The organism is Paenibacillus sp. J45TS6 (assembly GCF_018403285.1).
GTDB lineage: Bacteria > Bacillota > Bacilli > Paenibacillales > Paenibacillaceae > Paenibacillus.
On sequence record NZ_BOSJ01000002.1, the window covers coordinates 57672 to 288357 of the forward strand.

The 230686-nt window shown below is 43.8% G+C and carries 201 protein-coding genes, 1 pseudogene and 1 riboswitch (2 of these 203 only partly in view); of the genes and pseudogenes, 53 read left to right on the top strand and 149 right to left on the bottom strand.

The window, feature by feature from the left end:
• Positions 1 to 843 carry the 5' portion of an N-acetyl-gamma-glutamyl-phosphate reductase gene (argC, locus tag KJS58_RS03000; protein ID WP_213530360.1) on the bottom strand. It extends 207 nt beyond the left edge of the window, so the window shows 843 of its 1050 coding nt (coding positions 1–843); the start codon lies at positions 841 to 843; the stop codon falls past the left edge of the window.
• A gap of 293 nt (positions 844 to 1136) precedes the next feature.
• Here argC and cls point away from each other — a divergent pair, with 293 nt between their 5' ends.
• Positions 1137 to 2585 carry a cardiolipin synthase gene (cls, locus tag KJS58_RS03005; protein WP_283771236.1) on the top strand — a complete coding sequence of 483 codons (1449 nt, stop codon included), beginning with the start codon at positions 1137 to 1139 and terminating at the stop codon, positions 2583 to 2585.
• 118 nt (positions 2586 to 2703) lie between these two features.
• On the opposite strand, the gene KJS58_RS03010 is transcribed toward cls, so the two are convergent.
• From KJS58_RS03010 to KJS58_RS03400, 79 genes are all read right to left on the bottom strand, one after another.
• Positions 2704 to 3594, bottom strand: a complete 891-nt coding sequence (locus KJS58_RS03010) for a YitT family protein (protein ID WP_213530362.1) — start codon at positions 3592 to 3594, stop codon at positions 2704 to 2706.
• 167 nt (positions 3595 to 3761) lie between these two features.
• Positions 3762 to 4875, bottom strand: a protein-coding gene (prfB, locus tag KJS58_RS03015; protein WP_213530364.1) for a peptide chain release factor 2 whose coding sequence is annotated in 2 segments (ribosomal slippage) — positions 3762 to 4802 and positions 4804 to 4875 — 1113 coding nt in all. Because the reading frame shifts where the segments join, the coding sequence is not laid out codon by codon here.
• Positions 4876 to 4993: 118 nt separating this feature from the next.
• The gene (secA, locus tag KJS58_RS03020; protein ID WP_213530365.1) at positions 4994 to 7498 is read right to left on the bottom strand and encodes a preprotein translocase subunit SecA; all 2505 of its coding nucleotides are present in this window, start codon (positions 7496 to 7498) and stop codon (positions 4994 to 4996) included.
• 493 nt (positions 7499 to 7991) lie between these two features.
• Positions 7992 to 8558, bottom strand: coding sequence for a ribosome hibernation-promoting factor, HPF/YfiA family (gene hpf / locus KJS58_RS03025; protein ID WP_213530366.1), 567 nt, complete (start codon positions 8556 to 8558; stop codon positions 7992 to 7994).
• A 270-nt stretch (positions 8559 to 8828) separates the two neighbouring features.
• Positions 8829 to 9026, bottom strand: a complete 198-nt coding sequence (locus KJS58_RS03030; protein ID WP_009594275.1) for a cold shock domain-containing protein — start codon at positions 9024 to 9026, stop codon at positions 8829 to 8831.
• Positions 9027 to 9305: 279 nt separating this feature from the next.
• Positions 9306 to 9641, bottom strand: coding sequence for a flagellar protein FliT (gene fliT / locus KJS58_RS03035; RefSeq protein ID WP_213530367.1), 336 nt, complete (start codon positions 9639 to 9641; stop codon positions 9306 to 9308).
• Complete coding sequence (gene fliS / locus KJS58_RS03040; protein ID WP_213530368.1) at positions 9625 to 10020, bottom strand: flagellar export chaperone FliS; 396 nt, start codon at positions 10018 to 10020, stop codon at positions 9625 to 9627. The genes fliT and fliS overlap by 17 nt, the downstream gene beginning before the upstream one ends.
• A 23-nt stretch (positions 10021 to 10043) precedes the next feature.
• Complete coding sequence (gene fliD, locus KJS58_RS03045) at positions 10044 to 11567, bottom strand: flagellar filament capping protein FliD (protein ID WP_213530369.1); 1524 nt, start codon at positions 11565 to 11567, stop codon at positions 10044 to 10046.
• A gap of 15 nt (positions 11568 to 11582) precedes the next feature.
• Positions 11583 to 11966 (bottom strand): flagellar protein FlaG, encoded by a 384-nt coding sequence (locus KJS58_RS03050; protein ID WP_213530371.1) that lies wholly within the window; start codon positions 11964 to 11966, stop codon positions 11583 to 11585.
• Between the two features lie 116 nt (positions 11967 to 12082).
• On the bottom strand, positions 12083 to 13447 hold the full coding sequence (locus KJS58_RS03055; protein WP_213530373.1) for a flagellin N-terminal helical domain-containing protein: 1365 nt from the start codon (positions 13445 to 13447) through the stop codon (positions 12083 to 12085).
• Positions 13448 to 13595: 148 nt separating this feature from the next.
• Positions 13596 to 13841, bottom strand: coding sequence for a carbon storage regulator CsrA (gene csrA, locus KJS58_RS03060; protein WP_213530375.1), 246 nt, complete (start codon positions 13839 to 13841; stop codon positions 13596 to 13598).
• A 2-nt stretch (positions 13842 to 13843) separates the two neighbouring features.
• Complete coding sequence (gene fliW / locus KJS58_RS03065) at positions 13844 to 14296, bottom strand: flagellar assembly protein FliW (protein ID WP_213530377.1); 453 nt, start codon at positions 14294 to 14296, stop codon at positions 13844 to 13846.
• 86 nt (positions 14297 to 14382) lie between these two features.
• Positions 14383 to 14952, bottom strand: coding sequence for a DUF6470 family protein (locus KJS58_RS03070; protein ID WP_213530379.1), 570 nt, complete (start codon positions 14950 to 14952; stop codon positions 14383 to 14385).
• Positions 14953 to 14979: 27 nt separating this feature from the next.
• Positions 14980 to 15903 carry a flagellar hook-associated protein FlgL gene (gene flgL, locus KJS58_RS03075; protein WP_213530381.1) on the bottom strand — a complete coding sequence of 308 codons (924 nt, stop codon included), beginning with the start codon at positions 15901 to 15903 and terminating at the stop codon, positions 14980 to 14982.
• A gap of 32 nt (positions 15904 to 15935) precedes the next feature.
• Positions 15936 to 17519, bottom strand: coding sequence for a flagellar hook-associated protein FlgK (gene flgK, locus KJS58_RS03080; protein WP_213530383.1), 1584 nt, complete (start codon positions 17517 to 17519; stop codon positions 15936 to 15938).
• Positions 17520 to 17537: 18 nt separating this feature from the next.
• Complete coding sequence (locus KJS58_RS03085; RefSeq protein WP_213530385.1) at positions 17538 to 18038, bottom strand: flagellar protein FlgN; 501 nt, start codon at positions 18036 to 18038, stop codon at positions 17538 to 17540.
• Between the two features lie 9 nt (positions 18039 to 18047).
• A complete protein-coding gene (flgM, locus tag KJS58_RS03090) occupies positions 18048 to 18332 on the bottom strand; it encodes a flagellar biosynthesis anti-sigma factor FlgM (RefSeq protein ID WP_213530387.1) in 285 nt (94 codons plus the stop codon).
• Positions 18333 to 18480: 148 nt separating this feature from the next.
• Positions 18481 to 18888 (bottom strand): flagellar protein, encoded by a 408-nt coding sequence (locus KJS58_RS03095; RefSeq protein ID WP_213530389.1) that lies wholly within the window; start codon positions 18886 to 18888, stop codon positions 18481 to 18483.
• Between the two features lie 208 nt (positions 18889 to 19096).
• Positions 19097 to 19903, bottom strand: coding sequence for a ComFC family protein (locus KJS58_RS03100; RefSeq protein WP_213530391.1), 807 nt, complete (start codon positions 19901 to 19903; stop codon positions 19097 to 19099).
• On the bottom strand, positions 19896 to 21809 hold the full coding sequence (locus tag KJS58_RS03105) for an ATP-dependent helicase ComFA (RefSeq protein WP_249716873.1): 1914 nt from the start codon (positions 21807 to 21809) through the stop codon (positions 19896 to 19898). Before KJS58_RS03105 ends, KJS58_RS03100 begins: the two co-directional genes overlap by 8 nt.
• A 168-nt stretch (positions 21810 to 21977) precedes the next feature.
• The gene (locus KJS58_RS03110) at positions 21978 to 22394 is read right to left on the bottom strand and encodes a hypothetical protein (RefSeq protein ID WP_213530393.1); all 417 of its coding nucleotides are present in this window, start codon (positions 22392 to 22394) and stop codon (positions 21978 to 21980) included.
• Positions 22395 to 22680: 286 nt separating this feature from the next.
• Positions 22681 to 23403: a response regulator transcription factor gene (locus tag KJS58_RS03115; protein ID WP_213530394.1), complete on the bottom strand. Its 723-nt coding sequence runs from the start codon at positions 23401 to 23403 to the stop codon at positions 22681 to 22683.
• Positions 23404 to 23407: 4 nt separating this feature from the next.
• Positions 23408 to 24568 carry a sensor histidine kinase gene (locus KJS58_RS03120; protein ID WP_213530395.1) on the bottom strand — a complete coding sequence of 387 codons (1161 nt, stop codon included), beginning with the start codon at positions 24566 to 24568 and terminating at the stop codon, positions 23408 to 23410.
• Between the two features lie 47 nt (positions 24569 to 24615).
• Complete coding sequence (locus KJS58_RS03125; RefSeq protein WP_213530396.1) at positions 24616 to 27327, bottom strand: stalk domain-containing protein; 2712 nt, start codon at positions 27325 to 27327, stop codon at positions 24616 to 24618.
• 307 nt (positions 27328 to 27634) lie between these two features.
• Entirely contained in the window at positions 27635 to 28837 is a 1203-nt protein-coding gene (gene metK / locus KJS58_RS03130) for a methionine adenosyltransferase (RefSeq protein ID WP_213530397.1), read from the bottom strand.
• Between the two features lie 236 nt (positions 28838 to 29073).
• Complete coding sequence (locus KJS58_RS03135; protein ID WP_213530398.1) at positions 29074 to 29349, bottom strand: alpha/beta-type small acid-soluble spore protein; 276 nt, start codon at positions 29347 to 29349, stop codon at positions 29074 to 29076.
• Positions 29350 to 29677: 328 nt separating this feature from the next.
• Complete coding sequence (locus KJS58_RS03140; protein WP_213530399.1) at positions 29678 to 30205, bottom strand: hypothetical protein; 528 nt, start codon at positions 30203 to 30205, stop codon at positions 29678 to 29680.
• Positions 30206 to 30475: 270 nt separating this feature from the next.
• Positions 30476 to 33313 (bottom strand): hypothetical protein, encoded by a 2838-nt coding sequence (locus tag KJS58_RS03145; RefSeq protein ID WP_213530401.1) that lies wholly within the window; start codon positions 33311 to 33313, stop codon positions 30476 to 30478.
• Positions 33314 to 33438: 125 nt separating this feature from the next.
• A complete protein-coding gene (locus KJS58_RS03150) occupies positions 33439 to 36447 on the bottom strand; it encodes an S-layer homology domain-containing protein (RefSeq protein ID WP_213530403.1) in 3009 nt (1002 codons plus the stop codon).
• 496 nt (positions 36448 to 36943) lie between these two features.
• Positions 36944 to 37285, bottom strand: a complete 342-nt coding sequence (locus tag KJS58_RS03155; RefSeq protein ID WP_160032731.1) for a hypothetical protein — start codon at positions 37283 to 37285, stop codon at positions 36944 to 36946.
• A gap of 145 nt (positions 37286 to 37430) precedes the next feature.
• On the bottom strand, positions 37431 to 41312 hold the full coding sequence (locus KJS58_RS03160; protein ID WP_213530404.1) for an S-layer homology domain-containing protein: 3882 nt from the start codon (positions 41310 to 41312) through the stop codon (positions 37431 to 37433).
• 161 nt (positions 41313 to 41473) lie between these two features.
• A complete protein-coding gene (locus KJS58_RS03165) occupies positions 41474 to 42598 on the bottom strand; it encodes a glycosyltransferase family 4 protein (protein ID WP_160032807.1) in 1125 nt (374 codons plus the stop codon).
• Between the two features lie 118 nt (positions 42599 to 42716).
• Positions 42717 to 43493, bottom strand: coding sequence for a WecB/TagA/CpsF family glycosyltransferase (locus tag KJS58_RS03170; RefSeq protein ID WP_374705777.1), 777 nt, complete (start codon positions 43491 to 43493; stop codon positions 42717 to 42719).
• Positions 43494 to 43500: 7 nt separating this feature from the next.
• Positions 43501 to 44670 carry a polysaccharide pyruvyl transferase CsaB gene (gene csaB, locus KJS58_RS03175; RefSeq protein WP_213530405.1) on the bottom strand — a complete coding sequence of 390 codons (1170 nt, stop codon included), beginning with the start codon at positions 44668 to 44670 and terminating at the stop codon, positions 43501 to 43503.
• On the bottom strand, positions 44646 to 46661 hold the full coding sequence (locus KJS58_RS03180; RefSeq protein ID WP_213530406.1) for a DUF5693 family protein: 2016 nt from the start codon (positions 46659 to 46661) through the stop codon (positions 44646 to 44648). Before KJS58_RS03180 ends, csaB begins: the two co-directional genes overlap by 25 nt.
• Positions 46662 to 46863: 202 nt before the next feature.
• A complete protein-coding gene (locus KJS58_RS03185) occupies positions 46864 to 48573 on the bottom strand; it encodes a phospho-sugar mutase (RefSeq protein ID WP_213530407.1) in 1710 nt (569 codons plus the stop codon).
• 109 nt (positions 48574 to 48682) lie between these two features.
• Positions 48683 to 49114, bottom strand: a complete 432-nt coding sequence (fabZ, locus tag KJS58_RS03190) for a 3-hydroxyacyl-ACP dehydratase FabZ (protein ID WP_160032726.1) — start codon at positions 49112 to 49114, stop codon at positions 48683 to 48685.
• A gap of 282 nt (positions 49115 to 49396) precedes the next feature.
• Entirely contained in the window at positions 49397 to 49597 is a 201-nt protein-coding gene (locus KJS58_RS03195) for a DNA-directed RNA polymerase subunit beta (RefSeq protein WP_213531019.1), read from the bottom strand.
• A gap of 9 nt (positions 49598 to 49606) precedes the next feature.
• Positions 49607 to 50443: a flagellar hook-basal body protein gene (locus KJS58_RS03200; protein WP_213530408.1), complete on the bottom strand. Its 837-nt coding sequence runs from the start codon at positions 50441 to 50443 to the stop codon at positions 49607 to 49609.
• Between the two features lie 34 nt (positions 50444 to 50477).
• Complete coding sequence (locus tag KJS58_RS03205; RefSeq protein ID WP_213530409.1) at positions 50478 to 51362, bottom strand: flagellar hook-basal body protein; 885 nt, start codon at positions 51360 to 51362, stop codon at positions 50478 to 50480.
• 45 nt (positions 51363 to 51407) lie between these two features.
• Complete coding sequence (mreB, locus tag KJS58_RS03210) at positions 51408 to 52406, bottom strand: rod shape-determining protein (protein ID WP_213530411.1); 999 nt, start codon at positions 52404 to 52406, stop codon at positions 51408 to 51410.
• Between the two features lie 218 nt (positions 52407 to 52624).
• The gene (spoIIID, locus tag KJS58_RS03215; RefSeq protein WP_160032722.1) at positions 52625 to 52912 is read right to left on the bottom strand and encodes a sporulation transcriptional regulator SpoIIID; all 288 of its coding nucleotides are present in this window, start codon (positions 52910 to 52912) and stop codon (positions 52625 to 52627) included.
• Between the two features lie 205 nt (positions 52913 to 53117).
• Complete coding sequence (locus tag KJS58_RS03220; RefSeq protein ID WP_213530412.1) at positions 53118 to 53852, bottom strand: M23 family metallopeptidase; 735 nt, start codon at positions 53850 to 53852, stop codon at positions 53118 to 53120.
• An 86-nt stretch (positions 53853 to 53938) separates the two neighbouring features.
• Positions 53939 to 55453, bottom strand: a complete 1515-nt coding sequence (spoIID, locus tag KJS58_RS03225; RefSeq protein ID WP_249716874.1) for a stage II sporulation protein D — start codon at positions 55451 to 55453, stop codon at positions 53939 to 53941.
• Positions 55454 to 55839: 386 nt separating this feature from the next.
• A complete protein-coding gene (gene murA, locus KJS58_RS03230; protein ID WP_213530413.1) occupies positions 55840 to 57186 on the bottom strand; it encodes a UDP-N-acetylglucosamine 1-carboxyvinyltransferase in 1347 nt (448 codons plus the stop codon).
• Positions 57122 to 57292, bottom strand: coding sequence for a hypothetical protein (locus tag KJS58_RS03235; protein ID WP_213530414.1), 171 nt, complete (start codon positions 57290 to 57292; stop codon positions 57122 to 57124). Before KJS58_RS03235 ends, murA begins: the two co-directional genes overlap by 65 nt.
• A 385-nt stretch (positions 57293 to 57677) precedes the next feature.
• Positions 57678 to 57935 carry a DUF1146 family protein gene (locus KJS58_RS03240; RefSeq protein ID WP_213530415.1) on the bottom strand — a complete coding sequence of 86 codons (258 nt, stop codon included), beginning with the start codon at positions 57933 to 57935 and terminating at the stop codon, positions 57678 to 57680.
• Positions 57936 to 58165: 230 nt separating this feature from the next.
• The gene (locus KJS58_RS03245; RefSeq protein WP_213530416.1) at positions 58166 to 58573 is read right to left on the bottom strand and encodes a F0F1 ATP synthase subunit epsilon; all 408 of its coding nucleotides are present in this window, start codon (positions 58571 to 58573) and stop codon (positions 58166 to 58168) included.
• Positions 58574 to 58646: 73 nt separating this feature from the next.
• Positions 58647 to 60050 (bottom strand): F0F1 ATP synthase subunit beta, encoded by a 1404-nt coding sequence (gene atpD, locus KJS58_RS03250; protein ID WP_213530417.1) that lies wholly within the window; start codon positions 60048 to 60050, stop codon positions 58647 to 58649.
• A 111-nt stretch (positions 60051 to 60161) separates the two neighbouring features.
• Positions 60162 to 61028 carry an ATP synthase F1 subunit gamma gene (gene atpG, locus KJS58_RS03255; protein WP_191800555.1) on the bottom strand — a complete coding sequence of 289 codons (867 nt, stop codon included), beginning with the start codon at positions 61026 to 61028 and terminating at the stop codon, positions 60162 to 60164.
• 262 nt (positions 61029 to 61290) lie between these two features.
• The gene (gene atpA, locus KJS58_RS03260; RefSeq protein WP_160032716.1) at positions 61291 to 62808 is read right to left on the bottom strand and encodes a F0F1 ATP synthase subunit alpha; all 1518 of its coding nucleotides are present in this window, start codon (positions 62806 to 62808) and stop codon (positions 61291 to 61293) included.
• A gap of 16 nt (positions 62809 to 62824) precedes the next feature.
• Entirely contained in the window at positions 62825 to 63373 is a 549-nt protein-coding gene (locus KJS58_RS03265) for a F0F1 ATP synthase subunit delta (protein ID WP_213530418.1), read from the bottom strand.
• Positions 63370 to 63858, bottom strand: coding sequence for a F0F1 ATP synthase subunit B (gene atpF, locus KJS58_RS03270; protein WP_160032714.1), 489 nt, complete (start codon positions 63856 to 63858; stop codon positions 63370 to 63372). Before atpF ends, KJS58_RS03265 begins: the two co-directional genes overlap by 4 nt.
• Positions 63859 to 63949: 91 nt before the next feature.
• The gene (atpE, locus tag KJS58_RS03275; RefSeq protein WP_091160819.1) at positions 63950 to 64162 is read right to left on the bottom strand and encodes a F0F1 ATP synthase subunit C; all 213 of its coding nucleotides are present in this window, start codon (positions 64160 to 64162) and stop codon (positions 63950 to 63952) included.
• Positions 64163 to 64273: 111 nt separating this feature from the next.
• Complete coding sequence (gene atpB, locus KJS58_RS03280; RefSeq protein ID WP_213530420.1) at positions 64274 to 65035, bottom strand: F0F1 ATP synthase subunit A; 762 nt, start codon at positions 65033 to 65035, stop codon at positions 64274 to 64276.
• Positions 65036 to 65068: 33 nt separating this feature from the next.
• Positions 65069 to 65446 carry an ATP synthase subunit I gene (locus KJS58_RS03285; protein ID WP_213530422.1) on the bottom strand — a complete coding sequence of 126 codons (378 nt, stop codon included), beginning with the start codon at positions 65444 to 65446 and terminating at the stop codon, positions 65069 to 65071.
• Positions 65439 to 65660, bottom strand: a complete 222-nt coding sequence (locus tag KJS58_RS03290) for an AtpZ/AtpI family protein (RefSeq protein WP_213530425.1) — start codon at positions 65658 to 65660, stop codon at positions 65439 to 65441. Before KJS58_RS03290 ends, KJS58_RS03285 begins: the two co-directional genes overlap by 8 nt.
• A gap of 284 nt (positions 65661 to 65944) precedes the next feature.
• A complete protein-coding gene (gene wecB / locus KJS58_RS03295; protein ID WP_213530427.1) occupies positions 65945 to 67099 on the bottom strand; it encodes a non-hydrolyzing UDP-N-acetylglucosamine 2-epimerase in 1155 nt (384 codons plus the stop codon).
• Between the two features lie 32 nt (positions 67100 to 67131).
• On the bottom strand, positions 67132 to 67761 hold the full coding sequence (gene upp, locus KJS58_RS03300; protein ID WP_160032709.1) for a uracil phosphoribosyltransferase: 630 nt from the start codon (positions 67759 to 67761) through the stop codon (positions 67132 to 67134).
• A 242-nt stretch (positions 67762 to 68003) separates the two neighbouring features.
• Positions 68004 to 69254, bottom strand: coding sequence for a serine hydroxymethyltransferase (locus tag KJS58_RS03305; RefSeq protein WP_283771241.1), 1251 nt, complete (start codon positions 69252 to 69254; stop codon positions 68004 to 68006).
• A 39-nt stretch (positions 69255 to 69293) separates the two neighbouring features.
• Positions 69294 to 69890: a TIGR01440 family protein gene (locus KJS58_RS03310; protein ID WP_213530431.1), complete on the bottom strand. Its 597-nt coding sequence runs from the start codon at positions 69888 to 69890 to the stop codon at positions 69294 to 69296.
• Positions 69891 to 70062: 172 nt separating this feature from the next.
• A riboswitch (ZMP/ZTP riboswitch) is annotated at positions 70063 to 70145 on the bottom strand.
• 87 nt (positions 70146 to 70232) lie between these two features.
• Positions 70233 to 70802 carry a low molecular weight protein arginine phosphatase gene (locus KJS58_RS03315; protein ID WP_213530433.1) on the bottom strand — a complete coding sequence of 190 codons (570 nt, stop codon included), beginning with the start codon at positions 70800 to 70802 and terminating at the stop codon, positions 70233 to 70235.
• 122 nt (positions 70803 to 70924) lie between these two features.
• Positions 70925 to 71485, bottom strand: a complete 561-nt coding sequence (locus KJS58_RS03320; RefSeq protein ID WP_213530435.1) for a manganese efflux pump MntP — start codon at positions 71483 to 71485, stop codon at positions 70925 to 70927.
• A gap of 72 nt (positions 71486 to 71557) precedes the next feature.
• Positions 71558 to 72727: an L-threonylcarbamoyladenylate synthase gene (locus KJS58_RS03325; RefSeq protein ID WP_374705778.1), complete on the bottom strand. Its 1170-nt coding sequence runs from the start codon at positions 72725 to 72727 to the stop codon at positions 71558 to 71560.
• A gap of 156 nt (positions 72728 to 72883) precedes the next feature.
• On the bottom strand, positions 72884 to 73534 hold the full coding sequence (gene spoIIR, locus KJS58_RS03330) for a stage II sporulation protein R (protein WP_213530437.1): 651 nt from the start codon (positions 73532 to 73534) through the stop codon (positions 72884 to 72886).
• Positions 73535 to 73770: 236 nt separating this feature from the next.
• Entirely contained in the window at positions 73771 to 74979 is a 1209-nt protein-coding gene (locus KJS58_RS03335) for an FtsW/RodA/SpoVE family cell cycle protein (protein ID WP_213530439.1), read from the bottom strand.
• 179 nt (positions 74980 to 75158) lie between these two features.
• Complete coding sequence (gene prmC / locus KJS58_RS03340; protein ID WP_213531025.1) at positions 75159 to 76055, bottom strand: peptide chain release factor N(5)-glutamine methyltransferase; 897 nt, start codon at positions 76053 to 76055, stop codon at positions 75159 to 75161.
• Between the two features lie 6 nt (positions 76056 to 76061).
• Positions 76062 to 77129 (bottom strand): peptide chain release factor 1, encoded by a 1068-nt coding sequence (gene prfA / locus KJS58_RS03345; RefSeq protein WP_213530441.1) that lies wholly within the window; start codon positions 77127 to 77129, stop codon positions 76062 to 76064.
• Positions 77130 to 77439: 310 nt separating this feature from the next.
• The gene (gene ychF, locus KJS58_RS03350; protein ID WP_213530443.1) at positions 77440 to 78540 is read right to left on the bottom strand and encodes a redox-regulated ATPase YchF; all 1101 of its coding nucleotides are present in this window, start codon (positions 78538 to 78540) and stop codon (positions 77440 to 77442) included.
• A gap of 198 nt (positions 78541 to 78738) precedes the next feature.
• Positions 78739 to 79221, bottom strand: a complete 483-nt coding sequence (locus KJS58_RS03355; protein WP_213530445.1) for a GNAT family N-acetyltransferase — start codon at positions 79219 to 79221, stop codon at positions 78739 to 78741.
• Positions 79222 to 79234: 13 nt separating this feature from the next.
• Positions 79235 to 80341 carry a type 2 isopentenyl-diphosphate Delta-isomerase gene (gene fni / locus KJS58_RS03360; RefSeq protein ID WP_213530447.1) on the bottom strand — a complete coding sequence of 369 codons (1107 nt, stop codon included), beginning with the start codon at positions 80339 to 80341 and terminating at the stop codon, positions 79235 to 79237.
• A gap of 145 nt (positions 80342 to 80486) precedes the next feature.
• Positions 80487 to 81959, bottom strand: coding sequence for a phytoene desaturase family protein (locus tag KJS58_RS03365; RefSeq protein ID WP_249716875.1), 1473 nt, complete (start codon positions 81957 to 81959; stop codon positions 80487 to 80489).
• Positions 81956 to 83140, bottom strand: coding sequence for a glycosyltransferase family 2 protein (locus tag KJS58_RS03370; protein ID WP_213530451.1), 1185 nt, complete (start codon positions 83138 to 83140; stop codon positions 81956 to 81958). The genes KJS58_RS03365 and KJS58_RS03370 overlap by 4 nt, the downstream gene beginning before the upstream one ends.
• A gap of 3 nt (positions 83141 to 83143) precedes the next feature.
• Complete coding sequence (locus KJS58_RS03375; RefSeq protein WP_213530453.1) at positions 83144 to 83881, bottom strand: lysophospholipid acyltransferase family protein; 738 nt, start codon at positions 83879 to 83881, stop codon at positions 83144 to 83146.
• Positions 83850 to 84620 (bottom strand): carotenoid biosynthesis protein, encoded by a 771-nt coding sequence (locus KJS58_RS03380; protein WP_213530455.1) that lies wholly within the window; start codon positions 84618 to 84620, stop codon positions 83850 to 83852. Before KJS58_RS03380 ends, KJS58_RS03375 begins: the two co-directional genes overlap by 32 nt.
• Positions 84620 to 85492, bottom strand: coding sequence for a phytoene/squalene synthase family protein (locus tag KJS58_RS03385; RefSeq protein WP_213530457.1), 873 nt, complete (start codon positions 85490 to 85492; stop codon positions 84620 to 84622). The genes KJS58_RS03380 and KJS58_RS03385 overlap by 1 nt, the downstream gene beginning before the upstream one ends.
• Positions 85489 to 86958: a phytoene desaturase family protein gene (locus KJS58_RS03390; RefSeq protein ID WP_306433053.1), complete on the bottom strand. Its 1470-nt coding sequence runs from the start codon at positions 86956 to 86958 to the stop codon at positions 85489 to 85491. Before KJS58_RS03390 ends, KJS58_RS03385 begins: the two co-directional genes overlap by 4 nt.
• Positions 86949 to 88499, bottom strand: a complete 1551-nt coding sequence (locus tag KJS58_RS03395; protein ID WP_213530459.1) for a phytoene desaturase family protein — start codon at positions 88497 to 88499, stop codon at positions 86949 to 86951. Before KJS58_RS03395 ends, KJS58_RS03390 begins: the two co-directional genes overlap by 10 nt.
• 275 nt (positions 88500 to 88774) lie before the next feature.
• The gene (locus KJS58_RS03400; RefSeq protein ID WP_213530461.1) at positions 88775 to 89716 is read right to left on the bottom strand and encodes a MerR family transcriptional regulator; all 942 of its coding nucleotides are present in this window, start codon (positions 89714 to 89716) and stop codon (positions 88775 to 88777) included.
• Between the two features lie 263 nt (positions 89717 to 89979).
• On the opposite strand from KJS58_RS03400, the gene KJS58_RS03405 reads away from it, so the two are divergent.
• The 9 genes from KJS58_RS03405 to KJS58_RS03445 all read left to right on the top strand — a co-directional run bounded on the left by KJS58_RS03405 (position 89980) and on the right by KJS58_RS03445 (position 100703).
• Complete coding sequence (locus tag KJS58_RS03405) at positions 89980 to 91491, top strand: phospholipase D family protein (RefSeq protein ID WP_213530463.1); 1512 nt, start codon at positions 89980 to 89982, stop codon at positions 91489 to 91491.
• Positions 91492 to 91641: 150 nt separating this feature from the next.
• The gene (locus tag KJS58_RS03410) at positions 91642 to 92250 is read left to right on the top strand and encodes a TetR/AcrR family transcriptional regulator (RefSeq protein ID WP_213530466.1); all 609 of its coding nucleotides are present in this window, start codon (positions 91642 to 91644) and stop codon (positions 92248 to 92250) included.
• Positions 92247 to 92606 (top strand): DMT family transporter, encoded by a 360-nt coding sequence (locus KJS58_RS03415; RefSeq protein WP_213530468.1) that lies wholly within the window; start codon positions 92247 to 92249, stop codon positions 92604 to 92606. Before KJS58_RS03410 ends, KJS58_RS03415 begins: the two co-directional genes overlap by 4 nt.
• Positions 92607 to 92921, top strand: a complete 315-nt coding sequence (locus KJS58_RS03420; RefSeq protein ID WP_213530470.1) for a DMT family transporter — start codon at positions 92607 to 92609, stop codon at positions 92919 to 92921.
• A gap of 218 nt (positions 92922 to 93139) precedes the next feature.
• Positions 93140 to 94057 carry a TetR/AcrR family transcriptional regulator gene (locus tag KJS58_RS03425; protein WP_213530472.1) on the top strand — a complete coding sequence of 306 codons (918 nt, stop codon included), beginning with the start codon at positions 93140 to 93142 and terminating at the stop codon, positions 94055 to 94057.
• A gap of 61 nt (positions 94058 to 94118) precedes the next feature.
• Positions 94119 to 97298 (top strand): efflux RND transporter permease subunit, encoded by a 3180-nt coding sequence (locus tag KJS58_RS03430; protein WP_213530474.1) that lies wholly within the window; start codon positions 94119 to 94121, stop codon positions 97296 to 97298.
• Between the two features lie 176 nt (positions 97299 to 97474).
• Positions 97475 to 98410 carry a 1-phosphofructokinase family hexose kinase gene (locus KJS58_RS03435; RefSeq protein WP_213531029.1) on the top strand — a complete coding sequence of 312 codons (936 nt, stop codon included), beginning with the start codon at positions 97475 to 97477 and terminating at the stop codon, positions 98408 to 98410.
• A gap of 107 nt (positions 98411 to 98517) precedes the next feature.
• Positions 98518 to 99609: a stalk domain-containing protein gene (locus KJS58_RS03440; protein WP_213530476.1), complete on the top strand. Its 1092-nt coding sequence runs from the start codon at positions 98518 to 98520 to the stop codon at positions 99607 to 99609.
• Between the two features lie 266 nt (positions 99610 to 99875).
• Positions 99876 to 100703: an aldo/keto reductase gene (locus KJS58_RS03445; protein WP_283771242.1), complete on the top strand. Its 828-nt coding sequence runs from the start codon at positions 99876 to 99878 to the stop codon at positions 100701 to 100703.
• 147 nt (positions 100704 to 100850) lie between these two features.
• On the opposite strand, the gene KJS58_RS03450 is transcribed toward KJS58_RS03445, so the two are convergent.
• The gene (locus KJS58_RS03450) at positions 100851 to 101465 is read right to left on the bottom strand and encodes a LysE/ArgO family amino acid transporter (RefSeq protein WP_213531031.1); all 615 of its coding nucleotides are present in this window, start codon (positions 101463 to 101465) and stop codon (positions 100851 to 100853) included.
• A gap of 163 nt (positions 101466 to 101628) precedes the next feature.
• Here KJS58_RS03450 and KJS58_RS03455 point away from each other — a divergent pair, with 163 nt between their 5' ends.
• On the top strand, positions 101629 to 103080 hold the full coding sequence (locus KJS58_RS03455) for an aminotransferase-like domain-containing protein (protein ID WP_213530478.1): 1452 nt from the start codon (positions 101629 to 101631) through the stop codon (positions 103078 to 103080).
• Positions 103081 to 103245: 165 nt separating this feature from the next.
• Positions 103246 to 104079 carry an aldo/keto reductase gene (locus tag KJS58_RS03460; RefSeq protein ID WP_213530479.1) on the top strand — a complete coding sequence of 278 codons (834 nt, stop codon included), beginning with the start codon at positions 103246 to 103248 and terminating at the stop codon, positions 104077 to 104079.
• Positions 104080 to 104187: 108 nt separating this feature from the next.
• On the opposite strand, the gene mobA is transcribed toward KJS58_RS03460, so the two are convergent.
• The gene (gene mobA / locus KJS58_RS03465; RefSeq protein WP_213530480.1) at positions 104188 to 104823 is read right to left on the bottom strand and encodes a molybdenum cofactor guanylyltransferase; all 636 of its coding nucleotides are present in this window, start codon (positions 104821 to 104823) and stop codon (positions 104188 to 104190) included.
• Positions 104824 to 105043: 220 nt separating this feature from the next.
• On the opposite strand from mobA, the gene KJS58_RS03470 reads away from it, so the two are divergent.
• Positions 105044 to 106246, top strand: a complete 1203-nt coding sequence (locus KJS58_RS03470; protein WP_213530481.1) for an MFS transporter — start codon at positions 105044 to 105046, stop codon at positions 106244 to 106246.
• A gap of 84 nt (positions 106247 to 106330) precedes the next feature.
• On the opposite strand, the gene KJS58_RS03475 is transcribed toward KJS58_RS03470, so the two are convergent.
• Positions 106331 to 108034: a glutamine--tRNA ligase/YqeY domain fusion protein gene (locus KJS58_RS03475; RefSeq protein WP_213530482.1), complete on the bottom strand. Its 1704-nt coding sequence runs from the start codon at positions 108032 to 108034 to the stop codon at positions 106331 to 106333.
• A 339-nt stretch (positions 108035 to 108373) separates the two neighbouring features.
• On the opposite strand from KJS58_RS03475, the gene KJS58_RS03480 reads away from it, so the two are divergent.
• The 3 genes from KJS58_RS03480 to KJS58_RS03490 all read left to right on the top strand — a co-directional run bounded on the left by KJS58_RS03480 (position 108374) and on the right by KJS58_RS03490 (position 109679).
• Positions 108374 to 108628 carry a DUF2164 domain-containing protein gene (locus KJS58_RS03480; RefSeq protein WP_160032678.1) on the top strand — a complete coding sequence of 85 codons (255 nt, stop codon included), beginning with the start codon at positions 108374 to 108376 and terminating at the stop codon, positions 108626 to 108628.
• Between the two features lie 84 nt (positions 108629 to 108712).
• Positions 108713 to 109261 carry a GNAT family N-acetyltransferase gene (locus KJS58_RS03485; RefSeq protein ID WP_191800635.1) on the top strand — a complete coding sequence of 183 codons (549 nt, stop codon included), beginning with the start codon at positions 108713 to 108715 and terminating at the stop codon, positions 109259 to 109261.
• A 181-nt stretch (positions 109262 to 109442) separates the two neighbouring features.
• On the top strand, positions 109443 to 109679 hold the full coding sequence (locus KJS58_RS03490) for a hypothetical protein (protein ID WP_213530483.1): 237 nt from the start codon (positions 109443 to 109445) through the stop codon (positions 109677 to 109679).
• A gap of 96 nt (positions 109680 to 109775) precedes the next feature.
• On the opposite strand, the gene KJS58_RS03495 is transcribed toward KJS58_RS03490, so the two are convergent.
• The 4 genes from KJS58_RS03495 to KJS58_RS03510 form a co-directional block, all read right to left on the bottom strand.
• Complete coding sequence (locus tag KJS58_RS03495) at positions 109776 to 110270, bottom strand: GNAT family N-acetyltransferase (protein ID WP_213530485.1); 495 nt, start codon at positions 110268 to 110270, stop codon at positions 109776 to 109778.
• A 209-nt stretch (positions 110271 to 110479) separates the two neighbouring features.
• On the bottom strand, positions 110480 to 111721 hold the full coding sequence (locus tag KJS58_RS03500) for an MFS transporter (RefSeq protein ID WP_213530487.1): 1242 nt from the start codon (positions 111719 to 111721) through the stop codon (positions 110480 to 110482).
• Between the two features lie 478 nt (positions 111722 to 112199).
• On the bottom strand, positions 112200 to 113048 hold the full coding sequence (locus KJS58_RS03505; protein ID WP_213530489.1) for a formate/nitrite transporter family protein: 849 nt from the start codon (positions 113046 to 113048) through the stop codon (positions 112200 to 112202).
• 168 nt (positions 113049 to 113216) lie between these two features.
• Complete coding sequence (locus tag KJS58_RS03510; protein WP_213530491.1) at positions 113217 to 114578, bottom strand: FAD-dependent oxidoreductase; 1362 nt, start codon at positions 114576 to 114578, stop codon at positions 113217 to 113219.
• 401 nt (positions 114579 to 114979) lie between these two features.
• On the opposite strand from KJS58_RS03510, the gene KJS58_RS03515 reads away from it, so the two are divergent.
• Complete coding sequence (locus KJS58_RS03515) at positions 114980 to 116230, top strand: MFS transporter (RefSeq protein ID WP_213530493.1); 1251 nt, start codon at positions 114980 to 114982, stop codon at positions 116228 to 116230.
• Between the two features lie 90 nt (positions 116231 to 116320).
• Here KJS58_RS03515 and KJS58_RS03520 read toward each other — a convergent pair whose 3' ends face one another.
• Positions 116321 to 116797 carry a glutathione peroxidase gene (locus KJS58_RS03520; protein WP_213530495.1) on the bottom strand — a complete coding sequence of 159 codons (477 nt, stop codon included), beginning with the start codon at positions 116795 to 116797 and terminating at the stop codon, positions 116321 to 116323.
• Positions 116798 to 116985: 188 nt separating this feature from the next.
• Positions 116986 to 118635 (bottom strand): amidohydrolase, encoded by a 1650-nt coding sequence (locus KJS58_RS03525; protein WP_213530497.1) that lies wholly within the window; start codon positions 118633 to 118635, stop codon positions 116986 to 116988.
• A gap of 148 nt (positions 118636 to 118783) precedes the next feature.
• On the opposite strand from KJS58_RS03525, the gene KJS58_RS03530 reads away from it, so the two are divergent.
• Complete coding sequence (locus tag KJS58_RS03530; protein WP_213530499.1) at positions 118784 to 119332, top strand: GNAT family N-acetyltransferase; 549 nt, start codon at positions 118784 to 118786, stop codon at positions 119330 to 119332.
• 92 nt (positions 119333 to 119424) lie between these two features.
• On the opposite strand, the gene KJS58_RS03535 is transcribed toward KJS58_RS03530, so the two are convergent.
• The 16 genes from KJS58_RS03535 to KJS58_RS03610 form a co-directional block, all read right to left on the bottom strand.
• Complete coding sequence (locus KJS58_RS03535; protein ID WP_213530501.1) at positions 119425 to 120228, bottom strand: hypothetical protein; 804 nt, start codon at positions 120226 to 120228, stop codon at positions 119425 to 119427.
• A 48-nt stretch (positions 120229 to 120276) separates the two neighbouring features.
• Complete coding sequence (locus tag KJS58_RS03540) at positions 120277 to 121131, bottom strand: ABC transporter ATP-binding protein (RefSeq protein ID WP_213530503.1); 855 nt, start codon at positions 121129 to 121131, stop codon at positions 120277 to 120279.
• Between the two features lie 305 nt (positions 121132 to 121436).
• Positions 121437 to 123074 (bottom strand): DEAD/DEAH box helicase, encoded by a 1638-nt coding sequence (locus KJS58_RS03545; RefSeq protein ID WP_213531033.1) that lies wholly within the window; start codon positions 123072 to 123074, stop codon positions 121437 to 121439.
• Positions 123075 to 123147: 73 nt separating this feature from the next.
• Positions 123148 to 124512 (bottom strand): aldehyde dehydrogenase, encoded by a 1365-nt coding sequence (locus tag KJS58_RS03550; protein WP_213530505.1) that lies wholly within the window; start codon positions 124510 to 124512, stop codon positions 123148 to 123150.
• Positions 124513 to 124663: 151 nt separating this feature from the next.
• Positions 124664 to 126328: an ABC1 kinase family protein gene (locus KJS58_RS03555; RefSeq protein WP_213530507.1), complete on the bottom strand. Its 1665-nt coding sequence runs from the start codon at positions 126326 to 126328 to the stop codon at positions 124664 to 124666.
• Entirely contained in the window at positions 126329 to 126754 is a 426-nt protein-coding gene (locus KJS58_RS03560; protein ID WP_283771244.1) for a phasin family protein, read from the bottom strand.
• Between the two features lie 48 nt (positions 126755 to 126802).
• Entirely contained in the window at positions 126803 to 127453 is a 651-nt protein-coding gene (locus tag KJS58_RS03565; RefSeq protein ID WP_213530511.1) for a ThuA domain-containing protein, read from the bottom strand.
• A gap of 368 nt (positions 127454 to 127821) precedes the next feature.
• A complete protein-coding gene (locus KJS58_RS03570; protein WP_213530513.1) occupies positions 127822 to 129171 on the bottom strand; it encodes a hemolysin family protein in 1350 nt (449 codons plus the stop codon).
• A 214-nt stretch (positions 129172 to 129385) separates the two neighbouring features.
• Complete coding sequence (locus KJS58_RS03575) at positions 129386 to 130207, bottom strand: uroporphyrinogen-III synthase (RefSeq protein WP_213530515.1); 822 nt, start codon at positions 130205 to 130207, stop codon at positions 129386 to 129388.
• A 42-nt stretch (positions 130208 to 130249) separates the two neighbouring features.
• The gene (locus KJS58_RS03580; protein WP_213530517.1) at positions 130250 to 130660 is read right to left on the bottom strand and encodes a DoxX family protein; all 411 of its coding nucleotides are present in this window, start codon (positions 130658 to 130660) and stop codon (positions 130250 to 130252) included.
• Positions 130661 to 130717: 57 nt separating this feature from the next.
• Positions 130718 to 131581, bottom strand: a complete 864-nt coding sequence (locus KJS58_RS03585) for a M56 family metallopeptidase (protein WP_213530518.1) — start codon at positions 131579 to 131581, stop codon at positions 130718 to 130720.
• Positions 131578 to 131994, bottom strand: coding sequence for a BlaI/MecI/CopY family transcriptional regulator (locus KJS58_RS03590; RefSeq protein ID WP_213530521.1), 417 nt, complete (start codon positions 131992 to 131994; stop codon positions 131578 to 131580). Before KJS58_RS03590 ends, KJS58_RS03585 begins: the two co-directional genes overlap by 4 nt.
• A 145-nt stretch (positions 131995 to 132139) precedes the next feature.
• Complete coding sequence (locus tag KJS58_RS03595) at positions 132140 to 133600, bottom strand: catalase (protein WP_213530523.1); 1461 nt, start codon at positions 133598 to 133600, stop codon at positions 132140 to 132142.
• Between the two features lie 220 nt (positions 133601 to 133820).
• A complete protein-coding gene (locus tag KJS58_RS03600) occupies positions 133821 to 134636 on the bottom strand; it encodes a winged helix-turn-helix transcriptional regulator (protein ID WP_191800677.1) in 816 nt (271 codons plus the stop codon).
• On the bottom strand, positions 134612 to 135010 hold the full coding sequence (locus KJS58_RS03605; RefSeq protein WP_213530525.1) for a Fur family transcriptional regulator: 399 nt from the start codon (positions 135008 to 135010) through the stop codon (positions 134612 to 134614). The genes KJS58_RS03600 and KJS58_RS03605 overlap by 25 nt, the downstream gene beginning before the upstream one ends.
• Before the next feature lie 201 nt (positions 135011 to 135211).
• Positions 135212 to 136153 carry an aldo/keto reductase family protein gene (locus KJS58_RS03610; protein WP_213530527.1) on the bottom strand — a complete coding sequence of 314 codons (942 nt, stop codon included), beginning with the start codon at positions 136151 to 136153 and terminating at the stop codon, positions 135212 to 135214.
• Between the two features lie 194 nt (positions 136154 to 136347).
• Between KJS58_RS03610 and KJS58_RS03615 the strand changes: the two genes are divergently transcribed.
• Positions 136348 to 136851, top strand: coding sequence for a helix-turn-helix transcriptional regulator (locus KJS58_RS03615; protein ID WP_213530529.1), 504 nt, complete (start codon positions 136348 to 136350; stop codon positions 136849 to 136851).
• Positions 136852 to 136955: 104 nt separating this feature from the next.
• Here KJS58_RS03615 and KJS58_RS03620 read toward each other — a convergent pair whose 3' ends face one another.
• Both KJS58_RS03620 and KJS58_RS03625 read right to left on the bottom strand, forming a co-directional pair.
• The gene (locus tag KJS58_RS03620) at positions 136956 to 138245 is read right to left on the bottom strand and encodes an amidohydrolase (RefSeq protein ID WP_213530531.1); all 1290 of its coding nucleotides are present in this window, start codon (positions 138243 to 138245) and stop codon (positions 136956 to 136958) included.
• 67 nt (positions 138246 to 138312) lie between these two features.
• Positions 138313 to 139383 (bottom strand): MerR family transcriptional regulator, encoded by a 1071-nt coding sequence (locus KJS58_RS03625; protein ID WP_213530533.1) that lies wholly within the window; start codon positions 139381 to 139383, stop codon positions 138313 to 138315.
• 283 nt (positions 139384 to 139666) lie between these two features.
• On the opposite strand from KJS58_RS03625, the gene KJS58_RS03630 reads away from it, so the two are divergent.
• Positions 139667 to 140923, top strand: coding sequence for a DUF438 domain-containing protein (locus tag KJS58_RS03630; protein WP_213530535.1), 1257 nt, complete (start codon positions 139667 to 139669; stop codon positions 140921 to 140923).
• Positions 140924 to 141049: 126 nt separating this feature from the next.
• On the opposite strand, the gene KJS58_RS03635 is transcribed toward KJS58_RS03630, so the two are convergent.
• The 6 genes from KJS58_RS03635 to KJS58_RS03660 form a co-directional block, all read right to left on the bottom strand.
• A complete protein-coding gene (locus tag KJS58_RS03635; protein ID WP_213530537.1) occupies positions 141050 to 141454 on the bottom strand; it encodes a DUF350 domain-containing protein in 405 nt (134 codons plus the stop codon).
• Positions 141454 to 142791, bottom strand: a complete 1338-nt coding sequence (locus KJS58_RS03640) for a glutathionylspermidine synthase family protein (protein WP_213531035.1) — start codon at positions 142789 to 142791, stop codon at positions 141454 to 141456. The genes KJS58_RS03635 and KJS58_RS03640 overlap by 1 nt, the downstream gene beginning before the upstream one ends.
• Positions 142792 to 142805: 14 nt before the next feature.
• Positions 142806 to 143108 carry a hypothetical protein gene (locus KJS58_RS03645; protein ID WP_249716877.1) on the bottom strand — a complete coding sequence of 101 codons (303 nt, stop codon included), beginning with the start codon at positions 143106 to 143108 and terminating at the stop codon, positions 142806 to 142808.
• Position 143109: 1 nt separating this feature from the next.
• Positions 143110 to 143586, bottom strand: a complete 477-nt coding sequence (locus KJS58_RS03650; protein WP_213530539.1) for a hypothetical protein — start codon at positions 143584 to 143586, stop codon at positions 143110 to 143112.
• A gap of 156 nt (positions 143587 to 143742) precedes the next feature.
• Positions 143743 to 146175 carry a bifunctional diguanylate cyclase/phosphodiesterase gene (locus KJS58_RS03655; protein WP_249716878.1) on the bottom strand — a complete coding sequence of 811 codons (2433 nt, stop codon included), beginning with the start codon at positions 146173 to 146175 and terminating at the stop codon, positions 143743 to 143745.
• 222 nt (positions 146176 to 146397) lie between these two features.
• Positions 146398 to 149217 carry a glycoside hydrolase family 3 protein gene (locus tag KJS58_RS03660; protein WP_213530541.1) on the bottom strand — a complete coding sequence of 940 codons (2820 nt, stop codon included), beginning with the start codon at positions 149215 to 149217 and terminating at the stop codon, positions 146398 to 146400.
• A 328-nt stretch (positions 149218 to 149545) separates the two neighbouring features.
• On the opposite strand from KJS58_RS03660, the gene KJS58_RS03665 reads away from it, so the two are divergent.
• Together KJS58_RS03665 and KJS58_RS03670 are read left to right on the top strand one after the other, a co-directional pair.
• The gene (locus tag KJS58_RS03665; RefSeq protein ID WP_213531041.1) at positions 149546 to 151042 is read left to right on the top strand and encodes an FAD-dependent oxidoreductase; all 1497 of its coding nucleotides are present in this window, start codon (positions 149546 to 149548) and stop codon (positions 151040 to 151042) included.
• Positions 151043 to 151181: 139 nt separating this feature from the next.
• Positions 151182 to 152399, top strand: a complete 1218-nt coding sequence (locus KJS58_RS03670; RefSeq protein WP_213530543.1) for an NAD(P)/FAD-dependent oxidoreductase — start codon at positions 151182 to 151184, stop codon at positions 152397 to 152399.
• Positions 152400 to 152495: 96 nt separating this feature from the next.
• Here the strand turns inward: KJS58_RS03670 and KJS58_RS03675 are convergent, their stop codons facing one another.
• Entirely contained in the window at positions 152496 to 152894 is a 399-nt protein-coding gene (locus KJS58_RS03675) for a YrhK family protein (RefSeq protein ID WP_213530545.1), read from the bottom strand.
• Between the two features lie 210 nt (positions 152895 to 153104).
• On the opposite strand from KJS58_RS03675, the gene KJS58_RS03680 reads away from it, so the two are divergent.
• From KJS58_RS03680 to KJS58_RS03705, 6 genes are all read left to right on the top strand, one after another.
• On the top strand, positions 153105 to 153434 hold the full coding sequence (locus tag KJS58_RS03680) for a PadR family transcriptional regulator (protein ID WP_213530547.1): 330 nt from the start codon (positions 153105 to 153107) through the stop codon (positions 153432 to 153434).
• A 10-nt stretch (positions 153435 to 153444) separates the two neighbouring features.
• Entirely contained in the window at positions 153445 to 154059 is a 615-nt protein-coding gene (locus tag KJS58_RS03685) for a DUF1700 domain-containing protein (RefSeq protein WP_213530549.1), read from the top strand.
• A gap of 1 nt (position 154060) precedes the next feature.
• A complete protein-coding gene (locus KJS58_RS03690; protein ID WP_213530551.1) occupies positions 154061 to 155020 on the top strand; it encodes a DUF4097 family beta strand repeat-containing protein in 960 nt (319 codons plus the stop codon).
• Between the two features lie 90 nt (positions 155021 to 155110).
• Positions 155111 to 156325 (top strand): NAD(P)/FAD-dependent oxidoreductase, encoded by a 1215-nt coding sequence (locus KJS58_RS03695; RefSeq protein WP_213530553.1) that lies wholly within the window; start codon positions 155111 to 155113, stop codon positions 156323 to 156325.
• Between the two features lie 116 nt (positions 156326 to 156441).
• Positions 156442 to 157371: an aldo/keto reductase gene (locus KJS58_RS03700; RefSeq protein ID WP_213530555.1), complete on the top strand. Its 930-nt coding sequence runs from the start codon at positions 156442 to 156444 to the stop codon at positions 157369 to 157371.
• 182 nt (positions 157372 to 157553) lie between these two features.
• Positions 157554 to 157832 (top strand): hypothetical protein, encoded by a 279-nt coding sequence (locus KJS58_RS03705; RefSeq protein WP_213530557.1) that lies wholly within the window; start codon positions 157554 to 157556, stop codon positions 157830 to 157832.
• Positions 157833 to 157892: 60 nt separating this feature from the next.
• On the opposite strand, the gene KJS58_RS03710 is transcribed toward KJS58_RS03705, so the two are convergent.
• The 12 genes from KJS58_RS03710 to KJS58_RS03760 form a co-directional block, all read right to left on the bottom strand.
• Entirely contained in the window at positions 157893 to 158519 is a 627-nt protein-coding gene (locus KJS58_RS03710) for a nitroreductase family protein (protein WP_213530559.1), read from the bottom strand.
• Between the two features lie 256 nt (positions 158520 to 158775).
• The gene (locus tag KJS58_RS03715) at positions 158776 to 159846 is read right to left on the bottom strand and encodes an ABC transporter substrate-binding protein (protein WP_213530561.1); all 1071 of its coding nucleotides are present in this window, start codon (positions 159844 to 159846) and stop codon (positions 158776 to 158778) included.
• Positions 159843 to 160646, bottom strand: a complete 804-nt coding sequence (locus KJS58_RS03720; protein ID WP_213530563.1) for an ABC transporter permease — start codon at positions 160644 to 160646, stop codon at positions 159843 to 159845. The genes KJS58_RS03715 and KJS58_RS03720 overlap by 4 nt, the downstream gene beginning before the upstream one ends.
• Positions 160633 to 161454: an ABC transporter permease gene (locus tag KJS58_RS03725; RefSeq protein ID WP_160032636.1), complete on the bottom strand. Its 822-nt coding sequence runs from the start codon at positions 161452 to 161454 to the stop codon at positions 160633 to 160635. Before KJS58_RS03725 ends, KJS58_RS03720 begins: the two co-directional genes overlap by 14 nt.
• Entirely contained in the window at positions 161444 to 162598 is a 1155-nt protein-coding gene (locus KJS58_RS03730; protein WP_374705779.1) for an ABC transporter ATP-binding protein, read from the bottom strand. The genes KJS58_RS03725 and KJS58_RS03730 overlap by 11 nt, the downstream gene beginning before the upstream one ends.
• Before the next feature lie 389 nt (positions 162599 to 162987).
• Entirely contained in the window at positions 162988 to 164169 is a 1182-nt protein-coding gene (locus KJS58_RS03735) for a nitric oxide synthase oxygenase (RefSeq protein ID WP_213530565.1), read from the bottom strand.
• 156 nt (positions 164170 to 164325) lie between these two features.
• Positions 164326 to 164802 carry a Dps family protein gene (locus tag KJS58_RS03740; protein ID WP_213530567.1) on the bottom strand — a complete coding sequence of 159 codons (477 nt, stop codon included), beginning with the start codon at positions 164800 to 164802 and terminating at the stop codon, positions 164326 to 164328.
• Between the two features lie 103 nt (positions 164803 to 164905).
• Entirely contained in the window at positions 164906 to 165037 is a 132-nt protein-coding gene (locus tag KJS58_RS25595; RefSeq protein ID WP_283771237.1) for a hypothetical protein, read from the bottom strand.
• Positions 165038 to 165085: 48 nt separating this feature from the next.
• On the bottom strand, positions 165086 to 165826 hold the full coding sequence (locus KJS58_RS03745; protein WP_213530569.1) for an HAD family hydrolase: 741 nt from the start codon (positions 165824 to 165826) through the stop codon (positions 165086 to 165088).
• 17 nt (positions 165827 to 165843) lie between these two features.
• Positions 165844 to 166671 (bottom strand): hypothetical protein, encoded by an 828-nt coding sequence (locus tag KJS58_RS03750; protein ID WP_213530571.1) that lies wholly within the window; start codon positions 166669 to 166671, stop codon positions 165844 to 165846.
• Between the two features lie 39 nt (positions 166672 to 166710).
• Positions 166711 to 167661 (bottom strand): nucleoside hydrolase, encoded by a 951-nt coding sequence (locus KJS58_RS03755; RefSeq protein WP_213530573.1) that lies wholly within the window; start codon positions 167659 to 167661, stop codon positions 166711 to 166713.
• 191 nt (positions 167662 to 167852) lie between these two features.
• Positions 167853 to 170084 (bottom strand): MMPL family transporter, encoded by a 2232-nt coding sequence (locus tag KJS58_RS03760; protein ID WP_213531045.1) that lies wholly within the window; start codon positions 170082 to 170084, stop codon positions 167853 to 167855.
• Between the two features lie 160 nt (positions 170085 to 170244).
• Between KJS58_RS03760 and KJS58_RS03765 the strand changes: the two genes are divergently transcribed.
• Positions 170245 to 170856: a TetR/AcrR family transcriptional regulator gene (locus KJS58_RS03765; protein ID WP_213530575.1), complete on the top strand. Its 612-nt coding sequence runs from the start codon at positions 170245 to 170247 to the stop codon at positions 170854 to 170856.
• A gap of 73 nt (positions 170857 to 170929) precedes the next feature.
• On the opposite strand, the gene KJS58_RS03770 is transcribed toward KJS58_RS03765, so the two are convergent.
• Positions 170930 to 171829 carry a diacylglycerol/lipid kinase family protein gene (locus KJS58_RS03770; RefSeq protein ID WP_213530577.1) on the bottom strand — a complete coding sequence of 300 codons (900 nt, stop codon included), beginning with the start codon at positions 171827 to 171829 and terminating at the stop codon, positions 170930 to 170932.
• A 190-nt stretch (positions 171830 to 172019) separates the two neighbouring features.
• Here KJS58_RS03770 and KJS58_RS03775 point away from each other — a divergent pair, with 190 nt between their 5' ends.
• Positions 172020 to 172607: a hypothetical protein gene (locus KJS58_RS03775; protein ID WP_213530579.1), complete on the top strand. Its 588-nt coding sequence runs from the start codon at positions 172020 to 172022 to the stop codon at positions 172605 to 172607.
• Positions 172608 to 172698: 91 nt separating this feature from the next.
• On the opposite strand, the gene KJS58_RS03780 is transcribed toward KJS58_RS03775, so the two are convergent.
• From KJS58_RS03780 to uxaC, 4 genes are all read right to left on the bottom strand, one after another.
• Positions 172699 to 174552, bottom strand: a complete 1854-nt coding sequence (locus KJS58_RS03780; RefSeq protein WP_213530581.1) for an ABC transporter ATP-binding protein — start codon at positions 174550 to 174552, stop codon at positions 172699 to 172701.
• Positions 174549 to 176276 (bottom strand): ABC transporter ATP-binding protein, encoded by a 1728-nt coding sequence (locus tag KJS58_RS03785; protein ID WP_213530583.1) that lies wholly within the window; start codon positions 176274 to 176276, stop codon positions 174549 to 174551. The genes KJS58_RS03780 and KJS58_RS03785 overlap by 4 nt, the downstream gene beginning before the upstream one ends.
• The gene (locus tag KJS58_RS03790; RefSeq protein WP_213530585.1) at positions 176270 to 176827 is read right to left on the bottom strand and encodes a MarR family winged helix-turn-helix transcriptional regulator; all 558 of its coding nucleotides are present in this window, start codon (positions 176825 to 176827) and stop codon (positions 176270 to 176272) included. The genes KJS58_RS03785 and KJS58_RS03790 overlap by 7 nt, the downstream gene beginning before the upstream one ends.
• Before the next feature lie 249 nt (positions 176828 to 177076).
• Positions 177077 to 178510 carry a glucuronate isomerase gene (uxaC, locus tag KJS58_RS03795; protein ID WP_213530587.1) on the bottom strand — a complete coding sequence of 478 codons (1434 nt, stop codon included), beginning with the start codon at positions 178508 to 178510 and terminating at the stop codon, positions 177077 to 177079.
• Positions 178511 to 178757: 247 nt separating this feature from the next.
• Between uxaC and KJS58_RS03800 the strand changes: the two genes are divergently transcribed.
• The 3 genes from KJS58_RS03800 (at position 178758) to KJS58_RS03810 (ending at position 181250) form a co-directional block, all read left to right on the top strand.
• Positions 178758 to 179450 carry a dihydroorotate dehydrogenase electron transfer subunit gene (locus KJS58_RS03800; RefSeq protein ID WP_213530588.1) on the top strand — a complete coding sequence of 231 codons (693 nt, stop codon included), beginning with the start codon at positions 178758 to 178760 and terminating at the stop codon, positions 179448 to 179450.
• Positions 179447 to 180385 (top strand): dihydroorotate dehydrogenase, encoded by a 939-nt coding sequence (locus KJS58_RS03805; RefSeq protein ID WP_213530589.1) that lies wholly within the window; start codon positions 179447 to 179449, stop codon positions 180383 to 180385. The genes KJS58_RS03800 and KJS58_RS03805 overlap by 4 nt, the downstream gene beginning before the upstream one ends.
• 124 nt (positions 180386 to 180509) lie before the next feature.
• The gene (locus KJS58_RS03810) at positions 180510 to 181250 is read left to right on the top strand and encodes an MBL fold metallo-hydrolase (RefSeq protein WP_213530590.1); all 741 of its coding nucleotides are present in this window, start codon (positions 180510 to 180512) and stop codon (positions 181248 to 181250) included.
• 159 nt (positions 181251 to 181409) lie between these two features.
• Here the strand turns inward: KJS58_RS03810 and tnpA are convergent, their stop codons facing one another.
• Positions 181410 to 181883 carry an IS200/IS605 family transposase gene (gene tnpA / locus KJS58_RS03815; protein ID WP_213530591.1) on the bottom strand — a complete coding sequence of 158 codons (474 nt, stop codon included), beginning with the start codon at positions 181881 to 181883 and terminating at the stop codon, positions 181410 to 181412.
• A gap of 170 nt (positions 181884 to 182053) precedes the next feature.
• Between tnpA and KJS58_RS03820 the strand changes: the two genes are divergently transcribed.
• Positions 182054 to 182320, top strand: a complete 267-nt coding sequence (locus KJS58_RS03820) for a hypothetical protein (protein ID WP_213530592.1) — start codon at positions 182054 to 182056, stop codon at positions 182318 to 182320.
• On the opposite strand, the gene KJS58_RS03825 is transcribed toward KJS58_RS03820, so the two are convergent.
• Positions 182301 to 184622, bottom strand: a complete 2322-nt coding sequence (locus KJS58_RS03825; protein ID WP_213530593.1) for an ATP-dependent DNA helicase — start codon at positions 184620 to 184622, stop codon at positions 182301 to 182303. The genes KJS58_RS03820 and KJS58_RS03825 overlap by 20 nt on opposite strands.
• 427 nt (positions 184623 to 185049) lie before the next feature.
• Here KJS58_RS03825 and KJS58_RS03830 point away from each other — a divergent pair, with 427 nt between their 5' ends.
• The 4 genes from KJS58_RS03830 to KJS58_RS03845 all read left to right on the top strand — a co-directional run bounded on the left by KJS58_RS03830 (position 185050) and on the right by KJS58_RS03845 (position 189778).
• Positions 185050 to 185538, top strand: coding sequence for an antibiotic biosynthesis monooxygenase family protein (locus KJS58_RS03830; RefSeq protein WP_213530595.1), 489 nt, complete (start codon positions 185050 to 185052; stop codon positions 185536 to 185538).
• A gap of 812 nt (positions 185539 to 186350) precedes the next feature.
• Complete coding sequence (locus tag KJS58_RS03835; RefSeq protein ID WP_249716918.1) at positions 186351 to 187226, top strand: ABC transporter permease; 876 nt, start codon at positions 186351 to 186353, stop codon at positions 187224 to 187226.
• A gap of 15 nt (positions 187227 to 187241) precedes the next feature.
• Positions 187242 to 188141, top strand: a complete 900-nt coding sequence (locus KJS58_RS03840) for a carbohydrate ABC transporter permease (protein ID WP_213530599.1) — start codon at positions 187242 to 187244, stop codon at positions 188139 to 188141.
• 89 nt (positions 188142 to 188230) lie between these two features.
• The gene (locus KJS58_RS03845) at positions 188231 to 189778 is read left to right on the top strand and encodes an extracellular solute-binding protein (protein ID WP_213530601.1); all 1548 of its coding nucleotides are present in this window, start codon (positions 188231 to 188233) and stop codon (positions 189776 to 189778) included.
• A gap of 54 nt (positions 189779 to 189832) precedes the next feature.
• Here KJS58_RS03845 and KJS58_RS03850 read toward each other — a convergent pair whose 3' ends face one another.
• Entirely contained in the window at positions 189833 to 192058 is a 2226-nt protein-coding gene (locus KJS58_RS03850; protein ID WP_213530603.1) for an AraC family transcriptional regulator, read from the bottom strand.
• Between the two features lie 291 nt (positions 192059 to 192349).
• On the opposite strand from KJS58_RS03850, the gene KJS58_RS03855 reads away from it, so the two are divergent.
• A complete protein-coding gene (locus KJS58_RS03855; protein WP_213531047.1) occupies positions 192350 to 194230 on the top strand; it encodes an LTA synthase family protein in 1881 nt (626 codons plus the stop codon).
• A 135-nt stretch (positions 194231 to 194365) separates the two neighbouring features.
• Here the strand turns inward: KJS58_RS03855 and cidR are convergent, their stop codons facing one another.
• Complete coding sequence (gene cidR, locus KJS58_RS03860) at positions 194366 to 195253, bottom strand: cidABC operon transcriptional activator CidR (protein WP_213530605.1); 888 nt, start codon at positions 195251 to 195253, stop codon at positions 194366 to 194368.
• 161 nt (positions 195254 to 195414) lie between these two features.
• On the opposite strand from cidR, the pseudogene KJS58_RS03865 reads away from it, so the two are divergent.
• From KJS58_RS03865 to KJS58_RS03875, 3 genes and pseudogenes are all read left to right on the top strand, one after another.
• Positions 195415 to 195783, top strand: a pseudogene (locus KJS58_RS03865) (CidA/LrgA family protein); the annotation flags it as partial.
• A complete protein-coding gene (locus KJS58_RS03870) occupies positions 195782 to 196462 on the top strand; it encodes a CidB/LrgB family autolysis modulator (protein WP_213530609.1) in 681 nt (226 codons plus the stop codon). The pseudogene KJS58_RS03865 and the gene KJS58_RS03870, both read left to right, overlap by 2 nt.
• Before the next feature lie 105 nt (positions 196463 to 196567).
• On the top strand, positions 196568 to 197104 hold the full coding sequence (locus KJS58_RS03875) for an AbrB/MazE/SpoVT family DNA-binding domain-containing protein (protein WP_213530611.1): 537 nt from the start codon (positions 196568 to 196570) through the stop codon (positions 197102 to 197104).
• Between the two features lie 138 nt (positions 197105 to 197242).
• On the opposite strand, the gene KJS58_RS03880 is transcribed toward KJS58_RS03875, so the two are convergent.
• The 3 genes from KJS58_RS03880 to glpK all read right to left on the bottom strand — a co-directional run bounded on the left by KJS58_RS03880 (position 197243) and on the right by glpK (position 201595).
• A complete protein-coding gene (locus tag KJS58_RS03880; RefSeq protein WP_213530613.1) occupies positions 197243 to 198241 on the bottom strand; it encodes a Gfo/Idh/MocA family protein in 999 nt (332 codons plus the stop codon).
• A 25-nt stretch (positions 198242 to 198266) separates the two neighbouring features.
• Positions 198267 to 199928, bottom strand: a complete 1662-nt coding sequence (locus tag KJS58_RS03885) for a glycerol-3-phosphate dehydrogenase/oxidase (RefSeq protein WP_213530615.1) — start codon at positions 199926 to 199928, stop codon at positions 198267 to 198269.
• 173 nt (positions 199929 to 200101) lie between these two features.
• Complete coding sequence (gene glpK / locus KJS58_RS03890) at positions 200102 to 201595, bottom strand: glycerol kinase GlpK (RefSeq protein ID WP_213530617.1); 1494 nt, start codon at positions 201593 to 201595, stop codon at positions 200102 to 200104.
• 357 nt (positions 201596 to 201952) lie between these two features.
• Between glpK and nagE the strand changes: the two genes are divergently transcribed.
• The 5 genes from nagE to gntK all read left to right on the top strand — a co-directional run bounded on the left by nagE (position 201953) and on the right by gntK (position 208428).
• Positions 201953 to 203416 carry an N-acetylglucosamine-specific PTS transporter subunit IIBC gene (gene nagE, locus KJS58_RS03895; protein ID WP_213530619.1) on the top strand — a complete coding sequence of 488 codons (1464 nt, stop codon included), beginning with the start codon at positions 201953 to 201955 and terminating at the stop codon, positions 203414 to 203416.
• 188 nt (positions 203417 to 203604) lie between these two features.
• The gene (locus KJS58_RS03900; RefSeq protein ID WP_213530621.1) at positions 203605 to 204864 is read left to right on the top strand and encodes an ABC transporter substrate-binding protein; all 1260 of its coding nucleotides are present in this window, start codon (positions 203605 to 203607) and stop codon (positions 204862 to 204864) included.
• A 64-nt stretch (positions 204865 to 204928) separates the two neighbouring features.
• The gene (locus tag KJS58_RS03905; protein ID WP_306433056.1) at positions 204929 to 205834 is read left to right on the top strand and encodes a carbohydrate ABC transporter permease; all 906 of its coding nucleotides are present in this window, start codon (positions 204929 to 204931) and stop codon (positions 205832 to 205834) included.
• Between the two features lie 15 nt (positions 205835 to 205849).
• Complete coding sequence (locus KJS58_RS03910) at positions 205850 to 206677, top strand: carbohydrate ABC transporter permease (protein ID WP_213530625.1); 828 nt, start codon at positions 205850 to 205852, stop codon at positions 206675 to 206677.
• Positions 206678 to 206856: 179 nt separating this feature from the next.
• A complete protein-coding gene (gene gntK, locus KJS58_RS03915; protein WP_213530627.1) occupies positions 206857 to 208428 on the top strand; it encodes a gluconokinase in 1572 nt (523 codons plus the stop codon).
• Between the two features lie 63 nt (positions 208429 to 208491).
• Here gntK and KJS58_RS03920 read toward each other — a convergent pair whose 3' ends face one another.
• The 7 genes from KJS58_RS03920 to KJS58_RS03950 all read right to left on the bottom strand — a co-directional run bounded on the left by KJS58_RS03920 (position 208492) and on the right by KJS58_RS03950 (position 216874).
• Complete coding sequence (locus tag KJS58_RS03920) at positions 208492 to 210081, bottom strand: FAD-dependent oxidoreductase (protein ID WP_213530629.1); 1590 nt, start codon at positions 210079 to 210081, stop codon at positions 208492 to 208494.
• 51 nt (positions 210082 to 210132) lie between these two features.
• On the bottom strand, positions 210133 to 210963 hold the full coding sequence (locus KJS58_RS03925) for a MurR/RpiR family transcriptional regulator (RefSeq protein WP_213530631.1): 831 nt from the start codon (positions 210961 to 210963) through the stop codon (positions 210133 to 210135).
• Positions 210950 to 211654, bottom strand: a complete 705-nt coding sequence (locus tag KJS58_RS03930; RefSeq protein WP_213530633.1) for an N-acetylmannosamine-6-phosphate 2-epimerase — start codon at positions 211652 to 211654, stop codon at positions 210950 to 210952. The genes KJS58_RS03925 and KJS58_RS03930 overlap by 14 nt, the downstream gene beginning before the upstream one ends.
• A gap of 67 nt (positions 211655 to 211721) precedes the next feature.
• The gene (locus tag KJS58_RS03935) at positions 211722 to 213236 is read right to left on the bottom strand and encodes a DUF4127 family protein (RefSeq protein WP_249716879.1); all 1515 of its coding nucleotides are present in this window, start codon (positions 213234 to 213236) and stop codon (positions 211722 to 211724) included.
• 506 nt (positions 213237 to 213742) lie between these two features.
• Positions 213743 to 214588 (bottom strand): carbohydrate ABC transporter permease, encoded by an 846-nt coding sequence (locus tag KJS58_RS03940; RefSeq protein WP_213530637.1) that lies wholly within the window; start codon positions 214586 to 214588, stop codon positions 213743 to 213745.
• Complete coding sequence (locus KJS58_RS03945) at positions 214588 to 215466, bottom strand: carbohydrate ABC transporter permease (protein ID WP_236570505.1); 879 nt, start codon at positions 215464 to 215466, stop codon at positions 214588 to 214590. The genes KJS58_RS03940 and KJS58_RS03945 overlap by 1 nt, the downstream gene beginning before the upstream one ends.
• A gap of 97 nt (positions 215467 to 215563) precedes the next feature.
• Positions 215564 to 216874: an ABC transporter substrate-binding protein gene (locus KJS58_RS03950; protein WP_213530639.1), complete on the bottom strand. Its 1311-nt coding sequence runs from the start codon at positions 216872 to 216874 to the stop codon at positions 215564 to 215566.
• 312 nt (positions 216875 to 217186) lie between these two features.
• Between KJS58_RS03950 and KJS58_RS03955 the strand changes: the two genes are divergently transcribed.
• From KJS58_RS03955 to KJS58_RS03980, 6 genes are all read left to right on the top strand, one after another.
• Positions 217187 to 219379 (top strand): YhgE/Pip domain-containing protein, encoded by a 2193-nt coding sequence (locus KJS58_RS03955; RefSeq protein WP_213530641.1) that lies wholly within the window; start codon positions 217187 to 217189, stop codon positions 219377 to 219379.
• Positions 219380 to 219465: 86 nt separating this feature from the next.
• Positions 219466 to 219897, top strand: coding sequence for a hypothetical protein (locus tag KJS58_RS03960; RefSeq protein WP_213530643.1), 432 nt, complete (start codon positions 219466 to 219468; stop codon positions 219895 to 219897).
• A 240-nt stretch (positions 219898 to 220137) separates the two neighbouring features.
• Positions 220138 to 221097 (top strand): MraY family glycosyltransferase, encoded by a 960-nt coding sequence (locus KJS58_RS03965; protein ID WP_213531049.1) that lies wholly within the window; start codon positions 220138 to 220140, stop codon positions 221095 to 221097.
• A gap of 194 nt (positions 221098 to 221291) precedes the next feature.
• Positions 221292 to 222497 carry a tetratricopeptide repeat protein gene (locus KJS58_RS03970; RefSeq protein ID WP_213530645.1) on the top strand — a complete coding sequence of 402 codons (1206 nt, stop codon included), beginning with the start codon at positions 221292 to 221294 and terminating at the stop codon, positions 222495 to 222497.
• 8 nt (positions 222498 to 222505) lie between these two features.
• Positions 222506 to 223252, top strand: a complete 747-nt coding sequence (locus tag KJS58_RS03975) for a glycosyltransferase (protein ID WP_213530647.1) — start codon at positions 222506 to 222508, stop codon at positions 223250 to 223252.
• Positions 223253 to 224461: a glycosyltransferase family 4 protein gene (locus KJS58_RS03980; protein ID WP_213530649.1), complete on the top strand. Its 1209-nt coding sequence runs from the start codon at positions 223253 to 223255 to the stop codon at positions 224459 to 224461.
• A gap of 17 nt (positions 224462 to 224478) precedes the next feature.
• Here the strand turns inward: KJS58_RS03980 and KJS58_RS03985 are convergent, their stop codons facing one another.
• From KJS58_RS03985 to KJS58_RS25370, 4 genes are all read right to left on the bottom strand, one after another.
• Positions 224479 to 226371, bottom strand: a complete 1893-nt coding sequence (locus KJS58_RS03985; RefSeq protein WP_213530652.1) for a tetratricopeptide repeat-containing glycosyltransferase family 2 protein — start codon at positions 226369 to 226371, stop codon at positions 224479 to 224481.
• Positions 226372 to 226410: 39 nt separating this feature from the next.
• Positions 226411 to 228177, bottom strand: coding sequence for a glycosyltransferase family 2 protein (locus tag KJS58_RS03990; protein ID WP_213530653.1), 1767 nt, complete (start codon positions 228175 to 228177; stop codon positions 226411 to 226413).
• Positions 228178 to 228180: 3 nt separating this feature from the next.
• Positions 228181 to 230352 (bottom strand): glycosyltransferase, encoded by a 2172-nt coding sequence (locus KJS58_RS03995; RefSeq protein ID WP_213530655.1) that lies wholly within the window; start codon positions 230350 to 230352, stop codon positions 228181 to 228183.
• 79 nt (positions 230353 to 230431) lie between these two features.
• Positions 230432 to 230686: the 3' end of a DUF6385 domain-containing protein gene (locus KJS58_RS25370; RefSeq protein ID WP_249716880.1), read on the bottom strand. The gene runs 1146 nt beyond the window's last position; the window shows 255 of its 1401 coding nt (coding positions 1147–1401); the start codon falls outside the window, past its right edge; its stop codon occupies positions 230432 to 230434.

Consider the following 230686-nt stretch of genomic DNA (forward strand, 5'->3'; position numbering starts at 1 on the left):
CTTTTCACGGATTCTTACAAAAGACCGGTTCTCATAATACTGCTTATAAACATCTATAAAATCTTGATCAGTATATTCGCCTTTTAGCGGAGCGTACATTGTACTCATAATTCCTCTTGTCATCGGAACAAGATGCGTTGTAAACGTAACGGTAACCGGCTCTCCTGCTTGGTCGCTGAGGACCTGCTCAATCTCAGGAATATGCTGATGCTTATTCACTTTGTAGGCTTTAAAATTCTCATTCATTTCTGCGTAATGGGAAGATAGACTCGTTCCTCTTCCAGCACCGGATACTCCCGACTTCGCATCAATGATAATACTGCGGTGATCAATCAGCCCTGCCTTGATTGCGGGAATCAGTCCAAGCAGCGTCGCTGTTGGATAGCATCCTGGATTGGATATAAAGGAAGCACCTGCCGCGTTCTCTCCATAGATTTCGCTTAGACCATATACCGCCTGATCCAAATAGATATCTTCTGCCGGACTATGTTTATACCACGCTTCGTATTCCGCGCTATCTGTCAGTCTAAAATCACCCGAAAGATCAATCACTTTTAAACCTGCATCAATTAGTTGAGGAACTAGCTTCGTACTTACTCCCGATGGAGTTGCTGTGAATACGAGATCGACCTCTTCTGCCATCTTCACGATATCAATTCCATCCAGCTTCTGATCCACAATCCCTGTCAGATGAGGAAACCCTTCAGCGATCGACACACCGCTTGTCGAAGACGAAATTACAGAAGTAATCTCTACATGGGGATGAAGATATAAAAATCGAATGAGTTCCACACCGCCATATCCAGTGGAACCTACGATTGCAACTTTGCATTTCTGAGTCATTGGGGTTGCCTCCATCTCATGAATAGTCTATTTTCTATGTATGTAATCCATTTATAGGTTGATCATGCTAAAATATACTTTTTTATTCATCGATGTGCATTATTATACATTGGTGTTTATATAAATACAACACTTTATACATTATTCTATACAAATCAAATCATTCATTATGATTTAGCACCCAGGGATTCGGTGAAAAATGAAATATCTATTTCCGATGTTTCCAACAGAGTGTTATGATGCATAATAGGGTTTAAATAAATCTATATATCATATTTAAAGGAGCTATCGCTTTGGATATTAATCACATCAGCTCTATTATCATCCTGGTGATCAATATGCTGCTCGCGGCAGCTGTTGTTTTCCTGGAACGAAAGGACGCTACCTCGACGTGGGCTTGGCTGCTTGTGCTCACCTTCATTCCGATTCTCGGATTTGTTCTCTACCTGCTGCTTGGTCAGAACCTCACTCGCTATCGCCTCTTTCAATGGAAGGAACGCGCTAAACTTAATATCGACCAGATGGTCATTGATCAAGTTCATCTTTTGCAGGAAAAAGATTTCCCGTTTCGCAAACCAGACACTTTAGAGTACAAAGACTTCATCTATATGCATCTTATACAAAATGGAGCTCTATTCACCGAAGATAACAAGGTTGATATCTTTGTAGACGGTCATCAGAAGTTTGATAAACTGCTTGAAGATATTAATAACGCGAAAGACCATATTCACATTCAGTACTACATCTATCGTTCTGATGGACTTGGAAAACAAATTCGGGATGCACTGATCAAGAAGGCTAAGGAAGGCATTTATGTACGAGTTCTATATGATGCGCTTGGTTCTAGAACGCTGAGAAAACGTTTCTTTAAGGAACTGACTGCAGCTGGAGGAAAAGTGGAAGTGTTTTTCCCATCCAAACTAAGTCCCATTAACCTTCGACTGAACTACCGAAATCACCGAAAACTCGTCATTATTGATGGACAGATTGGATATACGGGTGGATTCAATGTAGGAGATGAGTATCTCGGACTCGACAAAAAATTTGGGTACTGGCGTGACACGCATCTGCGAATTCAAGGAACTGCAGTTGCGACACTTCAAGCTCGCTTTATCATGGACTGGAACGAAGCATCTCGATATCATGACATCACGTTTGTACCTGCACATTTTCCTGAACCAGAGAAAACAGGCCATGTAGGGATGCAGATCGTTACCAGCGGACCAGATGCAGAAATCGAACATATCAAGAACGGGTACATAAAAATGATATCTGCGGCCAAAAAATCAATCCTGATTCAGACCCCGTATTTTATCCCGGATGCTAGTATGCTCGATGCTGTCCGTATCGCTTGTTTGTCGGGGATTGATGTACGTATCATGATTCCGAATAAACCGGACCATATGTTTGTATACTGGGCAACCACTTCCTATGTTGGTGAACTGATTAAAGTGGGCGCAAAAATCTTTGTTTATGACAATGGATTCCTCCATACCAAAATGATTGTCGTCGATAATAAAATAGCAACGATCGGTTCGGCTAATTTCGATGTGCGCAGCTCCCGTCTGAACTTTGAAATCAATGCTTTTATCTACGATACTGATATTGCACAGCAGCTGACCGATGCTTTCGAAAAAGACTTACAGCTCTCAGCCGAGCTGACAGAGGAACATTACAAGCAGCGTTCCCTCTGGATTCGCTTTAAGGAATCCATCTCCAGATTGCTTTCACCTATCTTGTAAGATGATACTTACATGTATAAATACAAAAATGGACAGACCGATGAAGGTCTGTCCATTTTTTATTGTTTACGATCTAGTTAGCCGTTTTCTACTCCTGACCTACCATATGCTCAGCAGTTTAAGCTCTAGTAAATCCTTCACCTAATACTTCGTGTGCATTCGTAATCGTCACAAAGGCATTCGGGTCAACCGAACGTACAAGTGCTTTTAAACGGGTGATTTCATTTTGTGCAACAACGACCATCAGCACCGTCCGATCATCATCTGTGTAACCGCCTTGTGCGGAAAGTTTTGTTAAACCACGGTCCAGATCATCGAGAATTGCTTTTGAAATGGACTCTGTTTGTTCCGAAATAATATAAGCAACTTTGGAGGTGCCAAAGCCCATTTCAACAGAGTCAATTACTTTACCTGTGACATACAAACTGATTAGAGCAAACAAAGAGTTCTCCAGTGACAGTATCCACCCCGCCAGAATAATGACGGTTCCATCAAGCAGCATGACACATAAGGAAAGACGTAAACCGCTAAATTTCTGAATGATCTGTGCAAGAATCGTAAGACCACCCGTTGAACCGCGGCCCCGGTATACAATCCCAATTCCTAAACCTACTCCGATCCCGCCGAAAATGGATGCCAAAAGCGGATTGTTTGTCGGAACTGCCCATGTATCCGTCAGATAAACAAAGAAGGGAAGCATAAAACTTCCGAGCAAGGATCGAACTCCATATTGTCTGCCGAGAATGAGATAACCGGCAATAAATAGAGGGATATTGAGTGCCCACTGGGTATATGCAGGTTCCACGCCCCACGCTTCCTGCACGAGGATCGATATTCCCGATACACCGCCTGATGCAATCTGATTGGGAACAAGGAATAAATTAAAGGCAATCGCCATAACAAACGATCCAAATATAATCAGAAATGTATCTAGTGCCATCCTTAGCGGTCCATCAATCGGAATGATGGAGTTCCATCTTTTGTTTTTGGGTTGTTGTGCTTGCTGCATTACGTTCTAATCTCCCCTTAAAATAATATCGCTATATATTTATTTCATAATTCACGCCACAAGGATGAAAATGATCTAAGTATGAAAGATGTATCCAATATTTCAACCAGCAAAAAAATTCCTACATGGTTATACTTCCCCTTTACCATGTAGGAATTCCCTATAAATTATTCAGACTCCACCTTAATTTGCTTGCGGAGATATCCGTCAATAAACGGATCCAGGTCACCATCCATGACAGCACCTACGTTCCCTGACTCCACACTTGTACGGTGATCCTTTACCATACTATAGGGATGGAACACGTAGGAGCGAATCTGGCTTCCCCATGCAATATCCGATTGTTCTCCTCGGATTTCATCCAGTTGTTTTCTTTGTTCTTCTATTTTACGCTCGTAGAGTTTAGAACGAAGCATCGTCATCGCACGCTCACGGTTCTTGATCTGAGAGCGTTCATTCTGACACGTTACGACTACACCTGTAGGTAAATGGGTGATACGAACCGCGGAATCCGTCGTATTGATATGCTGACCACCGGCGCCACTTGCCCGGTACGTATCAATCTTCAGATCTTCCGTCCGGATATCGACTTCTACATCTTCCGTAATTTCCGGTACGACATCGCAAGATACAAAAGAAGTGTGTCTACGGCCAGAAGAATCAAAAGGTGAGATCCGAACCAGTCGGTGTACTCCTTTTTCCGCTTTTAGATAACCGTAGGCATTATATCCTTTGATGGAGAGGGTTACACTTTTAATGCCCGCTTCATCTCCCGCTAGATAGTCTAGCACTTCCACTTTAAAGCCATGTTTCTCGGCCCAGCGTGTATACATACGAAGCAGCATCTCGCCCCAATCCTGGGATTCCGTTCCGCCTGCCCCTGGGTGAAGTTCAAGAATCGCATTCATTTTGTCATAAGGCTGATCAAGAAGTAACTGTAGTTCAAACTCATCCAGCTTATTCACAAGCGATTTGATGGTCTCTCCTACTTCAGCAGCGACATCTTCATCACCCTCTTCATCGGCAAGTTCGATCATCATTGTGGCATCATCATATTCTCGTTGTAACTTCAAATAATCGTCCACGGATCCTTTTACCGCGTTCATTTCGGCAATAATTGCCTGTGCTTTATCACTATCGTCCCAAAAATCAGGTGCAGACATTTTCTCTTCAAAGTTAGCAATCATTTCATTCTTCAGGTCTAAGTCAAAGAGACCCCCTAAGGTTCGTTAATTTCTTGCTGATTTCACGCAAATCTTGTTTTACGGACGGATCGATCATACTACAAATTCCTCTCTTTACTGTAGATAAAGCCCCATCAGAGCCTGCCAGGTATACTAGCAAGCTCCAAGGAGCCGTATAGGTTGTTACATGTTTAAATTATTGTATGGCTGGATGATTAATTTTGTCCATGGCATTGTTTATATTTCTTGCCGCTGCCGCATGGACAAGGATCGTTACGTCCGATCTGGTCATCCACTTTCACAGGACGTTTCTCCGCAGGTTCGCCGCTGGTAGAAATCTTGTTCTCATCGACTACCGCTTGACGTTCCTGGTTGCTCTCGATTTGAGCTCTCATGACATAGGTCGCAACTTCTTCCTGGATGGTAGCGATCATCTCATGGAACATCGCAAACCCTTCAAACTGGTATTCGCGAAGCGGATCAGTACCGCCGTATGCTCTCAGGTGAATCCCTTGACGGAGTTGATCCATCGCATCGATGTGATCCATCCATTTGCTGTCTACAGAACGAAGCACGATAACTTTCTCGAATTCACGAACCATATCTTCCCCGATTCGTTCTTCTCGCTCGTCATATTTCTTCTGAACTTTAGCGAAAATAAATTCGACAATCTCTTCGATTTCTTTGCCCCATAGATCGTCGCGTGTAATGGCGCCTTCTTCAAGCATTTTGCTGTTGATATAGTCTGCCACTTCTTGCAGTTCCCAGTTCTCAGGAATGTCATCTACACAGTGTGCTTCCACATTACGCTGAATGGTTCCGCGAATCATCTCCATAACAATGGTTTTGATGTTCTCGGACTCGAGCACTTCACGGCGCTGTTTATAAATAACTTCACGCTGCTGATTCATAACATCATCGTACTGGAGTACGACTTTACGCATATCAAAGTTATTGCCCTCTACCCGTTTTTGAGCAGATTCTACAGCACGTGTAATCATTTTACTCTCAATTGGTTGATCTTCTTCAAATCCAAGACGCTCCATCATGTTCAGTACATTATCTGCACCAAAACGTTTCATCAGCTCATCTCCAAGAGAGAGATAGAACTGTGTGGAACCTGGATCACCTTGACGTCCTGCACGGCCCCGAAGCTGGTTATCAATCCGGCGGGATTCGTGACGTTCCGTACCAATGATATGAAGGCCGCCTAGTTCAGCTACGCCATCACCCAAAATAATATCGGTACCCCGTCCAGCCATGTTCGTTGCAATCGTAACTGCACCCGCTTGGCCAGCACCGGAGATAATCTGTGCTTCTTCTGCATGGTATTTCGCATTCAGTACCTGATGCTTCACGCCTTTGCGTTTGAGCATTTCGGAGAGAAGTTCAGAGTTCTCGATGGAAATCGTACCTACGAGTACCGGCTGGTTCTTCGCATGACGTTCTACGATCTCATTCACGACTGCTTTAAACTTACCTTCCACACTCTTGTACACAATATCCGCCATATCATCACGCTGATTCGGACGGTTGGTTGGTACTTGGAGTACTTCAAGTCCATAAATTTTCTTAAACTCTTCTTCCTCTGTCTTCGCCGTACCTGTCATACCTGCCAGCTTCTTGTACATCCGGAAGTAGTTCTGGAATGTAATCGTAGCAAGTGTCATGCTTTCGTTCTGAACCTCAATTGCCTCTTTTGCTTCAATCGCTTGGTGAAGACCATCACTATAACGACGTCCGGCCATAAGGCGTCCGGTAAATTCATCAACGATCACAACTTCATCATCGGTTACTACATAATCCACGTCACGGCGCATAATGACATTCGCTTTGAGGGCCTGTACGACATGGTGATTCAGTGTAACGTTCGCTTGGTCATACAAGTTCTCAATGCCAAAAGCACGTTCTGCTTTTGCAACCCCTGCTTCGGTAAGGGCCACGGATTTCACTTTAATATCTACCGTGTAATCTTCTTCTGCTACCAGTCGTTTCACAAAACGATCTGCTGCAAAATAAAGTTCTGTCGATTTTTGAGCTTGTCCTGAAATGATTAGCGGTGTACGAGCTTCATCGACCAAGATGGAATCGACTTCATCAATAATACAGTAGTAAAGCGGACGCTGTACCATTTGCTCTTTATAAAGGACCATGTTATCGCGGAGATAATCAAATCCGAATTCATTGTTTGTACCGTACGTAATATCGCAAGCATAAGCTGCCTGTTTTGCCGCATGATCCATACCGTTCAAGTTAATCCCAACGCTCATGCCGAGGAATTCATAGATCTGTCCCATCTCCTGGCTATCCCGCTGAGCAAGATAATCGTTGACGGTAACGACATGGACCCCTTTACCTAATAATGCATTCAGATACACAGGAAGGGTACCTACGAGGGTCTTACCTTCCCCTGTCTTCATCTCTGCAATACGGCCTTCATGAAGGGCAATACCACCGATCAGCTGTACATCATAATGACGTTTGTTCAGGACACGTTTAGATGCTTCCCGCACCGTAGCAAAAGCTTCAGGCAATAGATCGTCGAGCGTAGCTCCCTTTTCAATACGAGAACGGAATTCCTCCGTTTTACCTTGCAGCTGAGCGTCGGAAAGCGCGGTAAATTCCGGCTCCATTTTATTAATTACATCGACCGTCTTCATCAGACGTTTGACATCACGCTCATTGGTGTCGCCGAAGATCTTCTTCACTAGTCCTAGCATGGTTAACCCCTTTCGTGCAAACAGATAATATAATCAAGCTCGGCATACTAAGGGTAGTGTTAGAAAACTCCAATGTGAAATACATTAACAGTTCTTACATGCACAAGCTGACGTTATTAAAATCATATATATATAGAAACATATCCATTATAAATTAAACCCAAACTCGGGCTTCAATTGAAAAATGGTTTTGCCTAAATTGTAACAGTTTGTAAAGACTGCCGCAACACGGAGAACCCTTTATTTTACTTGATTTACCATCGATCTTACGAGTTTTATGGCAAAAAGCAGACTCTCACCCCATGTATATATTAGACGCAGGTCCTGCCTAATAAGTTTCGCTTCATCTGTATGCAATTAATGGAAATCAAAAAGGACCCCCTTTCCGTAGAATTGGAGGCCCTTCACTATCATCATATTATAATATTCTCATTCAACACTTAAGTAATTCATAAAGAAAATATCAGATATCCTTCGCTTCCGAGTGGAAGGGCTATTCTTTCTCAATTAAACCATATTTACCGTCTTTACGTTTGTAAACGACGTTTACTTCATTATTCTCAATATTGGAGAATACGAAGAAATTATGGCCGATCATGTTCATCTGCAGTATCGCTTCTTCCACATCCATCGGTTTGAGTAAGAAACGTTTCGTACGCACCACTTCAAAATCATCAATATCCATATCCAGTTCATCATCGGTTGTAGGAGATGCACTAGCAGGCACATTTTCTACAAAGAGAGTCTTCAGATTGCCTTCTTGGCGGAATTTACGATTGATCTTTGTTTTGTGCTTGCGAATCTGACGTTCAAGCTTGTCTACTACAGCATCGATGGAGCCGTACATATCATTGCTTTCATCTTCTGCGCGGAGTACTAGACCTTTCATAGGAATAGTTACCTCTACGGTGTGCAGGCCTCGATTAACACTTAGCGTAACATTGCCATCAGAGGTAAGAGGTTCGTCGAAATACTTTTCCAGTTTATTCAGCTTCTTATCTACGTAATCTTTCAAAGCATCAGTAACCTCGATTTGTTGTCCTCGAATACTCAAATTCATAGGGCAGTCCTCCTTTTCCTTTACACCTCGATTATAGCATGAATGATATGGTAAAGTAAAAAAATAAAGCGGTTTCTTTGTTCATACGAAAAGAGATGTGACAATTTTATTAAGTCCGTTTGAAAAGGGTTGCAATCGGTTAATACTAGAGTTAATTCTTCCTAAGAAAACATAAAAAAACCTCAAGACCGAAGTCTCAAGGTTTGAAGCTAACTACTATACAATTGTTAACCATCTAACCGTATATGTAGGTCGGACTATGCCGGATGATTATAATTTGATTACGTTAGCTGCTTGTGGTCCACGCGCGCCTTCAACGATCTCGAATTCTACGGATTGACCTTCTTCCAAAGTTTTGAATCCTTCGGATTGAATTGCGGAAAAGTGAACGAATACATCGCCGCCATCCTCAGTTTCGATAAAACCATAACCTTTTTCTGCGTTAAACCATTTAACTTTACCTTGCATGCACGAACATTCCCTTCGTCTTCAAATGAAGTGAGCGTAGCTCACAATTCAGACTATAACATCCAAACTTATCCATTGTCAATTGGAAAAGAAAATGATTACCTGCAAATATCTAACATATGAATGTTAATAATTTTGGAGTGAATTAGTACTTCTTTCACTTGTCTAATGAATGAATATAAGCATTTTATGAATATCAGTTTTTAAGTCAAAGGATATCGAGCTAACCATTATGACTTAAGTATTATTGAATAATAATTCGCTCTCTTTTCACGCCTTCTATTTTCTACGATCCATCAACAAGCTATCCGCACTATAGGGATTTTCATAAGCACTGCGTTGTGCTTTAATCCTTTTGCGCTGCTGAAGCCATTCTTGAGCTTCCGCTTTTAAGCTGACTATTTTGCCAACGATAACTTGGTCATGACTTAGAAGTACTTTTAGTCGTTGCTCATCCTCGGGATCCATCTTGTGTTGAATCACCTCAGCTAAGATAGAATCTACAAGTACCTGCCGGTTCTCAACAAATTCTTCTATTTCCTCATAATCTGCATTATCCAAGATATCTAGTAATTCGTTGGTCTTTAACTCCAGTTCATCAATTAGTTGCTTCATGTGTCGCCCTTGATACCGCTAGTTTACTCGCACTAAGCCACGTGTCCCGTAGATCGATTAACATGTTCATCGCTTCCTGTGCCGGTTCCTGGGATTTCTTTATATTAGCTTGAATGAGAAGATAATTCATGTATTCATACAAGGAATAAAGCCCGTTAGAAACTTCATATTTCCGATCTAAAGTCACCATCAGCTCACTTATAATTGTCTGAGCCTTACCTAAATTAAGATTAGCTTTTTCAAAATCCGTTTCCTCCAAGCCTTTAACCGAAGCACGGATAAAGCGGATTGCCCCATCATACAACATGATTACTAATTGTGCAGGATTCGAGGTTTGGACAGAAGACTGACGATATTTATCATATGGATTTGCTAACATTAAACTTCCACCTTTTTAATATATTATGAGAAATAACTTGATAGACTTGAGGACTGAGAATTATATTTATTCATTGCTGTTTCCATTGCTGTAAATTGCTTGTAATATCTTGTTTCGAGATTTGTAAGTTTTAATTGGAGTACGTCGATGCGCTTATTGTAATCTTTAAGCTGGCGTCCCATAATACTTTCCTCTTTAAAAATACTGTTCAAATCACCTGAATATTTACTCGTACCTGCTTTGGAAACCAACTTATCAAGAGATCCATTAATTGTTTCAGACATTTTGCTGAATATTCCTGTAGAACTGCCAACTCCCTGAAATACATCGATTAGTTGTTGTGGATTAGACTGCAGTGCTTGTTTAAACTTATCTTCATCCAAGTATAACTTCCCATTTTCGTAATATTGCCCAGTTGTGATCCCAAGAGAGCTGAGTGCAGATAGTTTCCCAGTAATATTCTCACGCATAGAAGATGCTGTTGACTTTAAGATTTCGTCATTCTTTAAGAGACCACTCTTTGCTTTTGCTTCCCAGAGTTCAATATCTTTATCTGTCATTTCCTTTTTTTGTTCATCTGTTAGGGGAGCATAATCTCTGTATCTTTCTTCACTCGACATGGTGTTCATGTAACTCATTAGAGTATTATATTGTTCAATAAAACTTTTAATGGTAGATAATGCCTTCTCATTATCGGTTTGAAGAGAGATCTCAATAGCATCTGTATCAGCTTTTTGATCAATAAGTCCACCTGTTTCTGTATTGGGAGATTTAAGGTTTGTAACACTTAAGAAAGTTAAACTAATCCCATTAACTACTAATGAATTAGTAGTCGGATTGTACTTTCTGCCATTAATAACTACTTCAGCGTTCTCTCCTTTATCTTCGAGAGAATTATCAGTTCCGAAAAGTTTCAATAACGAATTTTCGGTACTAGCATCTTCAACTTTAATATTGGCTGCTTCTCCATAAGTTTTAGAAGAAATCTTCAATTTACCTGTTATCTCATCAAAACTTGCTATTGCATTAGCTTTTGGATCTGAATTAATTGTTGAAATAACGGTAGAAATTGTAGTATTAGAATCAAACACAAAATCTTTTGAATACGAAACACCATTCAATTTCCCACTTATAGTAATCGAATAATTTTTGTTGTCTGTATCACCACTTATATCCTTAAGAGAAGAAGTTGTTTTAATATCCTTGTTAGGAGCCACCCCGACTGTTTCTATCGTGGCTTGCTTTGCTAGATTCACTACACTTACTTTCATTGGTATATTCTGAGCATTGGCAGAGGCTTCTGCTTTAACTGCGTTGTTATTCCCTGTTAAAACAGCCTTTTGGGTATTTAATTCAGCAGATTTATTGAAAATTGATAATTTATTCTTAAAATCGAACAATTTACTGTTTACTTCTCTGTAATTATCACGTTGCCAATTTAAAATTTGTTTTTGCTGAGTTAATTTATCTAATGGGGCCTTGCTCGCTGTCATCATGGATGTAACCATTGAATCAACATCAAAACCTGAGAATCCTGTAACTCTCACTTCACTGAAACCTCCTCATATCTTCTTATCTACCAGTATGCCTGCAATCTCCATCATTTTGGCGACTAGATCGAGCATTTTTTCTGGTGGAATCTCTCGAATTAGTTCCCCCGTCTCTTTGTTGAGCACCCTGACAATAATGTCATGTGTCTTTTCATGAATATTAATATCCAATATGGTTTGAGGTCCCTCCAGCGTCTTCAATGCACGTTCAATGTTTCTGATTAATTGATCCTTGCCCACTGAAAGGGTGCTATCTTGAGTAACTAAACCCATCGATTCACCATTTGTAGAAAATTGGGTAGAATCTTGCGCTACATAAGACAGTTTCATATCAACTACATTTTGTGATGAGCTGGATGTATTGGAGCCTGCAGATACCGATAGTTGGACATTCATTATTCGCTAACCTCCGTATATGATTTACTATTTATATCGGATAAGTTAGACCGTGTCTTTAGAGAAAATAAAAAGAAACCCTAAGAAATAGGGTTCCTTGAATAAATAAGTATTGATTAACGAAGCAATTGAAGAACGCCTTGTGGTTGTTGGTTCGCTTGAGCTAACATTGCTTGTGCAGCTTGAGAAAGAATAGAGTTCTTCGTTTGTTCCATCATTTCTTTCGCCATATCTACATCACGGATACGAGATTCCGCAGCAGTAAGGTTCTCAGAAGATGTGTTCAAGTTGTTGATTGTGTGTTCTAAACGGTTTTGGTTTGCACCAAGTTTAGACCGTTCAGCAGATACTTGTTGAATAGCCTTGTCGAGGGTTTTAATTGCATTATTTGCACCATCTTGAGTTTGTAAGTCAATATCTTTTACAAGGCCTACATTCGTATCTCCTAGAGTCTTAGTACTCATTTCATTAATATCAATCAACACATTTTGATCTTTGTTTGCACCAATTTGTAAAGTTGCACCACTACTTGAGACTTTAATAGTAGCTGTACCAGCTCCTGTAGTATCTGTTACTGTTAATTGAGCACCTTTGTAATTAACTTCTTGTCCTAAACCAGTTAATGCTTCAGTTACTCCGTTTTCATCTGTAATAGAAACCTCTGCATTGTCTCCACCTGTAACAGCTCCACCGAACTCAGTTGCATCAGCTCCACCTAAAACTAATTTTGCATCTGAACCATATGCTTCTGTAGTTAGAGTGATTTTATTACTACCATTAGTAGCAGTTACACCTGTTTTCTCTGTATAAGAATTGATTTTCGCTGCAATCTCAGCCCCAGTAGCCGTTGTAGTATCTAAGTCACTGAAATCAATTTTAACCCCATTAATTGTAAGTTCTTTTCCTGTATAATCTGTACCAGCAGTAAATGTGGTTGAACCTTCTGCTGCAGCTTTAACAGTTGCTTCTTGAGTTACCGTTGCATCATAGTCTCCTGCTTTCAAACCTGAAGCATTATTTAATTTAATAACAGCTGTATCATCTGAAGAACCAACAGCTCCCAAACTACCATTCAATAGTTTCTGCGTGTTGAATTCTGTAGTATCTGAAATACGATTAATTTCAGATTTTAACTGTTCAACTTCTTTCTGTATTTCTTTTCTATCATCCAAAGTATTAGTGTCATTAGATGATTGAACTGATAATTCACGCATACGTTGTAGAATTGAGTGTGTTTCGTTTAATGCACCTTCAGCGGTTTGAATCATAGAGATACCATCTTGTGCGTTTTTAGAAGCCATATCTAAACCACGAATTTGTCCACGCATTTTTTCGGAAATTGCTAGACCCGCTGCATCATCTCCAGCACGGTTGATACGAAGACCAGATGATAATTTCTCCATGTTGTTTGTTTGTGCATTTGTAGCAGCACCCAATTGACGATGTGTGTTTAAAGCCGCAATATTGTGATTGATAATCATGTTATAATTTCCTCCCTGAAATAAGTTGATATCCACGTCCTTGTGGAACGCCTTAGGCGAAAGGTCGGCCGCCCTTGCCCTCAGCGCCTACAACATATATCGACTACAATCACTTCATTATTTATAGCAAAACCAAAAAGTTTTTCTATTATTTTTCATTTTTCACTGACTGCTTAAATTGCACGATTAAAGCCTCAATATGATCCTTCGTTGAAGCGGCAGATTGTTTGTTCGCTTCCTGTATCGCGAGATGAACCTCTTTACGGAAAATATCAACTTCCGCAGGTGCGGAAATGCCAATTCGGACCGTCTCTCCCTCGACGCCGAGCACGGTAATCTCAATATGGTCATCGATCACGATGGACTCTCCCTTTTTCCTGGATAGTACTAGCATCTTTATTCACCATCCTTTGCAAAAAGGGTTCTGGCTGCAGTTAATTCCTTGATGGCATGCCGTGTCTGGTAACCGGATTGTTGCAGCACGATCTGTTTCGCCGCAGCATTCTCTGGATTCATGACAATGGGGGCTAGTAAATTGATGCTTGATTCCTCAATCGATGCTTGAAGGGTTACAATACAGCGTACGAGCACCTTCTCTTTAATTCCTAGTTCCATGGTATCGTGATCTGGTAATTCAAATTCATAACCTGGCTCGAATAGAAATGGGTCCGCTAAGAGAAAGGATAGACTTGGCTCACTTAGCGATTGCATCATACTAAATGGACTATCCTCATAAGGTAGAATGGCAAACTCCTTCTCTTCTTCAAATCCGGGAATTCCTCTATTAAAATGAAATATTTGATCGTCCTCTACTTCGATACTGCCCCAAGAGGTGGATTCAATGATCAATGTAATCTCTCCTTTATCCTTGTGAGTCTACTATTCTATATAAAAAAAGCTACAGATTTGGCGGTTGCCTCTCTATAGCTTCTATGTTACACCGTCTGATCTACTTCAGGGGGAATAAATTGGATAGACGGATACTGCATCATATAGATCTGCAGCTTGCCCCGCTGATAGTCAATCTCCGGCTTGTTTACTTTCACATCGATGGCTACTGAACCTCTTTCAATCTCGATGTCTGTCTTTCGAGTATTAAAGTGTATATCTACATTATCTATGGAGGCTTCACCTCGGAATTCCCCTAGAACCGGTAAAGCCTCCTGTTTCCCATATACCTCAGCGATCGTATTACCCGGCTTATAAAAATCCGCCATCCGATTACCCTGCTCAACTCGTTTGGCAATTCCCTCAAGGAAAATTTGCTTAACGTTTGAATACAACCGCTGTGTCATCTCTATCTGTGTTCCCCCGGTAAAAGCAGCTTTTGCGCGCGACGAATCTACAACAAGCTCAGGCTGATGCTGATCGATTTGAAGGGTTGCTGGGTTACTCTTGATCTGAAGATCTGCTTTTGGTTGTCTTATGGAATACTGTCCTAAATCTGCATCAATGCCAATACGTCCGTTCTGCTGCCTGATCTGAAGCATAGGGATTGTGCTCATGATAATAGAAGCCTCCTCTCATCTTACTTATCTAAGAAAGTCAACTAAGGAAGAGGAGATAATTTTTGCACCAACAGATAATGTTGCGTTATAGATATTTTCTTGAATCTGCGAACGAACAGCCAGCTCAGCGTAATCCGCATCTTCTGTTTTCGCTTGCAGACTCGTTAAGTTATATTCCATATCACCGAGTCTATTTTGCATTAGTTCAATCCTATTCATCTTTGCACCAATACCTGCCTGTGCAGCTGTTAGTTTCTCTACACGAGTGTCCATTTGAGCCAGTTCAGCAGAGATCGCATCAAAATTCCCAGCTTTCAATGCTTCACTCAAACGATCCGCTATTGCAAATACATTGTCTGTCTCATCTGCGGAGCCCATCACGTCATTACCGCTCACATTAATAGCTAACTGTATCCCGCTGCCGACAGCATAATTTACATTTCCGGTATCAATCATGTCTTTTTTAAATACAGAAGTGTCTGATACATTTTCAGCGTTTTTCGCAAAATCATATGGCTTCTGATTATAGCCCTCACCGTTAAAGATATATTTCCCGTTAAGCTGGCTATTGCCGATATCGACAAACTGTTCTTTCAGCTGATTCACTTCAAGACGAATACTCTCCAGGGCACTTTGTGGGTTGGTTCCGCTTGATGCCGTAACTGTTAGTTCTCGCATTCTCTGCAAAACTTCGTTGGTCTGAGATACGACGGTATCTGAGTAATCCAGCCAGGAAATGGCCGAATCCACATTGCTCTGATATTCCGCATTGGAACTCAGTTCTGTACGGTATCGCAATGCATATGTAATACCTACTGGGTCATCTGAAGGCTTGTTAATCTTCATTCCCGTGGACATTTGAAGCTGCGTATCATTAAGTTGCTTCGCGTTACGGTTAATGTTCATCATGAGCTGGTTGCTCATCATATTCGAGGTTACTCGGATCATCGTATTACCCTCCTGCCTGCCTTGTCTTCCTACTATCTTCCTACAGTCCCGGTTCCATTAATTAATTTCTCTAACAGCTCATCAAACGTCGTCATAAATCTAGCAGCTGCGCTATAGGCATGCTGGAACTTAATCATGTTGCTCATCTCTTCATCCAGCGATACTCCGCTGACGGATTGCCGAGAGTTCTCCACCTGAGTCACCAAAGAGGAAGAGTTCGTCATTTTACGATAAGCTTCCTGTGTCTGAACCCCAAGTTCTCCAACCATCGATTTATATAAATCATTAAGTGTCGTCTTATCTGTTCCACCTGGTGTAGTAAAGGAAGTGCCTTTCAGACTTCCCATGAGTGAAGCTAGGGTATTATTCCCTTTCACCGCATTACCCGAAGCATCAAGGCGTAAGGAGGAAGCGATTTTATTAGGATTGAGTTGAATTTCTTTATTAAGCGTAATGTTGCCTGCGGTAATCGTTCCACCATCTGCTCCTGTGAAAAAAGGAATGCCGGCACTTGCAGAGCCATCTAATGAAAAACCAAGCTCATGAAGTCCGTTGAGGCCCTTCACCGTTAAAGGCGTCTCATTCTTGAGAACAGCTCCCGCTGGAAATGCTTGTCCTGCCAGAACGGTAGACTCAGCACCATTAACCGTAATCACGGTATCTTGATCTGCTAGGGTACCTTCCCGCACAGAGGAACCGGCAGGTAAAGTAATCGTAACATCGCCATTCGCAATGGTATTTGCCAGCTGATTCAGATCATTCTGAAAGCTCGTTACAAAGCTGTCTCTCGAAATGACCATTCCATAAACTTCGCCGCCCGTAAGATCTCCAGATGCATAAGCGTCCGTAAGGAGAGCACTCGTCACTTCTGTAACTGCCGTACCATTCACCAGATTCGTTCCACCAATGGAAATATTGTATCCTTGTTGATTTTCCGTCACGGTTACATTCGCAATTCTGGATAACTTATCGGTAAGGAGATCACGCTGATCACGAAGATCATTTGCGTTATCGCCCAAAGATTCAATTCTTGAAATCGTATTATTCAAATCGGCAATAGACGTAAGATACGTTTGCATCTCTTGTGCCTTAACACCGATATTTGCAGTAAGGTCCTGATTTAATCCATCTAGCTGCTTGCTCATGAGGTTCATTGCATCCGTTAGAGCAAGTGCGGATTCTTTTACTATATTACGGGCTGTGAGGTTCTCCGGATCTTTACTTAGATCAGACCAGGAAGACCAGAACTTATCTAATACGGTCTGTAGACCGGTATCGGAAGGTTCGGTCATGATTCCCTGGATTTTATCCAGCGCATCATATTGGATCTCCCAATTTCCAAGGCTCGAATTCTCGCTGCGGAACTGACTGTCGAGGAACCCCTGGCGAATTCGTTCAATGGCTGAGAACTCTACCCCCGAACCTAATTGGCCCGGGTTAGTAGATCTTAAGTAAGCAAGCGGATCCATGGGAGAAGAAGCGGTCATTTTTACCGTTTGTCTCGTGTAACCCTCTGTATTGGCATTGGATATGTTGTGACCTGTTGTATTGAGTGCTGCCGTTTGTGTAAACAAACTGCGTTTCGCAGTCTCTATCGAATGAAAAGTGGAAACCATCGTGTTACTCCTCCTAACTTAAGCTCGTGAGTCGAAATATCCGAATTGACCTACCGCTCCCTGGCGTTGATCTGGATGTTTGTACACCGGCTCCATTGTTGGCTTATCGATCAGCACGTCCAATGAATAATCAATAAAAGCGAGTGACTGTTCTAACAATTTTTGATTGATTTCATTCATTTCTTTGAGCTGCAATAAGGTTGTGCTTAGCGCCATTTGAGCTTGTTGTAATCTTTCCTTATCCTCTACATCAAATACGAGACGAGAGATTTCCGTAATGGTCAGATTTAATTTGGACTTAATTCCACGCTCGAGTAAGAAGGAGACAATCGCTTCATTTTTCATGACTTCCTGACTTTGAATGCGCTTCAATATGACTGACTCTTGGTTTAACAAACGGATTAACGTATCTGTATCGTTCTTAATAATGGATTCTTTCTTCACTTCTGCTGTACGAAGCATCTCACGATGCGTTGTCTCAAGTTCATACATGGCATCAATTAATTGATTTAGGGACATAACTCTCTCCTACTTCTCGGAACTTGATTTAAAATACGGCATCATCTTCTCGGCAAGCTTAACTGTATCGACTCTATAGGTGCCTGAAGCAACTTGTTGTTTCAGTTCCTGAATACGCTGTGTGCGTTCGCTGTTATGGACTTGTTCTTGTTTTTGAAGCATTTCCATCGCCTCTGGTGAGATCGTAATCTCATCCTTGCGGTTTGTTTTCTTTCCTTCGGTCTGCTGAGCAGACTCTATGTTTTTGGAATAAGAATGAATTGCTCCAATGCGACCGGATTCATTAATTTTCATATACGAAGCACCTGCCCTTTCCCTTATATCGGAATGATCTATTGTATCATCAAGTCATCTAAAATAAAAAAACCGATAATCTTTACTAAAGTTATCGGTAGAGGTTGAAACATTGTTTATAGTGTTACAGCGAATTAAGTCCTGTCTCCTAGGAACGTCCTGATTTGTCGATTGCACGATAGGCACCTGCTCCTAGAGAGCGTCCTTCCCCCTGACTAACCTCCCGGGCTGCACTGCTCAAATCCTTGGTCAAACGCGAACGACAGCTTTCGCACATATGTCCTTCACGAATGAAAGTACCACAAACTTCACAAGGCAACATAAGATTCGGCGCATCCACTACAGAGATCCGGCCTTCCTTAATAAAACGTGTAATCTGCTTAATGGATACACCTGTCTCATCGGACAGTTCTTGGACGTTCGCGCCCCTATGTTTACGTAAATATTCGGCACAGTCAACATATTGCTGTTCAATTTCTCTGAGACAAGTTGGACAACAGCCCATTACGTTAAGCGCGTAAAGCTTGCCGCAGTGAGGACAGTTACCTACATTCATCCTCTTCAGCCTCCTTCAGATAGATCATTTCCGAATGCTTTTCCTCATTATACCTACGATATTTAGCCTTGTCATCTTTGGTAGTTATGAGAAACAGTGGAAAGCCAGTGCTTGCATAACTGTGAAAAATAGAGCACGAATTCACTTATTTTCACACGATGAATTGACTCGTTTATTTCTATATCGGAGAAACGCCACCGAAATCTTACTAGGATCTGGCCCAAGTGAGCGTATAAATTTTAAAATAGATACCGCGCTCTTCTCCCCATCGGTTGATTGCCTGGCTGCAAGCTTCGAGTGTACTACCCGTTGTATAAACATCATCTACTAGAATGAGGTGAATCGGTTGATGCTCATCGGCTAGTGGCAGATTCATTAGTATCTTCTTCATATAAATCGAAGCTTCCTCATGAACAGCAAAAATGTTACGCATCGATTCTACCCGTTCTTTGCGAGACTTATAACTTTGTTTCTCGGTGTGCTGTGTACGCATCAGCATGGGAATAACCGGAAGACACACCTCATGACTAAGTACTTCAGCAAGTCTTTCGGCTTGATTAAACCCCCGCTCTATATGTCGCTCCCTACTCACCGGAACAAACGTAACCGCCTGTGCCTGCCAGATCATATGAGGGGAAAGCGTCATCTCACGCTGCAAAGCACGGTAAGCTGTACCCAGCATGGTCCCAAGAAGCGGAGCCATCCTTTCTTTGCCCCGGTACTTATACACCGCCAGCCACTCTCGCATGAGAGGATCATACCTTACTGCACTTCGGTTCATCTCAAAAGAACGGCGGAGGTTCTCCGCTCTTGCACAGTCTGGGCAGCCGATCGCTCTGCCGCAGCGATGACAGCGTATGCTTCGAATCCACGGAATACTAGAAATACAGCGTGGGCAAAGCCCCGTCAGCGCAGTAGAAGACAGAGCTCCTCGGTTTCCACATGCGACGCAGATTTGTCCCGGCGGCGCAGCCAGCCCATGCAAAAAGGAACGTACCCAATCAAACCTAATCATCTGCTGACTCCTTTCCCAATAAATACCCTTGGCGTCTTGCGATCGTATTCATTCGTTTGATTTGCTTTACGGCTTCTTTCTGACCGAGACTGCGCTCGGGTGCTGCAAAAACGACATTTCCGGCAGGATCATCTTTCGACCTTCCTGCTCGTCCTGCCATCTGCACAAGAGAAGCTGCATCAAACAGCCGGTTGTTGGCATCGAGGATATACACATCACTCTTGGGTACGGTGACCCCGCGTTCGAGAATCGTTGTTGTGACGAGTAAACGAATCGTCCGATCCCGAAAAGCCATGACCTTCTCTGCACGCAGCGGATCTTCAGACGAGGTTCCTTCGATTCTTAGATCAGGCAATGTAAGCCTGAGCAAATGTAATAAAGCATCAATCTGAGCAATCCGAGTGACAAACATAAAAATTTGCGCACCTCGCTCGATGGAAAACGTGAGTCTTCTGAGTAATTCCGCAGGCAGCTTATGTTGCTTCAATAACTGCTGGACAGAAGGAACTTTCAGCAACAGCGGTACGGGCAGAGGATGCCGATGAAAACGAACCGGCACTCTCGCATAGGCAAGCTTGCCGCTGGCTGCTTGCTTCTGCAGTTCCCTTGGCGGGGTGGCAGATAAATAGATAAAGCTGCCGCCCTGTTTGCAGCATGCTTCCGCTGCATAAGCGAGCATGGGATCGTTGTGGTATGGGAAGGCATCGAGCTCATCGATGATGACCAGGTCAAAAGCGTGGCGGAAGCGAAGCAGCTGGTGCGTTGTGGCGAGGGTAAGTTCTCCTCGCCGCCAGCGGTCGCTGCTTCCGCCATAGAGGGTGGCGCGCGTCACCTCAGGGAACGCGCGGGCCACCCGGGGAGCGAGCTCCAGCACCACATCGCGCCGCGGTGTGGCTACGAGCACGCTCCCCCCGCTGCTGAGTATTGCATCCAGCAGCGGGAAGGTCATCTCGGTCTTGCCGGCGCCGGTTACGGCCCATAGCAAGAACCGGCCTTTGGCCGCAGCGGAGCTGGCATCGCGCCGCTCCGCCAAGTACGCAAGCGCCGCGCCTGTGGCTGCGCTTTGCGCTGGGCTAAGTCCCCACCGGCTGTCTGCCACGTTGGGGACTCCCCCGGCCGCTCCCTTTACGGCCGGGGGCGCTGCACCTTGCAGCAGCAGCGCGCAAGCCCGGCTGCGCCCGAGCGCGAGGCAAGCCTCGCAGTAAGCGCATGCCGAACTACCGCATGCCGCGCACGGACTTTGCTCGGCTGCAACACTGCCACAGCGACGGCAGTGCAGCTGCACTCGCCGGCCAAGAAGCCACTGCTCCAAACTGTGCCGCTGCTTATGAATCGGCTGTTCGGCTACGGCTGCTTCATAAGTAATCCGTCCCGCCAAATATCCAAGCTGAATGGCAGCTTTATATTCGGTTTGCATACTCGGAACGTTCTCCGTTAGCAGTGCTTCCACTTCCGGGAGCAACAGCTGTCTGCCTGTGAGCTGCCCCGCGGCCTCTACTGCATCATCATAAAGGGAATGAATCACCTCCTCTGCATGACTAGTTCCCCTAAGCGGCACGATTTTAATATCTAAACAATCACGAAGTAACTTCATGCCATCCTTAACCGGCTCCCTTGCTACCTTCTCTTGTAAAATAGACTCGGTCCATCTTCTCCAGCTCTGAATCGATGTTTCCTCTCTAATCATTGCACTCTGCTTACGGAAATTTTCTCTCAGATGGCATGCCCAAGAAAAAGGCATTTGGGATGAAATGCAGATGATAGACCAAGGCTCCTTAGTCTTCTGTCTTCTAGCTTCCCACCATAACTGGTCGGCTTCTGGACAGATCGATATATATAAATTCAGCTCATCTGATTTTGAATGATCTCCTTCTTCTTCCCTTGCCAAATATACAGCTACCTTCACAGCCTTCCCTCCTGAATCACGCAAAAAAGCACATACCTCGGTAAATCTACCGAAGTATGTGCTTCATACTCAATGATAATATAGAAAAAAATAACATATAAGTTCTATATATACAATATTAATGACAATACCGCAACTTTTTCAAAGCTCATTCGTTTTATAATATATCTACAGTTTGCTTACGAATGGAATTCCTTGAAGCGTGCCTTCTTGACGAAGATCGATATATTTCGTATCTTCCCGTTCCTGTATACCGCTTACGTTCATATAAGACAAGGATTCGTCGCCAGCCATAATATCTAGTTCGATTCCAGCTATGTCAAACAGCCGATTTAGCAAAAGCAGGGTTTCATCGCTTGAGCCATAATCCACTACGGTAACATGATGGGTTTTTCCTCGTAAAGATGCATCTAAAGACAGTGCTCGGATAATCCACTCCAGTATAAATCCATGGTTACTTGTAATCAAAACATAACGTGTTTGCTCGGCTTGTTTCTGATTTGATTGCAGCGTTCGATAAACAAAACGTACGGTTGCAGCAGATAGGCCATAAACAAGCGCAATCCATAACAAATGTTCGATCATGGCGACTGCACCTCCCTTTACGACAATATATGCCGTAAATATGGACGTTGACACAATGAACGTTTATAAAAGTTTTATTTATTTAGCTGCTGATTCGCATCAAAAAACTCCGAATAGCACAAACCCTAGTCCTATTTTATACTACATTACAAGAAACCGACTTGGCCATATGTATGCCTATGGGGCGGCAAAAGGCTGCTTACGATAGCTTGTACGTTCTAACTTCAGCATTTCCCCCGAAAAGTTACACCCCTATTTTCCTTCTCATGCTAAAGTTTATCCTACGTTATAGAGTGACCCAACCATATTTAATGGAATTAATTACGGCTTGTGTCCGATCATCAACTTCCATCTTCTGTAAAATACTGCTGACATGGTTCTTCACTGTTTTCTCACTGATGAACAAGAACTCACCAATCATTTTGTTACTCTTACCTTCTGCCATAAGACGAAGTACCTCTGCTTCACGGCGAGTCAGTGGATTATTATCTCCAGCAACAAACTTCACGCCTGCTTCTTTTACGCCGCCTTCACTCATGGTACCTGTTTCATTCAGATAAGTCATACGACGAAGCTGCATAATCAGTTTCCCTGTAACTTTTGGATGAATAAATGCGTACCCTTCGTGCACGGAACGAATGGCATTGATCAGAGACTCTGCCTCCATATCCTTCAGCAAATATCCACTTGCTCCTTTACGAAGCGTTTCAAATACATAACTTTCATCATCATGAATAGACAAAATAATAACTTTCACATCTGGGAACATTTCTCTCAGCTTTTCTGTCGCTTCCACACCATTTTCAATCGGCATGTTGATGTCCATAAGAACGATATCCGGCTTGATCTGATTACAGAATTCAAGTACCTGGATTCCATCGCCGCATTCGCCGATGACCTCAATATCGTCCTCCATGTTCAGTATGCGTTTCAATCCTTCACGAAACAGCTGATGGTCATCAGCTAGTAATACTTTAATATCTGCCTTATTCATGTTCTGGTTTTCCATCCTGTTACTCCTTTCCCTTCTCCACGTTTGTCGGGATATGAATCACGATCTTAGTGCCTTGATTTTCTCCTGATTCAATCTCCATTCGGCCTTCGAGCAGTTCTACCCTTTCCCGCATACCTATTAACCCAAAATGAGAGTGATCCTTACTTTTCTCCTCTAATTTCTCCGGTTTAAATCCAAGACCGTTATCCTGCACAACAATCTTGACCAGCTGAGCCTGGAAAGTAATCTCGACCACCACATAAGTTGGATAAGCATGCTTGGCTGCATTCGACAAACCTTCTTGCACTAATCGATAAATCGCTGCCTCCATAGCGGAAGACAAACGGTGTTCTTTCCCTCTAGTTTCAAACAGTGAACGAATTTTGGTTTTTTCCTCAAAATCCTGCACGTATTTACGAAGTGTGGGAATTAAGCCCAGGTCATCCAGGGCCATTGGACGCAAATTGAAAATAACTTTTCGCATTTCCCCAAGGCTAGAACGAACTTGTTTTTTCAAATCTACTATTTCGGCTTGTACCATCTTAAAATCCTGCTTGGCCAGCATTCTTTCTACAATTTCCGTCCTAAGCACTAGGTTGGCAAGCATTTGTGCGGGTCCATCGTGAATTTCACGAGCGATTCTTTTCCGCTCTTCCTCCTGGGCCAAGATGATCTTGAGACCGATCATCTGCCTGTTTTTGGCGGACTCAATAATCCGTGTAACCTGACCCAATTCACCAGACAGATACTCCATGACAACATTCATCTGTGAACCAATGGTCTCGGCTCTTTCCACAGATGCCTCGATACTGCGCGCACGTTTCTGCAAATCATCACGGCGAGCTTTGAGGTACATTTCTTTTTCTCTGTAAATCATCAAATCCAGCTGCAACTGCGTAGCCTTTTCATAGGCTTGCTTGATATCATGTTCAGAGAAACGGACAAAATCACGGCTGACTTCAGTCAGCCGGATTCGAGACCTGCGGAAATTGAGTTCCAGTTGATCTACCTTTTCAATCGTTTCGGCCGTCTCTTTCAGGATGGATTGAACCTCCTGATTCAGTGCTTTAAGCTCGGTACGAGACGAGTCCATGATTTCAAAAATTTGATATTTACTACTTTCCATGACCTGCATGGCGTTTTTTATAACGCGATCGAGAGCATCTGCTTGAAAGTCCACGTATTTTCGACTCCATTCCTAACGTTTCCAGGATATATCATACCATATCACGAGTCGATGGTGACGGTCTTCGTTTTCTGTTCCCATTTTACAGTCAGTCCAAGCTGTTCAGAAACAAGCCTTAGAGGGACTAAAGTCCTACCACCTGATATATAAGGTGCCACGCTCGCGTTTTGACGTTGCCCATTGATTACAAATTCTTTCTGACCAACCGTCAAATCTATTAACTTACCACCGCGTATTATGGTCACTCGCTGGTTTTTACTATCCCAGGTTGCCTGTCCTCCAAACACATCAAGCACATGCTTAATAGGAATGTAGGTAGCATTATTTTTCAGTACGGGCGCTGCATCAATGGTTCTCTTTTGACCGTTAAACAACATCGATTTTTGTCCTAAAACAAGCTTGGCGACTCCCTCAGGCAGACCGGCCTCACTTGATAGAGATGGCATTGTAAATGCTATATTATCAAATGCTACGGTTCCTGTCATGGCTCGCTCGTCCTGTCCTTCATCCAAATTCACGACATAAACCCGTTTTAATTTGGCTGGATATGAGATATCTGAACTACTTAAGTCCACATTCAGCTTCTTCCATCCCGACCAGTCTATATTTCTTGCCAAATCCACATACACTGTTTTCCCCTTCGCATCGGTGAGTTCTGCCCGCAGCCAGTTCAGGCTGTGATCTCCAAGAACATCTACCGATAGGGCAGTAGCTGCAGAGTCAATCGTTTTGCCGGATGTTCCATTCAGCTGAGCGTAAGCATACATTTTACCACTTCCGCCCGTCATATCATAGCTGAGCTGGAGCACTTTGGATCCTGCTTTTTCCTCGGTGCCATTTACTACTTCTGCTGTTCCCGTTACCCCTGCTGCGTTTGTTGTAAACTGGACTCCGTAATTTACATTCTCGAAATCTTCCCACATACTTTCACCTGCTGCAGACAAGACTACTACCGTACTGAATCCATCATAACGACCAATCGCGTAACCGACCGTTGCCCCTGTATTAATAGAAGAAACCGTTAATTTATCTCCCTTCACGCTGCCTTTAAAGCCAATAAACTCCCATTTCAGTGCATCCGCGCTAAGTGAAACGGTTTGTCCATCTTTGGTCGTTGCCGTCACCGGAATATCGATGCTGCTTCCTGCTTGTAGTGAGCCTGTACCTGAACCGGCTTTCAGTGCAGTCAGATTGCTTCCGCCTACTACCGTCACTTTCAACTTGCTGCTTGCTGAGCCACTTACCGCAGTTAGTGTAGCTGTTCCGCCGCCTACTGCTTTGATCTTCCCGCCGCTTGTGCTGATCACCTTGCCATTACTTGATTTCCAGGTAACTGAGGTTGTTCCCACATCGTAAGGGTTGTAGTACGTGTCATACCCTTTCAGGCTGTACTCTGCCTCCTGACCTACAAGAAGAGAAGAAGAACCGCTGATAGCAAGCCCCTTTAATTTTCCTCCAGGAGCAAGAGAATACACACCAAGACCATTAACAACCGCTCGCTGTTCAGTCCCATATTCTGTTGGAAAAGCAAGACCTGTAGCCGTCATCCCAAGCGGTCTCGTAATCATGGTAGTGGAACCCCCGCCATCCAGGTTCATCCCTTTCCAGATCCCGATACTCGTCATAAAGGATTGCATTTCTTTTAAGGACATCCCGCTGCTTGCACTATTATCCTGTACAGCGATCAGATATGCATACCGATTATCCTTCGAATAACCTACCGCCGTCCGAGCGCGGTAACCTCCGATGCCTGACGTATCACGAGAAAAAGATGTTGCTTTCCCACTGCTTACCAGAATCGTATGCCCACCGATCATCATTTGCAGCGTATCTGGGTTCACCTTTTGACCCGTCGTCTTCGCTACTAACTTGTAATCTGTATTTACTGCTTGTCCTACTGTGAGGTTTGCAACCAACCAATCCGCTGCTTTGCCATGAGCACGTAGGATGTAACCATCTTCCGGAATTGACGTGCTTAGTGCACTCTTATAAGATACTTCCTGAACAACATCATTCTGTACAAGCACTTCAGTCGGCACTGTAGCAGGATCATTCGGACGTTTAGGTGAGGTCCATGCTGAGGTATAGATATATATTGAATTGGCGTGGCTGTATTTGGTGCTTCCCGATTCTAGTGAATAATCTTCCTTATTTATTCCTCGAAGTGGATAGGTAGCTCCACTAGATGCTGTAACAGTGCCTTCAAAGCTATATTCATCAATCATAGGCTTGCCGTCTTTGCTTATCGTCATCGCATACATTCCGGACAACTCAGACGGGGTGGACATAAGCACTCCGCTTGAAATCTGCCCACCAATGGGCGCGTATTCACCGCTTACTTTAAAATAATCTCCATTCACACCCGCAACGGCTCCTGTTTCTTTTACCATGCCGCCTGTACTTTGTTTACTATTAAATGTACCTCCCTTGCCTGTCATCACATCAAGTTTTACATATGGATTATTCAGATCCACCTCAATGACATTCGCAAGAATATTTGTTTTGGCATTTGAGCGTGTTGTAGTGAACTGGTAATTTATCATTTTGGCACCGGACGTAATTATCTCTTCAGATAGCTTTGTTGTACTCACTGCTGCTTGCGCTATACTCGTTATAGGAAGTCCCGTATTCCAGGCTCCGCTCGATCCAAGAACCGGAGTGACCCACAGAACGCCTGCGATCGTAATAATAAACCACTTCTTCTTCCTGCTATCCTTCTGTTGTTTCCCCTTTTGCATTCGGTTTGTTCCCATAGAAAAGCGACTCTCCCATCTTGTTTTGCGTTATCTAATAGATTCAGCCCCGATACTCGTAAGGAGAGTACGGAGCTGAAGACATTTTTATCCTCTACTTAATAGACTGCAAAAAATGGAAAAAGTTACGCTCTTTTTGAAGATTCATGAGTTTGATTATCCATTGTCATGATCCTCGTTCTCCAGGAGAAGGATATTCGGCATCTTCCTTGGGGAAAATAAAGCGGAACACCAAAAAAAACCTTCGATGATAACCATCATCGAAGGTTTGATGTGTAAAAACTTCATAGAATGAAGTTCTGATCTATTAAATACCTGCTTGCGATTTCAAAGCTTCCACCTTGTCAACGCGTTCCCAAGGTACATCCAAATCTGTACGGCCAAAATGTCCGTAAGCAGCGGTTTGTTTATAAATCGGACGACGCAGGTCTAACATGCGAATGATACCCGCTGGGCGAAGATCAAAGTTATTGCGAACGAGTTCTACAAGCTTTTCATCACTAACTTTACCAGTGCCGTATGTATCGACATTGATCGATACTGGGTTTGCTACACCAATTGCGTAAGCAAGTTGAATTTCTACTTTGTCTGCAAGTCCAGCAGCTACGAGGTTTTTAGCCACATAACGTGCTGCGTAAGCTGCAGAACGGTCCACTTTTGTAGGATCCTTACCGGAGAAAGCACCGCCGCCATGACGAGCATAACCGCCATACGTATCTACAATAATTTTACGTCCTGTAAGACCTGCATCACCTTGAGGTCCACCGATAACGAAACGACCTGTTGGGTTGATGAAGTACTTAGTTTCATCGTCGAGCAGATTAGCTGGAACTACAGGAAGGATAACCTTCTCTTTAATGTCAGCTTGAATTTGCTCAAGTGTGATTTCTTCCGCATGCTGTGTGGATACAACGATCGTATCTACACGAACAGGCTTGTCTCCATCATATTCTATAGTAACTTGTGTTTTACCATCTGGACGAAGGTATTCAAGCGTACCATTCTTACGTACTTCAGCCAAACGACGAGCAATTCGGTGAGACAAAGCAATCGGAAGCGGCATCAGTTCTTCAGTCTCGTTGGTTGCAAAACCAAACATAAGTCCTTGATCCCCTGCACCAATATTTTCAGTCTCTTTATCCATTTGATCTGGATCACGATTCTCAAGTGCTGCGTTAACGCCTTGAGCGATATCTTTCGATTGCTCGTTCAGAGATGTTAATACTGCAGACGTTTGATAGTCGAAACCATATTTTGCACGAGTATAGCCGATTTCTTTTACCGTATTACGTACGATTGCCGGAATATCGATATAATCAGCAGAGGAGCTGATTTCTCCGATGACTAGTACGAGTCCAGTAGCTACAGATACTTCACATGCAACACGCGCATTGGGATCAGCTTCAAGAAACGCATCAAGAACGGCGTCGGAAATTTGGTCACAAATTTTATCTGGATGTCCTTCAGTTACGGACTCAGAAGTGAATAAGTGGCGCCCTTTAACAGACATAGTAGTTTCAACCTCCCACGTATATGGATTTGTATGGTATAAGCCATCAATTCTATCCAATACAAAAAATGAACCTTTCCCGAAACGGAAAAGGTTGCAATACATCCTCATACGACATATTAACGTATTTGTCAATCGGTGTCAATCAATGACAAACGTGATTATTTCCACAATTTTTTAAAGAATTTCTGAACTTTTTTGGTGATTTTATTTATTCTGCTCATGATTTATTCACCTCACAGTTTGCGTCCGGCTGCATGTAACTCTGCAGAACGAACCAATCGTTTTGTCATTTCTCCACCAATCGAGCCATTCTCACGGGAAGTCAGATGTCCCCATCCGGAGTAAGAGCGGTTACCACTCATTGATCCCAGTTCATCGCCAAACTCTGCATTCAGATCTTTACCGGTGTATCCACCTACTTGGATGCCAAACTCTGCAGCAATCTCATATTTCATCTGGTCCAACATCTGACGGCTTTCCGGAACAAGCTTTTGATTATTTCTTGGCATAATATGATTGCACCTCCTGCTTATGATCTTGCAGGTATAGTGTCTGCATTTGGGATGAATATAGACTGGTGAAGTATTGTTACTTTTGGGAAAATGAAGCGGATCGATCTTTGGAGTATAAAATCTACAGTGGTATACATCTACGAATGCAAAAAAATCACTTCCTATATATAAGGCGAAATTACAAATGATTTTTTCTAATGATGAGGAACGGTTTATGAAAATAAAAAAATGTTTCGCTTCATATATAAAATGAAGCGAAACATCGCATACTAATGACTAATGACGATTAGGAAGAAAACATCCTTTTAATGAGTGCTGCTTGTTACTACTGGAGCTTATAAGATCCGCGAACCATTACAGTCAGGTTATACTTATTCCCTTGCACGACTTCAATTCCACGACCTTCACGTGGGAAGGATAATAAGTGGTTATTTGTAATCGCTGTTCCATTACCAAGATCTGCACCTTGAGTTAGATCTGCCACACCGTTGCTGTCTGCGGAGTAGATGACTGCTTTACCGCTGCGAACAATAAACTCAGTACCTGCACCGGCAATCAGACGCTGTCCTGGTTTCACAACAACGATCTTGAGTTCATCTCCTGTATTTGTACTTGGTGTACTTATACTTGGTGTAGAAGGTTCGGTAGGAGCCGTGCTTGTGCTTCCTCCGCTGCCTTGTCCTGCATTTTTAATGGCTTGATCTACATAACTCTTCGTAACGACAGGGTCATCGGCTGTACCTGGCTGGGACGGAACCGATGCGCCTTCAGCTGAGATATTCATAATAGAACCAATCCATATGCCTCCGCCTACGGCGATGGTTGCCATTCCTACTTTCCACATGCGTTTCATGATGTTCTTCCTCCTTCAAATCTTGCATCCTTTGTTTCTGTAACTCTAATGATAGAGGGTATCATGCTAGTTCACAAGAAAAAGTTACCATCTATAGTAGAGAAGGTTTACTTTATGCAATTCTATTTGCACTATTAACTTTATTCTAATTGGTTCGCTTCACTTAATTCTCTCATTATTAACTCTCGTTACTTTTAAGTTACTTATCATTTACTGTTAACTTTTCATAGCTGTTATTAACTGATTTCTACTAATACTCTGCTATTAAGACTACTTATCCCTCGGCAGCTCCAAAGGAATACGATTCGTATTATAATAGATGGATTCTCCAGCTATTTTATACTTTTCCCCCTGGAACATATCATAAATAGAAATATGATATGTTCCTACTCTTCGATCTTCAAATACCCGATCATCGATGGTCCAAGAAAGCAGCTGATTCGTTCCGAGTTTAAGATCCGTAGTGGGTATCAGTTCTTTTGTGAACATACGACCCGTTGAATCTGCAATTTCCACAACCAGTTTATGTTCATTTTCAGGCATATCATACGTATCATCCTGAGTTAACGTATAATACCACTCAACTGCTACATTGCTACTACCAGATAGATAAACATCAAAGTTATTTGTTTTAATCTGATAAGGGTACAATTCCACTTGGTCAATTTTTGTGAGCGCAGTGAGCTGTTCCGGTGCAATTTCGAGTGATGCTGCATTCACATAACCGGTAGGCTCTTCCTTGATGGAAGTCAGTTTATCTTCCGTTACACCTTCTCCGACAATTAGCCTCATATCTGAGACGGTGACACGTTTCGGTATTTTCGCCCACATCGTCACAATACTCTTATCTTCCGGACCTGCTGGATATTCAATCTGTTTCACGTTTGTTTTAAAATAAAGCCCGCTCGAAGACTGATAATACCCGCTGAGCTGAGATAACTCCGTCTGGCGGTTTTCGAGATTCGTCACTTCAAGCTCGGTATAAACAAGGTCCGTACTCGTACCTGGGTATACTACCGTTTTTCTAGTTTTTACTTCAGCCTTTTTACCAAGCGTAGTAAGGGTAAATTCTTTATTTTTCTCAATTTTCGGAACGTCTGGAACAGTCCCAATATTCGTCAGCTTCAGCCACTCAAAAGACTCTTCTCCTACCTTCTCTTCTAAAGATATTTGTAGCTGTGCAATATCTAAAGATGTCGGTACTTTAGTCATAAGGTACACGTCTATAGACTGACCTGGACCGAGCAAGGAGGCAGCCTGGCTTTTAATCAGCTTGGTACTTGTCATGTCTTTGGCAGAATCCACGGTAAAGGCTCCCTGCAGTTCAGGAAGGCGCAGTGTTTTGACAGAAGTATTCTTCACCGTCAGCTTCGCAGACAAAAGATCTCCGTCTGTCCAAGGTAAGCGTTGAATAGATGACCAGGTTACTCCATACGTGCCATTATCGCTTTTCACGGTTGTTTCCAATCCTAATGTATTCTGCAACGATGATGGCGTAGGTAAGATGTAGACCCCTGCTGGATAGCTGAAAGAAGGTTCCTTTTTCTCCGGATCTTTAGGTACATTCATTTGCAGCTTAAGTGCACCTTGGGCAACGGCATAGGATACCGAGATATCCAGCTTAATTGTCTTCTCTTCATCCGGTTTCAGCGTCACATTCTCAAGTGCCTTTGTCGTAATGGGATAAGATCTGCCCGTTCCACTAAGCAATACGAACTCATACTTAGGTACCGTAATCGTTTGTTTCCCTGTATTTTTCAAATGAAAACGAATGGACAGATCGTTCTTATCGTAACTTTGGTTAACCGTTGCTCCTTCAAGCGTGGTTTGCAGTTTTTGACCATCCACATCGACTTCCCTTGCCTTAAAAGGAGCCGTCGCAACGATCTTCGTCGTACTTGCTTTAGGCAGCTCTAATGTGGCCAGAGGCAGTACCGTCTTCGCCTCGCCTTCTTCCTCCACCAGCACTAACTCTGCTCCTGTTAGTTTTACAGCTTTAGGAATGGTTGCGAGCAGTTTTATCGTCTTGTTCTCCTGTGGTTGAATGTTAAATGGCGCAGCTTCAGTACTTACCGTTTCCGCTATAAGCGGATAATTACTTCCACCTGCTGTTCTCAACACCCATTTCGCCGTTGGATTCTCTAGCATTTTGTAACCAATATTGTGCAGATTCACCGTCACTTCTGCATAGTTATATTCATTCACGGGATGGACTTCTAGCTTGGTTACTTTGACTTTAACGGGGGTATCTCCCAAACGAATCGATTTGGACTTATTTACAGGTGTAGATAGTGTATAAGATGCCGGTACATTAAAGTGTCCCAGACTACTTTCATAATTCGGCTTACTGAAATCCCACTTTACGATTTGAAATAAAAGATCGCTGACGTTCACGCTCTTTCCTACTTTTACGAGATACGTCACATCAAGAGTAGATCCTGCCGCTACGCTCTTCTTGTCTTTGTCACGTGTAATTAGGCTAGGAGAATATAGCGTTCCGCCCTTTGTTTTTACCTTTGTCCAGTAGTCGATAAGCATGAGATTCTTGCTGTCATTGTTCTGATAAGTTAGGGTATACGAGATGGTCTTGCCATCTTCTTGTGTGAGTACATTGAGGTCGGTTAGTTTTACAACACTTTTTGAGGTTAATTTGACTGATTTTAGGTTAGACAGAGTATGTAGAGTTTTGTTTGTTTTTGTTGTGGTAGAACTGGACTTTGCTTTTGTAGAAGTATTGGCTGACGTACTCTTTGATGCGCTGCTCCCCGTAGATGCTGTCTTTAATAGGGGATTAGCAAGATTATTAGTCGAAGAACTACCCAGCGACTGTGGATGAGAATCAGAGCCAGTGAATAATAGAGTGGAAGGATATAAAGTATCTATGCTTCTTGTATTTTCTTTAGATGAGTCGACTATACTGGTTGAACTTTCATACGATTCAATTTCAGTAGTCTGATTTGTGCCTAATAAAGTAGCTGAAGAGCTAGATGAAATATATTTCGCTTTTCCTTGTTCATTCGTGCTTGCACTTACTAGAGTACCTTGTCCAATTACAATAGCTACAGAAGCAATCCATAGTATCACTTTTTGGTTGTGCTTTCGGTCCAAGTCAGTAACCCCCATTTATTACCTTATTTTGAAGTTACTATATAGACGCATATAGTGAGGTAAAAGTTTCTTGAAAATAAAAAAGAAGAGGTGGCTAGCCACCTCTTCTTAGTTTAAGTCAAATATTACTTCGCAATTACAGATGTGTAGAAATCAGCAGCTGCGTTATCAGACTTATCAGTTACAAAGAGTCCAGTTGAATTGTTAAGAAGTTCAACTTCAACTAATTGGTTAGCAGTAACTGCTTTTGCAAGCGTTAAAGTTAATCCTTTAGAAGCAGTAGCTTCAGCTTTAGTAACTTTGATTTCTGAACCATTAACAGTTACTTTAAACGCAGAAGGAGTAAAGTTAACATTAAGAGCTTCAGTGAAAGTCAGGCTAACAGTCGAACCATTTGCTGCATTTGAAGTTTCAACCAATTCTGGTGCAATACCATCATTTGCAGTATGGGTGAATTTAGCAAGCTTACGGCCTACAGCATCAGTAGAAGTTGGTTCAGCAATAGTTCTCAAAACAACATTAGAAACATTATGAGGAATAACATTTTCTTTATTAAGATCAAATTCAAGAACAGTTTTCCCATCTACTGTGTTTTGATCCATATCGAATGAGCTAGAAGTAAATGTTTCTCCACCAACAACGATTTCAAAATCAGATGCATTCACATAAGTAAGGTTGCCATCTAATTCAACTTTAACTGTATCGCGATCTGTAGCATATACAGATGAAGCAACAGCTGTAATTGTGGAAGACTGTTGAGTTTTCAATGTAATTGGAGCACCACTTACATAGTTCCCAGTAGTATCAGCAACATTAACTACACGAAGAGCATCAGCATCAGTGAATTTAGCAACTTTATCTTTTGCCACCGTCAATACAACTGTGTTTGTGTTGTAAAGGGAAACACTAGTAGACCCTGCTGGGAATGGAGTATAAACAGATCCCGTAACATAATCGTATTTGTTTACATCAAGTGCATTACCGTTACCAGTTGTTGCTACTGCTCTGTTAAATTGAACATAAACATTATACTCACCGTTAGCTGTATCTTCTTTGTACCAAGCATCAGAAACTTTCAAAGCACCAACTACTGTAGTAGAGAATCCTACAGATTGAGGAATAATTGCATTTCCGATTGTTGCTTGGTCACGAACTCCGGATACTTCAAGAGTATAGTTACCAGCAGGAAGTGCTCCGCCAACAGTAGTAAGAACTACTTTGTTTTGAACTTCTTTTCCGCTGCTGTTTTTAGCGAATACTGGTGTAGAAGAAGGGTTACCTTTTGTAGTGAAACCTTTACCAGTGAATACTGTACCATCGGATTTTTTCAATACATAATTAGCTTTTACTTTGATATCGTCTGGATTAATGTTTTCAGAGAAATCTACAGTAATCTCAGTTTTATCAGTATCGGATTCAGCTGTTACACCAAGAACTGTAGGGCGAACAGTATCCAACTCAGGATTTACTTTAGCGTTACGATCAGCAGAATTGTTGCTGTAATCTGTTACACCGTTCAGATAAACCGTGTTTTCTCCCAAGCTCAATTTGTTAGTATCTGTGAAAGTCAATGTTACAACATTATCACTAATACTTACAGTAGCTGGTTTATTAGTAGATGTGTGATAAGCATTTTTCACGGATTTAATTGGCTCGTTGAAAGTAACCGTTACTTTCTTCAAATCAGAAGTAGTAATAGAAGTCACTTCTGGAGCAGTAGTATCTTCTACAATTGTAAATTCAGTAGCTGCAGAATTACTATTGAATCCAGCATAGTCTTTTACGTTAGAAACAGTCAGAGAATGTGCACCAACTGGAAGATCAGTAGTGATGAACGCTACATTAGGATAAGTAAATTTAACGTTACCGCTAATTACGTTACCGTCAACTTTGTAGTTAGCAAGGTTACCAGCTGTAGCTGCAGTTACAGGCTCGGAGAATTCTACTCTCAAAGCTTTTGTACCCAAACCAGTTACTGCTGTTACTTGTGGCAATTGAGTATCAACTGCTGTAAATTTAACAGTCTCACTGAAAGTTTTAGATCCGTCAGCATTTTTAACTCCGCTGATTGTAAGATTAGTTTCTCTTTGTTGTGGCAGGTTATTTCCATCTGCTTTTACCAGAAGAGTTACTGTTTTCTTGTCAGAAGACAATGTTGCGGATTCGAAGTTGACGTTAGAAACTTTGTAGTTATCTACGTTAGTTGCTGTAGTTGCATCAACGTCTCCATCAAATTTAACTTGAATTTGTTTGTAGTTAGAAGCTGTAGCCGCTTCAATTTTTGTTGCTGCAGTTACAACATAAGTAACTTTTTCTGTGAATTCTTTGTCTTTGTAAGTAAATTTAACTTCAGTTTCTTTGTTAGCTTCAAGAGCTTTATCCAAAGTTACTTTAACAGTTTCATCGTCGCTCATTTTGAATTCTACAACTTTTCCAGCTTCGGATACAGTGTAGGATGCAACTTGAAGGCTAAGTTCTTGATCAACTGCGTAAGCAGCGCCTACAAGAAGAGAACGGCTAGCATTAGATTGGAAGTTAGCTTTCGCATCTACCAAACCAGCGTTGATTGCTGCTTGAACATATCCTTTAGCCCATGCAGTTGCAGAGTTGTTAGTTTCAGTTGGTACTTCAAGATCAAGCGCACGTACAAGTACAGTTGCCATTTCTTGAACTGTTACAGGACCGGAAAGGTCAAAGATTTTCTTAGTTGTGTTTTTACCTTCCATGATACCCGCAGCGGATACAGCTTCTACGAAAGGAGCTGCCCAGTGTTTAGCACCGTAGTTTTTGTCTTTGAAAGAGTAAACGCCATTGATCTCTTTCAGACCCAGTGTTTTCGTAATTACTTTCGCGAACTCAGCGCGAGTCATTTGTCTGTCAAGGTGAGCTTGACCGTCTGGGAATCCAGAGAAAATACCTTTATCTTTCAAATAACTGTATTGTGCATTTACATCAGTAAGACCTGCTTGACCGAATGCTACAGATGCAAACATGGAGAATGCCATTGCTGTAGACAAAGCCACGGATAAAATTTTCTTCATAAACTTTTTTTCTCCTCCTCGAGAAATCATCACATGATTAGTATTATTTTTATAATTGCTGTTGCTAGTTATTGGGTTGCTCGTGTTACTCATATTTGTTACACCCCCTTCCCAGAGTTAGAGCAAGTATTCAATATAAAATGATGTCTGTGAAATTTCACAGAAACTTGTAAATTAAACCAAGTATAAAGAAAAATAGAGTAGTTACCTAATCCTACCTTTCGTATTATACATTGTGGTAATTAAGCCGTAAAGAAAATTTTTCTAATTAATAGACAATTTTCTCCATTAAATTCATTTTTCTTCCTCATTGTTTTCGGCTATACATCTTAAACGCAGTAGTTTCAAAAAAGTTGCGAGTTCCACAAAAAAATTTTTCATTAATTTAAAAATAGTGGAAACCAAACTTTATATTTGAATACAAACAACTTATAACAAAGGTTTAGTGCATTTTTTGAACTATACAATACATAACCATAATTTTCTATTTTATATCATGCAAAATCAACTTTTTAAAAAATTCTTCCTTTCTCAGAAAACAGAACAAAAAAAAAGAAGACACCACATGGGTATCTTCTTCGTTTCCTTATTACTTAATCTTCATTGCCAGATCAATAATACGAGCTCTCATCTGAGGATCTGTATTCAGGTTCGCATACATTTGTTCGATGGGCTCCTTATTCTCTTTGTATGTTTTCTCGTGCTTAATCGTTACATGGGACCAATCAATAAGTTCATTCTCGGAAGCAACCAAATTATTATATGCATCGTGGAAACCTGTCTTCATCACAAGGTCTTCCATAACTTCTTGCGTGATTTCTCTAGTTTTCTTCGTTTTCTCAATTTCCATTTCCAAAATAGCAGCTTGTTTCTCGAATTGTGTCTTCGTTTTCATATAGCCAAGTTGTGCCTTCGAATAAATCGGTTTCATTAGATAATTTCACCCTTTAGAAAAATGTGTATTTTAAGTTATTGTATATCAAATACTACCAAATTACAAAAACTAGCGAAACATGTAATTACCAAAAAGAAGAAACTGCCCCCGTATAGGAGCAGTCCAAAGTTGTTATATGCTACTAACTCAAATTATTTGGGAATAATTTTGTGCTTTTCTTAAACAATTCTACAGCTATTTTAGCTGCTTCTGCGCGTGTCAGAAGACCCGTTGCATTAAAGTTATACTGCGGTTTCTTTTGTCCAGGAATTGTAACTGCATTTCCTGTCATAATTTTCGCCTTATTAACAGCGAGTACAGCGGGCCTTGCATATACGTTAATGCGACCAGAGTCTACATATAGTTTAGCTAAGTTGTCCGTAAGCTTGCTGTCATTCGCGGCGAGCTTCAACTTCATTGCACGTGCAATCATTACTGCCGCCTGCTCTCTGGTAAGTGGCTGACTTGCCGCAAACACACCTTCTGTCAGACCCGTAACAATCCCAGCTCTTGCTGCAGTCTCAATATGAGCATAATCCCATGTTGTGCTTTGAGCGCCTGGAACGAGATCTACAAATGTCTGATTATTATCATAATTCAGCGGGATATTGAGTCCTTTTACAAGTAATGTGGCAAACTCTCCACGAGATGTTTGATCATCTGTTCCGAACTGATCAAAACGAACATTATTCATAAGTCCCTTAGCATACATCGCATTCAGTATATTACGTGCCCAGTTATGGTTCGTAATATCTGTGTAACTGCGACTAAGTTTCATAACTACATAATAACCAAATTCATCAAAAGGTACGGTAACCGTATGTTTCTTGCTATCTACTATTCCTCCGATATTTACCCATTCTCGGCTAGAGGTATACTTAAATACCGTAATCGTTGAACCCACTTCATCCACAACATTATTGTTAAAAGTAAGCGTTAATTCTCCTCTTTGAGATGGAGTAACTTGTCTTTCTGCCGAAATCGTTGGATCTCCATATAATCCTTCTATAGAGTAAGGTGCAAGACCATTCGTTGGCGACAGATAATCTGCTGATCCTTGATTTCCTTTTTCACCAAGTCCACCACTGATCCAATACACATTAGACACGGTAGAGAAATTCTGTTTCGCAGAGGATGAATTAAATCTCAAGAAGTACTCATCTGGAATACTCCAAGTTGGGATCCCTGTCTCCTCAGATGTCAACCCATTATTAGGGAAACCTATTATATTTCCATAATCATTTCTACGTTCTACGACACCATCCTTGGGATCAGCAATTCCAAAGAGCAGCTGTGTGTTCGGATAATACTTATTAATACCTCGTGAATCGGTCGACTGCATAATGGTGCCTTTAGGGAACTCTAATTCAAGGCCTTTGTTGAACACACTGTATTTAGCAGCTACTTTTGGAGCCATATATTGTGAGTCTACTGCTACTGCACCCGTGTAAAATACTGAAATTGTATCTGATGTGGTTGTACTGCCACGCACAATATCAATTTTTATTGTATTTGCTTTATCCTGTTTCAGTCCTACATAATCTAGCAGGAAACGGTCATCACCAAGATCTGTTCTTTTGATCGCAGGTACTTTATCAATTAAAACCTGAGTAGCGCCTTCAGCCTCGATATCAAAGCGGACAAAGTTTTTATTAACCACATATCCGCCGTCCACAGTGGGCTGTGGTGCAAGCAGGCGATATGGTTTTACTTCACGCACGAGTTCGAGTTGCTGACTTGTTTTGGCACCTGTGCTATTAATAAGCTCAAGATTATACACATAGGTGCCGGCTGTTGTTGCTGGTAGATTATGAACTCGAATTGCAAAAGAAGTTTGACTTCCAAAATACTCATATGCATACTGCGTATTATTGTAACTGAATTGCCCTGTCAATTTTGACTCACTGGCCGAAATATCTAAAGAGAATAGATTCTGAGATCCAAGATTCAGATTTACTTTGTTAGCTCCGTTACCTCGAATGACAATATCATGACTTTGAAGACTCGTTGTGTATTTTCCATTGTTATAAATAAAATCAGGTGTTAAGTTGAAAATTTTGGCCCACTGATCATCATCTTTATAAACAAATGGGAATGTTATACGGTTCTTACCTGTAGCAGGTTGAAACTTATCTATATTAGATACATTTTCATCCAATATATATATACGAATTTCTTTACGTACTTCTCTTACTTGGTTGTTACTATCTGCTACTGTTCCTGTAAAGATAATTCGGTTCTCACCATAAACCAAGGGGCCTTTTTCTGCGGATACCTTTAGTTCTACGTCAAATCTACCTGTATCTGTTTTAAGCCAATTTTTATCTAACCCTTCCGGTTTCACACCGTTAACAAACATCTCTCCATTAAACGCACCTTTGTTCAAATCAAAACCAATATACTGACCTTCCACCTGCAAGGTTGAAGTTGAATTAATTGTTACTGTCTGTCCGTCTGACAAATTCGCAATATATATATACGTTTTTGATATAAAAGAAATCACTGCATCTTTATACTGTGATGATCCGCTATACTGGAAACGAACTGTTTGATTACCATTCTGGAACCCAGATACTTTATAAATATATTCTGTTTCCGATATTTCTCCTACTTTATTTATCGTTATTGTGCTGCCAATTGGGAGATATTTAGCATTCAGATCCGGTAGATTCTCTTGTGCTGAATTTGTCTTCACTGAAATATAAAAATCTCCAGACTCTACTTTTGCACCATTCAAGTTTTCTTTAGAGTACTTACCTGATTCATCATATCCTTTTAAATAGTAAAGTTGATTAATTACAACTTGATCTTTAGCATAGATAAAATTGGCTGATTTGCTTACTGTTGTGGAACCATAAGTAAATTGAAGATTATAATCCTGTTCACTTACTGCTTCACCATTTTCTTTAATGAACGCAAAGTTCTTAATAGCAAAGGTCACTAGCCTATAGGCGGAGTTTGTACCATCCATTCCTTGTATTACAACATCATTGCCTGATTTAGTCGAAAGTTTACCAGACGTATCAATAGAGATGGATTCAAAATATTTAACGTCCTCACCCATATTCGTACCATTCGCTTTTAATTCGACTTTTTTATTTACAGCGCTACCTTGATCAGGGACAAGGGCTTGTACATAGAGATAAGCAGCATCTTCAGTCCCCGTCCAAGTTGGTTTCCCTGAGAGCATATCGTTTGCATTGCCATTTGCATCTGCTAAATACATGCTAACAATCGGACTACTGGCATCGTAATAATATAAAGAGTGTTTCACCGTAATTTTATCTGACCCATTCTCAATCACTAAGATAAGTGAATTGAGACCGGGATTTAATTGTAATTGAGGAGAAAAGAAAGTTCCATCCGATAAAAGGGTCGTTGCGAGTGCAGCTCCTCCGTTTAGAGAGACGGTAGCTTTCGTTGCATTTTGAATTTTACCTTCTAATGTAATCTCTTTTTTAGGAATAACTACTTGGGTTCCTTCATTCAGAGTTACCGGTTGAGATAATCCAAGTACCTTCAAACTTTCTACGTAAGGCACTTGATCAAAAAGAACATAAAAACTTTCAGAACGAGTCATACTTCCTTGCGTTCCTGATAACGTAACTTCATTCATTCCAGGATATAAGGAGATTGTTGATGTAAAGCGATTGTCTGGGCTATCCAAATCTAATTGAATGGTTCCTGGAGTTGTTTTGGAATCCTCTCGTTCCCATATTCCCTTTTGCGGATTCCAGGTAAGTTGCTGAACTTTCGCATTAAGTGTTGAACCTGTTACTTTGGTATATGTTCCCGTAACCGTCATTTTCGAATCCGTTACCTGATAAACGTTCTCTCTAGTAATCAGGTTGTCACCTTCAAGTTTCAACTGAACCGTATTTTTCAATGACGTAATATCTGGTGTAAAATAGCTGGTTGATATAAAATCAGCTGCCTCCGCCTTACTTACCAAACCTGGTGGAAATAATGAGATAACTAATGAGACTAAGAGCAGCCATACCATCGGCCGTTTGATGCGCTGCATAAAATCGCTCCTTTATTTATAATTACCTTCTATATCGGACAGCTATGTAGAAATATGAACCCAAAAACATAAAAAAACCTTATTCCCGTAAAAGAGAATAAGGTTTATGAAATATTGAAAAATAAGATAATAGCAGTTTCATAGTATAACATGAGTATCTATTATGACTTCGTTTTTGCCTCTGCTGCTTTCATTCGAAGCTTGTGAAAGAAGTTCAGAACCGGACGTTTTGTCTTATCAATCAGACCAATGACTTCTGCCCCAATCTGCAGGAAGAACATCATGACACAGATCACCACAAAGGTTACCCAGTTGGCCTCATGAATCGCTGCAGCCGACTGGATGACAGCCAGCACTCCGAAAAAAGCAGCAATTCCGTAAATAATCAGTACGGTTTGACGATGACTGAACCCAAGATCACGCAAGCGATGATGCAAGTGACCTTTATCCGGTGCAAAGATCGGTTTCTTATTAAGGAAACGACGAATGATTGCAAACAGTGTATCCGAGAGTGGAACCGCGATAATAATCAGCGGTGTAATCAAGGTTACGACTGCAATCTGCTTAAATCCAAGTAGAGATAACATGGCAAGGCTGAATCCGAGGAACAGCGACCCTGTATCTCCCATAAAGATTTTCGCAGGGTGAAAGTTAAAGAACAAGAATCCAATGATGCTGCCCAAAAGAACCATGCAGACCATAGCCGTCACGATATTCCCCATGATAAAGGACATCACCGCAATCGTACCGATCGCAATCGCAGATACGCCTGCCGCAAGACCATCCAGTCCATCAATCAGGTTGATTGCATTGGTTACGCCCACAATCCAGAAGATCGTTACCGGAATGGAAATCCAGAGCTCCAGTGAAGAATACGCATCAACAAATGGAATATTAACAAAATCTATTCGAATATCAAAGGCAAATACCACTACACACGCCGTAATAATCTGAGCTAAAAATTTAACTTTGGCCGATAACTGAAATTTATCATCCATAGCACCAATGAGGGCAATCATGGTTCCTCCAATGATGAAAGCATAGATGAAGCGGTTATCTCGAGCAGTAAAGTACTCCGAAACAAACGGAAGTAATGCCAGCAATGTGACCATAAAAGCAAGAAATATCCCGAGACCGCCAAGTCTTGGCATAATCTTGGTGTGGACCTTACGTGCATCTGGCACGTCAACAGCTCCCACCTTTATCGCAAACTTCTTTACAAGCGGAGTAAGTAGAACCGCTAGTCCAAGAGCTACGATAAATCCCAAGATATAGAACATTAACATGTGCTCATTCGACCCCCAATTTATCAAAACTAACTCCATGCATTATACTCCCTAGATTCTTGAATTACTATCCCTGTTTTCTAGCAAAAATCAAAGATTTTAGCAATTCTTCCTCCATTTACACCGATTTTGTCACGTTTTCTTTTTCACGCACGACTTTCGCAACAAACTGTGGTAGAGCCAGCATTCTTTTTGCCCGGGTCGGTTCACGCAGTAAACGATAGAGCCATTCCGCTCGCATTTTTTGAAATAGAGCGGGAGCTCTCTTTGATTTCCCTGAAATGACATCAAAACTGCCGCCGACGCCCATAACAAGGGGTACTCCTAATTTATGTTTATGTTCACCGATCCACGGTTCTTGGTTATTAACCGCACGTGCTACGAACAATAGGTCTGGAGCAGCTTCCCTTATCTCGGCAATCACTTCTTCATCTTGATCCGAATCAAAAAAGCCATCGCGATATCCACAGATCACGACACCAGGATACTGTTTTTGTAACCTGCTTGCTGTCTCTTGAATCACCTCAGGTGTAGATCCCAGAAGGAATACTCTCCATCTATAAGTTTCTCCAACCCGCATTAATTCATGTAGGAGATCAAAACCGGCCACTCGTTCCGCAACAGGGGTACCGCAGTAATTGGCTGCCCATACCACTCCTGTACCATCAGGGACAACCAGCTCAGCCGATTTCATGACCTCCATATACTTTGGATCTTCCAGCGCCGTCATCACCATAATTGGATTACCCGTGATAACTTGGTGGATCTGCCTTGTACGGACGACTTCTTCAAGATAGGCTACCGTTTCTTTCATATCCATGCGTGAAAACCGAATTCCAAAGATGGGCACGGTCGGTACAGACCCTGTCTGTACTTGCTCCATATGCTCATTCATGACTCATTCATCCTTTGCCGCTTAGAAATTTTAAAATATGAACCGCAGGCTCCTGTGCTTGCTCTTTAAGCGAAGCAATTGCTTCTTCCCTAGTCTCAAGCCATTCCTTACGGTTTGTTAGGATCTGCTCGAGTTCTTCAGCCAGCTTGTCTGCTTGCAGCGAAGTCGTCGTGCCGATTGCTTGAGAATCCAGTCGATGAAGAAAAGCGTCAATCTTCGGATCATACGATACACCAATCATCGGTACACGCTGGGAAGCTGCATAGATCAAACTGTGTAATCTCATGCCGAGAACGAGTTCACAGCGAGATACTTCTAACAACATCATTTGCGGATCCGTTACGTTTGAACAAATGCTTACTTTACTGCCTGTACCATGTAGAGGCCCTATTCGCTGCTTCACATACGTAGACGCTTCTTCATCAGAAGGCAAATGGAAGGGAAGCAGACGAATATGCACTTTATGTTTGGAAGCAAGCTGTTTGAGCCCTTCGGCAATTTGGTTCAGTTCTGTACGATCTTTCTCCCAGAAACGCACCGAAACTCCAATCACCGGCAGCTCTTCTTCTTGTTCTGATTTTGGAGTAGTTCTTCTTGCGCTTCCTCCCCCATAAGAGGCTTGTTGCACCTTCGTTAGTTCAGGGAGCGGAAGTCCCATAACAGGGTCAGGAACGATGTGCACATCATTCCATCTTATTCCGAAATCCTGAATTAGCTTAGCTGATTCTTCATCACGAACAGAGACATATTCACAGTGCTTAAAAATACCGCGAATCATCGTTTTGAAAATACCACGTTTTACAGGCCCAATCCCCTGGGAATAAATAAACGTTGGTTTCTTCATGTTCTGTGCGATTTTAATAACGCCAAGGTAATAAGGGATGGATTTCCAGCCCGTTGCATCTTGCAGCAAGCTGCCTCCTCCGCTAATCAGTCCATCACTCTCTTTGATGGCCCGGCGGACCTCGCCAAGCTTCATGCGATGCACGGCACGAACACCATACGTCTTTTGCGTCCACTCTGGATCGCCTGAGAGAACGATCGGTTCTACCTGCACGTTCGTACGCTGACTTTCTGACTCCAGTGCGGTCAGTATCGATTTAAGAACGGCTTCATCCCCGCTGTTTTGAAAACCATAATATCCTGAGATAACTATTTTCTTAGTAGTGGTGACCATTTTTTCCAACATCCTTCCAAAACTTGCCACACCACAATTGCAATCAATCCAACGATGAGACCAAGTCCGAGACCTAACACCCCACGAATAAGGGAAAGATGCGCTGGTGTATGAATATGAGCGAACGTATCCACCATAGACAACTGAGCAATCGATGCAATAATCATTAAATAAATTCCATTACGATATTTAAGAGCAATAAACGCTCCTAAGATAAACATTGGGTGCCCCAGTAAAAATTCCTTGTTACGAGGACGAACGCCAAAGGTATCTTCCAAGAATGTCCGGAGTACCATTTCAATTGGAGTTACACTGCCCGAGTTTCCTGTACGGGTCAGATAATAATAGCCTACCATACCTATGATACCTGCTGCCAGTATCCACAAAAGAGTGATCGGCTCATTTAGCAGTTTGCGGACAAATGCCATACTTAGTGCCTTGCGGTAGAACAGAACATAGAATGCCGTAAGTGCAATCGGAGCTAAGTGCAATAGACTTACGCCTCTAAACTGCTCGATTACAAGTGCATACGTAATGTTGTTCAGCAGCGCAATCATGAACGGAACAGCAAGGAAGGACAACAGCGATGTTCGAAAAAATAAAACAAGCGCTTGTGTCACGCGATCCTTCACCGAAAGATCAGAATTTCTCAGCTGCATTGCATTAATACGGCGTACCGCAAGCACCATCGCAATCGTTGGAGCGCTGATCGCAACGAGTAGAGCGATACCCTGTTCCATAAGAGACGGTCTAAGTACATATAATCCGCCGCTTCCGAGTATTCCTAGCACAAAGGCTGGCAAAGTCAGGAATGGAATGAAGTAGGATACCATTAATGCGATCATCGCAATGCTACCAACCACAACAACGGCTTTGTAATATTTTTGACCTGGTGTTTCATGTACTTTAAATGGCTCGGCTTGTCCCATCGTAAAGCCATTCTCTTTCATTCGTTCTACTGCATTTCCTTCTTCCCCCAGTGCATCCAGCAAGTTATCCAGTGGATCTGTCACTGCTGCTTGCAGTGCACTACGCGAAGGTGATGCGTTCAGGTAGATCATCCGAATATTACGATCTTTTGTAGCCAGTGTAAATCGATCTGCAATTACTTTCGGAGAAAGATTCGCATCGTGTTCGCTTAGAGAGATAAGACGAACTACATTGTAGTCTGTAAGATAAGCAAGGGTACTGAAACCATGCTGTGGCACTTTCAAGTTCTCGATCGCAGCAAGTCCGATACCATGCTGATTCAGAAGCTCTGCAAAAGATGACAAGCTTCTCAGCTCTCCATTATCGTTATATCCCTTAACCTTATCTCCTTCAAACAGAATACGTTTGACACCGAAACTCTCAAACATATCCATTAACTGAGCTACGGACTGCTGATCATAAGGAAGTGAATCACCTAACCGGGGCATAATACTGAAACCACGATCCACTAGATCACTCATTGTGATTGGATCCGGAGTCATTGGCTTTAGGTTGGCATTTTCTACAGGTGTTTCAATAACCAAACCTTCTTTACCCTCATGAGTCCATGTACGAACTGGAATTTCCAGTCTGCGGAATGTGTCCGCAATAATAGGAGCTAAGACTTCTTTATTCTCATCATTCGTAAATAGTATATAAGTATAATTCTCATTCTCCGGTAAAATTTCACCTGACATATTCGCTACATCTAGACTGTTATAGATCATAATGCGACGAGATTTACGGAATTCATCCAGCGTACTCTCATACATCGCCATCGTTGTAACGCCTGCATTTTTGAGTTCCGTTAATTTTTCATCAATAAAGTCCTGCGGGTGAACCTGATATGCTGCGACATCCACAAGATCCCGATAATCGAATACCAATTCTACATTTTTGGAACTGGATTCTGTTGTGACACGATCGTAGATGACAGGAATGGAAGCAATAAGTCCAATAATTACAATAATCCATAGCCACTTACGAGAGACCGTGTTCCAATATTGCCATTTTTGACGCACCGATGTGTACCTCCTAAATTTTATACCTTTTACAAGCCATATCATGCCCAGCGCGCAAATATTTAGCAACTCAGCATTTAAACGATTCCTGTAACTTCATTCCAACACAAAAGCCTTTCCGCCAAACAACCCGTAACGGTGCGGAAAGGCTCCTGAATTAACTTAACATTTCTTATAAAAAGAAATCAAACAAGCTCTTAAATCAGCGATCAATACGACTCATAACCGCATCCGTAAGACGCTGAATTCGTGTATGAGCATCTTCATTATTTTCGCCTTGAACGGCAAAGTATATTTTAATCTTCGGTTCTGTACCTGAAGGGCGCAAGCAGAACCATGAGCCATCTTCCAGAATGAATTTAAGTACATTCTCTTTTGGAAGATCATCAATACCTGTGGAATAGTCCAGCATTTCTCGAACCTTAATGTCAGCAACCTCTTCTGGAGCAGAAGTACGCCACTCGGTCATAATGGCCTGAATTTGTGCCACGCCATCTTTCCCTTTTAAGGTACGGGACTGCAAGTTCTCTAAGAAATAACCAAACTGCTCATACAGTTCTTGAAGAACATCATATAAAGTTTTGCCTACACTCTTATAATAAGCAGCCGCTTCACAAATCAGCATCGCAGCGAGTACTGCGTCTTTATCCCTTGCATAATTGCCTGCGAGATAGCCGTAGCTTTCTTCGTATCCAAAAAGATAGGTATGACTGCCTGTCTCTTCAAAAGCATTCATCTTCTCACCAATATATTTAAAGCCCGTTAGTGTATTAAACACTTCCGCACCGTAATGTTTCGCAATTACAGCACCCATTTCACTCGTTACAATGGTTTTTACCACTGCGCCGTTCGTAGGAAGCTGTCCGCGCTCTTTCAACTGGCCGAGGAGATAATTCGTCATGATTGCACCGGACTGGTTACCTGAGAGCACGAAATATTTACCTTCTTTATCTTTTACAACTGCACCCATACGGTCCGCATCCGGATCGGTACCAATGATAATATCTGCATCCACTTTTTCACCAAGCTTCATCGCAAGTGTGAATGCTTCACGTTCTTCCGGATTAGGTGACTTCACCGTAGTGAAATTCGCATCCGGCTCTGCTTGTTCAGGAACGACATGCACATTCGTAAATCCAATACGCTCCAGCACTTTTGTAACAGGCATGTTTCCTGTACCATGCAGCGGTGTAAAGACGATATTGAAATCTTTGCTATACTCAGCAGCAATTCGGTCCCGGTTCAAACTTTCGGCAGCAACGGTTTCAATGAATGCTTCATCTTCCGCATCACCAAGCCATACAAGCAGTCCTTGTGCTTCTGCATCAGCCTGCGTAAGCTTTTTCACGTCAGCAAGGGAAGCCACATCCTGAATATACTGAATCACTCGTTCTGCTTCATCCGGCACAAGTTGTCCACCCGAAGCATTATATACTTTGTATCCATTATATTCGGGGGGGTTATGACTCGCTGTGATCACGATTCCACCTGTTGCCTGCAAATGACGTACACTATAAGACAACTGTGGTGTCGGACGCAGTGATGTAAACAATTTAGCCACAATACCGTTCGCAGCGAGTACTAAAGCAGCCTCAAGAGCAAACTCCGGCGAAAAATGGCGAGAGTCATGAGCGATTACAACAGAAGGTTTTCCTTCTCCTTTATGACCTTCATTAATGTAGCGTGCAAAACCTTGTGTTGCTTTTCCTACCGTATAACGGTTGATTCGGTTACTCCCTGCTCCAATGACACCGCGCAGACCTCCTGTACCGAATTCAAGCTCCCGGTAAAAACGATCTTCAAGTTCATTCGTATCTCCAGATAAATCGGTTAGCTCCTGTTTGGTTTCCTCATCAATAGATGGATCCTTAAGCCATTGTTCCAATGTTTGCTTCGCAGTTTCACTTAACATGTCGTCACCATTCTCCTTTATCCCATATGTAACTATGGTTCTCTATGTGGTTATTTCATGATTGTAAGCTAATCGATAATTCATTGCAGTTCATTCCGTAACATTCGTCCTACTGCGGATCAGATAGAGCAAACATAATCTCGCCTTCTGCGACTACTTTATCGCCGACACGAGCGGTTGCTTTCCCTTTTCCAATAGAGCCTTTCAGACGTGTGATCTCAACCTCAAGCTCCAGCGTATCACCTGGTACCACTTGTCCGCGGAATCGGAAATTATCAAGACCAGCAAGGAAACCAATCTTACCTCGGTTACTTTCCACTTTAAGAATAGCCACTGCGCCTACTTGAGCAAGTGCCTCTGTAATAAGTACGCCCGGCATTACCGGATAGCCTGGAAAATGACCTGTGAAGAAGGGTTCATTGATGGTTACATTCTTAATTCCAACTGCTCGTTTGCCCTCCTCGATCTCCACGATCTTATCGACCAATAAAAAGGGAGGTCTGTGAGGAATGATTTCCTGAATTTGATTAATATCTAGCATATGTTTATAACCCCTTCCGTACGATGCATAAACAACCTATTCTTAGTCCATACTAATTATATCCTTCATTAACTGCAGTAGTGAAGGTTGAGATAAGGGGCTTGTTCCTTTGTGCCGCACAGTTCGTACTGACGGTCTAAGGGAATCAGCCCTTTTTGTGTTTGCAGTATACACCGCAAAGTCCCCCATCATTATACATTTTTCGGGAACAAAAAGAAAACTCCTGCTTCACAGGAGTTCCGTTTTTATAACGATCCACTTTACTACGCTCTGCCTACCCGATTAAGGTGCAAAAACAAGATCAAATATATGTTTCCATGTTTGATAGTCAAAGGCAGATCCGATATCTCTCCCGCCAACGACCACATAACCGACTAACATACCTCCGATTAAAGCAATTAACAAAAGCAGCGGAATCAGAAGCCGGCGTAAGATCTTCCGTGAAGATCCCTTCTTCTTCTCTACTTTTTCTTCTTCAGTCATAACCTTCACCTATGCCCTCATTGTATTCGCAAGATTCATCATCGTGTCACTTGAACTCAGTGCGCGGGCAGCCAGCTGGTATGTGCGCTGTACTTCAAGCATTTTCGTCATCTCACTCGTTAGATCTACGTTGGAATTCTCTAAATAACCTGCCCGAATGGTCGCTTCAGGCACCGTAGTTGCCGCATTTTCTCCAAAAACCATGTTTTCGCTGGCTCCGGAAATTAAGCTGAACAAGTTATCTGAGCTAGCTGCGAGCCCTTCAGGGCGCATGGGTTCAACGAGTTGAAGTTGCCCCGCAATTCTTGCACTCAAGGAGCCACTGTCACGCACTAATAAGTTACCGCTCGAATCAAATGCTACGGTAGCATTTGCCGGTGCAGTAATAGGCTGATTATCTCTTCCAAGCACAGCATAACCATCACTCGTTACGAGTCTCATTCGCGGTGCTGCATCTGGGTCCTGAACCGATTCATCCGGTACAAAACGGAAATCGCCTGCTCTTGTCCATGCTTTTTGACCATTCACTTCTACAGCAAACAGCGCATTTCCTTCAATAGCCAAGTCTGTGGGATTTCCTGTCTCACTTAGTTCCCCTTGTGCCATATCTTGAGTAATCGATGTCATCTTCACACCATAGCCTACATTAAAACCGAGCGGCGTTGCTCTGCCATCCCGTGACAAAGAGGAAGCCTGCTGCTGAACACCTGTCAGTACATCTTCAAATGAAGCTTGTTTGCTCTTGTAACCTGCCGTGTCTACATTCGCAACGTTATTCGCGATCAGATCTAATCGCTGCTGCATGCTCGTCATGGATACGAGAGCACTGATCATTGAATTATTCATATAATCCCCCAAACTTCAAAAATATGTAGTACCTCTACACACGCCCGATTTCATTTACGGCTTTTTCCAAGCTTTTATCGTAAAATTGAATTACTTTCTGATTGGCTTCATAGGCTCGAAGAGCTGCTGTTAAATCAACCATCGACTGAGCTGAATCCACTGTCGAACGTTCCAAGAATCCCTGCTTCACTTGAACCCGGTCTTCTGCACCAAGCAAACGCGCTGATCCCGCACGATCCGAGCTTAGTACATAATTCCCATTACCTTCTCTGACTAGCTGATAAGGGTCATCCACGATGGTAATACCAAGTCTCTCACCAGTGATTGCTCCTGTAAGAGGATTCACTAGCTGTCCTTGCTCGTCCACTTTAAATTGATTCATGGCGCCTGTCAATCGAATAGGTTCACCATTATCTGACAATACCTCAAAGCCCGTTGAACTTAGCAGTCTGCCTTCCGCATCCACTTGAAAACTGCCATCCCGGGTATATTTTACGTTGCCTTCCTCATCTTGTACGGTAAAATAAGCCTGCGGCTTATATATTACATCCCCATTATCACTGATGTACTTACCTGAAGCATCAAAAGGAATCGCTTCGCCTGTATTCGGATTGGTAACCCTAAGATCTGAATATAACGCAAAATCTGTTATTTTATCGGAGGGTATAAGATCCCCCTGAACATTCATAGACATGCTTTCTTCAGCAAATACGCCTGTATTTAAGCTGCCAATCACCTTACTGCCGAGACTAGAGGAGTCGCCGCTTCTGCTAAGCTGCATTTCCGGAAAGGAACGAACTAGACTCTCCACCTGTTTATAACCGTTCGTATTAAGATTAGCAATATTCTGTGTTACCGTATCATGTTTACGCTGTTGAGCAACCATTCCCGCAGCTGCCGTATAAAGACCTCGAATCACACCAGGTCCCTCCTTATTATTACAACTACTACCTATATCGGTGCTTTAGAACTTTTTCTTAAGAGAACGATCCAAATGATTAAGCATCAGTCCCGTTCCCTTGACAACGCAGTGCATCGGATCATCAGCAACGAGTACAGGTACCCGCAGTTCTTCGGTTAAGAGCTCGTCCAGTCCTTTAAGTAAAGCGCCCCCGCCTGTTAAAATCACACCTCGATCAATAATATCAGCGGATAATTCCGGCGGTGTCTGTTCGAGGACAAACTTAGCCGAAGCTACAATGGAAGCTACCGAATCAGCGAGTGCCTCTTGCACTTCACTTGAAGTGACCGTCACAGTTTTAGGTAAGCCGCTTACCATATCACGTCCACGAATATCGAGCTCTTCCTGCTGACCTCCCGGTTTTACAGTTCCAATGGATACTTTAATATGTTCCGAAGTCCGCTCCCCAATCAATAGCTTGTACTTATTTTTTATATATTTCAAAATCGCTTTGTCAAACTTGTCCCCTGCCATTTTAATAGAAGAAGCTGTAACAATCTCGCCCATAGATAATACGGCCACATCGGTGGTTCCTCCGCCAATATCGATGACCATATTCCCACTCGGTTCATAAATATCCATTCCCGCTCCAATCGCTGCGGCTTTGGGCTCTTCTTCAAGAAATACCTCTTTGGCACCACTGCGCTCTGCTGCTTCACGAATGGCTTTTTGTTCTACGGAGGTGATATTTGTCGGTGCACAAATTAAAATACGGGGACGGCTGTACCAACTTTTGCCGCCAACCCGGTTAATAAAATATTTAAGCATCATTTCTGTAATATCAAAATCGGCAATGACGCCGTCCCGCAAAGGTCTAATTGCAATAATGTTACCTGGCGTTCTGCCGACCATGCGGCGTGCATCTTCTCCCACAGCAAGTACTTTCTTCGATCCACTCTCAATTGCAACTACCGAAGGTTCGTCGAGAACGACGCCACTCCCTTTTACGTGAATGAGCACGTTGGCCGTACCAAGATCAATACCGATGTCCTTGCTTAGCATATAAAAGAGCCCCCAAAGAGATATTTTTGATCGTATAATGATTCCTTATTTCTTACCTATGTATTTCAACCATTGCTCGCTATTAGCTACATTTTGTGTCGGATCATGCAGATAAGAAGTCTTGTGCTTAAGCTTATACCATCTTTTAACATATCATACTTCAGGGGAGGTCTTCAACGTATTTGTATGCTTTTTGACCTACGTGAGCTTTATGGTCACTACGACTTCCCGGAAGCGAGCACCTCTCGATTTTTTCCGTTCGTTTTTTTATATTTAATCTTGGTTGCCTCGCCTCCTCGTAAATGGCGAATCGATTTATGGTACTCAAGAATGTGTTTTACCTGATCGGCAAGATCAGGGTTGATTTCCGGCAGTCGTTCGGTCAAATCCTTATGCACCGTGCTCTTTGAAACGCCAAATTCCTTGGCAATGGTACGGACCGTATTCCTCGTCTCAACGATACAGCGTCCGATTTTTATGGTCCGTTCTTTAATGTAATCGTGCACGCTCCCGCCTCCCTACTGTGGATAGTTTGGTACATTATATGAGAGGCATGCTTAGATATTCACGGTTTCACAGGGTGACAAGCTTTACAGCGATCAATTATTTTTGGTTTTGTTATCCACAGGTTTGTCCTAAAATGAATTCCTTCTATAAAACAAAAGAAACAGCGGGCATGTCCCACTGCTTCTTTGTTCTTACTTACATATTTTATTTTTTCAGGAATTGTTCTGGATTAACAGGTTTTCCTGCTTCGTACACTTCAAAGTGTACGTGGTTGCCGAGATCCTTGCCAAGTTCACTCTTGCCTGAGATGGCAATGGTGTCACCTTGTTTTACTTCATCATTTTGTTTTACTTTTACATCAGCAATACTTTGATATACCGTTTTGAGATCATTGTCATGAGTAATCTCGACAACCATTCCATTCAGCGGATGTTGTTCTACACGCGTCACTTTACCGCTCAGTGCAGCTTTGACTTCAAAAGTTTGATCATCGGCTCTTGCTAAATCAATTCCGGCATTAGCAATAAAAGTTTGATCGTACTCTAGTAAAGCAAGTGCTTTCTCATCTGTCGTCGCTGCAGCGTCATAAAAAGGTTTCACTACATTCACTTCCGATGCTACTGCCACCGGCCATGCTAGATTCTCAGACTTGCCTTCTACTTCACTTGTAACGGGTTCTTCTTCCAAAACTCCAGTGGTAGGAACCGCATCGCCATTCTCAGACACTTGCTTTGTCGTTTCTTTCACAGCAGACTGCATGCTAGCGTCCTGGTAGGCCCACACTAAAGTTAGTATAATAGCTGCTGCGGCGATGTAAGCTGCCGGGTATACCCACCGTTTGGACAACAGCTTTTTCCAGGATGAAGATTGTGATTCAGGTGCTCCATTACTTGTTTTTGGAGCATTTTCTTGGTTTTGATTTTTGTTTTGTTCATTCATTTTCTATCACCTCAGTAACAAGTGTTACCGGGTGCAACTCTTTTATACTCGTACTATTAAATTTATTTGCAAGATTTTTAAGGAGACTATGAATTCCCTTTATATAATAACTTGGAAGCTTGGCCAAAAGCGACTCCGTTATAGTAGTGTTTTAGAATCTGGGTTGCGGTATAACCTTCTTGCGCCATTCCATTGGCTCCCCACTGGCTCATGCCTACTCCGTGACCATATCCATGCGTTGTAATCGTAATCTTGTCCCCACTCGTTTCCCACGTAAATTCACTAGATCGCAGCCCGAGCTTCTCTCTTATCTCTTTTCCCGTAAACACTTTCTTTCCGATCTGAATCTCTTTAATCCGTTTTCCCGCAGTTGTAGACAGAACTTGAATAAAGGGCTTTGCCGGTTTGCCGCTCACAGATACAGGAATTGCTTCCGGTGTAACATTCAATTTATTTAGAAAATCAACACGGGACATCGTCACGCTCTCCTCATAGCCCGGAGCAATCTTGGCATCCCAAGGACTTTCTACACTTCGTAGATACGGTACAGCTTGCTGCCATACATCTTCCGAGTTCTCGGTATATCCGTTGCTAGTCGAGAAAAAGGCGGCGGTTATCGGCTCCCCTTTATAAGTCATTATCGTATCTTTGCTCTCCCTTACGGCTTGCTGGAGCTTGGCCCATTCTTTTTCTTTCCCTGCGTCTTTAAAATGAGCTTCGAGCTTATTGTAAGGAATGTATACCTGATGCTCGACCGTATCCTTCACGTCCGCACCCTCGGCCGGTATGCCGCTGCGATCTCCCGCAGCCATCCGCTTCGTTACATACGTGCGCGCTGCAATAGCCTGCGCCTTGAGGGCTTCGATGCCGAAGTCCGAAGGCATCTCGGCTGCCACAACCCCGGTGACGTACTGTTCCATCGTCACCGTATCAATGGTGCGCGTTTTCGTTAGATAGACGCGCACCTCGGGTTCGGGATACACCACTGCCGGCTTTGGTGCCGGTGTGGTGTCAGGGACAAGGGCAGGCGGCTCTGCTGCGGCAGGATTCTGCGCAGCGGGGGCCGTCTGCCCTTGCACCGCCGGCGCAGAGCTCGGCGGTGCTTCCTCGCGGGGCCAGGCAAGCACTGCTGGAATCAGCAGTGCCGCAATGGCTAGTCCCGCGAGGGCGGCGGCAGGGCCGGGCCGCCGGGGGCGCCGCGGTGCAGAGCCGCGGCGCCAGGAGCGGGCGGCTTTATAGGTGCCGCCCGCCGGGTTTGGTGCATGCAGCTGTGGTGCATGCACGGGCTGGCTGTGCCCGGTAAGAGGCACAGCGGGTTCAGCAGCAGGGGATAGCGAAGCCTCTCCCCGCCCCCGTCTTTCTTTTATACCGCCCAGCTGCTCTTTGCTGCCTACTCCATTTACTATAGAAAGAGACGTTTGTTTTGAGTTTCTAACTTTTAAGATTCCCTGTTCATCCCGCTCTATTAAAATCTCCGCTGGGCCGTAGGAAGTTTCAGTTACCTCTTGCCAAGGAATGCTTACAATCTTCTTTCTTTTCATTCGGACTCTTCTATTATTAAGCTCTTCTTTAGGCTTGGAAGAACCTCGTGTCGCCTTCATTTATACTCCTCCCAACATCTCATTTGATAGCTGCTCTAGCTCGGTAGATCAGATAGACCTTATAAGTCATACATATGGAGATCTCGCTTCTGATAGAACCAAATTAAGAGAATATAAATGAGAGGTTGCCTAGTATTAAGACCACACTATAGTAGTAACTAATGATGTATTTCCTCTATTTTATAAGAAAGATAGCGACGCCTCTTCTACCATCTTCATTTAAATAGACCAAAGACCATGCATTATAAAAAGGGACTATAAATAAAAAAAAGACTGTAGACATACTAGTATAGGCTAGTTGTCTACAGTCTCACCAAGCCTATAAAGGCTTGGTTTCTTATTCTTTCTTACACAATGTTGCATCGGGTTCCATTCTATCCGTTAGCTTACGCTAAAGTAGGCTGAACCTTAAATCTTGCTGTTTCTGTTTCCGTTACAGCGGATTCTGTCGATTTCGCTTCACGCTTCGGCTCTTCTACCGATACACGATAGATGTCTGCTCCAAGACCGTTCAGCTTCTCTGCAAGGTGCACATAACCGCGGTCAATATGATGAACACCGCCTACTTCTGTTGTGCCGTCAGCGATCAATCCAGCAAGAATCAAAGCAGCACCTGCACGCAAGTCCGTAGCTGTTACTTTGGCTCCGGTAAGTTTAGCTCCTCCAGTAATAATCGAGGAACGACCTTCTACTTTGATCTCTGCATTCATCAGGTTGAACTCATCCACATGCATAAATCGATTTTCGAATACCGTTTCCGTTACAACACTTGTTCCTTGGGATTTGAGCAGCAATGCCATCATTTGAGATTGCATGTCTGTCGGGAATCCTGGGTATGGAAGCGTCTTGATATCCACAGCTTTCAGAGGACCGTCAGCAATGACACGTACTCCGTTTTCGTCAGGGACAATCTTCACTCCCATTTCTTCCATCTTAGAGATAACAGGGCCAAGATGATCGGAAATTGCTCCTTCGACATAAACGTCTCCGCCTGTAATCGCTGCAGCAGCCATATACGTCCCTGCTTCAATTCGATCTGGAATTACAGCATGTTGTACACCGTGAAGTTTTTCTACTCCTTCAATGCGAATCACGCCTGTGCCAGCACCGCGTACTTTTGCACCCATCCCATTCAGGTAGTTTGCAAGATCCACAATTTCCGGTTCTTTTGCTGCATTCTCAAGAATTGTTGTTCCTTCTGCAAGTACAGCAGCCATCATAATATTTTCAGTTGCACCAACACTCGCAACATCCAAATAAATTTTGGCTCCGCGCAATTTTCCATTTGACCTTGCTTCTATATAACCATGTCCTAGGCTGATTTCTGCACCCATTGCTTCAAAACCTTTAAGGTGTTGATCAATCGGGCGTGTACCAATCGCACATCCGCCTGGAAGAGATATTTTTGTATAACCCATACGTGTTAGCAGAGGACCCATAACCAAGAAAGACGCCCGCATTTTTGTAACCCATTCGTAAGGGGCTTCGCACGAAGTAAGATTCGTTGCGTCTACGGTGATTACTTCATTTTGGTATGTAACTTCCGCTCCTAGCGATTCCAGTACTTTGTTAATTGTCATCACATCGTCTAAAGGAGGTGCATCTGTAATAATGCTTACTCCTTCTTCCCCTAAGAGAGAGGCGGCGATGATCGGAAGAACTGAATTTTTAGCGCCGCTGACTTTGACACTTCCGGTCAATCTCTTGCCTCCGCGGACGATAAATTTGCTCATCTTGTTTCCCTCCGCGCGTTATTTTTCTTTTTCTGCTTACGAGTGGAGTTTCCTCTTTCACTTGTCGTCCGATCCCGTCGGAAAATTCGACATCATTATTCAACATTCGTCAAGATGTCGTATTTCAGAAAAGAATAGTTTGCACTTTTCATTTTTTAAATTCGTTAGTGATTGAAGACATGATTTCCATCATATAAGACCATTTCTATTCGAAATCATTTGAAACTGTGATTAAAAACAAAGAAATAGCAGTCATTCCGCTAATCCCCTAACTTACATCATAACATTAAAAGTTCATGGGAGACAAGCGATTTTTCATTTTACATTGTTTTTTACCATTTCATACGGATCAACGTATAAAACGACCGACATTGCATTGTTATCAAATGAATATCTTTAATTTCATTGTTCACATAAAAACATAATGTTATTCGACAAAAGCTGTCTTAAGGTATTCTGGCCTAAGAGTGATATAACCAGCCTGGAAAGCTTTAAAACAGATATTTAAGCATTTGTGTCCAAGAGAGATATTCAAGCACGAAATCAGACACAAAATGTCCCAGCACAATAGCTAAAAGCAGCTGCAGCATTCTAGCTTGAGCACTCTTTGGGTGTTTTACAATCAAGTCGAGCTTCAAGTGCTGTAAAGACCACCAAGCGATCGCAATACAGGAAAGTGAGATAATCATAGCTACAAGACTATTTGTACTAATGGCCTGATTAACTTGATCATTCAACAGTTGATCCATGTCCAGCCTCCGTCTTTCTTGTTAATGATTAATTTCACATACTGTGAAATCATATTCGGATCATTGTTTATTGTCAACCAATCTTACAACATTGGAACCCAGAAACCTTAATTTAACTCTGAATTGTTATACTTTTGACAAAAACATGTCTAATCCGCATTCTTTCTGTCATTTCCTCGGAAATAATCTCAAAAACAAAAAGAACCTGACGAATGGTCAGGTTCTATGTTCTATAGGTTGCCGGATACTTTAAGTCGGTTCATTGCTTTTTGTAATGCAATTTCAGCACGACGGTGATCGTATTGATCTCTGCTTCCGCTAGATGTTAGACGCGTTTCAGCACGCTCAAGAGCAGCTTTCGCACGAATTACATCAATCTCAGAAGCGAGTTCAGCACTTTCAGCCAAAATGACTACCTTCTCTTTGCGAACCTCTACAAAACCGCCTGCAACAGCGATTTTCAGTTCCTTTCCATCCGTTTTAATGGACACAGGTGCAATTTGCAAGGGAGTTACGAAGGGAACGTGACCAGGAAGGATTCCCAGATCACCTTCCACTCCGCGTACAACCAGGCTATTTACCTGTTCAGAGAAGATGAGTCGCTCCGGAGTTACAATTTCCAATAAAAAGGTACTCATTGTCATCCCTCCTGAACTCTATCCGAAGGATAGTTAACTCATCTTTGGGTCATTAATCCTTAGGATTAATTGACTATTCCATTGATTTTGCTTTTTCTACCGCTTCTTCAATTGTTCCTACGTACAGGAATGCTGCTTCTGGAAGATGGTCATACTTACCATCTAAGATTTCTCTGAAACTGCGAACTGTATCTTTAACAGGAACATATTTACCCGGGAATCCGTTAAATGCTTCTGCTACGTGGAACGGTTGGGATAAGAAACGTTGGATTTTACGAGCACGAGCTACGAGCATTTTATCTTCTTCGCTCAGCTCATCCATACCCAAGATCGCAATGATATCTTGAAGTTCGTTGTAACGAGCAAGAATACGTTTAACCCCTTGAGCTACGTTATAATGCTCTTCCCCTACTACATCTGGAGTAAGGATACGGGAACTGGATGCAAGTGGATCTACCGCAGGGTAGATACCCATCTCAGAGATTTTACGCTCGAGGTTCGTTGTTGCATCCAAGTGAGCAAATGTAGTTGCCGGCGCAGGGTCAGTGTAGTCATCCGCAGGAACATAGATTGCCTGAATCGAAGTTACTGAACCTGATTTCGTCGAAGTAATACGTTCTTGAAGTTGACCCATCTCCGTTGCAAGTGTAGGTTGGTAACCTACCGCTGATGGCATACGTCCCATAAGGGCAGAAACCTCAGAACCTGCTTGAGTAAAGCGGAAGATGTTATCAATGAAGAGAAGAACGTCTTTACCTTCTTGATCACGGAAATACTCAGCCATAGTAAGACCCGTCAAGGCAACGCGAAGACGTGCACCTGGAGGCTCATTCATTTGACCGAATACCATTGCTGTTTTGTTGATAACACCAGAGTCCGTCATCTCATGGTACAAGTCATTACCTTCACGAGTACGCTCACCAACACCGGCAAATACAGAGATACCGCCATGTTCTTGAGCAATGTTGTTGATAAGTTCCTGAATAGTTACCGTTTTACCTACACCCGCACCGCCGAAAAGACCAATTTTACCGCCTTTTGCGTATGGAGCAAGCAAATCAATAACTTTAATTCCTGTCTCCAGCATTTCTGCTTGTGTAGACAACTCATCGAAAGTAGGTGCTAAACGGTGAATCGGATTACGAACAGCCGTTTCAATTGCACCGCCATTATCGATTGGATTACCAAGTACGTTAAATACCCGGCCCAAAGTTGCTTCCCCTACGGGTACAGAAATAGGTGCACCTGTATTGATTGCTTCTGCACCACGAACGAGACCATCTGTAGAAGACATTGCAATACAGCGTACACGGTTATCGCCTAGATGTTTCGCTGTTTCAAGCGTAAGGTTAATTTCTTTACCATCGCTTGTCTTTGTGTTGATTGTAACTGCATTATTAATATCGGGAAGTCCGTCACGGTCGAACTCAACGTCAACAACCGCACCCGTAATGCTGACAACGCGTCCTTTGTTCATCTTCAGTTCCCTCCTACAAGCTATAGCAGTAATAATCTCCTGTCACCATTCATATAAATGTGAGCGAGCATTATTCTGACCAGCTTCATTGTTTATCCGTACTTAATTAAATTAAGACTGCGCGCTTGCTCCAGCCACAATTTCTGTAATTTCCTGCGTAATCGCAGCTTGACGTGCTCTGTTATAAGTAAGCGATAATTCTCCAATGAGCTTGGATGCATTTTTCGTTGCACTGCCCATTGCTGTCATTTTCGCTCCAAGTTCACTTGCTTTACCATTCAGAAGTGCACCATAGATCAAAGTCTCGGCATAGCGAGGCAAAAGAGCTTCCAGTACTGCCTCTGCTGAAGGTTCGTACTCATATTGAGCAGAAGCTTCCGTCTTCTTATTCTCCGGTCTCTCCATCGGAAGAAGTTTTTCAACCGTAGGAATCTGGGTAATTGCATTTACAAATTGGCTGTAACAGATATAGATCTCATCATATTTTCCTGCTTCAAATCCAGAAACGGTTTCGTTCGCAATGGATTTAATATCAGCAAATGTTGGGGAGTCCGACAAATCTGTAACATCCATACCAATCGGTTGCTCACGGCGTCTGAAGAAATCGCGACCTTTCCGTCCAATTACAAACAGAACATATTCGTCTTTAGAGGTGTGGCGTTCCTTAAGAGTCAGGGTTACCTGACGAAGAACGTTGGCATTGTATCCACCTGCAAGACCACGATCTGAAGTAATTACGAGGTAAGCCGTCTTTTTGACAGGACGAGTCACCAGCATGGGATGGGTAACCTCTGAAGAAGAGGATGCAATGCTAGTTACCACTTCCTTCAACTTCTCGGAATATGGTTTTGCAGCTTCTGCTTTCTCCTGCGCTTTTCTAAGCTTGGAGGCAGCAACCATCTCCATTGCCTTGGTAATTTGCTTCGTGCTCTGAACACTTTTGATTTGACGCTTGATTTCGCGCATACCTTTTGCCATGTTTTCACCACCTTAAAGTTTTGACGAAGTCAAAACTAACTTCGAGAGCATTACTTAAAGTTTTGACGAAGTCAAAACGATCTTCGAGAGCGTTACTTAAAGTTTTGACGAAGTCAAAACGATCTTCGAGAGCGTTACTTAAGTTTTGACGAAATCAAAACGATCTTCGTAAGCATTTACTTCATATAAGAAAGAGGGACTGCGGCGTACGTTGTGTTCGCGCAGCCCTTCTTTGGTTCTTTGATATGGAATACGATGCGGCTTAGTTCGATGATTTAGAGAAGCTGTTTCTGAATTTCTCGATAGAGTTTTTCAGAGCGGCTTCATTATCTGCAGTAAGCTCTTTCGTTGTACGGATGGATTCAAGAATCTCAGGGTGATTACTTTCCATGAATGAGAGATATTCTCTCTCAAAACGAGTTACATCACCTACTGGGATTTCATCCAGATATCCTTTAGTCGCTGTATACAAGCTGACAACCTGTTGTTCAACAGGAAGTGGCTTATGCACATCTTGCTTCAGAATTTCCATCATCCGCGCACCACGGTTCAGACGAGCTTGTGTTGATTTATCAAGATCGGATCCGAATTGGGAGAACGCTTGAAGCTCACGATATTGAGCTAGATCCAGACGCAGGGAACCTGCTACCTTTTTCATTGCTTTAATCTGAGCGGAACCACCAACACGGGATACCGAGATACCTACGTTGATCGCTGGACGTTGACCTGAGTTAAACAAGTCTGCTTCCAGGAAGATCTGACCATCGGTAATTGAGATTACGTTCGTTGGGATGTATGCAGAAACGTCAGATGCCTGCGTTTCAATAAATGGCAGAGCGGTTAATGAACCACCACCAAGTTCGTCATTCAGTTTAGCTGCACGTTCGAGCAAACGGGAATGCAGATAGAAAACGTCACCTGGGTAAGCTTCCCGACCCGGAGGACGACGAAGCAGCAAGGAAAGTTCACGGTATGCAGATGCTTGTTTAGTCAAGTCATCATACACTACGAGCACATGCTCACCTTTGTACATAAAGTACTCACCCATTGCACAACCAGCATAAGGAGCTATGTAGAGAAGTGGTGAAGGCTCAGAAGCAGATGCAGTTACAACCGTTGTATACTCCATTGCACCATTACGACGAAGTGTTTCAACTACTTGTGCAACGGTGGATTGTTTCTGTCCAATAGCAACGTAGATACATTTCATTCCGCTGCCTTTTTGGTTAAGGATCGCATCAATCGCAATCGCTGTTTTACCTGTTTGACGGTCACCGATGATAAGCTCACGTTGTCCGCGGCCGATCGGTACCATTGCGTCAATCGCTTTAATTCCTGTTTGCATTGGCTCATGAACCGATTTACGGGCCATAACGCCAGGTGCCTGGTTTTCTACCGGGCGGAATTCATCTGTTGCAAGCGGACCCTTGCCATCAACGGGTTGTCCCATTGCATTAACGACACGGCCGATCAAAGCTTCCCCTACCGGAACTTGCATGATTTGTCCTGTACGTTTTACTTGGTCTCCTTCACGAATGTCTGTGTAAGGTCCCATGATAACGATACCTACGTTGCTTTCTTCAACGTTAAGCGCTAGGCCTAATACGCCTGTAGAAAACTCTACGAGCTCACCGGACATTACGTTCTCGAGTCCATAAACACGGGCAATCCCGTCACCGACTTCGATTACAGAACCAACTTCGCTGACTTCGATGTCCGTTTTGTATTGTTCGATCTGATTTTTAATGATAGTACTAATTTCCTCAGGTCTGATACTCAAGCGTCCTCACCCCTCACTACTTTACTCGTCTTGTAAAAGACTGTTCTAGACGTTTCAGCTGGCCTGCCAGACTTCCGTCATAAATTGTATCGCCGATGGCAACTTTAAGTCCGCCAATCAAGCTTTTATCAATCACATTTTCAATGCGAATTTGTTTACCAATACGAGCACTAAAATCTTTAGCAACTGTATCTTTCTCTTCCTGGCTAAGCTCATATGTCGAATACACACGCGCATTAACCATTCCAAGTGAATCGGATTCGAATTTCATGTAACTTTCCACGACGGATTCCAGTGCATGGATTCGGTTACGTTCGATAAGCAGTTTAATTGTATTTAAGACCGGCTCCGATACTTTGCCTTGCAGACTGTTGTCTACAACACTCAGTTTCGAAGCAACACTGACGTTTGGAGAAGAGATAAATTTAACGATGTCGCGATCTCCTGTAATAGAGGTTGCAACCGCGTGAAGCTCGGCTTCGACTTCCAGTACGGATTGATTTTTGATCGCCACTTCAAACAACGCTTTTGCATATCTCTTGGCGATTACCGAATCCCTACTCATGGTCTGCCTCCTACTTCATTCAGATACTTTTCAACAAGCTCTTCCTGAACGTTGTCTTGCTTAACTTCTTTATCCAAAATCTTGGATGCGATCTGTACAGATACTGCTCCAAGTTCACTGCGGAGGGATTCAACCGCTTTATTCTTCTCACTCTCAATCGCACGAACAGCTTCCAGTTTCAGACGCTCTGCTTCTTGTTTTGCTTCATTCAGCATTTGCTCTGTTTGGTTTACACTTGTTTTGCGAGATTGTTCAATAATACTTTGAGCTTCATTACGCGCTTCTTGCAAAGCCGCTTTTTGCTCTTCTACATATTGGGTAGCCTGCTCACGAGTTTGTTTTGCTTCATTAAGCTGGGAAGCAACTAACTCACGACGCTGCTCCATAATAGCGAACAATTTGTTAAATGCATACTTGGACAAAAGCCAATAAAGGATCAAGAACGCAACAATGGTAATAGCAATGTTTTCCCATAAAATGTGCACTCACGTCACTCCTTTCCGTTCATTCCTGTATCGTAACAAAAACGAAGGCGCGGATGGCATCGCCCTCCCCGCCAAACCGTTACTTCTGATATTATGAAAACATAATCAAGAACGCGATAACTGTAGCTGCCAAAGGTACTACCTCTACGATACCAACACCGATAAACATAGTTGTTTGCAATGGTCCACGAGCTTCTGGTTGACGAGCGATAGACTCAACTGTTCTACTTACGATCATACCGTTACCAAGACCTGCACCAAGTGCACCCAAACCTACTGCGATAGCTGCTGCTAACATTTCCATTTTTAAATTTCCTCCTCGAAATATATATACATTTTTTGTTAACCTAACTTAATATAATAATCTCCTTACTTACAAACAGTTTTGGAGTTACTATTATTGTGGAAAAGATATCTAGTGTTCTTCGTGAATTGTCGTCTGAGCGATGTACACCATCGACAAGATCGTGAAGATGAAGGCTTGCAATGCACCTACAAAAATACTGAATCCTTGCCATGCCATCATGGCTGGAATACCAAGCCATCCCATTTTGAGAATGGTAGAGATCAGAATCTCTCCCGCAAAAATATTGGCAAACAAACGAATCGCAAGGGCGATCGGCTTCGCCAAGTTCTCAATAATGTTCAGCGGCAGAAACACAGGAAACGGTTCGATGTAGTGTTTCAGGTAATGCTTACGGTTGTATCTCAATCCAAGATAATTCATCAGAATGAAGATAATAATCGCAAGCCCTGCGGTAATCGAAATATCTGCGGTAGGAGATTTCCACCATAGAATTTCTGAATGTTCTCCATTACCAAGACTTCTGGTCGCTTCAATTACGTGTCCGAATATACTTGCTGGCTCATCATGTTCCGAGATAATAGAGAACGGCAAACCAAGCATGTTGGATACGAAAATAAACAGAATCAGTGTTAACCCCAAAGTTATGTAAGGCTTACCTTTACTTAAAGGCATGGCACTTGCCACAATGTTCTGAACGAATTCAACGACCCATTCCATGAAATTTTGTACTTTTGAAGGATTCTCTACAGATAGATTCCGAACACACAAACGAACAAGTATGAACACGAATAGCACCGTCACTGTGAGCATTAAAACAGCGGAAAGGTCAATGTTCAATCCTCCGAGTTCGATAATCGGTGAGTCATGCATATTGATTTATTCACCCCTTTCCCCATAGTAATGTTATTTTCTTGATCTAGCGTTTACCATAATGCTAATTGGAATTGCCAAAATCTGCACCGTGAAAAGACCCATCACTGTAAAACCCACTGATATCTGGTCAAATCTCACAGCCAGCATGATAGCCAGAAGAGAGATACACATCCGTGACAAGAAACCAAAACTCACATATTTGCTTCCAGGAGTTACTACACTCTCTGAAACCTGGTGGATTTTGATATACAGATATCTAAAGTTAAACAACCCTGCTGCAAGACCAATGATGAGGCCTAAAAACAAAGGACGTTGTTCAGGGAATATCACCCATACGAGAAGTGATCCCGATAAAAGGAGAAACGTCGCTCTTGTAACAGCATTTACAATGGAAGACAAATCATTCATTTTGTTCCCCCAAAAACTTCTTAATAAAAAGGGCTATATTTAGAACACCTAAAACAAGACCTAATAGACAGCCAATAGCAATCCAGAAACTCGGTCCATTCACAGCATTCATGAGCCACTTTCCTATAAAGTATCCGATCGTTATGTAAGCAGCCAGCAGGATGCCTGAACCACCGATACTCAAAGCAATCAACCACGGTTTATCCTGATTCATAATTAGACACAACCCATCCCTAGAAAGCGCTGTATATGGAAAATGAGTTAATAATTCTTTTTCCTCTGAAATCGAGAGAAAAAGATGAAAAATGTGTCAAGTTTGTCCAATCCCAATTATCTTACTGAATGGTTAAAGCGTTTGTCAATCGGTAGAACAACCTGTTCTGGCTGTAAGAAACACTGAAAAATCCTGAAAGAAAATCAGAAAATCTTTCAAACCCTTATAAACCGTACAGTTTAACTGTACGCTCTACTGTCTATACTAGACATGGAAAGGTTGAATTATTTTTTGAACTTTCTGTGAAAAGTCTCAGGGCGTTCTTCTTTTTTACCGAAATAGTGCAAAATCGCACTGACAATACGCTCGGAAGCATGTCCATCGCCGTAAGGATTTGCTGCTTCGCTCATTGAAGCGTACAGTTCTGAATCTGTTAATAATGCTTTTGTTCTTGCATATACATTTTCCTCGTCTGTACCAACCAGTTCCAGTGTTCCTGCCTCAATCCCCTCTGGTCTTTCCGTTGTATCACGAAGAACAAGAACAGGCACTCCGAATGAAGGAGCCTCTTCCTGCATTCCACCGGAATCCGTTAGGATCAGATGTGTGTGTGGATAAATGTTATGGAAATCCACTACGTCCAGCGGATCAATCAGCTTAATGCGCGGATGGTTTCCAAGCAGCTCATAAGCTGGTTCTTTAACAGCTGGGCTTGGATGTACAGGATATACAATTGCAATATCCTCGAATTCATCTGCAATGCGTTTTACCGCCTTGAATATATTTCGATGCGGTTCACCTTGTGATTCTCTGCGATGCGCCGTCATCAAAATCAATCTTTTTCCCTTAGCAAATTCCAACACAGGGTGGTTGTAATCTTCGCGTACTGTATATTGAAACACATCTGTAACGGTGTTGCCTGTGACAAATACACTTGATTCCGATTTATTTTCACGCAGTAAATTGCTTCCGGACATATCTGTTGGAGCAAAGTGTAAATCTGCCAAAACCCCTGTTAGTTGTCTGTTCATTTCTTCTGGATATGGAGAAAGTTTATTCCAGGTACGAAGCCCAGCTTCTACATGACCTACCTTAATTTGCTGTAAAAAGGCAGCATAACTTGCTAGGAATGTAGTCAGGGTATCTCCATGAACCAGAACGATGTCAGGCTTCGCTTCCCGCAGGACGGGTTCAAGGCCTTCCAGTACACGAACGGTAACTTCATTCAGCGTCTGGCGCTCTTTCATGACATCCAGATCGTAATCCGGTGTAATGTTAAAAACTTCAAGTACTTGGTCCAGCATCTGACGATGCTGGGCCGTTACACATACAATGGATTCGATATCTTCGGAGTGACGTTCCAGCTCCAAAATGAGTGGAGCCATCTTGATTGCTTCAGGGCGCACTCCGAATACCGTCATTACTTTAATTTTAGACATTGCTCAAGAGCCCCTTTTTATACCAATTTTCTTTATTTGGTGCCGTACAGTCTGTCTCCCGCATCTCCAAGACCCGGAATGATGTAACCATGCTCATCCAGGCGCTCGTCCATTGCCGCAACATAAATGTCTACGTCAGGATGTGCCTCTTGAACTGCTTTCACGCCTTCTGGCGCAGCAATCAGGTTCATCATCTTAATCTGAGTACAGCCGCGTTTCTTAAGTACGTTGATCGCTTCAATAGCAGATCCGCCAGTTGCCAGCATCGGATCAATCACGATGAGTTCGCGCTCTGTTACGTCTGTTGGAAGCTTCGTATAGTATTCAACAGGCTGCAATGTTTCAGGATCACGGAATAGTCCTACGTGTCCTACTTTTGCTGCCGGAATGAGTTTCACTACGCCATCAAGCATACCCAGCCCTGCACGAAGAATCGGAATAAGTCCGAGCATACGGCCCGAAATCACTTTTCCCTCTGTCTCTGCAACAGGAGTTTGTACTGTTATTGTTTCGAGTGGAATATCACGTGTAATTTCGTAAGCCATTAAAGTTGCTACTTCATCTACAAGTTCGCGAAAATCCTTTGTGTTCGTGCGCATGTCACGAATAATTGTCAATTTGTGTTGAATCAACGGGTGATCACATACCACCAATTTTCCCATTGTTTGTCCCTCCGGTAGTTTCATCTTCCATTATCAACTCCGGGCAGTTCCTGCTCACAGAAACAAAACCTGTCGATAAATCCTGTATATTATATCATTCCCTATCCTCAAATTACACTATAAACCGTGACAGCTTCGGGACATCGATCAAAAAAGACCGAAACTACAAAAAGCAGCTTCGGTCTACTTGAAATAAACAGCTTACGAGAGCTATTTATTAGTATGGGTAATATTACTCATTTTTAGTACTTCAGATCAGGGTAAAGCGGGAATTTATCGGTAAGCGCCGTAACTTGACGTTTTGCTTCTTCAAGAACAGCCGCATCTTTCGTGTTTTTCAGCGTCTTCGCGATGATCTTGCCAATCTCGACCATAGCTGCTTCATCCATACCGCGGGAAGTAGCCGCTGGTGTACCAATACGGATACCGCTGGTTACGAAAGGACTGGTTGGATCAAATGGAATTGCATTTTTGTTTACTGTAATACCGATGGAATCAAGGACATGTTCTGCCTCTTTTCCCGTAATGTTTACACTGCGTGTATCGATAAGCATCAAGTGGTTGTCTGTTCCGCCAGATACAATATTGAGACCTTCAGCGATCAGGGTTTCTGCCAATACTTGAGCATTCTTCACCACGTTCTGAGCATAAGTTTTAAATGATGGCTGTAATGCCTCACCCAAAGCTACTGCTTTTGCCGCGATCACATGCATCAAAGGACCACCTTGTGAACCAGGGAATACGGCTTTATCAATGGCTGCAGCCCATGCTTTTGTAGTCATAATCATACCACCGCGCGGTCCGCGAAGTGTTTTGTGTGTTGTTGTAGTAACAAAGTGCGCATGCGGAACTGGACTTGGGTGAAGGCCAGCTGCTACTAGACCAGCGATGTGAGCCATATCGACCATGAACAACGCACCCACATCGTGTGCAATTTTAGCAATTGCTTCAAAATCAATCGTACGCGGGTAAGCACTCGCACCTGCAACAATCATTTTAGGGCGATGTTTAAATGCCGCTTTGCGGAGATCATCATAATCAATACGGAACGTGTCTTCTTGTACACCGTAAGAAACAAAGTTATACAAAAGACCGGAAGCATTCACCGGGCTGCCGTGCGTTAAATGACCGCCATGTGCCAGGTTCATACCAAGAACAGTATCGCCTGGTTTCAGTGCTGCAAGATAAACTGCCATGTTTGCTTGTGCACCAGAGTGAGGCTGAACATTGACATGTTCTGCTCCGAACAATTCTTTTGCACGATCGCGAGCGATATCTTCTACGATATCCACATGTTCACAACCGCCATAATAGCGTTTGCCTGGATATCCTTCTGCATATTTGTTCGTAAGAACAGATCCCATTGCTTCGATAACCGCTTCAGATACGATATTCTCGGATGCAATTAATTCAATGTTATTTTGCTGACGTTTCAGTTCCAAATTCATAGCTTCCAGTACAGCAGGGTCACTTTTACGCAATTGTTCCATAATGATAATTCCTCCTAAGAAATAAAATAATATGAAAAAAAGTTAATCACATGTTGAGGTATTACTTGATGTCTCCATCTGATACACTGCGCGCTGACCCCCGATAAGTTTCGGTCTTGTTATCGCTGTTGTCACACGAGCCTCGCCAATATACCGTCTTTTTGTACGATAGGGTACGGCCACTCTGCGAAGATGCATCCCTATGAGCGTCTCTCCAATATCCATTCCTGCATGAGCTTCGATCGTCTCCGCGAGGCAAGGCTCTGTCAAAGAACGATAAGCTGCTGCTGCCATAGAACCGCCGGCGGTTGGAATGGGTACCGCAGAAACCTCGGTCAGACCTAAGCGTTCGAGTAAATGCCTTTCCATTACGAGTGCTCGGTTGAGGTGCTCACAACATTGAAACACAACTTCAAAACCAAAGGATTCCTTTACCTCGTTGATCCCATTAAGTAAGGACTGGGCAATTTCTAAAGCACCGCCTGTACCAATATGTTTGCCGGCTACTTCGCTTGTGCTCGTTCCGACAACAACGACTTTTCCAGGGCCTAAATCCCCAGCTTCAGCAAGTTCTCTTAGAATCTCTGCCGTATGCTGGACAAGCTCATGCCATTCTGAAGCAGACTTCTGTTGTTCCATTGCCTTCTATCCTTCCCTTCTATGACGAGCATAATCAAAAGGTAAGGGCATAACTCAAGTGAACAAACATCAATGATGGTGTTCGCCTCGCCCTTTTTTCATTTATTATAACGAAAAAAATGACGAAAGACGAAAAAAGAGCAGTCTGCACGTATAGATACGCACAGAAATGCTCTTTTGCCCAGGCGACCGGCCGATATTTCCAGTGCTCCATCGTGGTTTAATCCACACTTGTCGCCAGTTACACTGGAATCTATTTTTACATTCCATCTCATCATAGAACATCAGATGGCAGAAATCAACCATTTATGATTGCTTACTGTAATTTTTTTATATTGTATATTACAGCTTATCCAGAAGTCGCTCTATTGCTAAACGAATTTCTGCCGCTGTGACATCGTAATCTTCTTTACTGCCGCCAAACGGATCAGATATATCAAAACTTGGGATACGCTGCTGGATCTCAATCATTCGCTGACGCTCGGCTGCTTCAATCTCTTGACCAAGTGACAGTTTCATTTCCAGCTCTGCATACAAACGATCTCTCTCTTTAAGATCCTCAAGGATTTGTACATTATCTTCCGTATATTCCTTCAGCGTGAAGATTCGGTCTGCTGCATTCGGGAAGAAGTGAAGCACATGCTGCTTATGAGAACCGGTTAATGTCAAAATAAGATCTGCCCACTCTACGTGTTCCGATGTAAGTGAGGAAGATGTAATCGAGTCATGAATATCGTGATCCTGAAGTACCGCTTTTGCGTGACGAGAAATCATACTCCCATCTGTTGCTGCAACACCAGCAGATCGAACCTTTAGATCAACTCCACGTTCTGCTGCAGCTTTTCGGAGTAACCCTTCTGCCATCGGACTTCGGCATGTATTGCCTGTACAAACAAATAAAATATGTTTCATATTCTTCACCTCCATCAGGGCCTGTAAAGCCGATATCAATCTTTTCCCCATCCGCAGGAGATCATTTCTATTGTAAATTGCTTTGACCTAATACGCAAAATTACACAGCAAGCTGCCTTATATCAGAGAATAAACAAGAGACCAAAAGCAAGTAAAATCGCGCCTCCTACTGCCTCTCCATATTCACCCATATTGCGATTTGCTCTTCTGCCAATAAGTAGTCCCACAACCGACATTAGAAACCCACACAGCCCAAAAGCAAATAACGTGAGCCATAAGTCAGTGCGGAACATACCGAGAGTCACCCCAACGGAAAAGGAGTCAATACTCACACTAAAAGCAAACATCAATGTACCCGTAAACGTACGGTGATCCATGAAGCTAGTCTCTCCCGAACGAAACGCATTAAAAATCATATGAGCTCCCAGCAAAAGCAACAGTCCCCCAGCTACATAGGAGGTAACTTGTCCAAGCAAGGAACTAAAATACTCACCTGCATAAAATCCAACGAGCGGCATGAGGACATGAAATATTGCAATTAAAATACTCAACCGAAGTATATGCAATAATCGAATTCCCTTCATACCAATCCCTATTCCTAGAGAAAATGCATCCAAACCCAGTGCTACCGCCATTATCAGAATGGTAATAAGCTGGCCCCACTGCGCAGAAGCCTCCAGCATTGTTCATACCCCCATGTACACAGCATTCTTGTACACCATATGCGGACAAGAATGGAAACATGACGAGTAAGTCTATTCAGTTACATGGATGATCTGATGACCGGCTGCTTTCAGTAAGCGGTTCATGATCGCATCCCCGAGGCCATCCCGGGGACACGCCTCGGCGTAAAGTACCGAGGCGCCGATCTCGTCACAGCTGCGCAGTGCAGCGTATAGACGGTGAGCTCCCTCGGCAAGCCGCTCCAGGCTGCCGAGAGAATAGACAGCGTCTGCGCGGTACAGATGCAGGTGCTCGCTGAAAGCAAGCACCGCAGTTCGTTCTCCGCGCGCAGCCGCTGCTGAGAGCGCACCATTCACATATGCGGCTACCGCATCGGGTGCGCCTTGCACTACACAAAGCTCTCCCTTAGGAGCGTAGTGCGTGTACTTCATCCCTGGCGAGCGAGGTGCAGGAGAGGAAGCATCTGCCTTGACTGAATCTACGGAAAGGCCTGGATCGAGACGTACCTCGGCAGCTACCTCAGCAAGCTGCTCGGCTGTAATGCCGCCAGGTCTAAGAATCGTAACGGTCCCATCATCATGAGCCTCTACCACGGTAGATTCCACCCCTACTCCTGTAGGTCCGCCATCTACAATTCCGGCAATTCGGCCCATAAGATCTTCTCTCACATGAGAAGATGTCGTCGGACTTGGACGTCCCGAACGATTTGCGCTTGGTGCTGCGACCGGGCAATCGGCAGCGGCAATCAGTTCAAGTGCAACCGGATGATCCGGCATACGCACACCAACCGTATCAAGCCCTGCTGAGACTTTCTCTGACAAGCTTTTTTGTTTTAGCGGAAGGATTAAAGTAAGCGGTCCAGGCCAAAATGTATCCATTAACCTGCTGGACAATTCATTAACCGGTTCCGTAAATCCGTCCAGCTGTGCTCTACTTGCGACATGAACAATAAGCGGGTTGTCAGAAGGTCTGCCTTTTGCAGCAAATACAGACTCTACAGCTGCCGTATTTCTGGCATCTGCACCCAGTCCATATACCGTTTCCGTGGGAAACGCAACAATGGAACCGTCTTGAAGCAAGGCTGCCGCTTCCTTCAAGTGTTCCATTGTCTCCTCTTTATTCATATCCCCTGTTACATCCCAGATGTGAGTCACCATGTCTGGTCTAATCTCCGTATTAACGTCCGCTATATTCTCTATCGAATTCTTCTCATTACACATGTTGTTATCATCCAGTCTCATATATTAATTATCGTACATTATATCACAATTCATGCATTCTTCGGGCTGAGAGTAAAGACTAATATACTAAGAGGAAATCGAAGTCCCATTAGTATCAAGATATCTCAAACTACGGTTATCTCGAACCAAGGTTATCTCAAAAAAACTATCTTTTAATTATGCCACTATATTCCCTACAAAATCCCAAGCTTTCACCAACATATCCCATAGGAAAAATCGGACTTCAGGCTCGATAGTGCCCTCATTTTCTAATCCCTGCCCCGCTTGTTCATTACTTGCCGTCACATTCTTCTCGGCTACATCTCCATTTTTACCGCCAACGAAACATAGAGGAGGAAATAACACGCACCACCAGTTCTGTCCTTCCCCTTTACCCAGGGTAACTCGAACCGCTTCATAATCTCCGGCAGGATAGATCAGTTTGCCGTACATTTTTGTTGGAAAAGGTACCGTCGCAAGCTCTACGTTATATTCATAAGTCAATCCACGGTTTTTAAGTTCCTGTCCTACCAGTTCATTCAGCTCTGGCAAATGTCCGCGAACCATGGTTCTAGCTTCTTCTAGATTATGCGGATCAGCAAGAGCCGGCACCCACTCATTCATCTGCTCAACAACGGCATCCCGAATCTCTCTTTTGACCAACTGATCGTGAGGCATATCTGAATTTGCCAGAATACGTAACCGGATCGAATCATGCGGAATGACAGCTTGATGTATGGCTGCATCTGATTTCTGACCTTCCCAGCTCATCATAACAATCATCATACACACCACAATCATGAAAAACTGTTTTATACTCTTCCGCATGTTCTTCTCCCCCTCGAACTCTTCATGTCTATCAGTATGTCCGCGAGTTGGTAGAGTTAAACCTAGCAAACTTATTTTTATTAAAAAGAACTCATAGTTTCATAGAATGAGCTACGCCTGTACAAAAAAAGCATCATCACGAGCCTTCTTCAAAAAGAGGGTAACCGTGATGATGCTTCATTTTATCGATGTATCCTTGGTATTCATTATTGAATTTTCTAATTAAAGATTAAAATCTACGCCTTAGCTTGTTTACGTCCAAACATGCGTTTCTTGTTCTGACCGTTTGCCCCTGGAGCAAGAATATCATCATCGACTTCTTGTCCATGTACTTTGATGCTCATAATGAGTCCGATACTCGCCATATTAATGAGCAGTGATGTTCCTCCGTAACTGATAAACGGCAGTGTAATCCCGGTCAGCGGCATTAGTCCAATAAATGCACCTATATTCTCAAATACCTGATACAAATACATCGCGACAATCCCGACGATAATATAGGGTCCTGATCGTTCCTTTGATTCCAGTGCTATCAAGATCATCCTATGTATCAGTATGAAATATAACAGCAATACGACCGAAGAACCTACAAACCCAAACTCTTCTGCAATCAGTACAAAAATGGAGTCAGAGTAGGTATATGGAACACGGCCGGATTGAACGGAAGTCCCCTCCATAAATCCTTTGCCTGTAATTCCGCCTGAACCAATCGCAAGTTTGGCATTATCTGTATGCCAGGAAGCTTTGGCTGTAGCCTTTTCGGGCACGAGCCATGGATCAAACCGCTCTGCCCAGTGGGCGCGACCGAGCTTATCCAAATAATCATAAATGTTATCATGATATACCTTATAAAGTTTGATCCCGCCGCCCACGAGTACGGCAATAATGACAAATCCGATTAAGGCGTGGGATGCTTTAATATTACCAATCCAGAGCAGTCCAATTAAGATCACGACATAGGCCATCGCATTACCGAGGTCATTCTGAAGCATAACGAGGCCAAATGGAACAAAGGTCATGAGTCCAATCGGAACTACATCTCTCCAGAATTCTAGCTTGGCCTTGCCTCTTTTGATGAGCACCGAAGCCAGGAAAATAACCAAGATCAGCTTGAACAACTCAGCAGGTTGAATGGAAATCGGACCAAGACTAATCCATCCTGTTGCATTATTCAATTTTCCTCCAAAGAAATTAGCCGCCAACAGAATAAGCAGCCCGAAGAAATAAATATACAGCGCATATTTGACAAGCAATCTGTAATCGACAAGTGTTATAGCAAACACAGCGCCAAATCCAAGTATATAGAAGACAAGCATTTTAATATGATGTCCTTCGAGCTTTGCATCACCATGTGTAGCGCTATACAGACATACAATACTGATAATCATCAGCATAAAGATGATCATCAGTATGGGTACATCCATCTTCTTAAACTTTTGCAGCATGAACCGTCCCCCTAAAGGCGAGACTGGGCATTAATCTAACCAGCCTTACATAATAATTAGCTTTGTAACACGATAAGGGAGGTTTAGAACCCCTATATTTCCTACGATCTATACCGACACGAAACGACACTACCCTCTATTGTAAAGGATGAAATCGTAAAAAGAAAATGTTCTGCAGCTTACAATTTCGTCACCTTTGTATGAATGCCAATGACATGTCTTTCGATGCCGGCTAGGTCGGACACGATCTCAATTTGATCCCAGTGACCGGCCTGCCTTAACAGCTCTGCCACATCTTGCGCCTGCCCTTGACCAAGCTCAAATCCAACCAGGGCAGGCGGTGCAGCAAGCAAGTCCAGTTGCGCCATCATGATTCGGTACGGAGCCAGCCCGTCCGGCCCTCCGTCAAGAGCTGTGCGCGGCTCATGCTCGCGCACTTCGCGCTGTAGTCCCGCGATATCTCCCGCCGGGATGTAAGGCGGGTTCGACACCAAGATGTCGAACCTTTCTCCCGCGAAGGGCGTGAGCAGGTCGCCCTCACGAAAGGATACAGCTGCGCCGTTTGCCGCTGCATTCTTCGCGGCAACTTCCAGCGCATCTGGGCTGATGTCACTGGCTGCGACGTCCCAGCGCGGGCGCTCGGTTTTCAGCGTCACCGCAATAGCGCCGCTGCCAGTACCAATATCAATGACCCGCGGAGTTCCGCTTGGCCACAGTACATCGCCGTGCTTCATAATCGCCTCGACCAATAGCTCGGTCTCGGGTCTTGGAATGAGCACAGCTGGACTTACTTCAAACTGCAGTCCGTAAAATTCCTGCTGTCCAATTATATATTGAACGGGTTCTCCGCGGCCTTTCCGATTCACAGCATCCGTGAAAGCTGTGATCCGCTGCGCCGGAAATGGTTCCGGCTGTGCCATATAATAAGCAGCTCCTTCGAGGCCAAGCACATGCATCAGCAGAAGCCGTGCATTGTTTTGCGGCTCCATTACGCCGCAATCCTCTAAAAAAGAGGAAGCCTTCACAAAGGCTTCCCGATTGCTGCTTCCCTGCGGTAAGTTAAATTCTTGCCGCATCAAGCATTATTCCCCTTTTTCCATTAGCTCTGCTTGTTGTGCAACAGTGAGAGCAGACAGAATATCTTCAATATCACCGTTCATCACCTGATCGAGTCTATGCACGGTTAAACCGATGCGGTGATCTGTTACACGGCTTTGCGGGAAATTATACGTACGAATCCGCTCACTGCGGTCTCCTGTTCCCACTTTACTCTTCCGTTCTCCGGAAATTTTTGCTTCTTCCTCTTGACGCATCATATCAAAAATACGTGTACGAAGAACTTGCAATGCCTTTTCCTTATTCGAGTTCTGGGATTTTCCGTCCTGACAAGTTGCTACGATTCCCGTTGGAACGTGAGTTACACGAACCGCTGATTTGGTCGTATTAACGGACTGTCCGCCAGCGCCGCTGGAGCAGAACGTATCTACACGAATATCTTTATCATGAATAACGATGTCAAGGTCTTCTGCTTCCGGCATTACCGCTACTGTAGAAGTAGAGGTATGGATCCGGCCGCCGGATTCTGTTGCAGGAATCCGCTGAACACGGTGGGCACCACTCTCATATTTCATTTTGCTGTATGCACCGCGTCCGTTAATCATGAAGATCACCTCTTTGAATCCGCCGAGGTCATTCTCATTTACGTCCATCAGTTCCACTTTCCAGCCCTGAGATTCCGCATAACGTGTATACATCCGGTATAAATCAGCTGCAAATAGAGCCGCTTCATCTCCACCAGCCGCGCCGCGAATCTCGACAATTACGTTCTTATCATCATTCGGGTCTTTTGGCAGCAGAAGAATATGAATCTTATCTTCCAGCTCTTTCTGGCGCGTGCTCAGTTCATCAATTTCCATTTTGACCATTTCACGCATCTCATCGTCCAATTTCTCCGCTTGCATCTGCTTAGCTGCTTCCAGTTCTTCCATTACGGTCTTGTATTCCATGTAAGCTTCATAAGCGGGCTGCAGATCGGACTGCTCTTTAGAGTAATCTCTCAGCTTCTTATTATCACTGACTACATCCGGGTCACACAAAAGTTCGCTCAGTTTCTCATATCGATCAACCAATGCTTGTAAACGATCCAGCATAAGTAAAATCACCTCTCCATATTCAATGTTTGTCTATATATGATGAAAGCTTCCAACTGTTGATATTCAAATGAATTGTGCCTTGTTATTGATGATTTGTATCGCTACAATGTCATCCATCCTTTTAGTATAGAATAAACACTCGTCGCAGTTTACTCTGGCGACTCTTTATTATATCATACGGCAAAGCCCTTGAGAAGATACGGACTGGCGCCCAGAATCATACAGATCACTCCATGCCGAATTCATGAAGAAAGCCCCAGGCTCATCCCGTGAGGAGGAGTCTGAGGCTTCACTGTCAGAAGCTATTCTATACATTAAAACGGAAGTGCATTACGTCGCCGTCTTGTACTACATATTCTTTACCTTCAAGACGAAGCTGACCGCGTTCTTTGGCACCGTTCATTGAACCTGCAGCCACAAGGTCATCGTATGACACAACTTCTGCACGAATAAATCCACGTTCAAAGTCCGTATGAATTACTCCCGCAGCACCCGGAGCTTTTGTTCCTTTACGAATGGTCCATGCACGAACTTCTTGTACACCTGCTGTGAAATAAGTGTACAGACCAAGTAAACGGTAAGCTGCTTTAATCAGACGGTTTAGACCAGACTCTGCAAGTCCGAGCTCTTCAAGGAACATTGCTTTGTCTTCGCCTTCAAGCTCAGCAATCTCAGACTCTACCTTCGCACTGATTGGAACAACCTCTGCGTTCTCATCGGCTGCAAATTCTTTTACTTTCAGTACATAAGGATTACTGTCTGCAGAAGAAACTTCATCTTCGCTAACGTTCGCTGCATAAAGAACCGGCTTCATCGTTAGCAAGTGTAGATCGCGAAGAATCAAATGCTCATCATCTGTCAGCTCGATACTGCGAGCTGGTTTATCATCGTAAAGTACCGCTTTTACTTTTTCTAGAACTTCCACTTCTTGAGCGTGCTGCTTATTGCCGCCCTTCATATTCTTACGCGCACGTTCAATTCGTTTATCAACACTTTCAATGTCTGCAAGAATGAGTTCCAGGTTAATTGTCTGGATGTCGGAGATTGGATCCACTTTGCCATCCACATGGGTTACGTTCTCATCTTCAAAGCAGCGAACCACATGTACAATGGCATCCACTTCACGAATATGAGCAAGGAACTTGTTGCCTAGCCCTTCACCTTTACTTGCACCGCGCACGAGTCCCGCGATATCCACAAATTCAAAAGCCGTTGGTACTGTTTTTTTCGGTACTACGAGTTCTGTCAATTTATCAAGACGCTCATCTGGAACTTCAACGATCCCCACGTTCGGATCAATCGTACAGAATGGGTAGTTGGCACTTTCTGCGCCCGCTTGTGTAATTGCATTAAAAAGGGTTGATTTCCCTACGTTCGGTAACCCTACAATCCCTGCTTTCAAAGCCATTTATATAAACACTCCTCAAATGTATTTGGTGTATATTACGATTTCCATCAAACAATCTTTCTAATTATATATGAGAACAAGAAGGGCTTCAAGGATATTACCTATGGCAGCTTTCCCCTCTTGCTACTTTTCTTAAGCCACATATTCCACTGCGGTGATTTTGTTATGTACCTTTTTCCCCTACTAATCAATAAGGAATCATGACAACTCTTTATAAAGCGTAATACTTCTAGCATCATATCCCATTTTCTGATACAAATGCAAAGCCCGCTCATTGTGTCCAAAAACATGCAGTCCCATGAGATCTGCCTTGAGTTTTCTAGCCTCTTCTTCCAGAAGGAACATCGTCTTTGTACCATATCCTTGGTCCTGGTATTCATCCAGAATGGTAATGTCGTATAAGAATAATTCATTCTTATTATTTCTTCTATAGAGATTAAACCAAATAAATCCGATGACAGCAGGAGTGGGGAGCTCCATATCAATAACCCGGTAAAAATAAGCATTTTCCGTGGAGTACCCTTTTGGAAGAATCCTGCTCATATCCTCCAGCGCTCGACTTTCTGCATGTTCTGGAATCCAGGTGCCTGCCTTTATCTTCTCTTTCATATAGGTCACAAGTGTAAACGCCATAAAGTCTTCATATTGTTCTTTATCCATTGCTATTAGTTCAAGCTGCATGGTGACACCGTCCTTACTTGATCGTTCTGATCAAACGCTTCGTACCTTGCAATTCAATAGGACGCGGGGCGCCTACCCCGAACATCGCTGTTCGCAGTTCAAATTCAACTTGGTGAAGTCGATGATGAAGGGCTTCTTCCGATTCAACAGCTGCTCCAAGAAGTGATCTTCCGAAACCAACAAGATCAGCACCGAGTGCAATCGCTTTGGCCGCATCTACACCGGAAGCGAGCCCGCCGCTACCAATCACTGCTTTCCCGGGATTCATCTGCCGCACCTCTGTTATACATTCGGCTGTAGAGATTCCCCAATCTACAAATGCTTCTGCCGCTGCTTTTTTCATCTTGTCTTCATTTCTAAACTTCTCTACTTGAACCCAGCTTGTCCCGCCGGCCCCTGCAACGTCAATAAAAGAAACTCCGGCATCATAAAGTTTTGCTGCTGTCTCTCCATCAATTCCCCAGCCTACTTCTTTGACCCCAACAGGTACAGAGAGTTCCCCGCAGAGCTTTTCTATCTTCTTCAGCAGCCCGCTGAAATTCGTGTTTCCTTCCGGCTGAAAAATTTCCTGCAGACCGTTTAAATGAAGCACAAGCATCGACGCACCTGCGATATCAACCGCCCGCTGACATGCTTCTCTACCAAACCCATAGTTCAGCTGAACGGCGCCGAGGTTCGCAATAATGGGAATCGTGGGCGCAAACTTTCTCATAGAGAAAGAAGCCGCCAGTTCTTCTTTTTCGACTGCTGCCCTTACGGAACCAACGCCAAAAGCCCAGCCTCTTGCTTCAGCAACCGCTGCCAGGCGTTCATTAATCTTTCCTGTCGCCCCACTTCCGCCTGTCATAGAACTGATAAGAAACGGTGTGCGGAGCTCTTGTCCGAGAAACATCGTATTCAGCTGAACATCAGCGAAATCAAGCTCAGGCAGTGCTGCATGCCGAAACCGGTAAGATTCAAATCCAGCTGTGATCCCCTGTGCATTCACGTCTTCATTAAGACAGAGCCGGACATGTTCTATTTTCCGTTCGCCGGTCGGCACTTCAGGCAGCAAATGCTCGCCAACCCCCTGAAAATCTTGATCCTTATGTAATTGATTATCTCGTCCCGCTTCCCGCATATCCCGTCTCCTTTACCCATTCCATTTCAAGCTAGATAGAGTCATTATACCTTATAAATAAGGTTCCCGCCTTGTTTTACAGCGCAGCTTGCTCCGCCTGTCCCTGTGTCTACCTTATGTTACTTTGTGTTTACCTAGATATGCTCTAACGAGCAATCTCCTCCGCCACGAGCCTTCCCGAGCGGGTGACAATAGGAGTTCCCCCTCCTGGATGTGTAGTCCCTCCTACAAACCATAACCCTTCTATATCTTTGGAACGATTGGACGGTCTTGTGAATGTCTGCTTCGGATTGTTGGAAGAGATGCCATAGATACTGCCCCGGTAAGCAAGGGTATCACGCTGAATATCTTCTGGGGTATAGTGACTCATCACATCTGCTCGTTCCAAACCCGTCACACCAAGCTCTGCAAGCCGGCGGATCAATTTATTCTGATAAGCAGACGACTCAAGCTCCCAATTCCATTCCTTTGATACATAAGGTGCATTGGCAAGAATGAAAAGGTTGCTGCCCCCTTCTGGTGCCATTCCCAGCTCTGAATACCCAGAGTAGCAAAGATATAGCGTCGGATCTTCAGGAGCTCTCTTTTTACCAAAAATATCCGTGAATTCCGCTTGATAATTATCTGGGAAAAAGACGGTATGATGAAGAAGTTTGTCATACTGTTGCTGTATGCCTGCAAGTGTGACAAACCCTGATAAGGAGGGCTCATACTGCTCAATCTTTCGATTGTTCATCGATGGACGTTCCGATTCAGGAATCAGCAGCTGATGAATACGAAGTACATCCCCGTTAGCAATAACAACGTCTGCCTTATATTCGTCCCTGTCCGTCTCTACTCCAGTAATCCTGCTGTGGTGAGTCTTAATTCTCTTCACTTCTTCTCCGGTCCGAAAGATAACCCCTTTCTCCCGCGCGAGCTTCTCCATTCCAGACACCAGGGAGTACGTGCCTCCTTCTACGCCATATACCCCAAGCTCTGCTTCCACATGAGCGAGCATGGCGAAGATCGAAGGTGCTTCATAAGGCGAAGAACCAACGTAAGTGGCGTATCTGCCGAACATTTGGAGTGTATTTGGATGCGTGAAATAACGCTGAAGCAGTGTATTCAGCTTCGTCACGGGTCTGACACGCAGTAAGCTTTTTAACATCGATATATTATATTTATCCTGAGGACGAATCATCAGCTGCCCAAGGAATTTCTGATTTGCTTCCCTATAAAGCGCTTTGGATTCATTCATAAAGGCATCGTAGTTTTGTGCGTCTTTTTCGCTGTATGCGGCAATCTGCTCTTTCATAAAGGCACGATCGCTAGACAGGTCTACCGTTGTCCCGTCAGCAAATACATTTCTTGTCCTTGGCTCGAGATCATACATTTTCACATAGTCTTCCATCTGTACACCAGCTAGTTCAAACACTTCCCGAAAGACATGGGGCATCGTAATGGTGCTAGGCCCCCGGTCAAAATGGTAATCGCCAAGCTGAATTCGCTGCAGTTTCCCGCCCGCCTGTTGCTGCCGCTCAATGATCGTCACATCTCTGCCTAGTGTGGCAAGACGTATAGCAGAAGACAACCCACCGAATCCGGCTCCAATAATAACTACCTTTTGATTGTTCAATGATAGTGCCTCCCTTTCCACACATAACCTTTACCGGTCACAGCTCCAAGCCAGGATGAGATACCAATGGCAATGACAAAAAGAATGCTGACTGGGTGCAGTAAACTTAACCAGAATGGATGGCTTCCAGTAAGATCGGCCACTCTTTTCACTAGCATTCCAAGTAAAGTCCCTGCCGCTCCCAAAGCCACTACTTTAAAGTCGCCAGTGAACATTCCAATCAGAAAACTGATCGGCGGGAGAAGATAGAGAGCAGCATACATCACAAGAATCCCCGCTAAAAGAAAACCACTGCGCCCGAGGCCCTCGTACATATTTTTCTTATATCCGTTCCATACCTCGGATGCATTCTGGTACATCCTTGTGCGTGTATGACGATGAACATCAGCGAGAATAACCGGATGACCTGCTTTTTTCACTGCACGGGCAAGCTGCATATCATCCAGCAAATCTGCCTTAATTGCTTCATGCCCTCCTGCTGCTTTATAGGTATCCCGGTGAATAAACATAAAGGCACCGGTAGCCGCAACAAAACGGGGATTCTGTGAACCTCTCACTAGCACAATCGGCAGATGACTGATGATCGTAAATTTCATCATAGGTACGACCAGTTTCTCAAGCCATGTTGCTGTAATTTGGCGGGGGAAACCCGTAACAAGTCCTTTTTGTTGAGCTTGCGCAGTGGTAAGCACCGCGGTCAGTGCCGTTTTTTCCAATCTGACGTCGGCATCCATATACAGCCACCACTCTCCGGTTGCCTGCTGAGCAAGCTCATGGCATGCATAGGATTTACCCATCCATCCTGAGGGAAGTTCCTTACCTTGCAGAATGCGCAGCCGATGGTCTTTTGCCGCTAGTTGTTCTAGAATCTCACCGGTTTTATCTTCGGATCGGTCATTGAGAACAATGACCTCCAGCTGTATGCCCTCTGTATCCGCAGCCAGCACACTTTCCACACAATTTTTAATATGAATCTGTTCATTCCGGGCAGGAATCAGAACAGAGATGCGAGTGCCTTTCGTGCGATCTGCGGTGTGACTTGGGGTGTGATCTGCAGTGCAATCTTTGTTACCATCCGGCACCCCAAGGAGTGGAAGCTTTGTCCGGTTCCAGAGGGAGAAGAGCAGCTGAACGGCAAGAATACCGCAGAGGATCAGCAGCAGAGTGTGAACAATATTCATGATTCATCCCCGCTTCCGTACAAATACATGATCAAAATGTTCGCTTGTGGAACGTCCTGATTTCGTTAGAGGTTGATATCGCTCGGGACGATTATTTACAGCCTTCATTACCTCTAATTTTTGACTGTCTAGTTGTTCTTCCATTACGGTCTCAAGTCTATTTGTAATCAATCTGCTGTCCATCATTCCCCAATTGTCCAGCAGCGGTGTACCAGCCATCAGCAGTGCTTCCGGCTTGTCCTGCCCATACATCCCGTGTACAAGAGTTACCGGTATTACAGCAGCATCCGGCACCCGTCTCAGTAAAACTCCGATTCCGCGCTGCAACGTGAGTGGACGCAGATCTTGATGCATGATTTTTCCCTGGGGATACATCCATACCCGTTTGCCAGCACGTAATAACTGCGTTGTATATTCAAAGGAAGCCTTCACATCAGAGGCAGACTCTTTGTTGATCGAAAAGGCTCCTAATTTGCGAAAAAAGGTGAACTTTTTGAGCTGTTTCTCCTCCATCATGACGTAGTGATCATGGGTCGTAAGCTTACGAAAAGCTTGATAAGCCAGCAGACCATCCCACCACGAACTGTGATTCATGATATATAACACAGGTCTGCCCTCTACGAGCGAAGGGTCTAGATCACCGGTAAAACCGACATATCTAAACCGCCGCTCGAGCAGGTATTTTTGGTGATAAAGAAAAAATATCTGATCAAAAAACCGAGACTTGTTTGCGGACAGCATACTGATGTCTCCCTTCAGCAAGCAGAATACCAAGTACAGCAATCATGGCACTGCCATAGAGTCCGGCTTGAAGAGCAAGTAATCCAAACAGCAATATAAACAGCTGGTATAGAACTTTTGCTTTTCGCTGAACGACAGGGTCCTTCGGGATCGGCGGAATAAAGAGTGACAACAGGCCTCCCATAACAAACCAGCTTACAAAATTGGTCCACGGAACCCCGTAAAATCCACCAACAGCTTCCCAGCTCCAAAATTCTCGGTGATGAGCTACCGGATCAAGTACCAAGTCCATCATAAGTGCCCATGCTCCTGTTTTTATTGCTCTTATTCCTTTACTCTTCCAGCCGGCTCCTCCCCCGCTGAGAAGAGCTGAATTTCCAACCACAGCAATCCAGGCAAATCCGAGCGTAAAAGGAACGGCAAACAAATGAGGTCCAAATAAATAGGAATAATGATAGGATCCAAACGGCCAACCCGTATGGACCCCCACCCATTCTACACCCATTCCCCCAGTCCAAATGACGACTGCCATCACCCAGAATCTTGGTTTCTTCCACCAAATGACTGACTGGTCGGACAGTGGGTTTTTCACGTCTTTACTAAAAATAAGATCAACAGCACATAGTGCATATAAAATGAGAAACATGCCATTTGAGAACGAGAGCGCATCGGGGACGCCGATCGTTAATAACAAAACCGCTCCAATACTGTACCAAATCCAGTAAATAAGCTGAACCATTAGGATACCGCTGCTTTCGGTCCTTCTCCTAATAGAGCAGGATATCTAGAAGCTACTTCTAAAAACAAGTGCATTTTCGTTTCATCATCAACATAGGCCCGCTTTGTGAACACATCATATTCATTACTCTCTACTGCATGTAAGATCGAGGCATAATATGATGAAGCGAGTTCAATGGCAAAGCCGCTTACTTGAGGATAAGTCCCTATATCCGATAATCCGATTTCAAACCATTTTAGTGCCATCTTTCTTAATTCGGTAAGCAAAGATACAAACCGTTCATCTATAATTTCGTTATGAAAGTCTTCTTCTGTATAGCCATGGGCTTTCATCATCTCTAGCGGGAGATAGCGGCGACCTCTCCTTTGGTCTTCTCCAACATCCCGAATGATGTTCACAATCTGCATTGCTTTGCCTAGTGCAATCCCTGATTCCATGACCTTTATTCCGCTGTCATCGCGAAGCACGGGAAGCAGCATCTCACCAACCGTCCCTGCAACCAGATAGCAGTAGTGCTCAAGCTCATCTACCGTAGAATACTGAGTCAGGGTTAAGTCTGATAATTGTCCATCCATTTGTCTGAAAAATGGGGCTTTTGACAACATGGGAAACGTATCAAACAACCAGCGAAGTGCCGGCCATATAAAGTGACCCTCGGCCTTTTCAAGCTCATGTAATTGTTCTCGAAGCTCATGAATAGAATAAGGGGCCTTCTCTGGTTCATCTACACTGTCATCGATGATCCGGCAGAATGCATATATCACAAATACGGCTTCACGCCTGGGACTCGGTAAACCATAAAAAGCATGATAAAAAGAAGTCGAACCCTTCTTGATCATTTCCTCACAGCGTTCGAATATCATTTCGTTCATGATCTCAACTCCTTTATTAGTTGATTAACTGCCAGCTTCGCGCCCTGCATCACGATGGGCACGCCCCCGCCTGGATGAATCGAAGCGCCTGCCGCATACAAACCCTGGATATTCGGATAAGGTTTCGGCTGAGGACGATAAACTCCGGATTGAGACAATACCGGCGCGATGCCAAAGCTTCCTCCTCCATACAATCCATCACGCTTGGCGTCGTTTGGTGTACGCACTTTTTTCCAGCGGATATTTTCCCTGAGGGCTGGGAATGCTTTTTTTTCTGCCTCTTCAAGCACTTTCTCTACCAGCTTATCCGTTTCCTCCCCATGAGAGAATCTTTCGGCGTTGGGTACAGGTATTAAAAAATAGAGAACACTATGACCTTCTGGTGCCGCAGATGCATCCGCATGAACGGGATTAAATACATAGAAGGAAGGATGTTCAGGAAGCCTATGCTTCTGAAACACTTCTTTCATGTTAGAGACAAAAGCGCTCGGAAGGAAAAACTGATGCGTCGTTGCTTCCTCAAACCTTTTTTCTACGCCCAAATATACTAGCAAACAACCAGAAGATGCTTTGTATGCACGTCTTTTTCGTCGTTGCTTCGGAGCCAGAAGCTCTGTAATCTGCGGAAAATCGCCATTAAATAGGGTAGCATCATAATGAGTTGTTCCTTGTGAAGTCACGATTCCTTTGCAGCTTCCTTCTTCGATCACCAGCGACGTAACCTCTTCACCGAAATGAAAGATTACCCCGCGATTCTTTAATTCCTCTTCCAGTATGGAAGCCAGTGAAGCATATCCGCCTTTGAGAATCCATACTCCATACTCATGTTCTGCATAAGGTAGCAAGGTATAAATACCGGGTGTCGACAGCGGTGACCCGCCGATGTATAAACTTTGCAAAGAATAAGCATCTTTCAGTTGATCACTGTGGAAGTAACGGCTCATCGCAGAACGCAGACTCGTATAAGCTCTCATCTGTTTTAGAAGGCCCGTCATCTCGCGAGTATAGAAATCCCTTTGCTTCGGGAAAGGCCTCTCAAGAATTGCACTTACCCCTCTTGGAAACAGCGGGTCCATATCGGCCATAAACTGCTCAAACCCTTTGCCTTCACCTGGGAATACACGGTTAATCTCGTCTACCTGTTCTTCCCTTCTTGACCACTTATTCAGTACTCTTCCATCTTCAAAATAAAAACGGTGCATCGGATCGCAGCGAATCAGTTCCACTTTGGAACGATCCACGCCGGCTTCTTCCAGAATACTCAGGAGCATATCCGGCAATAAAACAATCGTCGGCCCCTGATCAATTCGATATATCCCTTCTTCTTCGTAAGCAAGCCGGCCGCCTGTACGATGGGATTTTTCATAGATCGTCACTTGATATCCTTGTTTCGTTAATAGCAGAGCGGCTGTCAGCCCACCGATTCCAGAGCCTACAATGGCAATCTGTTTCTTGTTCATGTCCATTGCCCTGCTTCCTTCCCTTTTTTAATGAGGGGACGTGCGGTTTGTTTTTTGGCGTCATCCTCTTGAATTAACCCCACAGATATTTTGGCAGATTCAAAAATGGTAGGCAGACCGCTGCCCGGATGGGTTCCACCGCCGACGAGATAGACACCTTCCACTTCCTCGAATCGGTTATGCGGTCTTAAATACATCATCTGGCCAAGCTTATGTGAGAGATTAAAGAGCGCTCCATTATAAATATCCAGCTCTTTTTCCCACTGAAGCGGGGTGAAAAACATCTCTTCTTCGATACATTCAGACAAACCTGCAAGTTCCGGAATCTGTTCCAGACGATCCATCATTCTCTGCCGGATCTCTGCTCGCTGTCCATCCCAATCTATATCCGCTGTCGTATTCGGTGTTGGCATCAGCACATACAGGGATGACTTGCCTTCCGGCGCCAGAGTCGGGTCAAGCACAGACGGATTATGAACATAAATGGAAGGGTCTTCTGATAAAACCTTATGCAGCGTCATCTCATCCACATTTTTACGATAATCGGCGGCAAAATGAACGGAATGATGAGCAAGGTCGATTTTCTTGTTCACGCCAAGATAAAGCATGGCACCGGAGCAGGAATACTTCATATCCTTGATTTTCTCAGGCGTGTATTTCTTCAGTACCCCAGGCTCAAACAGTTTGTTCATCGATGCAGCGAAGTCTCCATTTAGCACAACATGATCTGCCTTCACTTCTTCCCCGTTCTCAAGTAAAAGACCTTGCGCTCTGCCTTGCTCCACTTGAATCTTCTGCACAGCCGTACTTGTGTGGATCGTTCCTCCATACTCCCGAATGACATCGGCCATCGCTTGGAAGATCTGATTGACTCCGCCTTTCGGGTGATGTAATCCAAAATGATGTTCTATATAAGAAAGAATCGTAAACGTTCCTGGACAATCCCAAGCGGACATCCCTAAATATTTAGCCTGGAAAGTAAATCCCCACCGGAGCCGTTCATCTTGAAAATACCGAGAGAGTCTGCCGTAAACCGTATCTTGTAGATGAAGATAAGGAAGTGCCTTGATCGCATCTTGTTTTATGTAATCAGATAACTTGCCAAAAGGTCTGCGTAGGAGCGGCTCTACCTTTTGGTATTTAACCGATTCATCCCGCATAAAATTTCTGTAGTTCTGTTCATCTCCTGGAAACACGCGTGCAATCTCTGCCGCTGTCTTCTCTTCATCACTGGAAGGTCTGAATACGGTATCCCCAAAATGGAGAGAATACAGTGGGTCGAGCTGCTGCATATCCACATAATCATATAAAGACCTGCCCACCTTCTGGAACATTTCTTCAAGCAGATGGGGCATCATCAAAAAGGTAGCTCCGCGGTCGAAACGATAGTCTCCAAGCTCTAGTCTCGCAGATCGTCCTCCAATCCCCGCTTGTTTTTCATATATATCAACTTTATATCCCTGGCCGGCAAGCAGCATCCCTGCCGCCAACCCCCCAGGCCCAGCTCCAATGACAACAGCTTGTCTCTTGTTCTGATTATGGTTCATTGCAGACTCACCTTTCTATAATTACGGTTAGGATTAGCGGATATGATAGACAATATTCACAATCTTCCCAATATATTCATCCATAACGTTATACAAATATAATACAAATCATCGTGGATAAAGTAAAGTTAAGACAAACATTATACAAACTTTTTACACTAACTTCTTCTCCTGAACACAAAAACAGCATTCAAAAAACAAAAAAGCACCCTCTTTTCATATCAAAGAGCGTGCTAGTATATTATTTATCGCTACTGTTTCACTGTATTCTGTATCTATCTTTTAAAATATAGATCTCCCGGATGGAATTTCGCCATATACGTTTCTGTAAACCAGTCCTGCCAATCATGAGCACTTCCCGTCATGATCCACTGCGGATACTTCGGATTTTTTGCTTTTTCATACCCTTGTCCACCGAGCGCAAACTGTATATCTGGAGCATGCTTCAGAATCGTTGTTATCACATTGTCCGCTGTTTCAGCCATCTCTTCATTCGTCACCGAAATACATACAAGATCAATCTTCTGATCCTTGAGAATGGGAAGCACTCCCTCGGTAGGTGTATTTGCACCTAGATAAAGTACCTCTGCTCCATTCTTTCTTAAGAATAAACTAAAGAGCATTAGACCGACCTGATGATGTTCTCCTTCTGGACACATGGCCAGCACTTTTGGTAAGTGAGGATAAATCGGGAATAAATGAAAGAACTGATAAAACCGCTGAGAGATCAGCTGCGTCATATAGTGTTCTTGAGCAACCGAAGCTCGTCCGTTCTCCCACGCATCCCCTACCCGAATCAGTATAGGCACCAGCACTTGATAAAACATCGCATCGTATCCGTACATCGTAAATCCAAAATCAATAAGAGCGTTTGCTCGTTCTCCCTGGAATTGAAACAAAGACTGGTAAATTTGATCTTCCATTTTCCGAAATGCATCTTCATTTCCACCCTGTGGAATGGGCTGGGCGAGTACTGCATCGGCTTTACTTTGTTCTTCCTTATGGGTTTTTAACAATCGTACCGCATGGGAAATGCTCATATGGTTAGAATCGACCTGCTCTTTGAGCCAGCGCAAATCCTCTACATTTTCTTCCGTATAGATTCGGTATCCGGAATCTGTTCGCAGGGGTTCCACCGCATGATATCTGTTCTCCCACGCCCGCAGGGTTACGGCAGGAATCCCCAACATTTCAGTAACCTGTTTAATTGAATACAAAAGGCATTCACTCACTCTCTTCTATCATCCGGTCCGTGCCTTAAGGAGAAGTCTCCTTAAACATTCTACAAAAATAGTACATTCATTATACACAAACCAAAATTCACTGTCGATAACCCTTGTTCCTCTACTCTTGTATATAGGATAAGAGGACCATGCTTCAACAGGTGTATGTTGGTGTTAATAGTGTTCAGGCTGCCTGCTTACCTGCTTGAATAGGCCTGTATACATATATCAACTATTTACTTGAAGGGATGTTTCGTATGAACAAGCATTCTAAAAATAATCCAGTAATACCGTATTCCCCGTCCTCTTACCCTATAAAATCAGCGACCAAAAAAAAGAGGCCGGTAAAGAAATTCATCTTCTGGTTTTTACTTGTTAATATCGTTTGGCTTGCTGCCGTTGTCATCTATCAAATGAATAAACCTCTGCCTGAGGGTGTTGCTTTTGAAGGTCAGGTCCATCAAGTAGAGGATGTTGACTTCATAACAGACCTTACCTACCCTTCCTCAAATGGAAAGATGGAACATGAGCAGCAGATTATTAAACGCATGGAGAAGATTGTGAACGAAGCGCAGCAGTTTCTAGTCATTGATCTATTTTTATTTAACAATTACCAGCATACCGATCAGAAATTTCCCGAAGCGAGTGAACGATTTACGAACCTGCTTGTGAACAAAAAGAAAGAGAACCCGGAAATGGACATTGTCTTCATTACAGATGAAGTAAATACCAATTATAATTCTCATCCAAATGCACTGCTTGAGCGAATGAAGCAACATGGAATACGGGTTGTTATCACCGATGTGGATTCACTTCGCGACTCTACACCGCTGTATTCAGCGGTATGGCGTACCTATTTTCAGTGGTTTGGACAGTCCGGTAACGGATGGCTCCCCAATCTCATGGCAAGCGATGGTCCCGATGTTACATTACGGTCCTATCTTAAACTCATGAATGTAAAAGCCAATCACCGAAAACTAGTAGCCAGTGAGAAAAACGCGATTGTGGCCTCGGCTAATGTACATGACCCTAGTATTTATCACTCTAATATTGCCTTTGAAGTCAGCGGGAATATCATAGGGGATATGCTCAAAGCCGAACAAGCGGTACTGGATATTTCAGGCGGAGGACAACTCCCGGTCTTTACTCCTTCTCATGAAGACGAGTTAGGTCCCATCAGCGTTCGTTACCTGACCGAAGGGAAAGTTGCAGGATACGCAGTTAACCTCATCAATGAAGCGAAAAAAGGAGACACCCTCTGGATGGGCATGTTCTATCTCGCGGACCGTGATATCAAATCAGCACTGCTAGAGGCGGCTTCACGCGGAGCTGCGGTAAAACTGATTCTAGACCCGAACGAAAATGCGTTTGGTCAGAAAAAAATAGGGATTCCAAATCGGCCCGTTGCCCAGGAACTCACAGACGAATCAGAGGGGAACATTGAAATCAGGTGGTACAATACCACCAAAGAACAGTACCATACAAAACTTCTGTATCTCTCACGCAGTAACGGACCTCAGCTGATTTTGGGAGGCTCAACTAATTTTACGCCGCGTAATCTGAATAATTATAATCTGGAGAATGATCTCTATATGGAAGCTCCCGAAGACAGTAAACTGGTAACCCAAATGAATCAATACTTTGAGCGTTTGTGGACGAATGAAGATGCCGAATTTACACTCGATCTAGCCGAATATAAAGATGACATCCCATTTTTCAAAGACATTCTATATAAACTGCAATACTCTCTTGGTTTCACTACGTTCTAACTCATCATCATAGGGACGGCCGAAAACCCGCTGCAGAAGCGGGTTTTTGTCATGAACTTTCGGTGGTTATGAGCTAAAGAGAAGGTTGACATCGAAATTCGATTATGAAAAAATACATTAGGCTAACGATCGTTAGGTAGGTGATAGAAAATGAGTTCAACCTCTATTAAACAAGTGGCTCTGACCCAGTTTGCTCGTGAAGGTTATGAAGGAGCTTCGCTTCGTAAAATTGCCGAGGAAGTCGGGATTAAGAAGCCTTCCATCTATGCGCACTATAAAAACAAGGAGGATTTATTCCTTCATGTCGTACGCTATGTATTTGGGCTGGAACGCAGGAGAATTCTCACCTTTTTTCAGGAGCAAAAAAATCTTGGATCACCACTGGAGCTCAGGCTGCGAGGATTACTCGACTGGATTCAAGAAGAATTTGAATCTCAGGATGCGGGCAGATTCCTGTTGCGAACGTCTTACTTCCCTCCTCAAGCTTTATATAGGGAAGTCATGGATATTGTATATCCCTTCTTAGACGGGCTAGAGAGAACACTAGCCAAGTTTATTGCATCAGAAGCTTGGAACGGTGAGCTTTCTCAAGAAGAAGCCATGCAATTTGCCGTTGCTTATATGACATTGATTGACGGAGTATCCGTAGAGCTGCTCTATGGGGACTCGGCTCGTTATCAAAAGAGGCTTCAGGCAGCCTGGCCTATATTTTGGCAAGGAATTATACATCAATTCGAGAAAAAGGAGTCTACATCATGAATCGCTACTGGTTATTCGTTGTGCTCGGAGGGGTCATTGAGATCCTATGGGTATCTGGTCTTAAGCACGCCTCCACCCCGCTGGAATGGATTGGAACCGTACTATCCATTGCGGCTAGCTTCTGGCTTATCATTGAAGCGTCCAGAAAACTTCCAGTCGGCACCGTATATGCCGTATTTACTGGTCTCGGTACAGCAGGGACTGTTATCACTGAAATGCTCCTGTTTGGGGAACCCTTCCGTATTACAAAAGTTTTGCTGATCGCGCTCTTACTTGTAGGGGTAATCGGACTCAAGCTGGTTACGGACGAGTCTTCCAAGACAGAGTCTTCGTCTTCACAAGGAGGTGCTGTCTAGATGGCATGGTTAGCAGTCGTTCTCGCAGGAATGAGTGAAATCCTTGGAGTCATTGGGATTAAAGGGCTCACGACAGGTAAAGGCAAAAAATATTTTCTGCTCATGGGACTTAGTTTCCTCCTCAGTTTCTCTCTTCTTTCTTATGCTATGCAATCCCTCTCCATGGGTACAGCTTATGCCGTGTGGACAGGGATTGGTACCGTAGGAAGTACACTTGTCGGTATGTTCGTATTTGGTGAACCGAAAGAAGCGAAACGTTTATTATTTATTTCCATGATTCTCTGTTCCGCTGTCGGCCTGAAACTTATTGGCTGATATTTCGTATCATAGTAAGGCTCTAAAGCCAAAGTGAAAAGGAAGCCTCCTGCTGACTTTTCATTCTTGGCTTTTCTTTATATTCCCCTTGTTATCCTCGTTATCTCCCCCTGCTTACCTATAGCGTGAAGTTGTATCGCCCCTTTAATTAAGCTATAATTTTCATGACTTCTTAGTCAAAATGAGAACCGTGGAGTTCTAGAGAGGGGTGATCTTGGATGATGAACTCAACCACGGATAAAAAGAAACATATTGTAGTCACTGCACTCGGATTATTTTCTACCAAAGGAACAGCGGCAACCTCCATGCAAGAAATCGCAGAAACCTGCGGCATCTCTAAAGGAAGTCTGTATCTTCACTTTAAATCTAAAGAAGAATTACAGCAGAGTGTGATTCATTATTGCATTCAGTCTATTTATGACAAAGTAGTGCTTGTGGAGAGTGAAAAGCACTTATCACCGAAAGAGATTTTCTGCAGGCAGATCGAAATTTTGCTCGAAAATTTTCTTGAACTCAAAGAATTTTTTCTCGCCCAATTTCAAGATGCCATCAGTCAAGGCAACAATGGTCTAACGCAGAAGAATTGCCCTGAAGTTATGTTCAAACTCATCTTAAAAAAATTCAATCAGAAAATGATTGATGTGTATGGACCACAGATTCATCCTTATACTCTTGATTTGGCGCTTCAAGTACAAAGTTTGATGGGTTCCTACATAAAAATTGTGTTTTCAAAAATACTGCCTATATCCATTAAGCGAATGGCGGAATATCTCGTGGAAACGCTTGATGATCTAGCGGAAGCGAAACTGCGTCTAGGACGAGAACCGTTTATTCAACAGGAACTGTTGCTCCCTTGGATTGAAGAGGGAATACCACAAAGCCCTGCTAAAAAACACCCTTTGCTATTACTGAAAGAAATGCGTCAGCGCATTGAAGAAAATGTGGAGTTGTCTGAGCTCGTTCGCTCCGAAGCGCTCGAGTCTATTCTTGTACTAGAACATGAGCTTACTGAAATGAAGCCCCGCCGCGTGATCCTGACGGGTATGCTTAGTAATTTAAGTGTGGTGCCTGGTACGGAAGAACAAGTCATACAATTGGAGCATTTGTTTGATACGTATTTATCTTGGCGCAAATAAATAAGCGCTATTATATAAGATGAATATTTTTTGTGATTGAGAGAGGAGAAGAAACCTACGGATGAAAGGGATAATTAATTTCTCACTAAGAAACAAGCTAGCGATTTGGATTCTGACCATTATCTTGACCTTTGGCGGACTGTACAGCGGTTTGACCATGAAGCAAGAAACGATTCCAGATATCAACATTCCGTTCCTAAACATCACTGCGGTATATCCAGGGGCAGCCCCGGAAGGTGTCGTTGAGGATGTAACCAAGCCTCTCGAAGAAACCCTTCGAAATGTAGATGGCATTAAGAGTATTACGTCTACATCAATGGAGAATGTTTCTTCTGTCATGATTGAATTTGATTATGGCACAAATTTGGACAATGCGACGGCTGCGGTACGCGAAGTGCTAAACGATGTTCCACTTCCCGATGATGCTCAGAAGCCTACCATCTCCAAGTTCAGCATGAACTCTTTCCCGGTAGCTTCCATAAGCTTATCTGGTAAAGATGGCGAATCTCTCGAAGACCTAACTCGTCTTGCCGAGAATGAGATCGCACCCGCCTTTGAAGATGTGGATGGTGTGGCATCCGTTCAAGTATCCGGTCAATACACTAGAGAAGTCTCCCTGAAATTCGACCAAAAGAAAATGGATGAACTTGGTTTAACAGAAGAAACCGTGCAAAATATTGTTCAAGCCTCTTCTTTGCGTGTTCCTCTAGGTCTGTTCACGATGGAAGATTCAGAGAAAGCTGTTGTTGTAGACGGCAATGTTATTAACGTAGATGATCTGAAGAACCTGGAGATCCCTGTCGTTCCTTCCGGTTCAGGTGAAGGCAATGCTGCGGGTAGTGCTGATGCGAGCAGCTCAGCTGGTGGAAACACATCTGGTGCCGAGCAAGGAAACGGCTCTGCAACGATGCCAGATGCTGGCGCTGCTGCAGCACAAATGACAGGCATACCTACCGTTAAGCTTTCTGATATTGCTTCTATTGAAGTCATCGGTAAAGCAGAGTCGATCTCCCGCACAAACGGTGCAGAATCGATCGGATTCTCCATTGTAAAAGCAAATGATGCCAACACCGTTGACGTTGTAAACGGAGTAAAAGAAGCTTCCGCTGAACTGGAAGAACTATACGATCATATTAATGTCGATATTCTTCTTGATCAGGGACAACCGATTGAAGACTCCGTCCATACGATGTTATCCAAAGCTTTATTTGGTGCCATCTTTGCGGTACTTATCATTCTACTCTTCTTGAGAGACTGGAGATCGACGATTATTTCCGTTATTTCGATTCCCCTTTCTCTATTAATTGCCTTAACCGTACTCTATCTAATGGATATTACGCTTAACGTAATGACGCTCGGAGCAATGACGGTTGCGATTGGCCGGGTAGTCGATGACTCTATTGTTGTTATTGAAAATATTTATCGACGTCTCTCTCTACCAGGAGAGAAACTGAAAGGCAGAGAATTGATCGGTGCTGCTACTCGTGAGATGTTTGTACCGATTATGTCCTCAACCATTGTTACCATTGCGGTATTCCTTCCGCTTGCACTAGTTAGTGGTATGGTCGGTGAACTCTTTATGCCGTTCGCACTTACGATGGTCTTTGCACTTCTCGCTTCCCTTGTTGTAGCGATCACGATTGTACCTGCCATGGCTCACTCCCTCTTTAGAGGCGGGCTGAAAAACAAAAAGAACCATGAACATAAACCAAGCCGACTGGCAGGCGGTTATACTCGAATTTTGAAATGGACACTGAATCATAAGCTCATCACAGTAGGGGCAGCAGTAGTTCTGCTCGTGGGCAGCTTGTTCCTTACTCGCTTTATCGGCATTAGTTTCTTGCCAGAGCAGGGAACCAACTATACTCTGGTAACTTACAGTCCTGAACCAGGGGCAACACAAGAAACTGTGGAAGAGCGTACTCAAAGCGTTGAGAAGTTCATTCTTGATGCAAGCGGTGTTGAAAGTATGCAATACTCTGTTGGCGGCGGCAATCCGATGAGTATGGGTTCCTCCAACTCGGGTCTGTTCTATGTCATCTTTAAAGATGGTGTCAAAGTCAGTGAGGAAAGCGAAAAGATACTGACTGGACTTCAAGAACGTGTGCCTGAAGGTGAATGGGCAACACTGGATATGGCTGCTGGAGCTATGGGCGGCAGCACACTGACAGTCAGCGTCTTCGGTGACAATCTCGATCAAATTAAACCTGTTGCTGATGATATTCTAAAAGTGGTACAAGACGACACAGCAAACTTTGAAGATGCGGAATCTTCTCTAGCAGAAGGATATGAGCAATATACTCTCGTAGCTGATCAAGAAAAACTCAGCTCTCTCGGACTTACTGCTGGACAACTCGCGATGGCACTTAGCCCAGAAAGAGAACGTCCGGTACTAACCGAAGTCGAAGTGGACGGTAAGTCTTACAAAGTCTACATTGAAACAGACAGTAAAGAATATGGAAGCATTGAAGCGATTGAAAAAGAGACGATCACTTCTCCGCTTGGTATTGAGGTTCCGATTGGAGAGGTAGCAACCGTGGAAAAAGGAACAACTCCTGACTCCATCATGCGTATTGACGGTGATATGGTTGTACAGGTAACGGCCAACATCCTCTCTTCTGATGTCGGTTCTGCTTCATCTTCCGTTGAAAAAGCAGTCGATGCTATGGATTTACCTGAAGGGGTTCATGTTGAATTTGGCGGGGTAACCGAACAAATTAACGAAACCTTCACTCAGCTCGGTCTTGCTATGCTGGCTGCGATCGCTATCGTGTACTTTGTACTTGTCGTAACGTTTGGCGGCGGACTTGCTCCATTTGCCATTCTGTTCTCCCTGCCATTTACGGTGATTGGTGCATTAATCGGTTTGCTTGTTACAGGGGAAACATTAAACGTATCCTCTTTGATGGGCGCGCTGATGCTGATCGGTATCGTTGTCACGAATGCGATCGTGCTCATTGACCGGGTTATTCACAAGGAAAACGAAGGTATGTCTACAAGAGACGCCTTGCTTGAAGCAGGTTCAACTCGTCTTCGTCCAATTCTCATGACAGCCCTGGCTACCATTGGAGCTCTTCTCCCGCTTGTCTTTGGATGGGAGAACAGTGCCGGTATTATTTCCAAAGGTCTTGGCGTTACGGTAATTGGCGGACTCATCAGTTCTACGCTGCTCACGCTCGTTATTGTACCGATCGTGTACGAATTCTTAATGAAATTTAAGAAAAAACGGATTGAAGATTAGATTAATTACCTTCCTTAAAGGGCCTTGTTAATTAAATCGTTTGTAAAGTGTAAGAGCACTGAATACCCCGCGTATTCAGTGCTCTTTTTTACGTTTAAGAAGAAGCATAGCGGAATCTTTTCAAGTCTTCCTGTATGATAAAAGAATCCATATCCATTAAGGAGTTGCCTACACTGATGATTACCACCGTTACCTTAAATGCTGCACTAGACAAAGTGTACACCCTGCCGAATTTTGAGCTCGATCAGGTGCACCGCCCTGAACATGCGATTACTATCCCAGGCGGCAAAGGCATTAATGCCGCCCGGGTACTGCGCCTACTAGGAACACCTGTAGGCGCTACGGGTATCGTTGCCGGACACACGGGCCGGCAAGTGCTGGATGGGCTGCGCAGCGAAGGCATCGCAGCCGACTTTGTAGAAGCCGCGCATGGAGAAACGCGGCTGGCCATTACGGTGCTGGGGTCATCGCCCAGCACCCAGACTGAGCTCATCGAGGCGGGGCCGCCGGTCACCCGCGATGAGCTTGCGGCGCTGCGCCGCAAAGTAATGACCCAGGCGCGAAGCTCCGCCTGGGTCGTGTTCTCGGGCAGCCTGCCGCAAGGCTGCCCTGCTGGGCTGTACGCCGAGCTGATCGCTTTGGCGAAGGCGCAAGGTGCGCGCACCGCGCTCGATGCAAGCGGCGAGGCGCTCGCACAAGGGCTGCAAGGCGGGCCGGACCTGGTGAAGCCCAACGCAGAAGAGGCGGCCCGCTATGCCGGGGTTGCCGCGCTCACCCCGGATACGGCTAAGATGGCTGCTGCACAGCTAGTAAAAGCTGGTGCAAAGCTTGCCGTTATCTCTCTCGGCGCAGATGGTGCTGTAGCTGCGTCAGCAGATACCTTATTCCGCGTAGAGGTTCCTGCCGTCTCCATCGTAAGTCCGCTCGGCAGCGGAGATGCGATGGTAGCAGGCATGGTGGCAGCTGCTCTGAAACACCCAAATGACATTCAGGCGATTCTAAGGCAAGGTGCTGCATGCGGCACTTCAGCAGCGCTTCACCCTATGGCCGGTGTCCTATCAACGGAAGATGTAACTAAACTGGAGCAGCAAATATCTGTTCAGCAGGAATGAACATGTAAACCTGATTCCGTAACCTTTATTCCTATCCGTAACCTTTCTACCTTTGTTTCGTTTATTAAAATGTAACGACGTCAATACACGAAAGGGTAGTGATTTCATTGATTAATCGAAAAAGGCGTTCTCGGGCGCTGACTATATCACTTGCCGCCATTATGGTGTTTCCCATCGCAGCCAATATATCCACAGACAACGCTTCAGCAGCTGTTAAAAAATATCCGGTTATCTCTCAACCCTTTAAGATCAAAGGGGAAAGCTCCCGCATTGGCACGATCAACAAGAATGGTTCAACGTACATTGCACTACGGAGTCTAAACACCTCGTTAGGATTAAAAACGAAGTACGTTCCTTCTACCCAGCTCGTTCAAGTGACGGGAAGAGAACGAACGATGGATATTAGTCTCCAAAATAGTTCTTACGTTCTGAATGGCCAGCCCGTTTTAGGCCCCGAGGTTATCCTGCAAGGTGGCACGACGTATCTTCCGCTTCGTTTCTTGTCAGAGAGCTTCGGTTACGAGGTGACATACGAAAATAAATCAAAGACCATCGGACTCAAAGCCATATCGGAAAACACGCTCTCCGTTACTGCGGAAACGATCGGAGCAGATGGTGAAGAGAAATCTCTGCTTGTGTTCTACCCCGTTCTGTCTGGGTTTAAAAATGCCGAGGTACAGCAAAAAATCAACAAGTTCTTGAAACAAGAAGCGGATCGGTTCGTTTCAGCTGGATCAAAACAAATGGACCCCGTCGTCAAAGAAAATAACTCCCTGTTGGCTAAAGATCCGAATGCTTCGATCCGGCGTCCGAGCTTCGACGGACGATTTACCGTCACATATAACGAAAAGGGACTGCTAAGCATCTATGCTGATTACTCCGTCTACTTAGGAGGGGCGCACAGTGATACCGTTCGCGAAGCATATACCTTCGACCTATCGACAGGCGATCTGCTCACATTGAAAGAAGCCTCAGGCGGCGGGTCGGATTATGTTGCGATCATCAATCAGCAAATAAAGAAACAAATTGCTGATCGTAAACTGCCTCTGATTGCTCCGTTCAAGACGATTGAACCAGATCGTGATTTTTTCCTAAGCCGTGATGGGATCGTTATCTACTTCACGCAATACGAGTACACTTCCTTTGCGGAAGGTATGCCTAAGTTTGTTATTCCCTATTCTGCCTTTACAAAACGCTGAGGGATTAGATTAAGAACCTTGATCTACCCGTAGTTTTCAAAACAGCAGCATTCAAATTCCTATACTTTCTAACACAAACAAAAGGCCTCCAGGGGCCTTTTGTTTGCGTATGAAGTGTGGACTAGCTTGCTTTCACTTAACCTAAAGTCTAAAATAAACAAGAAACTATATGCATGCGCATGAAAGTATTAAGACACTTTGTGTTACTTGCTCCATATAGGTGTAATAATAGTAAGAATCTATTAACGGAGGGATTATCTATGACCATTACTCACTTACAAGATACAGTAACCCTTAACAACGGTGTGAAAATGCCTCAGCTCGGTCTTGGGGTATGGAAAGCGAAAGACGGAGAAGAAACTTACGCTGCCGTTAAACATGCCATTCAGCACGGATATCGTGCAATTGATACAGCTGCTGCATACAAGAATGAAGAAAGTGTCGGAAAAGCAATTAAAGATTCCGGAGTACCTCGCGAGGAACTTTTCATTACAACCAAAGTATGGAACGCAGACCATGGTTATGATGCTACCATTCGTGCTTTTGAAACCAGTTTAGAAAAGCTCGGTCTTGAATATCTCGATTTATATTTGATCCACTGGCCGGTAAAAGATAAATATAAAGATACGTGGAAAGCGCTCGAACGCCTATACAGCGATGGTAAAGTCCGGGCGATCGGCGTATGTAATTTCAATATTCATCATCTGGAAGATCTGCTGGCCGAAGCCAAAACGGTTCCTGCTGTTAATCAGTCCGAATTCCATCCATATCTTACACAAGAATCACTCCGCGAATTCTGCAAATCCAAAGGAATTCATTTCGAAGGCTGGTCACCACTTGGTAATGGTAAACTATTAGACAATGCTTCGATTCAGGAGATTGCAAAAAAATATAACAAAACAGCAGCTCAAGTTATCCTTCGCTGGCATCTGCAGAACGATGCGATTACAATTCCTAAATCTGTTACACCAAGCCGTATCGAAGAAAATGCAGCGATTTTTGACTTCGAATTGAATGCAGAAGACATGAATACAATTAACAGCCTGAACAAAGATGAGCGTACAGGCCCAGACCCAGATAACTTTAATTTCTAAGTAACTGCATCTATTCATTAGATTCCATTTTTAGGACTGCAATAAAATAGAGAATCTAACATAGAAAATGCACTTCGATGGTTAGAATAATTAAAAGAAGCTTTCCTCATGCAAATGTTATATTTGCTAGAGAAAGCTTCTTTTTTACTACAAACTTTGTACAAAGGAATACATCATATATACCGCCAGCCCAGCCATCATAAGGGAAGAACCTTTGCCAAGCCACTTGGTGACATTCCCCGTCTGGTCCCATCTCCCCATGCTTCTTCCTGCCGCAGCAAGCAAAACAAACCACACCCATGATACAAGAATAGTGACTAATGTATAAGCGATAAGCTCTTTACTCTCATACTGCAAAGAGTTCGTTCCGATGACTCCTACAATATCCAAAATGGCATGCGGATTAAGCACTGACACAGATAGAGCAAAAAGAATCTGCTGACGACTTGTCAGTGGCTGCTGCTTTCCTTTTGCCCCATCCCCCGTTTGCCAAAGTGTCCAGGCCATATATAACAGAAAAATACAACCTGCCGCATATATCCCTTGGGTTACCACACTTTTGTCCGACAGAAAGAGAGACAGCCCTCCAACAGCAAGTACAATGAGAACCGTATCACATAGAGCTGCCATAATCACCGCTGGCAAAGACCCTGTCCAGTGTTTGTGAGTCGCTCCCTGATTAAATATAAATACATTTTGTGCCCCGAGCGGCAAAATAAGACCTGTTGCCAAAATTAGTGCATGAATAATTGCTCCGTGCATTTCACGACCTATCCTCTCTACTCCCAGAATGTAATGAACTTCTTCCTTACTCCATCCTATCTGATATAGAACAACCAGTACCCAGCCATTTGGTTGTATAGCATACCAACCAAATGGTATATTACAGTCCATATCACCCTTATGGAAGGATGTGCCATATCCTATGAAACCTGCTCTAGAGATCCGTTTCACTCCTGATCCGCTGCTGCCTGAACCCCTCTATCACCAGATTAAAGAATACATCAAGCAAAAAATAATGCAGGGAGAATGGACCCCCGGGATGCGTCTTCCTTCTCAGCGTGCATTAGCAGCCGCTTTTAAAGTCAATCGAAGTACAATCATTGCAGCACTGGACGGGCTTCATTCTGAAGGGCTCATCGATACAAACTACGGCGGAGGAACCAAAGTTTCTCGTGCGGGATGGAATAGTATGTCCACTCCTCTTCTTAACTGGGAAGATTATGTGGAAAGCGGGCATCATTATCCCAATCTCCCAGAGGTTCAGATCATTAATCAGTCGGAATACCGCTGTGACATCATTCGTCTCGGTACAGGTGAATTGGCACAAGGTTTGCTCCCTCAATCCTATTTTCAGAAGATCTATGAAAAGTTAGCTCAGCATGCACCGAGTCTTGGCTATTTGGAACCTTTAGGGTCTTACAAACTCAGACAAGCTATATCTAGCTATTTGTCAGATCAGCAAATACAGGCTTCACCAGAATCGATTATTATCGTTTCAGGCTCATTACAAGCGATGCAGTTGATAGCCATGGGACTCTTGCCCAGAAAATCGTCTGTACTTGTAGAAAAACCATCCTATCTCTATTCAATCCACGCCTTTCAGTCTGCAGGAGTTCGAATGATCGGCATGCCTATGGACAAGGAGGGTCTCCTTACCGCAGAGTTGGAGCGTTATATCCGCCAAAACCGCCCATCCTTGCTTTACACGATACCTACGTTTCAGAATCCGAGCGGAGCAGTGATGAGTGATAAGAGAAGAATGGAACTCATTCAAACTGCTGAGGCTACCGGACTAGCTATCCTTGAAGATCATGCCTATGCAGATTTATGGCTTGACGAAAAACCTCCTCTATCTCTGAAAGCTCGTGATCCAGGAAGTTATGTATTACATATGGGCACTCTGTCCAAAAGTGTAAGTCCAGGTCTTCGTATTGGCTGGGTTGCGGGACCAGAAACCGTCATACAGCGTCTTGCAGATATTAAGATGCAAACCGATTATGGTGCGAGCAGTCTTGGACAGGAAGCGGCAGCACTTTGGTTCACAGAAGGATATCACGATGTTCACTTGGCTGAGGTTCGTGAAGCATTAATCCGTAAAAGAAATCTGGTTCTGGATCTACTATCCCGAAATCTGGCAGGTGCAGCGGAGTGGAATGTGCCGCAAGGCGGGTTTTATATTTGGGTGAAGTTATCAAATGGGACTCAGCCAGAAACCTTGTTCAGGAGAGCTCTTGCTGAAGGAGTTCTGCTGAACCCAGGATCTATCTATGACCGGTTTGATCAGGACCACATCCGCTTATCATTTGCTTATGCATCTGAAACAGAATTGGAACGAGGAATCATGGCGCTAGCACGTCTCATTCTATCCAAATGATTTCACTTGGAAAAGCACAGACAAACTTGCTTACATCCTAGCCTGAGTCTAAAATAAACGAGAAACTATATGTATGTGCATGAAAGTATAAGAGGTGCCGTGTTAACTTCCCCTTCTAGGTGGAATACTAGCAAAAACTGATTTTTATTGACGGAGGGAACATCTATGGCCATTAATCAATTACAAAATACAGTAACCCTTAATAACGGTGTGAAGATGCCACAGCTTGGTTTAGGCGTCTATAAAGCTCAGGAAGGCAAAGAAGCGGAATCAGCTGTATCTCATGCGATCAAGACAGGTTATCGAAGCATCGATACTGCCGCAGTATACCAGAACGAAGAAAGTGTAGGGAAAGCAGTTCGTGAATCTGGCATTCCTAGAGAAGATCTATTTATCACGACAAAGGTATGGAATTCGGATCAAGGATACGACTCTACCTTGCAAGCTTTTGAGACAAGCCTCACCAAACTCGGTCTTGACTATGTAGATCTTTATCTCGTTCACTGGCCAGTCCCTGGAAAATACAAAGAGACATATAAAGCTCTTGAGAAGCTTTATAAAGATGGACGTGTTCGCGTGATTGGCGTAAGCAATTTCCAGCCGCATCATCTTGATGATTTGCTTGCGGATGCAGAGATTGTTCCTGCGGTGAATCAGGTGGAACTCCATCCACTGCTTAGTCAACAACCGCTTCGTGAATACTGTTCATCGAAGGGAATTTATGTAGAAGCTTGGTCGCCACTTGCTAGAGGAGGTTTCTTCGACGATCCAGTACTTCAGAAAATCGCAGCAAAATACGGAAAGTCCCCGGCTCAAGTTATTTTACGTTGGGATATTCAGCACAACATTATAACCATCCCTAAGTCAGTAACGCCAAGCCGGATTGAAGAAAACATGCAAATTTTTGATTTTGAATTAACCCCGGACGAAATGGCGATGATTGATGCAATGAACAAAGATGAAAGAACAGGAGCAGACCCAGATAACTTTAATTTCTAAAAAAAAGGCAACAACGCAGGAAATTCTCTACAGCACATGCCCTTAAAAATGAATTTGTCCTTTTACCCAGGATATAATTTCATGGCTTAAGGGCATGTTTTTATCTGCTTACTGATTCTGACCTCTAGAGCCGTATATTTGTTTTACCCGCTCATAGTCTTCTTTCTCGTTCATATTGATAAACATCTCTTCAATCCGCGCAGCAGGAATGCCCGTGATCGCTTCCAGCTCAGATTCGGTTACATAACGAACGGAAACCTTAGAGAGCGCATCTCTTACCCTGCGATTATCTTCCCTAAGCTGAGTCTCGAGCGTATCTATCATGCTATGATGATACACTGCTGCCAGGGGATGAATTTGGCCTTTAATCTGCGGTACCAGCGCCTGAATCCCCGAATCAAGACTGACCTCCAATACCTCCACCATTGCAGATAATAATTCTGCACGAATCAAAGGAATATCACAGGACACAACCACATACAGATCGGCTTCTCCCCGAAGCATTCCTGCTTGAATCCCTGCTAGCGGGCCGCTTCCCGGATAAATATCGTTTACCTCTATATACTCAGAAGCCATTTCTTCTCTACATACGGATCCTGTTGCAATATAGACTTGGGATGTAATGCTGGACAGTTCTCCCGCTATGATGTCTAAGACACTGCTGCTTCCAAGCTCAAGTGCAGCTTTATCCGTTCCCATACGCCGGGATGCCCCGCCAGCCAAAACAATGCCTGCAATCTTCATCTGCCAAACCTCTCCGTTCTTAATAAAATATAAGGACTACGTTCCTTCTTAAAGATACTATATAACGAACATTGGGCTACCTACTGTTCACCTATTATCCACATCATTAACATCTTAGAATAAAAATAAATTGTATCCCCTTACAATTACGTGCTAAAGTGTAAACAAAACATGAATTTACGCCAAAATATATGATTCTACCGAAAGGAATGGCTTACCTTTGCGTACGTCCTCTTTTTCGCAGCTGAAGCTGTATAATTTCTTTGTCTATGGAGCCATTGCGGTCTTTACCAGCTTCTTTCAAATCTATCTTCAAGATATCGGTCTGACGAAAATCGAGATCGGCAGCCTGATGGCAATTGGTCCTTTTGTTTCTCTGTTTGCTAACCCTTTCTGGGGGTATATGAGTGACCGCACACAGAACATCCGCAAGACCGTACTTATTATGGTGGCAGGTACTCTGTTGTTTGTACAAGCTGTATTCCTTGCGCAGAGCTACAGTCTTATTTTTACAGCAATGATCTTCTACTATTTCTTTCAGAGTCCCTTATTTGCACAGACGAACAGTATGATTCTGACCTATATTGATGGAACAGACTATAAATTTGGTTCCTTTCGTATATGGGGTTCCATGGGCTGGGCGTTCACTGCCATTATAGCAGGGCCGATCATGGACAGGCTCGGAGATTCCCAAATGTCCCTGGTCTTTAGTGTTCTGCTCATCGTAGCCTTTGGATTTGCGCTTCTTCTGCCTCGTCTCAAGCGATCATCCGATGCACCGATTGTTACCATGCGCGGATTCTCTCAGGTTATCATGAATCCCTATTTCATGACATTTGTGATCCTTGGAATTCTTGTGTCCATTCCAAATGCAATGAATAGTTCGTTTATTTCCTTGTACATTACCGAACTTGGCGGAAGCAAACAAATGGTAGGTCTCGCTGTATTTATGTCTTCTATTCTGGAGATTGTTGTCTTTCTATTATTTGACCGTTTTCTGAAACGGAAAATGACCATCATGCTCGCTTGTCTCACGATCGTCAGTCTGCTCTTTGCGCTGCGATGGGAACTGATGGCACTGGCAACCACTCCGATGCAGATTGCCTTTATCCAGCTGCTACATGCGGTTACATTTGGCGGATATTTTTATGTAGGAACTCAGCTGACCATGCTCTTTATTCCAAAACCATACCGGTCCTCTGGACAAGCGCTTTACACGCTTTCCTGGAGTGGAATTTCAGGTGTGATCGCCGGCATATTTGGCGGTTTTATGTTCCAGAACTTTGGAGCGTCCGTTATGTACCAAGTTGGCGTATTCATGGCTGCTGTGGGAACCATTGGCTTTGGTATAATGTACTATATTGTACGCAGATACGGTTACCAGCCTCCGCTTCCATCGAGCTACAATGTCAAATCTAGTTGATAACATAGCATCGACCTATAGAACAAAATAAAAACAAAAGCCCCTTCTCTGTCAGAAACAGAAAGGGGGCTTATTTTTATTTTCTTATGCTTTTGGAAGGTGGAAGGAACTCTTCAGAGATACTACCCGGTTAAATACCGGTTTACCTGGCTCTGAATATTTAGGATCCACATTAAAGTATCCATGACGGAAGAATTGGAACTTATCTTGTGGTTTTGCATCTTTCATGTTCGGCTCCACAAAACCTTGAACAATCGTAAGCGAATTCGGGTTCAGTTCATCAAGGAATGATTTCTCCACAGGTTCCCCTGCTTCCTTCTCTTCCTCAAACTCATCATCGCTTTCCGGTTCTTCTTTGTTAATGAGTGGTTCGAACAAACGGAATTCCGCAGGAATTGCTTGAGTCGCTTCTACCCAGTGAATCGTTCCTTTTACTTTACGGCCGGTAAATCCAGAGCCGCTCTTCGTTTCAGGATCATAGGTACAGTGGATCTCCACAATGTTACCTTCTTCGTCTTTAATCACATCGTTGCACTTAATAAAGTAAGCATGTTTCAGGCGAACTTCGTTCCCTGGGAACAAGCGGAAGTATTTATTCGGCGGATTCTCCATGAAATCTTCACGCTCAATATAAATCTCACGGGAGAAAGGAATCTCGCGTTTGCCCATCTCTTCATTCTCTTGGTTATTCTCTGCTTCAAGCATTTCGACTTGTCCCTCTGGGTAGTTGGTAATCACCACTTTGATCGGATCAAGTACTGCCATCGTACGCGGTGCCTTCAGTTTCAAGTCTTCTCTGATAAAATGCTCCAGCATTCCGAGATCAACCAGTCCTTGGCTCTTCGAGATTCCGGTCTCATAGACAAACTCGCGCAGCGCTTCTGGTGTATAACCACGGCGACGCAGACCAGAAATCGTCGGCATCCGCGGATCATCCCATCCGTCTACATGTTTCTCATCGACGAGAAGCTTCAGCTTCCGTTTGCTCGTTACAGTTTGAGCGAGATTCAAACGGCCAAACTCATATTGATGCGGCTTCGCTTCAAGTTCACAATGCTCAATCACCCAGTCATAAAATGGACGTTGGTCCTCAAACTCTAGAGAGCAAAGGGAATGAGTGATTCCTTCAATTGCATCTTCTATAGGATGAGCAAAGGTATACATCGGATAGATGCACCACTTATCCCCTGTGTTATGATGCGGGATATGAGCGATACGGTAAATAATAGGATCTCGAAGATTGATATTCGGCGAAGCCATATTGATTTTGGCACGAAGCACTCGCTCTCCGTCTTTAAACTCTCCGTTACGCATACGAGTGAACAGATCGAGGTTCTCTTCTACACTGCGATCCCGGTAAGGGCTGTTTGTACCCGGTTCTTTCAAGGTTCCGCGCATTTCACGGATTTGATCTGGACTGGAATCATCCACATAAGCAAGTCCCTTTTTGATAAGGATTACGGCGCGGTTGTACATTTCTTCAAAATAGTCGGATGCAAATGGATTCTCTTTCCATTCATATCCAAGCCATTTTACATCCTCACGGATGGAGTTTACATACTCCGTATCTTCTTTAGCTGGGTTCGTATCGTCAAAACGCAGATTTGTCGTCCCGCCAAATTCCTCAGCGAGGGCAAAGTTAATCCAAATCGCTTTGGCATGGCCAATATGAAGGTAACCATTGGGTTCCGGAGGAAACCGGGTCACCACTTCTTTTACTTTTCCTGTACGAAGATCCTCAGAGATCACATTTTTTATGAAATTGGAGGGTGTTAACGGCTTCTCCATGATGATCAACCTTTCTTTACGTAATAAGTTCTGTAGTTCAAAAAATACCTTCTATTAAATATACCTTTTCAGGCGTTATTCAGCAATAATATAGGATAATGAGGAACGGCAAGTTGCGATCACATCCATTATAGATGGGACCCTTGCACAGCAGTATACCCCTTATGATCAGCATTCCCAAGTTATCAGGTACAGATAACCTGAAGCAAGCGAATTGTTCATAAATCGATTGAACTTCCATCTCTTAAAATAGGTATAACTACAGCATCTCTCGCCTTTTGACGACAAGCTTAATATAAGGTAGCATGAAGGAAATGAGGTGTTAAAGGAGTATTAGTTATGAAAGCGATGAAGCTGCCCAAAGAACAGAAGGATCAAATGATACGATTAATTCAAGCTTATTTCGAAACAGAACGCGGAGAAACCATCGGTGATTTGGCGGCAGATGGAGTTCTTGATTTTTTCATGACACAGCTCTCACCCTATGTATACAATCAAGCTCTAAGCGACTGCCGAGTATTATTGAACCAGCGAATGATCTCCTTAGAAGAGGATGTTTATGCTCTAGAGAAAAGCATCAAATTATCTCGTTGATTTTTGCTTTTTAAGTTAGTCTTACTCTCATATATGTTCTTTTACTTTGATTTCTATGATCTTAATTAGAAGGAAGGTTTGATCATGTTTGCGTACAAGTTAGATGATGATATTGAACTGAAGCCCCTGTCTATGGAGCATACCGGAGCCTTGTATAGTTTGACAGATAAATCTCGTGAGCGACTACGGGAATGGCTTCCCTGGGTGGATAATGTAACCGAAGAAACACACACCGTTCAGTTTATCAAAAATGCGATTCGCCAAGCGGCAGATAACGGCGGCTTTACTGCGGGAATCTGGGTAAAAGGTGAACTTGCCGGTGTCATCGGGTTTCATGAGATCGATTGGCATAATCGTACCGTAGGTATTGGTTATTGGCTTGGTAAAGTTCATGAGGGGCAAGGGATTATGAGCTCAGCTTGCCGCGCTCTAGTTGATTATGCTTTGCTGGATCTTGATCTGAACCGAGTGGAAATTCGCTGTGCTACGAGTAACCATCGCAGCCGCGGGGTTCCCGAAAGACTCGGATTTGTTCTTGAAGGTATTATCCGTCAAGCAGAGAAATTACCGCTCGGCTATGTAAACCATGCTGTATACGGCATGCTCCAAAGTGAGTGGAAATTACTTCGTTAATCAGCAACGCTTACGTTTCCTACATAATAAAGATGAACTATGATGTATATAGGCATTTTGCTAACCCGCTCGGTTACGCAGAATGCTTTTATATTTAATCTAGTCTTAAGGCTCCATTCATACCTCACTCATTCTATTGGGTTATCTTTAAATAGCCGCGAATGAAGGGAAGGTATTATTAATGAATGACAAAGTATCGAATTGGGTCATGTCAAGCTCGTTTGCCATGATGTTAACCATTGGGATGGCTGTCAGCACCAGTCCTTATGCCAGCAGCGGACAACCCGCTTCAAACACAGAGAAATCACAGCACTCCATTATCGATAACCGAAGTACTGCAGATAGGCAACAAAACATAGCTGTAACCCGGCAGGAAACAGATCGTTCAGATCATTCAAATAAGCAAAATAACAATTAAGATGTTCCAGTATGTCTCTTTGAACAAGAACAAGACTTCATACAAATGAGAAAGAGGCTGACCTAGGCAATTAGGTTAGCCTCTTTTGGGTAGCGGTTATAGCATATACCGCATTAAGATGTCGTCAACATACGTTCCTGCGATGTAGAACTCTGAGCTGAGCCTTCCCTCTTCCACGAACCCATACTGTTTATAGAAAGCAAGTGCAGCAAGGTTGCTGGATAAAACACGCAGACGAAGTTTACGGATCCCTTCACGTTTTGCATGTTCGATCATCGAGTCCATAAGTGACTTGCCGATCCCCTGCCTCTGATAAGCCGGATGTACCGCAATATGAATCTCATATACATGATTGTTGCTGATCAAGGAGGTAGGCGGTCTAAAACCAATATATCCACAAAGCTTGTTATCCTTCAGAGCAATGAACTGACTTCCTGGCGGCGATGCCAGTAAATATTCTTCTTTCGATTTCCAAAATACGGGTGCAGGTGCATTGTGCTCGTTCCATATTAGAGCATCCAGTTCCATCAGCTGCGCTGCATCCTGTAGGTTTGATCTGCGCACCGTCAGAGCTTCTCTGGTTAATACCATCTGCGATCTACCTTTCTCCTTGCAAGTGAATCAATTTCATAACGTTGATTCAATTAAATGTATTTTTCCTATTCTACCACATGCTATACATCACCAGACAATACAGCACAATATCCGAGTCATTTGGTGTTAAAAGATGACATTTTCCGACTCCTGTCCTATAGCCGTATCTCTACCGCAATAGGGTCTGCACGAGTGGTCTCTAAAAACTAAAAAGTAGTATGCTGCTCTCCCTGCTCATAAGCAAGCACTCTGGCAGCATTCATACGAGCATGAATTATAAACATAATAATGCTGATTCCTGCCGTAATCGTTGCAAAAAAAGCAACGGGAGCTAATCCCCCGGCATCAAACATGATGCCCATTGCATAAGGACCAACGACTCTTCCTATCGCACCAATACCACCGGAGACACCCAAGTAAAAAGGTGCGGATTTTCCCGCATGATCGGAGATGAAAGCAGGTGTAGCAGGAGAGATCAGCATTTCACCAAGCGTTATGAGGATCATGGCCAGAATCATACCCGGATAATGTTGAAATAGAGCAATGACAGCAAAACCCGCAGTATAAAGCACGGCACTGACTGTCATTTGGGCAGTGGATGTAGAAGCAATCGTCTTTTTAAGAAAGGAAGTCACAGGTTGAGCGACAAATATAAGAATTCCATTTAACGTCCATAGCAAGCTGTAAGCTTTCTTCTCCATACCTTCGGAGATGATATATGGCGACACCCCTGTATTCCAGATGGAATTACCGAGCAGAATGAAAAGGGTCCCCAAACTGAGAAATAAATACAGCCGCAGATTAAGCAGTAACTGCCAGGTGCTTTCCTTCTTTATCTGGGAAGAAATCTGTTTCTTTGGCACATAAACTTCGCCTTGCTGGTGATCGACCTTACTTAGATAAGAAAAGAAATACAGACCGAATCCGGCAGAAGTGATTCCGTTCGCAATAAAGCTCAGATGATACGAGATGTCTGCCAAAAAACCGCTGAGTCCCGTCCCTAGCGCAACCCCGATATTTTGAGCCACATAAATGACATTAAACAGTTCTCCGCGCCGCTCAGCAAATCGGAAACCGACAAATGCTTGAATCGCCGGCAGCGACATCGAGTTAAATAATCCAATCAGCCCCATCATGGTGATGAACAGCCACCAAGTTTGACTAATGACAGGCAGCGTAAAGAGCCCTAGCGCATTAAATAGAAGTGCTCCTACAATCAATTTCTTCACACCAACCCGGTGATACAGCGCCCCTCCAAGAAGCTGACCGGCAATACCGCCGATGGATTGAATCAGAATAACAAAACCAGCCTGTGTCATGCTCCGGCCCAGCTCATCGAAGACATACATTGTAGTCAGCGGCCACATGAGCGAACTGCCTGTTGAATTAACCAGACTAGCAATCAAAAAAACTTTTATTTCCTTTGGGTACGTATCGAGCCATCTCATGTCAGGTTCTCCTATGAAGTCTATTTGGCATATGAATTCAGATCATTATCTTTCTGCATTTTTCTGCATCTTTCTACATTTTTCTAGTTTGTTCCAAACATATCCTTTATGATAATTCTGTCATGAGATTTCGTAAAGCAAAGTTTCTGCGTACGCTGGCATAATCGATGTGCAAAAAAGTAAAAAAAAAACACCAGTGAACAGATTTGAAACCGTTCACTGATGCTTAGAAGGTATCATGAGAAAATTTTTAATCTCTGATGTTTCACCCTATATAAGGGCGGGTAATGAAGATCAAGGCATTATGAGACAGGCAAAAGACCTCCTCCACATGCCATATCATGGACCACTCCCGAAAATCCGTCATGAACAGGTTTCGTTCCCCCGAACCTGGCCATGACGGATTTTTTTTATAGTCCTGAATTAATTTCATATTATGAAATTAATTTCCTGCGTTTATTTTTTGTAATGTAAGATATTATTCAGTAATGGACTGCATTGCTGCTGGACTCGAACTCACAGGAGGCTCTGCCTCTTCTTTCGTTACTGAAGTACTAGCTGGTTTGTGGAGATAAACAGCATAATATGCTGCAGCTACAAAGATGGCTCCGCCCGTCAGATTTCCAAGCCAGACAGGAATAAAGTTCATGAAATACTGCCCCCAAGTAAAGTGCCCTTCAAAAATCGCTGCGGGAATAAGGAACATATTAGCTACAACGTGCTGAAATCCTAAAGCGACAAAAGCGGTTGTCGGAATCCAGATTCCAACAATCTTAGCACTCATTGAATCCGCAGCATAAGAAAGCCAAACGGCTAGAGCGACCAGCCAGTTACAGCCAATACCAGAAACAAAAGCTTGCAGAAAGGAATCCTCAATTTTATGTCCTGCCAAATCCACCACTTTATCAAGGTATATACCTTGGCCTGTCAATCCCAGTACGTGACCAAACAAGTACGCTACAAAAACAGCCCCTACAAAGTTCGAAATTGTAACCAGTGTTAAATTCCAAAATACTTCTCGCGATGTAATTTTACGCGCCAACCGAGCAAGCGATAATGCCATCATATTCCCAGTGAGCAACTCTCCGCCTGCAATCAAGACCAGCGTAAGTCCGATGGGGAAAACAAGAGCTCCAATGAGTCCATTCATACTCCCCCATGCTTCAGGAGCCGCAGCAATCACTCGTATATACAATAGATATCCTAAGGCAATGTACGCACCTGCTAAAAAACCTAATATCAGAACCACTATAGCGGGATTATGTGCCTTATGCTCACCCGTATCCGCCGTTAACTCAGCAACTGTTGCCGGTTTTAATGCTGCCATAGTCGGGATAACTTCCTTTCACCTATAGATTAAGTATCTCAGGTTTATTGTAAATCTTCTCCCAACTCAAGTTTGTTACTAAAATCACACGTGCAATATTTTCATAACTCCTGGACATATTTCAGCATAAAAAAAACCATCCGTACAATGATGTACGGACGGTTCTTGTTATACAGATACTGTCTCTCTAGTTGGTACCGGCTCTAGTGCTGCTTGCCCTACTGTGTTAAGGAAATTCCAAGGTTTATTGTAGTGAGGCTGGAAGAAAAAGTCGATAAAGGCCAGCTGATCTACCGTCATTTCATTTTGAATGCATACGGAAATTGTATTGATTGACTGTGTTAAATCGACTTCACTCATAATCTGAGCACCCACAATTCGGCGGGATTCTGTCTCATAGATGACTTTTATAAGAACTTTCTCCGCAGTAGGCATAAACTCAGGACGGTAACTATCTTCAATCGTAACCGCTTGGACCGCCATGCCTGCCGCTTTTGCTGCAGCTTCCGTTACTCCTGTTCCTGCAATATTCTGTTCATAAATTTTAATTCCTGATGTCCCTTGAGTACCCATATATGGCATAGTAGGGTTTACCAGATTTCGAGCTATAAGCATGCCCATACGAACTGCATTCGTTGCTAGTGGAATATAAGCATTCTGACGAGTTGGATTATAATAGATGGCTGCGCTGTCCCCTGCTGCGAAAATATCAGGGTTGCTTGTGCGCATATAACGATCTACAAGGATCGCTCCATTTGGCATCATATCCACTTTCCCCTTGAGTAAAGCTGTATTCGGACGGAATCCGATACAAAGGATAACTAGATCTGTACGGTATTCTCCTTTATCGGTTACGACCGCAGTGACTTTTCCATCTTGCCCTTCAAATCGGCTTACTTTCTCACCGAGAACGAGTTCTATTCCTTTATCCGTAAGCGATTTTTGGATACGATCCGTAAATTCAGCGTCAAGATATTTATTTAGAATTCGATCTTCTGCATCGATTAAAGTAACTTCTTTCCCATTCATTTGGAATGCTTCGACGAGTTCAATACCGATGTATCCTGCACCGACGACAGTCACATGACGAACATCTTTGGATTTTTCGATAATCGTGTTGGAATGGTTATAATTTTTGCACAGGAGTACGTTTTCGAGTCCAACGCCCTCAAAGTTTGGAATAATAGGCCAAGAACCTGTTGTCATAATCAGTTTATCGTAAGTGTCTGTGATTTCCTCGCCTGTTTCTAAGTTGCGCGCCGTCAGCTTGCGACCTTCCGTATCAATATCTGTAACTTCGTGCAGCATTTTAGTTTCGACTCCAAGTTCTTTCAACTGCTCAGGAGAAGAGTAAAACAAACCATCTGGGTCTTTCACTACCCCGCCAACATAGAGCGCAATACCGCAAGATAGAAAAGAAATATTATCATTACGTTCATATACCGTAATCTGAGCATCGGGGTAAAGTTTAGCCGTATTCACAATAGCAGCCGTACCTGCGTGTGTACATCCAACAACAGCAATTTTCATAATAGAGTTCCTCCTAGAGATAAATGATATAAAAGCACATTGATTTTAATTTGTGAAAACTTTCACTAAATAGGCTATAAAAAATTCATGGATATGTGTTTGCTTCCGCCTGACGATCTTTTCTATAGATTCTTAGGCATTGGTTTGAATTGTGATTTAATTCACTAATGTTTATATCCTGATTATAATGTGATCTTTTTCACATTGCAAGCCCCTTTTTATTATTTTTCCAAGATTTTTTGGCTGTTCTACACTCACTGAGCACTTTTATGAGTAATATTTAAATTGTTTTTACAAATATTAGGAGTAGAATAAAGGCTAACTTATTGATTATACGACCTCGCATTTTATTGTCATGCAAATTGGGCCGGGGGGTCGTTCAAGCGAAAGGACGTGTCTCGATGGATTTCCCTTGGAAACGAAATCTCGCTGTACTCTGGATCGGTGTCTTTTTTTGCAGTACAGCCTATTCGATTTCTATCCCCTTCTTACCTATCTTTATGAATACAGAACTTGGCATCGGAGAAAATAGGCTCGAATTATGGTCTGGTGTAGCCTTTGGGATTACCTTCCTTGCCAGTGCACTCATTTCTCCCTTTTGGGGCTCCTTAGCTGATAAATATGGGCGGAAACCGATGCTGATAAGGTCTGGTTTCGCCCTTTCCCTTCTTTACCTGATCAACTACTTCGTACATGACCCTTACCTGTTTATTATTGTACGAATCTTTCAAGGGTTACTGGCTGGATTTGTTCCCGCATCCATTGCTCTTGTCGCCACCAATACTCCAGAAGCAAAGACAGGATATGCGCTTGGGATTATGTCCACTGCTGGTGCGACAGGCAGTATCATTGGTCCACTCATCGGAGGTGTGGTCAGTCACTACTATGGCAATCGGAACGCCTTTTTATTTTCTGCGATTATAGTGCTTGTCTCCGCTCTGATTGCTACCTTTTTTGTGAAGGAGCATAATTTTGATCGTTCCGCACCCCGTTCCAGAGTAAGAGATGACATTAAGCAAGCGTCTGCCAACAAACCCTTTATGGCACTGCTTGGTGTTATGGCAGTAACTACGTTCTCTGTCATGATTTTAGAACCGCTGCTTACCGTGTACGTCATGGAGATGGGTGTCGACAAAAGCAGTGCTTCCCTGACTTCGGGCATCATCTTCTCTTCTGTCGGAATCGCTACAATTATCATGGCTCCTCGCTGGGGTAAAATCGGGAGAAAAATCGGCTACGCCAAAGTACTTATCATTGGGCTAATCGGCGGTGGACTGGGAAACATCGCTCAATTCTTTGTGAGTGACTATATCGGTTTTGGAGCCCTTCGCTTCGGATATGGTTTGTTTTTTGCAGCTGTATATCCCACGATTAATGCACTTATTGTAGAAACTACAGACTCTTCTTTTCGAGGAAGGGCGTTTAGTTTGAATCAATCGGTCTCACAGCTGGCTACAATGGCAGGACCCATTGTAGGTGGATTACTCGGCATCTGGCTGCCAATCCGCTGGATCTTCATTTTAAATGGCTTGACACTGCTTGTAGCCGCATGGCTTATTATTCGCAACAGTAACCTCCACCTCATGATCAAATCTGCAAAACCGAAACGAATCACGGTGAGGCAGCAGACTCATCTCAAGCAGAGGTCGTAATTGTAAACCAAAAAGCATCATGGACAAACCCATGATGCTTTCCTTATATCTTTTTTCAAGGGAATCATTGATGAAATCTAAAAGCAGCCATTATAATAATTTTTCAATAAGTGCTGTCATCTCTTCCGGAGATTGCTTAGGTTCAAAACGCTCCACAACTTCCCCATTACGATCTATTACAAACTTTGTAAAGTTCCACTGAATGTCGCTGCTCTCTCCGCTGCCAGGTTTTTGCTCCTTTAGGTATTGGAAGATTGGGTGTGTATTCTCTCCGTTTACATCAACCTTAGCAAAGACGGGGAAACTGACACCATAGTTAATTTGGCAAAATTCTTCAGCTTCTTCACTCGAACCCGGTTCTTGTCCACCAAACTGATTGCATGGGAACGCAAGAACGACCAACCCTTGGTCTTTATAACGATCATATAACTTTTGTAATTCCCCATACTGCGGAGTCAGTCCACACTTACTGGCTGTATTAGCGATAACAACTACCTTGCCTGTATACATCTCTAGTGAAACTTCCTGATTTGTCGGTGTCACTGCTTGATACGAATAAATAGACATATTTTATTCCTCCTCTTTTCTTACTAAATGCTTCTGGTAAACTATACTATACCCTTTTTCCTTCCCTTCAAAATTCTCTATGTAACCCCACACTCCCTGCTATTACAAAAAAACAAAGACCAAGGATACTTTCTTTTCCTTGGCCAATATACTCACCCCACCTGGGCTTACCTCATCCCATCGTCCTGCTAAACACTATTTCCATAGATGAATTTGCCGTCCCTTAATGTAGCGAAGATCGAAATGTCCTTAATTCGAATCGGCTCCACCTCGGTCGGATCTTCCTCTAGAATGACGAAGTCTGCTCTTTTTCCGCTTTCAATCGTTCCTGTCTCTGCTTCTTCAAAATTCAGTTCTGCACCATAACTCGTCATCGCCCGCAGAGCGGTCAGCGCATCAATTCTTTGCTCCGCACCTAATACTTTACCGCTGCTTGTTACCCGATTCACCGCGGCCCATACTAAGAATAAAGGAGAGATGGGAGTCACAGGGCAATCGGAATGAAGAGTGAACAGCACTTTAAGCTCCTTTGCCTCTGCAAGCGGACTAATTCGAGCCGCACGCTGCGGTCCAAGAAACAGCTTCTCGTGCCGATCCCCCCAATAATAAACATGATTGATAAAAAAGGAACCTGCTACCCCGAGTTTTCTCATTCGCTCCAGATCTTCTGTGGTAGCTGTCTGAACATGCTCGATCCGGTGCCGATGATCACTGCGTGGATTCGATGTCAATGCATATTCAAATGCATCTAATATGGAACCAATGGCCCGATCTCCGTTCCCATGTATTGCGATACGGAATCCTTTATCGTGCCATTCCTTCACTTCCCTATTTAATTGTTCCTGTGATTTAATGAGTTCACCATACCGCTCGACATCACAGAAGTACGGCTCCCGAAGGGCACCGGTCAGTCCTTGAATGGACCCATCTTGAAACAGTTTCACGCTGTCGAGCGAAGCTCTCCCTCCAGATCGCTCACGAAGGTAAGCATCCACCTCCTCTGCTGTCATCGATTGCAGTTTTTTATCCTGATTTAGCTTATCGCTGGATATCATCAGCTTCATGCGAAAGGGAATGGCTTCTTGTTCAATTGCCTTCATACATAAATCAATATCATCTATATCCATACTCACGCCCATTTTGGCATCCGTAGAAGTCGTAATTCCCTGAGCAGCATAAGTATAAGCCTCCTCTCGAAGTAAGGAGAGGACTTCTTCTTCACTTGGTCCCGGCAGATGCGAGCCGACAAGCATTGTCGCCCCTTCATAGAGAATGCCATTTAATTGTCCGCTGGCATCCCTCCCAAGACGACCTCCCTTTGGATCCTGCATTGAATCACTAATACCTGCTATAGATAAAGCAACTGAGTTCGCTACACATAAATGTCCCGAAATGTGATAAACCACAACCGGATGATCCGGGGCAGCTGCGTCGAGATCTGCTTTCGTCGGATGCCTCATATCGAGTAAAGATGTATCGTCATACCCGAAACCAACAATCCAGGTTTCTTTTCCAACTTCCGAAGCCTTTTCAGAAATTCGCTTTTGAATATCAGCAATCGTTTGATTCAGCGGGCTTTTGCAATCAATGAATCGTTTCAGCATAATTGCACTGATTAAGTGATTGTGTGTTTCAATAAACCCAGGAAGTACCGTTTTCCCTTGGAGATCAATAACCGCATTGTCGTCAGACAGCGTGATTTCTTCCCGTGCAGGGTTTTTCTCCTTCCACAAGGCGCTGATTTTACCATTCTTCACACCAATCGCCCCTGCTTTATTGTTATCACCATCTAAGGTCAGCACATTTGCATTAATTAACAACAGATCAAGTTCTATCATTTTAAAAAATCCTCCTGCCTATAAGCTCGAGATATCTGCAAAATCCAGTCCACTTAATATGCCCAAAATAAAACAACTCATGATTTCGCTTGAATCTTCCAAATATTGAGATATAATATAAAAAATCATGAGATGAGGAGCCATGGATATGCAGCCTACATTCGTAACCGAAAGACTAATACTAAGACCTCTTCAATTAGCTGATGCACCGTTCATACAGAAACTTGCTGGGGAGAAAGACATAGCAAGTACTACTTTATCTATTCCTCATCCTTATCCGGATGGTGCAGCAGAATCTTTCATTGCGGCTACTCACGAAAGGTACAGTAAGAACCTCGGGAGTACCTTTGCCTTGATCTCGAAGGAAACGAATGAACTTTTGGGCTGTGCAGGAATGCATATTGTCAGCGATTATAACAGAGCGGAACTAGCTTACTGGATCGGCAAGCCTTATTGGGGACACGGCTACGCGACAGAGGCGGTACAGCGTATGATGGAGTATGGATTTGATGAGCTGAAGCTAAATCGGATCTGGGCCGCTGCCTTGGCTCGAAACCCTGCTTCTTCCGCGGTTATGCAGAAGAATGGAATGAAGTATGAAGGAAAGCTTGTACAACATATCAAAAAGTGGGGAGAATTCGAAGATCTCGTCTATTACGGTATAACGATAAGCGAATATGAAACGGCCCTGCGTTAAAAATAAAAGAGACAGATACCATTGTATCTGCCTCTCTTTTCTACATATGTTTTTTTTAGAATGTAATTGTTAGATCTATCATTAGTCCATCGTTAGATCGTTACTGTACCCCGCATTTCCTCTGCTCGTGCGTTTCGTTCCTCAGCTGTCATTCTCGGGCATGTAAAACATTTGCGATTCTTCCCATCCGATACTCGGTAGAACTCGCAGCAGGCATCCTTCATTCGAAACGGTTCTTCTGCATTTAGCGGATTCTCTAAATATACAGGCTCCACATCAAATGGATTCTTTCTCAAATTAAATACATCAGAACTAAAACCTTGCACGGCCTCTAAGTCTGCTGTCAGATATTCCACAAGATCCTGCTCCCCACAGGAGAGTCCTTCCTTAAATAGATTAACATAATAAATGAGGATACCTGGTAACTGCTTCCATAATGCTAAAACAGGTACTCTGCCCGCCGCTGCCAATCCCTCTATTATTGGACCAAGCGTTCTAACATAGAACTGCTCCAGCATCTGTCTGCGTTCAGCTGCATCCCCGTGGTTCACAAGTTCACGTTCTTCTGTCTTGTGAAGTACAAAAGATAACTGAGGAGCACCGGAATCATTCAATTGCATCTGTATACTTAGGTTTGTGAGAGAAAGATCCACATATGTACCGCATCTCGATACCATATAATGAGCTGCTGCAAGAAGTCCGCGAACCGTATGCATTACATACACTGCAGCTACTCCTGTCGTCTCTGCCTGAAGATGGCGCTGATAAATCTCAAGCCATGGTTTACCATATTCCGGACGGATCAGCTCAAGTAAGCTAATGTCTCTTACCGATTCAGAGGAGGGCTTTGTGTGAATTCCCCCATATTGAGCAAGTACAGCATAATCTAGTGCCATCTTCATCTCCCCACTTTCCTATTCAGATTCATTCCTATCTATATAAGTCTATACACCAGCAACCTGACGTACTTGAGTTTCTATTGAACTTTCCACACCGAGAAGTCCTCTGTTCTCCTTACCTGCAAGTGCATATGGCAGACAGAGCGGAACCCCTGTCCGAGGGTCCGTTACAATGTCAGCTTCAATCCCGAATACTTCTCTAAGTACGTCCGGAGTCATCACTTGATTCGGGGATCCTGTTGCAGCTGCCTTTCCTTGCTTGATCGCAATCATATGGTGTGCGTAACGGGATGCATGATTCAAATCATGAACAACCATGACAATTGTGCGTTTTGCCGTAATATTCAGCTCCTCGAGTAACTGCAGCACTTCAAGCTGATGTGCCATATCAAGGAACGTTGTTGGTTCATCCAGAAAAAGAATATCTGTATCTTGTGCCAGCGCCATAGCAATCCAGGCACGCTGACGTTGACCACCTGACAGTTGGTCAATAGGACGATCATGGAATTCGCTAAGACGAGTAGATTCAATAGCCCACTCAATCATTTTCTTATCCTCTGCTTTCAGTGAGCCAAAACCTTTCTGATAAGGAAAACGTCCGTAAGATACCAACTCGGTTACAGTAAGACCTTCCGGCGCAGTCGGATTTTGCGGAAGAATTGCTAGTTGTTTCGCCACTTCCCGAGTGGACTGCTTATGAATGGATTTACCGTCGAGCAATACTTGGCCTTTTTTCGGCTGCATTAGACGAGCCATTGTTTTAAGAATCGTAGACTTCCCAGAGCCGTTCGCACCCACAAGTGCTGTAATCTTGCCTTGAGGAATTTGTATATTCAGATCATCAACGATCAAACGGTCTTCATAAGCGATGCTTAGTCCTGCAGTTTCCAGACGAAACATAAAATCATCTCCTCCACTTGATTGGCTATCTACGTAAAAAGCTGGCATATCATGGTGTATGTATGTGTAATATGAAGTTCAGACGAACAACAAATGAAAAATTCATGATGATTTTTTAATCTATTTAAAGATACTGATAATCATTATCACTTGTCAAGTCATGCTGTGTTAGTTTTTACTGCTAATTCACTAAATAAACACAAAAAAAGACTGTAGGCTAAACTAGGTTAGGCTAGTTTGTCTACAGTCTGAACACGCCTTCTCTTCAAAGGCGTGTTTTGAACTTTGAACCACTTATAATCGAATTAACGTCCTCTTCGTCCGCCAGAGCGACCTCGATCGCTGCTGCTCGAGGAACGACGGTTATCTCTGCTTTGAGATGATGAGCCGCTCCGACTGCTGCTTTGTGAGCTTCTTCCACTGCCATAGCTGCCGCTGCTTGAACGTGATTTACTGCCAGTGCCGGTTGCTCCTTCTGAAGCACGCCATGGGCGATCGCTGTCCGCTCTCTTCTGGCCAGTACTGCCTCCAGAGCGTCCACTACTGCGTGGTTTGTCCGAAACTTGACGCACAGATTCGCTGCTTCGCTTGCTTCCGCCGCGCTCTAGATCATAGAAGGCACTCTGCTGTCCGCGGCTTCTGCCTCGGCCATTACCAGATGAATCCTCACTCTTACGTGATCCGCTGCGACCGCCGCTTCTTCCGCCGCCAGCACGGCTGGCATCTCGTTTCGCATCCGGACGAACTCTGCGTGTTTCGCCTCCGCTGCCCCATGAACTTGTACCGTGAGCCAGCTTCTCGATCGTTCCCGGCTCATCAGCTACACCACTTTGCCATACAGCACGGTCAAGACGTTGCTCTGTTCCTTCTTCAATCTTTGCGATCTCCGGCTTGTCTTTCTGGGCAGCAAATGTAATTGCCAGCCCTTTGCCTCCCGCTCGGCCTGTTCTTCCGATTCGGTGAATATAGCTTTCCGCATCATGAGGAATATCGTAATTGAATACATGCGTTACGCCTTCCACATCAAGACCTCGGGCTGCTACATCCGTAGCTACAAGAAGCTGCAGCTTCGCATTACGAAATGCTTTCATTACCGTCTCGCGCTTCGCTTGAGAGAGATCTCCATGCAGCTCGTCACTCGCATATCCAAGATCCTGCAGCGCCTCATTAAGAACCGATGCACGACGTTTCGTACGGCAAAAAATAATGCCGAGATATGGACGATATTGCTCAATTGCCCCGATCAGTGCTGCTTGCTTTGTACGATCCGTTACTTCCACCACTAACTGACGGATTTGTTTTACAGGTATTACATTGCTGGACTGTACTTTAACATCAACAGGTTCTTTCATGTAAGCACGAGCCAGTTTACGAATACCCGCAGGCATCGTTGCTGAGAACAGCATCGTTTGACGTTTATAAGGGAGTGCCTTAATGAGCATTTCCACATCATTCAGGAATCCCATATGAAGCATTTGGTCTGCTTCATCCAGAACCAGCATTTTCACTTTATCAAGCACAAGCGTTCCGCGGCCTAAATGATCCAGTAGTCTTCCCGGCGTACCAATGATGATCTGTGCTCCGCCTTTAAGTTTGTGCAATTGTTTCTCAACATCTTGTCCACCGTAAACAGCAAGAACCCGGATATCTTCTCTTGATTCCGTCAGCTTCTTCGCTTCTGTTGTAATTTGTAGAGCAAGTTCCCTTGTAGGGGCTACAATCAGTGCTTGCGGAGAACGATCTTCCGCGTTAAGACGCTGCAAGATCGGCAGCATAAAAGCGAACGTCTTTCCTGTTCCTGTCTGTGCCTCCGCAATAATATCCGATCCTTGGAGCAAAATCGGAATTGATTTTTCTTGTACCGGAGTCGGTACCGCAATTCCCTGCAAACGCAGAGCTTCATTCCATTCGGGCAGAATGCCCAACTTATCAAAACCTACCAAATTTTTCACCTCATGGTTTTATTTCGAGCTATTTTATATTCGTCTACCTTAAGCAACATGATAAGCAATTATTCTACTTCATGAACCGGCGCATCATAACAGACCCGGTCTTGGAAGGATAACGAAATTTAATATCAAAAGCATTGGTTTGCTTAAGGATACTTTTCATATGTGAGAATGCAGTGAAGCTGTACTCTCCGTGATAATTGCCCATGCCGCTTTCCCCTACGCCGCCAAATGGCAAATATGGTGTAGCTATATGCATAAGTGTATCATTAATGGACCCTCCACCAAAAGGTATTTGTTCAACAATTCGGTCTTGAACAGACTGATTGACCGTAAAGAGATACAAAGCGAGTGGTTTTGGCCTAGCATTTACTACCTCTATAACTTCGTCCAGGTGCTTATAGGTCATCATTGGTAAAATGGGGCCGAATATTTCTTCCTGCATAACAGGACTTTCCCAAGACACTTCATCCAATAAGGTTGGTGCTATTTTTAGCGATTCCGGGTCTGTCTCTCCGCCAAGAACAATGGAGCCACTCGTGAGAAAAGATTGTAACCTTTCAAAATGTCTAGGAGTAACAATTCTTCCATAATAATCACTTAGCAGCGGATCCTTACCGTAGAATTGTTTGATCGCTTTTTCATATTCCGTGACAAATGCGTCTCTTACACTCTCATGAACCAGTAAATAATCAGGAGCGATACATGTTTGCCCGCTATTTGTCAGTTTCCCAAAAGCAATACGCTTTGCAGCAAGCTTCATGTTGGCGTCATGGTGAACGATACATGGACTTTTTCCGCCGAGCTCCAGCGTCACAGGAATAAGACGCTCGGACGCGGCTTTCATGACCACCTTACCAACGGCAACACTGCCTGTGAAAAATATTTTATCAAAAGGTTCAGCAAGCAGCATCTCGCTTGCCTCTACACCGCCCTCTACAACCGTTACATAAGCAGGATCAAATACTTCACCGATCATCGAAGTGATGACAGCAGATACATGCGGCGTCAGCTCCGATGGCTTGATCACAGCCGTATTGCCGGCTGCAATCGCTCCGATCAGGGGAGAGATAGCAAGCTGAAATGGATAATTCCAGGGAGCAATAATCAGTACACTGCCATAAGGTTCAGGGACAATATGCCCCTTACTGCCAATATGGGTTTTTGCCGTTTTTACTTTTCGAGGCTTCATCCACCCTTTCAAACGTTTAGAAACGAATGAAATTTCCTCAAATAAAATACCGATCTCGGTCATATATGCTTCTTGGTCGCTTTTGCTTAGATCAATCTTCAGTGCTTCCAAGATTTCAGATTCTCTGCGCCGAATGGCCTCTTTCAGTAAATCTAGTTGCTTTATTCTTGCTTCGTAACGCCGGGTTGCGCCCGTTCTATAGTAAAGTTTCTGTTTATGTACGATGTCGCTTACGTTCATTATGGACTTACCCCCTGTCATTACACGAATGATTACCAAACTTAGATCTTATATGGATTCGTTTCTTGTTCCTGATTATACATGGATTCCCCTTAACTACAAAGCTCCCCACCCTGATCTAGGGAAGAGGAGCTTTGTCTTCATGCCTGTTTTATTGTTTTTTTGATCGAATAATAGAAATAATAAGCCATAACACCATGAAAGCAGCGATAATCATGCCAATTTCGAGCAGCGGTACATGCCAGACCTGCTCCATCTTTGAAGCTCCGATAAACAAACCTACCATGAGAATACAGAACGAAAGCAATACGATGCTGAGTGATAATTTATTGGTGATTTGGTCCAGCTTGTGTTCAAATTGCTCAATTTCGGGAATGCTGATTTCGACCTTTAGTTTACCTTTACTGATAATGGAGGACAGCAGCCGTGCTTGTCCCGGCAAGTCGATCAATGTCTCAAAAAGCTCTGTCATACCGCCCAGCACTTTCCCCTTAATCCGTCTTGAGCTGAACTTTTCACGCATCAGCTTCCGGCCAAAAGGCTCTGCCATATCAATAATACTAATGGAAGGATCTAGATTTTCAATAACTCCTTCGAGAGTCACCAATGCTTTGCCTAGTAAGATTACATCCGAAGGCATGGTTACTTGGTGTCTTTGCGCCACGCCAAATAAATCATTCAACGCTTGCCCAATACTGATACTGGAAAAAGGGAGATCATAATAATCGTCCCGAATTCGGTCGAGGTCTCTGCGAAGGGAAGCCATGTTGGTTCCATCCGGAATCATGCCAAGACGTTCAATAGCACGTACCATTCCTTCGGTATTCTTTCGCATCAGCGATATGATCAGGGAAGAAAGCTGCTCTTTTAAATCCTCATTAAGACGTCCGACCATTCCGAAATCAAGGTAAGCCAGCGCCCCATTCTTCATGACCATTAGATTGCCTGGATGGGGATCTGCATGGAAGAAGCCTTCAATAAAAATTTGGTGCAGCATGGAATCTACTAATCGCTGCGCTATATTTTTTAGATCATACCCTTTCGCGATGAGTACATCCCGCTGATTCAGCATGATCCCGTCCATATACTCCATCGTCAGTACCCTTGCAGTCGTATAGTCCCAATAAATAACAGGGACATGAACCTCTGGATTCTCTGCAAACTGCTGCCCTACCTTTTCTGTATTTCTTCCTTCATAGCTGTAATCCAGCTCTGCAAGTAAAGATACAGCGAATTCATTCACCATCTCCTGCAATTGGTACCTGGTTACCCATTCCCACCTGCGCTCAGCAAGAGCAACAAAATCTTTAAGAATGTTCAGGTCACGCTGAATTACAGGTGATATTCCAGGTCTCTGAATCTTGATCGCCACCTGTTCCCCGCTCCGCAGTCTACCGATATGTACCTGACCGATACTCGCAGCTGCAAGAGGGGTATCATCAAATTCAGTGAGGATTTCTTCAAGTGGACTGTTCAGCTCCTGTTCAAGTAACCCTCTTGCAATCTCTGGTGAAAAAGGAGGGACCTGATCTTGAAGTTTGGTCAGCTCCGAAATAATCCCTGGAGGCAGCAGGTCGGACCTGGTACTTGCAAGTTGTCCTAATTTAACAAAAGTCGGCCCCAGATCCTCCAATACGTGTCTTATCCGCTCACCAAGGGTTTTGGCTTCCGGACCTGTCTCATGGGTAATCCACCTTCTGGGTAAAGACAACACCTGAAAGAAGCTGATCTCTTCCACAATATAGCCGAAGCCATGACGCATCAGCGCCATGGCAATTTCTCTATATCGTCCGGCATTTTTAATATGCACTACCATTTATTCAATCTCGTTTCCTTTAGGAGGCTGCTCTATTTCAGGCGTTGACGTAAGAATCGGAGTTTCTGGTTGTTTCGCAGGCTGACTCGCTTCGAGTGCAGACAGTTTCTGTTCCAGTTCTTCGATTCGCATGTTTAATCGGTTTACATCTGTTTTGGTGGGTACACCCAGATCAATTAGCACTTTCTCCACTTGACCTTCAATCATTTTCTTAAAGCTTGTTTGTTCTTCATTTCCACGTTCCATAAGCTTATCAATGAGTGCCTTAGATTCGGATGGAGCCAATTCTCCGCGTTTGACGAGGTCACCTACAACACTCTCCACTTTCTCTTTACTAACCAGAGTAAGTCCCAATCCTAGAGAAACCGCCTTTTTAAACAAATCGCTCATGCCGCTTTTCCTCCTTCTGAAAAAATCTGCTTCTATACTAGTATATACCTATATTACCCACTTAAGCGAAAGTACGTCCGATCTCTAATTACGTTTTGGTTTCGTACGTGTAGCCCACATTGCCGACTGTAAGAGAAGTCGTCTGAATGATTCATTATTGAAAGAAGGAACCGAATGTCCTGGCATAAGATATACAACACGCCCCATGCCATAGTTATGAGCCCAAGCTGCAGGCCACGATTTCCCATCTTCATTCATATACTCAAGAAGAACCGTGATATCAGTGAAATTATCGAATTCAATCTCGTAAGGCTCCTCTTCCATTGAAAAATTCTCTATCCCCGACACAATGGGATGAAGCGGATCGGTGACTTGAAACCTCAGTTCACGCGGAGCCGGATGACCTGTGAATCTGCCGCCAAGTAATTGAGCTATTTCATAACGATTATGCATGGATATACCGTTATGCAGCACCAGGAGAGCGCCTCCTCCGCTGACGTAACTAAGCAATCCTGCGGCCTGCTGCGGAGCAATTGCTCCCTTCCAATCATCCAGATAAGAAATTAGCAGATCATAACCAGCCAAGTTTTCCATTAACATCAAATTGCGATTTTCACTGCACTGTACGGTCATTTCATCTTGCAAGATACGGCTGACTTCCGCGTCAACTCCTTGCAAGGGGTGATACATGGGATGTGTATAATCTCCCAATAGTAATGCTTTTTTTCGACTCATTAACCATTTCTCCTTTGCTCTGCTTTTGTCTGATTCATTTCGTTTCATTTGCTTACGCAAAGCAAGAAAGTTCGCAGGACCCTTTCCTCGCTTATATGATCATATCTATCCTTACCGCCCTAGAGAGGTAAAATTAGAAACGAATTAACTTCATGGTCTGTTGACTTGCCTAGTATAGCCGCAATCGTTCTTCTAAATCCATAAGTTACATAACAGACAAAAAGCTTTGTATTTACTACTTTTGAATTCGGCGCTATTCGAAAATACCCTTTATTCATTCTGTGAGTTTACCATATTCGTCATATCATTCCGTATAAAAACAAACAAATCACAGAAAAAGATCTCTGCGATTTGTTTTATTACTAACTTTATACTTCAGGAGGCAATTCCTCACCGTCTTGATAAAGTGATCTTTCCTCTTCGGGCAGCCTTGTCATTTGAATTCGGCGAATCCGTTGTTTTCCAACTTCCAACACTTTATACCGGAAACCTCGGAATTCAAATTCGGGGCGTTCTTGTTTTGTGGGAATACGGCCGATGGTACCCACCATAAATCCACTAAGAGTATCGTACTCTTCTTCCGGCAAACTTGCTTTTGTAATCTGGCTTACTTCATCCAAATGGGCAATCCCTGTAAAAATGTAGGTATCTTCATCCACTTGTTCAAAGATCGACTCTTCTTCATCATACTCATCATAAATAGAGCCTACAATCTCCTCAATTAAATCTTCAATTGTAATGAGACCTGCCGTACCTCCATATTCATCAACCACGATTGCCATATGCACTCGGTTTTGTTGCAGTTCTTCGAGAAGGTCGTCCCCTTTTTTCGACTCAGATACAAAATAAGCAGGACGGATTATATCCAGGATGCTCTTCGGTCTTGTGGTATCTTTTCTAAATTGAACAATCAAGTCTTTTACGTGCAAGATTCCAATGATATTATCGACACGTTCTTCGAATACAGGGAACCGGGTATACTGCTCTGATTGCACAATTTCCAGCACGTCTTCTAGCGGAGTGTCCGCAGAAATGGCGATCATATCCGTACGATGAGTCATCATATCCGATACATCTTTATTATCAAAATCAAATATGTTGTGGATAATCATCTTTTCGCTTTGCTGAATCGTTCCTCTCTCAAGCCCTGTATCTACAAGCATCCGAATCTCTTCTTCGGAAGCTTCCTCATCTTCCGCGTTGGGATCAATACCAAACAAACGGACGGTAAGATTTGTCGATACCGTAAGCAGTTTTACAAAAGGATTGACGACCTTAGACAACACACTCAGCGGACTTGATACCGCGAGTGCAATCGCCTCTGCTTTTTTCATCGCAATCCGTTTCGGAACAAGCTCACCGAATACCAACGTAAAGTAGGAAAGAATCAATGTAATAACAATGACCGATACGGAAGATAGCACAGATGGTGAAATATCAACACCTAGCGACAACACATAATCCACAAGCAGGGACGCAAATTTATCTGCCGCAAAAGCACTGTTTAGAAATCCAGCAAGTGTGATTCCGATCTGGATGGTGGATAGAAAGCCTGTTGGTTCCTCCAGTAACTTCTCCAGCTTCTGTGCACGTTTATTTCCTTCGAGCGATAAAATGCGAATTCGGTTGTCATTAATGGAGATCAGTGCCATCTCAGAAGCTGCGAAGAAAGCATTAACTACAAGTAAGATGAGAATGACTAAAATATCAAACCCCAATGGTTGTTGCACCTCCTAATTCATCAGTCCACTCCAGGAACTCCTGTGAGTGTTGAAATATGTACAATATAAATAATAAGTCTCTTACCTATCTAAACACAAATTGGAGTAACGACACGCTTAGTCATACACCTTCTGTCTAAATAACGCAAAAACACCTCACCTCTCCTGGTCAGGTGTTCTTGCCCTATAGGTTGTAACAAGATTGTCCTTCTTATACTCGCTCTTTCTCAGCAAAATACTTACCTAATGAAACGATCATACTTCCCATCCGTTCTTCCTCGGGAATCACCTTAGGGGTAACCCCTTCCTCCACCATGGCTTGTGCAGTTACCCTGCCAACCGCAGCAACAACCACATCCTCTTCAAATCGTTGTTTCATATCTGGTAGTTTTCCATGCTTTTCTGCATAAGCTGTAAGAAAGCGAATCTGTGGAGCACTCGTAAAAGTAACCGCATCAATTCTTTGCTGAAGAATATCTTCGAGCAGTTCTTCGAGATCCGTATCTTGAGGAGGCACATGGCGATAAGGAAGGACTTCCTTGATCTCTGATGTTCCTCTCTCTTTCAGCCATGCCATAAGGCGCGGAGCAGATTCTCCATGGAGCTGAACGAGAATACGTTTTCCCTGAAGATCATAATTCATAAGCTCACGAATGAGTCCTGATGTACTTCCATCATCGTCTCTAACGGCAGGTGTCAAGTTCCGCTTACGAAGCGCATTCACTGTCTTATAACCACGTGCTGCAATATGTGATTGCTTCAAAGCTTCAAGCAGCTCTTCTTCAAGTTCAAGTTGTTCAGCTGCCTGAAATATTGCATCAAGCCCCATCCCTGTTGTGAGAATCGTCCAATCGGGTGGACTCTTCACCCAAGCTTCTATACTGCTTTTCAAATGTTCATCATCCACAAAAACGGTTCCTTGTGCCGGTCGCAGCAGCGGAGTACCGCCTAACTTTCTCACGATCATGGACATCTCTTCCGACTTCCTTGGTCCAGCGAGTGCAACTTTTTTTCCAAGTAAATTTTGTGCCATTTCTTATGAATCCCCCTCTATGCTTGTTGTCCTGCTCTTCTGTTATCTGCGGTTTCTTCGGAATAAACGATCTACTGCCACATATCGGCTGCCTGCTACAGCAAGCGTGATTCCCATTCCAATCAGTGCAACATCGAGCTCATAGCCGCCAATAAACCCACTCTCTGCCTTCGCAGTAAAGATAGCTACAAATAGAATAGCAACAAATAGAAGACTAACGATTCGTGTAAACAAACCAATAATTAAAAACACCCCGCCAAAGAACTCTACCAAACCTACAATGGTTGCCATCGAGCCCGGTAGACCCAAACTAATAAAATAGCTTTGTGTATCCTCCATGCCTTGGAATTTGGTAATGCCATGGATTAAAAAAATGGCCCCAAGTACGAGTCTAGTAATTAGAAGTCCAAGCTCCATGTTTCGAGTCTGGCTTTGATTTCGGTTGCTATACATTTTCTCATTCCTCCTGCGAATTCATGTGTTTTTTATTTTCTTTATTCCATTCATCTATCAATGAGGAACTACGTTAAATACAGCAAACAATGCAATCAGAATGAAGACGGAACATAGCAAGCTTGAGCCGGATATTCGTAAAGGCAGCTCCTTCTCCGGTTCTAAAATCCAGGCAATTCGATCATTTACTGTACTTTCCGCAGCAAAAGAAGAAACCACACCGCTCTGAAAGCCAGAATTCACTGATATACCCAGAAGCTTAAGAAGGGCTCCACCCAAGCCGACAGGTGTACCTGCTTTGGTAATGGCATCGTGGTCTGCCATAATCTCACGAACCATTTTGTAATTGAATAGTATCGATTTTAATATAGGTATATAACCAATGGTAGACACACCGAGTGTAAGAAGAAACGTCTTAAGCGGGTCGTAATGTCGTAGATGATAGTGTTCATGATAGAGTACAGCTTCCAATTCTTTCTCATCTAACAGCTGAATCAGTCCCGATGAGATCACAATTCGCCGGCGGAACAATCCACAAGCAAGGGCAACCGGTTCATCAGTATGGATGACCACCAGTTCCTTGCGAAGTGAGAGGTTCGGATAACGCTCCACATAATACGTCGTGAGGTTGAAATCAGTTAATTTGTATATGTATTTTAAAGCACGAGCCCCGCCAATCAGCTGGGTACATATATAATAAATAATCAGTAGAAATGTTCCTGCAACGAATACGTTTAGTAAGTGAATAACAGACAACAACCCAAACTCTCTCATCCAGTGAGTACACCATGTAAATAGATTAAACGTAGATTGCCAGCCCCAGATCATATGAACTACATATAATCCCATTTGAATATAAACAGCCCCGCAAATTAGAATCCCGCAGCCAAATAACATCCTGGAACGCAGCGCCCACTTCACGGTAGATCCTTCTTCCACTGCTTAATTCGGAGCTCAAGTTGTTTAATTAACTCAGGATCAGCAACTTCAACCGCATCGAGCATATGGGTGACCGCAATGGAACCAAACTGGTCCATCAGCTCATGTGTCAGTTCTTTCGACTGCGTATCCATAAACACCTCCCTTGATTGAACCGGGCGATACTTTGAGGTCCTTCCTTGAAGTGTTTTGACGAGTATCCCTTTTTCAACAAGCCTGTTCATCACGGTCATAACCGTATTGAAACTCAGAGCTTTATCTTCTTCCAGTTTTAATTGAACCTCTTTAATGCTTACCTCTTCCTCATTCCAGAGGACGTCCATAATTTTTGCCTCCAGAGGACCAAAAAAACGGTTAAGACCTTGCTCTCCCACCTTAAAGTGACTAATCCTCATCAGCACCCCTCCACACTACCCATTGTATTGTCTCTCTTTCCTTTGTCAACATATGATTCCACTCGCATCCAGTTTTTCATAAGAAAAAAACCGAGCAGACAGAATAATTCTGACAGCTCGGTTTCTTGTGAAATTTAGAAATTAATTATTGAGTTGGCGGCATAAACTCACGAATATCTACACCAAGACCTTCTGCTAGAATCATACCTAATCTGTGATCTGCACGAATGAAGTTGCAAATTGCACGAAGCTGCGTTTGCTGTGGTGTCTGATTCAGATCATTAATCAGATTTTTGTGAAGATTCTCCCGCTCCTGCTCGGTGAAGCTGCGATACGTATCACCCGCTTGTTTGAAATCATCTTCTGTTTTTTCAATCGGTTCACGGGTAATATGCCCGCTGATCGCTACTTTAGAATCACGATATTTCGGGTCTTCCTTCGGACTGTCAGTAGAGCTGTTTGGCTCATAATTATATTCCGAAGGATTCTGGTTCATCTGCATAAGACCATCGCGCTGATAATTGTTCACTTTTGCATAAGGGCAGTTAATTGGAATCTGTGTATAATTCGCTCCCAGACGGTGACGCTGTGTATCTGGATAAGAGAACAAACGACCTTGAAGCAGCTTATCTTCCGAAGCTTCGATTCCCGGTACAAGAACACTTGGAGAGAAAGCAACCTGCTCCGTTTCCGCAAAGAAATTCTCTGGGTTTCGGTTAAGTGTCATGCGTCCAACCGTATGGAACGGATACTTATCTTCTGGCCAAATCTTGGTTGGGTCAAGCGGATCAAACGTAAGTGCATCAATATCTTCTGGATTCATGATTTGTACTTTAAGAACCCACTCTGGATAATCACCACGTTCAATTGCATCATACAGATCACGAGTGGCATGGTTAAAGTCTTTTCCTTGGGTCTCTGATGACTCTTCTGAACTGAAGTTACGAACGCCTTGCTGTGTTTCCCATTTATATTTAATGTATACCACTTCATCTTGATCATTGATCCATTTATAGGCATGAACACTGAATCCATCCATCTGGCGGTAATTAGCTGGCGTACCGTAATCCGATAACAACCATGTCATCATGTGAGTGGACTCTGGTGTTAGTGTCATGAAATCCCAATATCTAGCCGGGTCTTGAATATTGGTTTTAGGTGATGGCTTTAAGGAGTGAACCATGTCCGGGAATTTAATCGCATCACGGATAAAGAATACCGGCAGGTGGTTGCCGACCAGATCATAATTGCCTTCCTCAGTATAGAATTTAACCGCAAAGCCGCGAGGGTCACGAGCCGTCTCTGGAGATCCCTGTCCATGAATTACGGTAGAGAAACGTACAAAAACGGGTGTCTCTGCTCCTTCTTTCTGTAGAAAAGCAGCTTTTGTGTACTTAGACATTGATTTTTCTACTTTAAAGACTCCATGTGCTCCTGATCCGCGTGCATGAACAACGCGCTCTGGAATCCGTTCACGGTCAAAGTGAGCGATCTTCTCGATTAAATGATAATCTTCTAATAAAGTTGGACCTCTTCTTCCTGCAGTTCTAGAGTTCTGATTATCACCTACAGGTGTGCCTTGATTGGTAGTTAAACGTTCTGTCATATAGGGGTCACCCTTTCCATTTATCTATATTTATATGTGTAGTTAGATTTAATCTAAATTCATGTATTGATTGTACCATGGTCCTCTGCCTTTTTTCATGAACATAATATGAATGATTTGTGATTACAAAATGAACTCACTCTTACATATTATGAAGAAATGAAACTCTTTATGAACAAAACGAAAGCCCCTAAATGTTTGCACATTTAAGGGCTTTATTTTAGTCGGCAAGACGATAACCTACACCGCGGACTGTAATAATATATTTAGGGTCAGAAGCCTGATCCCCCAGCTTTTTACGAAGGCTTTTGATATGAACATCTACCACATTGCTCCCGCCGGTAAAATCAGTTTCCCATACTCGGCTGAGCATCTCTTCACGCGATATAACAGAACCTTTCGCATTCATGAGGATGAGCAGAAGATCATATTCCGTCTTGGTAAGGTGAACTTGTTCCTCCTGTTTAAGGACCAACATTCGCTCCAAATCCACTCTTAAATCCTTAAAGATTAAGGAATCATTGCTGGTTGTTTGAACCGTTTGTTCTTGTCTTGGTACGGCACGGCTGATAATACGCTGCACATGATACAGCGCTTCATGAGGTCTTCCCGGCCAAACCAGCAATTCTTCCTGGAGCATCTCGGGTGCTGCACCGCGAATAAATTTCTCACTCACAAGAAACAAGTTCTGCGAAGAAGTCGATTCCTTTAGCTTCATCTGAAGTTCAAGTGCATCCTGATCATCATAAGAAGTCACATCATAAATCAGTAGGTCATGCGGAATGTTGTTGTACAGTTCAGGCTCAAGCCTATGAAACATCATGACATCAAAGCATCGATCTGTTAGAACTTTAACCAGGTCATGTACTTGATTCAGAGTAGGACTGATTAAGAGAATTCGCTTTGTCACCGCACAAAAAGGAACCGTATCTTCTTCTGGTTTATTTAGCCATTGTGAAGACTTATCCTGTGAAATACGAACAGACGCATAAGGATATTGATTTTTATTCACTAATTCTTCCGCTTGCTTTGGCATTCTGGACATACACCCCCAAAAACTACATGCACATGGCCAATCTCATATTCTGTTTCTTTTGCAACAGATTCCGTCCAAGGTCCGGGTACTTCGGTCATTACCTCATCTACCTTGCCGCAAACTTCACAAATGATGTGTTGATGGTCATCTGTTCTCGCGTCATATCTGCTGGCTGTCTCACCAAGCTTAAGTTCAACGATTAATTCTTTCTCAACCAGATAACGTAATGAATTATATACCGTACCATAAGCTAAGTTATACCCTTGTTGAGCAAGCATTGTCATTACCTCTGCTGCTGTTGGGTGGTTGTGAGCGTTCTTGACTACATCATAAACGGCTTGACGCTGTGTTGTTAAATTTAATGTTCTAGGCATAAGATCATCAGATCTCCTTTTATTATAAAATGATTCCGCATCATTAGTATTTATTTTTAGATTAAGTATAAATCTTAATTCATAAGCAGTCAATCCCTCTATAAACGGTGTATCGATCTGGCCTAATGAAAATAAAAAGGAGCTAAGTGAAATCCGGCTGTAATCGGGATTTCACTTGGCTCTCTATCTTTATCAAATGCTTTACTCCGAAAGTATGGACTCAATCTTATCTTGTATTTCTTCGCTGAGTTCTATACCTGAAGCTCCTATATTCTCTTGCATCTGTTCAGGCCTGCTTGCACCCACAAGAGCACTGGAAACATTCTTTTGTCTTAAGATCCAAGCCAGTGCAAGTTGTCCCACCTTCACATCCAGTTCATTTGCAATGCCGGTAAGCTTGCGTACCTTTTCAAGTTTTTCCTGGCTTATTTTCTTATCATCCCATTTAAGCTTCGCCGCCCGGCTATCTTCAGGAATGCGAGAGGCATCATTATATTTACCTGTCAGCAGGCCTTGTGCAAGCGGAGAATAGACGACTTGTCCGATGCCTTTTTGCTCCCCAAGCGGAATAATCTCGTCTTCAATATAACGTTCGAACATATTATATATAGGTTGGTTAACCACGATCCGGTCCAGCAGATAACGATCTGCAATTCCCAGCGCTTCTTCCATCTGAGCTGCAGTCCACTGGCTTACACCAACATAGAGCACTTTCCCTTGACGCACGAGGTCGTCTAGTGCACGGAGTGTCTCCAGCAGAGGAGTACCCGTATGAAAACGATGGCAGTAATAAATATCTACATAATCTGTGCCCAGTCGCTTCAGAGAAGCATCGCACTGTTCCATAATATGTTTACGGGATAAACCTTGGTCATTCGGACCATCGCCCATTTTACCGAATACTTTTGTTGCCAGAACGTAAGACTCACGTTTATAATTCTGAAGTGTTTTGCCTAGAAGCTCCTCTGCTGCTCCACGTTCATACACATTAGCTGTATCAAAGAAGTTAACACCTGCATCGTAAGCCGTCTCAATGGAACGTACTGCGTTCTCCTGCTCGACATACCCACCATAGGTCAGCCAGCTCCCAAGGCTAATTTCACTCACTTGTAAGCCGCTTCCGCCTAATCTTCGGTACTTCATCTCTTCTGATAACCTCCCATTCAAAAATATGTAATAATTCCCATTATACATTACCCTTCCAGGATAAGGATGAAAAAGAGGAGTCTTAACGAATCATTGACCGTTTATTTTTAAAAGTGTAAAATTACACTAATCAGAATAACCAAATGTTACCTATTGTTAATGGGGTACAGGAGGGAAGGAGCTTAATCATAATGACAAAAGAGCAGCTCATTCAGCTCTTATCCGGTAAAATCAAGCTGGTACGTAAGGAAATGGGATACACTCAAGAGCAAATGGCGGAAGTGCTGGGCATATCTAAGAAAACACTTGTCCAAATTGAAAAAGGCCGCTCCAAAGCAAGTTGGACTGCTGTTGTTGCTCTTGTAGCTTTGCACTCTGAAAGTTTGACGGTCCAATCTATTCTCGGTGAAGAACCGATGGAAATTATCGAAATGGCAGCACATAGTATTCTAGAAAGACCGAAAGGCAGAACGCTTGGGGGTAAACTTTGGTGGAATGAAATTGAACGAGAAGGCGATTATATTTTGCAGCAAAATATGATCAGTATGCACTACCGGATTCTCGATACCACTCATATTCGCTGGTATAGCACATTTGATCAGGATGAAGCGCATGCAAGACTTACAGATCTAGCTAATTCTGTAGACTGGGATCGCCGCGTAAGTCATGATCCTAAGAAAAGTCTCAGTTTATGAAAATCTTGCGCTCCCCTTACATAAAATGGACCGGTAAAGAAAGTCGGCTTTAACGGCCTCTTCTCTACCGGTTTTATATATACATTATAGAAAGTGGCCCCCTGCTATACGCTTTGGACGATACGTTCAGCTCGGGTCTGCACATCCTGAAGAAGAACCTTCTCATCTATCGTTAGTAACTTCCGGTTTCGCATCAGTATCTTTCCATTTACAATGGTCGTGTCCACGTCAGCACCGCTCACGCCATAAGCCAGCAGTGACTCAAGCTGATGCAGCGGTGTCAGATGCGGTTTATTCAGGTTGATCAGGATAAGATCCGCTTTCTTACCTGGAGATAAGGTGCCAATCTCATGATCAAGCCGCAATAGCTTTGCGCCATGAATCGTTGCCATCTTAAGCACCTCTTTTGCAGGCAGGATCGTGGGGTCGCCATATTGTAATTTCTGCATCCATGTGGCTGCTTTCATCTCTTCAAACATATCAAGTGTTGTTGCGCTGCCCGCTCCATCCGTACCGAGTCCCACAATTACACCTTCTTGTTGCAGCTTATAAACAGGAGCAATCCCGCAGCCCAGCTTCAGATTACTTACCGGATTATGGGATACCCCGCCTTTCATCCCTTTAAGTAGCTGAATATCCGATTCGCTGAGATGCACACCATGAGCCAATAGAACATGACACTGATCAAAAAGCCCAAGGGCGTGCAAATATTCCGTAGGAGTCTGTCCATATTTCTGACGTATGGTTGATACTTCCTCCACCGTTTCTGCTAGATGAATATGAATGGGGATATCCCGTTCCTCAGCAAGTCTAATTACCTGGCTTAGAGCGTCTGGCGGACAGGTGTAAGGGGCATGCGGGCCGAACATCGTCGTTATTCGTCCTTCCGCTTTTCCATGCCACTGATCGATCAGATCCAGCGCTTCTGCCATTCTTACTCCACCATCCGGTTCATGAAATACGAGTCCCCTTGTCAAGGAAGCCCTCATTCCCACTTCCTCCACCGTTTCTGCAATCGCACTCATATGAATGTACATATCTGCAAAAGTCGTTGTTCCTGATTTAATCATCTCTGCCATAGCCAGCCGTGCACCTGCCCGAATATCTTCTTCTGTCATATTTGCTTCGGCGGGCAGTATTTTCTGATCGAGCCAGTCCATCAGTTTCAGATCATCAGAATAAGCCCTAAGTAAGCTCATTGGACTATGCTGATGAGTGTTAATGAGTCCCGGCAGCACCGCAAATCCGGTCCCATCGATTACTTCATCTGCCTCATCCGCTGAGCAGTCTCCCCGTTTTATAATCCGATCATGCTCAATAAGCAGATCTCCCTTATAAGGAGAATCTTCTCCTTCCATCGTAACAAGCCAAGCATTCTCAATCTTTAGTCTCATGATCATGACCTCCTTTGTAATACAAAGAAGCGTAAAGGATCACGCGGCGTGAAGGTCAACACCTAACTTATAAATATCCTCTGACCGGGACCGCGTAGATAAAATGAAGTCTTTTCTGGATTTCTTCCGTCTTGGTCACATATCCCTGTTCTTCTAAAAAGCCAGTTAACCGAGAACGATCGGCATAATAGGATTTTTCAATGTCTGCAATGACATCGTCTCTCCCTTCTTCTCTGAGCATATGCAGATACTCTTCTCTCGCCTGATGATCCTCAAACATAAAATCGACGATACCAATACGTCCGTGGGGCTTCAAAATTCGCTTGATCTCAAGGAGCGCAAGCCGTTTCTGGTCTTCTGTAAGGTGATGCAGAGCATAGCTCATTACCGCAAAATCAAATTGATAATCATCATAAGGAATCGCCAAAAAATTACCGAGCCTCACCTCATACCCTGGATGTTTGCGCTCTGCCTCTCTCAGCATGGCAATGGATTGATCCATCCCTTTCATCTCTATTCCGTTCTCCATAAATAAGGCAGCTAGATTGCCTGTCCCTGTTCCAAGATCGACCCCTTTTTCCCCTTTCTGCGGATGAACCGCTTCAAGCACCCTTCGTAAGGCAGTACGGTAACTTGGATAGGCCCCATATTGCTGCGTGCTCTCTACCCGTTCGTCATGATGTACGGCATATGAATCATAATTCCAGTGGTCCCGCCAGGTAGACCGCAGCTTTTTCGCATGCCGCAGGCTCGCCGTCCATTCATAGATATCGTCCCACTCCAGCTTCGCCTGCTCCTTCCCTTTTGCAATGATTCGGTCGGTCGTTTCAATGGAGTGCCTGATCTCTACCATCTGAGAAAACAGAACCGCTCTTTGCAGCTCCAGATGATGAAGAACATCCGCACTGTCTCCTCCCTCCATCTCAGCAAGTACACAGCCGATCTCTTCTAAAGACATTCCTACCTCTCTCAAAGAAACAATCGTTTGGAGTCTCGCTGCATCCTGTTCTGTAAACATCCGATAGCCGCTGCTCTCCTGCTTTGCAGGCGCGATCAGGCCTTTTTCCTCATAATAACGAATCGTTCTTGCCGATATTTGAAGCCGCTCTGAAATATCCTTAATCAGCAACAAATTCATATCACTGCCCCCTTATAAATTCAGTATAAACCTTCACGTTACGTGAAGGTATAGAGGTAGGCTTGGCAAGATTTTTACCGAGAAGGAACTTACCTTTTTTTGTTCAATGAAATTCCATTTTATTTGTGTTTGTAATCACAAGGTAGGCAGCAGGGAGGTGGTAACTTTAAAGATGTAAACAAGAACAAAGTGAAGCTTTTATATATAGATTGAATCAATTTCACAACACCTTTAGTTGCTTTAATCAGGAGTATATGAAATTGATTCAGACAGGGGTGAAATCATGAGTGAATTAATTAATAACCGTGAAAATGGAGTTTCTGCTGATCGAGCTCTTCGTATAAATGTACTCAAGGATATTATTAAAGAGCTGCACCATGGGAAAAGCGTGGAGGAAGTAAAGGAAAAATTCAATCAAGCGGTTGGAGAAATATCAGTTAATGAAATTTCGGAACTTGAGCAAGTTCTCATGCAGGAAGAAGGAATACCGGTAACGGAAGTACAAAGGCTGTGCAGTGTGCATGCGGCGGTATTCAAAGGTTCCATCCAAGATATTCACAGATCTAACAAGCCTGAAGAGCAACCTGGACATCCTGTGCATACCTTTAAAATGGAGAACAAGGAAATTGATCAACTTGCCAATTTCAAAATCGCCCTGCATCTGGATCGTTTTCTTAAGGACCAAGGGGAAGCAAATCGCCTTCAACTACTGGAGGATTTCAGTCTCCTGTATGATGTAGACAAACACTACAGCCGCAAAGAAAATTTACTGTTTCCATTCCTCGAAAAATACGGAATCTATGGACCGACGAAAGTAATGTGGGCGGTAGATGACGGTATTCGGATTGGAATCAAAGAAGTGAAACAGAAACTCACTACTTTTGATGGAGATGCCGAAGCATTAGTGGACCTGGCAAAACGTGTCTTAACCGAAGTCACAGAAATGATCTATAAAGAGGAACATATTTTATTACCTATGGCCCTCGATAAATTGACAGAAGATGAATGGCTTCAGATCGCTGCCCAAAGTGAAGAAGTCGGGTATTGCCTGACTGCACCCGATCAAGTGTGGATTCCCGAAAGAGCAGCGGAACCTGGCACAGATGCGGGAGTAGAATCTTCTCCGCTGCAAGAAGGATTTGTCCGAATGAGCACCGGCATTTTATCAGTTAAACAGCTCGAAACGATTCTCAATCATTTACCGGTCGATCTCACTTTTATTGATGAGAATGACATCGTACGGTACTTCTCACAGGGGCCAGAAAGAATCTTCGTTCGGACCAAGGCGGTCATCGGCAGAAGTGTTCAGAACTGCCATCCTCCGCAAAGTGTTCATGTCGTAAATCAGCTGCTTGCTGATTTCAAAGCAGGTGTCAAAGACTCGGAAGATTTCTGGATTCCTTTTAAAGATAAATTTGTCTATATCCGCTATTTCGCCGTAAGAGATGAAGAAGGGACTTATTTAGGTACACTTGAATTTACGCAAAATATTAAACCGATTCAGGAACTGACAGGTCAAAAACGGATACTCTCTGAGTAAGGTTGGGACCCGATCAATTGAACATCTCCTGACCTACGAATAAAAACAAGCCCATGAGCTCCTGATCAGGAACTCTGGGCTTATTCGTTTTTTACCTTATTCATGATTTCAAGCTGTCTAACCTCATTACATTAGAAACGTTCCTATCACAAAGGATACCCCAATAATGATGGAGCGCAGCAATTGGGCTACCGCCATATTCCCCTTTTCAATCTCTTCACACACTTTAATATTTGGCGTAACGAAATCGAAAATAAGATAAACCACAATAAGAACAGCGATGCCTACAACAGACCAAATGATCATATCGATCCAGGAATGAGAGCTTAGTGATACCATCCCCACAATAATACAGAGACCGAGCAGTTTGCTCCCCATATAAAGGCCCGCAGCTTCATTGCCGCCCCTGATTTCCTTCCCATCATCAAAGCGGGTTACCTTGCTGAAAAGAAAATAGCCTGCCAGTAAAATAGCGAGTATAAGTACGATTCCAATTAATACATTCAGTAGATCGATTCCCAGGGTATTCATTAACGATCATCCTCCTCTTTACCTGTACCAGAAACGGAAACCACAGCTGGGCAATAATAAGCCATGTCACCCGTAATCCGGCCGCCCACACGGGGCAGCAGTCCACTGTAACGACTACCAATAACATAAACACCTGTCAGTAAATATCCCGTATACAGGCCCTCTTCTCTATGTACTTTTACTTCCTCCATCATGCAGCGCTGCTGATAAATCACAGGTTGCTGGCCGTAGTAGGATTGTACTTCTTCTAAGTTCCCATCCTCACTTTGCCCCCACTCCCTCTCCTGAAGTGTTCCATCTGAATGGTAGAGAGAGGTTCCTTTTCCTTCACGGCCCCAATAACTTTTAGCTACATAAGGCACCTCATTTTGGTGAAACAGGGCAGGGTCGTAATAGGTGGGAAGCATAAAATCAGCGATTGCCTGCAGTTCTTCTTCTGTAAACAAAGGCTCCTCCAGCAGGTCGCTTGCTTCCTCATGACGCTCAAACAAAGACCAAATTAAAGCCATGAATCCTTTACTCTGAGTAATTATACTTTGGGCAGGATTTATGAGCCCAAGCTTCTCTTGTGTAACGAGATCAAGCAGCCACTCTCCTACCTGTGCTCCTGTATCTTCAGCTTCATCATAAACCAGATATTCGAGCGGATAGAGCCTGTATAGCACAGAAATACGCTCTCCTTGATAGTACAGTCCATCATTCCTGGTGATCTCAAGTTCTGACAGAGGGGCATACAACACCTTATATCCTAATTCCCGAACGATCTCCATGAGGTACGACGTATTACATTTGTCCTCAAGATGCCAATCATAACAGGTAAAAGCGACGCTGCCGGAAAGACCAACCTGTTCATAATGTGTAAGTAAACTGCTAAACGCCTGCTTAATATGTGAACGCATCTCCGAAGACGTAGCCCTATATCCATCTGTATGTGCAGCGATGAGTTTCGGAGCTAGATAGGAGGTTTCTGGGATACCTGTTGGCGTATCCGTATTATTCTCTATGCACTTCATGGAGCCGTCTGGCTGAATAATATAATCTTGCCTAGAAACTCCGTGACCCGGCACTTCCATTCGTGCAGCAGGAATCAGTGCAGCAGGGATACCAAGCTGCTCTTGTAAAAAGGTGTCTGGCAAATAACGCTGGGTAAACCGCAATGTTTTGGTGTACACCGAATCTAACAACTCGGATGCATATTTCAACTGTAAAGCTTCTTCTTCGGAATAAAGAGTAACGGACGGTAAGCAATATTCTTTACCATACATCCGATGGTACGGGACAATTTTTTCAATCTCTTCTGTAAAAATGTCATGACGTGCTTTCTTTAGTTGTATCATTCGATCCACTTACATCAACCTCCAGAACTGAAAAAGCCGCCGCTTCCAAACCCTTTGGAACTGGAATTCGACTTATAAGAAGAGGAGTTTTTGGAAGATGTACTTTTGCCGCCCCCGTAGTAACCGCCGCTTGATCCCCCGCTGGAATCATCACAGTAGCCATCGTTATTGTTATCCACGCAATCATTTGAACTGCCGCATCCCGCAAGTGCAACCGGCAAGGTCAGCATCAATGAGAAGGTCACCCATTTCTGTGCACTCTTCTTCTTCCGTTCATGTTGTTCAGCCCGCAGCTGTTCATCATGCTGCTGATCCATACTAAAAATCACCTCGCTTTAGATAGATCATGACTTTTCCCCGGTCTGAATCGAGCGCCGAATAGACCATTTCGAAGGTATCATCCTGAATTACAATGAGATGATCCAAGAGTAACCTTGCAATTTCTATGGGAGATGACACGGACAGCGAGAACTCTGCCTTTTTAAAAGCATTGCCATTCCATAGCACATATTCACACTCAAGATAACTGGACACCCTACAAGCATCAAAAGTAGCGTCATGTAATGCTTTTCCATACGTATATTGATCCGTATCAAATGGCTGTACATAGATAAGATGACGATAGCCATCTTCTGATTCATTTGCTGTATGTTCGTATAAATGTCCTCTTATCACCGTGGCATTTACGAGCTTCCTTACAAATAACTCTTCCTGCGGCACTTGATCTTGAGTTAATGTTCTTACCACTCGCTTCTCTGACTCCGACCATTCTTCATACTGAAGTGGCACATGCATACTTTTTACAACCCCCTTCCTCGTACTTCATGCTTCCATAAACCATATTATAAGAAAATGTTTCCACTTGGTTCACTAAAGATTAACGTACGAGAAACGAATAAGTTCCAGAACAAAAGAAAAAAATTAGATTATGATCTTTTTAGGAAACCTCTATTATTTATGGAGCAAGGCTAAAAAGGTAGAAGCCAGTTCTCCCGCAGGCAGGGGCCGGCTGAAATAGTACCCTTGAATTTCACTGCAATTACTCGCAACTAATATATCAAGTTGATCTTTTGTTTCAATTCCTTCTGCAATAACGTCCATCTTTAAATGCTGGGCCATGGAAATAATGGAGGCTACAATGGCTTTATCATTGTCACTTACAGCGATATCTTGAATAAAAGAACGATCAATTTTCAGTTTGTTAATCGGGAACATTTTCAAGTAACTAAGAGAGCTGTATCCTGTCCCGAAATCATCGAGACTAATCCGTATTCCAAGACTTGATAACTCCTTAAGAATTTCACTCGATGTTTCCGCATCCATCATCATACTTTCCGTAATCTCGAGTTCTAGATACGCCGGCTGAAGTCCGGTCTCTTCTAATATTTTCTTAATATCTCTCGCAAGTTGCGGCTGATAGAATTGTTGTGAGGATAGGTTTACAGATACGGGAATTAAAGGTCCTCCTTCTTCATGCCATTTATGCATCTGACGGCAAGCTTCACGAAGAACCCAAGTTCCAAGGCTCGTTATGAGACCAATCTCTTCTGCAACAGGAATAAATAGAGCAGGCGACAGTATTCCCTTCTCTGGATGGTTCCATCTCACCAGCGCTTCTACTCCAATCAGTTTTGCTTCCCCTGCGTGGAACTGAGGCTGATAATAAAGTTCAAACTCTTCTCTCTCAATAGACTTCCGGAGCTCCCCTTCAAGTTCGACTCGTTCCGTAATTTGAGCATTAAGCTCATTAGAGAAAAAGTGAAAATTGTTTTTCCCCTGCTTCTTTACTTCATACATTGCCATGTCTGCATTTCGTTGCAGCTGTACGGCATTGACCCCATGATGCGGATAAATCGCAATCCCAATGCTGGCGGTAACATAATATTCGTTATCCTTAAGCTGATAAGGCAGACCCAATTCCTTAATGATCCGTTCAGCCAACAGGACTGCTTTTTCTTCGTTCCTAACCTCTTTCAGCAAAATAGCAAACTCATCTCCACCCATACGTGAGATGACGGCATTCTCACCAGCTAAACACTGCTTAATCCGCTTACTCATCTGCTGTAAGAACAAATCACCATATGCGTGTCCAAGAGAGTCATTAATGACTTTGAAACGATCCATATCCATGACCATTACAACAAAGGAATTGCCGCTGCCCTGCTGCTCTATAATCATGTCTGATAAATCCTGATTGAACATCCGCCGATTGGGAAGTCCGGTAAGCTCATCATGGAAGGCAAGAAAATGGTTTCTTTCCTTCGTTCTTTTTTCCTCCGTTACGTCTCTTGCAATAATGTAGTTCCCCATCACGGTTCCATCGACAAGAACAGGGGCATTCACCATACTCAGGTCTATTTGTTCTCCGCTGTGATGGTGGATAGCTGATTCATATCTGAGAATTTCTCCTTTCGATGAGCGGCGATACATTTCTTTCAAATATTCATGCTGAGCGAACACAAAGATCGGAAGAATCGAACTGATGGGTTTACTTTTATAACTTTCTTCTTTAATTCCCAAGATCTTTTCGGCGGCGGGGTTAAATCCGATAATAATATGTTCCGAATTAATAGAAATAATGCCGTCCTGATTACTTTCGTATAAGGACTTATACCATTTCTCACTTTCCTGTTTCGCCATCTCCTGACGTGCAAATCGTCTCGTTATATACAACCCTAGAAGAGAGAGCGCAAGTGTAAGTAATGAGCCTATGGTAATAAAATAAGCGAGCCATTCCTGCTGAATCATCATTACTGCGGGTTCACGCTCAAGACTTTCTTCATAGTGGGCTCCTGCCATCCCCGTGTAGTGCATCACGGCAATACCAGTCCCCATTAACAAAGCACTTCCAAATTTCTTCCCTCGTTCTAAATACTTTTGATCACCAAGGAAATAAAAAGTGAGTCCTAAAGCAGTAATCGACGCAGCGAAGGCAATTACAATGGATAATATGAAAAATAAAGGATCATACGTTATCTTAAGTTCGACTGCCTCCATCCCAATGTAGTGCATTGCAGAGATACCTAACGCAAACAGGGAAGCTCCCGCCAGTAATCTTCTTCTGGACACATTCTTATGCACAACAATATAGAGGGCGATAAATGAAGCAACAATAGCAACGATGACAGATGCGATAATAATCTCGAAATTGTAGGAAACAGGAATCGGAAAGTGGTTTGCAAGCATGCCGACAAAGTGCATCGACCATATACCCATCCCCATAACAACAGCGCCATATAGCAGCCAAAGTCCGTAACTTTTCCCTCTGGAGCTGCTAATGGTCTTAGCTAGATTTAGAACATTATACGAAGCGAATACAGCAATAACAAAAGAGAAAAAAACAAAAATTTGATCATAAGAATTATGTATATGTTCAATTTCCATGGACAACCTCTTCCACAAGTGGCGATCGCCACCAAAAATTACGTACCTGGATAATATATCGACCTTGGGAGCCTAAAATGTAACATTTCAGATCCCGTGTGATGACAATTTATACGAAAGAATTCGTTTATGTAAAAAAAGAGCATTGTCTGCCTGGCAAATGTGCCAGACAAGACAATGCTCAACTATTTCGATCAACAAAAGAGAAGGCAAATTCCCTTCCTAGGCAATCGTAAATCGACTCATTCGAACGCCTTTTGGAAGAATAATATAAACATCCTGCACTCCTGCTGCTTCAGTAAGTGTCGTAAATACCGTCTGCCAGCCCTGTACTCCTTTGGCCGCGACTTGCACCGTACCCGCAAGCGTTCCGTTTGGTGCGCCAAGACGAATCTCAATCCCTGCGTCTGTAAATTCGCTGGATAAACGTCCGGTAAAGCCCACGCTTCCTTCTCCAAAATCAGCCCCTTGGTAAAGTACCCAGCTAGTTTCTTCTAAGGATCGTACGCAGCTTCCGCTTTCTTTGCACTCATCCAGATCCACACCACTGTAGTCATCGTAATTCTCTGCGCGTGTTTCGAGTGCCAAATTCCGGGCAGGGATGACTTCACCCTCCACCTGAATGTCAGTAGAAACCTGAATATCCGCAGATGATCTTCCAATAAGAATACGATAGCTGCCTGTCTCTACACAGTATTTGTTTCGCGTTACATCCCAGAATGCAAGCTCAGAGGCCGGCAATTCAAAAGTAACGGTCTTCGTCTCCCCTGGTGCCAAGTGAATGCGGCGGAATCCTTTCAGTGTTTTGAGCGGACGCTTCACACGGGACTCATTCGCACGAATATAGAATTGAACCACTTCATCACTTGAAACTTGACTAACATTCGTAATATCTACACTTACTGTAATACGATCTTCTTCACTGATCTCACTCGCACTCAGTTTAAGATTGTCATACTTGAACGAAGCATACGTTAAGCCATGTCCAAATGGATACAGCACATCGCCTTTGAAATACTGATACGTTCTTTCCGATTTGATAATGTCATAATCTTTGATATGAGTCAGTTGATCTTCGGATTTGTACCAAGTCATATTCAGTCTGCCTGCCGGAGCATAATCACCGAATAAGACATCAGCAATCGCATTTCCTATCTCCTGTCCTGCATGAGATGTATATACAATCGCAGGGATGTTCTCTTCTACCCAGTTCATTGTAAAAGGATAGGCTCCAACGACAACGACAACTGTATTTGGATTCACCGCGTAAACTGCTTCGAGTAGACGCTGCTGTGATTCAGGAAGCTCAAGACTCGGACGGTCAATCTCTTCTTTTCCGTTAATCAGCGGATTATTCCCTACAAAAACAATCGCTGTATCAGCCGATTTAGCTGCTTCCACTGCTTCAGCTATACCATCAGATACCACTTCAAGTTTAAATTTCTCTTCCTTTCCTACTTCAGTAATCGTTTCGTTCACAGTAAGAGCCGCAGTGCCGCCATTTGGGGCTGTCACTTTTTTGCCGTTCCAGGTACTCATTCCTACCGTACCATCTTCTTGCGGCAAAAGATGAAGGATTTCTTTTACGAACCAGCCGTACGCTTCATCCGCCGATGCAGTTAACTGCTCCTCATCAGATGTAAGTAATTTACCGCTCGATTCCGCACGCAGAGTTACACTCCCAAATCCCCAATCCGATAAAATAAACGTCTCTGCTGTGCCATTCGCTGCCACAGGTGGATTCTCCCCATCTAATACACCTATTGCTTTGCCACTCGCAACAGAAGTAAGAGTTATGCGATCATTCGCATCACAGTATTGTACTTGTTTACCTGCAAGCTTTTTCTGAATGGCCTCAAGCGGAGTCACTTTATACGGAAGGGTACCCGCATACCAATCTCGAAGAACTACACTGCCAAGTTCACCGATAACGGCCACACTTTGCAGCTTCTCTTTGCTCAGTGGCAGCGTATTCTTTTCATTTTTCAAAAGAACCATTTGTTTCTTCGCTGCCTTCAATGATAATGCTTTCGCTTCTTCTGTCATCAATGCTTCCTCACCAATAGAGGCATATGGATTCATCTCGGCTGGATCAAATTCTCCTAGGCGGAAGCGCACACGGAATGTATTAAACAGCGCCTCATCAAGATCTGATTCCATCAGTGTCCCTATCAAGAGTCCTTCTCTTATGGCTTTTTTAGACAATTCCGCATCATCTGTAATACTGTCAATGCCGGCATGGATTGATTCTACTACTCCCGGCGTATGAGAATCATAATATTTGTGGTCATTGTGAATTCCCATCACATCACCTGCATCGCTGACGATAAAGCCATCCATTCCCCATTCATCTTTGACTACTTCTTTGACAAAAGAATGCAGCAGTGCCGGCGTTCCATTAATGGAGTTGTAAGCTGTCATCATGGACTGCGCTCCGCCTTTTAAGAAAGGCTTCTCAAAAGCTTTCAAATAATATTCACGCATATTCCTAGGATCAATACTTGAAGACCCGCTGCCGCGATCGACTTCATTATTGTTAGCCAGGAAATGCTTCAATGTCGCTATCGATTTATAATATTTAGGGTGATCTCCTTGCATCCCTTTGACAAGGCTCGTTGTCAGTTCACCTGTAAGCTCAGGGTCTTCTCCGTATGCTTCTTCATTACGTCCCCATCTTGGGTCCCGCTCCATATCCACCGTGGGTGCCCACAAGGTCAGCCCGTTCACTTCTGGATTCCGTTTGTAGAACACCCTTGCTTCATCCCCAATAACAGAACCGATCTCTTCCATCAGTTCCGTATCCCAAGTATGAGCGAGACCTACCGGCTGCGGAAAGCTCGTCGCTTCACCCAGCCAAGCGAGACCATGTGCCGCTTCAGTCCCATGCTTGTAAGCGCCTACACCAAGCCGCTCGATAGCAGGTTGGTATTGCAGCATCGATTCTATTTTTTCATCAAGCGTAAATCTTGAGATCAGGTCTTTTACACGCAGATCTAAATCAAGCTCTATATCTTGAAAAGGAAATTGCACCGCTTTTGTCATGTTCTCTTCTCCTTTGATTACCAAATTGGTCTATTTACCAATATTACCAAAAGTGAACCGCTTACAATACCATTATTTTATTATCTAAAACGTTTTATATATTTTCTAGTATAAGTTCTTGCCTGCAAAAATAATAGGAAAAAAAGCACACTGCTGGATTTATTTCTAAAATATATCCATACGCAGAGTTTCTATTTATATGCTGGTGGTAATAATTGAAAAATAGACTCGTGTGTACAATGAACGACTACAAATAGGAGGTTTTTTTGCTGTGAATAACCATATTGAACCTTGGTCCGCTACCGAATTGCCCAAAACCCCAGAATCCATGTGGCGCGATACCACTCCTCTGCCTACGTTTCCTAAATTGCAGGAAAATCTAGTAACGGATGTTACGATTGTCGGAGCTGGCATCACCGGTATAACTACCGCTTATCTTCTTGCCAAAGAAGGATACAAAGTAACCCTGATTGAGGCTGGAATGATCCTTAATGGAACGACAGGACACACCACCGCTAAAATCACTTCCCAGCATGGTCTGATCTATAACGAACTTTTGCAGCATTTTGGCCATGAAAAAGCTCGGCTGTATTATGAAGCAAATGAAGAAGCCCTTCGGTTTATCCGCAGTGTCGTTACAGAGATGGAGATCGACTGCCAATTAAGTGAAGAAAATGCGTATATCTATCTTCAAGCAGAAGATGAGAAAGAACAAAAGAAAATGGAGGATGAATTTGAGGCTTATAAACAGCTTAGCATCCCCGGTGTATGGCATGACCGCCTAACGATTCCCGTACCTGCGGTGTGCGGTATCAGTCTGCCAAATCAGGCACGATTCCATCCACTGCAGTATCTTAAGCGATTAACGGAGGAACTTGTCAGCCTCGGTGTTCAAATCTATGAAAAAACGACAGCAGCGAACCTGGAAGAAAACGATGATCATGTAAAAGTCTTTTTAGAAAATGGAGACCATCATATCACGAGTAAATATGTAGTGTCCGCAAGCCACTTCCCTTTTCATGATCCGAGACTATATTTAGCCCGTATGCATGCCGAACGTTCTTATGCGATTGCCATCGAACCGGAAACCTCTTATGAAGGGGATATGTACATTAGCATCGATAAACCGGAACGATCCCTGCGCTCTGTACAGTATGATGATAAAAAACTGCTTATTGTTGGCGGTGAGAATCACAAAACGGGACAAGGCATCAGTACACATGAGCATTATGAGGAACTTCTCAAGTTTGCCGGCGAACATTTTGGTGTCAAAAAAGTCTATTTCCGCTGGTCAGCACAGGACCTGATTACAATAGATAAGTTGCCTTTTATCGGCCCTATTGGAGGAGCCTACAACCGAGTATTCGTTGGAACTGGATATGCCAAATGGGGTATGACAACAGGAACCGTTGCAGGAAGACTTCTTACCGATCTCATCATGAAGAGAAGTAATCCTTACGCAGAACTCTATGATCCTGGCCGTTTCAAAGCAGATCCATCGATCAAAAATATGATCAAAGAAAACTTGAATGTAGTTAAAGAACTGATTACAGGAAAAGTAGATCTTTCCCATCCTAAATTAGGTGATCTGGGGACCGACGAAGGCTCCGTGGTGTGGCATGAAGGCAAGCGAGCCGGAGCTTATAAAGATCCAGAAGGCAAAGTACATCTTGTAGACCGGACCTGTACTCATCTGGGCTGTGAAGTCGAATGGAATTCGGGGGAACGTTCCTGGGATTGTCCGTGCCATGGGTCCCGTTATTCCTATGATGGAACCGTCATGGAAGGTCCTGCTTCCGAACCGCTTAAAAAGCTAGACGCTTAAGATTTAGTCTTACTATGCTGGAGGATATCATTGCCCACCATAAATTACTTGTTTCTTATTTATAAAATTATGGTATTGAAAAGAACAGAATGTTGACCCTATACCATAAAATAGAACAGAAATAAGGGAGGCTCCCGCTATGGATCTACAAAGCGGTACACTATACTGGCCAACAACAGTGGGCAATGCTCCGGAGTATCCTAAATTAACGGAGGATATTTCTTGTGATGCACTAATTATTGGAGGCGGCAGTTCCGGCGCACAAAGTGCTTACAGGCTTGCTAAGCAGGGTTTACGTGTCGTTGTGGTTGATAAACGCACCATCGGCGGCGGAAGCTCTAGTACAAATACGGCACTCATTCAATATGCGGGTGACAAAAGTTTAGCTGAGCTGTCGGCAAGTTTCGGAGAAGAAACAGCCGTACGCCATCTAAAACTTTGTGAACAAGCGATTACAGATATCGAAGAGGCCTGTGCCAACATAGAGGATCAAGCTGATTTTATTAGGCGTGACAGCCTGTACTATGCTTCTACTGCTGAAGATATCCCTGCTTTAAAAGAGGAGTATGCACTGCTGTCCAAACATGGATTTAACGTGGATTATTGGAACGAGAAACAGATTGCCGGCCTCTATCCTTTCCGCAAGGCAGGAGCTATATTCTATTCCAATGATGCAGAAATGAATCCGCTCAAATACATTTACGGGTTATTCCGGCAAGTGGAACAACTTGGAGGCAGAATATACTGTAATACGGAGATTACCGGGAAAACTTTTGAGAAAGATACGGCTGTTTTTAAGACAAAGAACGGTCACACCATTACAGCTAAGTATGTCATCATGGCTGCAGGTTACGAGCAAGCAGAGATCACACCCAGCGAAAATGCGACGATTACAAGCTCGTATGTTGTGATTACAAAACCTGTTTCTGATTTTACAAGCTGGTACAAACGAAGCCTCATCTGGGAAACAGCCAGACCATATCTGTACATGCGAACTACCAAGGACAATCGGATTATTATTGGCGGAATGGATCAGGATACGGATCAGACGCTAAACCGAGATGCTAAAATCGGACAGGGCCGAGATAAGTTGATGAATGTTCTTCATCGCATGTTCCCTGAGATGGATACAGAACCGGAATTCGCACAGGGAGCTTTTTTTGCCGGTACGGTTGATGGTCTCCCGATGATTGGAAGGAACGAAGAGTATCCCCATTGTTTTTATATTATGGCTTATGGCGATAATGGAACCGTCTATAATATGAATCTTTCGAAAATCGTCACGGACGTAATTACAAAGGGGAAAAGTCCCGATCTTGACTTGTACCTGCATACCAAACCTAAGGCACTTGCATAACACCCTCACTATATAAAAATAAAAAGGTCTTAACTTAAGTTCGAAAGAGATACCGAACCTTAGGTTATGACCTTTTTTCTACTGGATAATTTGAATTTATTTGAGTTCTGAATTAAGATAGGCCTCTTCCTCAGTTTGTGCTTGTCCTTCTACCGAAGAATGCCGATCCCTATAATCCCACTTTTTTAGCTTTATGAGGTAGGACATGCGGATCAAAGAACGCACGAGCATTTGAATACTCCCTAGGATAAACATAATAGAACCGATCACTTTTAAATCTGGATAGAAGAGAAAAAAACTACCGACCAAATACAAAATGGCCGTTACGATCTCACTCGCCATATGGGCTGTTTCATAACGATTTCTTATTTCAATTCTTTTTTTAACAAGTGAATTTTTCTTTCGGTGTAAATGTACACGAAACCCTCTTTTCTTCCCTGAGGGATTGCGTGAAGTTTCCTCTTTATGAATATCAGTATGAATTTTACCTTTCACGTTCCATCCCTCCTTCTGCAAATTTACCCGAATGGCACAGGATCAAACGATTTTCACGATGTTTTCACAGTTGGTAATTTATGGACAGTGGATAAATTTACTATTTTTTATATTATGAGGTAGCAAATTATGTACAGTAGTGTATAATAAACAGTACATAGTATAGAACATTAGTTAACGTTATTTCATAACATGAAAGGAACCAATAGGATGAATGTGAATACTCAGTTTAAAAAGGGCGTACTCGAGCTGTGTGTCCTCGTCCTAATCCACCGAAGAGACCGTTATGGATATGAACTGGCTCAAGCTGTATCTAAGCATATTGAGATTGCAGAAGGTGCCTTATATCCCCTGCTCAGACGGCTTGTATCCGATGGATACTGTACAACTTATCTTCAAGAATCTACTGAAGGACCTCCAAGAAAATATTACCGACTTACAGAGACGGGCGTACACTATATGCGTGTACTACAGTCTGAATGGAATGAATTTGTAGACAGCGTCAGCTCCCTGCTGAAGGAAGGAGAAGCTAATGAATAGGCTTCAGTTTATGAACAGAATGAAAGAAGGACTAAGCCCCCTTGAGGCTCAGGAACGAGCAGAACTACTCAGTGACTACGAGCAGCATTTTGAAATGGGACTGTCTGAAGGTAAAAGCGAGAAAGAGATTGCCGTTGAACTAGGAAATCCAGAGGATTTAATAAAGGAGGCGCTGGGTGACCGTTATTTTCAAGATAGAAAAATTCTGTCACAGGATAGAGTGCATGATGAAGAGCAGACCACATACAATAAGTCACCACAAGGATCCCCTTCTTTTCCAAAAGAAACATCTAACCAAAGAACGACTTCGCGCTTTTTAAGAGCAACTGGATTAGTATTCTTGAATCTCCTTCTTGCCTTGCCGATCATCGTAACCATTTGGGCTCTGTGGGTCTCATTAGCTGGAATATCAATATCAGGAATCCTCGCTCCCGCACTTGCTATCCTAGACTTTATTTTTGTACAGAAACAAGTAGTGCTCCCTGAACTTTTTGTCAGCCTTGTTTTTTTTGGTATCGGTATTCTGGTTGGGATCTTCGCTCTTTGGCTTATGAAAAGACTAGGACGATGGACTACAGGATATTTCAAGTGGAACCGAACAGTATTGAAAGAAAAGGAGAATTGATATGAAAAATGCCATAAGGCTTGCCATTCTTTGCATTGTGGTCGGTCTCGTCGGAGTTACCTTCTTCGGATATGAATTCGGTGACAAACGTGAAGACTATGACCAAAAGCTAAGCTTCGATGCTGCGAACGTTAATTCCCTGCTAGTCCAAACAGAAGATAGCACTAACATCGTATTTACTTCAACAGACGAGGATCAGGTTTCCGTTCATTTTAAAGGAAAATGGAACCCAGATACCATAGAGCAGCTAAACCAACTTCAGCCAGAAAACGAACTTCTAACGATTAACACCCGCTCGAAAGATTCTTTCTCCTTCTTTAGCTTTTCCACCGATTTTAGTAGAAATGTAATGGAGATTTCTGTTCCCAAACAAAAAAGACTTACGGAATTCACTCTTGAAATTGTCTCAAGTGATCAGGATATCACCGGTCTTAATGCAGAGCGAATTACGCTTACGTCTACCTCAGGTAATCTGAATTTGAACAATATCAATGCCAATGCGTTTTCTGCAAAACTCACTTCCGGCGAGGTGAAGGCAAATCAGGTGAAGGTGGCTGAAGCTGCCAGCTTTGAACTCACTTCTGGAAACGTAAAGCTCAGCTCCATAGAGGCTGAGGAAATTACGATGAAGCTGCAGTCAGGCGATGTTAAAGTCGAAGATATCCATGGGGATCTAAAGGCGAACCTTACTTCTGGAAATCTGAAAATAAATGGACTATCTGGTGAAGGAACGATTCGCATGAAATCGGGTGATATTCATCTTGTCCAAAACACAGCAGCAGGCTTAGATATTGAAACGATCTCAGGAAATATCAATGTCGTCGCTGCTAGTGACTTTGCTGGATTCTTTGATGCACAAACTGTATCAGGTAATGTGCGTACCCCAGACTCTTTGCGAACAGGAACGGAACTCATAAAGATACGTGCCACTTCAGGCAATATCAACATTACACAGCCCTAATATCCCCTACTCTACCATCTTTGTATGCATAAGCCCTTGTTCATCCATACTAAAGCCAATCTGAGCTAAAGAAGGAGGCTTTACGTCCTAATGGATTTACTAAGCGGCAAACTGTACTGGCCGACTACCGTGACTAATCCTAAATCTTACCCGCCACTGACCGAGGATATCGTATGTGATGTACTCGTAATTGGCGGGGGGAGTTCGGGAGCACAAGCTGCCTATCTTCTTGCCAAGGAAGGTTTACAAGTTGTGGTGGTAGACCAGCGACGAATTGGTGAGGGAAGTTCCAGCACGAACACAGCGCTGATCCAATATGCAGGCGATAAAAGTTTCGTTTCCCTTGCCAATACGTTCGGCGAAGAAATAGCGGCCAGGCATCTAAAGCTATGTGAGCAGGCTATTCATGATATTGAAATGACGTGCAGTCAACTGCCGGTAGATGCTGATTTTGTTCGCAGGGACAGCCTGTATTATGCAAGTTACGAGGAAGATATCCCCGCTCTCGAACAGGAGCATAAACTGCTTAGCAAATACGGGTTTCATGTGGATCGCTGGGATGAAGAGAAAATTAGCAGCCACTTTCCTTTTCGTAAACAAGCAGCACTATACTACTATGACGATGCAGAGATGAATCCGCTAAAATTCATTTATGGGCTCCTTGAAGCAGTAGAAAAGATGGGAGGTAAAGTATGGGCCGAGACTCAGGTTACCGGACACCGTTTCGAAGAAGATTCTGCTGTCTTTTATACGAAGAATCGGCATCAGATCAAAGCAAAGCATGTGATTATTGCTGCTGGATATGAGAATCAAGAATTTAAAGTAGAAAAAAATGCAGTTATAAGCAGTTCCTATGCTGTCATTACATCGCCTGTACCCGATTTATCTAGTTGGTATAAACGGACGCTTATATGGGAAACAGCCCGCCCGTATATATATCTCCGAACTACACCAGACGATCGGGTTATTATTGGCGGAATGGATAAGGATACTGCCTATGCCTCCACACGAGACTCGAAGATTCTTCACACCCGCGATAAGCTGATGAATGAACTTTTTAAGCTTTTCCCTGATCTTCAGGCTGAACCTGAATTTTATCTAGGCGCTTTTTATGGCGGAACTCATGACGGACTGCCAATTATAGGACAATACGAGGAGTATCCTCACTGTTACGTCATTATGGGTTATGGAGATAACGGAACGGTGTACAATGCCGTGCTGTCTCGTATTTTGTGTGATGTCATTGTTAAAGGTTCTAATCCGGATCTTGGAATCTATCTTCAAAATAGACCCCAAGTAAATTGACCTTGATTTACTTGGGCTTTTACCTCCCTCTGACTAGTTAGTCAGAGGTTCTTCTGATTTCCACCGATTTATTTTGTATAATTTGTCTTATATATAACTATAGGGAGGCGAAGGAATTGACGAATCACACAAAACTCGGTAAATCAGATCTTTATGTAAATCCAATCGGACTTGGAGCAAACGCTGTGGGAGGGCATAACTTATACCCTAACCTCAGTGAGGAGCAGGGTAAGGAAGTCGTTCGCACAGCCATTCAGAATGGGGTAAATCTCCTGGATACCGCATTTATTTATGGCCCAGGACGTTCTGAAGAACTAACTGGTCAGGTGATCAAGGAGCTCAAAGCTCGCGATCAGGTCGTGATTGCCACCAAAGGTGCCCATGATGAGAATAATGATTATAAACCAAACAACAAACCAGAATTTCTAAAAAAACAAGTCGAAGACAGCCTTAAACGATTACAGACAGATTACATAGACCTCTACTATATTCATTTTCCAGATGAGCATACACCCAAAGACGAAGCTGTAGGTATGTTACGGCGTCTAAAAGACGAGGGAAAAATCCGCGCCATCGGTGTATCTAACTTCTCAATCGACCAGCTTAAAGAAGCAAATAAGGATGGTTATGTTGATGTACTTCAATCCGAATATAATCTATTAAATCGGGAAGTAGAGAAAGAGATTCTCCCTTATACAGCAGCAAACCAAATTACCTTTATTCCGTATTTCCCACTAGTATCTGGACTTCTGGCAGGTAAATATAATAAAGACACCACATTTGATGATCTCAGAAAAAACAATCCACAGTTCCAAGGTGAGCAGTTTGTGAGAAACTTGGACAAAGTCGAGCAGCTTCGTACGATTGCAGATGCTAAACAGGTAGAAGTGGCTCATCTTGTTCTCGCCTGGTATCTTACTCAGCCGTCTGTAGATGCACTCATTCCAGGTGCGAAACGTCCAGAACAAGTGGTTAATAATTTAAAAGCCCTTGATGTGAAACTATCCCAGTCAGAAATTACGGAGATTGGTCGTATCTTCTCCTAATGATCCTCTTCTTATCGCGTGTTAATAATGAAAACAGTGCGGTGCAGTGCATCGCGCTGTTTTTTTGTGTCATAAAGCGATAGAGAAGTAATACAATAGAAAATATTTACATTTTTGTTTATGAGATGTTTATAATGACTCCCTTCCTCACCTCTTCATCAAATGTAAAAGGAGTGTTATCTATGTCCCAGCGGATCGGTACTGTTGACAATCTTTTCATCCATGCCTGCAGAAAGTTATTCTCACGCTACAAAATCCAGCTTTATGCCTCTCATAATGAAGAGGATTTCCATAAGAAAATCTTAAATCTCAATGCCCACTATATTGATTACAAGACTAATATTGCGGGCACGGGCAAACAAAAGACCAGTTCAGAAGCAAGCACCGTATACGAGATTTATGTCAAAAAAAAGGATCATACACTTGCAGAGCTCGCCATGAATACAGCAGCACACCGGTAACAAATAAAAAAGGATGAATTCGTAGTTCTGATAAGAAACTACCATTCATCCTTTTTTTATTCAGGCCATCGAATTCCAAGTCACAAATTCATCTACCGGCTTGCGGTAGCCCCGGGGTCTCACTTTGCTCTCATCCGCTTTCCCCATGGTCATCATCATGACAGGAATATGATGTGCAGGGAGCTGTAATAGTGAAGCTATTTGTGCTTCATCATATCCGATCATCGGGCAGGTATCCCATCCCATGTCCTTTGCAATCAGCATGAACTGCATGGCAGACAGGCTGGCATTACGAATCGCTTCCTCGCGCTGAAATGCAGGTCCTCTTGATTCATACATCTCCGTTACACTGCTAATCTCCAAATCATATTCAATTTGAGACATCATCCCCAGTGTCAGCATTCCCTCATTAATCCGTCCTACTTGCTTGTATGCCTTCGTGTCACCGAGCACGATAATGACAGCAGATGCTGTCTGTACTTTATATTGACCTGAAGCCTCATAAGCTAATGCTTTTTCTTCCGGCGTAGTTAAAACAACATAGTGAGCGTGCTGTAAATTAAACGCAGAGGGAGCATATTTGTTAACTGCAAATATTTGGCTTAGTTCCTCTTTACTAATCTTCACTTCTTTTTGAAATTTCATCGCCGAACGCCGTTCTTTAATTACGGATTGTAATTCTCCCATCCTGATCTTCCTCTCTTTTTGGTCTGAAGTGGATCTCTACATTTTGTTTCTATAAACCTGATATGTATGTGTTATATATCACTTTAACTAACTTTAAGTAAGTATATATAATTTCAGTATATAACATTTATCATTTAATTGAAAGATGCCAAAGGAATTCGGGTGGTTGAATGTCTGGTTCAAAAACCAAAAAACCTTATCCACATGTGGATAAGGTTTTTTGACTATCTATATATTCACAGGTTATCCCCATTATTCACTTCGGGTGCATTTTGAAGATGAGGAACAGATCATTGTAATGAGCAAGCATTCGTTTGCCAAGGTTATCATAAACCTCGAGCTTTTCCGTCAGTTCCTCATTTGGATAGAAACGTTCATCACTTGAAACTTCTTCAGGGAGAAGTTCTAGTGCCCCAGCATTTGGTGTCGAGTAACCAACATACTCTGCATTACGTGCAGCATGCTCTGGATCTAACATAAAGTTAATAAACTGATGTGCACCTTCTAAATTCTTCGCTGTCTTAGGAATGACCATGTTGTCAAACCACAGATTCGATCCTTCTTCCGGTACCACATAATCGAGTTTCTCATTCTCATCCATAATCTCCGAAGCATCACCCGACCAAACTAGACCGACTGCACCTTCTTCACCTGCAAGCAGCATCTTAATCTCATCTCCGACGATCGCTTTCACGTTAGGTGTGAGCTTAGACAACTTCGTAAGTGCTTCTTGCAGATGCTCTTCGTTTGTATCATTTAGAGAGTAATGCAGACTATTTAGGCCCATTCCGATAACTTCACGTGCTCCGTCCACGAGCAGTATCTGATTCTTCAGACTTGGGTCCCACAGATCGTCCCAACTCTTAAATGTAAGGTCCGTTAATTCTGGATTAAATACAATCCCGACCGTACCCCAGAAATAAGGAATCGAATACTTGTTACCTTCATCGAAAGAGAGATTCAGGAACCTTTCATCGATATATTTAAGGTTCGGGAGTTTTGAATGATCGAGAGGGATCAGCAGATCCTCCTCTTTCATTTTACTGATTGCATATTCCGAAGGAATCACGACATCATACGTCGTTCCTCCTTGCTGAATTTTGGTCATCATCGCCTCATTGGAGTCAAACGTCTGATAAACGACCTTCATCCCGCTTTCTTCCTCAAATTCAGCGATTAGTTCGGGGTCAATGTAATCACCCCAGTTATAGATGGTAAGCGTATTACCTCCAGAATATCCCTCACTAGAATTCAGTACCGAGGTAAAATACATGAGGCCAAAAGCCACGATCAGCACAAGACTAAATGTCTGTACCAGCTGCTTCATGGTCTCAGCCCCTTTCCTTGAAGCTTGTTGTTACGTGTATTGATAAAGTAGTAACCTACTACCAGGATAATGGTCAGTAAGAACAACAGCGTCGATAATGCATTAATGGACAGTGATACTCCTTGTCTTGCTCTCGAGTAGATCTCTATCGATAGCGTTGAGAATCCATTCCCGGTAACAAAGAAAGTAACCGCAAAATCGTCCAGTGAATAGGTTAGGGCCATAAAGAAACCAGCGAAAATTCCTGGCTTAACAAACGGTAAAATAACTTTTGTCAGCACCTGCCAACTCGATGCACCGAGGTCACGTGCCGCATCAATAAGTGTAGGACTCATCTCTTGCAGCTTAGGCAGTACCATGATCACGACAATCGGTACACTAAACGCAATATGTGATAAGAGTACCGAGGTAAATCCTAATTGAATCCCCAGCATCGTGAAGAAGATGAGGAAGGAAGCACCGATAATCACATCAGGACTCACAATGAGTACATTGTTTAAAGACAATAGAGTATTCTTGTTACGTTTGCGGCGAACCTGATGAATCGCTAGAGCACCTGCCACGCCCAAAATTGTAGAAGCCACCGCAGACAGAAGTGCGATCACAAAGGTATTCAGCACAATAATCAGCAGGCGCGTATCCGCAAATACTTCTTCGTACCATTCCAGAGTGAAGCCTTCAAAGTTCTGCATTGTTCCGCCACTATTGAATGAATAGTAGATCAAGTAAAGAATCGGCATGTACAAAATGGCAAAAACAATAAACAGATATACATTTGACAGCTTACTATTTCTTCCCATGAGGCACACCCCGCTTTCCACGCCCACTAATAAACATAATGGCAATCATAATAATGATGAGGAAGACGGCGATCGTTGCTCCCATTCCCCAATCTTGTGTTACTAAGAAATGCTGTTCAATTGCGGTACCTAAGGTAATTACCCGGTTACCGGCAATAAGTCTTGTAATCATAAACAGGGACAAAGCTGGAATAAATACAGCCTGAATTCCCGAGCGCACTCCGCTTAGTGTCAGTGGAAAAATAACGCGCCGGAATGTTGTCCATGAAGAAGCCCCCAGATCTCGAGCTGCATAGATAAGGGAAGGATTCAGCTCTTCAAGCGCATTAAAGATCGGCAGAATCATAAACGGAATGAAGATATATACGGATACGAAAACAAAGCTAAAATCCGTAAATAGAATCTGCTGCGTACCGATCCCAATCGTTTCGAGTATCGCATTAGCAAATCCGTACGTGCCAAACAGGCCGATAAATGCGTAAGCTTTAAGCAAAAGATTAATCCAGCTCGGCAAAATAACGAGTAACAACCATAACTGTTTATGTTTTGTTTTCGTAAGTAAATAAGCTGTTGGATACGAAATGAGCAATGCAAACACAGTAATCAACAGTGCATACCAAAATGAGCTGAGTGTCATTTTCAGATATACAGGTGTAAAGAATTTCACGTAATTCTCAAACGTAAATTGACCTTCTACATTGAAGAAGGAGTAATACACAATTAACAGAATCGGAGCAACGACGAAGAAAATGATCCAAAACATGTAGGGGATCAGGTAGAAGTTGCGGTTCTTTAAACTACGATTCATGATTTACCTCTTGAACCTTACCCTCTGAAGTCTTCTGTGCATCCTCAAGATTGGATTCATAAGATTCCAGACGTTTATCAAATTCTTCTTCTGTTTCACCAAAGCGCATAACATGAATGGCTTCTGGATCAAAATAAAGACCGATTCTTTCACCAACGGTAGCGCGTTTTGTAGAATGTACAAGCCATTCGTTGCCCATATCATCGTAACTTGAAATTTCATAATGCACGCCGCGGAATAGCTGAGAGTCTACCCGCACCTGGAGTTTTCCTCGCTCAGGTGTTGTAATCTCTAGATCCTCTGGGCGAATTACAATCTCAATCGGTTCGTCCGGTCTAAGCCCTTGGTCAACACACTCATACGTCTTCCCGGCAAACTCAACTAAGAAATCTTGTTTCATCTTACCTGAGACAATGTTCGATTCCCCGATAAAATCAGCTACAAATCGGTTAATCGGTTCATCGTAGATATCAAGTGGTGTTCCGCTTTGCTGAATGACCCCTTCATTGAGTACGAAGATTTCATCTGACATAGCAAGGGCTTCTTCCTGATCATGAGTTACAAAAATAAAGGTGATACCCAGACGTTGCTGAAGTTCGCGCAGCTCATACTGCATCTCTGTACGCAATTTGAGGTCAAGCGCAGACAAAGGCTCGTCTAGCAGAATAATCTCTGGTTCATTAACGATTGCCCGAGCAATTGCTACCCGCTGACGTTGGCCGCCAGACATTTCAGTAATCTCCCGGTTTCCGTACCCAGCCAGATTGACAAAACGAAGAGCGTTCTCCACTTTCTCTTTGATCTCTGCATTCTTCATCTTTTTGATCCGCAGACCAAATGCCACGTTCTCAAATACATTCAGATGCGGGAATAATGCATAGTCCTGAAATACGGTGTTTACTTGACGTTCATGTGCAGGAACACGGTTAATAATTTTGCCATTAAAATAAATATTTCCTTCGGAAGGCTCCGTAAAGCCAGCAATCAGCCGAAGGATCGTAGTTTTGCCGCATCCAGATGGACCCAGCAGCGTATAAAATTTACCGCGTTCGATTTCAAAGCTGACCGATTTAAGGATGGGATCATCCTCATCATATCGTTTCGTCACGCTTTCGAACCGGATAATGGAGTCTTGGTTTATCATATGATAGAAAAACCTCCTTTTTCAGGGGATTACCTTGCGCCTTCTAGTTCATTTAAGCATATTACTGCTGATCCGTTCGGGCACATGTCGCAACTTATTATATAGAAATCATCTAATTGCGCAACCCATTTTTTTATCATTCTATGAAGTTTACTTCTTTCTTCGATATTTTATCCCGAGCATATTTCCAAAATTGAGTCTGTCACCCAATAAACGGAATAAAACCGTGTCTACAAACTTCAAAATTTGTCTTTACTCCCGCAAAAAAGCATCTCCTAAAGGTTTTTTTGAACCTCTGAGATGCTCTGGTCCCTGCTCTATATATTGTACCATTTCGTATTCACTTAGCCTACGATTCTATGAATTTACCAAAAAAACAATAAAATATTCTACCCATGAAACGGGCATGTAGCGAGAGCAGGATTTGCTTCTTCCTTCTGATCGAACTTTTTCTCCGGAAGGTTATCATCCTGATTTTTCGTGTAAGGTGCTGGTTGATGAAAGAAATTCGGCTTTTTCACTTGATTCGAATAGGACTTATGAAAAATATGTGTCGTTGCCGGTGACATCGGCGGAATAAGCCAGGTCCAGTTACCGGTCACTTCTCTTCCGGCTTCTGCTTCCCTCTCTTCAAACTTTGCCAGTTGATTCGCTGCTGTGTGATGGTCTACCATACTGACGCCATTCTTTCGATAAGAATGAAGCACCGCTACATTCAGCTCCACGAGTGCCTTATCCCTCCACAAACTTGCTTCACTCGTGGTTTCAAGGCCCATAACCTTTGCCACAGCAGGAAGCTTGTTATAACGGAAAGGGTCCGCTAGATTTCTTGCTCCGATCTCCGTTCCCATATACCATCCATTAAAAGGAGCTGCCGGATACTGAATTCCCCCGATCTCTAGTCTCATATCGGAAATCATAGGTACCGCATACCATCTCAGACCAAGCGACTCCATCTCAGGATAATCAGGATGTTCTATGTCCACTTCCATGATTAGATCCTTCGGTATCGGTACATACACAGGCTTTTGGCCTGCTATTTCTATGACGAGCGGAAGGACTTCGTAATCTGTGCCATTGCCTTCCCAGCCGAGTTTCATTGCTTCTTTGGTGAAGGCGACAGAAGCCGGATCCCCCACAATACCGCTGCTCGTTTCATACCCGGCATAACGAATGAGCTGATGGTTCCAAATGCGGACTGGATCGACTCCTTCTGGTGTTCTTGGAGCAAAAAGAGTAAGCAGCGGAATCACTTTGCCGTGATTGGTAGCTGTACGGATATGCTGAAATAAACACTCCGCTACCTCTTCTGCACTCCCTGCATCTCTTGCATCTACAAGCCGTATGGATTGCCAGGATAGTCGCCCTATACAGCGATTACTGTTGCGCCAAGCCAGCTTGATTCCGTACTCCAGCTCCTGCTGGGTATGTCCATACGTGCCTGAATCTTCAATTTCCCGCTGAATGTCAAGAAGCCGGGCTTCTGCCGCTTCACGGCAAAGACCCAGCTCCTCATAACAAGTGTATATAAATGTGCTTGCTTCTTCCCACATATCATTTGTATTTGTCATACCGATAATCTCCTCATGTCTACGCGTCATACCAGAGAATTCACTCTAACCTCAGCAGGACTAATGGAATAGTCTCATTATACGGTTCGACTGCATACAAAACCATCATTTGGGTAATATGTTCACTTTATATTCACCTAATCGCTAGAAAGTTAATTATTTTCCAAGAAAAGAATTAAGCATCCAAATATGTTTTTGCAGTGTTTCTTGGTTGCCAATCATCACATCAGCTGTGCTGTCATCGCCCAGTTCTTCTGCTGCTTCTTTTCCTTCTTCGAGTACTTCAACCATGGTAGTGAAGTCTTCGACCAAAGCTTGAACCATTTGCTCTGCTGTTTTGCTGTCAGTCGCTTCTTGGATTGGAGAAAGACTCAGATGTTCTTTCAGTGTAGCAACCGGAGATCCGCCAATAGCAAGCAAGCGTTCTGCTACAACGTCCATATGTTCTGTTACTTCATTGTAAAACTCTTCGAATTTCTCGTGCAGGGTAAAGAAGTGAGTTCCTTTTACATACCAATGGAAGTTATGCAGTTTTGTATATAGCACAGACCATCCAGCGATTTGTCGATTTAATGCATCATGCAATTTTTGTACACCTTGTGATTGGTTTGTTTGATTGGTTTGAGTTGTCATATTTAGATCTCCTTTTTATTTTAAATGTAAGTAATAAACAATGTTGGTACAGTGATACTTGTCACACGCTTTTAATTTAGACTTAATCTAAATCCTAATATTATTATAGCATGGTTTTCGAAAAAGGGAAGCTTACTCCCTCTATTTGATAGATGAAGATTTGATGAACAGTCAGAGCAGCGGCTTCTTTTGCACTGACAAGAATAGAATGCCCCATTTCGATATAAAAAAACATGGAAGAGCGATCAGGAAATCATTGTGATCGCTCTTCCATGTTTTAAATTCACACCTTTTGCAGTCCAGCTATCGAAAGCAAGGTGTCTGTGATTTCTTGATAATTATGAACTGTAAAATGCGGACGATGGTTAGATTCAGCTTCAGCGTTCCGGTGATTGTACCAAAGTACGGTCCAGCCTGCTTTTATTGCTCCAACCACATCATTTCGCCATGAATCGCCAATATAGTAACTGTGCTCAGGAGAAGTCTTTGTGATCGCATTAACATGCTCAAACAGTCTGACATCAGGTTTGGCATAACCAACTCCTCCGGATACAAAGATCATATTCTCCGGAATGTATCGTTCCACTTGCAGTGCCTTCAGCTTCTTCTGTTGGTGTTCCGCTGGTCCATTCGTAATTAGTCCTACCTTTATCCCTGAATGGGTCAGTGTCTCGATCAGTTCCATAGCACCTTGGAAGGGCTGAATCTGAAACTGTCTATTTACATAAGCTGTCTGAGCAGCCTCCGCTTCTATTTCATTGAGGAAAACCCCGAATTCTGCTAAAGCCAGCATAAAGCGGCGTCTGCGCATATCAGCTAACGCCTCTTTTTCAGGTACGGCAGATAAATTCTTCTCTTCTGATAACAAATCGCTGTAATAACGGAACCGGTAATAAATATCCTCATAAGGCATATCGTCCGCTAAACCCACAGCCTCCTGCAAAGCTTCTCGAAGTGGTGATAAATGATCATAGAGTGTGTCGTCGACGTCAAAGAACACTGCTTTTTGTACATTATCAGCCAAAAGCTTTCCTCCTCTTCCTAGATCTGAGTTAACACATAAATGCCGTATGGATTGTTTATAGAAGAGCTCTCTTCTTGAAAGAAACCTTCCTGATGATGATATTGATACGTGGTCCCATACAATTTGAACTCATTTAATTTATCTTTCGTTCCTTCACTTGCATTCATCATAAGGTACAAAAACTGGGACATTACCTGCAAGGAGGCATCCGGATCTGTTTCTTTGCTTAGAGCTACATCAGGCAAACCAAACATTTGCATCCCGCAAGAGTAAAAATAATGTTCGTCCTGCATATAGCTGATCATCGTATTCAGCAATTGATCAAGGCGCGCTTCTTCACCGATCATATTCCACTCTTCCGGAGTAAATGCTTTATCACAATTCTCGATTTTGACGGCAACTCCCCCGCATGCCAGCAGCATCTGTACAGGAGCAATCATACGCTGGACCGCTTCCGCGGAACCCATATAGCCAGACAGATAAATGACCATTGTATGCTTTTCTACCTTTTGCATCGTCTTGTCTGAGAAATCACCTTTAGAGGATAAATAAAAAGCTTCCGCGAGTTTTGGATCCTGCTCTTCAATCCTTATTTCAAAAGCACGGTTTCGCTTCGTATCGAGCAAGAGACCGCCAGTAAGAGAATATTCCCCGCTGCTCTTTCTTGTCAGTTTTCGTATCAGTTTGTCTTCATCTTTCCACTGTCCTGGAATACATAGGACGAGCTTATCATTCATCTGTAAATTCCCTTCTTCCTCGCCTAACCTTACTATAAAAACAAACCACTGCCCTTCTTCTAAGCGCTCAGCAGCAACTTGAATGAACGGCAGTGGTTGATATTGCAAAGGTTATTTTTTATAATCCCTTGCTTCTATAGATGAAGCTTAATATCTTTTTGGTGCTGCTTTTTTGGCTAACTCTGTGAGATAAGAGAAAAATGCATCTGGGTCGGTATCATAGACAAGATTAACTGGTTTTCCAGCTGGATCTATAATGGTGCGCCCCTGGCTTGGTCCATCTGGAATCACGCTGCACTGCACAACTTTGCGCTTCACAAGCTCTTCTCGTCCCAGCGCTGCTGTGGTAAGTACATCCCACAAATAATAGGTTGAATTGGTCTCGCTGTATACAAGCGGAGGTACTCCCGAATAACAGTTACCAAGGAAGTCTACGCCTTCATAGCAGCGTTCTTTCGCCCAGCGATTACGAACGGCCGGCGTGAGCGGTACTTTGTTCGTACTTTCAAGCGCAACAAGGTCAATCTCAATCCCTGTCTGCCAAACTTGGTAAGCTGCTTCTGGATCCCAATATACATTCCATTCTGCCGTTCCATCGTGCTCTGGTTCCTGGACATTCCCTTTTTCAAAGGTTCCTCCCATCCATACCAGCTTCTCAATCTTCTCTTCAATCTCTGGTGCTTCTTCCAGAGCTCGGGACAGGTCTGTGAGTGGTCCGGTGAATACGAGAATTGTTTTTTCTTCCGTCTTGCGTATGGTCTCAATAAGATGCTTATGTGCAGGTAATTCAGACAATGGAGCTTCCATTGTTCCGGATTCATTCAATATAGGAAGTGCATCAACATAAAAAGAATGGATGCGCCAATCGCTTGGAAACGGGTTTTTACCACGAGAATTCGATTTCGATACTTCGACTTGATACGTGCTGAAACGATCGATAATTTTACGACTTGCATCCGTGGCTGGTTCCAGATAACCATCTGCCGGAATAATAGACACCCCTGTCACTTCCACGTCATCCATCTGCAGAAGCATAAACAGTGATACAAGATCATCTACTCCGCCATCATGATTAAAATATACTTTTCTCTTCGTCATGTTTGAAAAATCCCCCTGCTAGTCTTATCTATTAGGTGTGAAACCTTACCTTATATGTTCTCATCTTAAGTCTTTACAAAGTGCAAATGCAACCATTCCTCCTCTGAAAATCAACAGGAAATAGAAAAAAGGGGTATGTCAGCAAATTCAATATCTGCTAACACACCCCTTAATATCGTTATTATCCAATATTAATGAAACGTTTGAACTTGTTCTTCTTTAGCGGCAACTTTTCTTTTACCTGGCCAAAAAGCAACTTCTCCAAGCACCATGGTAATCGAAGGTACAAGGAAAGGTCTCACAATAAACGTATCAAGCAATACTCCAATCGCTGTGATAATACCAAACTGAACAAGTACCTGAATCGGTAAAGTAGCAAGAACGGCAAAGGTACCCGCAAGGATAAGTCCAGCGGAGGTAATGACAGAACTCGTCTCTCCTACCCCTTCTTTAATCGCTTGTTTCAGCGACATCGTTTTACTCTTCTGCCAAATGCTCGAGATCATAAAGATATTATAATCCTCACCTAGTGCCACTAGGAATACAAAGGAGTATAGCGGAATCGCTCCTTGAATTGCATCTGCACCAAGACCGTAATGAATAATGAGCCAGCCAAGACCGAGAGCCGAGAAATAAGACAAGATTACGGTAGCAACCAAATATACCATCGCTACCAAGGAACGAAGGTAAATTAACAGCAGCAAGCTGATTAGACCCACAACGACCGGAATAATGAGTCTTGAATCATGTTTTCCGGCAAGTTCCGTATCATACTGTGTAGCTGTTTGACCGCTAATCCACACTTTATCAGCGGAAGCATCCACACCTGCGCTCTCAAGAGCAGTCTCTGCTTCAGTACGAAGATCTGGAATATGGTGCATTGCTTCGATGGAATATGGATTCATGGCAAGTTCCAGTTGGTAAGCCAGAATATCGCTATTTACAGATCCTTCTTCAGGCTCCGAAACGATACTTACATAATCTAGTGCTTCCAGACGCGATTTCACATCCGTATCTTTACCTTCCGTGTCCAGCATAAGCTGTACAGGGGCAAGCTCTCCTTCGGAGAATTGTTCCCCAATGACCGTAAATCCTTCTCTGGATGGAACGTCTTCTGGGAAAGAAGACAATAGATCATACGTGTATTTGATTTGAGGTGAAAAGGAAGCTAAAATTCCGAGCACCACAATCGTGGATACGATAACAGTCCAAGGACGCTTCGTCACCACATTGCCGATCCAGCTTTCTTTTTTCTTACGCGGAGCCGGTACCGGCTTCCCTTTTTTACGAGCACGTTCTGCCTGCATTTCCGCTGTTCTCGGTACAAACGGATAAAAGGATGCTCGGCCGAAGATGGCCAGAAATGCAGGAACCAACGTAAGGCTCGCAATAAACATAATAAGAATGGATAAACTAAATGGAACAGCAAAACGCTCATAAGCTCCATATTCAGCAAGCAGAAGGGCGAAAAGTGAAATAACCACGGTAAATCCACTCATCGCGATTGCGCCCGAAGAACTTGTAATCGCCTGGAATAATGCTTTGCGTTTGTCTTCTTCATTCCATAAAATCTGACGGAATTTAGAAATCATAAATAGACAATAATCCGTTCCTGCCCCAAAAAGCAGAACCGTCATAATTGAAATGGACTGCGAATCTACGGTAATGATTCCTTGTTTTGCTAGATATCCTAAGATGGGACTCGTCACAATGTACGCAAATCCAACGGCTACAATAGGAATAACAGCAAGCAGTGGTGAGCGATAGATCAGAAGCAAGAAGATAAGAACAAGCATCACGGTACCGATAAGAAGTGATACGTCCGCATTCTCAAACAAGCCAGTCGCATCAACCGAGATACCGGCAGGACCTGTTACACGAGCACTAAGCTCATCTCCACTATCTATTTCGGCATCAAATGGATTCGTTCCAAATATAGAAGTCATACTGGACTTGATTCCATCAAGACCTTTCCCTAGTTCTTCGGCATCCGCCTCGTCTTCAAAAAACACAGGCAGCACCAGTGTGCTTCCATCTTCAGACAACTGTGCAGACAACGCTGGCGGCGGTAGTTTATGTAAAGGGATAACAGCTGTTTGATGAGGAACAGGCTTCTCCTCTAGCTGAAGAGTTAATTCTTGCAGCTTTGTCAGATCTTCTGTACCGAGTCCTGACTCTTTATGGATAACAATTAGAGCAGGTATACCCGAATCATTCGGAAACTCACGATCTGCTACCATTTGCGCAATGACAGAAGGTTCATTTTCTTTCAAATTGGCTGCATTGTTATTTTCCTGTTCACCAACAGCAGGCCAAATCAGGTTTAAAACAACGGCCAAGATGACCCACACCAAAACGGTGATCCATTTTGTTTTTTTACCAGCGACCCATTTTCCATATCCACCGGGTTCTTTTTCTTGCATTGTTCCAGTCACATCCTTCATTTTTAATGTTTTTATTGAAATGAACCGCAGGTCATAATACAATCTAGAAGTAATTATATATACCGGTAGGTTAATTATCAATAACTATTTTTGAAATCGGCGGTGGATTCACTTATACTGCTCATCAGGAGGAATCATGATGACTAAACAACCACCTCGTTTACCCGGACGTCCTAAACAGACTTCCGATGAAGCGTCCACCTATGATGTGATACTAGGAACAGCCTCCAGGCTGTTTATGGAGAATGGTTATGAACCCGTGTCTTTGCAGCAGATTGCGAAGCTATGTAATGTTACAAAGGCCTCCATATACTATCACTTCACCAGTAAGCCAGAACTGTTCAAGATCGCTGTCACCAGTATGCTGCGGCGCGGTTACGAACAAACACATAAGTGTTTGATGAAAGCAGATACTTTGAAAGAAGGCCTTCTCTTTATTGCGGAAGCCAAAATTACTACACCTCATGCGGAGATGGAAACGATTCTTCGTGAAGCAGAAACTTTTCTCAGCAAAGAACAGATCCAAGAGATTAGAGATGGCGAGCGTGCCATTCATCAGCTTTTAGCGGATCATTTTGAGCGCGAATTTCAATCAGGGGTTATTAAACAGAAGAATCCCCTCCTACTTGCCCAAGCTTTCTCCGCCCTGCTCATGCTGGGTAATCGTGAGGATATTACGAGTAAATATGCAAGTCCGAGAGAGCTTGCAGAAGAACTAGTTGAATTATTCTGGCAAGGTGCAGGTTCTTAAGAGAAACTGCCCTTTGAACAAAGATTAAAAAAGGCCCGTAAGGGCTTTTTTTATATATAAGATCACTACATCTCTATATGGCATCCGGACCGCCCACTAAAAAAGCCAGCTTATGATCAAGAACGGAGATTTGCACAGGGGTACTAAGATACACCTCTCCATCTGTATCTGCCTGTTTCTCTTCAGCGGTTCGAAGCTTGATATTACGGGCTTTGTAGTAGAGAATGCTGTCATTCTTCGGCTGCCACTCTCCTTCTGGTTTACGAGCTAATAATTCCCTTAGAAGCGGCAATCCTGTCTGGCGAATAATTAAAATATCGAACTGGCCGTCCATTAGGGCATCTTGAGCAAAAGGAAGCGCACTCGATCCAAGCGATCGGCCGTTTGCGATATAAATCATCACGGCTTCATCTTGAATCAGCTTGCCATCAGCCTCCATCTCAAAAGCAAAGGGTACTGCTGAGCGGATCGTTTGCAGTGTACTAATAAAATAACTTAGCTTGCCAAGCGAACCTTTTAAGTTTGGATCGATATTTTCAGATGTTTCCGTAATGAGGCCTACCCCAAAAAAGTTAGTAAATACACGCCCGTTCGCATACCCCAGATCAATATCGATGGTTCTTCCTTCAAGCATCATACGAGCAGACTGCGTAACGTCCACCGGCATTCCGAGCGATCTTACAAAATCATTACACGTTCCGCCTGGCAGAACTCCCACGACCGGCGGATGAACCAGCTGTGTTAATCCGTTGATGCACTCATGGACCGTGCCGTCCCCACCTAAAATAAATACCACATCTACCCCGCTTCCCCGTTCCAGACATATCCTCTCTCCGTCTCCAGGGCCGGAAGTCTGAATGATATCCAGCTCCTTGATGGCAGGTGCCAGCACAGCTACGGCAGAGCTGACTAAACTTCCTGCAGCAGATCCTGCTGCATCATTATGGATAAGCAGCGCTTTTGTGATCTCCATGAATCAACCCTCCTACTTCTCTTATCGTGCTTACTCTTTCTTTACCCGTTGTAACAGGCCGTTAACAATTACATGACATTATTCTCAGACCAACTTATTCCATATTTTATTGATGTGAGGTGTTATCTATCACCTTCGTTCAGGGTAATAAAGTAAAAAAACCACATCTTTCACCAAGGAGGCAATCTCTATGATTCCTGCAACACATAAAGAGCTGGAAGAAATCAGGACACAATGTCGGTCCATGGTAAAGACGCGGGCATTTGCCTCTGGAAGCACTTCACTCATTCCGATTCCGGGAACCGATGTCGTTGCCGACGTAGGAATTTTAATGCAGTTGCTTCCTGCTATTAATGAGAAATTCGGATTAGCTAAAGAAGATGTAGAGGGTATGGATGCAGAGAGCAAGGCCGCTTTTTATGGACTCGTTCTATCGATGGGCAGCGCTGTCATCGGAAGACTCGTTACCCGAGAAGTGGTCATTAAATTGCTCCAAAAAGTTGGGGTGCGAATGGCAGCGAAACAAGCAACACGGTTTGTTCCTTTTGCAGGGCAAGCTTTATCTGCCGTACTCAGTTTCTCAGCAATGCGCTATATCGGCAACAAACATGTAGAAGACTGTTACCAAGTTGCATTAAAGCTCTTGGAAGAACGCCGAGCGAAAGCGCATGAACTGCCGAAAGATTCTGAAATTCTCAGCAGAATAACGGAATCCGTCGCTATCGACAGTAAAGCTCATTCTGAGAATGAAGCAGCAGATACGACACCTAAGGAATAACCGAGTTCATCATGAAAAGATAAAAAACACCGAATCTCTTTCAGAGACAGATGCCCGTCTGTCAAAAAGAGATCGGTGTTTTTTGAGTTTCTTAGCCAGCTTCAGAGAACTGACTGTTATACAGATCGGCGTAGAATCCGCCTTGCGCAAGCAATTCTACATGTGTTCCTTTTTCAATCACATCTCCATGATTCATGACCAGAATCACATCGGCATCACGAATGGTGGATAACCGGTGAGCAATAACAAAGCTGGTACGGTCTTTCATCAGTTCGTTCATCGCTTGCTGGATCGCAATCTCGGTTCTCGTATCCACTGAACTTGTTGCTTCGTCCAAGATAAGAATCGATGGATCTGCCAAGATCGCACGAGCAATGGTAAGAAGCTGCTTCTGACCTTGCGAAATATTTGATGCTTCCTCGTTCAGTACGGTATCATAACCATCCGGCAGCGTACGAATGAAATGATCGGCACGGGCAGCAATGGCAGCCTGCCGAATCTCATCTTCGGTTGCTCCTTCTCTACCGTAGGCAATATTGTCGCGGATCGTACCATTAAACAGCCAAGTGTCCTGCAGTACCATACCGAACATTTCACGGAGAGTACCGCGCGGCATATCGGTAATATTAACCCCGTCAATTCGGATTTCACCGCCCTGAATCTCATAGAAGCGCATCAGAAGATTGATTAGTGTTGTTTTACCAGCACCCGTAGGTCCGACAATGGCTACCGTTTGTCCAGGTTTCACATCCAGGCTCATATCTGAAATGAGTGTCTGTCCGCCTTCATATCCAAATTTCACATGGTCAAAGGTAACTGCTCCTTGAACCTCTTTCTGTGCCACGTTACTTCCTGCTTCTTTCACTTCTTCCTCTTCATCCAGCAGTTCAAATACACGCTCGGCCGAAGCCACCGTGGACTGAATGACGTTGGCGATATTCGCCAGCTGTGTAATCGGCTGAGTGAACTGACGGGAATACTGGATAAAAGCAAGAATGTCTCCCACTAAAATTCTTTCTTTGGTGACTAAAACCCCGCCTACGATACAAATCAATACATATCCTAGATTTCCGATAAACTGCATCAGCGGCATAATGAGTCCAGAGATAAACTGAGCCTTCCAGCCCGTATGGTACAGCTTTTCATTAATCTCATCAAAATCATGAATGGATCTTTCTTCGCGTCCAAAAGCTTTGACGACATTGTGACCTGTGTACATTTCTTCCACATGCCCATTCAGTTCGCCAAGTTTCTTCTGCTGCCCCACAAAATACCCTTGTGAACGTTTGGCAATCACCGTTACGACAATGACACTAAGCGGTAACGTCAGAAACGTAATGAGTGTCATCAAAGGACTGATCGTCAGCATCATTACGATAACCCCGATAACGGTCACAAGCGAGGTGATGAACTGCGTTATGCTTTGCTGCAAGGTGTTACTAATGTTATCCACATCATTTGTAGCACGGCTAAGTGTTTCTCCATGGGTGCGTCCGTCAAAATATTTGAGCGGTAAACGCGACAGCTTTTCGTTGATCTGCTCTCTCATCTTGTATACAATTCGCTGCGCTACACCAGACATTAAATATTGCTGAGCATAGCTGAATAGAGAACTTAGTAAATAAAGTCCGCCCAGCAGCATCAGAATACGGTAGATAGCCGTAAAGTCAATTGGCATAGCAGGCTGTCCAGACATCTTCGCAAGGGCCGGTTCCGCTAAAATGTTTGTAGCACGCGCCATGATCTTCGGTGCAACAATGGTAAACACGGTGCTCAGAATCGCCATAATAAAGACGAATACGAGCATTTTATTCTCCGGCTTCAGATATTTGACAAGCCGTTTCATGGTTCCTTTAAAATCTTTCGCCTTCTCTACAGGACCTCGTCCCGGATGTCCGCCGGGATGCCCTGGTCCTGCAGGTGGCGGTGTACGTTTCTCACTCATGCGATCTCCTCCTCTGATAACTGTGAGGATACAATTTCACGGTAGACTTCGTTATTAGCTAACAGTTCGCTGTGGGTACCGCTGCCCACAATTTTTCCTTCATCCATAACAAGGATCCGGTCTGCATCTCGCACTGTACTCACGCGCTGGGCGACAAGAATGACGGTCGAGTTGGAAGTTTCATCTTTCAAAGCAGCTCTCAAACGGCTGTCCGTTTTAAAATCGAGTGCCGAGAAGCTGTCATCAAACACATAAATTTCAGGTCTGCGCACCAAGGCTCTGGCAATGGACAAGCGCTGCTTCTGACCTCCAGAAACGTTATTCCCGCCTTGAGCGATTACGCTATCGTACCCATTTTCCATTTCGCTGATAAAATCAGAAGCCTGAGCTACCGAAGCGGCATGCTCGATTTCTTCCTGGGTCGCGTCTTCTTTACCATAACGAAGATTATCCGCAATCGTTCCTGTAAACAGGATTGCCTTCTGCGGTACATAACCAATTTTTGACCGTAGATCATCCTGCGTCATCTCTCTGACATCTACTCCATTTACCTTCACACTGCCCTCTGTCACTTCATAGAAACGAGGAATAAGACTGAGCAGCGTCGTTTTACCTGAACCGGTACCGCCAATAATGGCGGTTGTCTCGCCTGGTTTCGCTGTAAAACTGATCCCTTCAAGCGCATATTCTTCAGCACCTGGATATTTGAAAGAGACGTTATCAAACTCCAGTGTTCCATAAAGTTTGTTAGGTTTTGCCGGTGTATCTGGATTTTTTAATTCTGGCTTCATCTCCAGCACTTCGTTAATACGAGCAGCAGAAGCAGAAGCTCTAGGGAGCATAACAAAGATCACGGAGACCATAATCAGTGAAAACATAATCTGCATGGCATATTGGATAAATGCCATCATATTACCAACTTGCATATCGCCTGCATCAATACGAAGGCCGCCGAATCCGATGATCGCAATAACGGTGAAGTTCATGATCAGCATCATGGACGGCATCATAAAGGCCATAATTTTATTGACACGAATCGCCGTTTGAGTTAAATCCTGATTGGCTTCTTTAAAACGTTCTTTCTCAAAATGTCCTCGGTTAAAGGAACGAATAACCCGAATTCCGGTAAGCTGTTCACGCAGCACCAGATTCAATCGGTCTAGTTTTTTCTGAATTGCCTTAAATAAAGGCAGCCCTTTAAAGGCAATAAGCGCTACTGTTCCTGCCAAGATCGGCAGAGATATAACAAGAACCAGTGAAAGCTTGGCATCCTGCGAGATTGCCATGATGAGTCCTCCGATAAACATGAGCGGAGCACTGATCATCATTCGCATCATCATGAGCAGTACATTTTGTACTTGGGTAATATCATTCGTTGTACGGGTGATGAGTGAAGCTGTTCCAATTTGGTCAAATTCCTGCAGTGAGAAATTTTCGACATGTCTAAACACTCGGCTGCGTAAGTCACGCGCAAACTTCCCAGATACTTGAGAGGCAAGAAAGCTGACTAGAATTGAACATAGTGCTCCAAGCAGAGCAATAAACAGCATCGTTCTTCCTACACTCCAGATATAAGGAACGTCGTTATTCTGTATCCCTGTATTCACTATCTTTGACATCAATGTAGGTAAGTATAGATCAGACATCGACTGTAAGAATACAAAGATAATGACAAGGATCACTGGAAGTTTGTAAACATTCAGCATCCTTAAAAGTTTCAGCATGGTTTTTCACTTCCTTCTTTTCTCTTTCGTTCTTCCTTTTCTTCCCGGACCAGGTCATGGTACTCATGAACCCGGTTCAGGAGCAAGGTAAGCTGCTTCGTATCCTCTTCTCCGAGGTACTCCACGAGTCCGTGCATGGTAGTCATCATTTCTTTGTGAACTTCTCTGACTACTTGCTGACCTGCCTCTGTAATCTTGATGCGGACTACCCTCCGATCATCCGGATCCACTGTCCGCTCCACCAGACCTGCTTCTTCCAAAGTCCTGATTACTGGTGTAATTGTAGGAGATTTTACACGAAGAAGATTGCTGATTTCAGATGCCTTCATTCCCTCGATCTGCTCCTTCGTCGTGGGTCCCTTCTCCATATATTCGCTGATTTTACATACAACGGAGGCAGGATCTCGCTCTGTCTCCGTACCTCTAATCAGTGCTGTTAAAAGCATAATTTCGCTAGGGTTACGTCCTTCCGTTTTTCGTTGTTTCCATATCCCCCGATTAAACTTCATAAACGTATAGAGCAAACTTTGTACCGTCGTATCTTCATTCATTTTTGTAAACCCCTCCTTTACAACCGAATACCCTTATATCCTTCTGAAATTAATCATACCCTTAATAAATTGTTAGGTATCCTAATTAACTTCAAGCAAGCAAATTATATTCCCCGTTATCAGGAATGTCAACTAGCCTCTATTACAGAATAAAATCCCCCTTACTGCTTGTTTTTATGAAGAGGTTCTAAGCCCTTGGAATACAAAAAAAGCGATGGCATCGTTGCCACCGCTTTCCTCACACCTCTACTATTCCCTAGCTGTAGATACCTGGGAACTGAACTCAAAATACTGCCTTGCATTTCGATATGAAATATCTTGTACGATATTTCCAAGCAACTCCATATCGTGGGGAACTTCTCCTTGCTCTACCCACTCTCCAAGCAAATTGCACACTAACCTGCGGAAATATTCATGCCTTGGATACGAAAGGAAGCTCCTTGAATCCGTGAGCATCCCAACAAATCGGCTAATGAGTCCCGCATTCGCGAGTGCTTTCATCTGAGCAAGCATTCCGTCTTTTGTATCATTAAACCACCATGCAGATCCAAGCTGGATCTTGCCTGGAATCCCGTCCCCTTGAAAACTTCCCGTAATTGCAGCCAGCACCTCATTATCCCTCGAATTAAGTGAGTAGAGGATGGTTCTTGGCAGTGCATCTTCGCTTGCAAGCGAATCCAGGAGCTTAACTAGCGGACCTGCGATCAGGCTGTCATTGATCGAGTCATATCCCGTATCCGGTCCAAGCAGATGGAACATTCTTGTATTGTTATTCCGCGCTGCATTGATATGGAACTGCATGGTCCAGCCCCGAGCTGCATACAACTTCCCTAGGAAAACAAGCGTATAAGTCTTGTATTTCTGCTCATCGTTCAAGCTGACCTTTGCGCCAGTCCTAGCTTGTGCAAAAATAGCAGCTGCCTCTTCTTTCGTTGTATCTGCATAAGGAACATAATCAAGCGCATGATCGGAGACCCGTCCTCCTACAGAGTGAAAGAAATCCACCCTCTCTTCCATTACTTGAAGGAAGGTATCATAGTCTTCTATCTTTCGCTTGGCAACCTGTTCGAGCTGAGTTAACCAGGGACGGAAGCCATCACGATTGATCTCGAGTCCTTTATCGGGACGGAAAGAGGGTAACACTTCGGTATGGAAGTCCGGAATCCCTTTAATTAGAAGGTGATATTCCAGCGTATCTGCCGGATCATCTGTTGTACAAATTACGGTAACATTTGATTTGGTTATGAGATCACGTGCACCAAAACCTTCACCATTCAGTTTGGCGTTTACTTTTTCCCAAATCACAGGTGCATTCTTTTCGTTAATCAGTTCATATACACCAAAGTATCTCTGAAGCTCTAGATGTGACCATGCATAGACCGGATTCCCGATCGCCAGTGGTACGGTTCTAGCCCAGGCCATAAACCGGTCGTAGTCGCTGACACTTTCATCGCCGGTTATGTATTTCTCCTCTACTCCATTCGCACGAAGCAGCCGCCATTTGTAATGATCTCCATATAGCCAAGCTTCCGTCAGATTACGGAAGGTTTTATTCTCGTAAATTTCCTTAGGACTTAAGTGACAGTGATAATCGATGATGGGCATATCCTTGGCATAGTTCTCAAACAACGTAATCGCTGTGTCGTTCGTCAACAGAAACTGCTCATCCAGAAAAGACTTCATCTACCCTTTCACGCTCCCCTATAAGTTCCTTTTAGTTCATTTCGGTTTACTTACTACCTAAAGCTACACTGTTTTCCCAAAAAATTCAATATAAATTGACAGCGCTAACAAAACCTTTTTTCTATTGAACACCTTTATCCATCTTACACGGATTTTTGGCAGAGTACTTGCTAAGTGATCTAACTCATTGAAAAAGTTCTGTTTTTCATGCAAAGTGTATCGAAATGTACCAAAGGGGCGAACTCTAATGGCAAAAGTGATTTCCAATATGCACCTGAATGAAAAAGTGGGTCTGCTTGAGGTGGAATGTGAACGCGGCGGAAAACCAGGACAGTTCTATATGCTTCGAGCCTGGGATACCTATCCGCTGCTCCCAAGACCCATTAGTATCTTTGATTGTACGGATCACAGCATCCGTTTTCTATACCTGGTTGTTGGCGAGGGAACCCGCCGTCTATATCAGCTCCGCGCAGGCGACAACCTGATGCTGGAAGGACCATTTGGCAATGGATTTCCTGAACTGAGCGGGAAAATTGCGCTGATCGGCGGCGGAATTGGAATTGCACCTTTTTATTACGCAGCAAAACAGTATGAGAATGCAGATGTCTATCTTGGTTTTAGCGATCAGCCCTATCTTGTAGAAGAATTCAAACAAGTCTCTTCCTCTGTTACGGTTGATGTTGGCGGTACAATTTTGGACACCCTATCGTTTTCTCATTATGACCATGTCATCGCATGTGGTCCTGAAGGAATGCTAAAAGCAGTACAAGCGAAACAAGCAGCAGAGCAAACCACGGCGAGCGTCTATGTTTCTCTGGAGAATAAAATGGCTTGCGGTGTTGGTGCTTGCCTTGCTTGCAGCACGAAACATAAAACAGGACGCAAAAAAACGTGTACGGACGGCCCTGTTTTTCAAGCAGAGGAGGTTTCTTTCGTATGATCGATCTTTCATGTAATATTGCAGGTATTTCATTTAAGAATCCCATCGTCATGGCTTCCGGTACCTTTGGTTTTGGACGGGAATACAGCGGATTTTATGATATTAATAAACTAGGCGGATTTGTGGGTAAAGGCCTTACCTTGCAACCCAAAGAAGGTAATAATGGGACACGTATGGCGGAAACGGCTGCAGGAATGATGAATAGTATCGGCCTTGAGAATCCAGGAATCCATGCTTTTCTTACACAAGAGTGTGCCTACTGGCAGTCACTAGATACCGTTCGAATTGTGAACCTCGGCGGCGGAACACTTGAGGATTATAGAGCCGGCGCAGAACTCATTCAAGAACATGAGCAGAGAGTCCGCAAAGAGACCGGCCGTTCCTCGATCGATATGATTGAGCTGAATATCTCCTGCCCGAACGTAAAAGAAGGCGGAATGGCATTTGGGATTCAGACTGATGCAGCACGGCATGTCGTACGTGCAGTGCGAAATAAGACAAACTTGCCTCTTATAGTAAAGTTATCGCCGGGTGCTGAGAATTTGGCGGAAATGGCGATCATGTGCGAGCACGAAGGAGCAGACGCCCTCTCCCTGATCAATACCATCTCTGCTATGAAAATAGATATACGCAAGCGCAAAAGTGTATTTGAGCATGGTTATGCCGGGCTATCCGGTCCTGCGATTAAACCGATTGCTCTTCGTATGGTTCATCAAGTTGCCCACGCGGTTACCCTTCCTATTCTCGGTATGGGCGGAATCACAACGGCTGAGGATGTTATTGAGTTTATTATGGCAGGCGCTGATGCCGTACAGGTAGGCACGGCTAATTTTATTAATCTACGTACAGGTCCAGATCTAATAGAAGGGGTTACAGCCTGGATGGAACAAGAAGGCGTTCAGTCGCTTGATGAAATCCGCGGCATTATTTCATAGATTACAGTGGGATCATCTTACCTAGAAACATAAGTATTACGTTTATATACAACCTCTCTTTCGTTTAAAGCGTCCTTTCTAGCAAAGGACGGTTATAATAAACATGAAAGAGAGGTGTTTTATTATGCAGATTAAATTTCTTGGAACCGGCGACATGTTCAGCTTCGAACAGGATCATAACAGTGCCATGATCGAGCATGAAGGTACAAGGCTCATTATTGATTTTCCCGAGTCTAATAGCAAAGTACTTCACAAACTAGGAATTCCCCTCAGCGATGTACGGGATGTGTTCATTACTCATCTGCATGACGATCACATCAACGGCTTACAGCAGCTTGGCTACTACGCACAAGTATTTGGCGATCATAAACCGACTTTGTATATTCACGAGCAATTGGTTGACCCGCTATGGCGCACGCTGGAGCCCGGGATGAAATACACCGTAGGCGGTGAAAAATCTCTCGAGGATTATTTTCATATCGTACCGTTACAAGAGGGAACTCCCTTCACTATTGGCGGGATAACGTATGAGATGACCAGAACCCAGCATGTACCAGGCATGATAAGCTGCGGTCTACTCGCAAGAGGATATTTCTATTACAGCGGAGACGCTACCATGGACCGGGATCTACTGCTAGACATCGATCAAGATGTAAAAATCATTCTTTATGAGTGCCATATGCAGGACGTAACGATCGGCTCGCACACTTCACTAGGTGATATTCAGGCATTGCCCGAATCCATTCAGCGGAAAACGCTACTCATGCATTACCATGACGGGTACGCAAATAGGGAAGGCAGAGAACGGTTTAACCAAGAATCACTGGCAAAGCTCGCCCATCCGCTAGAGGTGATTGAACTATGACAGATCATCAACCGAATAATCAGGACCACCCGTAAAACGGGTGGTTTGTTCTTGGGGTATAACCCCTTGTTGCCAAACTGCGCCTAAAGACGCTAGCCTGACAGTAAATCTGTTCAGGCTCATTGTTATTTGTCACTTTCACTTACCAGTTAAACTGGTTTATTTCTTTTTGCTCCTGTTGCTGATGAATGGATCTTCATACTCTTTAACACTCAGCTTATCTACTGCTTGGTCGTGTGCTTCTTGTTCTCGGATGTATTTTCGTACCGTTGCTTCATTTAAGCCCACCGTACTCACATAATATCCTTCTGCCCAAAACTTTCGATTCCCGTATTTGTATTTTAGCTGGGCATGTTTCTCAAAGATCATTAGAGAGCTTTTACCTTTTAGATAGCCCATGAATGATGAGACTGCAATTTTGGGTGGGATTGCTACCAACATGTGCACATGGTCTGGCATCATGTGTCCTTCTATGATTTCTACTCCTTTGTACTTACATAAACGTTTGAATATTTCAATTAGATCTTTTCTTACTTGATTATAGATCTCTTTCCGTCTATACTTCGGGGTGAATACAATGTGGTATTTGCACATCCACTTTGTGTGAGCTAGGCTGTAGCTCTTGTTTGCCATCTAAGACCATTCCTTTCTTTGAGCCTGAACATCTCAATTCTATCGGAATGGTCTTAGTGGTCAAACCTTTGATTGTTCCACCCGCATAGCGGGTGGTTTTTTGTTTCGCGCGTTTCACGCACTCAACTGGCTAAAGCCATAACAAAAATACCCCTCCTCAGGAGGGGCCTTTGGATGATGTTATTATGAATGATCTGGAACAAGATCAATCCTACGCTCCTCATCCCATATCGAAAAAAGCAAACAAACTATTGTTTTACTCTGTTCTCGGTTTTGTATTCCTTTTCGTACTAGTTATGACTGGTGTTAATACAGGTTCGCTCGGCTTATTTGTTATTCATTTAATTGAGTGGATTACCCTGTATATCTTACCTTGGATTTTTCTCTATTATTTCATTCAGTTCGTCAGGGCTTTTGTCAAAGGGAAGCAGGGTTAACGAGCTCATATTCTCTCCACTCTTCAGGCAGTAAGGAGCGATAAGGTTCCTGGGTAAAGCGATCATCAATCAGCACGAGCACGCCTTCATCTTCTTCGGTTCGAATGAGCCGCCCGCCTGCCTGAAGCACTTTATTCATGCCTGGAAAAACATACGCATAGTTAAATCCATTACGCCCTGTTTTATTAAAATAATCCTTCAGCATGTTGTTCTCCATGCCAATCTGCGGCAATCCCGTTCCCACCACTATGACACCGTTCAGTCGATCCCCTGGCAAATCCACCCCTTCTGAGAACACGCCCCCAAGTACGGCAAAAGCAAGCCGGGTTCGCTCTGGATGCGGCTGAAAAGCTTGCAAGAAGGCATCCCGCTCCTCTTCGCTCATGAATGACTGCTGAATCACCGTATCGATCCCCTGGCCTTGCTCCTGAGTAAAGGCATCATATACTTCCTGCATGTACGCATAAGAAGGAAAAAAGACAAGCAGATTCGTACGCGGCCGCTCTTCTGCGACTTGCTGAATCAGCTTTGCGATGACCTGCTTCGAGCGCTCGCGGTCATTATAACGAACCGAGACAGGGACAAGCCTTACATCCAGCTGATCCTTGTTGAATGGTGAAGGAATGCTCAGCGTATAATCCTCTTCACCCGCACCCAGCATATCCCGGTAATAATTCATCGGTGACAGAGTCGCTGAGAAATGGATAATGGAGCGATAGCCTTTTCCTGCTTGCCGAAGCAGTTCGGAAGGATCGAGACAGAAGATTTTGATTTTGAAATCACTGCGAATAATCTCCGCATAGGTTAGATAACGTTCGTCATAGAACTTCGCCATCCGAATAAAGTTTTGTGCTGCGAAGTAGGTACTGAGCAGTTCTTCCTGTGCTTCTACACTCACCCTGGATGCTGCAGTTCCCGTTACCAGCTCAATTTCTGCTGTCTCCACAAACTTCTCCAGCTTTTGAATCAGTGCTTCAGGCAGTTCGGACTGGATGATTCGGCCATCTGCATTACAATTATTTTTAACGGCAAGCAAGAAGGAATTGACCTCTCCTGCTGCGCGAGATACACCTTCATTTGCCGTCTTATACTCGCTCTTAATTCCTAGAAAAACTGATTTCACAAGCTCTGCCGAGAACATGTTTCTGCCTCGATCCACTAAGTTATGTGCCTCATCGACAAGGACGGCTGTCTTTTTCTTCTGGTCTTCCATCAGCCGCTTCAGAGATACTCTCGGATCAAAAATATAGTTATAATCACAGACTACCGCATCAGCCGCATAGGCGATATCGAGAGAGTATTCAAACGGACATACCCGATGTTTACGTGCATACTGTTCAATCACAGGCCGCGTCATGATCGTCTCATTTGTCATAATATCGAGAACAGCTCCGTTAATCCGGTCATAATATCCTTCGCATAATGAGCACTTTCCTGCATCGCAAGCTTCCTCTTCTTTAAAACAAATCTTGTCTTTAGCAGTAATCGTTACGCTGCTCACATGAAGTCCCTGTGCCTGCATCCTAGCAAAAGCCTCTTCTGCCGTTGCTCTTGTCGTCGTCCGCGCAGTAAGGTAGAAAATTTTGCTGATATGTTTTGCTCCCATCGCTTTCACTGCCGGAAACAAGGTGGACATCGTCTTCCCGATTCCTGTAGGTGCCTTTGCCATGAGTCCCGCACCTTCTTGAATCGTTTTAAAAACGGCACCTGCAAATTTCCGCTGACCCGCCCGGTAATTCGGGAAAGGAAAGGGCAGCGCCTCAATCGAATGATTCCGCTCTTCCTCATGGATACGGAGCATGTCCGCATAGGGAGCATACGCTGCTACGATCTCGTGTGCGTATGCTTCCAGCTCTTCGAAGGTATAAGCTTCAAGCAATTTCCGCTGTTCTCCGCTGCCCGTACGTACATAGGTAAGCTGTACCTGCATGCGGGGCAAGTTCTGTGCTTTGGCATGCATATAAGCATACATTTTCCCCTGCGCCCAGTGGACTTGCAGTCCTTCTCCCAGGTCCGATAGCGGTGCTGCGGTTGATTTGATCTCATCAATCGTCCACTCTCCGTTTAGCTGGATGAGCCCATCACAGCGCCCTTCGATATGGAATAACAGCTCCTCATGCTGAATATCTGCGGTAAGAAATACTTCCTTCTGATCTGTTTCCGCATAGGTTTTCTGTATGCTCTGATGAATCCGGGTCCCTTCATGCATCGTAGCATTCGTCCTGAAACCGCTCGTAATGCTGCCGCTGCGGTAGACGTACTCTACCAGCGGTCTTACCGATATGGAAATATCGTAACTCATATTTTCACCCGCTCCTGGTCTTATTCATCTCTTCACTGTAACAGAACAGCATGCCAGAAACCAGTGAACAACAAGTTAGAAAGTATGTTTACAGCACTTCGTGAATTACATTATTTGTAATATAATAGATGAAATGAACACAAAGGAGACCCTTTATGCTTTTTATAATTATATTGTTAGGGATCGTTATCCTTATCCTTTTAGATATTAGAAGTAAATTACCTCAGAAACGAAACGTAGTAAAAAATGAAATTGATAAATCCAGACAAATACGAAAGAAACTCCGGGATGAACAGACAAGATATAATAAAAGAAATAACGATAAATAGCTAATCTATCTCTCATGTTTAGAAAGCGACCTGTTTATATGCTATATTTTGATGGTAATACATGTTATCTCATTATTAGTGCACAGGAGGTTGTTATTATGTATCTTTATATTTTCTCATCACCGATCACAGATGCACGCGAGGAACATCACTACGTCACGCTCCAAGGCGAAGAAGGTACACGTTACATTGTCGAAATGGATAATCCTATCGAGGGAGAAGCAGCGGTTCCCGGATATGAAGTCATTGATGCAAATGGTACGATCGCAGGCAGCAACTTCATCGTTATGAATAACATCCCTGTTACCGAAGAGGGACGAGAAGCGTTTGAAGCACGATTCATGAACCGCGCACGTAAAGTGGAAGGCGAATCTGGTTTTTCCGGCATCCGCGTACTTCGTCCACTGAACAGTGACACGTATGTCATTCTGACCGCATGGGTATCCAAAGAAAGTTTTGAAGCATGGCAGAAGTCTCAAGCCTATTCCCACGCACATGCTAAACGCGATACAAGCGAAGGTATTGCTGCACAAGCACCGTCAATCTTCACCCGCCCATCCTTTGTAACGATGTACACCGCAGAGTAATATAAAATAATGCAACCCGTCCACTTCCTGTTCTAGCCTGAACAGGGGGGGACGGTTTTTTGTGTACTCTTTTTTGTACTCTTTTTCTGTACTCTTTTTCTGTACTCTTTTTTTGCGTACTTTTTTTGTTTAATCCCTTTTTATGTATTCATATCTTACGTATTTATATGTTACCTATCCACATTTACTCTAATTTCACTTCGCCCGAATCCTTTTTTCTTATTCCTTAATTCATTTCCCTTGGACTCGTTGCTCATCTCAGGGAGCAACGATGTCCCTTACCGCCCCCCATCTAGGGGAAGGATGATTTTGCCCTGCACTTTCGGAACTACGCTAGCGTAACTCCAGGGAATAAGGAGATTATGAGATCGGCGCGACTTTGGCTTTGGCTGGACCTCTTCACCTTTCGAATCCACCCTGTCCAGACAAAACAAGCGGAGCAGAGAGCTCGAAATCACCGTTTCCCTCCTCCCCAACTTCTGCAATAACACCGTTTCCCTTTTCCGCCAACCCCTGAAACCACGTCACATCAACCTTCCCCACCACTTTTCTTCATAAAAGTATAAATCGTTCACACCCCCATTCCTTCGTTTGTTCACAAAGGACAAAAGGCTTCACTATACGTTTGGTAAACGCTTTCCTATACTGAATACCAGATAGTCCAGATCACAGAGAAAGGGTGAATGACTTTGGCAAAATCCGATCCTCAAGGAGAGGCGCTAATCCCGCTTAGGCCTCAAACCGTACCCGGATCAAAAGCGCGAACAGGACGGTTTCGTTCCTTTATAAAAGAAATTAGGAAGAACAAGATCATGTTTCTGATGCTGCTTCCTACCTTACTCTTCTTCTTTATCAACAACTACTTGCCCATGGTAGGGATCTACTATGCATTCACCAAATTCAGCTTTAACACAAGTTTATTCCAAGCCGAATTTGTGGGACTGCAGAACTTTAAGTTTCTGTGGCAATCCGGCACTCTCATGAAACTTACAATGAACACCATCGGTTACAATCTGGCTTTTATTGTACTGGGTAACGTACTTGCTATCGTCGTTGCCGTTCTACTAAACGAAATCAGAGGGGCCTTTTTTAAGAAAATAACCCAATCTGTTATGTTCCTGCCTTACTTTGTCTCCTTCGTTATCCTAAGTGTCATCGTCTACAACATGTTTAACTATGACAATGGGTTTCTGAATACCCTGCTTGTTCAGTTTGGATACGAGCCTGTTGATGTCTATAACAAACCGTATGTATGGATTTTTCTCATCATTATTTTTTATCTTTGGAAAAATCTCGGCTACAGCATGGTCATCTATCTCGCAACCATTACAGGGATCAGCGAAGAATATTATGAAGCCGCTAAAATTGACGGTGCGAATATTTTTCAACGGATCTGGAACATCACACTCCCTATGCTTAAACCTACCTTTGTTATTCTGCTTCTGTTTGCACTAGGCAGCATTATGAAGGGGCAGTTCGATTTGTTCTATCAGCTTGTTGGAAACAACGGCATTCTGTACAACACAACCGACATTCTCGATACGTATGTGTATCGTTCTCTAAAAGTCACGTTTGATATGGGAATGGCTTCGGCAGCCGGCGTATATCAGTCCATGTTTGGATTTGTGCTCGTCATGACGGTCAACACCATCATTCGTAAAATTAACGAAGACTACGCTTTATTCTAGAAGGGAGAAGAGAACATGAACACGAGCATCAAAGATGACCACTATACCCGGCTGCTACAAGTCATTGCCTACACGGTTGTAATCTTTACCTCAATCATCTGTCTGCTTCCCTTCCTGCTCATCATTTCTGCTTCACTGACAAGTAACGATTCCATCGTAAGAGATGGATTTAAGTTCATTCCCGGAGAGATCTCATTTGAAGGATACAAAGCGATCTTCATATTTCCGGAGGAGGTGCTGCGAGCATATGGGATTACCCTATTTACGACCGTAAGCGGTACGTTACTTGGACTTTTTTTGATGACAATGGCTGGTTATGTACTTGCCCGCAAAGATTTTAAATACCGTAACAGCTTCTCGTTCTATATCTATTTCACCACCCTGTTTGGGGGCGGGCTTGTTCCATGGTACATCATGATTACTAGATACTTGGGACTGCTGGATTCCGTCGCTGCTCTCATTCTGCCTGGGCTCATGACTCCTTTTCTTATTATCCTAATGAAAAATTTTATCCGTTCAGGTGTACCGGAAGAGTTATTTGAGTCTGCCAAAATGGATGGTGCAAATGATTTTACAATCTACTACCGAATTGCCCTAAAGCTCGCGATGCCCGGGATTGCCACCGTTGGACTTTTCCTTGCTTTACACTACTGGAACGACTGGTTCTCCTCTTCCCTGTTTATTAACTCGCCGCATAAATATCAGCTTCAGTACTATTTATACAATGTGATTAACTCCAGCGCCTTCTTGGCTAATATGGGAGCGGGCACCGGTGTTTCCCTCTCCGGCAACTTGCCGACGGAATCTATGAAAATGGCGATGGCCATCGTCGTTACAGGTCCCATCCTGCTGCTATATCCCTTTGTACAACGATACTTTGTAAAGGGACTCACCATTGGGGCGGTAAAAGGTTAAGACTGCAGGTTGAGCGAGAATGTCCGTTGCTTCTGCCGCAGCTAACATAGATTGTAGATACAAGAATAATTCTTAAAGGGAGGATTCACATGAAAAGAACAGTAAAACGCACTTGTTCCATCCTGCTTTCCACCGTTTTTCTATGTATCATCATCTTAACCGGCTGCAGCAACACAGGTCAGAACAGCGGGAACGCTCCCGTGACAGAAGACGGTAAGCTGGACACCTCTAAGAAAGTAGAGCTTCAGTTCTACATGCTGGGAGATGCTCCTAAAGATTTAGCTGTGATTGAAGCTGAGATTAACAAAATGGCTCAGGAAGACCTGAATACTACTGTTAAATTTAACTTTACTACCTGGACAGACTGGGATCAGAAATATAAACTGCTGCTCTCATCTGGTCAATCCATAGACCTCATCTTTACAGCAGAGTGGACACAGTATCAATCCTACGCAAAAGCAGGCGCCTTCCTGGCACTGGATGAGCTCCTTCCTGTTGCAGCTCCAGAACTTCATAAGTTTGTTCCAGAAGACATGTGGAATGCAGTGAAGATTGACGATAGCATTTATACAATTCCGGCTACCTATAAAGAATACGTAAATAATGGTTTTGTCTATCGTGAAGATTTGCGTAAAAAATATGATCTGCCTAAGCCGGTCGATCTCGAAACCTTTGAAGCGTACATGGACGGCATCAAGAAAAATGAGCCGGGTATGATGCCGGTTTCCCTAAACAGTGATGTGATCGGCAACCTTCATGACCGGTATACGGAAATCAGCAGCTTTGCAGGCCCTACCAAATACGGAGTCGGAGTGAAATATGACAATCCGAAGGAGCCTTTTATTTTCTGGGGTTCTGAGGAACACAAGGCTGAACTTGAAATGTTGAAGCGCTGGGCTGATAAGGGATTCATTCCTAAAAACGTACTCAACATCAAAGATACCCTTCAAAGCCAAATTACGTCCGGTAAATCGGCTGCCATCTTTGGCGATAATCCTACCCGCTTCAACGATGCGGTGATTAAAATAAAAGCTTCTCAACCCGATTGGGAGCTCGCTTATACTCCTTTTGCAGAGAAAACAGGATACTCTACACCGGTGCATCCGATTCACAACGGATTTGCTGTACCAAAGAACAGCAAAAATGCAGAACGCGCTCTTGCCTTTTATGAAAAGCTTGTCACAGACAAAAGATATAATCTCTTTACTCAATACGGAATCGAAGGCAAGAACTATGAAGTTGACGCCAATGGATATTACAAATTGATTGGAGATGCGCAGTCTAACGGCTTCCCTCGTGAAGGCATGAATGGCTGGGCTTGGCGTAATCCTGAGTTCATGTTGTTTGATGAAGGATACGATGGTGTGAAAGCGATCTTCGCAGAGCTGGATAAAGTGCAGAAACCGGATATATTCACCGGATTTGCTGAAGACTACACTTCCTACCAAGCCGAAAAAGCAGCACTTGAGCAGGTAGAAAAACAGTATCTTTATCCGTTACTTGCTGGACTTGTCACTAATATTGATGAAGGTATAGATACTTTCCTCGCTAAAGCCAAACAGGCTGGGCTTGAAAAGGTGCAAACCGAGTATACCAAACAGTGGAATGCGTACGTAGAAGAACAAGGAATTCAGTAAAACGTTGCAGGCAAATAAGAAGCGGCCAGACTTTAGTCTGGCCGCTTCTTATTTTTAGGCATCGACTTGCCGGGAGCGCCTGTAATCAGTTGGCGTGATACTGTAGAATCGCTTAAACATCCTGTGAAAGTAGGAACTGCTTGTAAAACCTACTTTTTCGGCAATATTCCCTATTGAATCATCTGTCTCCATTAGCAGCTGACAGGCATTTTTAATCCGTTCTTCATTGATTGCATCTACAACGGTTTTTAAATGGTGCTGTTTATAGATCCGCCCGAGATAGACAGGAGACATCTGCAGTTCTTCCGCAATCTGTTGTAAAGAAAGCGCAGGATCAATATAACGGTGCTCAATCATCTCATTCATTCGTTTCATTAAGCCAAGTTGTTTATCACTGCGTTTATCCTGTAGTTTCAACTGAACTTCATCAAGGCGCTGATGATAATCACCAATGCATTCAGCTAAGGATTCATAGTGGTGTAGAGAAGGGATTTCTTCGAAAGATAGCGTAAAACCGTTCCGTTTTTGGATGTTATCCAGAACACTGCTCGTCGTTAACGATAAACGGGAGTAAGCAAGCTCTACCGCCTGATAAGGATAGGACTCAGTAGCAAGCAACATATCTGCAAATACATGTTTGGCATCTTCTATCTTCCCTTCCATCAGCAGTTCTACATATTTGTTTTCCTTATCTGCTGGATAGATATAGGAGTAACTTTGATAAGCTGCGATGGTATCTCCGCATATTACGCTTTTTTCCCCATAAAAAAAACGATACTTCATGGCTTCTTTGGTATGTTTATGGTATTCCCGAAGCTGTTCAGGCCGATCTGCTGCTGAGCTGTAAACAGCGGATAAGCTGATTTTTAAATATTCCTCAGAAGCCTCCTGGATTTGCCTTATAACGGATTCCATGAGTTCATTCTCGGAAAGGATGCTTCCCTCAGTCCGGTTCATGAATAGAAGTACACTATCCTCATCCATATCAACGGTCTCTACTCGAAACGCTTGTGAGCAGACTTCTGAGGCAATATTCATCATTGCAAATTTATAGGGTAGTATTGATGCCCCACGCTCCTGCATCAGTATTCCAAAACGATCAATAGACAACAGCACAACATAATATGGTTCAGTTAGACTTACCGTGATCCCGAGTTCTTTATATTGTCCGGCAAGCCTTGGATTCCAGCCCCCTTTGGCTCTGACCATGTTACGAAGTGTATTCTGTTTCACCGTAAACATCCCATTACGTTTCTCAACTTCAAGCGAGTGATTCTGAGACAGGACCTGCCTAAAGGGTACATACAATCTCCGAGACAGAAGAAAAGACATAAAAAGTCCGATACCCAATACTAGGGCAGCAAGCATAATGGTCATATTTCTAATCTTCGATGTATGTGATGTAATACTTGTATAAGGTGTAACCTGCACATACTGCCAGTCGAGCGCATCAGGAGAACTATAGGAAAGAAGTGATTTTTCACCTAAAAAATCATCAACAAAATAACCGGATTCAACTTTTGAAATTTGCTGTTGGACCGTTCTAGCACTTTGTTCATCCATTTCAAGTTCATCCAAAGTATCGACATGAAGTGTCCTCCCCCGGTCATCCACGATGAAAGAGAATCCGCTAGTGGTAGCGTTTCCAATAATAGAATTGTTAATCCAGCTAGAGGATAGATTTACGACTACCGCAGAATTGAGACCCCGGCTGCGTCCGATTGCATCAAAGCAAAGAAAGGAATAGACAGAGATTTGCTCCCCGTCACTGCTGAGATATTTACGGGGGATTGGAGTAAACGGTTTGTAGTCCTCAACATTTTGCAGGATTTCTACAATTCCTGTATCAACGACCTCTTCTTGGTTGTAGATTCCATTCTGTTCTCGGTTGGATGCAATATAGAACGTTCTGTTGCTTTGGTTATTTACATAGATTGATTCAATATACGGCATCGTTCGCAAGTAATTATTTAGTTCAAGCATGGCTGCAGTCTCGTCGTATATTCCGGGTTCGTTATAGAACATCAGCTTTGATATCGTGGAATTACGATAGATTTGATAGGACAAGGCTTCCGCAGTTTCTGTCATATTCGTAACTACACTGCTTGTGCTCTCCAGACTAGTGAGATCATTTTGAAATGCCTGGTTTTTTAGAAACTGGTTATAGTAGAGATAATAAACGATTGTGGATGCGATCATCGTGAACGCCACACATAATGTAATGTACAGCAATAACCGGCTGTACAGCTTCTGGTTTGAATGCATAACATTGCGTATCATCCACAGTCCCTCCTTATGCTCCTCAGGTAATCGATATCCATTAAGTGTTATTTTATATTATATATGTCAGATTTGCTTGCAATAATGAATAGATTGTCTTTTGACAACCCCTAGCATGCATAGGATAATATTTCTTATAAATGTGGAGATAGCATATATTCTAAAATAAGATATAATAAAACCATTATTTTACATTATAGCTTGTCACATGGAAGTAAAGGAGGGAACCTGTTGGAACGCCCAATATGGAGCAGATTGATTACGAAGCCATTTGTATTCTTCACCTTAATTATGATTATAAAAAGCTACCTGACTTGGTATGCCATCTTTGACAACATTCCTTTCTGGCAACCTTTACTCACCGAGGTTCCTTTTGTATGGCTTATTTTTTGTTTTATTGAACGCTTTTCTCATAAACGTAAAATCGGCTATTACATGATTGCCAATCTGGTCATTACCATCGTTTTCTTTGCTGCCATTATGTACTACAAATATTATGGGGTCATCGTTACATATCATGCACTAGCTCAAGTAAATCAAGTTACTTCCGTCAACAGCAGTGTTTTCTCTCTGCTTGCACCCTATTATCTGCTGATCTTTGTTGATGTTATTGTGCTTAGTGTTTATTATATTCAGCGCAGGATTAGGCAAAAGAAACAGGGTTCTAGATCAAATATAACCTTGCCTCGTATAGGTAAGCGGACGGCTGTCGTTATCTTTGCTTTTTCTGCGCTATTGACCATCTATAACATTTGGCCAAACCGTGCCAGTATGAATGAGCTGAATCAAGCCGAATCGATGGGAATACTTAATTACGAGGCTTATATGATTGCCGCAGATAAACCTAGTGATCCCGTACCTTCTGACCAGATTACACAGGATAAAATTAATGAACTAAAAGGTTTCTCCGCCGATCAGCCTGCGATTTCTACTTATTGGGACGCAGCCAAAGGACGGAATGTCATCATTATTCAAATGGAGTCGTTCCAGAATTTCTTGATTGGACTTCATATCGACGGTATAGAAATCACACCGAATCTAAATGCACTTGCAAAAGAAAGCCTGTATTTTTCAAACTTCTATCAGCAAGTAGGTCAAGGAAATACATCGGATGCAGAGTTTGTCGTGAACTCTTCGTATTACATTCCAGCAAGAGGTGCTGCTTCCCAGGTATATGCTGATTATGAGGTGCCTAGTTTAGCCAAACTACTGGATAAGTACGGATATAATACAACCACTTTTCATACCAACAAGGTAGAGTTCTGGAACCGTAAAGAGATGTATGCTGCACTCGGCTTCGGAAAATATTACGATATGGACTTTTTCGGTAATGAAGACGCAATTGCGTTTTCCGCCTCTGATGAAGTGCTGTATAAGAAAACTTCTGAAGAGCTGAAGTCGCTTCAGGACACGGATAAACCTTTTTATTCTCAGGTCATATCCATGTCTGCACATCATCCATATCATCTGCCCGAAAGCAAATATAAAATGGAGCTTCCAGCGCGATATGAAAATACGCTCGTAGGTGATTATATAAGAGCCCAGAACTATGCTGATTATGAACTTGGTATTTTCATTGAGCAGCTGAAAGATAACGGGGTATGGGATAAGAGCCTCATTGTTCTATATGGAGACCATCTCGGACTCCCTCTCTATTCACTTGAGGAAGATGATCGGGTTCTGATGAAAGAAATTTTTGGACGTGATTATACTCGCGCGGATATGATGAACATCCCGCTTATTATCACTGCACCAGGTGCCATTGACGGGGCTCGTATTGATCAACTTGGAGGTCAATCCGATATTGTGCCTACCGTCGCAAGCTTACTTGGCATATCCATGGACGAATATATTCATTTCGGTCAGGATTTGCTGACAGGTCATTCTAACCTTCTTCCAGAGCGTTATTACCTTCCTTCTGGATCGCTGATTACCGAAGAAGGCATGTTTATTCCAGGCAGCGGTTATGAAGACGGTACACGGTATCCGCTTCCCTTAATTGAAGAGACAGCCGATCCTTCGTTTGTATCTTCTCTGAATCCACCGCCGGATGCGCTGAAGGAAGCAAGCAAGAACATAAACAAGGGAACGGTCAGCAAAGACAAATACGATCGTGCGCTTGAGCTGCTTCACCTTTCAGACAGCTATGTAACCCAGTTACCGAAGCGATAAATCATCATTCTTCTTAGCAAAATAGCAAATACGAAAAACCCTCTGTACTTGTATAGAGGGTTTTTCGTATTTATAACCTTTGTATACCACTAGAGCCACTAGTGCCACTATTGTATCTAGCAAAGGGTATCATCGTTAGCTTTTTTGTTTCAGCATAGACTCGGTGAATGCGATCCATTCTCTTACCGCGAAGGATTGATAACGATCTTTACGCCAAACCATGCCAAGTTCCCAAGGGATACGTTCGTGAAGCGGCAAAATACATACTTCCTCCACATCCAGTTCCCTGCAAATTGTCTCCGGCATAAGCGCCACACCAAGCCCCGCTGCCACCATATTACTGATCAGATCCCACTGGGCACTTTCATAGATAATACGAGGCTGGTAGCCTGCTTTTTGACAAGCACCAATAATGCGGTCATGCAAAGTAAAGTCTTCACGGAAGAGAATAAATGCATCTTCCCGAAATGCTGATAAACGAATCTCTTCTTCACCAGAAAGCGGATGTGTAGGGTGAAGTACGACTTTAAGTGATTCTGTAACAAATACATATCCATCTAGTAGTGAGTCATCGGCTGGCAAGACAGTAACACCAATATCAAGTGCACCGGATACCACGTCTTTCTCTACTTTTTTCCCGCCATCCTCAAACAGCTGAATGGTGATATTCGGATACTGTTTGTAGAACTCCCCAATGACCTTAGGGAAGAAGCTCGCACCAATCATTGGCGGAAGCCCAATCCGGATATGACCCTTTTTTAGATTCATTAAATCATCGAGTTCTGAGGACAAGTTATGAAAAGAATTCACAATCTCTTGAGCCTGCCTTGCAAAAACCTCTCCTGCATCTGTAAGCTCGACTTTCTTCCCGTACCGATCAAGTAGAGTCACCCCTAATTCTTCTTCCAAATTCTTAACCGTCTTACTAATCGAAGGTTGGGTTATATACAGGGCCTGAGCTGCTTTAGTAAAGCTCTTTTGCCGCGCTACTTCCAAAAAATAATTCAGATGCCTAATGTCCATAAGTGAACTCCTTCCCTACTATAGAAAAAAGGAATAGTAGAAATGCTTAATATGCATTTTACTCATGAAAGAATTTAATGTAAAATTTTCAGTAACAAAACATTCCAATTTCAAAGTGTTTTATTATCTATATAGCTTTGTTTTTTAAGGAGGTCCATCACATGAAACAAACAGGAAAGATCGTATTTCAGGTCCTGATCCTGCTCTTGTTCGCACTGCTTATGAACGGGATGGCGAATCTCCTGCACCTGCCTATTCCTGGATCGATTCTTGGTATGGTGGTTCTGTTCATCCTTCTGCAGACCCGCATCATTAAACTCAGTTGGATTGATGCCGGTGCAAGCTGGCTGCTCGCAGAGCTTCTATTGTTTTTTATCCCCTCCGCTGTTGGGGTTATGAATTATTTCGAAATGATGAAGCAAGATGGTTTAAGCATTCTGCTCGTCATTCTGATCAGTACATTTCTTGTTATGGCTGTATCGGGGCTTATTGCTTCAATCATGACAAAAAGAAAGGAGAAAAAACAAAATGACCGCATTGCTCTGTCTCGTCTTCACTCTAGCCATCTACCTGCTAGCCAAAAAAATGTATAAAAAGATGCCTAAAGTGTACTTATCTCCACTCATTATTGTGCCTGTGGTCATTATTGTTGCTCTTCTGACGACGGATACATCTTATAACTCATATAACAAAGGCGGGAGTATACTGACTCTGCTCTTGCAGCCCGCAACCGTTGCATTTGCAATTCCGCTTTATAAATATTTGAAAGAACTCAAGCAATACTGGCGTGAAATTGTGACCGGTGTATCGCTCGGTTCTGTGGTCGCCATCACTTCCTCTGTTCTTGTTGCCAAGGGACTACATCTTGATCCAGGCCTTGAATCAAGCTTGCTGCCACACTCGATTACGACACCGATTGCGATGAACGTAGCTACCATGATTGGAGGCGTGCCTCAGATCACTGCCGTCTTCGTCGTTATGACAGGACTTATGGGACTTTTAATTGGACCTTATACCCTAAAATTGTTGAAAATTGACGGGGAAATCGCCCGTGGAATTCTTTATGGTACAAGTGCGCATGGTACCGGGACTTCCAAAGCATTCGAATTCAGCCCCCTTACCGGGACGATATCCAGCATATCCATGGTGCTCTCCGCTATCATCACTCTAGCAATATCCCCTGTCATATCGATGTTTTTGTTCTCTTAATACACCTTCTATCCCTTTTTTTTCAAAAAAGTTATTGTATTGCAGGACACTTCTACCTTAAAATGAAAGAACGATAACATCGCTGATTAGCGGGGGAGATTACCCATGAAGAGAACCGGTATGAAAAGAGCGCTCGACCGCCTTGGCCGCATTGTCCTACCAAAAGAGATGCGTGATACCATGGAGATTGATATCGGCGACCCGCTTGAGTTCTTTATTGAAGGTAAGGAGCTAATCCTTCGTAAATACAAATCTACGTTATGCATTTTTTGCGGAAATGTAGATACTGAAATGTATTTCAAGGAGCAGTTTATCTGCAAGAATTGTGCTAAAGAGTTAAAAATCGCGGAAAACCTAATCGATATTTCAGCAGGCGAACGACAAGAAAAGACACTTTCTGAGCATGAACGACGTGCAACCTACTTTATTAAGCCAGAATTGTCAGCAAAACCTAACGTACATAGACATCCGTTCGCCACCAACTCCGACGAATTTGCCCGTGATGTAAGACCGAAGACAGCGCAAATGCTGCGTAAGATGAAAGAAATACTAGATACGCATCCCGGTATCTCTCAGAATCAAATCGCTGAGAAACTAGGGATCAGCCAAGGGCGTGTATCTCAGCTCAAGAAACTTCTTTAGTAAACGGTATCATGTAGGAATATCAGATTTTAAAGTAGCAGTTACATGACAAAAGGTATACAAAGTGGACAAGCCCCTCTTCATCAAGAAGAGGGGCTTGTTTCTTGTATTTATCTATGAAGCAGAACCCAGAATCACTTATACCGATTCATTATTTGTCGGCTCTGAAATAAACAGCCGATCTCCATACCTAGCAGACTGTAATGCAGCTACAGTAACTGCCTGTGTACGGAGTGCATCTTGGTAATCTGATCGAATGAAGCTGCGATCTCCTGTCCGAAGAGCATGCAGAAAGGCTTCATTTTCACTCTGATAAGGATTATTCTCACCCGCTATGGTTTGCTTCCCGTCAGAAGTTGAAATGGCCAGCTGTTCAGGATTCCACTCCCATACGCCCTCCGCTGTATAGAAAGTAAGACCGGATCGTCCCGCTACTCCATCAGGTAGAATACAGGTGTTCATAATATTGGCTACTGCTCCATTTCGCATCTTTAAGTTTACAGTCCCTACATCTGGAACCGTAACTCCTTCATGGAGCTTGTGCATGCTGCGCCCTGCATACATCGCCTGTACCTCTGACACTTCGCCTGCTACATAACGGAGTAAGTCGACAATATGCGTGGTCTGTTCAATAAATTGCCCGCCAGAGCCTTCTAGATCACGCCACCAAGCTACGCCTGGCATCCCTCCATTCCAGCAGCCGCTGGCCATCCCGATCGTTTGTCCCGCTAATGCCTGTTTGAGCTTTTCTGCATGCTCCTGATAGCGAAAATGATACCCTACAGCCGTCAGCAGTCCTTTCTCACGAATCGCAGCTTCAATTTGCATCGGCAGCTCAAGATCAATTGCCAGCGGCTTCTCTACAAAGAAGGGGATGCCCCGTTCGATTAATGCAAACTCTATCTCTCCATGCGCCATCGGCGGAACACAGATATAAACAGCATCCAGCTTTTCCTGTTCAAGCATGGTATGAAGATCTTCATAAGGATTTGCCTCATATTTTACAGCCATCGTCTGCGCCTTTTCGAGACTCGTACCAAGAATCGCTTGTATCTTCACATCTTCTGTCTCATGAAGCAGATCCGCATGTACTTTACTAAACCACCCCGTACCAATAATTCCGATGTGTAACATCATTTCATCATCTCCCTATATATCTAATCTAGACCCGCTGCGGCTTTGCTTCTTGGATCAGTTGTTCAAGCTCCTGGCTATACATATCTTGTTCCATGTCCGTCCAATCATTTGCCTCAGACATATAGGCAATGACGGCGGATTTATACTGCTCCACTTGCTGAATTCGAAAAAATAAGTTGCCCGTACGCCGTACGAAAAAGTCTGCTGGTGTTACCGCCATCTCTTCTTCCATCGCATACTGAAGCTGGGTGAGTAATGGAGCAGGCAGATCATAATCCTGCACCTCTTGCTCTAACCGCTCTGCGATCTGATACAGCCGCTCCGTATTGGAACCATACATCGTAACTAGAGAGGATGCTTCTTCCCGTGTAAATCCATACCGCTGTCCTTCATTTGTCATTTGTTCCACAAAAGCAGGATACCCGCCGCTTCCACCAACATGCCCTCCTGAAATCGGCATTTGTTTTGTCTGACAAGAACGAAACCCGCGCTCACTCGTCTCATGGAGTAACTTTGCAACTAAATCTACGACCGTCTCAGCCATCTTTCGATAACCGGTTAATTTGCCGCCAGCAATCGTGATCAGTCCTGTTTCCGACTGCCAGATTTCATCTTTTCGTGAAATTTCAGAGGCGCTTTTTCCTTCTTCATAAATAAGAGGACGGATCCCTGCCCAGCTCGATTCCACATCATCGCAAGTAATCCCAGCACCCGGGAACATAAGCTGGATCGCCTTCATGACATAATCCAGATCTTCGGGTTCGACCTGTGGATGAGCCAGATCTTCCTGATAGACCGTGTCAGTTGTACCCACATATGCTTTGCCCTCTCTTGGAATCGCAAAAAGCATACGGCCATCCGGCGTATCAAAATAAACAGCCTGCCTTAGTGGAAAGCGGCTCTGATCAATGACTAGATGCACACCTTTCGTGTGCTGCAGCACTTTTCCTTTTTTGGAACGATCCAGCTCCCGAAGTTCATCTACCCATGGACCGGCTGCATTCACCACTTTCGCTGCTCGAACCGTGAATTCCTTTCCTGATACCAGATCTCGCACGATTGCACCTTTGATTTGCTGATCTTCATAGAGAAACTGATTTGCTTTTACGTAATTTACTGCATGGGCTCCCTGCTTAACTGCTTCTTTCATCACTTCAATGGTAAGTCTTGCATCATCCGTCCGGTACTCCACATAGTAACCCCCGCCTGACAGGTCATGATCATTCAGCAGGGGTTCTTTTTGCAGCGTCTGTTCTTTACTCAGCATCACTCTGCGCTCATTCTTTTTCACTCCAGCTAGAAAATCATACACTCGAAGTCCGAACCCGGTCATGAATTTGCCATACGTTCCTCCCTTATAAAACGGAAGCAGCATCCACTCGGGTGTCGTAACGTGCGGGCCATTCTCATATACAATCGCTCGCTCTTTACCGACCTCGGCTACGACATCAACCTGAAATTGTTTAAGATACCTTAGACCGCCATGCACAAGCTTCGTAGAGCGGCTGGACGTCCCAGCGGCGTAATCCTGCATTTCCACTAGAGCCACTTTCATCCCACGGGATGAAGCATCGAGAGCGATCCCTGCGCCTGTAATTCCTCCGCCGATAATGAGTAAATCATATGTATTCTTCTCCATCGTTTGGGTCATTTCGAGTCTCGATATCCCTGAAAAACCTGCCTTCATATGAGAAAACCTCCGCCCCCATCATTTCTTTAACCTATGTAAAAAAGACTGCAAAATAGCACACGGGATATTCCCCAAGTGGATTTGCAGTCTCTCCTTCTCTTCCAGACCTTTATTTACTTTTACCTGTATCTTACCACGCAGCTGAATGATTGACACAGATTCTACCATTTTTATATTTTAAAAGCCATGGCAGCATGTACTGCTCTTTGCCAGCCGCTATATAATCGTTCTCGCTCTTCTTCCTTCATAACCGGTTCGAAAATTCGCTCTGAAGCCCACTGCGCACTAATCTCTTCACAGCTGCTCCAAAAACCAACTGCAAGACCCGCTAAGTAAGCTGCTCCGAGGGCCGTCGTCTCACCAATGATCGGTCTTTCTACCGGACAGCCCAAAATGTCACTCTGAAATTGCATCAGCAGGTTGTTTCTTACCGCACCGCCATCAACTCGCATCCTTGCCAGCCCATTGCCTGAATCCTGCTGCATCGCTGTTAGTACATCCCTGGTCTGATAAGCAAGCGACTCCAAGGTAGCACGAATGAAATGCTCTTTGGTTGTTCCCCGGGTCAGGCCAAACATCGCTCCCCGCACATCACTGTCCCAATACGGGCTTCCGAGGCCTACAAACGCAGGAACAAGGTATACGCCATCCGTAGATTCTACCCGGGAAGCATACAGCTCACTGTCTTTAGAATCTCGGATCATACGCAGTCCATCCCGCAGCCACTGTACAGCAGATCCGGCGATAAAAATACTGCCTTCCAGTGCATATTCCACCTTACCCCCAACGCCCCAAGCAATGGTCGTAATCAGCCCATGTTTTGAACGGATCGCGGTCTCACCGGTATTCATCAGCATGAAGCAGCCTGTACCGTATGTATTCTTAATATCTCCCTCTCGGTAACAAGCTTGACCGAATAAAGCAGCCTGCTGGTCGCCTGCGGCTCCTGCGATAGGAATCTCAGCACCGAAGAAATGATAAGGTACAGTATACGCATAGATTTCAGATGAACCTTTGACCTCAGGCAGCATTGCAGCAGGGATTTGCAGTAGATCCAAAATCTCTTGATCCCATTTCAGTTCATGAATGTTGTACATCATCGTACGAGAAGCATTTGAATAATCGGTGACATGCACCTTTCCGCCTGACAAATTCCAGATCAGCCAGCTGTCAATCGTTCCAAAGAGTAACTCGCCTTTTTCCGCCCTTTCCCGCGCTCCCTCTACATGATCCAAAATCCATTTCACTTTTGTCGCAGAGAAATAAGGATCGATAAGAAGCCCTGTTTTCTCACGGATTAGATCCTCTAATCCATCCTCTTTCATCTTCGAGCAAATATCTGCCGTCTGTCTGGACTGCCAAACAATCGCATTATAAATGGGATGTCCTGTATCCTTCTCCCATACCACTGTAGTCTCCCGCTGATTCGTAATACCGATGCCGGCAATCTGTGCAGCGTTTACCCCTGACTCAGCTAAACAATTCGCAATGACAGCTAGGATCGAACTCCAAATTTCACTCGCGTTATGTTCCACCCACCCGGGCTTCGGAAAATACTGCGTAAACTCGCGCTGAGCACTATAGACGATATCACCTTTTTTATTGAATAAAATAGCTCTTGAACTTGTTGTCCCCTGATCCAAAGACATGATATATTGCTCCATTGTTTACCTCCTTACGGTTTACTTACGGTGTACTCTTTTCTATTTATATTAGCGTTCAACTCAATTAGGTTAACCATCTATGAGTTAAAAATCTTATCCCTTCCGTTCTTACTATGATTGAAGGCATAATACCTGGTAATACTTCAATATAGTCAGGTATGGTTCTCTATCATCCTGTAATCCTTATCTAATTAGAGAAATATGTTCTTGTCAAATTGACTAGTCGGCAGAGAAAGCAAGTGCCTTTTTTATGTATAGTTAATCTATATGCTGGCTTTGCGGAAGTCAACATGGGGCAGCAAAAGGATGCCGCAGAAGCTAGTCTTTTCATCACAATATAAGGAGCGAATGATACTCATGCTGAAAGCTCTACAAAGACTCGGCAAGTCGTTAATGCTGCCGGTTGCTACACTTCCCGCTGCCGGGATTTTGCAAGGCTTCGCACTCATTGACTATCAAAAAGACATACCGCTCGGAGCTGTCGGCGGATTTATCAACCAGTACATCACTCCTTTTCTGAGTGCGGGTGCTGGAACGATCTTTAGCAATCTTGCGATTATATTTGCTGTGGGTGTCGCCATTGGTTTGGCTGGGGATGCTGTCGCTGCCCTGTCTGCGGTTATCTCGTATTTGATTCTTGTAAAGGTTATGGAACAGGTTCCGCTTGTTTTTGACTATATACCGGACGATGTGAAGCTGGATACTGGGGTGCTTGGCGGTTTTATTACAGGGATTCTATCTGCCTATCTCTATAGGCGTTTTCACAACATGAAGCTGCCGGAGTGGCTCGGCTTTTTTTCTGGGAAGCGTTTTGTTCCCATCATTACATCGATTACTACGATTATTCTGGCTGCTTTGCTTGGTATGATCTGGAGTCCTATACAAGACGCCATTGCTTTCTTTGGTAATTGGGTCGTCGGTCTCGGAGGAACAGGTGCCTTTATTTTTGGTGCAGCAAACCGCCTGCTTGTGCCGGTCGGCCTTCATCATGTACTGAACTCTATTGCTTGGTTCCAGATTGGTGACTTTACGAATGCAGCAGGTGAAGTGGTTCACGGGGACCTAACGCGTTATTTTGCAGGAGACAAGACAGCTGGCGTCTTCATGTCCGGATTTTTCCCAATTATGATGTTTGCCATGCCGGCAGCTGCCCTTGCGCTTATACATACCGCCAGACCTGAGAAACGTAAAATGGTTAGTGCCATCTTTATTGGTTCAGCGCTGGCTTCTTTCCTTACTGGGATTACAGAGCCGCTGGAGTTTTCTTTTATGTTCCTTGCCCCTGTTCTTTATGTCATTCATGCGCTGCTTACCGGCTTGTCCGGACTCGTTATGTACTTGCTTGATGTTAAGCTTGGGTTTGCTTTCTCGGCGGGTCTGATTGATTACCTGCTGAATATCAAGTTATCGACTAACCCTTTTCTGCTCCTTCCCGTTGGTCTCGCCTTTGGCGTTATATATTACTTCCTGTTCCGCTATGTTATCGTCAAATTCAATCTAAGAACACCAGGACGCGAAGATAGTGATGCAGAGGTGCTAGAGACAGCAGCAGAACCCGAAGTACCTGCCATGAAATCAACACTAGAGGAGATCAAAGCAGAAAGAGTGCTCCGAGCCATTGGCGGCACGGATAACATTGAAAGTATTGATGCTTGTATTACCCGCCTGCGTCTCGTGGTACGAGATGAGAATATTGTGAATGATATTGAACTAAAAAGAGCAGGTGCGGCGGGTGTTATGCGGCTTGGTCATGGTGCTGTTCAGATTATTTTTGGTACTTCTTCTGAAGCACTAAAAGATGAAATCAAGAAAAAAATGTAATACAAAAATCAAGTGAGAAGCCCGGCGCTTACAGCGGCAGGCTTTTTTTATTTATTTTACTTAGCTGTCGTTCTTTCTCTGTTTATAGTCATAACAAATTAGGCACGCAGGAGGATACATATCATTTCATATAAAGCATAAGATGGTATTAAATCTAGTCTATTACCACCAAAGGGGGCATCTTCAAGATGAAACAGAGAACCTGGTCACTCGTTATCCTAATTGCGGTTCTTGTTATCAGCGGTTGCAGCTCTTCACCCACTGCAGATCCATTGTCATCCAACAAAAAGATAACGCTTACATTGTGGTATTGGAACCGTAGTATTGATGATCAACTGCTTCAAAAAGCAAAAGAACAGTTTCCCAACATTCATCTAGTGACCCAAAAGATTGGCGGTGACTTCAAGTCCAAATTAAAGACAACGATGGCAGCCAAGTCTGGCGAACCCGATATCGTTGCTCTAAATGACTGGATTATGGAGCTGTTCCCAAGCCAAGATCGTTTCTACGATCTTTATGAGTTTGGAGCCGCTGAAGTGAAGGACCAGTATCTAGACTGGAAATGGCAACAAGGGGTTACACCGGATGGTCAAATGATTGGCTTCCCAATGGATACCGGACCAACGGCTCTATTTTACCGAGAAGATTTATTTAAAGAAGCCGGGCTGCCAACCGATCCTGAAGAAGTGCATAAGCAGATGAGCACATGGGACGATTACAGGAAAGCAGGTCTAACCCTGAAGGAAGCATTCAACGGAAAGGTCTTTATGTATGACAATATTGAAAACGTATACAACGAGATCATCTCACAAAGTGATAAGAAATATTTTACTCCAGAAGGAGATTTTATAGGGGATTCGAATGAGACCATTCGTGAGGCTTGGGACATGTCAGTCGCTTTTCATAAGGACGGACTCATTGCAAATGCAGACCACTGGACACCCGAATGGAACGCCGGTGTGAACAAAGGGAAGATCGCTTCTTTCGTAGGCGCGGTGTGGATGAAACAGCCTCTCCAAGAAGCAGCTCCAGATACCGCAGGAAAGTGGCGGGTAACAAGAGCTCCAGGAGGAGACGGAAATGTAGGCGGCTCGTTCATGGCCATTCCAAAATCAAGCGAGCATCCTAAAGAAGCTTTTGAAGTCATTAAGTGGCTCCAGAACCCGGAGAACCAGCTGACGATGTTCAAAACAACCAACCTATTTCCATCCACCCCCAGCGCTTATGACAGTGCCACAATTCGGGAAGGTGAACCTTTCTTTGGAGGACAAGCGACAGGTGAAGTTTTTGCAGAATCAGCACGGAATGTCCAAATCTCCTTCTTCGGAGAACGGTATCCTGCCGTTCACGGGGTGATGACACGCTGGCTGAATAATATTGCGAATCTTGATCCAGCTACTGCCTTCGATGAAGCGATGCAGCGGGTAGAACGAGAACTGAAGCGATAAGCCCAAATGAAAAGGAGGTACCTTTATGCAGCAACCTGTAAAGCATAAACCTACACAAACCTATATGCCGGTCCCGCCAAAACGTCAGCTTGCTAAGGAAATCTGGAAGAACCGGGCCGTGTATACTGCCATCTCCCCTTTTTATCTCTTGTTCGCTGTCTTCGGTTTGTTTCCGATCGGATTCTCACTCTATCTTGCCTTTCATAAATGGGACGGCATTGGCGAGATGACATTTAACGGATTCAATAATTTCAGCTATATGCTGACCGACCCCGAGTTCTGGCAAGCCGTAGGCAATACCTTTATGATCTGGATTTACTCTACGATCCCCATGCTCTTCTATGCTCTAATTGTCGCTTTTTTACTCCATGCCCCTTTTGTCAGGTTCAAAACCTTTTTCCGAATTGGATTCTTTCTACCGAATGTTACCTCGATTGTAGCTGTATCTATTATTTTCGCTGCCTTATTCGCGAACAACTATGGGATTTTAAATTATGTAATGGGTGTATTCAATCTTCCTCTTGTTGCTTGGCTCGATGTGCCTTGGGGAATCAAGGCTGCACTTTCCTCTATGGTCATCTGGAGATGGACCGGATATAATGCCGTTATTTATCTTGCCGGGCTGCAGAGTATTCCAACTACCTTATATGAAGCTGCCAAAATCGACGGTGCTACGGGAATTCAATCTTTTTTCCGTATTACCATTCCGCTCCTTCGTCCCGTTATTCTCTTCACCGTCATCACTTCCACGATCGGGGGGATGCAGCTCTTTACCGAGCCGCAGATTCTACTTGGCAATAATGGCGGAACCGGCGGAGCAGGGATGACGATTGTCCTCTATCTGTACCGTGAATCATTTATCAATAATTACTTTGGTTACGGCGCAACGGTAGGCTGGGGAATGTTCCTGATTATTGCGCTGTTCTCATTCATTAACTGGAAAATTGTTCAAGGTCCATCATCCAAATAGAAGGAGTGAGGTTCCATGAAGCAGTCAAAGTTAACATCGTTTATTCTCTATCTTGGCTTAGCCATCGGACTTATGATCTCCATGTTTCCCTTCTATTGGCTTATTGTGATGTCGACCCGAACGACATCGGATATTTATCAATTCCCTCCAAAACTTTGGTTTGGCGGGGAACTGTGGAATAACATTTCGAGGGTCATGACACAGATTGACTTTTTGGGTGCCTTTTTAAATACCTTATTCGTGGCAACGGCGGTTACGGTACTCGTGCTTTTCTTCGATTCACTGGCTGGATTTGCCTTTGCTAAATATGAATTTCCGGGAAAAAAGATCCTGTTCGTTGTCCTGCTTACGACGATGATGGTTCCTTCACAGCTCTCTCTTGTTCCTTCCTTTGTCATTATGGCAGAGCTCGGCTGGGTCGGGACGTTCAAAGCCCTGATCATCCCTGGAATGGTCAATGCCTTCGGCATATTCTGGATCAGGCAGTATGCTGAAGGTTCGATTCCAAGCGAGCTGCTCGATGCCGGCCGCATGGATGGTGCAGGTTTCTTTCGAATCTACTTTAATGTAGCCCTGCCCATCTTGCGCCCCGCCTTCGCTTTTCTAGGAGCGTTCACTTTTATTGGAGTATGGAATGATTACCTGTGGCCGCTCATCGTTCTTACGGACGAGAAAAAATACACGCTTCAGATTGCCTTATCTCAGCTAAACGGGCTTTATAATACCGATTATTCCATGATTATTGCCGGTACACTGCTCGCCATTATACCTCTTATCATCATGTTCTTATTTGTAAGCAAGCAGTTTATATCCGACATTGCAGCGGGTGCTATTAAAGACTAGGCTGGATTTCCTTTTCCTCCATTATTTCTGCCTCATCTAAAAAGGGAGAAGATTAATGGGCAATAATAGAGGTTAATGCATGAGTATAGTTCTCAGGCTTTCATTCGCAAAAAAAGAACGCGGAAAGGGCCGCTGCAGCTGCGGTCTTTTCCTATTTTCCGAGGAAGAAGGTGTATTCAATGGGCAAAAGTCATGAGGCTTCCTATATGATCGGAGTCGATATGGGTACCACAAGCACCAAAGCTGTCCTGTTCCAGGAAGACGGAACGATTATTGCTGAAGCGAGTCAAGGCTATCCCTTACATACCGAAGGCGCAATAAAAGCGGAACAAGACCCTGATTTGATCGTCGAAGCGGTCGTTTATTCGATTCAGCAGGTAATGACGAGTAGTAAAACAACCGCTGATAAAATACAGTTTGTCTCCTTTAGCTCAGCCATGCACAGTGTGATTGCCATGGACCATTCCGGTAATCGACTTACGCCCGCTCTAACCTGGGCAGATAATCGCAGCGCTGCGTATGCAAAGCAGCTTCGGAAAGATACGACTGGACATGAACTGTATACAAGAACAGGTACACCGATTCATCCGATGTCACCACTCACCAAGATCATGTGGTTTACTCGGGAACAGCAAGACCTAATGCCTCAGATTCATAAATTCATATCAATTAAAGAATATGTATTCTATCAACTCTTTGGGGTTTATATCGTTGATCACTCCATCGCTTCCGCTACAGGGCTCCTTCGCATGGATACCCTGGACTGGGATGAAGAAGCACTGCGTGTTGCAGGAATCTCGGCTGATCATTTATCGGAGCTGGTTCCCACAACACACGTTATACAAGATCTCCATCCCTCCTATGCTGAGCAGATGCATCTTGCTCCATCGACTCCTTTTGTGGTAGGTGCGAGTGACGGTGTTTTATCTAATCTAGGCGTAGGGGCAATCGACCCCGGCGTTGTTGCCATTACCATCGGCACGAGCGGGGCCATACGCACCGTGGTTGATCGTCCTATTGCTGATCCGAAAGGCCGTTATTTCTGCTACGCGCTAACGGAGCAGAAATGGGTGATCGGCGGCCCGGTGAATAATGGAGGTGTGATTTTCCGCTGGATCCGTGATGAACTCGCTTCTTCCGAAGTGGAGACAGCAAAACGGCTTGGCGTAAATCCATATGAAGTTCTTGCTGATATTGCTGAGAAGGTTCCTGCCGGTTCAGATGGACTTCTGTTCCATCCTTATATGATGGGAGAAAGGGCGCCTCTATGGAACCCCGATGCCCGCGGTTCCTTTTTTGGCCTGACGTTACAGCACAAGAAAGAACATATGGTACGTGCTGCTCTCGAAGGAGTCCTGTTTAATCTGTACACCGTCATGCTCGCTATTGAAGAACAGATCGGAACACCGAAAACCATTCACGCAACCGGCGGTTTTGCTCGTACAGAATTATGGCGGCAGATGATGGCTAATATTTTTGATCAAAAAGTCATTTTTCCAGATAGCATTGAAAGTTCTTGCCTCGGTGCAGTGATTCTCGGGATGTACGCAACAGGGAACATCGACTCTCTTGATGTAGCAAAGGACATGATCGGGTCTACCTATCATCATGATCCTGAAGCAGAAGCGGTTTCCGTTTACCGCGAGCTGCTGCCTATCTTTATTCGGATTTCTCGCAAGTTTGAAGAAGAATATGCGGCAATCACTGCTTTTCAGATCAAAATGGAAGAGCGGCTTCCTAAAAACATATAACGCATAATAAAAGCATCCGAGTTCTCCCCGTTCTGAGTGGGAAAATCGGATGCTTTTTTTCATTTAATATAAAGAATCGTATACTTCATCAGGCCAGTGCAGTTCGACGCCCTGCTCCTGCAGCTGTTGCTGAAAGGAAGCTAGATGCTCTGCTGATTCGTACACCTGTTTTGGACGAATACCATGGGTCACGCTATAAGCAGCAAGGTACCCTGCTGCCTCGCCTATATTCCACTCCGTTGGATGCAGGCGGTAACATCCATTAGCAATCTGCGTCATTCCGATATTTTTACAGGCAGGAAGATAGTTAGACATCCGTATGGGAATGAAGGATCCCAGCGGAATTTCATAAGGATAGTTTGGTATGTAGAACGATCGCTGAGACTTTGTCGTAGGATGCAGATCCAGATGATAACTTCCTACGCCCACACTATCTGAATAACGCTTAATCCCCTGGTCGCCGCGCAGCTCTTTACTCACATCGTGCTCACTAATCGTATACAGGGCCTTAAGTCTTCTCGATTCCCTGATATACGCAGTCTTAGCCAGACCATCTTCCGTTCCAAGTACATCGCCTCGCAGCCTTACTCCCGGATAGCCTTTGCCTCCATCTAATCTGGGTGCTTCGGTCTGCAGCCAATATACGAGCGACCGTGTCAACTCTTTCGCTTGCTCCGCATGCACCCTCTTCTGCTCCGCTGTCACACCAATGACAGAAGCTAAGTAATAATCATTTTGTGCCCAGTTGAGTAAAGTAACTTCGCCAGACGGTAGTGGTTCACGCCATATGGATGGATCAACGATACGGCGGTAGGTCCACAGCGAAGGAATCCCCTGATCATTAGGGAACATCGTATACTGTTTCAGTTTAGCAGTATCCTTCACATCTGCGGTAAACCAGCTGAGGATAGGAATATCTCCGAAGAGTGGTGTATAACTTCTCCAGAATTCGTAATTCGCTGGGCGGGGGATCGTAAAGTTACCGCCTTCTACATACTCTACTGCTGCCACATGTGTAATGGACTGAATATCTTCCGGATCGGCTTCATCCAGCGCATGAGGTTCACCGGTCTGCTGGGCTGATTCACTGCCAATCAAATATTCTGTTCCTGTCATCGGCAATAGGTCGCCATTATCGGTTCCATCCAAAAAGTATTGCCCGGTCAGCCGATATTCTTCGCCGCTTTTTTCATTTCTTGCGCGTACGGAGATAATCTCTGGACCTTGCGTTTCTGCAGAAATAGCTGCCGTGTAATACAGAATTTGAATTTGCCTTGTATTCACATAAGGAGCGAGCATATCTTCCAGCACACGCAGTGCGACTTTGGGTTCATGTGCGATACGGCTTACCCATCCGTTACCCGGGTTTAATACGCTATTCGCCATCGCCTCTTCGGTGAGTGGATAATTATTTTTGTAATAAGCTCTGACGCGGTCCCGAAATTCGCGGTAACTTGCCGTACAGCCAAAAGATTCAATCCACCTGTGTTCATCCGGCGGCACTGCCTGTGTAGTAAGCTGACCTCCAATCCAGTCCGTTTCTTCCGTCATTACTACACGTTTTCCTGCTTTGGCTGCGGCCCTGGCTGCAGCCACTCCCCCAAGACTTGCTCCAATGATGACGATATCTGCTTCCATGAACGTAGTCTGCATCGTGCTTCCTCCATTCGAATGAAGTTAGTTACTCGGCTATGTGTTAATTTCTTAATAGCTTCGATCTATGACGGCTCTTGCCGTCTTTTCTTTCATCTGTTTTGTTAGCACAACATTACGGCGGGCCAAGCCTTCACAGATGAGATCAATGATGAATAATTGCGAAATTTTAGCCCCGATCGAACCGCCTTCAAGCGGCATCTCTTTACCGGCAGTAAGGAGCACAATATCTGCTATCGCTGTAATAGGTGATTTGGCATAATTCGTGATGGCTATCACTTTCGCTCCATTTTCTTTGGCTTTCATCAGCATATTATTGGTATCTATCGTACTTCCTGAAACACTGATCCCAAAAGCTACATCTCCTTCTGACATACTGACCGCCATCATCGCCTGAATATGACTATCCACTACAGCCTCTGATCTTCTTCCTATGCGAAGCAGCCGGTTTTTCGCATCCAGTGCCGTAATTCCCGAAGCTCCCACTCCGAAAAATTGTACATGTCTCGCTTCATCAATCCATTCAATGGCCTGCATTAGATTCTCTTTTGCAAGCAGACTCATGCTCGATTTCAGAATATTCACATTTGTCTCAAAGATCATTTTTACAAAATCACCATGATTCTCATCTTCATCCTGACCATCTATCTTTCTCACTCCAACGTTCTGGGCAAGTGATAATTTAAAGTCTTGGTATCCGTTAAAACCAATCTTTCTGCAAAAACGCATAACGGTGGTCTCCCCAACACCCGCAAAATCAGCAAGTTCAGTGACCGAGTAATACATCAGATCATCGGTATTCGCCAGAACGCTTTCTGCTACTTTTTGCTCTGACTTGGTGAGGGAAGGAAAATACGTATGAATCCGATCATTCATTTCCATCGAGTAGGATCACTGCCTTCCGTGCAGCATCGGCAAACCGTTTGGTTATCAGCTGTGGTCTAGAGATGGCCGAGCCGACCACCACGGCATATGCTCCAAGCCGAAGGACCTCTTCTACCTGTGAAGGTTCTTGAATCCTGCCTTCGGCAATGACAGGTATAGTTAGCTTTTGGACAGCTTCTTTTACAAGTTCCAGATCCGGTCCTTGTAGATTCGGAGAGTACGGTGTATATCCAGAGAGTGTCGTCGACACGCAGGTAACCCGGAGAGAAGCTGCATACTCCCCCTCCTCCAGTGTCGATATGTCTGCCATGATCGGTATATTCAGCGAACGCATATAATCTACCATTGTCTCGAGTGTCATCCCGCCAGGTCTTTTGCGCCGAGTGGCATCAATGGCAATCATATCTGCTCCTGCTTCGACCAGTTCATCAACTTCTTTGGGGGTAGGAGTGATATATACTTCTGAATCAGCGTAATCTCGTTTCACAATTCCTATGACAGGCAACTTACCAACTTGTTTAATCGCTTTCACATCTTCGGCACTGTTCGCACGAATGGCAATAGCTCCTCCTTCTTCCGCTGCTTTTGCCATCTTCGCCATCGTATCTGAACCGAACAGAGGCTCTCCGGGCAAAGCTTGGCACGAGGCAATGAGTCCCTTACGAATCTGCTTCATAATGAGTTCCATCGTTGATGCACCTTCTTTCCTTCATCCTTCTCCTAAGTACGAAAGCTATCTATCTGTATCCATTTATCTAATCCCTCGTATATTTCACTTTCAAACCGACTTCAAATGTACGATTCCATGGCATATAGCAATCCGTAATCGTCACCTTTCCATCTGATCCATTTATCTTCTCTTCTATTACTTCTGTTAATCTCGCTCTTACATAATTCGCAACTTCACCGCGAGGCCCATCCAGCAGAAACTTGTTATATCCCATCTGATCCACGAGACCTGCATTCAGCTCTTTACGCACGACAGCGCAGTAGCCCGCATCCTCAGCATATCGAAGCGACAGAAAATCGAGATGTTCCTGCGTACGTCCATAATGGGTGTATAGGAGAGCCTGGGATATCACGGTCCCGAGTGAATTTGAACTTGTGTTCCAAGCGGCGTATCCTGCCAGCTGAAACAACATTCCTTTTTGACGCAGCATCTTTACAAGTTTTAGATCTGCCCCGTTGGCATATCCTACATCGGCAACGGCTACCGCCTTTCCCTGCTTCAGCAGGTAACTCCCATACTCCACAAGCTCCATCAAATTCCGGTACACGTCATAACTGAAAAAAGGATGTTCCTGCGAAACAGCTTCCATCATGGTTTCTCCAGGTGTGCTTGCCAGTAAGATGAGGTCAGCTTCGGCTGCACTCGAAGCAATCAGTGCTCCTGCAGCAGTAATCTGGTATTTCAGTGTTTCATAGAAAAAACGATCCTCATAAACCGGGGTCACAAAAGCCCCTTGAATGGAAGAAAGCCTTGGATATACAAGCGGCTGTACCCCTTTCCACTCGTTAATCAGCCTCGCCATCAGCGTGCATCCCACTTCATCGGCTCCCGGATACATATAAGCTTTTAGTTCCAGATCCAGTTCTCCAATTCGCTGCCTTGCTACCTGCTGGTCCTTTGCCGTATAACCATACGGAGCGGAGTCGTCCTGCGGAAAAATCAGAAACTCAATCGTCCCGTCTTTTACAAGCTCCAGCACAGCTTTGTTCGCTTCCATATTGATTTTTCTTCGGCCCAGATAATCATTCAGCACGTCATTCGGTAAGCGGCTGTTTATATCGCTCAGTTCCTCCCGTTCTTCTGGCGTTGCGATATTCAGCTCTTTCCGGTGATCAATGTATCCCTTTCGAAAAATTTCACGGCCCCAGTCGGCATAATAGTCCGGTTCTTCATCTGCGATCGAATACTGCGGACAACGCATGATCAGCTGAAAAGCCAGCAGTTTCAGTTCAGGACGCTTCTCTTTTATTTTTCGCAAGCGGTTCAGCCGGTCGAGTAATACGGTTTCACTAAAATAGTGCAGCCTAGAAGGGATGATCCCTCCGTACAGCAATGTATCCAGCGCAATAACCGCTCCATCTGCGGTTTCTATTTTCTCTTCGAGCCATGTCCACAGCTGTTCCCAGTCTCCCGGTGTTTTCTTCTGTCCCATCATGGACAAAGGGGGCCGATCGATCTTATGCTCGGTTCCTTGGACAAGCATGTACGGGAATTCATAGTTACATGGTCTTTCGTCTAATGGGATAAAGGTGATTTGCATATGATCGCTCCTGTTCTGGTAGCTCATCGCTCATATTCTGACTTCTTCGGGCGCTCCTGTTCTGACTTCTTCGCTCCGACTTGTTTTGAATGCGTAGTGTTTCTAAGTAGAGGAATCACTGCATTCAAAGCCAAAAGTCGCTCAGAATCCAGAACACTCGCTCTGCAAGGGGGACTGGGTGGCGGGTCGTTTCACTCCACCCTTACCTCAATATTAGTTAGTTTGATGCCTTTGGCATAAGTCAGCCTACAATCCTTTTGGCTGACGATGGGGAATTTTTCAGCTTTTGGCGTGTGTCCAGCTGCTTCCATCATCAAGCTAAAGTAGAGCAAAACCTCTGCAGCCTTCGGCGTTTGTCTGTCCGTTTCACATATACAGATAAGGTAGAGCAAAACCTTTATAGCCTTCGGCGCTTGTCTGCCGTTTCTACATAAGGCAGATGAGGTAGGGCAAAACCTCTGTAGCCTTCGGCGTGTCGCTTGCCGCTTCCATCGGCAAAAGAAAACTTATCCTTTTACGGCTCCGGCGATGCCTTCCATGTAGTAACGCTGTGTGAAGAGGAAAACTAGGATGATAGGGATAACAGAAATCATGGTTCCGGCGGCGATCCAGCCGAAGTTATAAGAGAATTGTCCATTTAGGTAGGTAAGTGCAGAAGACAGCGGATACTTATTTGTATCCTCAAGAATAACGATTGGCCACAGGAAGCTATTCCAGAATGACATCACTTCAAGCAGCGCAATAACCGCAATCCCCGGCTTCACCAGGGGTAAAATGAGCTGCCACCAAATTCGGAATTCTGACGCGCCGTCCATCTTCCCTGAATCTCTCACATCGATTGGGATTCCAATGAAAGTCTGACGCATCAGGAATATATTAAATACGGAAACGGCTGCGGGCAGCACTACACCCAAATACGTATTCATTAAATGCAATTCTTGTATCGTCAAATAGTGCACGATCATTGCGGTGGATGAAGGAATGATCATGGTAGCAATCATCGTCACAAACACGAAGTTTCTGCCCTTAAAACGGAACACCGCAAGCGGGTATCCGGTCATACAAGCTAGTACAATATTAAATACCACGCCAAGTGCGGTAATAATGACGGTATTCAGGATGTATCTCGGAAAGTTAAGGAACGCCCATACCTGCACGTAGTTATCAAAATCAATAAACGTTGGAAAGATGGCAGGTGGTGTAGCAAACACATTTCTGCCCGGCATTAAGGAAACGCTAAGCAGCCACAGGAAAGGTCCCATCATAAAGATGGCCAGCAGAATCAAAAAGAAATAGGTAACCGCCATATTGGTAATCTTGCGCACGTTTTTTGCTCTTCTCGTCGTTTCCATCAGTAAGGATTGACACCGCCTTTCTGATTGAACTTAAATACGAGCACGCTTAGCCCGCCGATCAGCACGCTGACGATTAGTCCAAGCGCAGAGGCATAACCGAAGTTAAATTGGTTAATCCCTTTTTCAAAAATATACACACTCGATACGAGTGTTGACGTTCCGGGTCCACCTTTTGTCAGAATATATACTTCGTCAAAGACCCGCACTGCACCCATGACAGAAATCAGGGAACAGAAGAAAATATGAGGACGCAGCAGCGGAAGGGTAATACTCCAAATCAGCTGAAGTCGGTTCGCACCATCCACCCTTGCTGCCTCGTACAGATCATTCGGAATCCCCTGCAGACCTGCTAAATAAAGCATCATATAATATCCAAGCGCCTTCCACATGGTGATGAACATCAGCGTCGCTAGTGCTGTTTCACTTGATGACAACCAAGAGATTTGCTCACTAATAATTCCTACTTTCATAAGCAGGTAGTTCACTACCCCGTTATTACTTAGGAGCCAGCTCCAGATCAGCGCCACAGCCACCATCGAAGTAACAACAGGAATATAGAACGCGGCACGAAACAGCTTAATTCCCGGAATGCGACTATTCACCAGGATAGCCATCAGGATGGAGAAAATCTGAATGAACGGCACTACGATAACATACAGCAGTGAGTTCCATAGCGAGATCGTGAAGTTCTTATCTAGAAAAGCATTTTTAAAATTAGTCAGCCCGACATATTTGGTCTCTGCGATGACAGAATAGTTCGTTAGTGATAACGGAATTCCGTAAAGAATCGGCCAAAATACGAATACGGCGATAATGATCAGCCCCGGGGTCATGAAAGCCCAGGCGGCAAAAGACTCGGAGCGAATCCATCTCACTTTACATTCCTCCTCATAAACAGCAGGAGGCAAGAACAAGTCCTGCCTCACTTTTTGGTTTATCTGTTAGAGCTGAATCTATTTTCATATCTCATCACTATTGTTTCAAAATATTATTGACCTCGGTTTCCATCGACTTAAGGGTGGCTTGAATCTCTTTCCCATTTAGCAGCATATCTTGTAATCCGCGGGCTAGAGCAGAGTTAATGTCCGATGCATTCGGCACACCTACCATGTGATCCGTTGCTTTATCGAGACTTTGACTCGAAGCAAGTTTTGCTTCTGCTTCAAGCGAACCATCGGATTCCGTAAAGAATGGATCTTCTACTGATTTTTTAGTCGATGGCAGTGTATTTGCCTCTTTAGAGAAAGCAGTTTGGTTCTCTGCATTGGTAATGAATTTAGCGAACTCTGCTGCTTCTTTTGGATGCTTAGATTTACTAGGTACAACAAGGTCCATGGAATTTGATAAACGAAGCCCTGCTTTTCCAGTTGGAAGAGATACGGCTACTGTATTCTCGTAAATTTCTGGAGCGGATGTCTTAATAAAGTTGATAAATGTTGGTCCTGCGAGTACAAAAGCCGTCTGCTCTGCAGAATAGAACTGTACCTGCTTCCCAAGATCGGAGTCTTCTTTAACGATGAGTCCTTCCTCCATCAGTTTCTTGAGGTTCTCTACTGTAGCTGCCATCTCCGGTGTGTTAAAAGCAGCGGCGGATTTATCTTCATTAAGAATCGGGATACCATCAATGGTCAGCAGTTTCGTAACCAGATTTAAGGCATATCCCATTTTGCCTGTCTTTTCTTTTACCGTACGAGCCCAGTCTGCAAGCTCTTCTCGCGTTTGAGGCGGGCTTGCTGGATCAAGTCCGGCAGCTTCCACTATTTTTTTGTTCATAAAAAGAACTTCCGTGCCTGTGTACCACGGCAATGCATATGCTTTATCTCCAAGAACGGTTGAATCGAAAATTCCATCAAAATATTCGGCTTTTTCTTCGGCGGTGAGGTATTCATTTAGATCAACCAGAGCTCCTTTGGTGCCCATCTGGTTGGCAAATTCCGTATTGAGGTTTACAACGTCGGGGCTTGTGTTACTTGCACTGCTCGTGAGCAGCTTCTGTGTAATTGCATCATAGGGGTAATCCTGCCATTCGATTGTGACATTCTCATGGGCAGCTTCGTACTCGGTAATGAGCTTGTTGAAATAATCGTTAAACTTGGGCTGCAGTGCAATCGTCCAGAACTTCAGTGTAACGGGTTCACTGCTTACTTCCCCTTTTCCCGGATCAGCCGGTTTCGGATCAGCCGGTTCTGCCGTACCTCCTCCACCTGAACAAGCACTAATAAACATAGCTAACAGTAAAACGGTAAGGCAGGTTAGCTTCATCCCTTTTCTGTTTCTTCTCATTCCTTTTCCCCCTTTAGCTTTGGAAAATGTCATTTTTGAAGAGAACAATATGATGTGAGAATCCCGGAAGTTTTTTTACTTCTAATTCCCTTTGTGGGAGATTATAGCAAAACAATCCTAATAAAAAAAGGTTTTTCCACTATTTTTATAAAAAGCGGAATATTTTTTCTTTTTAGACTAACACCCCTGTTTTACTTGGTTTATCTTCATATGAGCCGCTTGTCTCTTCCCTTCTTAAGCCTTCTGCATATTCTAATAAATCATTTGGAAGACTAGATATCATACTTAGACTCCCGGAGGAAACCGCTGAACATGAAGAAAATATTCTCTATATACACTCAAGATTTACACCGCATTGTTCACAATTGGCCTGCCCTGGTCATTATTCTAGGTCTCGTTATCCTTCCTTCTCTCTATGCTTGGTTTAACATTGAATCTTCTTGGGACCCCTACAGCAATACCGGTGGAATTAAAGTGGCTGTCGTAAGCAAGGATGAAGGAACAGAGCTCCTAGGCAAATCCATAAATGCAGGGCAAGAAATCATAGATACACTACATACGAATAACAAAATTGGCTGGGTTTTTACGAGTGAAGAAGAAGCTTTATCCGGGGTGAAAAAAGGGCGCTATTACGCCAGCATTATCATTCCTGCAGATTTTTCTGCCGGACTTGCTACTGCACTTTCGGATAACCCCTCGGAGCCGGAACTCGAGTATTATGTAAACGAAAAAATAAATGCCGTTGCACCCAAAATCACTTCTTCGGGTGCTACGAGTATCGTGAGCGAGATTAGCAGTAATTTTGTGAAAACGGCAAATGGCGTGATCTTCAAAGCATTTAACGAAATAGGGGTGAAGCTGGAAGAGGAGCTCCCTTCCATTGAAAAGTTAAAAGCCCTTGTTTATCGTTTTGAAGATATGGTACCTGATCTGGTAAAGGCAGCAGATACAGCAACTCAAGATGTAGCTGATCTTAAAAAGATGGTGGAACAGGTAAAAGAAATTCTGCCATCCATGGAGCAAACCGCAAATCAGGCTTCTGAATTCTCGGCTAAACTTGCGGACGTGCTGCCTAAAGTACAAGATACCCTAGAATCTGTATCACCGCTCATCAAACAAGACGTCACTCTTATTAACCAGGCAGCCAGTTCTGCCCTCACCGCACTTGAAGCTATTCAAAATGCGGCGCTCACCCCAGAAGAGATTACCGAGCGCCTTGATCATCTTGAGCCGAAGCTTACTTCGCTTCTCCAGTTGACCGAAGATGCAAGAGGATGGATAGAAGCGATTCAGAACTTTTTGCCGGAACAGGTGTATACCAATTTTATTTCAAAGCTCTCATCATTGTCTGACAGATTAACAGCACAGCTGAATGCGATAAATAGTATCCGCGGTGCGCTTGAAGAGGGACAAGATCCATCTGAACTGCTGGACAGTCTATATAACGCAGCGCAAGAAACAGCTTCCATCAGTGAAAATATACTCCTTCGGTATGACAGTGAAATTGCTCCTGCTGTGAAGACGGCGGTGGAGAAAGCAGCCGATACTGCCCAAAAAGCTAATCAAACGCTGCAGACAGCGGTAACAGCTTTGCCTCGTATTAAAGAAATCATAGCAGACGCTGAAAAGGGCCTGATTGCAGGGGGAGAGGCTTTGACGAAGGTCAAATCTGAACTGCCCGAGGTCCAGAAAAAAATAACTGAAATCGCTAATAGTATTCGTGAGTTTGACCGTACCGGCAATCTGCAAGAAATTATTGATTTATTGCAGATTGATTTTCAGAAAGAGAGCAGTTTTTTTGCCTCTCCCGTATCTTTAGTAGAACATAAACTCTATCCCATTCCGAATTACGGATCAGCCATGTCTCCCTTTTTTAGTACCTTATCTCTGTGGGTGGGAGCACTGCTGCTTGTCTCTCTGCTGTCAGTGGAAGTACATGAACCTTCCCACTCAGAAAAAGAGGAGGGTCACTCTAGTAATCACCAGGTAAAATCCTCTTATCAACCTTATCAAGTGTACTTTGGCCGCTACCTGACTTTTATGACACTGGCACTGTTGCAGTCGCTGGTAGTTACACTTGGCGATATCTTTTTACTGCACGCCTATGTGCATGACCCTGTATATTTTGTATGGTTTGGAATGCTGATCAGCAGCGTATTCATGATCATTGTATATACACTCGTCTCCGTCTTTGGCAATGTAGGTAAGGCAATAGCTATCGTCCTGCTTGTCTTGCAGCTTGGCGGAGCAGGCGGTACATTTCCTATTGAAGTGACCCCTTTCTTTTTTCAGCTGATTCATCCGTTCCTTCCTTTTACGTATGGCATCAGCCTCATGAGAGAAGCGACCGGGGGCATTTTATGGGAAGTGATCACAAGAGATATTGTAGTTCTTCTGCTCATGGCTGGACTCTTTATGCTGCTTGGTGTGTTACTCAAGAAACCGATCAATCAATTGTCAGAACCACTCGTTAAAAAAGCGAGAAAAAGCAACATCATTCATTGATATTTGACAGCCCAATCAGTTCACAATTCCCCAACATTCTCCCTCTGTTCTGCGCTATAATGGTGAGTAAGAACGGAGGGAAATTTATGAAAAAGAAGATCCTTACTACCTTAATAGTTATTCTTATTCTTGCTGCTGGCGGCATAGCAAGCAAGATGTTGAGTGCTCAAGCAATTATTACTCCCGCTGAGGTCGTAAGCGCTTTAGAGAGCAAAGATATTCAATTGCTGCCGGCAAGTGAGAGCACTGATAAACCGCTTTTAAATCACGTTCCTGCAGTTCAATATATTCTGCAACCTGAAAATGCTACAGGTCAGCCCGAAGCTTTATCTATCTTCACTTATGCATCCGCAGATGCTTTGCAAGATGCAGTAACCGAGCTAGAGCAGCAAATCGATTATTTAGATGATGCTCCTGCTGTATATGAACATAAGAACGCACTGATTCTGCACTGGAAAGGCGATTCCCCTTCTGATTCTCTAAATAAGATTCTAGAAGAAGCTCTTTTAGATCTGTAATTGATCTGTAATATTGATCTCTGTAATAGTGACGTTAGTAAACGTCATTTTAAGCTATAGATAACTTCTGCCTTAGAAGATGCAGGTAAGGTTAAGTCTATAAAGTGGATGTTGTCCTCGCATATAAACTGCGATTCCTTTCTCGGGATTTGCAGTTTTTTGTTATAAAAAGATCGACAAATTACAAACCTATATTTAATATAAATGTATAATATAGAAGAAAGTGGTGAATTCCTCATTATGCTTTATGCAGGAGCCCTTATACTATCCATAGCTATCGTTGTCTTTCTAATTCCCCCGCTCGGGCGTCTGGCCCTTCGAATCGATTTTGTAGACAAGCCCCGGGAAGATGAAGAACGTAAATTACATAAGAAACCGATTCCTTTAACGGCAAGTTATGCGATTTTCATCGGTTTTTTCATTACATATCTTCTGTTTTCAGGAGAATATACTTGGCAGACAGGGGCTTTATTTTTAGGCGGATTACTGCTTCTCATCATTGGCACCGTGGATGACTGGTTTAAGACTAAGGGAAAAGATTTCCCTGCTCTGCCCAAAATGGTAGTTCAGATGTCTGCTGCTGTCATTGCCTACTTTGCTGGGATTCGCTTCAGCGGTTTCTATAACCCGTTCAGTGAAGAATATATTTCTCTTCCTGTCTGGCTGCAGTTTACCCTCACGATTCTCTGGATTTTCGGTGTAACAACAGTAATTAACTTCTCGGATGGAATGGATGGTCTAGCTGGAGGGTTGTCGGCTATTTCGGGAACAACTTTGTTTATTGTCGCACTGACCATGGGACAAGGGAATTCTGCCATGCTGGCTATTGTACTCGTGGGTGTGACCATCGGATATCTCAAGTTCAACAAACCGCCTGCAAGAGTCTTTATGGGAGATGCAGGAGCTACGTTTCTCGGTTTCATTCTGGCGGTCATTGCCCTGGATGGTGCTTTCAAGCAGGCGACCGTATTATCGATTCTCATTCCGATCCTGGCGCTTGGTGTTCCTATTTTCGACAACCTATTTGTTGTAATTAAAAGATTTCTTGACGGCAAAGCCATCTATCAGGCAGATGCCAGCCAAGCCCACTATAGACTGCTTCGTGCCGGACTGTCTCATAAACAGGTAGTTGCTGTCCTATGCCTTGTCAGCGTCTGCTTATGTTTGTCTTCCATCATTCTTATGCTCGTTCAAATGTAAATTCTCGTCTATGTAAGCAGGGCCGACAGGTCCTGCTTTTTTGCGTTAAGCAATAATTAAAAAGAACGTGATAGCATTTGCAATAACTTCTACAGAAGCAATAACTTTTACAGACCCTAAAAACATGTTCTGAGGTAACTGCCCATATACTATAGAGCTCATGCTAACATCCGCATCAAGAAAGGAGCTGTGCGATGCTCTCTTCTTCCATTGTTGTATTTCCTCCGCGTGAACCAGACCCCTTGCTTACCAAACTCTTATCTGTGCTGTGTGAGGAATATGATGTCTATTATCTGTCTGAACCTAAACTTCAAGAAGGAGAACAGGTAAAAAACGAAGCATGTTTACGTTTAGCCGAGCTCCCGTCAAGTGTGCTTTTACTCACGCCCTCCGAACTTCATACCGTCTGTACAGAAGATACCCTTGCTATTGTTGCTCATCCGTACTGGCTGCATGTCGCTGCTTCCCAAACAGAAGCGCAGCTCATTATGCTCCAATTCGAAGATGAAGAAGACGCAAGCAGTCTATTCAGTACTTGTACAGAACAACTTCGGGCCATATCTTCGCTATTCTGTTCCCGTTCCGAGATGAAGTGTCTGGATGCGACTTTTCGAGGGACCCCAGCTCTATTTCTGGATGAGGAACAAGAGAGCCTAAACCTGGACCTTTTTATACATGCCATCCATGAAATCGTGGAGGATGTTCCTTTCTCTGCCCATGAGATTCAGTGGACTAAGCGTAAAGCGCACTACCGTGCTATGAGAGAACAGAACGGACCTCATGAGACATTTTCATTTCTTTTAGCTGTATATCACTACTTATTAGGAGAACAAGAAGCACTGCACTATGGAGAGGAAGCCTTTCTGCAGGCAGTGATAAGCGGTCATCATCAATCTCTGATTTCCCATTACCGGTTTCTGTCCGCGATTCATGCAAAGCTAGGCAACCTGCAAACTGCAGCTAGTATATACGGAATTACGGCCTTTGGTGAAACCGAGGCAAGACAATATGAGAACATCCTATCCCTTCTGGCTCAAGATCAGGAGTCCCTTGCGCGCGCGGAATTACTTCGGCTGAATGATGACTATGGAACGGCCATTTCTCTCATCAAGCAGCTGCCTGCCGATCATCGTGTTCGTCACCTGCTGTTTCATATGTACCGAGAAACAGGACAATTGGAACTTGCTCTATCACAGGTTCACTCCTCTGACTTGCTCGCAGCAGAAGACCGATATCTGTTTCGCCTGTTGTGCGGCAATGTGGAAGCAATGCGCGGAGAACGACACGCAGCCATTCGCCTATTTCTAGAGGCAGCTGCCGAGAAGGAAGAAGCTCTTGTCCATATCGCTGCTCTGGAGGTACTGGATGATAAGGTTCATAATTTATTGAAAGGGAGCTGATTTTACTTATGTCAGATCCTTCTCCCTCTATTTCTAATGTACGTAAATCGGAAGGCAATACGCTCACCGCTATGCTGCAAGTGCACAATGAGGAAGATCGCTACTTGGAAGAAGTACTTACAGACCTCTCTACTTATGTTGATCACATTGTTATCGTTGATGATGCCAGTACAGATCGTACGGCCGAGATCTGTAAGTCATTTGAGAAGGTAATCAAGCTTGTACAGCTGCCGGAATCGTTGTTTGCAGAGGAATGGAAATTACGTTCTATCCTGTGGCAAGCCGCTGCTTCTACTTCTCCCGACTGGCTGCTTGCTGTTGATGCCGATGAATTGTATGAGGAACGGGCCAAGCGAAATATTCGAGGTCTTATTAATCAGAATCGTTATGACTCAGTCAGCTTTCGGCTATATGATCTTTGGGGCAGCCGGCAGTATTACCGGGAAGACGAATTGTGGCAAGCACATAAAGGGGCAACCATGACACTTGTTCGCTTTTTCAAAGACTACCCCTACTTTTATCCGCAAATGCAGCATCATGTACCTCGGCTGCCGCTTACCTGTTCCGCGCTCCCGGGGCTTACCACAGACTTACGTATCAAGCATCTGGGCTGGTCAGGACCGCTGGAAGAACGGGTTGAGAAATATGTCCGCTACAAAAAAATGGACCCCGAAGGACAATGGGGAAATCTTGCCCAATATGAGTCCATTTTGGATTTGAAACCTAACCTTCTGGAATGGAAGGAGGAAGATTAATTGTACGTCAGCATTCTTACGCACAGCTTTGCGGACGGATATAACCGTGATTTTGAGAGGCTATTTGGAGGCGGGCTGGAACGGTATATCTACGAGCTCTGTCAGGTTATTCGCTCACTCGGTCATACACCGCAGGTTCATCAATTATCCTACTACGATTCATTCCACCGCCATATTGAAGAGATTGAAGTGTTTGGATATGCTTATGATCCGCAGCGTATACCGGATGCATTTGAGGAGATGGCTTCCCAGGCGAAGGGTCCGCTCATTTATGCCAGCTGTATATGGCATCCGCTGCGTTATTCCCCAAATAGTCTCGGGATATGTCACGGGATCAACTGGGATCGTCCGAGTCTTCCATCCGAAGTGAAACAAGAAGTGGCTGTCTCTATACAGCACGCGCTAGATCATTTAGAGACCATCGTATCTGTTGATTCTCACTTTCTCACCTTTTGTAGAGCCGTCTGTACCTTTAACGATCCGCAGAAGATTATCTTAATTCCAAACGCAGTTGATACCCATTATTTCAAACCGCTGGAGTCTGCTGGGGAAGAAACAGAACTTGAAGAGCATACCTTGCGCAAAAGAACCAATAACAGAAAGGTCCATCTTCACCAGTCAGAAGAGGAGCTCGAAGCAAGTGAAGAGGAACAGCCGGGACGGATCCGAATTCTTTTTCCAAGAAGAATTAGTCTGGAACGAGGAATTATTCCGATGATGCTGTCCGCTGATTATTTATTAGGTCTTTACCCTCAAGTAGAAATTGAGTTTGCAGGAGAGCGGGTACAGGGAAGCACCGTGGGCAGAGCTTTTGAAATGTGGATGAAACACCATCCCCATAAAGCGCGCATTCTTTCCAAAAGCTATCTTTTTGATGAGATGATTACCGCCTATCATATGGCAGATATCGCGGTCATTCCTACGATTTTCTCTGAGGGAACTTCCTATGCCTGTCTAGAAGCCATGAGCTGTGGAATTCCTGTTGTAGCAAGCAATGTCGGCGGTCTCAATGATCTGATACAAGATGGTTTTAATGGCCTGTTAGTCTCGCCTGAAGAATCCCATATTACAGCTGCCCTATGCCGCCTTATTGACGATGAAGATCTCCGATTACAGCTTGGTAAGCAGGCACGGAAAACCGCTCTTAGTTATGATGAAGAGAAGTGGAAATCCGCTTGGAAAAAGGTGCTGATTCCCTTCCTCAGATAGCATTACGTCCATCTAGACTACAATAGCACAAGCGGATGTAATCCCGACCTCGTCAGCGGTGTGCTGATTACATAGGTAAGAGCATTCCATCCGCAGCGTGCGATATGTGCCTCTGAAGCGGGTATATATTTCTCCTGTTGCTCCTGTAGAAATGACCTTAGCCTAGTATCAAGCGGCGGATCACTGTCTCTCTGAATCATTCGGGTATGGAGAGCAATCCACAGCATATAGCAACGACTTCCCAGGATTTCATCTGGCTGTTCTCGTTCCCACTCCCGCTCTAGCTCCTGCTCTAGCAAAGAATGCAGCTGCTCGACTATCCAAAGCGGTGCATGAACGAGTGCCATCTTCATCGCTGGCGATAGGGCAGACAGCAGCGTTCCAGGTGAGGGATCACTGCGTAACATGGATGAAAAACCGTACCATGCCCCGATTCGAATGAACATTTTGCAGGCATCCGCAGCAGAGGAGAATCGATGCAATTGGGGTTTTCCCAAACCAGTCTGCACGCCGCGATGCCCTGATTTCAATGCAGTCTTGCTATATTCTAAGGCCGCTTGGATGGTTTCCGTCTGTTCTCGGTGGGCTGGAGATTGTACCCAAGGCTGAAGATTCCGAGAGGCCGTGCTGTATTCTCCCATCTGTGCTTGCAAAAGTGCTTCTATCCAAGGTTGGGCCAAAAAAGCACCATGCAGGTATTCTCTATGTTTTAAAATCCATGCCGGCTGTTGCAAATCCAGCATGAGATAGAATACGAGCAACTGTGCTTTTTTCGGAATTGCTTGCTTCTTTACCCATTCATTCAACTGCTGTATCTGCCCGGTACAGACAAGAAGCGGAAGCCATCTCTGCCATGCCGGCACATAATCTGGTCGGTATTCGAGAGAAACCCTATAAGATTCACAAGCTTTCTGCCACTGACCTTGCCGCTCTAGCAGCACCCCTTTTAAATAAGCGGTTCGGTAAGTCCCCGCTCCCGATACCGAGGTATATTCCCTCGATATACACATGCCGCCCAGCACATGAAGAGCCTGGTCATCTTGTCCCTCATCCATGAAGAGTACGGCATAAAGCTCCTGTAGATCTGCGAAATTAGGAAAAGCTGTCAGTCCCTGCTCGATCTGCTGCAGCGCTTCTTTTGCCCGGCCCGTTTCTCTGAGTGCATACATCGTTTTTAGGAACAGATCCGAAGCATATCCTTCCGTAACGGGCAGACTCGCAAGCAGCGGTTCAAAGATAGGAAGTGCCTGCGAATAATCTGCTTGCTGAAAATATTCTGTGCCCAGTGCATAAAGCAGTTCTCTGTTTTTCGAATCGGCAGCCAGCGCTTCCTTAATCAGCCGGAGATTCCGATCGGTTTTATTTTTTTGTTCAATAATATGCGTGAGGTAACCATAGTGAATAATTTCTAGGTCACAACGTTTTAACTGCTGATCGGACTTCGCTTGAACTGCAGAGGCAATCTGTTCGTGGATCGAACCGCTAAATTTTATTTCGGGATCATTACGAAACAACCGGCAGACATAGTCTGTTACCTGCTCATCGCCTTGGTGTCCAAGTAGACTTTTGATTTGCAGCTCATATCCTGCGGCTGCTTCATCTGCACAAAGCGCCCATAATTTTTCTTTCTGACCATCAGTAAAACATTCATCTGCATCCAGAACGAGAATCCATGGCTTGGTTGCGAGTTTTAAAGATTCATTTCGTGCAGCTGCAAAATCAGACTGCCATGGATACGAAATGACCTGTGCGCCGTATTTTTCTGCTATGGAACAGGTTGCATCTACAGACCCGGTATCGAGAATGATGATTTCCGATACAATATCAGCCACGGAAGACAAACACTGGGAAAGAACCCATTCTTCATCTCTAACAATCATACAAAGGGACACAGGAGAATCTGGATTCATTTCGCGTAAATGCCTCCTCTTATTCTTGATGGATGTTATCTACCTAAATCCGTTCGGCCATGGAAGTCCGAGCCGAATATGCTGGACAAGACGAGTATTCACATCGCCATTTGCCTGCGCTTGGATCGCAGATAGATGCCCGTCTGCTGCCGAAACCATACTGCTCACATACTTCTTCGTGCCCATTAGAGCTGTCTGAGGCAATGCTTCTCTGTTCTTTTCTAATGTGCTGCGCCAGACGCCTGTTATCCCTACAAACATTTCTCTTTTCCCCGCATGGTCAGCTGCTTCCAGAAGTTCTGCAAAGCCAGACCAAGTCTCCTCTGTTAAAGGCTTCAATTCTTTATCTATCCCCTGCTCGATGAGAAGGATGGCCTGATCTTTAAAGACCTGTTTCTTTTCTGCACCAGAAGGGATATCTAAACTCCACATCAGCCAATCTTTCTCTTGTTCAGGAAAGTCAGGGTTCTTGTGCAGCAGACGAGCTGCGCTCTCCCAATCCCCACTCCGCCATCGCGCCATGAGCTTACTTACGCGGATCGTCTTATGAGGAATGGGCGGCTGATCCCATTGCTGCAAGATGGATAGGACAGCTGAGTAGCACCTGCTATCGTTAAGGATCCCGATTAATTTCTCCATCGCTTCTTGCGATTCGATTCGAAAGCGCGCCTCGATAAGCTCTGGCAATCGTTCCTCCTGCCCGATAACCTGCAGGATACGGCAGATTCGATATAACGGCGGAAGCAGACTAGGCTTATACCGAACTGCCTCAACATAAGCATCTACGGCTGCTTCGAGCGCTCCTCTTTGTTCCGCATACTGACCGAGCATATAGAGCGTTTGGAAGGTGCCGATCCCTTCCTCCGTATGGTACATCTCCGCTGAAGGCCCCATATGAAGGGCTTCTCGAAGAATCTCTTCGGCCTCCTCTGTTCTGCCGAGTGTATTCTGGGTAAAGGCTTGAGCATGCAGCAGATCTGTATAGCCTGGGTACAGTCTACGTCCTTTAGCAATCTTTTCCATTGCCTCTGTCCATTGTCCAAGTGCCTGCAGACATCGCACTTCATATTTAAGAACCAAATGCGCATAACTAACACGTGCGGGATCTAAGCCGTTCCATGACTTCTGAAAACACTTTAACGCCTGCTCTACTTTTCCTATTCGTAAGTACTCGACACCCAGATTGTAATCATGAAACGGATTCGCTGGATCTTCTTCGATAATTTGCTGGAGCAGCTCCATATTTCGATTCACTTTGTTCTTAGCAGAGACAATCGTCTCGCTGTATCCATAATGATGAATGATTACATCGGTCATATGAAAATGAGCTTCTGCACGTTGACTCACAATGGATTCGGCGATCTGCTCATGAATTCTCCCCTGAAAACGGTACTCTGGTCGATGCCGAAACATACGAAGTACCGGATTAATCGTGACTCCCCCCGAACCGTTTCCTGTATAATTGTGAATTTGTAAAAAATAACCTTCAACCCCATCCTGCTGGGCCCAGATCGGAAGTTCTCTTGCTCCCTGTTCGTCTATTCTTTCATCTGCATCAAGAAACAGAATCCAGTCACCGGTAGCTGCCTCAAGCCCTGCATTTCTGGCTGCTGCAAAATCATGACACCACGTAAAGTGCACAACAGAAGCACCGTAACGTTCTGCAAGCTGAACCGTGTTGTCTGTTGAACCCGTATCCACAACGATGATTTCATCAACAGCTCCCTGTACACTTTCAAGACATGCGGGCAGCATTTTTTCCTCATCTTTTACGATCATGCATAAAGAAATGGTTTGACTCGGCAATTCTCACACCCCTCTCCTTCTTGCCTGACCGTCCCTTGATGTTTTCCAGTTCAGGTCATCTAACCTTTGCAGACTGCCCGTGAGATTGGCAATATCCTGAGCTAAGGTAGAAAATGTACTTTCTGATTTTTTTGCAGTTTGAGTATTCAGCATTCGTACAGCCGCTTCTTTTGCCAGTTGCAAGCAGCTGGCTGCTGCCCCCATCCTAGCGCGGCTATAATCTTTGGATAATGTGATTGCCTGCTCAAATAAAGCAAGGGACTCTGAGTAATTAGCGCGGTCATACATATATTCAGCCAGCTGAAACATGCCCTCTAAATGAAGGTCGCCCTTCGCTAATTGCTCCAAGTACTGCTCTGCCGCCTCTAATCGGAAACCATGTTTATATAAAAGATCAGCTGCCGTGCCAGGTGACAGTAATCTAGCTTTTTTCATGGAAAAAAGCAGTTCTTTTTGTCCGCAGGCCGCTGCCCGGCCCGCTAGTTTCTCTGCTTTTTGAAAAAGGGGCCCTGAATCGGGCTGAGGAAACTGAGGAAGATCTTCTGCTTCACTCTGCTGTTTTATGTTCAACAACCGCCGCTCTATCTCCGAATAGAACACGCTGTCTTCATTACTATGTTGGTAGAACACTTGCGATAATGGCTCAGAGCAGGACCATGAACAGATCGCCCAATCCATTATGGCTAAATCAATATGCTCTTGATCGTATGGAGATATAAGCTGATCACTTAATTCCTGATTAATCCCCTTATTCCGCTCTAGTAGCAGCTGCGATCGCTGTATTGCTCGGGGCTTTCTTTGTGTCTGAATCAGACAGGCGCGGGCCCAGCTTTCGTCTTCTATGCCAATAGATTGCACAGGCAGAATGGATAGAGCCGCTTCATACGCTCCGCATGACATGAGTGCATACGCCGCTTTTTGCAGATGTTCGGGGTTCTCTCTGTCGATTAACTCCACTAAAATTTGCTTCATTGAGGGATCTGCTATCCCTTCTTTTTGCAGTAGATCAGCCAACCCGCTAATCGCTGGAAGATAGCCTTGATGTGCCTTTATAGCAGACCGGTAGTGATCCTCTGCATCGGATGCTCTCCCCTTTCGTTTATCTATATCTGCCATATGGGTGAGCGGAATGTAGCTGTCTGCCCCAGCTTCCGTAACGTAAGGTACAGCTTGGTTCTTTGAAGGAAGACCGGACTTCACTGCTTTTGCAAAATAGCCATAAGCTTGCTCAGCCATCCCGTACTCCTGTTCAACAAGCCCCAGCAGAATGTAAAGATCAGGGTAGTCTCTATATCGCCTGATTTCTGTCTTCAACAGATTTTTCGCCTGTTCTAACTCCTGGTTTGCATAAAGCAGCTTTCCTAAGTCCCGTACGAGAGTCGCTCGGTATGGAGCATTCACGGGGCAGCTATTTAGTGCTCGCAAGAAAGTTATTCTAGCCTGCTCCCTATCTTCTAATTGGCAGTACGTTACCCCGAGATTATAGAGATGAAAAGGATCATCCGGGTTTATTAGGAGGGCCTGCCGAATTATTTTCAGGTTACGCATAGCTGTCTGTTTACTCTCCATGACTGCGGGAAGATACCCGTAATGATTTACTTTCAGCGGACAGATGGAAGGTGTAGAGGCTATTTTTAACTTTGTCGAAGAGCACTTCACTTTCACTTCATGCTCGATCTTCAGCCGAATATTCAGTCCGCTCTCTCCCAAAGTGTCTTTATTTGCTTGAACGAGCTGTTCGTGAATCAACCCTTCATACCGGTAACCATATCTATTTCGAAACACGCGCGGTGCAAAATAATGAATACACTCCTCAGGACTAGATCCCGTCCAGTTCACAAGTTCAATCAGACACTGGCTTCCTTCTTCCTGACTCAGAAACTCCTTGATCTCTTCTTGCCCGGCTGTCACCTGTTCATCTGCATCCAGCACAAGAATCCAATCTGTATTTGCATGTACTAACCCTGCATTACGGGCTTTTGCAAAATCATGTTCCCATGGACTATGAATTACGGTTGCTCCGTACTTTTCTGCTATTGCAACAGACCGATCCGTAGAACCCGTATCGACAATGATCAGCTCATCAGCCAGGGTATGAATTCGTTCCAAACATGCTCCAAGCCATTTTTCTTCGTTATATACAATCAGGTGAACTCCCAAAGTAGGAATACTCATCGTGAACTCTCCCCCGGTTACAAAAAAAATACATGGGCCTCTGTTGAGACTCCATGTACGTATATGTGTGCAGCGCTTATTATGTGCCTTGTCCGTTGAAATACACACTAATGGTGGCAGGTGTTCCTGGCGTGCTGGACCTATAAGCAAGCCTTGTATATTTAAGAAAACGCTGCGGAACAAGCACATCAACAGATCCGGCAGCAATTCCTGTAACTGTGTCCACATCGGTGAACCAGTTCGTTCCATTCGCGCTGATTTCGACCCTTGCATCCGCACTGCCTGTTGTCCCTGAGTTATACACAAAGAAAGAATAGGTTCCAAACACACTTGT

Bases quoted from the DNA above. Each gene is read 5' to 3' on its own strand.
- KJS58_RS03200 (WP_213530408.1), bottom strand. From the start codon at position 50,443: ATGAATAATTCAATGATCAGTGCTCTCGTATCCATGACGAGCATGCAG.
- KJS58_RS03055 (WP_213530373.1), bottom strand. From the start codon at position 13,447: ATGATTATCAATCACAATATTGCGGCTTTAAACACACATCGTCAATTG.
- KJS58_RS03335 (WP_213530439.1), bottom strand. From the start codon at position 74,979: ATGCTGCAAAAGTTTAAGAAGATGGATGTACCCATACTGATGATCATC.
- KJS58_RS03625 (WP_213530533.1), bottom strand. From the start codon at position 139,383: ATGAATTTGTTGCTGATTAAGGATATTTCAGAGCGGCTTCAAATATCG.
- KJS58_RS03810 (WP_213530590.1), top strand. From the start codon at position 180,510: ATGCAGATTAAATTTCTTGGAACCGGCGACATGTTCAGCTTCGAACAG.
- KJS58_RS03615 (WP_213530529.1), top strand. From the start codon at position 136,348: ATGACAAAAGAGCAGCTCATTCAGCTCTTATCCGGTAAAATCAAGCTG.
- gntK (WP_213530627.1), top strand. From the start codon at position 206,857: ATGGGCAAAAGTCATGAGGCTTCCTATATGATCGGAGTCGATATGGGT.
- KJS58_RS03650 (WP_213530539.1), bottom strand. From the start codon at position 143,586: ATGCATGTGCCACTTCAGTATGAAGAATGGTCGGAGTCAGAGAAGCGA.
- KJS58_RS03095 (WP_213530389.1), bottom strand. From the start codon at position 18,888: ATGAATGTAGGTAACTGTCCTCACTGCGGCAAGCTTTACGCGCTTAAC.
- fliT (WP_213530367.1), bottom strand. From the start codon at position 9,641: ATGAAGCAACTAATTGATGAACTGGAGTTAAAGACCAACGAATTACTA.
- KJS58_RS03370 (WP_213530451.1), bottom strand. From the start codon at position 83,140: ATGAATATTGTTCACACTCTGCTGCTGATCCTCTGCGGTATTCTTGCC.
- KJS58_RS03390 (WP_306433053.1), bottom strand. From the start codon at position 86,958: ATGGACATGAACAAGAAACAGATTGCCATTGTAGGCTCTGGAATCGGT.
- mreB (WP_213530411.1), bottom strand. From the start codon at position 52,406: ATGCTAAGCAAGGACATCGGTATTGATCTTGGTACGGCCAACGTGCTC.
- KJS58_RS03455 (WP_213530478.1), top strand. From the start codon at position 101,629: ATGAAACCTGCTCTAGAGATCCGTTTCACTCCTGATCCGCTGCTGCCT.
- KJS58_RS03740 (WP_213530567.1), bottom strand. From the start codon at position 164,802: ATGACAACTCAAACCAATCAAACAAACCAATCACAAGGTGTACAAAAA.
- KJS58_RS03265 (WP_213530418.1), bottom strand. From the start codon at position 63,373: ATGAGTAGGGATTCGGTAATCGCCAAGAGATATGCAAAAGCGTTGTTT.
- KJS58_RS03805 (WP_213530589.1), top strand. From the start codon at position 179,447: ATGATCGATCTTTCATGTAATATTGCAGGTATTTCATTTAAGAATCCC.
- KJS58_RS03140 (WP_213530399.1), bottom strand. From the start codon at position 30,205: ATGAAACGCATGTGGAAAGTAGGAATGGCAACCATCGCCGTAGGCGGA.
- KJS58_RS03875 (WP_213530611.1), top strand. From the start codon at position 196,568: ATGAAGAGAACCGGTATGAAAAGAGCGCTCGACCGCCTTGGCCGCATT.
- KJS58_RS03155 (WP_160032731.1), bottom strand. From the start codon at position 37,285: ATGAAACCGATTTATTCGAAGGCACAACTTGGCTATATGAAAACGAAG.
- KJS58_RS03475 (WP_213530482.1), bottom strand. From the start codon at position 108,034: ATGGAGAAGCCGTTAACACCCTCCAATTTCATAAAAAATGTGATCTCT.
- KJS58_RS03800 (WP_213530588.1), top strand. From the start codon at position 178,758: ATGGCAAAAGTGATTTCCAATATGCACCTGAATGAAAAAGTGGGTCTG.
- KJS58_RS03790 (WP_213530585.1), bottom strand. From the start codon at position 176,827: ATGAATGAAGATACGACGGTACAAAGTTTGCTCTATACGTTTATGAAG.
- KJS58_RS03460 (WP_213530479.1), top strand. From the start codon at position 103,246: ATGGCCATTAATCAATTACAAAATACAGTAACCCTTAATAACGGTGTG.
- KJS58_RS03835 (WP_249716918.1), top strand. From the start codon at position 186,351: ATGTTTCTGATGCTGCTTCCTACCTTACTCTTCTTCTTTATCAACAAC.
- KJS58_RS03580 (WP_213530517.1), bottom strand. From the start codon at position 130,660: ATGTATAGCAACCGAAATCAAAGCCAGACTCGAAACATGGAGCTTGGA.
- KJS58_RS03995 (WP_213530655.1), bottom strand. From the start codon at position 230,352: ATGAGTATTCCTACTTTGGGAGTTCACCTGATTGTATATAACGAAGAA.
- KJS58_RS03425 (WP_213530472.1), top strand. From the start codon at position 93,140: ATGATGAACTCAACCACGGATAAAAAGAAACATATTGTAGTCACTGCA.
- KJS58_RS03135 (WP_213530398.1), bottom strand. From the start codon at position 29,349: ATGCCAAGAAATAATCAAAAGCTTGTTCCGGAAAGCCGTCAGATGTTG.
- KJS58_RS03195 (WP_213531019.1), bottom strand. From the start codon at position 49,597: ATGACTGAAGAAGAAAAAGTAGAGAAGAAGAAGGGATCTTCACGGAAG.
- KJS58_RS03640 (WP_213531035.1), bottom strand. From the start codon at position 142,791: ATGATACAACTAAAGAAAGCACGTCATGACATTTTTACAGAAGAGATT.
- KJS58_RS03125 (WP_213530396.1), bottom strand. From the start codon at position 27,327: ATGGGAACAAACCGAATGCAAAAGGGGAAACAACAGAAGGATAGCAGG.
- KJS58_RS03965 (WP_213531049.1), top strand. From the start codon at position 220,138: ATGCTTTATGCAGGAGCCCTTATACTATCCATAGCTATCGTTGTCTTT.
- KJS58_RS03910 (WP_213530625.1), top strand. From the start codon at position 205,850: ATGAAGCAGTCAAAGTTAACATCGTTTATTCTCTATCTTGGCTTAGCC.
- KJS58_RS03525 (WP_213530497.1), bottom strand. From the start codon at position 118,635: ATGATAGAACTTGATCTGTTGTTAATTAATGCAAATGTGCTGACCTTA.
- KJS58_RS03705 (WP_213530557.1), top strand. From the start codon at position 157,554: ATGTCCCAGCGGATCGGTACTGTTGACAATCTTTTCATCCATGCCTGC.
- flgM (WP_213530387.1), bottom strand. From the start codon at position 18,332: ATGAAAATTAATGAATCCGGTCGCATTGGAGCAATTCATTCTTATTCC.
- KJS58_RS03100 (WP_213530391.1), bottom strand. From the start codon at position 19,903: ATGATTAGGTTTGATTGGGTACGTTCCTTTTTGCATGGGCTGGCTGCG.
- KJS58_RS03780 (WP_213530581.1), bottom strand. From the start codon at position 174,552: ATGAGTGAGAAACGTACACCGCCACCTGCAGGACCAGGGCATCCCGGC.
- KJS58_RS03880 (WP_213530613.1), bottom strand. From the start codon at position 198,241: ATGATGTTACACATCGGAATTATTGGTACGGGGTGGTTTAGTAAAGTA.
- KJS58_RS03950 (WP_213530639.1), bottom strand. From the start codon at position 216,874: ATGAGAAGAAACAGAAAAGGGATGAAGCTAACCTGCCTTACCGTTTTA.
- KJS58_RS03775 (WP_213530579.1), top strand. From the start codon at position 172,020: ATGATTCCTGCAACACATAAAGAGCTGGAAGAAATCAGGACACAATGT.
- KJS58_RS03785 (WP_213530583.1), bottom strand. From the start codon at position 176,276: ATGCTGAAACTTTTAAGGATGCTGAATGTTTACAAACTTCCAGTGATC.
- KJS58_RS03610 (WP_213530527.1), bottom strand. From the start codon at position 136,153: ATGAAGTACCGAAGATTAGGCGGAAGCGGCTTACAAGTGAGTGAAATT.
- fabZ (WP_160032726.1), bottom strand. From the start codon at position 49,114: ATGCTAGATATTAATCAAATTCAGGAAATCATTCCTCACAGACCTCCC.
- KJS58_RS03030 (WP_009594275.1), bottom strand. From the start codon at position 9,026: ATGCAAGGTAAAGTTAAATGGTTTAACGCAGAAAAAGGTTATGGTTTT.
- KJS58_RS03920 (WP_213530629.1), bottom strand. From the start codon at position 210,081: ATGCAGACTACGTTCATGGAAGCAGATATCGTCATCATTGGAGCAAGT.
- KJS58_RS03490 (WP_213530483.1), top strand. From the start codon at position 109,443: ATGAATGACAAAGTATCGAATTGGGTCATGTCAAGCTCGTTTGCCATG.
- KJS58_RS03405 (WP_213530463.1), top strand. From the start codon at position 89,980: ATGAACAAGCATTCTAAAAATAATCCAGTAATACCGTATTCCCCGTCC.
- KJS58_RS03115 (WP_213530394.1), bottom strand. From the start codon at position 23,403: ATGGAAAACCAGAACATGAATAAGGCAGATATTAAAGTATTACTAGCT.
- KJS58_RS03620 (WP_213530531.1), bottom strand. From the start codon at position 138,245: ATGAGACTAAAGATTGAGAATGCTTGGCTTGTTACGATGGAAGGAGAA.
- KJS58_RS03565 (WP_213530511.1), bottom strand. From the start codon at position 127,453: ATGAGTCGAAAAAAAGCATTACTATTGGGAGATTATACACATCCCATG.
- KJS58_RS03690 (WP_213530551.1), top strand. From the start codon at position 154,061: ATGAAAAATGCCATAAGGCTTGCCATTCTTTGCATTGTGGTCGGTCTC.
- KJS58_RS03985 (WP_213530652.1), bottom strand. From the start codon at position 226,371: ATGAATCCAGATTCTCCTGTGTCCCTTTGTATGATTGTTAGAGATGAA.
- KJS58_RS03765 (WP_213530575.1), top strand. From the start codon at position 170,245: ATGACTAAACAACCACCTCGTTTACCCGGACGTCCTAAACAGACTTCC.
- KJS58_RS03725 (WP_160032636.1), bottom strand. From the start codon at position 161,454: ATGAATCGTAGTTTAAAGAACCGCAACTTCTACCTGATCCCCTACATG.
- KJS58_RS03660 (WP_213530541.1), bottom strand. From the start codon at position 149,217: ATGACAAAAGCGGTGCAATTTCCTTTTCAAGATATAGAGCTTGATTTA.
- KJS58_RS03240 (WP_213530415.1), bottom strand. From the start codon at position 57,935: ATGGATCAACTGTTGAATGATCAAGTTAATCAGGCCATTAGTACAAAT.
- KJS58_RS03735 (WP_213530565.1), bottom strand. From the start codon at position 164,169: ATGACAAATACAAATGATATGTGGGAAGAAGCAAGCACATTTATATAC.
- secA (WP_213530365.1), bottom strand. From the start codon at position 7,498: ATGCTAGGACTAGTGAAGAAGATCTTCGGCGACACCAATGAGCGTGAT.
- KJS58_RS03870 (WP_213530609.1), top strand. From the start codon at position 195,782: ATGACCGCATTGCTCTGTCTCGTCTTCACTCTAGCCATCTACCTGCTA.
- uxaC (WP_213530587.1), bottom strand. From the start codon at position 178,510: ATGAAGTCTTTTCTGGATGAGCAGTTTCTGTTGACGAACGACACAGCG.
- glpK (WP_213530617.1), bottom strand. From the start codon at position 201,595: ATGGAGCAATATATCATGTCTTTGGATCAGGGGACAACAAGTTCAAGA.
- KJS58_RS03410 (WP_213530466.1), top strand. From the start codon at position 91,642: ATGAGTTCAACCTCTATTAAACAAGTGGCTCTGACCCAGTTTGCTCGT.
- atpB (WP_213530420.1), bottom strand. From the start codon at position 65,035: ATGCATGACTCACCGATTATCGAACTCGGAGGATTGAACATTGACCTT.
- prmC (WP_213531025.1), bottom strand. From the start codon at position 76,055: ATGCGGCAAGAATTTAACTTACCGCAGGGAAGCAGCAATCGGGAAGCC.
- KJS58_RS03495 (WP_213530485.1), bottom strand. From the start codon at position 110,270: ATGGTATTAACCAGAGAAGCTCTGACGGTGCGCAGATCAAACCTACAG.
- KJS58_RS03500 (WP_213530487.1), bottom strand. From the start codon at position 111,721: ATGAGATGGCTCGATACGTACCCAAAGGAAATAAAAGTTTTTTTGATT.
- KJS58_RS03555 (WP_213530507.1), bottom strand. From the start codon at position 126,328: ATGGTAGTGCATATTAAAAATGCCGGACGATATAGAGAAATTGCCATG.
- KJS58_RS03480 (WP_160032678.1), top strand. From the start codon at position 108,374: ATGAAAGCGATGAAGCTGCCCAAAGAACAGAAGGATCAAATGATACGA.
- KJS58_RS03665 (WP_213531041.1), top strand. From the start codon at position 149,546: ATGTGGCGCGATACCACTCCTCTGCCTACGTTTCCTAAATTGCAGGAA.
- KJS58_RS03235 (WP_213530414.1), bottom strand. From the start codon at position 57,292: ATGTTGAATAATGATGTCGAATTTTCCGACGGGATCGGACGACAAGTG.
- KJS58_RS03825 (WP_213530593.1), bottom strand. From the start codon at position 184,622: ATGAGTTACGATATTTCCATATCGGTAAGACCGCTGGTAGAGTACGTC.
- KJS58_RS03970 (WP_213530645.1), top strand. From the start codon at position 221,292: ATGCTCTCTTCTTCCATTGTTGTATTTCCTCCGCGTGAACCAGACCCC.
- KJS58_RS03540 (WP_213530503.1), bottom strand. From the start codon at position 121,131: ATGTTTCGTCTGGAAACTGCAGGACTAAGCATCGCTTATGAAGACCGT.
- KJS58_RS03415 (WP_213530468.1), top strand. From the start codon at position 92,247: ATGAATCGCTACTGGTTATTCGTTGTGCTCGGAGGGGTCATTGAGATC.
- csaB (WP_213530405.1), bottom strand. From the start codon at position 44,670: ATGGTCACCACTACTAAGAAAATAGTTATCTCAGGATATTATGGTTTT.
- wecB (WP_213530427.1), bottom strand. From the start codon at position 67,099: ATGTCTAAAATTAAAGTAATGACGGTATTCGGAGTGCGCCCTGAAGCA.
- KJS58_RS03535 (WP_213530501.1), bottom strand. From the start codon at position 120,228: ATGGCACTAGATTATGCTGTACTTGCTCAATATGGGGGAATTCACACA.
- KJS58_RS03845 (WP_213530601.1), top strand. From the start codon at position 188,231: ATGAAAAGAACAGTAAAACGCACTTGTTCCATCCTGCTTTCCACCGTT.
- KJS58_RS03520 (WP_213530495.1), bottom strand. From the start codon at position 116,797: ATGTCTATTTATTCGTATCAAGCAGTGACACCGACAAATCAGGAAGTT.
- flgK (WP_213530383.1), bottom strand. From the start codon at position 17,519: ATGGTTTCCACTTTTCATTCGATAGAGACTGCGAAACGCAGTTTGTTT.
- KJS58_RS03245 (WP_213530416.1), bottom strand. From the start codon at position 58,573: ATGAGTACCTTTTTATTGGAAATTGTAACTCCGGAGCGACTCATCTTC.
- KJS58_RS03680 (WP_213530547.1), top strand. From the start codon at position 153,105: ATGAATGTGAATACTCAGTTTAAAAAGGGCGTACTCGAGCTGTGTGTC.
- KJS58_RS03010 (WP_213530362.1), bottom strand. From the start codon at position 3,594: ATGCAGCAAGCACAACAACCCAAAAACAAAAGATGGAACTCCATCATT.
- KJS58_RS03575 (WP_213530515.1), bottom strand. From the start codon at position 130,207: ATGGCACAAAATTTACTTGGAAAAAAAGTTGCACTCGCTGGACCAAGG.
- cidR (WP_213530605.1), bottom strand. From the start codon at position 195,253: ATGGACATTAGGCATCTGAATTATTTTTTGGAAGTAGCGCGGCAAAAG.
- prfA (WP_213530441.1), bottom strand. From the start codon at position 77,129: ATGCTGGATCGTTTACAAGCATTGGTTGATCGATATGAGAAACTGAGC.
- hpf (WP_213530366.1), bottom strand. From the start codon at position 8,558: ATGAATTTGAGTATTCGAGGACAACAAATCGAGGTTACTGATGCTTTG.
- KJS58_RS03355 (WP_213530445.1), bottom strand. From the start codon at position 79,221: ATGCAGCTTGAACTAATAGCAATGGATAAAGAACAATATGAAGACTTT.
- atpE (WP_091160819.1), bottom strand. From the start codon at position 64,162: ATGGAAATGTTAGCAGCAGCTATCGCAGTAGGTTTGGGTGCACTTGGT.
- KJS58_RS03165 (WP_160032807.1), bottom strand. From the start codon at position 42,598: ATGTTAATGTTCTATATCTTGGGATTTATCGTAGCTCTTGGACTAGCG.
- KJS58_RS03170 (WP_374705777.1), bottom strand. From the start codon at position 43,493: ATGAATGAGCATATGGAGCAAGTACAGACAGGGTCTGTACCGACCGTG.
- KJS58_RS03320 (WP_213530435.1), bottom strand. From the start codon at position 71,485: ATGCTGGAGGCTTCTGCGCAGTGGGGCCAGCTTATTACCATTCTGATA.
- KJS58_RS03395 (WP_213530459.1), bottom strand. From the start codon at position 88,499: ATGAACCATAATCAGAACAAGAGACAAGCTGTTGTCATTGGAGCTGGG.
- tnpA (WP_213530591.1), bottom strand. From the start codon at position 181,883: ATGGCAAACAAGAGCTACAGCCTAGCTCACACAAAGTGGATGTGCAAA.
- KJS58_RS03850 (WP_213530603.1), bottom strand. From the start codon at position 192,058: ATGATACGCAATGTTATGCATTCAAACCAGAAGCTGTACAGCCGGTTA.
- KJS58_RS03590 (WP_213530521.1), bottom strand. From the start codon at position 131,994: ATGAGGATTAGTCACTTTAAGGTGGGAGAGCAAGGTCTTAACCGTTTT.
- KJS58_RS03760 (WP_213531045.1), bottom strand. From the start codon at position 170,084: ATGCAAGAAAAAGAACCCGGTGGATATGGAAAATGGGTCGCTGGTAAA.
- KJS58_RS03315 (WP_213530433.1), bottom strand. From the start codon at position 70,802: ATGAAACATATTTTATTTGTTTGTACAGGCAATACATGCCGAAGTCCG.
- KJS58_RS03830 (WP_213530595.1), top strand. From the start codon at position 185,050: ATGTATCTTTATATTTTCTCATCACCGATCACAGATGCACGCGAGGAA.
- KJS58_RS03185 (WP_213530407.1), bottom strand. From the start codon at position 48,573: ATGTTAAGTGAAACTGCGAAGCAAACATTGGAACAATGGCTTAAGGAT.
- KJS58_RS03885 (WP_213530615.1), bottom strand. From the start codon at position 199,928: ATGAAGGCAGGTTTTTCAGGGATATCGAGACTCGAAATGACCCAAACG.
- KJS58_RS03710 (WP_213530559.1), bottom strand. From the start codon at position 158,519: ATGGGAGAATTACAATCCGTAATTAAAGAACGGCGTTCGGCGATGAAA.
- spoIID (WP_249716874.1), bottom strand. From the start codon at position 55,453: ATGAAGGCGACACGAGGTTCTTCCAAGCCTAAAGAAGAGCTTAATAAT.
- KJS58_RS03085 (WP_213530385.1), bottom strand. From the start codon at position 18,038: ATGTCCCTAAATCAATTAATTGATGCCATGTATGAACTTGAGACAACG.
- KJS58_RS03430 (WP_213530474.1), top strand. From the start codon at position 94,119: ATGAAAGGGATAATTAATTTCTCACTAAGAAACAAGCTAGCGATTTGG.
- KJS58_RS03070 (WP_213530379.1), bottom strand. From the start codon at position 14,952: ATGAGCACAATCCCTATGCTTCAGATCAGGCAGCAGAACGGACGTATT.
- fni (WP_213530447.1), bottom strand. From the start codon at position 80,341: ATGCGGGAAGCGGGACGAGATAATCAATTACATAAGGATCAAGATTTT.
- upp (WP_160032709.1), bottom strand. From the start codon at position 67,761: ATGGGAAAATTGGTGGTATGTGATCACCCGTTGATTCAACACAAATTG.
- KJS58_RS03840 (WP_213530599.1), top strand. From the start codon at position 187,242: ATGAACACGAGCATCAAAGATGACCACTATACCCGGCTGCTACAAGTC.
- KJS58_RS03435 (WP_213531029.1), top strand. From the start codon at position 97,475: ATGATTACCACCGTTACCTTAAATGCTGCACTAGACAAAGTGTACACC.
- KJS58_RS03905 (WP_306433056.1), top strand. From the start codon at position 204,929: ATGCCGGTCCCGCCAAAACGTCAGCTTGCTAAGGAAATCTGGAAGAAC.
- murA (WP_213530413.1), bottom strand. From the start codon at position 57,186: ATGAGCAAATTTATCGTCCGCGGAGGCAAGAGATTGACCGGAAGTGTC.
- KJS58_RS03375 (WP_213530453.1), bottom strand. From the start codon at position 83,881: ATGCTGTCCGCAAACAAGTCTCGGTTTTTTGATCAGATATTTTTTCTT.
- flgL (WP_213530381.1), bottom strand. From the start codon at position 15,903: ATGATCCGAGTAACCTCGAATATGATGAGCAACCAGCTCATGATGAAC.
- KJS58_RS03380 (WP_213530455.1), bottom strand. From the start codon at position 84,620: ATGGTTCAGCTTATTTACTGGATTTGGTACAGTATTGGAGCGGTTTTG.
- KJS58_RS03685 (WP_213530549.1), top strand. From the start codon at position 153,445: ATGAACAGAATGAAAGAAGGACTAAGCCCCCTTGAGGCTCAGGAACGA.
- csrA (WP_213530375.1), bottom strand. From the start codon at position 13,841: ATGCTAGTACTATCCAGGAAAAAGGGAGAGTCCATCGTGATCGATGAC.
- KJS58_RS03770 (WP_213530577.1), bottom strand. From the start codon at position 171,829: ATGGAGATCACAAAAGCGCTGCTTATCCATAATGATGCAGCAGGATCT.
- KJS58_RS03670 (WP_213530543.1), top strand. From the start codon at position 151,182: ATGGATCTACAAAGCGGTACACTATACTGGCCAACAACAGTGGGCAAT.
- KJS58_RS03290 (WP_213530425.1), bottom strand. From the start codon at position 65,660: ATGAATCAGGATAAACCGTGGTTGATTGCTTTGAGTATCGGTGGTTCA.
- atpG (WP_191800555.1), bottom strand. From the start codon at position 61,028: ATGGCAAAAGGTATGCGCGAAATCAAGCGTCAAATCAAAAGTGTTCAG.
- KJS58_RS03325 (WP_374705778.1), bottom strand. From the start codon at position 72,727: ATGAGACTGGATGATAACAACATGTGTAATGAGAAGAATTCGATAGAG.
- metK (WP_213530397.1), bottom strand. From the start codon at position 28,837: ATGTCTGTTAAAGGGCGCCACTTATTCACTTCTGAGTCCGTAACTGAA.
- KJS58_RS03655 (WP_249716878.1), bottom strand. From the start codon at position 146,175: ATGGAAATTGAACATATACATAATTCTTATGATCAAATTTTTGTTTTT.
- KJS58_RS03645 (WP_249716877.1), bottom strand. From the start codon at position 143,108: ATGGATCAGCAGCATGATGAACAGCTGCGGGCTGAACAACATGAACGG.
- KJS58_RS03110 (WP_213530393.1), bottom strand. From the start codon at position 22,394: ATGATCGAACATTTGTTATGGATTGCGCTTGTTTATGGCCTATCTGCT.
- KJS58_RS03505 (WP_213530489.1), bottom strand. From the start codon at position 113,048: ATGGCAGCATTAAAACCGGCAACAGTTGCTGAGTTAACGGCGGATACG.
- KJS58_RS03310 (WP_213530431.1), bottom strand. From the start codon at position 69,890: ATGGAACAACAGAAGTCTGCTTCAGAATGGCATGAGCTTGTCCAGCAT.
- spoIIR (WP_213530437.1), bottom strand. From the start codon at position 73,534: ATGCGGAAGAGTATAAAACAGTTTTTCATGATTGTGGTGTGTATGATG.
- KJS58_RS03975 (WP_213530647.1), top strand. From the start codon at position 222,506: ATGTCAGATCCTTCTCCCTCTATTTCTAATGTACGTAAATCGGAAGGC.
- KJS58_RS03955 (WP_213530641.1), top strand. From the start codon at position 217,187: ATGAAGAAAATATTCTCTATATACACTCAAGATTTACACCGCATTGTT.
- KJS58_RS03715 (WP_213530561.1), bottom strand. From the start codon at position 159,846: ATGAAGCAGCTGGTACAGACATTTAGTCTTGTGCTGATCGTGGCTTTT.
- KJS58_RS03730 (WP_374705779.1), bottom strand. From the start codon at position 162,598: ATGATAAACCAAGACTCCATTATCCGGTTCGAAAGCGTGACGAAACGA.
- KJS58_RS03550 (WP_213530505.1), bottom strand. From the start codon at position 124,512: ATGAACGTAAGCGACATCGTACATAAACAGAAACTTTACTATAGAACG.
- KJS58_RS03720 (WP_213530563.1), bottom strand. From the start codon at position 160,646: ATGGGAAGAAATAGTAAGCTGTCAAATGTATATCTGTTTATTGTTTTT.
- KJS58_RS03755 (WP_213530573.1), bottom strand. From the start codon at position 167,661: ATGACGAAGAGAAAAGTATATTTTAATCATGATGGCGGAGTAGATGAT.
- atpD (WP_213530417.1), bottom strand. From the start codon at position 60,050: ATGAACAAAGGACGCGTTGTCAGCATTACGGGTGCGGTTGTTGACGTT.
- KJS58_RS03940 (WP_213530637.1), bottom strand. From the start codon at position 214,588: ATGGAAACGACGAGAAGAGCAAAAAACGTGCGCAAGATTACCAATATG.
- mobA (WP_213530480.1), bottom strand. From the start codon at position 104,823: ATGAAGATTGCAGGCATTGTTTTGGCTGGCGGGGCATCCCGGCGTATG.
- nagE (WP_213530619.1), top strand. From the start codon at position 201,953: ATGCTGAAAGCTCTACAAAGACTCGGCAAGTCGTTAATGCTGCCGGTT.
- KJS58_RS03930 (WP_213530633.1), bottom strand. From the start codon at position 211,654: ATGGAACTCATTATGAAGCAGATTCGTAAGGGACTCATTGCCTCGTGC.
- KJS58_RS03450 (WP_213531031.1), bottom strand. From the start codon at position 101,465: ATGCACGGAGCAATTATTCATGCACTAATTTTGGCAACAGGTCTTATT.
- KJS58_RS03160 (WP_213530404.1), bottom strand. From the start codon at position 41,312: ATGCAGCGCATCAAACGGCCGATGGTATGGCTGCTCTTAGTCTCATTA.
- KJS58_RS03900 (WP_213530621.1), top strand. From the start codon at position 203,605: ATGAAACAGAGAACCTGGTCACTCGTTATCCTAATTGCGGTTCTTGTT.
- KJS58_RS03960 (WP_213530643.1), top strand. From the start codon at position 219,466: ATGAAAAAGAAGATCCTTACTACCTTAATAGTTATTCTTATTCTTGCT.
- KJS58_RS03600 (WP_191800677.1), bottom strand. From the start codon at position 134,636: ATGCCAAAGCAAGCGGAAGAATTAGTGAATAAAAATCAATATCCTTAT.
- KJS58_RS03385 (WP_213530457.1), bottom strand. From the start codon at position 85,492: ATGAACGAAATGATATTCGAACGCTGTGAGGAAATGATCAAGAAGGGT.
- KJS58_RS03510 (WP_213530491.1), bottom strand. From the start codon at position 114,578: ATGAAAATTGCTGTTGTTGGATGTACACACGCAGGTACGGCTGCTATT.
- KJS58_RS25595 (WP_283771237.1), bottom strand. From the start codon at position 165,037: ATGTTTTTTTATATCGAAATGGGGCATTCTATTCTTGTCAGTGCAAAA.
- KJS58_RS03530 (WP_213530499.1), top strand. From the start codon at position 118,784: ATGCAGCCTACATTCGTAACCGAAAGACTAATACTAAGACCTCTTCAA.
- KJS58_RS03220 (WP_213530412.1), bottom strand. From the start codon at position 53,852: ATGAATGAACAAAACAAAAATCAAAACCAAGAAAATGCTCCAAAAACA.
- fliS (WP_213530368.1), bottom strand. From the start codon at position 10,020: ATGTTAGCAAATCCATATGATAAATATCGTCAGTCTTCTGTCCAAACC.
- ychF (WP_213530443.1), bottom strand. From the start codon at position 78,540: ATGGCTTTGAAAGCAGGGATTGTAGGGTTACCGAACGTAGGGAAATCA.
- KJS58_RS03635 (WP_213530537.1), bottom strand. From the start codon at position 141,454: ATGAATACCCTGGGAATCGATCTACTGAATGTATTAATTGGAATCGTA.
- KJS58_RS03695 (WP_213530553.1), top strand. From the start codon at position 155,111: ATGGATTTACTAAGCGGCAAACTGTACTGGCCGACTACCGTGACTAAT.
- KJS58_RS03595 (WP_213530523.1), bottom strand. From the start codon at position 133,600: ATGACAGAACGTTTAACTACCAATCAAGGCACACCTGTAGGTGATAAT.
- KJS58_RS03050 (WP_213530371.1), bottom strand. From the start codon at position 11,966: ATGAATGTCCAACTATCGGTATCTGCAGGCTCCAATACATCCAGCTCA.
- KJS58_RS03420 (WP_213530470.1), top strand. From the start codon at position 92,607: ATGGCATGGTTAGCAGTCGTTCTCGCAGGAATGAGTGAAATCCTTGGA.
- KJS58_RS03855 (WP_213531047.1), top strand. From the start codon at position 192,350: ATGATTATAAAAAGCTACCTGACTTGGTATGCCATCTTTGACAACATT.
- KJS58_RS03630 (WP_213530535.1), top strand. From the start codon at position 139,667: ATGAGTGAATTAATTAATAACCGTGAAAATGGAGTTTCTGCTGATCGA.
- KJS58_RS03605 (WP_213530525.1), bottom strand. From the start codon at position 135,010: ATGCCTAGAACATTAAATTTAACAACACAGCGTCAAGCCGTTTATGAT.
- KJS58_RS03150 (WP_213530403.1), bottom strand. From the start codon at position 36,447: ATGAGTAACACGAGCAACCCAATAACTAGCAACAGCAATTATAAAAAT.
- KJS58_RS03515 (WP_213530493.1), top strand. From the start codon at position 114,980: ATGGATTTCCCTTGGAAACGAAATCTCGCTGTACTCTGGATCGGTGTC.
- KJS58_RS03485 (WP_191800635.1), top strand. From the start codon at position 108,713: ATGTTTGCGTACAAGTTAGATGATGATATTGAACTGAAGCCCCTGTCT.
- KJS58_RS03925 (WP_213530631.1), bottom strand. From the start codon at position 210,963: ATGGAAATGAATGATCGGATTCATACGTATTTTCCTTCCCTCACCAAG.
- KJS58_RS03285 (WP_213530422.1), bottom strand. From the start codon at position 65,446: ATGAATGATTTGTCTTCCATTGTAAATGCTGTTACAAGAGCGACGTTT.
- KJS58_RS03935 (WP_249716879.1), bottom strand. From the start codon at position 213,236: ATGCAAATCACCTTTATCCCATTAGACGAAAGACCATGTAACTATGAA.